Origin of the sequence: Xanthomonas bonasiae (assembly GCF_014836395.1) — a bacterium.
GTDB lineage: Bacteria > Pseudomonadota > Gammaproteobacteria > Xanthomonadales > Xanthomonadaceae > Xanthomonas_A > Xanthomonas_A bonasiae.
Genome location: NZ_JACSQX010000009.1, coordinates 115,343 through 287,968 on the forward strand (window position 1 = coordinate 115,343; position 172,626 = coordinate 287,968).

119 protein-coding genes, 2 pseudogenes and 1 riboswitch (1 of these 122 running past the window's edge) are annotated in these 172,626 nt (G+C 68.4%); of the genes and pseudogenes, 48 read left to right on the forward strand and 73 right to left on the reverse strand.

Annotated elements, in window-relative coordinates:
* Together H9658_RS15695 and H9658_RS15700 are read left to right on the forward strand one after the other, a co-directional pair.
* A protein-coding gene (locus H9658_RS15695) for a hypothetical protein (protein WP_225210023.1) crosses the window boundary here: on the forward strand, positions 1 to 359 show its 3' portion. It extends 148 nt beyond the left edge of the window; only the last 359 of its 507 coding nucleotides appear in the window; the start codon falls outside the window, past its left edge; the stop codon is at positions 357 to 359.
* A gap of 109 nt (positions 360 to 468) precedes the next feature.
* A complete protein-coding gene (locus tag H9658_RS15700) occupies positions 469 to 855 on the forward strand; it encodes a VOC family protein (RefSeq protein ID WP_191826048.1) in 387 nt (128 codons plus the stop codon).
* A gap of 468 nt (positions 856 to 1,323) precedes the next feature.
* Here H9658_RS15700 and uvrD read toward each other — a convergent pair whose 3' ends face one another.
* Entirely contained in the window at positions 1,324 to 3,525 is a 2,202-nt protein-coding gene (gene uvrD, locus H9658_RS15705) for a DNA helicase II (RefSeq protein WP_191826049.1), read from the reverse strand.
* 244 nt (positions 3,526 to 3,769) lie between these two features.
* Between uvrD and H9658_RS15710 the strand changes: the two genes are divergently transcribed.
* On the forward strand, positions 3,770 to 5,761 hold the full coding sequence (locus H9658_RS15710; protein ID WP_191826050.1) for a PEP/pyruvate-binding domain-containing protein: 1,992 nt from the start codon (positions 3,770 to 3,772) through the stop codon (positions 5,759 to 5,761).
* 168 nt (positions 5,762 to 5,929) lie between these two features.
* Here H9658_RS15710 and H9658_RS15715 read toward each other — a convergent pair whose 3' ends face one another.
* The 4 genes from H9658_RS15715 to H9658_RS15730 all read right to left on the reverse strand — a co-directional run bounded on the left by H9658_RS15715 (position 5,930) and on the right by H9658_RS15730 (position 10,793).
* A complete protein-coding gene (locus tag H9658_RS15715) occupies positions 5,930 to 6,295 on the reverse strand; it encodes a DUF6713 family protein (protein ID WP_191826051.1) in 366 nt (121 codons plus the stop codon).
* A gap of 207 nt (positions 6,296 to 6,502) precedes the next feature.
* Positions 6,503 to 7,936: an FAD/NAD(P)-binding protein gene (locus H9658_RS15720; RefSeq protein WP_191826052.1), complete on the reverse strand. Its 1,434-nt coding sequence runs from the start codon at positions 7,934 to 7,936 to the stop codon at positions 6,503 to 6,505.
* 115 nt (positions 7,937 to 8,051) lie between these two features.
* Positions 8,052 to 9,470 (reverse strand): cardiolipin synthase, encoded by a 1,419-nt coding sequence (gene cls, locus H9658_RS15725; protein WP_179569969.1) that lies wholly within the window; start codon positions 9,468 to 9,470, stop codon positions 8,052 to 8,054.
* 63 nt (positions 9,471 to 9,533) lie between these two features.
* A complete protein-coding gene (locus H9658_RS15730) occupies positions 9,534 to 10,793 on the reverse strand; it encodes a LysR family transcriptional regulator (RefSeq protein WP_191826053.1) in 1,260 nt (419 codons plus the stop codon).
* A 101-nt stretch (positions 10,794 to 10,894) separates the two neighbouring features.
* Between H9658_RS15730 and H9658_RS15735 the strand changes: the two genes are divergently transcribed.
* The 6 genes from H9658_RS15735 to H9658_RS15760 all read left to right on the forward strand — a co-directional run bounded on the left by H9658_RS15735 (position 10,895) and on the right by H9658_RS15760 (position 17,378).
* The gene (locus H9658_RS15735) at positions 10,895 to 11,569 is read left to right on the forward strand and encodes a 4-carboxy-4-hydroxy-2-oxoadipate aldolase/oxaloacetate decarboxylase (RefSeq protein WP_191826054.1); all 675 of its coding nucleotides are present in this window, start codon (positions 10,895 to 10,897) and stop codon (positions 11,567 to 11,569) included.
* 70 nt (positions 11,570 to 11,639) lie between these two features.
* Entirely contained in the window at positions 11,640 to 12,674 is a 1,035-nt protein-coding gene (locus H9658_RS15740; protein ID WP_179570546.1) for a 4-oxalomesaconate tautomerase, read from the forward strand.
* 42 nt (positions 12,675 to 12,716) lie between these two features.
* Entirely contained in the window at positions 12,717 to 14,033 is a 1,317-nt protein-coding gene (gene dctA / locus H9658_RS15745; RefSeq protein ID WP_191826055.1) for a C4-dicarboxylate transporter DctA, read from the forward strand.
* Positions 14,034 to 14,126: 93 nt separating this feature from the next.
* Positions 14,127 to 15,428 carry a carbohydrate porin gene (locus tag H9658_RS15750; RefSeq protein WP_191826056.1) on the forward strand — a complete coding sequence of 434 codons (1,302 nt, stop codon included), beginning with the start codon at positions 14,127 to 14,129 and terminating at the stop codon, positions 15,426 to 15,428.
* A 28-nt stretch (positions 15,429 to 15,456) separates the two neighbouring features.
* The gene (locus H9658_RS15755) at positions 15,457 to 16,479 is read left to right on the forward strand and encodes an amidohydrolase family protein (protein ID WP_191826057.1); all 1,023 of its coding nucleotides are present in this window, start codon (positions 15,457 to 15,459) and stop codon (positions 16,477 to 16,479) included.
* A gap of 11 nt (positions 16,480 to 16,490) precedes the next feature.
* A complete protein-coding gene (locus H9658_RS15760) occupies positions 16,491 to 17,378 on the forward strand; it encodes an amidohydrolase family protein (RefSeq protein ID WP_318241388.1) in 888 nt (295 codons plus the stop codon).
* A 230-nt stretch (positions 17,379 to 17,608) separates the two neighbouring features.
* On the opposite strand, the gene rpmG is transcribed toward H9658_RS15760, so the two are convergent.
* The 8 genes from rpmG to H9658_RS15800 form a co-directional block, all read right to left on the reverse strand.
* Positions 17,609 to 17,776 carry a 50S ribosomal protein L33 gene (gene rpmG, locus H9658_RS15765; protein ID WP_170867542.1) on the reverse strand — a complete coding sequence of 56 codons (168 nt, stop codon included), beginning with the start codon at positions 17,774 to 17,776 and terminating at the stop codon, positions 17,609 to 17,611.
* Positions 17,777 to 17,786: 10 nt separating this feature from the next.
* A complete protein-coding gene (gene rpmB, locus H9658_RS15770) occupies positions 17,787 to 18,023 on the reverse strand; it encodes a 50S ribosomal protein L28 (protein WP_003467012.1) in 237 nt (78 codons plus the stop codon).
* A gap of 172 nt (positions 18,024 to 18,195) precedes the next feature.
* Positions 18,196 to 18,861 (reverse strand): cation transporter, encoded by a 666-nt coding sequence (locus tag H9658_RS15775; RefSeq protein WP_191826059.1) that lies wholly within the window; start codon positions 18,859 to 18,861, stop codon positions 18,196 to 18,198.
* A gap of 3 nt (positions 18,862 to 18,864) precedes the next feature.
* Entirely contained in the window at positions 18,865 to 22,077 is a 3,213-nt protein-coding gene (locus tag H9658_RS15780) for an efflux RND transporter permease subunit (RefSeq protein WP_191826060.1), read from the reverse strand.
* 155 nt (positions 22,078 to 22,232) lie between these two features.
* The gene (locus H9658_RS15785) at positions 22,233 to 23,504 is read right to left on the reverse strand and encodes an efflux RND transporter periplasmic adaptor subunit (RefSeq protein WP_225210025.1); all 1,272 of its coding nucleotides are present in this window, start codon (positions 23,502 to 23,504) and stop codon (positions 22,233 to 22,235) included.
* 401 nt (positions 23,505 to 23,905) lie between these two features.
* Positions 23,906 to 25,177, reverse strand: coding sequence for a TolC family protein (locus tag H9658_RS15790; RefSeq protein WP_191826061.1), 1,272 nt, complete (start codon positions 25,175 to 25,177; stop codon positions 23,906 to 23,908).
* Positions 25,178 to 25,232: 55 nt separating this feature from the next.
* The gene (locus tag H9658_RS15795; RefSeq protein WP_191826062.1) at positions 25,233 to 25,607 is read right to left on the reverse strand and encodes a hypothetical protein; all 375 of its coding nucleotides are present in this window, start codon (positions 25,605 to 25,607) and stop codon (positions 25,233 to 25,235) included.
* Between the two features lie 392 nt (positions 25,608 to 25,999).
* Positions 26,000 to 27,829 carry a DUF885 domain-containing protein gene (locus H9658_RS15800; protein ID WP_191826063.1) on the reverse strand — a complete coding sequence of 610 codons (1,830 nt, stop codon included), beginning with the start codon at positions 27,827 to 27,829 and terminating at the stop codon, positions 26,000 to 26,002.
* Positions 27,830 to 28,022: 193 nt separating this feature from the next.
* Between H9658_RS15800 and H9658_RS15805 the strand changes: the two genes are divergently transcribed.
* Positions 28,023 to 28,505, forward strand: a complete 483-nt coding sequence (locus H9658_RS15805; RefSeq protein WP_225210026.1) for an REP-associated tyrosine transposase — start codon at positions 28,023 to 28,025, stop codon at positions 28,503 to 28,505.
* A gap of 143 nt (positions 28,506 to 28,648) precedes the next feature.
* On the opposite strand, the gene H9658_RS15810 is transcribed toward H9658_RS15805, so the two are convergent.
* The 7 genes from H9658_RS15810 to rsmG all read right to left on the reverse strand — a co-directional run bounded on the left by H9658_RS15810 (position 28,649) and on the right by rsmG (position 34,015).
* Positions 28,649 to 28,990, reverse strand: a complete 342-nt coding sequence (locus tag H9658_RS15810; RefSeq protein WP_064542378.1) for a lipid-A-disaccharide synthase N-terminal domain-containing protein — start codon at positions 28,988 to 28,990, stop codon at positions 28,649 to 28,651.
* Between the two features lies 1 nt (position 28,991).
* Positions 28,992 to 29,714 carry a glycosyltransferase family 2 protein gene (locus tag H9658_RS15815; protein ID WP_179569995.1) on the reverse strand — a complete coding sequence of 241 codons (723 nt, stop codon included), beginning with the start codon at positions 29,712 to 29,714 and terminating at the stop codon, positions 28,992 to 28,994.
* Between the two features lie 105 nt (positions 29,715 to 29,819).
* Positions 29,820 to 30,785: an NAD-dependent epimerase/dehydratase family protein gene (locus H9658_RS15820; protein WP_179569997.1), complete on the reverse strand. Its 966-nt coding sequence runs from the start codon at positions 30,783 to 30,785 to the stop codon at positions 29,820 to 29,822.
* Positions 30,782 to 31,516 carry a suppressor of fused domain protein gene (locus H9658_RS15825; protein WP_191826064.1) on the reverse strand — a complete coding sequence of 245 codons (735 nt, stop codon included), beginning with the start codon at positions 31,514 to 31,516 and terminating at the stop codon, positions 30,782 to 30,784. The genes H9658_RS15820 and H9658_RS15825 overlap by 4 nt, the downstream gene beginning before the upstream one ends.
* A 39-nt stretch (positions 31,517 to 31,555) precedes the next feature.
* On the reverse strand, positions 31,556 to 32,479 hold the full coding sequence (locus H9658_RS15830) for a ParB/RepB/Spo0J family partition protein (RefSeq protein WP_179570001.1): 924 nt from the start codon (positions 32,477 to 32,479) through the stop codon (positions 31,556 to 31,558).
* Positions 32,479 to 33,276 carry a ParA family protein gene (locus H9658_RS15835; protein ID WP_179570003.1) on the reverse strand — a complete coding sequence of 266 codons (798 nt, stop codon included), beginning with the start codon at positions 33,274 to 33,276 and terminating at the stop codon, positions 32,479 to 32,481. The genes H9658_RS15830 and H9658_RS15835 overlap by 1 nt, the downstream gene beginning before the upstream one ends.
* Before the next feature lie 97 nt (positions 33,277 to 33,373).
* Positions 33,374 to 34,015: a 16S rRNA (guanine(527)-N(7))-methyltransferase RsmG gene (gene rsmG, locus H9658_RS15840; protein WP_185814524.1), complete on the reverse strand. Its 642-nt coding sequence runs from the start codon at positions 34,013 to 34,015 to the stop codon at positions 33,374 to 33,376.
* A 99-nt stretch (positions 34,016 to 34,114) separates the two neighbouring features.
* Between rsmG and H9658_RS15845 the strand changes: the two genes are divergently transcribed.
* The gene (locus tag H9658_RS15845) at positions 34,115 to 35,725 is read left to right on the forward strand and encodes an alkaline phosphatase D family protein (protein WP_191826065.1); all 1,611 of its coding nucleotides are present in this window, start codon (positions 34,115 to 34,117) and stop codon (positions 35,723 to 35,725) included.
* 129 nt (positions 35,726 to 35,854) lie between these two features.
* On the opposite strand, the gene H9658_RS15850 is transcribed toward H9658_RS15845, so the two are convergent.
* Positions 35,855 to 36,478, reverse strand: coding sequence for a 4'-phosphopantetheinyl transferase family protein (locus tag H9658_RS15850; RefSeq protein ID WP_191826066.1), 624 nt, complete (start codon positions 36,476 to 36,478; stop codon positions 35,855 to 35,857).
* 129 nt (positions 36,479 to 36,607) lie between these two features.
* Between H9658_RS15850 and H9658_RS15855 the strand changes: the two genes are divergently transcribed.
* Positions 36,608 to 36,859, forward strand: coding sequence for a GlsB/YeaQ/YmgE family stress response membrane protein (locus tag H9658_RS15855; RefSeq protein ID WP_003466992.1), 252 nt, complete (start codon positions 36,608 to 36,610; stop codon positions 36,857 to 36,859).
* A 66-nt stretch (positions 36,860 to 36,925) separates the two neighbouring features.
* On the opposite strand, the gene H9658_RS15860 is transcribed toward H9658_RS15855, so the two are convergent.
* From H9658_RS15860 to H9658_RS15900, 9 genes are all read right to left on the reverse strand, one after another.
* On the reverse strand, positions 36,926 to 37,357 hold the full coding sequence (locus H9658_RS15860; RefSeq protein WP_191826067.1) for a GFA family protein: 432 nt from the start codon (positions 37,355 to 37,357) through the stop codon (positions 36,926 to 36,928).
* Positions 37,354 to 38,133, reverse strand: a complete 780-nt coding sequence (gene xth / locus H9658_RS15865; protein ID WP_191826068.1) for an exodeoxyribonuclease III — start codon at positions 38,131 to 38,133, stop codon at positions 37,354 to 37,356. Before xth ends, H9658_RS15860 begins: the two co-directional genes overlap by 4 nt.
* 88 nt (positions 38,134 to 38,221) lie before the next feature.
* On the reverse strand, positions 38,222 to 39,097 hold the full coding sequence (locus H9658_RS15870; RefSeq protein WP_191826069.1) for a hypothetical protein: 876 nt from the start codon (positions 39,095 to 39,097) through the stop codon (positions 38,222 to 38,224).
* A 7-nt stretch (positions 39,098 to 39,104) separates the two neighbouring features.
* Complete coding sequence (locus H9658_RS15875) at positions 39,105 to 39,989, reverse strand: peptidylprolyl isomerase (protein ID WP_191826070.1); 885 nt, start codon at positions 39,987 to 39,989, stop codon at positions 39,105 to 39,107.
* Between the two features lie 94 nt (positions 39,990 to 40,083).
* Positions 40,084 to 41,187, reverse strand: coding sequence for a glycerophosphodiester phosphodiesterase family protein (locus H9658_RS15880; RefSeq protein WP_191826071.1), 1,104 nt, complete (start codon positions 41,185 to 41,187; stop codon positions 40,084 to 40,086).
* Between the two features lie 351 nt (positions 41,188 to 41,538).
* Positions 41,539 to 42,975 (reverse strand): coniferyl aldehyde dehydrogenase, encoded by a 1,437-nt coding sequence (locus H9658_RS15885; RefSeq protein ID WP_191826072.1) that lies wholly within the window; start codon positions 42,973 to 42,975, stop codon positions 41,539 to 41,541.
* Between the two features lie 381 nt (positions 42,976 to 43,356).
* Positions 43,357 to 44,037, reverse strand: coding sequence for a pyrimidine 5'-nucleotidase (yjjG, locus tag H9658_RS15890; protein ID WP_191826073.1), 681 nt, complete (start codon positions 44,035 to 44,037; stop codon positions 43,357 to 43,359).
* Positions 44,038 to 44,185: 148 nt separating this feature from the next.
* Positions 44,186 to 45,844, reverse strand: coding sequence for an MFS transporter (locus H9658_RS15895; RefSeq protein WP_179570023.1), 1,659 nt, complete (start codon positions 45,842 to 45,844; stop codon positions 44,186 to 44,188).
* 132 nt (positions 45,845 to 45,976) lie between these two features.
* Positions 45,977 to 47,383 carry a DcaP family trimeric outer membrane transporter gene (locus H9658_RS15900; protein WP_191826074.1) on the reverse strand — a complete coding sequence of 469 codons (1,407 nt, stop codon included), beginning with the start codon at positions 47,381 to 47,383 and terminating at the stop codon, positions 45,977 to 45,979.
* 216 nt (positions 47,384 to 47,599) lie between these two features.
* Between H9658_RS15900 and acs the strand changes: the two genes are divergently transcribed.
* The 3 genes from acs to H9658_RS15915 all read left to right on the forward strand — a co-directional run bounded on the left by acs (position 47,600) and on the right by H9658_RS15915 (position 51,549).
* Positions 47,600 to 49,543, forward strand: a complete 1,944-nt coding sequence (gene acs, locus H9658_RS15905) for an acetate--CoA ligase (protein WP_191826075.1) — start codon at positions 47,600 to 47,602, stop codon at positions 49,541 to 49,543.
* Positions 49,544 to 49,690: 147 nt separating this feature from the next.
* Positions 49,691 to 50,356 (forward strand): response regulator transcription factor, encoded by a 666-nt coding sequence (locus H9658_RS15910; RefSeq protein ID WP_179570029.1) that lies wholly within the window; start codon positions 49,691 to 49,693, stop codon positions 50,354 to 50,356.
* Positions 50,357 to 50,800: 444 nt separating this feature from the next.
* Positions 50,801 to 50,968, forward strand: a riboswitch (yybP-ykoY riboswitch).
* 5 nt (positions 50,969 to 50,973) lie between these two features.
* Positions 50,974 to 51,549, forward strand: coding sequence for a manganese efflux pump MntP (locus H9658_RS15915; protein ID WP_191826076.1), 576 nt, complete (start codon positions 50,974 to 50,976; stop codon positions 51,547 to 51,549).
* Positions 51,550 to 51,574: 25 nt separating this feature from the next.
* On the opposite strand, the gene H9658_RS15920 is transcribed toward H9658_RS15915, so the two are convergent.
* From H9658_RS15920 to H9658_RS15945, 6 genes are all read right to left on the reverse strand, one after another.
* The gene (locus tag H9658_RS15920; RefSeq protein WP_191826077.1) at positions 51,575 to 52,168 is read right to left on the reverse strand and encodes a 2OG-Fe(II) oxygenase; all 594 of its coding nucleotides are present in this window, start codon (positions 52,166 to 52,168) and stop codon (positions 51,575 to 51,577) included.
* A gap of 55 nt (positions 52,169 to 52,223) precedes the next feature.
* Entirely contained in the window at positions 52,224 to 53,516 is a 1,293-nt protein-coding gene (locus tag H9658_RS15925) for an aspartyl/asparaginyl beta-hydroxylase domain-containing protein (protein WP_191826078.1), read from the reverse strand.
* 97 nt (positions 53,517 to 53,613) lie between these two features.
* On the reverse strand, positions 53,614 to 56,367 hold the full coding sequence (locus H9658_RS15930; RefSeq protein ID WP_225210027.1) for a TonB-dependent receptor: 2,754 nt from the start codon (positions 56,365 to 56,367) through the stop codon (positions 53,614 to 53,616).
* 285 nt (positions 56,368 to 56,652) lie between these two features.
* On the reverse strand, positions 56,653 to 58,509 hold the full coding sequence (locus tag H9658_RS15935; RefSeq protein WP_191826079.1) for a sulfotransferase family protein: 1,857 nt from the start codon (positions 58,507 to 58,509) through the stop codon (positions 56,653 to 56,655).
* Positions 58,510 to 58,695: 186 nt separating this feature from the next.
* Positions 58,696 to 62,136, reverse strand: coding sequence for a hybrid sensor histidine kinase/response regulator (locus H9658_RS15940; RefSeq protein ID WP_191826080.1), 3,441 nt, complete (start codon positions 62,134 to 62,136; stop codon positions 58,696 to 58,698).
* A 45-nt stretch (positions 62,137 to 62,181) separates the two neighbouring features.
* The gene (locus H9658_RS15945; RefSeq protein ID WP_179570042.1) at positions 62,182 to 63,585 is read right to left on the reverse strand and encodes an ATP-binding protein; all 1,404 of its coding nucleotides are present in this window, start codon (positions 63,583 to 63,585) and stop codon (positions 62,182 to 62,184) included.
* 163 nt (positions 63,586 to 63,748) lie between these two features.
* Here H9658_RS15945 and H9658_RS15950 point away from each other — a divergent pair, with 163 nt between their 5' ends.
* Both H9658_RS15950 and H9658_RS15955 read left to right on the forward strand, forming a co-directional pair.
* Entirely contained in the window at positions 63,749 to 65,653 is a 1,905-nt protein-coding gene (locus tag H9658_RS15950; RefSeq protein ID WP_191826081.1) for a GGDEF domain-containing protein, read from the forward strand.
* A 166-nt stretch (positions 65,654 to 65,819) separates the two neighbouring features.
* Entirely contained in the window at positions 65,820 to 68,246 is a 2,427-nt protein-coding gene (locus H9658_RS15955; protein ID WP_191826082.1) for an AAA family ATPase, read from the forward strand.
* Positions 68,247 to 68,365: 119 nt separating this feature from the next.
* On the opposite strand, the gene H9658_RS15960 is transcribed toward H9658_RS15955, so the two are convergent.
* Both H9658_RS15960 and H9658_RS15965 read right to left on the reverse strand, forming a co-directional pair.
* Positions 68,366 to 70,765, reverse strand: coding sequence for a GH36-type glycosyl hydrolase domain-containing protein (locus H9658_RS15960; protein ID WP_191826083.1), 2,400 nt, complete (start codon positions 70,763 to 70,765; stop codon positions 68,366 to 68,368).
* Positions 70,762 to 72,141 (reverse strand): MFS transporter, encoded by a 1,380-nt coding sequence (locus H9658_RS15965; RefSeq protein WP_191826084.1) that lies wholly within the window; start codon positions 72,139 to 72,141, stop codon positions 70,762 to 70,764. The genes H9658_RS15960 and H9658_RS15965 overlap by 4 nt, the downstream gene beginning before the upstream one ends.
* A 151-nt stretch (positions 72,142 to 72,292) precedes the next feature.
* On the opposite strand from H9658_RS15965, the gene H9658_RS15970 reads away from it, so the two are divergent.
* Complete coding sequence (locus H9658_RS15970) at positions 72,293 to 72,856, forward strand: gluconokinase (RefSeq protein WP_191826085.1); 564 nt, start codon at positions 72,293 to 72,295, stop codon at positions 72,854 to 72,856.
* A gap of 742 nt (positions 72,857 to 73,598) precedes the next feature.
* Here H9658_RS15970 and H9658_RS15975 read toward each other — a convergent pair.
* The 5 genes from H9658_RS15975 to H9658_RS15995 form a co-directional block, all read right to left on the reverse strand.
* Complete coding sequence (locus tag H9658_RS15975) at positions 73,599 to 74,216, reverse strand: DNA-3-methyladenine glycosylase (RefSeq protein WP_191826086.1); 618 nt, start codon at positions 74,214 to 74,216, stop codon at positions 73,599 to 73,601.
* Positions 74,217 to 74,452: 236 nt separating this feature from the next.
* Positions 74,453 to 76,600, reverse strand: coding sequence for a S46 family peptidase (locus H9658_RS15980; RefSeq protein ID WP_191826087.1), 2,148 nt, complete (start codon positions 76,598 to 76,600; stop codon positions 74,453 to 74,455).
* Between the two features lie 133 nt (positions 76,601 to 76,733).
* Positions 76,734 to 80,771 carry a hypothetical protein gene (locus H9658_RS15985; RefSeq protein WP_191826088.1) on the reverse strand — a complete coding sequence of 1,346 codons (4,038 nt, stop codon included), beginning with the start codon at positions 80,769 to 80,771 and terminating at the stop codon, positions 76,734 to 76,736.
* 194 nt (positions 80,772 to 80,965) lie between these two features.
* Positions 80,966 to 84,802, reverse strand: coding sequence for a translocation/assembly module TamB domain-containing protein (locus tag H9658_RS15990; RefSeq protein WP_191826089.1), 3,837 nt, complete (start codon positions 84,800 to 84,802; stop codon positions 80,966 to 80,968).
* Positions 84,799 to 86,580, reverse strand: coding sequence for an autotransporter assembly complex protein TamA (locus tag H9658_RS15995; protein ID WP_191826090.1), 1,782 nt, complete (start codon positions 86,578 to 86,580; stop codon positions 84,799 to 84,801). The genes H9658_RS15990 and H9658_RS15995 overlap by 4 nt, the downstream gene beginning before the upstream one ends.
* A gap of 419 nt (positions 86,581 to 86,999) precedes the next feature.
* Between H9658_RS15995 and H9658_RS16000 the strand changes: the two genes are divergently transcribed.
* Together H9658_RS16000 and H9658_RS16005 are read left to right on the forward strand one after the other, a co-directional pair.
* Positions 87,000 to 87,527, forward strand: coding sequence for a GNAT family N-acetyltransferase (locus H9658_RS16000; RefSeq protein WP_191826091.1), 528 nt, complete (start codon positions 87,000 to 87,002; stop codon positions 87,525 to 87,527).
* A gap of 18 nt (positions 87,528 to 87,545) precedes the next feature.
* A complete protein-coding gene (locus H9658_RS16005) occupies positions 87,546 to 88,088 on the forward strand; it encodes a DinB family protein (RefSeq protein ID WP_191826092.1) in 543 nt (180 codons plus the stop codon).
* A 204-nt stretch (positions 88,089 to 88,292) separates the two neighbouring features.
* Here H9658_RS16005 and H9658_RS16010 read toward each other — a convergent pair whose 3' ends face one another.
* Positions 88,293 to 88,946, reverse strand: coding sequence for a YceH family protein (locus H9658_RS16010; protein WP_191826093.1), 654 nt, complete (start codon positions 88,944 to 88,946; stop codon positions 88,293 to 88,295).
* 248 nt (positions 88,947 to 89,194) lie between these two features.
* Between H9658_RS16010 and H9658_RS16015 the strand changes: the two genes are divergently transcribed.
* Entirely contained in the window at positions 89,195 to 90,283 is a 1,089-nt protein-coding gene (locus H9658_RS16015; protein ID WP_225210028.1) for an alginate lyase family protein, read from the forward strand.
* A gap of 1,102 nt (positions 90,284 to 91,385) precedes the next feature.
* Here the strand turns inward: H9658_RS16015 and H9658_RS16020 are convergent.
* The 3 genes from H9658_RS16020 to H9658_RS16030 all read right to left on the reverse strand — a co-directional run bounded on the left by H9658_RS16020 (position 91,386) and on the right by H9658_RS16030 (position 107,822).
* Positions 91,386 to 91,757 (reverse strand): hypothetical protein, encoded by a 372-nt coding sequence (locus tag H9658_RS16020; protein ID WP_191826094.1) that lies wholly within the window; start codon positions 91,755 to 91,757, stop codon positions 91,386 to 91,388.
* 2 nt (positions 91,758 to 91,759) lie between these two features.
* Positions 91,760 to 106,018, reverse strand: coding sequence for a two-partner secretion domain-containing protein (locus tag H9658_RS16025; protein ID WP_191826095.1), 14,259 nt, complete (start codon positions 106,016 to 106,018; stop codon positions 91,760 to 91,762).
* 73 nt (positions 106,019 to 106,091) lie between these two features.
* Positions 106,092 to 107,822, reverse strand: a complete 1,731-nt coding sequence (locus tag H9658_RS16030; RefSeq protein ID WP_225210029.1) for a ShlB/FhaC/HecB family hemolysin secretion/activation protein — start codon at positions 107,820 to 107,822, stop codon at positions 106,092 to 106,094.
* A 343-nt stretch (positions 107,823 to 108,165) separates the two neighbouring features.
* On the opposite strand from H9658_RS16030, the gene H9658_RS16035 reads away from it, so the two are divergent.
* Both H9658_RS16035 and pyrF read left to right on the forward strand, forming a co-directional pair.
* Positions 108,166 to 109,062, forward strand: coding sequence for a 5'-nucleotidase, lipoprotein e(P4) family (locus tag H9658_RS16035; protein ID WP_191826096.1), 897 nt, complete (start codon positions 108,166 to 108,168; stop codon positions 109,060 to 109,062).
* Positions 109,059 to 109,793, forward strand: coding sequence for an orotidine-5'-phosphate decarboxylase (pyrF, locus tag H9658_RS16040; protein WP_191826097.1), 735 nt, complete (start codon positions 109,059 to 109,061; stop codon positions 109,791 to 109,793). The genes H9658_RS16035 and pyrF overlap by 4 nt, the downstream gene beginning before the upstream one ends.
* A gap of 204 nt (positions 109,794 to 109,997) precedes the next feature.
* On the opposite strand, the gene H9658_RS16045 is transcribed toward pyrF, so the two are convergent.
* The 4 genes from H9658_RS16045 to H9658_RS16060 form a co-directional block, all read right to left on the reverse strand.
* Entirely contained in the window at positions 109,998 to 111,515 is a 1,518-nt protein-coding gene (locus tag H9658_RS16045) for a tryptophan halogenase family protein (protein ID WP_191826098.1), read from the reverse strand.
* Between the two features lie 119 nt (positions 111,516 to 111,634).
* Positions 111,635 to 114,664 carry a TonB-dependent receptor gene (locus H9658_RS16050; RefSeq protein ID WP_191826099.1) on the reverse strand — a complete coding sequence of 1,010 codons (3,030 nt, stop codon included), beginning with the start codon at positions 114,662 to 114,664 and terminating at the stop codon, positions 111,635 to 111,637.
* Between the two features lie 91 nt (positions 114,665 to 114,755).
* Positions 114,756 to 115,814 (reverse strand): LacI family DNA-binding transcriptional regulator, encoded by a 1,059-nt coding sequence (locus H9658_RS16055; protein WP_191826100.1) that lies wholly within the window; start codon positions 115,812 to 115,814, stop codon positions 114,756 to 114,758.
* On the reverse strand, positions 115,811 to 118,876 hold the full coding sequence (locus H9658_RS16060; RefSeq protein WP_191826101.1) for a galactose-binding domain-containing protein: 3,066 nt from the start codon (positions 118,874 to 118,876) through the stop codon (positions 115,811 to 115,813). The genes H9658_RS16055 and H9658_RS16060 overlap by 4 nt, the downstream gene beginning before the upstream one ends.
* A 389-nt stretch (positions 118,877 to 119,265) precedes the next feature.
* On the opposite strand from H9658_RS16060, the gene H9658_RS16065 reads away from it, so the two are divergent.
* Positions 119,266 to 120,210 carry a hypothetical protein gene (locus H9658_RS16065; protein ID WP_191826102.1) on the forward strand — a complete coding sequence of 315 codons (945 nt, stop codon included), beginning with the start codon at positions 119,266 to 119,268 and terminating at the stop codon, positions 120,208 to 120,210.
* Positions 120,210 to 122,879 carry a glycerol-3-phosphate 1-O-acyltransferase PlsB gene (plsB, locus tag H9658_RS16070; protein WP_191826103.1) on the forward strand — a complete coding sequence of 890 codons (2,670 nt, stop codon included), beginning with the start codon at positions 120,210 to 120,212 and terminating at the stop codon, positions 122,877 to 122,879. Before H9658_RS16065 ends, plsB begins: the two co-directional genes overlap by 1 nt.
* A gap of 295 nt (positions 122,880 to 123,174) precedes the next feature.
* On the opposite strand, the gene H9658_RS16075 is transcribed toward plsB, so the two are convergent.
* Positions 123,175 to 123,753 (reverse strand): DUF488 domain-containing protein, encoded by a 579-nt coding sequence (locus H9658_RS16075; protein WP_191826104.1) that lies wholly within the window; start codon positions 123,751 to 123,753, stop codon positions 123,175 to 123,177.
* Positions 123,750 to 123,953 (reverse strand): YdcH family protein, encoded by a 204-nt coding sequence (locus H9658_RS16080; protein WP_179570107.1) that lies wholly within the window; start codon positions 123,951 to 123,953, stop codon positions 123,750 to 123,752. Before H9658_RS16080 ends, H9658_RS16075 begins: the two co-directional genes overlap by 4 nt.
* A gap of 163 nt (positions 123,954 to 124,116) precedes the next feature.
* Between H9658_RS16080 and H9658_RS16085 the strand changes: the two genes are divergently transcribed.
* The gene (locus H9658_RS16085) at positions 124,117 to 124,689 is read left to right on the forward strand and encodes a hypothetical protein (RefSeq protein ID WP_179570109.1); all 573 of its coding nucleotides are present in this window, start codon (positions 124,117 to 124,119) and stop codon (positions 124,687 to 124,689) included.
* Between the two features lie 81 nt (positions 124,690 to 124,770).
* Here H9658_RS16085 and H9658_RS16090 read toward each other — a convergent pair whose 3' ends face one another.
* The 3 genes from H9658_RS16090 to H9658_RS16100 form a co-directional block, all read right to left on the reverse strand.
* Positions 124,771 to 125,787 (reverse strand): glycoside hydrolase family 43 protein, encoded by a 1,017-nt coding sequence (locus H9658_RS16090; protein ID WP_191826105.1) that lies wholly within the window; start codon positions 125,785 to 125,787, stop codon positions 124,771 to 124,773.
* A 30-nt stretch (positions 125,788 to 125,817) separates the two neighbouring features.
* Entirely contained in the window at positions 125,818 to 127,302 is a 1,485-nt protein-coding gene (locus tag H9658_RS16095) for an MFS transporter (protein ID WP_191826106.1), read from the reverse strand.
* Between the two features lie 177 nt (positions 127,303 to 127,479).
* Positions 127,480 to 130,419 carry a TonB-dependent receptor gene (locus H9658_RS16100; protein WP_179570115.1) on the reverse strand — a complete coding sequence of 980 codons (2,940 nt, stop codon included), beginning with the start codon at positions 130,417 to 130,419 and terminating at the stop codon, positions 127,480 to 127,482.
* 495 nt (positions 130,420 to 130,914) lie between these two features.
* Here H9658_RS16100 and H9658_RS16105 point away from each other — a divergent pair, with 495 nt between their 5' ends.
* From H9658_RS16105 to H9658_RS16125, 5 genes are all read left to right on the forward strand, one after another.
* Positions 130,915 to 132,222 carry an MFS transporter gene (locus tag H9658_RS16105; RefSeq protein ID WP_191826149.1) on the forward strand — a complete coding sequence of 436 codons (1,308 nt, stop codon included), beginning with the start codon at positions 130,915 to 130,917 and terminating at the stop codon, positions 132,220 to 132,222.
* Positions 132,223 to 132,321: 99 nt separating this feature from the next.
* Positions 132,322 to 133,305, forward strand: a complete 984-nt coding sequence (locus tag H9658_RS16110) for an endo-1,4-beta-xylanase (protein WP_225210031.1) — start codon at positions 132,322 to 132,324, stop codon at positions 133,303 to 133,305.
* 58 nt (positions 133,306 to 133,363) lie between these two features.
* Positions 133,364 to 134,782, forward strand: coding sequence for a glucuronate isomerase (gene uxaC, locus H9658_RS16115; protein WP_191826150.1), 1,419 nt, complete (start codon positions 133,364 to 133,366; stop codon positions 134,780 to 134,782).
* A gap of 110 nt (positions 134,783 to 134,892) precedes the next feature.
* Complete coding sequence (gene galB, locus H9658_RS16120; RefSeq protein ID WP_191826151.1) at positions 134,893 to 137,583, forward strand: beta-galactosidase GalB; 2,691 nt, start codon at positions 134,893 to 134,895, stop codon at positions 137,581 to 137,583.
* 95 nt (positions 137,584 to 137,678) lie between these two features.
* Entirely contained in the window at positions 137,679 to 138,878 is a 1,200-nt protein-coding gene (locus tag H9658_RS16125) for an endo-1,4-beta-xylanase (protein WP_191826108.1), read from the forward strand.
* A 111-nt stretch (positions 138,879 to 138,989) separates the two neighbouring features.
* Here the strand turns inward: H9658_RS16125 and H9658_RS16130 are convergent, their stop codons facing one another.
* Positions 138,990 to 140,327, reverse strand: coding sequence for an XVIPCD domain-containing protein (locus H9658_RS16130; protein ID WP_191826109.1), 1,338 nt, complete (start codon positions 140,325 to 140,327; stop codon positions 138,990 to 138,992).
* Positions 140,328 to 140,338: 11 nt separating this feature from the next.
* Positions 140,339 to 140,812 carry a hypothetical protein gene (locus tag H9658_RS16135; RefSeq protein ID WP_225210032.1) on the reverse strand — a complete coding sequence of 158 codons (474 nt, stop codon included), beginning with the start codon at positions 140,810 to 140,812 and terminating at the stop codon, positions 140,339 to 140,341.
* Between the two features lie 360 nt (positions 140,813 to 141,172).
* Between H9658_RS16135 and H9658_RS16140 the strand changes: the two genes are divergently transcribed.
* Together H9658_RS16140 and H9658_RS16145 are read left to right on the forward strand one after the other, a co-directional pair.
* Positions 141,173 to 142,210: an SMP-30/gluconolactonase/LRE family protein gene (locus H9658_RS16140; protein WP_191826111.1), complete on the forward strand. Its 1,038-nt coding sequence runs from the start codon at positions 141,173 to 141,175 to the stop codon at positions 142,208 to 142,210.
* 230 nt (positions 142,211 to 142,440) lie between these two features.
* On the forward strand, positions 142,441 to 142,965 hold the full coding sequence (locus H9658_RS16145) for a hypothetical protein (RefSeq protein ID WP_191826112.1): 525 nt from the start codon (positions 142,441 to 142,443) through the stop codon (positions 142,963 to 142,965).
* A 7-nt stretch (positions 142,966 to 142,972) separates the two neighbouring features.
* Here H9658_RS16145 and H9658_RS16150 read toward each other — a convergent pair whose 3' ends face one another.
* Complete coding sequence (locus H9658_RS16150) at positions 142,973 to 143,842, reverse strand: aldo/keto reductase family oxidoreductase (RefSeq protein WP_191826113.1); 870 nt, start codon at positions 143,840 to 143,842, stop codon at positions 142,973 to 142,975.
* Between the two features lie 112 nt (positions 143,843 to 143,954).
* Between H9658_RS16150 and H9658_RS16155 the strand changes: the two genes are divergently transcribed.
* Entirely contained in the window at positions 143,955 to 144,851 is an 897-nt protein-coding gene (locus tag H9658_RS16155; protein WP_191826114.1) for a LysR family transcriptional regulator, read from the forward strand.
* Positions 144,852 to 144,994: 143 nt separating this feature from the next.
* Here H9658_RS16155 and H9658_RS16160 read toward each other — a convergent pair whose 3' ends face one another.
* Both H9658_RS16160 and H9658_RS23010 read right to left on the reverse strand, forming a co-directional pair.
* Positions 144,995 to 145,558, reverse strand: a complete 564-nt coding sequence (locus H9658_RS16160; protein ID WP_191826115.1) for a DUF6891 domain-containing protein — start codon at positions 145,556 to 145,558, stop codon at positions 144,995 to 144,997.
* 208 nt (positions 145,559 to 145,766) lie between these two features.
* Entirely contained in the window at positions 145,767 to 146,204 is a 438-nt protein-coding gene (locus H9658_RS23010; RefSeq protein ID WP_225210033.1) for a SymE family type I addiction module toxin, read from the reverse strand.
* Positions 146,205 to 146,819: 615 nt separating this feature from the next.
* On the opposite strand from H9658_RS23010, the gene H9658_RS16170 reads away from it, so the two are divergent.
* The 7 genes from H9658_RS16170 (at position 146,820) to H9658_RS16200 (ending at position 150,859) form a co-directional block, all read left to right on the forward strand.
* The gene (locus H9658_RS16170; protein WP_191826116.1) at positions 146,820 to 147,038 is read left to right on the forward strand and encodes a hypothetical protein; all 219 of its coding nucleotides are present in this window, start codon (positions 146,820 to 146,822) and stop codon (positions 147,036 to 147,038) included.
* A gap of 34 nt (positions 147,039 to 147,072) precedes the next feature.
* Complete coding sequence (locus H9658_RS16175; RefSeq protein ID WP_191826117.1) at positions 147,073 to 147,393, forward strand: hypothetical protein; 321 nt, start codon at positions 147,073 to 147,075, stop codon at positions 147,391 to 147,393.
* 57 nt (positions 147,394 to 147,450) lie between these two features.
* A complete protein-coding gene (locus H9658_RS16180; protein ID WP_191826118.1) occupies positions 147,451 to 147,879 on the forward strand; it encodes a hypothetical protein in 429 nt (142 codons plus the stop codon).
* A 333-nt stretch (positions 147,880 to 148,212) separates the two neighbouring features.
* On the forward strand, positions 148,213 to 148,908 hold the full coding sequence (locus H9658_RS16185) for a hypothetical protein (RefSeq protein WP_191826119.1): 696 nt from the start codon (positions 148,213 to 148,215) through the stop codon (positions 148,906 to 148,908).
* A gap of 89 nt (positions 148,909 to 148,997) precedes the next feature.
* A complete protein-coding gene (locus H9658_RS16190; protein WP_191826120.1) occupies positions 148,998 to 149,390 on the forward strand; it encodes a hypothetical protein in 393 nt (130 codons plus the stop codon).
* Between the two features lie 215 nt (positions 149,391 to 149,605).
* Positions 149,606 to 150,232, forward strand: a complete 627-nt coding sequence (locus H9658_RS16195; RefSeq protein ID WP_191826121.1) for a hypothetical protein — start codon at positions 149,606 to 149,608, stop codon at positions 150,230 to 150,232.
* 114 nt (positions 150,233 to 150,346) lie between these two features.
* Positions 150,347 to 150,859: a hypothetical protein gene (locus tag H9658_RS16200; RefSeq protein WP_191826122.1), complete on the forward strand. Its 513-nt coding sequence runs from the start codon at positions 150,347 to 150,349 to the stop codon at positions 150,857 to 150,859.
* Between the two features lie 67 nt (positions 150,860 to 150,926).
* Here the strand turns inward: H9658_RS16200 and H9658_RS23015 are convergent, their stop codons facing one another.
* Positions 150,927 to 151,334, reverse strand: a complete 408-nt coding sequence (locus H9658_RS23015; RefSeq protein ID WP_225210034.1) for a hypothetical protein — start codon at positions 151,332 to 151,334, stop codon at positions 150,927 to 150,929.
* Between the two features lie 56 nt (positions 151,335 to 151,390).
* Between H9658_RS23015 and H9658_RS16210 the strand changes: the two genes are divergently transcribed.
* From H9658_RS16210 to H9658_RS16230, 5 genes are all read left to right on the forward strand, one after another.
* Positions 151,391 to 151,924 carry an NIF family HAD-type phosphatase gene (locus H9658_RS16210; protein ID WP_191826124.1) on the forward strand — a complete coding sequence of 178 codons (534 nt, stop codon included), beginning with the start codon at positions 151,391 to 151,393 and terminating at the stop codon, positions 151,922 to 151,924.
* A 66-nt stretch (positions 151,925 to 151,990) separates the two neighbouring features.
* Positions 151,991 to 152,416 (forward strand): hypothetical protein, encoded by a 426-nt coding sequence (locus tag H9658_RS16215; protein WP_191826125.1) that lies wholly within the window; start codon positions 151,991 to 151,993, stop codon positions 152,414 to 152,416.
* 80 nt (positions 152,417 to 152,496) lie between these two features.
* Positions 152,497 to 153,015, forward strand: coding sequence for an O-acetyl-ADP-ribose deacetylase (locus tag H9658_RS16220; RefSeq protein WP_191826126.1), 519 nt, complete (start codon positions 152,497 to 152,499; stop codon positions 153,013 to 153,015).
* 50 nt (positions 153,016 to 153,065) lie between these two features.
* A complete protein-coding gene (locus H9658_RS16225) occupies positions 153,066 to 153,473 on the forward strand; it encodes a hypothetical protein (RefSeq protein ID WP_191826127.1) in 408 nt (135 codons plus the stop codon).
* A 95-nt stretch (positions 153,474 to 153,568) separates the two neighbouring features.
* Complete coding sequence (locus H9658_RS16230) at positions 153,569 to 154,474, forward strand: DUF6624 domain-containing protein (protein WP_225210035.1); 906 nt, start codon at positions 153,569 to 153,571, stop codon at positions 154,472 to 154,474.
* Between the two features lie 183 nt (positions 154,475 to 154,657).
* Here H9658_RS16230 and H9658_RS16235 read toward each other — a convergent pair.
* The 4 genes and pseudogenes from H9658_RS16235 to H9658_RS16250 form a co-directional block, all read right to left on the reverse strand.
* Positions 154,658 to 156,207, reverse strand: a pseudogene (locus H9658_RS16235) (cryptochrome/photolyase family protein).
* A gap of 447 nt (positions 156,208 to 156,654) precedes the next feature.
* Positions 156,655 to 156,978, reverse strand: a complete 324-nt coding sequence (locus H9658_RS16240; protein ID WP_191826128.1) for a hypothetical protein — start codon at positions 156,976 to 156,978, stop codon at positions 156,655 to 156,657.
* 560 nt (positions 156,979 to 157,538) lie between these two features.
* A complete protein-coding gene (locus H9658_RS16245) occupies positions 157,539 to 157,901 on the reverse strand; it encodes a VOC family protein (RefSeq protein ID WP_191826129.1) in 363 nt (120 codons plus the stop codon).
* Positions 157,902 to 157,971: 70 nt separating this feature from the next.
* Positions 157,972 to 158,370: a hypothetical protein gene (locus H9658_RS16250; protein ID WP_191826130.1), complete on the reverse strand. Its 399-nt coding sequence runs from the start codon at positions 158,368 to 158,370 to the stop codon at positions 157,972 to 157,974.
* Positions 158,371 to 158,476: 106 nt separating this feature from the next.
* Here H9658_RS16250 and H9658_RS16255 point away from each other — a divergent pair, with 106 nt between their 5' ends.
* Entirely contained in the window at positions 158,477 to 158,881 is a 405-nt protein-coding gene (locus H9658_RS16255; protein ID WP_191826131.1) for a hypothetical protein, read from the forward strand.
* A 78-nt stretch (positions 158,882 to 158,959) separates the two neighbouring features.
* Here the strand turns inward: H9658_RS16255 and H9658_RS16260 are convergent, their stop codons facing one another.
* From H9658_RS16260 to H9658_RS16285, 6 genes are all read right to left on the reverse strand, one after another.
* A complete protein-coding gene (locus tag H9658_RS16260; RefSeq protein WP_191826132.1) occupies positions 158,960 to 160,429 on the reverse strand; it encodes a mannitol dehydrogenase family protein in 1,470 nt (489 codons plus the stop codon).
* 389 nt (positions 160,430 to 160,818) lie between these two features.
* Complete coding sequence (locus H9658_RS16265) at positions 160,819 to 163,563, reverse strand: glycoside hydrolase family 3 protein (RefSeq protein ID WP_225210036.1); 2,745 nt, start codon at positions 163,561 to 163,563, stop codon at positions 160,819 to 160,821.
* A 3-nt stretch (positions 163,564 to 163,566) separates the two neighbouring features.
* Positions 163,567 to 165,219 (reverse strand): glycoside hydrolase family 43 protein, encoded by a 1,653-nt coding sequence (locus H9658_RS16270; protein ID WP_191826155.1) that lies wholly within the window; start codon positions 165,217 to 165,219, stop codon positions 163,567 to 163,569.
* 53 nt (positions 165,220 to 165,272) lie between these two features.
* Positions 165,273 to 166,532, reverse strand: coding sequence for a D-mannonate dehydratase ManD (gene manD, locus H9658_RS16275; protein WP_191826133.1), 1,260 nt, complete (start codon positions 166,530 to 166,532; stop codon positions 165,273 to 165,275).
* Positions 166,533 to 166,542: 10 nt separating this feature from the next.
* Positions 166,543 to 168,534, reverse strand: coding sequence for a sialate O-acetylesterase (locus H9658_RS16280; protein ID WP_191826134.1), 1,992 nt, complete (start codon positions 168,532 to 168,534; stop codon positions 166,543 to 166,545).
* Positions 168,531 to 170,705, reverse strand: a complete 2,175-nt coding sequence (locus H9658_RS16285; RefSeq protein ID WP_406848137.1) for an alpha-glucuronidase family glycosyl hydrolase — start codon at positions 170,703 to 170,705, stop codon at positions 168,531 to 168,533. The genes H9658_RS16280 and H9658_RS16285 overlap by 4 nt, the downstream gene beginning before the upstream one ends.
* A gap of 161 nt (positions 170,706 to 170,866) precedes the next feature.
* On the opposite strand from H9658_RS16285, the gene H9658_RS16290 reads away from it, so the two are divergent.
* Complete coding sequence (locus H9658_RS16290) at positions 170,867 to 171,991, forward strand: LacI family DNA-binding transcriptional regulator (protein WP_225210038.1); 1,125 nt, start codon at positions 170,867 to 170,869, stop codon at positions 171,989 to 171,991.
* Positions 171,992 to 172,017: 26 nt separating this feature from the next.
* Here the strand turns inward: H9658_RS16290 and H9658_RS16295 are convergent.
* A pseudogene (locus H9658_RS16295) lies at positions 172,018 to 172,626 on the reverse strand (xylose isomerase); the annotation flags it as partial.

The following is a 172,626-nucleotide window of genomic DNA, read 5'->3' on the forward strand; positions in this document are numbered from 1 at the left end:
GCGTCACCCTGACGTTCGGCGAAGCCGGCGGCGGCAAGTGGGCCGCCAAGGTCGACATCGTCGAACAAGGCGGCGGGAAGATGCATGCCGAAGGCGTCGCCGCCCTCGATGGCCGGGCCACGCCGGTGAAGAACAATTTCGAAGCGGACACCTTCGCCCTGCAGCGGCCTGCGCCCAACGTGCTGGTGATGATGCTGGCCAAGGACAGAAGCGTGGCCTCGACCCGGATCTACACCGTCGCCGCCGATGGCCGCTCGATGACCGAAACCGTCGCCGCGTTCGCGCCCGACGGCAGCCCGACGATGCGCACCAACTATTTCACCCGCGTCCCGTCGCCAGCGGCGCCGCCGCGCCGCTGAGTCCGGCGGCATTCGACGAGCCGGCATCGCGGCGCGGCGCACATTCGTCCACTCTGCTCGAGGGCGCAGGCCATGCGTCTCCACCACCCACTCGTTCCCGGAGGTTGCAATGAAGCGAGTCACCGGCATTGGCGGCATCTTCTTCAAGGCCAACGACGCTGCGGCGTTGCAGGCCTGGTACAAGCGGCATCTGGGCATCGACGTGCAGGCGTGGGGCGGCACGGCGTTTCCCTGGACCGACGCTGCCGGCACGCCGGTCGCCGGCAGCACCATCTGGTCGATCGGCGCGGCGCAGGGCGATCAGTTCGCGCCCAGCACGGCGCCTTTCATGATCAATTACCGGGTGGACGACCTGCACGCGCTGGTCGCGGCATTGCGCGAGGAAGGCTGCAACGTGCTCGACCGGGTGGACGAGTCCGAATACGGGAAGTTCGCCTGGGTCATCGATCCGGAAGGCAACAAGGTGGAACTCTGGCAACCGCCTGCGGGGCGGTGATTGTGCCTCCGTGGTGTGCAGGAGGAAGCGCCGGATATCGAGGCCCCATCCTGTTGTCGCTGTCGCACCGCCGACAAGAGACTTGCGGCGGGCCTGCCGGATGCACTGCAGGAAGCGCTTCGGCCCTGGCTATTTCCGACGTCAAGGGGTGCGATGGCTTCGTTCGTCGCGACTGAAGTCGCTCCCACAAGGCGCTTGCGGCGAGCTGACTGGGTGCACTGTAGGAGGGACTTCAGTCCCGACTGCTTCCGAAGCCGGATAACTGCAGGGCTTCGTTCGTCGCGGATGAAGCAGCCCCTACAGGGGCTTGCGGCGAGCTGGCTGGGTGCATTGTGTGAGGAACTTCAGTCCCGACTGCTTCCGAGGCCGGATGGCAGCGAAGCTGCGAGGCGGCATTCGCCATGCGATCGGCGCGGCAGGGCAGTCGCCACTCTGCCGCCCATGAACGACGTCACAACGCCCAGCCCGTCAGATCACCGTCAGATTCGCGTACGCCATCACCAGCCACTTCGCGCCGACCTCGTCGAACTGCACCTGCACGCGCGCGTGCGCGCCGTTGCCTTCGTAGTCGATGACCACGCCGCCGCCGAACTTGGGGTGCTGCACGTTGGCGCCGAGCTTGATCGCCGGCGCCTCGATGGCGCTGTGGCCGAGGTTGCGCGGCGCGCCCAGCGAGGCGTTGCGCGACACCTGCACCTTCGGCCGCACTTCGTGCAGCAGCTCGCGCGGGATCTCGCGCAGGAAGCGCGAGGGCACGTTGTAGTTGTCCTGGCCGTGGATGCGCCGCGACTCGGCGTAGCTGAGCACCAGCTTGTGGCGCGCGCGGGTGATGCCGACGTAGGCCAGGCGCCGCTCTTCCTCCAGGCGCCCGCTCTCCTCCAGCGAACGCGCGCTGGGGAACAGGCCATCCTCCATGCCGACCAGGAACACCAGCGGGAACTCCAGGCCCTTGGCCGAATGCAGCGTCATCAGCTGCACGCCCTCTTCGCCGGCCTGGGCCTGGCCTTCGCCGGCCTCCAGCGAGGCGTAGGCCAGGAACGCGACCAGCTCGGTCATCGCCTGGCGGCCTTCGTCGGCGTCCTCGTCGTTGTCGGCGCGGACGAAGCGCGAGGCGACCGAGACCAGTTCGTCGAGGTTGTCGGTGCGCGATTCCGAATCCAGCCCGCCGCGGCTTTCCTTGCTCCAGTGCTCGCGCAGCGCCGAGCGCGCCAGCACCTGGTCGATCTGCTCGGGCAGCGGCAGGCCGGCCACCTCGGCGGACAGCTGCTCGATCAGGCCCAGGAACTGCGCCAGCGCATTGCGCGCCCGCGCCGCCAGGTCGCCGCCCTGCTGCGCGGCCTGTTGCGCGGCGGCCCACAGCGACAGCGACTGCGCGCGCGCCAGGCGCCGCACTTCGTCCAGGGTGCGGTCGCCGATGCCGCGCGTGGGCGTGTTCACCGCGCGCTCGAACGCCGCGTCGTCGGCGCGATTGGCGACCATGCGCAGGTAGGCCAGGGTGTCCTTGATTTCGGCGCGCTCGAAGAAGCGCATGCCGCCGTAGACGCGGTACGGCACCTGTTCGGCGATCAGCGATTCTTCGAACGCGCGCGACTGCGCGTTGCTGCGGTAGAGCACCGCCGCCTCGCTGTAGCTGCCGCCGTCGCGCACCCATTGGCGCACGCGCTCGACCACGTAGCGCGCCTCGTCGATCTCGTTGTAGGCCGCGTACAGGTCGATCGGGTCGCCGTCGCCCGAATCGGTCCACAGCTGCTTGCCGATGCGGTCCGGGTTGTGCGCGATCACCGCGTTGGCGGCGTTGAGGATGTTGGCGCTGGAACGGTAGTTCTGCTCCAGGCGGATGGTCTGCGCGTTCGGGAAATCCTTCAGGAAGCGCTGCACGTTCTCGACCTTGGCGCCGCGCCAGCCGTAGATCGCCTGGTCGTCGTCGCCGACCACGAACACGCGCCCGGTGTCGCCGGCGAGCACGCGCACGAACGCGTACTGGATCGCGTTGGTGTCCTGGAACTCGTCGACCAGGATCTCGCTGAAGCGGCTGCGGTAATGCGCCAGCAAGGCCGGGTTGTCGCGCAGCAGTTCGTGCGCGCGCAGCAGCAGCTCGGCGAAATCGACCAGGCCGGCGCGATCGCAACGCTCCTGGTACAGCGCGTAGGCGCTGCGCAAGGTGGTGGTCCACTCGTCGCGCGGCTCGGGCTGGATGTGCTGCGCGCGCCGGCCCTCGTCCTTCTGCTGGTTGATCCACCACACGATCTGCTTGGGCGGGAACTTGCCCTCGTCCAGTTCCAGCTGCTGCACGACGCGCTTGACCAGCCGCAGCTGGTCGTCCGAATCCAGCACCTGGAAGCTTTCCGGCAGCTTGGCGTCGGTCCAGTGCAGGCGCAGCAGGCGGTGCGCCAGGCCGTGGAAGGTGCCGATCCACATGCCGCGGCTGCCGTTGCGCAGCTGCAGGTCGGTGCGGTGGCGCATCTCGCCAGCCGCCTTGTTGGTGAAGGTGACCGCAAAGATGCCGTGCACCGGCACGCCGTGGACTTCGTTGAGCCAGGCGATGCGGTGGGTGAGCACGCGCGTCTTGCCGGACCCGGCGCCGGCCAGGACCAGGTAATGGCCGGACGGGGCGGAGACGGCCTCGCGCTGGGCCGGGTTCAGATCATCGAGCAAATGGGAGACATCCACCCGGGTATTTTACCGGTTGCGGCGGCGCAGCGGCTGCGACCGGGTAGCCCGATCGCGAAAAAGCAGCCTCGAAGGCGCGTTCACCCCGCCGCGAACAGCCGGCAGGCGGCCATCGTCAACGCCGGCGCGCCAGGACCCGCGCATGCAGCCGACCCCCATGCCGCGCCTGCGGCAACGCCTTCGCGGCGTCCAAAGCCGACGGGGCTGGCTTAAGATCCGCACTCCCAACTCCTGCACCGGCATCATGGACCGATCCCGCACGCACCCTGCCCGGCGCCAGCGCCTGTTCGCCTGGGCCGCCGCGCTCACGCTGCTGGCGTGGTGTACCGCGCCCGCGACGGCGCAGACCGCGCGCAAACCGTCGCCCTACGAATACCGCCAGGGCAGCGATGCGAACCCGCTGCAGCCGACGCAGGGGCCGGATTATCTGCCGCGCATCGATACCCGCGCGCAGTTCATGCAGCTCGCCCGTGTCTACAACGCCGGGACCGCGCTGGAGATGCCGCACCTGATCTTCGTGATCGACCGGCAGAATGCCGCGCGCATCTACTACATCAATACGCCGCGTCATGCGTTGCACGAGCAGTTCGTGCAACGCCAGCGGCTGGTGCCTGCCATGGACAAGGCGACGCGCAACGCGCAGTACCGCGACCCGCAGCGGCGGTTCCTGTTCGGCACCATCAGCTGGCAGCGGGACCTGCCGGGCTACACCTACGAGTTCTGGGAGGGCGACACGCTCACCGCGGCCTTGCTGTGGCAGACCGACGAGGTGGTGCGCGCCTCGTTCCGCGAGCCGATCCGCTTCAAGACCAACTCCACCCAGCACGAGCAGCTGGCCAGTTCCATGGGGCTGCCCTACGTCAGCCAGGAGGCGTTGCTGCGCGAGCAGCGGTTCCTGCCGTTGAACACGGGCCGCGCCGAGGGGCGGCTGCGCATCGTGCGCTCCGAGGAACAGCTGCGCACGCTGTCGCCGCGCGATATCCCGGTCCTGGACGAGGTGCCCATCGCCTTGGCGCCGGTCGCCGGCCTGGTGACGCAGCGTCCGTCCACCCTGCTGTCCCACGTGAACCTGCTGGCCAAGGGCTGGGGCATTCCCAATGTCTATGTGCGCGATGCGCAGAACGCCCTGCGCCAGTACGACGGCCGTTGGGTGGCGCTGGACGTCACCCACAACGACTACCGGGTGACGCCACTGACGCGCCCGCCAAGGACGCCATCGGCCGCAGCCGCCCGCCCGGCGGCGCGCAACCTGCCGCGCCCGGACCTGACGGTGGTCGCGCTCAAGCCCCTGGCGGCCCTGCGTGCGCGCGACAGCGGCCACTGCGGCGTCAAGGCCGCCAACCTCGGCACGCTGAAGGCGGCGCTGCCGCCGGCCGCGCGCGTGCCGGACGGCTTCTGCATCCCGTTCTCGCACTACCAGGCGGCGATGCAGCGGCTGCAGATTGCGCAGCGCCTGCAGGACCTGCAGCGTCGCCCGGGTTTCGCTACCGACGCGAACGTCCGTCGCGAGGCGCTGGCCACGCTGCGTGCCGAGATCGCCGACGCCGCGCCCGACCCCGCCTTCGTTCGCGCGCTCGACGAGCGATGGCGGGATCAACTGCACGGCGATGCGGTGTTCGTGCGCAGTTCGTCCAACTCCGAGGATCTGCCGGGCTTCAGCGGTGCCGGCCTGTACACCACCGTGCCCAATGTGACCCTTGCCGATGCCTTGGCCAAGGCCGTGCAGACGGTGTGGGCGTCGGTCTACAACTTCGAGGCCTACGAGGCGCGCACGGCCGCGGGGCTGCGCCAGGACGCGGTGGCCATGGCGGTGCTGGTGCAGCGTGCCGCGCCCTCGGACAGTTCGGGGGTGATGATCACCCGCGATCCGTTCGATGCCGCCCGCCGCCACATCACCTACATCTCGGCCAAGCGCGGACTCGGCATCCGCGTGGTGGAAGGCAAGCGCCAGGCCGAACAGGTGATGTACTCGACCTGGTCCAAGGCGGTGCAGGTGCTGAGCCGCTCGGCGGAAGACACCCAACTGGTGGCCGACGCCGGCGGCGGCGTCCGCGAAGTGCCCATCACCGGTTCGCGCCAGGTGCTGACCGATGCGCTGATCGCGCGGCTGGCCAGGGTCGGCGCGTCCACCAAGCAGGCGCTGGGCGGCGCGGACCAGGACATCGAGTGGGCCGTGGTCGGCGACGAGGTGCTGATCCTGCAGTCGCGGCCGTATGTGGACAGAAGCGCGCGATGACGGGCTATTGCCGTGCCGCCTGTCAGACCGCTGCCTGAAGCCTGCGCGGCCGCGGCCGCCTCCGCCGCATCGCATCGACTTCGCGGTGCGGGACCATGTGCTGCGTTCGTCTGCCCATGCCCGCTTGTTGCCGGAAACGGACATCGCGCGCTTATCGAGCAGGCGCGTTCACTGGACGGGGCGAGCGCGTAGCGCTGTCACCAGCAGCGCCGCGCCGAACGCCAGACAGGCCAGAATGGCGAGCACCGAGAGCGGGAGGCTGAACTCCTTGCGGTCCGCTAGCGCAAAGCCGGCGTGCAGGATGAAGGTGGTCACCCCCAGGCCGCCACAAGCGAGCGCCCATGCTCTTGCATGGCGACCGCGCAGCAGGACGCTTCGATAGCCGCAGAGCAACGCGCCGACCGCAACGGCGTTGAATGCCAGGAATCCCTGGATGCCTCCGGGGACGGCGAACATCTTCCATTCCTGCCAGAAGGCGGCGTCGATCTGATGGAGGATCAGCGAAAGCGCTGTCGCGAAGTAGAGACGTTCCATGCCATGGCTTCCTGATTTTCCGAACAATCCTAGCTGGCCGTCTTGTGCGTGCGGCGCAGTGGTGGAACGGCGCACTCCAAAGGCATTCCTGCTCCCGGGTGGCCCGGCGGTAATGCCTAGCATCGGCCCATCGCGGACGTTTGAGCGCGACTGTCGAAAGCGCGCCAGCGCACTGCGCAGGCGCCATGACGGCAGCCAGGCACGCCTTCAGTTCGCGTCGGCGCTCGCCGGCCGCACTTCGCCCAGCAACGCCTGCGCCTGCTGCTGCGCCTGCACGCGCAACTCCGGGATCGCCAGGCTTTCCCACAGGCTGCCGATGCGCAGGCTGCCGAGCACGCGCAGGCGCGGATCGGCATGGCCGTCGGCGTCGAGCAGCGCGCCGTCGGGCGCGGTGGCGACGCCGATGCCGTGCGGGCCGGGCGCGGCATGGCCGCAGCCCAGCAGTTGGTGCAGCAGCGGATTGCGCATGGTCTGCGCGCGCAGCTCCACGCCGGTGGCGTTGACCAGGTAGTGCGCGTCCAGCTGCAGCGCCAGCCCGTCGGGACCGACCGCGTTGACCTGCACGCAGGCGCCGACCGGGAACACCGTGTCCAACCGCGCGCGGTGCACGCGCAGCTGGCCGATCCGGCGCATCGCCTGCAGCTGCGCGAACACCGGCGCGGCGATGCGGTGCCGGTGCGCGTCCCAGTAGCGCACGGCATGGCGCAGGAAGCGCCGCTGGTCGCTGGCCGACAGCGACTGCCACAGCGCCTGGCCCAGCGGCCGCAGCCGCTCCATCACGCCCTGCCAGGGCAGGCCGCGCGCCTGCGCCGCGGCCGCATGCCGGCGCAGCGCGCGCAGGCGCTGGCGCAACGGCAGCGCCAGCAACGGCTGCGGGTCGAAGTCGGCCGTGGCGTGGCCGGTATGCTCGGCATGCGGCAGCGGCAATACCGCGTGCCGCGAGATCAGGTGCACCGGGCCGCGGTGCGCATTGGCGAGCAGGGTCAGCACGCTGTCGGCCATGCTCAGGCCGGCGCCGACGATGCACACCGTGGACTCGCGCGGGATCGCGCGCAGCTGTTCGTAGTTCCAGGCGTCCACGCGCACGTGCGCGGGCAGGCTGGCCGCGCCGCGCGCCGGCAACGGGCGCAGGCTGTTGCCCAGCGCCAGCACCGTCGCCTGCGCGCGCAGCGTCGCCCCATCCTGCAGGTGCAACGCCTGGCCGCGCGCGTCCCGGTCCAATGCCACCACCCGCTGCTGCCGCCACTGCAAGTGCGCCAGGCTTGCGGCCTGCGCCTGCGCCAGCCGCGCGCGCAGGTAGTCGGCGTAATGGCGGCGCTGCACGTAGGCCTGCGCCAGCGCGTCGCGTTGCAGTGCCGGATACAGCGCCTGCTGCTGCAGCCAGTCGAGGAAGTCGTCGGGCAGCTCGGCGAAGGCGCTCATGCGCCCGGCCGGCACGTTCAGCAGGTGCTCCGCGCACGGCGTCGCATAGGCCACGCCCTGCGCCAGCGCCGCCTGCGGTTCGATCAGCTGCAGCCGCAGCGCCTGCGTGGCCTGCCGCAGCAGGTGCAACGCCACCAGCGTGCCGGCCGCGCCGCCGCCGACGATGGCGATATCGCAGTCGCAGTCGCCATCGGATGCGGTGGGCAAGAGGTCGCTCATGCCGGCGATTGTAAGGGATGCCCCCGCCGGCTCCGCCCGCGGCTAAGAACCATCGCTCATGTCGGCGCGAACATCGCGCATGGCGGCGACATCATGCTGTCATGTACGTGCGCACTCACATCAACGCATCGGCCAGGCGGGCGATGCCTTCGCGGCTGCGCCGCCAGGTGGGCCGCTTGCGCCAGTCCTCCAGCGACAGCGCGCGCGCATCCGCCAGATAATCGGCCTCCACCGCGCGCAGCCGCTGCACCACCTCGGCGCAATAGCACAGCACGCCGATCTCGGCGTTCAGCGCGAAGGAGCGGATGTCCAGGTTGATCGAGCCGACCAGGGCGATGCCCTCGTCCACGCTCAGGTGCTTGGCATGCAGGAAGCACGGCCGGTACAGCGCGATCTTGACCCCGCTGCGCAGCAGTTCGTCGTAGTAGGCCTCCTGCGCCCAGGCGGTGAGCCGCTGGTTGCTGCTCTCCGACAGAATCAGCTGCACGTCCACGCCGGACAGCGCGGCGATGCGCAGCGCGCTGAGCGTGGCCTCGTCGGGCACGAAGTACGGCGTGACCATCACGATCCGCCGCCGCGCCAGGTGGATCAGCGCGTTGACCGCATCGCGCGCGTTCTCGAACGGATACGCCGGGCCGCTGGGCAGCAGTTGCGTGGCGGTGTCGGCACCGTGCACCGCGGTGCCTTCGGCCACGCGCAGGCGCTGCCCGGTCTCGATGAACCAGTCGCTGGCGAACACCGCCTCCAGGTGCCCGACCACCGGCCCCTGCAGGCGCACCACCAGTTCGCGGTTGGGATGGCCGCGCACGAATTCGGCCGCGGCCAGGTTCTGCGAACCGGTGTAGCCGACGCGGTTGTCGATGACCGCGATCTTGCGGTGGTTGCGCAGGTCCATGCGCCCGCTGCGGCGCCAGCGCAGGCCGCCCGGCAGCAGCGCCTGCACCTCGACGCCGGCCGCGCGCAGGCGCTTGCGGTAGCGGCGCAGCCCGCGCTTGCCGCCGCGCGCATCGAGCAGCAGGCGGCAGCGCACGCCGCGCGCGGCGGCGCGCAACAGCGCCGCCACGACCGCGTCGCCGACCGCATCGTCGAACATCAGGTAGTACAGCAGGTGCACGCGCTCCACCGCCGCGTCGATGTCGTCGATCAGCGCCTGCAGCGAGTCCGCATAGCGATCGAGCAATTCCACCGTATTGCCATGGGTGGGCATGAAGTCGCCCTGGCGCTCGATCAGCGGCACCACTTCGGCGATCGCGGTGTCGGCGGGCGGGGTCCAGCGCAGCGCGGTCAACGGCACCTGCTGCTCGCGGATCACCTGCGAGGCCTGCGCCTGGCGCTGGATGCGCTCGCGCGACAGCCACGGGTGGCCCAGCAGCAGGTACAGCGGCAGGCCAAGCACCGGCACGAACCCGACCAGCAGCAGCCAGCTGCGCGCCGCGCCGGGCGTGGTGCGCGCCGGAATCCACAGCAACGCCACCAGCCGGATCAGCCAGTCCAGCGCCAGCAGCCAGGTGCCTTCCAACCAGAACGGCAGCATCGCGACCCTTTCGCACGCCAAGTCGCCCGATTCTGCGGGCTGCGGCGGCAAACGCAAGCATTCTCAGCGCGACGGGGCCGGATGTCGGAACGGCCAGGCGGCCAGCGCCGGCGATGCCTCGCGTTCGGCGCACACTGCGCGGAAGGTGGCCACGAACGCGGACTGCAGCCGCGTCGGATACCAGTCGGCGCGCGTGGTCATGCCGATCCGGCGGCGCACGCTCGGGCCCGCCGTGCCGATCTCGCACAGCAAGCCGGCGCGGCGCTCGAACAGGAACTGGTCGCGCGACATCAGCGTCAGCCAGTCGTCCTCCAGCAACAGGCCGCGGATGATCAGCACCGAGCCGCACTCGATGCGCAAGCGCGGCGGTTCCAGCGCCTGCTCGCGGAACATGCGCTCCCAGCGCGCACGCACCGGCGCGCCGGTGGCAGCCACCACCCACGGAAACTCCAGCAGCCGGGCGAAGCCGAAATCGCGTCCGGCCAGCGGATGTCCGGCGCGGCCGACGATGACCGGGTCGTCGTCGAACAGGCCTTCCTGCACCACGTCGCGCACCGGCAGCCGGTCGCGCAGCGCGCCGATCAGCAGATTCAACCCACCTTCGCGCAGATGACCGAGCAACTCCGCGTACGGGCCCTCGACGACGTTGACGGTGGCGCCAGGGTGCGCGCGCGCGAATCGCGCCAGCACCTGCGGCAACAGGATCGCCCGCGCCAGCGGCATCGCGCCGAGGGTCACACGGCCAGCATCCTTGGAACGCAGCCCGGCCAAGTCCTCCAGGCCGGCGCCCAGTTCCGACAGCGCCAGCCGCACCAGCCGCAGCATGCGCGTGGCCGCCGGGGTCGGCTGCACGGTCCTGCCGCGGCGCACCGTCAACGGCACTTCGATCGACTCGGATAGCTCGTGCACCGCACGGTAGATCGCCGGCTGCGACACGCCCGAGCGCTCCGCCGCCAGCGAATAGCTACCGGCGGTGTCGACCGCGGCCAGCGCGCGCAACTGGCCCAGGCTCACCCGCCGCTCCACCGCCGCGATCGCCGGCAAGCGTTGCGAACGTCTGGCCAATTGAACGCCGCGGGCGATGTAGCCCAACGCGCGCTCGATCCGCGGCACCAGCAACTGCGCGGCCTCGGTGGCCGCCATGCCGCCGGGCTGGCGATCGAACAGAGCCAGGCCGAACTGGCCCTCCAGCCGCGCAATGGCCTGGGTCAATGCTGGCTGCGAGAGATTGACCAGCGGCGCGGCCGCGCTGATGCCGCCGACGTGGCGCACCACAGCCAGCGCGTGCAGGTGCCGCAGGTTGAGTTCGGATTTCGCCTCCACATCCCAACTATAACTAAAGCCAATGGCTATATCGCAAAACGATCTTGAGCTGTTCGAGCTTCCGCACACAGACTTCGTCATCCCTAACGAAGGATGGATGGATGTCCAAGGTCGTCACACAGATCGAGCGCACCGCCCCGGCACTGCTCCATGGCCTGGCCCAGGCCGGCGTCGCCACCGTGCACGAGGCGCAGGGTCGCAGCGGCCTGCTGCACCACCGGCTGCGCCCCATCTACGCCGGCGCACGCATCGCCGGCAGCGCGGTCACCGTGTCAGTGCCGCCGGGCGACAACTGGATGATGCACGTGGCGATCGAACAGCTGCGCGATGGCGACGTGCTGGTGGTGGCACCGACCAGCGACTGCTGCGACGGCTACTTCGGCGACCTGCTCGCCACCTCTGCGCAGGCGCGCGGCTGCCGCGGCCTGATCATCGATGCCGGGGTGCGCGACGTGCGCGATCTCACCACGATGCGCTTCCCGGTCTGGAGCCGCGCGATCTGCGCGCAGGGCACGGTCAAGGAGACGCTGGGCTCGGTCAACCTGCCGCTGGTATGCGCCGGCGCGCTGATCCAGCCAGGCGACGTGCTGGTGGCCGACGACGACGGGGTCTGCGTGGTACCGCGCGCCGATGCCGCGCGCGTGCTGGCAGAGGCGCAGGCACGCGAGGTGCGCGAGCAGGCCAAGCGCGAGCGCCTGGCCAACGGCGAGCTCGGCCTGGACATCTATGCCATGCGCGAGCGCCTGGCCGCCAAGGGCCTGACCTATGTCGGATGATCCGGTTCGCGTAGCGACGCCGGCGGCCGCCGCGGACGTCCGCAGCCGGCCCAGGCACGGCGTGCGCGCGATGTGGATGCGCGGCGGCACCTCCAAGGGCGGGTTCTTTCTGGCCGATGCGCTGCCGGCAGACCGCGCCGCGCGCGATGCCTTCCTGCTGCGCACCTACGGCTCGCCGGATGTGCGCCAGATCGACGGCATGGGCGGCGCCGATCCGCTGACCTCCAAGGTCGCGGTGGTGTCGCGCTCCAGCCGCGACGATGCCGATGTCGACTACCTGTTTCTGCAGGTCCATGTCGACCAGGCCTTGGTCAGCGATGCGCAGAACTGCGGCAACATGCTGGCCGCGGTCGGCCCGTTCGCGCTCGAGCGCGGCCTGGTCGCCGCCAGCGGCGAGCGGACCGAAGTACGCATCTTCATGCGCAACACCGGCAAGCTCGCCACCGCCACGGTGCAGACGCCGGACGGCTACGTCCGCTACGACGGCGATGCGCGCATCGACGGCGTGCCCGGAACCGCCGCGCCGATCCCGCTGGCGTTCGCCGACATCTCCGGCTCGTCCTGCGGCGCGCTGCTGCCCAGCGGCAACGCGGTGGACGAGATCGACGGCATCGCGGTGACGCTGATCGACAACGGCATGCCGTGCGTGGTGCTGCGCGCCAGCGACGTGGGCATCGGCGGCTACGAGGACCGCGACACGCTCGACGCCGACGCCGCGCTGAAGGCACGGCTGGAGGCGATCCGCCTGCAGGCCGGGCCGCGCATGCGCCTGGGCGAGGTCGCCGACCAGACCGTGCCGAAGATGATGATGGTCGCCGCGCCGCGCGACGGCGGCACGATCTGCGTCCGCTCGTTCATCCCGCACCGCTGCCACGCCTCGATCGGCGTGCTCGGCGCGGTCAGCGTCGCCACCGCCTGCCTGCTGCCGCAATCTCCGGCGCACGCGCTGGCGCAACTGCCCGGTGGGCGCAGCCAACACCTCCAGGTCGAACACCCCAGCGGCGCCACCGGCTGCGTGATCGATCTCGATGCACACGGTGCGGTGGTCCGGGCCGCAGTCCTGCGTACCGCCCGCAAGCTCTTCGACGGATACCTGTTCGACTGAACCGGCACCGGCGTTCACCATCAATTGCCTGGGAGGGTAGTTATGACAGTTGTGGAGAAGCGGCCGCGCCGCTTCGGAATCTTCGGACAACTCTGGTTTCAGGTGCTGATCGGCACCCTGATCGGCGTGCTTCTGGGCTGGCTGGCGCCAGCGACGGGTACCGCGATGAAACCCTTCGGCGATGCCTTCATCAAGCTGATCCGGATGATGATCGGGCCGATCATCTTCGTCACCGTGGTGCACGGCATCGCCGGCATGCGCGACATGCGCAGCGTGGGCCGGCTGGCGCTGAAATCGCTGATCTATTTCGAGGCGATCACCATCCTGGCGCTGATCGTCGGCCTGGTCGCAGTCGACCTGTGGCAGCCCGGCACCGGCATGAACATCGACCCGGCCAGCCTGGACGGCAACAGCATCAAGAACTACGTCAATACCGCGCACGACCAGTCGATCAGCGCCTACCTGATGAACATCATCCCCACCACGCTGGTCAGCGCCTTCACCGAAGCCCACGTGTTGCAGGTGCTGTTCGTGTCGGTGCTGTTCGGGGTCGGCCTGGCGGCGATCGGCGAGCGCGGCGAGCCGGTGATGCGGGTGATCGAAGCCACATCGCAGACGCTGTTCCGGGTCATCGGTTACGTCATGTACTTCGCCCCGATCGGCGCGTTTGGCGCGATCGCCTTCACCGTCGGCCAGTTCGGCGCCGATTCGCTGATGGCGTTGGGCGAACTGATCATCGAGTTCTTCATGGTCTGCGCACTGTTCACCGTGCTCGTGCTCGGCACGGTGTGCTGGTGGTGCGGCGTCAGCCTGTGGCGGTTGCTGATGTACATCCGCGACGAGATCGTCATCGTCGCCGCCACCACCTCCACCGAGACGGTGCTGCCGCGGCTGATCGAGAAGATGAAGAAGCTCGGCTGCGAGGAGGGCGTGGTCGGCTTCGTGATCCCCGCCGGCTATTCGTTCAACCTCGACGGCACCTGCCTGTACCTGACTACGGTGGCGGTGTTCCTGGCGCAGGCCACCAATACGCCACTGACCGTCTGGCACGAGCTGGGCCTGATCGCGGTACTGCTGCTCACCTCAAAGGGCGCAGCCGGCGTGGCCGGAGCGGCGTTCGTGGTGCTGGCGGCGACGCTGTCCACCACCGGCACCATCCCGGTGGCGAGCATCGCGCTTATCCTGGGCATCCACCGCATCCTGGCCGAGGGCCTGACCTTCGTGAACCTGGTCGGCAACTCGGTGGCCACCATCGTGATCGCCAAGTGGGAAGGCAAGCTCGACCACGCCGTGCTCGCCGAGTACGTCGGCAACCGCGCGCTGCGCCGCCGTCACCCTGTCGCCGTCACGCAATCCTGATCGCCTGCCCCGGCTGCGCTGGGGCGCCCCCCGCTTACGCCATTCCGGCCGCGAGGCCGGACAGGAGGCGCTGTGTCTCGCATCACACCTTCCATGCTGGCCCTGCTGCTGTGCGGACTCGCCGGCGGCGCCATCGCACCGGCGCTGGCGCAGGCCGCGCTGCCATCCACGCCCACCGCCAAGGCCGGCAAGGCGCCCGACGGCGTCGACCTGACCGTCGACTTCGTCGGCAACGTGGCCGGCAATCCCGTCGGCGGCGCCGACCAAGGCACCGCCGCCTCGTACTGGTTCATGGCCCAGTCCAGGTTCGACCTGGACACGCTGTTCGGCGTGCGCAATACCGAGGTCGACTTGCAGGCCGCATGGTTTGCCGGTGACAACCTGGCGCGCGAGGAAATCGGCAGTTCGATCAGCCTGCAGCAGACCTGGCGCCCGGTCGCCGGCGGGCGCCTGACCCGGCTCACCGTCAAGCACCGCTTCGACAACGGCCTAAGCGTCACCCTTGGCCGCGCGCCGCTGAACAGCTACTTCAACAACTCGCCGCTCAACTGCGCGTTCATGAGCAACGCGATCTGCCTGACTCCATTCGGCCCCATCACCGACATCGGCATTACCGCCTATCCCAACGCGTCGTGGGCGGCGATGCTGCGTTACGACTTCGATGCGCGCTGGTACGCGCAGGCCGGCGTGTTCGACTACGACAACGCGCTCAATGCCGCCGGCAAGAACGGCCTGGACTTCTCCCTGGGCGAAGGCAGCGGCACCCTCAGCGCCGGCGAGATCGGCTACCAAACCAGCTTCGCCAACGCACGCCTGCCGCTCACCGTACGCATCGGCGCCTATCGCAACAGCGACGGCGGCAAGAGTCCGTACTTCGACGTCAACGGCAATTCCGCTGGGCTCACCGGCAAGGCCTTCGCCAGCCTGGACGGCGCCCGCACCGGCGCCTATGCGATGGCCGACCAGACCGTATGGCGCGGCGCGGGCAAGCGCAACCTGGCGCTGTTCGGGCGCTACTTCGTCAACACCGGCAACGTCGCCGCGGTGCAGTACTTCGCCGCCGCCGGGCTGGTGAAGGCCGGTACCTTCGCCGGCCGCGACCAGGACACCTTCGCGATGTTCGTCTCCGACACTCACTTCGACCCCGAGCAGATGGCCTACCTGCGCGACCGCCGCATCCGCCACGGCGGCAGCGGCACGCCGCACAACGACGAGATCCTGGGCGAGATCAGCTACGGCTACGCGCTGCGGCCCGGCATCGTGCTGATGCCCAACCTCCAGTACGTGATCAATCCCGATCCGATCTACGCCCCCACCCGCATCACCGACATCCCCGATGCGCTGATCCTGGGACTGCGTGTGGACGTGCATTTCGCCCAGCTGTTCGGCTGGTGATTCCTTCCCTCCCCCACCGAGGCTTGCCATGATCATCGACTGCCACGGCCACTACACCACCGCGCCGGCCGCGCACGACGCCTTTCGCAAGGCGCAGGTCGCGCATTTCGACGACCCCACGCAACCGGCGCCGGACTATCCGCGCATCTCCGACGACGCGATCCGCGACAGCGTCGAGCAACACCAGCTGCGGCTGCTGCGCGAACGCGGTGCCGACATGACCATCTTCTCGCCGCGCGCCAGCAGCATGGCCCACCACATCGGCGACGAGGCGGTGAGCCAGGTCTGGACCCGGCGCTGCAACGACCTGATCGCGCGCGTGGTGCAGCTGTACCCGGACAGTTTCATCGGCGTGTGCCAGTTGCCGCAGTCGCCGAACGTGCCGATCGCGCATTCGATCGCCGAGCTGGAGCGCTGCGTGAACGAACTCGGCTTCGTCGGCTGCAACCTCAACCCGGATCCGTCCGGCGGCCACTGGACCGGCCTGCCGCTGACCGACAAGGCCTGGTATCCGTTCTTCGAGAAGATGGTCGAACTCGACGTACCGGCGATGGTGCACGTGTCCGGCAGCTGCAACGCCAACTTCCACGCCACAGGCGCGCACTACCTCAACGCCGACACCACCGCGTTCATGCAGTTCCTGCAAGGCGACCTGTTCCGCGACTTCCCCGAGCTGCGCTTCGTCATTCCACACGGCGGCGGCGCGGTGCCCTACCACTGGGGCCGCTTCCGCGGCCTGGCCGACATGCTCGGCAAGCCGCCATTGGCCGAACACGTGATGAAGAACGTGTTCTTCGACACCTGCGTCTACCATCAGCCCGGCATCGACCTGCTGTTCGAGGTGATCGACATCGGCAATATCCTGTTCGGCTCGGAGATGGTGGGCGCGGTGCGCGGCATCGATCCGCACACCGGCCACTACTTCGACGACACCAAGCGCTACATCGATGCCTTGACGATCTGCGATGCCGACAAGCGCAAGGTGTTCGAAGGCAACGCGCGGCGCGTGTATCCGCGCCTGGATGCGCAGCTGACGGCGAGGGGCCTGTGATGGGAACGCTTGTGACGCGCACGTTCCGCAAGGATGCCGATTGGCTGGATTTCGATCCGGCCCCGAGCAAGCCGCGCTTCGTGCCGCCGGCGGGCGCGGTGGACGCGCACTGCCACGTGTTCGGCCCGGGCGAGGTGTTCCCGTATGCGCCCGAGCGCAAGTACACGCCGTGCGACGCCGGCAAGGAGCGGCTGTTCGCGCTGCGCGATTTCCTCGGCTTCGAACGCAATGTGATCGTACAGGCCACCTGCCACGGCGCCGACAACCGCGCCCTGGTCGATGCGCTGCGCGCCGCCGGCGCGCGTGCGCGCGGCATCGCCACAGTGCGCGACAGCGTCGGCGACGCGGAGCTGCAGGAACTGCACGATGCCGGCGTGCGCGGGGTGCGCTTCAATTTCGTACGCCGCCTGGTCGATCCCAAGCCCGATGCCTACTACCGCCGCATCATCGACCGCATCGCCGCGCTCGGCTGGCAGGTGGTGGTGTATTTCGAGGCGGCCGACCTGGAGGAGCGCTGGGATTTCTTCACCTCGCTGCCGACCACGGTGGTGGTCGACCACATGGGCCGGCCGGATGTGAGCAAGCCGGTGGACGGGCCGGAATTCCAGCGCTTTGTGCGCCTGTTGGCCGAGCACGACAACATCTGGAGCAAGGTCAGCTGTCCGGAACGGCTGTCGCGCCTCGGACCGCCCGGCTACGACGACGTGGTACCGTTCGCGAAGCACCTGGTCGAGCGCTTCCCCGAGCGCGTGCTGTGGGGCACCGACTGGCCGCACCCGAACATGAAACAGCACATGCCCGACGACGGCATGCTGGTCGACTTCATCCCGCGCATCGCAGCGACCGCCGAACTGCAGCGCAAGCTGCTGGTGGACAATCCGATGCGCTTGTATTGGTGAGGCCGGGATTGGGGATTCGGGATTGGCGGAAGCCGAGCGGCCATTCGCTGCCTCGGCGTCATGCCCGGCGTCGCCGGGTCCGATCGCCACGCCGCAGCGGATGGGCTGGCCCGACCGCAGCGGGCGAAGCTGCCTGAGTCGATCGCAGCGAGGCCGCGCGCCACAAAGACGAAACCCGCCTTGCGGCGGGTTCCGTGTCGACCTCGAAAGGCGATCCAGCGATCAGTCGATCACTTGATCTTGCCTTCCTTGTACAGCACGTGCTTACGCACGACCGGGTCGTACTTCATCATTTCCATCTTCCCCGGGGTGTTCTTCTTGTTCTTGTCCGTGGTGTAGAAGTGGCCGGTGGCGGCCGAGGAAATCATACGGATCTTGTCACGCTTGCCTGCCATGATTGTTTACTCCTCAGACCTTTTCGCCGCGCGCGCGCAGCTCTTTCAGAACGGCATCGATCCCGTTCTTGTCGATGGTGCGCAACGCATGCGCGGAAACACGGAGCTTGATCCAGCGGTTCTCGCTGGCGACCCAGAAGCGGCGCTCGTGCAGGTTGGGCAGGAAGCGACGACGGGTTCTGTTGTTGGCGTGGGAGACGTTGTTACCCGTCTGCACACGCTTGCCGGACACTTGGCATACGCGGGACATTACGCACCTCGATAAATAGTTTGAGTCGCCCATAGCCTGGGAGACGGCGGCCCCGGCAGCCTTGCGGCCACCACGCGACGTGGGAAATCAAGCAGTTACGCTGGGAGAGGCCGGCCGGAAATCGCGTGTCCGGCCGCCGGCCCGACAGCAGTCGGGCACAGCGAGCCGCGCATTATGCATGCCTTTCCCTTGTGTCGCAAGCACTTACCGCCGCCGCGCGGGCCTGGCGCAGTTCCGCCCAGGCGCGCCGCGCCACCTGCCAGGCCGAGCGCAGGAACAGCAGCAGCAGCGCCGCGGCGATCAGCAGGTCCGGCCAGCCGGCGCCGAACGCCCACACCGCGATGCTGGCCAGGATGACCGCGCCGCCCTCGTAGACGTCGTTGAGCGAGCACGCCCAGGCCGAGGCCAGGTTGATGTCGCCACGGCGGTACGGCCACAGCAGGCGCAGGCACAGCAGGTTCGCCGCCAGGTTCAGCGCCGCGGCCACGCCCATGCTCTCGAACAGCGGCAGCTGCGGGTGCAGCAGCTTCCAGCCGATGCCGGCGGCCACCGCCAGCGCCGCGGCCAGGATCAGCGCGGCCTTGAGCAGCGCCACCCGCGCCTTCGCCGCCAGGCTGGCGCCGACCACGGCCAGGCTCAGCGCATAGGTCAGCGCATCGCCGAGGTTGTCCAGGCTGCCGGACAGCAGCGAGGCCGAGCCGCTGTGCCAGGCGCTGCCCAGCAGCATCGCGAAGGTGCCGGCGTTGATCGCCAGCACCCACCACAGCACCCGCCGCTGGCGCGCCTGCATCGCCGCCACATCCAGGGTCTTGCCGCAACCGCAGCAGCTGTCGGCCATCGCTCACCTCGCCAAGGTCGGAGCATCCGCCGGGGCGGACGCCGATGCGGCATTGTCGCGCCGGTGCAGCCAGCGGTACAGCACCGGCAGCACCAGCAGGGTCAGCAGCGTGGACGAGACGATGCCGCCGATCACCACCGTGGCCAGCGGCCGCTGCACCTCCGCGCCGGCGCCGACGTTGAACGCCATCGGCACGAAGCCCAGCGCCGCCACCAGCGCGGTCATCAGCACCGGCCGCAACCGCGCCAGCGCGCCGTCGCGCAAGGCCTGCGCCAGCGGCAGGCCGTCCTCGCGCAGCTTGCGCACGAAGGCGATCATCACCAGCCCGTTCAACACCGCCACCCCGGACAGCGCGATGAAGCCGACGCCGGCGGAGATCGACAGCGGGATGCCGCGCAGCGCCAGCGCGACCACGCCGCCGGTCAGCGCCAGCGGTACGCCGCTGAACACGATCGCCGCGTCGCGCAGCGAGCCGAACGACCAGTACAGCAGCGCGAAGATCAGCAGCAGCGTGGCCGGCACCACCCAGGCCAGGCGCTGCCCGGCCGAGATCAGCTGCTCGAAGGTGCCGCCGTAGCCGATCCAGTAGCCGCTGGGCAGTTCCACGTCGGCCTGCACGCGGCGCTGCAGTTCGGCGACGAAGCCGCCGAGGTCGCGGTCGCGCACGTTGGCGGTGACCACGATGCGGCGCTTGCCGTCCTCGCGGTTGATCTGGTTCGGCCCCAGCACGGTGTCCACCTTGGCCACCTCGCGCAGCGGCACGGTGATCGGCGTGCCGCTGCGCCAGCCGGGCGCGCGGCTGGACTCGTCGGCGTCGCCACGCTCGCCGTCGCCGCGCAGCGGGATCGGCAGGTCGGCCAGTGCCGCCGGATCCTGGCGCAACGCCTCGGGCAGGCGCACCACGATGGCGAAACGGCGGTCGCCCTCGAACAGCTGCCCGGCGTCCTGCCCGCCCACCGCGGCCGCCACCGTGTCCTGCACCACGCCGGGATTGAGCCCATAGCCGGCCAGCGCGATGCGGTCCGGGACCACGGTCAGCATCGGCAGGCCGGTGGCCTGCTCGAGCTTGACGTCGGCCGCGCCGGGCACGGTCCTGGCCACCTCCTCGATGCGCCGGCCGACCTCCACCAGCGTGTCCAGGTCGTCGCCGTAGAGCTTGATCGCCACGTCCGCGCGCACGCCGGAAATCAGCTCGTTCATGCGCATCTGGATCGGCTGGGTGAACTCGTAGTTGTTGCCGGGCAACTGCTGCACCGCCGCCTCGATCTCGGCCAGCAGCTGCGCCTTGGGCTTGCGCGGATCGGGCCATTGCGCGCGCGGCTTCATGATCAGGAAGGTGTCGGCCACCGACGGCGGCATCGGGTCGGTGGCGACCTCGGCGGTGCCGAGCTTGCCGAACACGTGCGCCACTTCCGGGAACTGCTTGATCCGCCGCTCCAGCGTGGACTGCATGGCGATCGCCTGTTCCAGGCTGGTGCCGGGAATGCGCAGCGCATGCAGGGCGATATCGCCTTCGTCGAGGTTGGGGATGAACTCGGTGCCCAGCCGCGTGGCCAGCACGCCGCACAGCAGCACCAGCGCCAGCGCGCCGGCGCCGATCCAGCGCGCGTGGCGCAGCGCGCCGTCCAGCAGCGGCGCATACGCCTGCCGCGCCCAGCGCATCGCGCGGTTCTCGTGCTCGGCGACCTTGCCGCCCAGGGTCAGCGCGATCGCCGCCGGCACGAACGTCAGCGACAGCAGCATCGCCCCGGTCAGCGCCAGTACTACGGTGATCGCCATCGGGTGGAACATCTTGCCTTCGATGCCGGTCAGCGCGAACACCGGCAGGTACACCGCGGCGATGATGCCCACGCCGAACAGGCTGGGGCGGATCACCTCGGCGGTGGCCTGCGCGGTCAGCTCGAAGCGCTCGGCGGCGCTGAGCACCCGGCCCAGGCGCTGCTGCGCCTGGCCGAAGCGGCTCAGGCAGTTCTCCACGATGATCACCGCGCCATCGACGATCAGCCCGAAATCCAGCGCGCCCAGGCTCATCAGGTTGCCGGACACGCCGCCGCGGACCATGCCGGTGAGGGTGAACAGCATCGCCAGCGGGATCACCGCCGCGGTGATCAGCGCGGCGCGGAAATTGCCCAGCAGCAGGAACAGCACCGCGATCACCAGCAGCGCGCCTTCGACCAGGTTCCTGGCCACGGTGGCGATGGTGCGGTCGACCAGCGCGGTGCGGTCGTACACCGGCACCGCCTGCACCCCCGGCGGCAGGCTGCGATTGGCCTGTTCGAGCCGGGCCGCCGAGGCCTGCGCCACCGCGCGGCTGTTGGCGCCGACCAGCATGAACACCGTGCCCAGCACCACCTCGCTGCCGTCCTGGGTGGCGGCGCCGGTGCGCAGTTCCGGCCCTTCGCCGACCTGGGCCACGTCGCGCACCCGGATCGGCACGCCTTCGCGCCGGTCCAGCACGATCGCGCCGATCTCGGCGATGCCGCTGACCTGCCCCGGTACCCGCACTAGGAACTGCTGGCCATTGCGTTCGATGTAGCCGGCGCCGACGTTGCGGTTGTTGGCCTCGACCGCGCGCGCCACGTCGTCCAGGGTGAAACCGAGCGCGACCAGCCGCGCCGGATCCGGGGTGATGTAGATCTGCCGCGCATAGCCGCCGATGGTGTTGACCTCGGTCACGCCCGGCACGTTGCGCAGTTGCGGCCGCACCACCCAGTCCTGCAGCGTGCGCAGGTCGGTGGCGGTCCAGGCGCTGCCGTCGGGCTTGCGCGCGTTCGGCTTGGCCTCGACCGTGTACATGAAGATCTCGCCCAGGCCGGTGGCGATCGGCCCCAGTTGCGGCTCCAGCTCCGGCGGCAACTGCGCCTTCACCTGCTGCAGGCGCTCGGCCACCTGCTGCCGCGCGAAGTACAGGTCGGTGCCGTCGGCGAACACCACGGTGACCTGCGACAGCCCGTAGCGCGACAGCGAGCGGGTGGATTCCAGCCCCGGCAGGCCGGCCAGCACCGTCTCCAGCGGGAAGGTGACGCGCTGCTCGGCCTCCAGCGGCGAATAGCCGGGCGCGGCGGTGTTGACCTGCACCTGCACGTTGGTGATGTCGGGCGTGGCGTCGATCGGCAGGCGCGAGAAACTCCATGCGCCGATCGCGATCAGCACCCCGGTCAGCGCCAGCATCAGCCAGCGCTGCGCGATGGCGAAGCGGATCAGGTTAGCGAGCATGGCGGCGGCCTCCGTGTGCGGGGCAGTCGCATGGCGCGCCGCTCTTTTGTAGGAGAGGCTTCAGCCGCGACCGCTCTGCCGGCATCGCGTCTACGGTCGGGTGTCTGTCGCGGCTGAAGCCGCTCCTACAGGGGGGCCAGGGCGCGGTGCGCAGGTCAATGATCATGCGACGCCCCCGACTTCTCGATGTCCGCCTTGACCAGGTAGCTCTGCTCCACCACCACCTGGTCGCCGGCCTTCAACCCCGACAGCACCTGCACCTGGCGCGCATCGCGCGCGCCGAGTTGCAGCGGTCGCACTTCGTAGGTCTCGCCCACGCGCACGAACACCACGTCCCAGTCGCGGAAGGTCTGCAAGGCGGTCACCGGTACCACCAGGTCGGCCGGTTGCTGCGCCACCGTGACCCGCGCCTTCACCGCCGAACCCGGCCGCCACAAACCGTCCTCGTTGCGCAGCACCGCGCGCGCCACCGTGCTCTGGCTGGCCGTGGCGGTCCCCGGCAACACGCGTTCCAGCGTGGTCTGCGCGACCGTGCCGTCGCTGATCCGCGTCACCGTCACCGGCGCGCCGGCGGCGATGTGGCCGGCATCGGCGCCGAAGATGTGCAGGTCCACCCACAGCGTGGATAGGTCGGCGATCTCGAACAGCGCCTGGCCCTCGGCGGCGCTGCTGCCGACGCTGGCGTTGCGCGCCAGCACGGTGCCGGCGATCGGCGCGCTGATCGTGTAGGTGGTCAGGCTCAGGTTGCTTTCCACCGTGGCCAGCGCCTGCCCGGCGCGCACGCGGTCGCCGACGTTGGCGCGCAGGCTGCGCACCGGGCCGGGGAAGCGCGCGGTGGCCTGCGCCTGGGCGCCTTCGGCCGGGGTCAGCAGGCCTTGCACCTCGTGCTCGTCGGCGATGCTGCCGGGGCCGACCGGGGCCACGCGGATGCCCGCATCGGCGGCGATCTTCGCCGCGATCCCGGTGCGGCCTTCGTAGCTGGGATAGGTCCAGCGCAGCGCCTTGCCCTGCACCGTGGCGCGCACCTCGACGTCGAACGAATGCGGCTCGCGCACCACGCTGTCGGCCAGCAGGCTGCCGTCGTCGCGCGCGCGCAGGCGGTGGGTCTCGGCGACGCCACCCAGGCGCTTGAGTTGCACCTCGACGCTGCCGGCGGCCGGCGGCAACGGCTTGCCGTCGCGGTACAGCCAGGCCTGGTAGGTCGGCGGCGTGCCGTCCTCGGCGATCGCCAGTTCGACCGCGGCGCCGTCCTGTTCGAGCAGGCGGCCGCCATGCGCGCCCTTGCGTGCTTCCTCGGCATGGGCTTCGCCGCCGTCGCCATGCGCATCGGCTTCGTCGTGGCTGGCGTCATCGCCCGCGCCGGCGCAACCGCCGAGCAGCAGTCCAAGCAACAGCGGCGCGATCAGCGCAGCGGATTTGAGTTTCATCGTAGGAAGTCCTGAAAGATGCCGGCGGCGGGCGCCAGGCATCGGGAGAAGGGGGGCGGACGCGATGGCATTCGCCGGCGCCGCATGGCGCGGCGCGCGCGACGGCATGGCAGGCGGCGGATCCTCGCGATCGGCGCTGGCGATCGCCGTGTCCGCAGAGCGGCTGGCATCGGCCGGCGCTATGCACAGCGCCAGCGCTGCATGTCGCGCGCGGTGCTGGCACAGCGTGCGGCGTCGTGCGACTGCCTCGGAGATGATCGCGCCGGTCAGCAATCGGTGGCACCAGGCACGCACGACGCTGCGCACGACCTGCCGCACGGACCACGGCAATGGCGGTCCATTCGTCGGGACGGCGCCGGCAGGCGCCAGCGCGCGGCGGATGCGCAACGGCAACGAGCGGCTCATCGCGCCACCTGCGCCGCGGGCGCGAGCACGAATGGCTGCCCGGTCAGGCGCTGGATCTCGATCAGCGCGGTCTGCGCCTCGATCGCGGCGGCGAGCTGCTGCCGCCGCGCATCGCCGTGCTGGGCCTGCAGCTGCGCCCATTCCAGATAGCTGATCGCACCGCCGCGATAGGCGCGCTCGGCGGCGGCCTCGGCGCGCGCCAGTTTCGGCAGCACGTCGTCGTGCATGCGCGCCACTTCCAGTTGCGCGGCGCGGTAGCGGCCGTGCGCGTCGGCGAGCGTGGAGTACAGCGCCAGCGCCTGGGTTTCGCGCTCCACGCCGAGCAGGTCGCGCTCGGCCTCGGCGGCGCGGATCTCCGGCTGCGCGCGCGCCGCGCTGCCCAACGGCAGCGAGATCCCGGCCACCAGCGCGGTGGCGTCGCCGTCCTGCAGCCGGCGCACGCCGAACTGCCAGTCCAGGTCCGGCCGCGCCTGGCTGCGCGCCAGCCGTAGTCGCGCCTCGCGCACGCGCGCCTCGCCGGCGAAGCGTGCCAGCTCCGGGGTGGCATCGAGCAGCGCGGCCAGCAGGTCGAAGTCCGGCACTGCCGGCAACGCCAGGGGATCGCCGGTCACCTGCGCGAAACCGGGATCGCGTTCGCCCCACAGCACCGCCAGGTGGCGGCGCGCGGCGGCATGCTCCTGCTGCGCGCGGTCGCGGTCCAGTTCCGCACGCGCCTGCAGCGCCTGCGCGGTCAGCAGCACCGATTCGGGCGAGGCGCCGGCCTGCAGCCGCTGCCGCGCCGCGGCCACCGTGCGCTGGCGCTGCGCCAGGTCGGCGGCGGCGATGGCCTGGCGCTGCGCGGCAGCGGCGATCGCCAGGTAGCGGCGCGCGACCTCGGCGAGCAGGTCCAGCCGCGCCAGTTCGCGCTGCGGCGCCAGCGCGTCGATGCGCGCCTGCGCCAGCGTGCGACGCGCGTCGAGCTTGCCGCCGCGTTCGAGCACGCCGGCCAGGCTGACGGTCAGTTCGGCCTGGTCCAGGCCGCGTGCGGGGCCGCTGCCGAAGGCATTCTCCAGTTCGGCGCCCAGCCGCAGCGGCGGACGCAGCGCCTCGCGCTCGGCCTCGGCGACGAGCACGCGGCGCTGGCCGTCGGCCAGGCGCAGGTCGGGATGGGTCCGGGCGACGCGGGCAAAGGCGTCGTCCAGGGTGAGCACAGCATCGGGCGGCACGGCCTGCGCCCACGCGCAGGGCGCGACCGCGAAGGCGGCAACAGCCGCCAGTCGCAACCACATGGGACTTCTCCGGATTCGGGGATCGATGGACGGGCCGGCAGACGCCGGCGGTGCATCAAGCCGCGATCGGAGGCCGCAGCGGGGTGTCCAGCAGGTGCGAGCGGTAGTCCTGGTGTCCCGCGACCGGGCGCGGCTGCGCGGCCAACGGCAGGCCCTGCCAGATCAGCGACGACAGCAGTGCCGGGCTCTGCCCGTGGCAATAGCCGCTGTGCATCAGCGCGTGCAGCAGGCCGGCGCCATCGCGTTCTCCGGCGCCATCGCCATCACCGCGGTGCGGCGCTTCTTCGTCCACGTGCGCCTGGTCGTGCGCCAAGGCATGCACATCGCCCAGCGCGCAGGCCACCGGCGCCACCAACACGCCCAGCGCCAGCGTCGCCAGCGCCATCAGGCGCAGCAAGGGGTGGAGCAGGCGGGCACGGCGGATGGACATGGTGCCAGCCTAGCGATGCGGGTGGGGTTACACAATCGCAGGCGGGAGACGAGGGGGAGGAGCGCGCGGCGGCGGTGGCCTCCTTCGGTGCCGACGATCGCGAGCTTGCGTCGGTCGCGCATTGGCCGGCTGGGGCTGGCCGCTGCACTTCCATGCCATGAGGCGATCGTGCCATTCGCCGGCGCCGCCGCTGCGCTTTCATGCCGCGAGGGCGGCGTCCCCTCATCCGAGGTTGGCCGCTGCGCCCTCATGCTGCGCGAGCGGTCGTACCCTCATCCGAGGTTGGCCGCTGCGCCCTCATGCTGCGCGAGCGGTCGTACCCTCATCCGGCGCTGCGCGCCACCTTCTCCCGGTGGGAGAAGGGAGGGCGTCGCGCGGTTTCGCCACAGCGGCTATTCGGGCTTGGCCGCGGCGGACTTGCGGGTGGCGGCCTGCTGCTTGCTCTCGGCGATGAACGCGCGCACCTGCTGCTGCAAGACCGGCAGCGGCACCGAGCCCTGTTTCAGCACCGCGTCGTGGAAGGCCTTGATGTCGAAGTCCGCGCCCAGCGCCTGCTCGGCCTCGGCGCGCAGCTTGAGGATGGCGATCTCGCCGAGCTTGTAGCTCAGCGCCTGCCCCGGCCAGGAGATGTAGCGGTCGACCTCGGTGGTGACCTCGTGCTCGCTGAGCGCGGTGTGCTCGCGCAGGTAGGCCAGCGCCTGCTCGCGGGTCCAGCCCTTGTGGTGCACGCCGGTGTCGATCACCAGCCGGCAGGCGCGCCACATTTCGTAGCTGAGCCGGCCGAAGTCCTCGTACGGGGTTTCGTAGATGCCCATCTCCTTGCCCAGCTTTTCGGTGTACAGCGCCCAGCCTTCGCCGTAGGCGGAGATGTAGTTCTCGCGGCGGAACGCCGGCTGCGCGCCCTGCTCTTCGGCCAGCGCGCCCTGCAGCGAGTGGCCCGGCGAGGATTCGTGCAGGGTCAGCGCCGGCAGGTTGTACAGCGGGCGCGACGGCAGGTTGTAGGTGTTGAGCCAATAGGTGCCGACGCCGCCACGGCCGGCGGTCCAGAACGGCGCGATCTCCGGCGGCACCGGCACGATGGTGAAACGCCCGCGCGGCAGCGTGCCGATGAACTTGCCGACTTCGCCATCCACGCGCTTGGCGATCCACGCCGCGCGATCGAGCAGTTCCTGCGGCGTCTTGACGTAGAACTGCGGATCGGTGCGCAGGAACTGCAGGAACGCCGGGAAGGTCTGCTGCCCGGCCGGCGCCTTGAAGCCGACCTGCCGGATGATCGCGTCCATCTCCTTCTGGATCCGCGCCACTTCCTGCAGGCCCAGCTGGTGGATCTGCTCCGGGCGCATCTCCAGCGTGGTGTATTCGCGGATCTGCTGCTGGTAGTAGGCCTTGCCATCGGGCAGCGCTTCGGCGGCCAGCGTGGTGCGCGCCTGCGGCACGTACTCTTCGCGATAGAAGCGCAGCAGCTGCGCGTACGCCGGGATCACCTTGTCGCGGATCGCCGCCTGCGCCTGCGCGCGCAGCGCCTGCTGCTCGGCGGCCGGGATCTGCGCCGGCAGCTGCTTGAACGGCGCGTACAGCGCGGCCGCGGTCGGATCCTTGAGCTCGGCGACGTTGGCGATCGAACCGTCGCGCCCTTCCAGCACCGCACGCGGCACGCTGAAGCCGCGCTTGAGGCCGGCGCGCATGTTGTCGGTCTGCTGCGCGAAATAGCGCGGCACGTCGTCGAGCCGCGCGATGTAGGCGCGGTACTCGGCCGGGGTGCGCAGCGTGCGCCGCGCCATGAAGCCCAGGTCGGACCAGAACGAGCTGTCGGAATTGAACGGCATCTCGTAGGCGCGCAGGCGCACCGCGGCGGCGAGGTTCTCGATCTGCGGGCGGTACACCGCCAGGTTGACCTGGTTGTCGGCCGACAGCTGCGCCGGATCGATCGCCTCCAGCTGGCGCAGCACGTCGTCCCACACCCTCAGCCGCGCCGCCTGCGCCGCCGCGCCGACGTCGGGCAGCTGCTGGTTGTCGCCGCTGCTGTCGCTGTCCTCGTCGGCCTGCCCGACCTGCGCCTGCCGCCACTTCCACTCCTTCTCGTAGATGGCCTGGAAGCGGGCATCGGCAGCGGAGGCGGTGGCCGCCGCCGGCGGGACGGCCGGCGCTGCGGCCAGCGCCGGCGTGGCGAATGCGAGCGCGAGCAACAGGGAAGCGGCCAGCGGGGTCTTGGCGATCGGCATGGGCGGCGGCAGGCAGTGGGAACGAGATCCCGATGATCGCATCCCGCGTGCGGCGGTGGGTGGGCCGGAAGTCCTGCTTCCACGCAACGCGCGATCCCAGGGCCTCCTTCCGCGCGACGCAGGGCATTTTCCGACACGGCGCATGGACTGCGGCCGATAGGCGTCGCTCACGCATGCAGGCACGCTGCACGCCATGCCTCCGCTCACCCATTTTCCAGGACATGCCGCATTGCGCCGCGGCCGCCACGACGAGGGCGGGCGCACCTATCTGTTGACGGTGGTGACCTTCCAACGCGCAGCGCTGTTCTCGGACTGGCGTTGCGCGCATGCAGCGGCTGCGTGCCTTTCCGCGCCCGCCAGCTGGCCGCGGGTGCAACTGCTGTGCTGGGTATTGATGCCCGACCATTGGCACGGCCTGATCGAACTGGGTCCGCGCGCGTCGCTGTCCGAAGCGATGCACCACGCCAAGGGCCGATGCGCACATGCGGTGAATCGCGCACGTGGCCGCGGCGGCAGGGTCTGGTCCCCTGGCTTCCACGATCGTGCGCTGCGGCGCGAGGACGACATGCTGACCGCGGCGCGCTACATCGTGGCCAATCCATTGCGCGCCGGCTTGGTCCGTCGCTTGGGCGATTATCCGTATTGGGATGCGATCTGGCTGCCTGCGCGTGGGTGAGAACGCGCGGCCATAGATTCTGTCGCGGCTGAAGCCGCTCCTACAGGGATGCCGCGCTCCTGTGTAGGAGCGGCTTCAGCCGCGACAGGTTGCAGGGGTCGCACGACGACACGCAGAGAGGCGGATGCACTACCGCCCCAGCCTCAATGCGACGCGCGATCCCGGTGCCAGCCGCGGTGCTTGATGTCCAGGTACAGGCTGTAGAACGCGGTGAAGGCGGGGAACAGGTTCTGCAGCACGCCGACCGAGTCCTGCTTGGCCGAGAACAGGAAGTAGCTCAGCGTCATCAGGCTGCCGACCACGCTCATGTACCAGAACAGGCGCGGGATCACCGGCTTGCCGGCGCGCTTGGAGGCGACGAACTGCACCAGCCAGCGGCCGCCAAACATCAGCGCGCCGACGTAGCCGATCAGCTTCCAGCCGGTGACGTGCAGCCCGGTCCAGTACAGCGCCTGGATCGGTTCGTTGAGGAAATGCGCTTCCATCTCAGCGCTCCTGCACCACGGTGCGGCGGCTGCGCGCGATCAGCCAGGCCACGCCGCGCAGGTCGCGGATGCCGACCAGCGCGCGGTTGAGGTTGTTGTACTTGGACACGCCCGAGGTGCGGTGGCGGTGGTTCACCGGCACGCTCAGGGTCTGCCAGCCGGCGCGCTGCATCAGCGCCGGCAGGTAGCGGTGCATGTGGTCGAAGTACGGCAGGTCCAGGAACGCCTCGCGCTCGAACAGCTTGATGCCGCAGCCGGTGTCGGGGGTGTCGTCGCGCAGCATGCGCGCGCGGATCGCGTTGGCCCACTTGGAGGCCCAGCGCTTGCTGCCCGAGTCCTGCCGCGACACGCGCCAGCCGGCGAACAGCTTGACCTGCGCGGCGGCGGCGGCGCGCGCGGCGAGCAGCTTGGGGATGTCGGCCGGGTCGTTCTGGCCATCGCCGTCGAGGGTGGCGATCCACGCGCCGCGCGCGGCCTTGACCCCGTTGCGCACCGCGGTGCTCTGCCCGCTCTGGGTGACGTGGTGCAGCACCCGCAGCTCCGGCACGCTCGCCTTCAGCCCGTCCAGCACGGCCAGGGTGTCGTCGCGCGAATGGTCGTCGACATAGACGATCTCGAAGTCGGTCACGCCGCGCAGCGCGGCGACGATCTCGGCCACCAGCGGCGGCACGTTGTCGCGCTCGTTGAACACCGGGACGACGACGGAAAGGGAAGGCTGGTTCATGGCTCGATTGGGCTCGGCAACGCAATGGGGGAACGCGGGGAACGGCGGCAACGCCGCAAAAAGACCGCGCATTGTGCCCCGGGCCGGTGACCCGGGGCTGAAGCGTCAGGCCGCGGCACCGAAATACTCGCGGCACCACTGCACCACCTGCGGCAGCCCGACCTCGATCGGGGTGCTCGGATCGAAGCCGAACGCGGCGTGGGCGCGCGCAGTATCGGCCATCGTCTCGACCATGTCGCCGGGCTGCATCGGCTTGTAGACCTTCTCGGCGGCGCGGCCGGCGGCGGCCTCGATCACGCCGATGAAGCGCTCCAGTTCGACCGGGGTGTGGTTGCCCAGGTTGAACACGCGGTGCGGCACCGCGTCCGTCGACGGGTGGTCGAGCGCGCCGAGCACGCCGGCGACGATGTCGGCGACGAAGGTGAAGTCGCGGCGCATGCGCCCGTGGTTGAACACCTCGATCGGGCGCCCGGCCAGCACCGCGCGGCTGAACAGCAGCGGCGCCATGTCCGGCCGGCCCCACGGCCCGTACACGGTGAAGAAGCGCAGGCCGGTGGCGCGCAGGCCGTACAGCTGCGCATAGGTGTAGGCCATCAGCTCGTTGGCGGCCTTGGTCGCGGCGTACAGCGAGCGCGGCTGGTCGATGCGCTGGTCTTCGGAAAACGGCGGCGTCGCCGAATCGCCGTACACCGAGCTGCTCGACGCGTAGGCCAGGTGCTGCACGCCGCGGTGCCGGCACAGTTCCAGCACGTTGACGAAGCCGACCAGGTTGCTGTCGACGTAGGCGTACGGGTTCTGCAGCGAATAGCGCACCCCCGCCTGCGCGGCCAGGTGCACCACGCGCGCGGGACGGATTTCGTCGAACAGCGCGGTCAGGCCGTCGCGGTCGGTGAGGTCGAGCCGGCGGATATCGGCCTGCGGGCACAGCGCGGCGACGCGGTCGCGCTTGAGCTGCGGGTCGTAGTAGTCGTTGTAGTTGTCCAGCCCCACCACCGTCTCGCCGCGCGCGGCCAGCGCACGGCAGGTGTAGGCGCCGACGAAGCCGGCCGCGCCGGTGACCAGGACCGTCATCGCTGCCACCAGCGCCGCTTGCGCACCACGTTGCGACGCTGCGGATCGATGATGTCGCTGATCTCGTGCGCGGCGAACCTGTCCAGCAGCGCATCGCTGCCCTCGCGCAGCTTCAGCGCCATCTCCTCGGGATACAGCGGCACCACCGCCAGGAAGTGGATGGTCTTGTCGGCGTCCACGGCCAGTTCCTCGAAGCCGTCAGGCACAGTGACGGACGGCAGCACGATCGCGCCGTCGAGCGCGGTGTTCGCCGCATACGGCTCGGCCGGATCGCCATTGGGCACGGTATGCCCCCAGCCCAGCCAGGTGGCGTGCTTGTGCGGCAGCCGCGCAAGGCCCTTGAGCAGGCGGATCGGCCAGTACCAGCGTTCGTCGTCAAACGCGTCCTGCTGCAGCCGCCAGTCGCCCGGCAGGGTCATCACCAGTTCCAGGTACCGCGGCGCCGCCACGCCCTCGGGCAGGGTCATCGGCAGATCGCTCATGCCCGAGGTGACCAGGCGCGCGAACGGGAAGTCCGCGCTCGGGGCGACCAGGTGCACGTCGATGTGCACGGTATCGGACACGATCTCGTGGAAGACCGTCGCTACCGGACCCAGGTGCGCCTCGATGTGCTCGCTGATCTGTTCCAGGCACATCTCGCCCTGCGCCGGCTGCCAGGCGCTGGCCTCGCCGTGGCGCAGGATCGGGTTGCCGCTGAGGCTGACGATGTCGGCGGAGGACTCGGAACTCATGCGTCGCTCACTCGGGCAACAGGCTGAGCGCAGCGGCGCTCAGCCGACCTTGCCGCGCAGCCGCTCCAGCACGCCGTCGAGCGTGTCCAGGTCGGTGTAGTGGATCACCAGCTTGCCCTTGCCGCCGCGGCCATGGGCGATGGCGACCTTGGTGCCCAGCGATTCGGACAGCTCGGTCTCCAGCGAGGCGATATCGGCCTGCGGGGCGACGCGGCCGGGCTTGGCCTTGCGGTTGCTGGGCACCTTGCCGGCCGCGAACTGCTGCGCGCGGTGCTCGACCTCGCGCACCGACCAGCCCTGGTCGGCGGCATCGGAGGCCAGGCGGCTGGCCAGGTCCGGCGACAGCGTCAGCAGCGCGCGCGCATGGCCCATTTCCAGGCGCCCGGCCTCGAGCAGCGCGCGGATCGCCGGCGGCAGCTCCAGCAGGCGCAGCAGGTTGGACACCGAGGCGCGCGAGCGGCCCACCGCTTCGGCGGCCTCGGCGTGGGTCAGCGCGAATTCGTCGATCAGCCGCTGCAGCGCCTGCGCTTCCTCCAGCGGGTTGAGGTCCTCGCGCTGGATGTTCTCGATCAGCGCCATGGCGATGACGGTGCGGTCGTCGAGCTCGCGCACCACCACCGGCACTTCGCTCAGCCCGGCCAGCTGCGAGGCGCGCCAGCGGCGTTCGCCGGCGACGATCTCGAACTTGCCCGGCGCCAGTTCGCGCGCGACGATCGGCTGGATCACGCCCTGCGCCTTGATCGACTCGGCCAGCTCCTGCAGCTTGCCCTCGTCCATTTCCTGGCGCGGCTGGTACTTGCCCGGCTGCAGCTGCCCGACCGGCAACTGGCGCAGGCTCTCGCCGGGCTGCACGGCGTCGTTGGGCGCCGGCGCGGCCGCGCCGCCCTTCGGTCCCAGCAGCGCTTCCAGGCCACGGCCCAGGCCGCGCTTCTTCGCTCCGAGGGCAGGGGGCTTGGCGGTCATCAGTAGGTCTCCATGGCCGGGGCGGGCCTGTTGCGTTCGTTGCGACGGCGCACGATCTCGCCGGCCAGGCCCAGGTAGGCCACGCCGCCGCGCGAGGTGCGGTCGTAGCCGACGATGCTCTGGCCATGGCTGGGCGCCTCGGCCAGGCGCACGTTGCGCGGCACGATGGTGCGGAACACCTTGTCGCCGAAATGGTTGGTCAGCTCCGCCGACACCGCGTTGGCCAGGTTGTTGCGCACGTCGAACATGGTGCGCAGCACGCCTTCGATCTCCAGCGTCGGATTGAGGTTGGCGCGCAACGCCTCGATGGTCTCCAGCAGCGCGGTCAGCCCTTCCAGCGCGTAGTACTCGCACTGCATCGGCACGATGATCGAGTCGGCGGCGGTCAGCGCGTTCAGGGTCAGCAGCGACAGCGCCGGCGGGCAGTCGATCAGGATGAAGTCGTACTCCTCGCGCAGCGGCGCCAGCGCGGTCTTCAGCCGCTGCTCGCGCGCCGGCTGGTCCATCAGCTGGATCTCGGCGGCGGTCAGGTCGATGTTGCCGGGCAGCAGGTCGAAGCCTTCCGGCGCGGTCACCCGGATCTGCGCGGCGCTGCTTTCGCCCAGCAGCACGTCGCAGGTGGACGCGGCCAGCTCGCGCTTGTCGATGCCGCTGCCCATCGTCGCGTTGCCCTGCGAATCCAGGTCCACCAGCAGCACGCGCTGCGGCTGGCGCGCGAGCGCCGCCGCCAGGTTGACCGCCGTGGTGGTCTTGCCGACGCCGCCTTTCTGGTTGGCGATGGCGATGATGCGGGCCATGCGGGAGCCTCGTCGGCGATGGGTGGGACCGGGCATTATGCGGGCACACCCCCCCGGGGCGGAAATCGGCGTCGGCGCGCCGGCCCCGCCCGGCGGCTCAGCCGCGCTCGACCACCACCAGGTGGCGGTCCGCGCCCAGCCCCGGCACCTGCAGCGGGTGCACCGCCTGCGCCACCCAGCCCGGCGGCAGCGCGGCGATCTCCTCGTCCGGGCGCACGCCCTTCATCGCCAGCAGCCGCCCGCCCGGGCGCAGCAGGTGGCCGCCGACGGCGACGATGCCGGCCAGCGTGTCCAGCGCGCGCGCGGTCAGGAAGTCGTAAGCGCCGGGTTCGTCCACGGCCTCGGCGCGCGACTCGGCCACGCGCGCGTTGTCCAGGCGCAGCTGGCGCACCGCCTCGCGCAGGAACCGCGCCTTCTTGCCGTTGCTCTCGACCAGGGTCACCCGCAGCTGCGGCCGCGCGATCGCTAGCGGGATGCCGGGCAGCCCCGGGCCGGTGCCCAGGTCGGCCAGCGTGCCTGCTTCCACGAACGGCTGCATCGCCAGCGAATCGAGCAGGTGGCGGGTCACCATCTCGTGCGGATCGCGGACCGCGGTGAGGTTGTAGGTGCGGTTCCAGCGCGCCAGCAGCGCCAGGTAGGCCAGCAGCGGCGGCGCCAGCGCGGCGGCGTCCAGGCCTTGCGCGCGCAGGCCCTGGTCGAGCGCGGCGCGGACGGAGTCGGGAAGGGAAGCGTCGTTCATCGCCCGATTATCGCAGGTGCCGCCACCGTCACCGCCATGTAGCCGACATCGTCGCGGCCTATGCTGCGCAGCGGTTCATTGCAGTCGTGGTGCAGCGGCATGTCGGATCCCCAGAAAACCCCATCGGCCAACACCGGTGCCTCACCCGATCATGGCCGGCGCCGGGTCCTGGCCGGGCTCGGCCTGCTCGTCGCCACGCCGCTGCTGAGCCCGTTCGCGCGGGCGCGCGGGTTCGACGATCCGTTCACCCTGGGCGTGGCCGCCGGCGATCCGCTGGCCGACGGCATGGTGCTGTGGACCCGGCTCGCGCCGCAGCCGCTGGCGGCCGACGGCCTGGGCGGCCTGCGCGAGGCGGTGCCGGTGCGCTGGAGCGTGGCCACCGACCCGGGCATGGCGCAGGTGGTGCAGCGCGGCGTGGCGACGGCGCATCCGCGCTGGGGCCACTCGGTGCACGTGGAAGTGAGCGGACTGCAGCCGGGCCGGCCGTACTGGTACCGGTTCGAAGCGCTGGGCGCGCAGAGTCCGCTGGGCTGCGCACGCACCGCCCCGGCGCCGGGCAGCCTGGCCGAGGCGCGCTTCGGCTTCGTCTCCTGCTCGCACTGGGAACAGGGCTATTTCAGCGCCTACCGGCACCTGGCCGCCGAGCAGCCGGACGTGGTGTTCTTCCTCGGCGATTACATCTACGAGTACAGCATCAAGGGCGAGGCCGCCGCGCAGGTCGTGCGCCCGCACGGCAGTGGCGACTGCCTGGATCTGGCCGGCTACCGCAACCGCTATGCGCTGTACCGCACCGACCCGGACCTGCAGGCGCTGCACGCCACGGCCGCCTGCGTGGCGACCTGGGACGACCACGAGGTGCAGAACGACTACGCCAACCGCTGGTCGCAGGATCCGAAGATCCCGACCGCGCAGTTCCTGCGCCGCCGCGCCGCCGCCTACCAGGCGATGTACGAGCACTTCCCGCTGCGCGCGCAACACCGCCCGCGCGGCGCGAACATGCGCCTGTACCGCGCGCTGGACTATGGCGCGCTGGCGCGCTTCTTCGTGCTCGACGGCCGCCAGTACCGCAACGAGCAGCCGTGCATCCTGCCCAACGGCTGGCGCGGCGGGCATGTCTCAGCGGCCGACTGCACCGACATCGACGACCCGTCGCGCAGCATGCTCGGCGCGGCGCAGGAACGCTGGCTGCACGCCGGCTTCGCCCGCTCGAGCGCGCGCTGGAACGTGATCGCGCAGGATCTGCTGGTCGCGCCACTCGTGCAGCGCGACCCCAAGGACGGCCACCTCGGCCACTGGACCGACGGCTGGGACGGCTATCCGGCCACGCGCGAGCGCATGCTGCGCGCGATCGCCGACAGCAAGCTGCGCAACCCGGTGTTCTGGGGCGGCGACATCCATTCCTACTGGGTCACCGACCTGAAGGCCGATGCCGCCGATCCGCAATCGCAGACCCTGGCCACCGAATTCGTCGGCACCTCGGTGACCTCCAACGGCCCGCCGTCGGAGGCGATCGTGCAGATGCTGCCGAACAACCCGCACGTGCGCTATTTCGAGGGCCGCCAGCGCGGCTACGTGTCGGTGTCGCTGAGCCAGGCGCGGATGGAGACCCGACTGCAGGCCATTTCCGAGCGCAGCGACCGCCTGGCCACGGTGTCCACGCTGAAGCGCTTCGTGGTCGAGGACGGCCGCGCCGGCGCGGTGGAGGCGTGAACCGCGGCGGCGGATACACCCGCCTCGCTGCCGCTTCCTTGTAGGAGCGGCTTCAGCCGCGACAGGCACTCCCCGCACCCCGTGCCGCCTGTCGCGGCTGAAGCCGCTCCTACAGGGACCGGGCGGCGCCTACGCCGACGCGAGCGGATACCAGGCCAGCGCGGCGCGATAGCCCGGCGCCGGCACCCACTCGTGCACCCGCCAGCGCGCGGCCTCACCCAGCGCCGGGTCGCACCAGGCCAGTTGCAGCACGCCGGCGCCGTCTTCGGCGAAGCGCAGCCGGTGCAGCCCGAACGACAGCCCGTGCCCGTGCGCCTTCAGCAACGCTTCCTTGGCGCACCACAGGCGGAAGAACCATGCCTCGCGCGCCGGCTCGGCCAGCGCCTGCAACGCCGCGACCTCGTCGGGATGGAAGAAACGCTGCGCCAACTCCAGCAACCGCGGCCGCGCGCGCTGGTGTTCGATGTCCACGCCCAGCCGCGTATGCGCGCCGATCGCCACCAGCAGATAGTCGCCACTGTGGCTCCAGCCGGTGCCGACATGCGCCAACGGCGCATGCAGCCATGGCCGGCCGCGTTCGTCGCGGCGCAGCGGCAGTTGCGCCTCCGGCGTGGCCAGTTCGACGGACAGCAGCCGCCGCGCCTGCGACTCGCCGGGCGTGCGCGGCGGATGCGTGCGCAGCCACAGCGCCACCGGGCCGAACCGCCAATCGGGGGGATCCGGGCGCAACGGCGCTTCGGCAGGCCCGCTCACGCAGCGTCCACAAAGCACAATGGCCGCTGCGCCAGGCGTGCCTGGGTACACGGCCGCTTCACGGCAGCGCTCCTTAAATGGCGCACGCCACACCGCTCCCGGTGCGGGCAGAACCGAGGAGTCTTACCCATGGGCATCATCATCTGGTTGATCGTCGGCGGCATCGTGGGCTGGCTGGCCAGCATCATCATGCGCCGTGACGCACAGCAGGGCATCATCCTGAATATCGTCGTCGGCATCGTCGGCGCGTTGATCGCCGGCTGGTTGTTCGGCGGCGGCATCAACCAGGCGATCACGCTGTGGACGTTCCTGTACTCGTTGATCGGCGCGGTGATCCTGCTGGCCATCGTCAACCTGTTCACCCGCGGCCGCGCGCGCTAAGCGCAAACGCCCCCGCAGGTGTGTGCAAACGCCCGGTCCGCCGGGCGTTTGCTTTTGCGGCGCCGCTCACCGGGCGACGCGGTCGGCGGGATGATGCACGCCGTCGCTGACCGGCACCGCGATGGCCAGCGCATACGGATCCACGCCGTCCAGGCAGCCGACGTTGTAGCCGTATTCGCTGGGATCGGAGCGGCGCTGGTGATGCGTGTAGATCCCGCACACGCCGCAAAAATAATGTTGCGCGGTATGGGTGTTGAAGCGGTACAGGCGCAACGCGTCGGCCCCCTCGCGCACGTGCAGTGCGGCCAGCGGCACCGAGGCGACGATCGCGCCGCGGCGGCGGCACAGCGAACAGTTGCAGCGGCGCGGATCGACGATGCCGTGCGGCAGTTCCAGGTCGATCTGCACCGCGCCGCAGTGGCAGCTGAGCCGGTGCAGCGGCGCGATCGCGGTGTCGCCGACCTTGTCGATCCAGCGGCGCGGATGACGTTCGTTCACGCGCCGCCCTCCCGCAGTTCGATCCAGGCCGGCGCGTGGTCGCTGGGGCGGTCCCAGGTCCGCGGTTCGCGGTCGATGCCGGCGGCGCGCGTCTGCGCCTTCAGCGCGTCGGAGACCAGGGTCAGGTCGATGCGCAGGCCGAGGTCGCGGCGGAAGCCGGCCTGGCGGTAGTCCCACCAGCTGAAGATGCCGCCGTCGTCGTGGTGCAGACGGAAGCCGTCGTGCAGGCCCAGCGCCTGCAGCTTGTGCAGCGCGCCGCGCTCGGCGGTGGAGGTGAGGATGTGGTTGTCGCTCCACACCAGCGGATCGTGCACGTCGCGTGCGTCCGGGGCGATGTTGAAATCGCCCAGCACCACCATGCGCGGGTGGCGCTGCAGTTCGGCGGCGAGCCAGTCGTGCACCGCCTCGAGCCAGCGCAGCTTGTAGGCGTACTTGTCGGTGCCCACGTCCTGGCCGTTGACCACGTACAGGTTGACGATGCGCAGGTCGCCGACGGTGGCGGCGATGACCCGCTTCTGCTCGTCGTCCAGGCCGGGCACGCCGATCTGCACGTCGCTGGCCGGCGCGCGCGACAGGATCGCCACGCCGTTGTAGGTCTTCTGCCCGGCGAACACGCTGCGGTAGCCGGCCGCGGCCAGCGCCGCGTCCGGGAACTTGTGGTCTTCCAGCTTGGTTTCCTGGATGCCGACCACGTCCGGCGCGAACGCCTCCAGCCACTGTTGCAGGTGCGGCAGGCGCACGTTGAGCGAGTTGACGTTCCAGGAGGCGATCTTCAAGGGGAGAATCCATGTCGGGGCAGCCGGCCGGTATTCTGACCGCTGCCCGCCGCGACGGCCAATCCGGCGCGGCGGTGGCGGCGCCCGCTCAGCGGCGTGCGCAGCACTGCGCGTACAGGTCCGGGGCCAGGGCCAGCGCCTGCTGCCGCTGCGCCGGGTCCAGCGCGTCGAGCAGTTCCTCGCCGCCCAGCAGCCGTTCCGACGGCGGGAACGGCTGTCCCGGCGCCTGCCGCGCCGCCAGCCGCCAAGCCGCCGCATAGGCCGGATCGGCGATGGCCGGGATCGGCGACTCCAACACCTGCGCCAGTTCCTCGATCGAGGGCCGGTCGCCGCGCAGCGCCAGCGTTTCCAGCTCGGCGACGACGGCCTCGGCCTCGCGCACGTCGGCCGCCGACAGCGCAATCCGTTCGCCGGGCCGCTGGCCGGCGCCGGCGCGGTCGAGCAGGCTGCGGATGCGCCGCGCCAGCAAGCTGCGCTGCGCATCCGCGTCGCCCTGCGCGGCGGCGCTGCGCAGGATCGTGTCGATCTGCGCGTACTGCGCACGGCCGATGCCGGCGCAGGCGTCGCGGCGCTGACGTTCGGCGTCGCGTTGCGCCGCGGCCGCCGCGCGGTCCATCTCGTCGATCCCGGGCGGCAACACGGCGCTGGGCGGCGGCGCCTGCGCGCGCTGCCGGCACGCGTCGTACTGCATGGCGATGGCGTACATGCGCTGCGCGTCCACGCCCGCGGTCCAGGCCGAAGGCGGCGGCGTGGCCGTTGCCGCGAAGGCCGCGGGCGGCGTCTCCGGCAGCCCTCGCGTCACCGCGGCTTGCGTGCGCGGCCGCGTGGCGCCGGCGACCGTGGCTGGCGCCGACGGCCGCAGCAGCGCGATGGCCAGCGCCGCGCATGCCAACGCCGCGGCGGCCACGCGCAGGCGACCACCCAACGTCGCGGTCGGCGCACGCGCGCGTACGCTCTTGTGCATGCCCGGCTCAGTGCGTCGCGGCGGCATACGCCGCACGGTCGAAGCTCAGCGGATGGGCCTGGCGCAATTGCTGCAGCGCCTGCGCCGCCGCCTGTTCGCGCAGCTGCACCTCGATCTGCCCGCGCACCGCATCGAAGCGCGCCTCGGTCTTGGCGTCCAGCCGGATCAGGTGATAGCCGTCGGGGCCACGCACCGGCGCCGATACCTGGTTCACCGCCAGCCGCTGCACCGGGGCGACGAACGGGTCGGCCAGGTAGCGGCCGAACGTCGATGAAAGCCGGCCGCCGTCCATCGCGGTACTGCCGTCGTCGGACTCGCGCGCCGCCAGCGCGGCGAAGTCGGTGCCGGCGTCGAGTTGCCGCTTGAGCGCGTCGGCCCGCTGCAGCGCCTGCGCCTCGGACAGGTCGTGACCGCGGCGCGCGTCGGATTGCGGATGCAAGGCCACGAAGATGTGGCTCAGCTGGTATTCGTCGTAGTCGCCGGGATGGGCCTGGAATTGCCGTTGCAATTGCGCCTCGTCGATCTGCGCGCTGCTGGCCAGATCGGCCATCGCCGCTTCGACCAGGATCGCGTCGGCCGCCCGGCGCAGGCGTGCGGCCACCGCCGGATCGCGCTCCAGGTGGTGGTGTTTGGCCTGCTCAAGCAGGATCACGCGATCGGCGAACTGGCGGACAGCGTCGGGCTGGTCGATGCCGCTGGCGCTCAACGCGTCGGTGCTGGCCAGTGCACGGTATTCGCTGGCGGTGAAGCGCGCGGTGCCGACACGCAGCACCACCGGATCGGCGCCGACACGCTCGGTGCTGGCGGCATCGGCGGCGGACACGGCAGCGATGTGGCAGGCCGCAAGCAGACAGGCGATGGCGGCACCGCGCTTGGCGATGGAGAGGGACATGTTCGGCTCCTGAGAATTGGCGTAGCGGATGGCATGGGCGCGCCGTCGTCGAAAACGGCCGGCCCTTCCGGGCCGGCCGGTCGAACGCAACGGCTCAGTCGTGCTTGCCGCGCGCGCGCAGGTAGGCGATCGCCGCCTTCGGGTCGTCGGTGGTGATGAGGCTGAAGGCTTCCTGGTTGACGATGAAGTTCAGATCGCCGCGATTGTCCGCCGTATCGCGGCCGCCGCCGTAGGAGAAGTACAGGTCGGACAGGCGATAGCAGCAGGCGCCGCTGTTCTGGTAGAACTGCCCGGCCAACGGGCTGTCCGGAATCGCCTGGAACACGCCGACACGCACGCCGCGCTCGCGCACGCGGTCGGCGTCGGCCTGCAACAGACCGCCGAGCTGCTTGACGTTGATCTCCATCGCCTCGTTGGTGCCCAGCCAAGCCGAGACGGCGTTGCCGACGTTGATCTTGGACAGCATGTTGGTGGTGAACACCGGGATACCGACCATGTTGCTGCCGTCGGCGCGGAACGCCGAACGACTCGGGTACAGCGTCGCATTAACCTTCGCGGCGACATAGGTGGCCGAGGCGACCGAGAATGCACTGCCGGCCTCACGCGACACCGCGCGCACCGTGGCCGCGTCCTTGATGTCGAACACGATCGGCGTCTTCAGGTTGTGCTGCTTGAAGTAGGCGAACAGCTCGTCCACGCGCGGCACGTGGTAGCCGGTGGTGGTGCGGCGGTCCGGCGTCAGCAGCAGCAGGCCGCTCACCACCGACCACGGCGTCACCGTGATCGACGGGTTGTAGCCCTGATTGTTCATCGGGTTGTACTTGGTCTGCCCGGCGCGGCTGGTCCAGACGTTGGTGGTGCGGCCAAGGTTCCAGTCGTGCAGCACCACCGGCACCCCGTCGCTGGTCATCTTGACGTCGAGTTCCACGCCGTCCATGCACTGGTCGCTGGCCGTCTGCAGCGCGCCGCGCGAGTTTTCCGGCATGTCGCCGATGCCGGAGTATTTGCCCCACAGGCCACGGTGGGCCAGCACGACGCTGTCGCCGCTGCTGTCGGCGAACAGGATGTTGCTCATCTTGGTGGAGACGCTGTCGTTGCAGTTGGCCAGCGCCATCTGCGGCAATACGGCCAGGGTGGCCAGGGCCACCAGCACGCGGCAGGCGCGGGCCAGTGGATGTTGCGCGAGGTTGGTTTTCATTGTCTCTGTCCCAGTTGAAAAAGTGGCGCAAGAGGTGGACGAGCGCCTGCAGGTCGACGCTGCGGCGGGCTCGCTTGCTGCGCGCTCCGAGCACGGCAATGGGCCGCGCAGAGGCCGAAGCCGACCGTGATCGGCGGTGGCGTCGGGGGCAGAATCTAATTACTAACTATGAATTAATTATTGCCGGCACACGACGACGCCACGGCAGCCCGCTGCGCTTGGCGCTTGCCGCCGCCGTTGTCTACGGCGGGCGGCCTCGCGCACGCGCCTGCGCCACGGCGCGCGCGTCGCGGTGTGCGTCCAGGGTTCGAAGCGGCCGTGGCCGCCGCAGGCGCGTCCCGGCCTGCGCGATCAGCGCAGCAGCAGATCGACCAGCCGCGCGATTCGGGCGTACGGCGGCTTCAGCCAGTCGCTGGCCGCCCGGCGCGACTGCCACAGGATCGGCAGCGCCTTGCTGAAGGCGTCGAAGCCGGCGCGACCGTGGTAGGCGCCCATGCCGCTGGGGCCGATGCCGCCGAACGGCAACGCATTGGCGGCGAAGTGCAGCAGGCTGTCGTTGACGGTGACGCCGCCGGCGACGGTGGCGTGCAGGATCGCCTCCACCTGCGCGCGGTCGTGGCTGAAGGGATACAGCGCCAGCGGCCGGTCGCGGCCGTTGACCAGCGCGATCGCCTCGTCCAGCGTGCGGTAGCTGCGCAGCGGCAGGATCGGGCCGAAGATCTCCTCCTGCATCAGCAGCGCATCGTCGCCGGGCTGCAGCACCACGGTCGGCACGATCAGGCGCTCGCGTTCGGCGCGCTCGGGTTCGACGCTGGCCAGTTCGACGACCTCCAGGCCGCGCGCGCGCGCGTCGTCCAGGTAGCCGCGCAGGCGTCGGTACTGGCCCTCGTTGACGATGCGGGTGTAGTCGTCGGCCGCGGCGAAGTCGCCGTAGCGCGCCAGCACCTGCGCGCGCAGCGCCTGCACCAGCGCCGCGCTGCGGCCGGCATCGATCAGCACGTAGTCCGGGGCGATGCAGGTCTGCCCGGCGTTGAACCACTTGCCGGTGGCCAGGCGCGCGGCGGCCTGCGCGAGCGGATAGTCGGCGCAGACGATGGCCGGCGATTTGCCGCCCAGTTCCAGGGTCAGCGGGGTCAGGTTCGGCGCGGCGGCCGCCATCACCTTGCGCCCGACCGCGGTGGAGCCGGTGAACACCAGATGGTCCAGCGGCAGCGCGGCGAAGGCGCCGGCCACCTCGGCCGCGCCCAGCGCCACCGCCACCCGTTGCGGCGGGAACACCTCGGCCAGCAGCGACTGCAGGAACTGTGCGGTGCGCGGGGTGTGCTCGGACGGCTTCAGGTAGACGTGGTTGCCGGCGGCGATCGCGGTGGCCAGCGGGATCAGCGCCAGGTTGACCGGGTAGTTCCATGGCGCGATCACCCCGACCACGCCGACCGGCACCGGCCGCACTTCGGCGCGCGCCGGCCACAGCCGCCAACCGGCGCCGACGCGCTGCGGCCGCATCCAGCGCTTGAGGTGGCGAAGCAGATGATCGATTTCGCCGAGCACGGTCATGCCGTCGGCGAGCAGCGATTCGTGGCGCGAGCGATGGCCGAAATCGGCGGCGATGGCATCGGCCATCTCCGGCAGGCGCCGCTTCAGTGCCGCGCGCAGCCGCAGCAGGTCGTCGCGGCGTTGCGCCTGGTCAGGCTTGGCCGCCTGCCAGGCCGCGCGCAGCCGCTGCAGGGTGACCGGCAGGTCGGCAAGCGGCGTGTCGGTGGCGCTCGAAGTGGGGTCGGAAATGGACATGCGCGCACTATACGATGCGGCACCTGGCTCCGATGCGGGCGATGCAGGACAGGCGGTGGCGTGGCGTCGGCCGGCCATGGTAGCGGCCATGCCGGAGCGCGCTTGGCGGGTGACCGAGGGTTTGCCGCGTCGCGACTGAAGTCGCTCCCACAACCGGCCGATCGTTGCGCCGCCGCCGTGCAGACGGGGCCTTGCCCCGACGGCGTCAGATGCCTGCCATCGACCATCCTGCAAGCGTTTCGATTCCTCCCTCAGCACGCATGGCCTGCGCCGACCGGTGTGTCGCGGCTGAAGCCGCTCCTACAGGGTGCGCGGCGGCGAAGGGGCGCGGCGGCGTGCAGAGTGCGCGTCAGCGAGGGCGCGCGGCGGCGCGACGGGCGGTCATGTCGCTTCGAGCAGCAAATCCTGCAACTGCGCCAGCGTCGCCACTTCGTAATGCGGCACGATGCCCTCGGGCGCCGGCAGGCCGTGCGCGTTGATCCAGCAGGTGTGCAGTCCCGCGGCCAGGCCACCGGCGATGTCGGCGTGCGGGTTGTCGCCGACCATCAGCACCTGCGCGCGCGGCGGATCGCCCAACTGCGCCAGCGCGTGCGCGAAGATGTCCGGGTGCGGCTTGGCCACGCCGATCTGCTCGGAAATGGCGACGGCCTCGAACCGGTCGTGCAGGCCGGTGCGCAGCAGCCGCGCCTGCTGCAGCGCGGTGAAGCCGTTGGTGACCAGCCCCAGCCGCGCGCGCCCGCGCAGCGCGTCGAGCAGCGCCACCGCGCCGTCCAGCGGCGCGCACAGTTCGGCCATCGCCGCCAGGAACGCATCGTTCAAGGTCTCCGGCGCGGTCTGCAGGCGCTGCGCCCAGCCCGCGAAGCGGCGCTGCTGCAGCTGCAGCGCGGTGATCGCGCCGTTCTGGTACTCCACCCACAACGGCCGGTTGAGCGCGGTGTAGTCGGCGTAGTCCTGCTCGGCGAAGGCCACCCCGTAGCCGGCGAACATGCGCTGCAGGCCGGCATAGGCATCGAAGCGGAACAGCGTGTCGTCGGCATCAAACAGGATCCAGCGGTAGCGCATGCGACGATCTGCCTGTGTGTCCAGCGCGCATGGTAATCGCCTGCCGCCGCCGTCGGTTCCAGCGCCGCTGGCATGCCGCGCAAACGACGACGCCGGCACGGGGCCGGCGTCGCAGTGCCGGACGCATCCGGCGCAAGGGCGAGTCCGCTTACTTGGTGATGTCCACGTTGCGGGTTTCGCGCAGGAACAGCGTGCCCAGTACCAGGGTCATCAGCGCGATGCCGATGGGATACCACAGGCCGTAGTAGATGTTGCCGGTACCGGCCACCAGGGCGAAGGAGATCGCCGGCAGGAAGCCGCCGAACCAGCCGTTGCCGATGTGGTACGGCAGCGACATCGAGGTGTAGCGGATGCGGGTCGGGAACAGCTCGACCAGGAACGCGGCGATCGGGCCGTAGACCATGGTCACGTACAGCACCAGCACCCACAGCAGCAGGATCGTCATCGGGATGTTGATGCGCGCGGTATCGGCCTTCTCCGGATAGCCGGCCGCGGTCAGCGCGCCCTTGAGCTCCTTGCCGAAGGCATCGGCCTTGGGCTTGGCGTCGGCCTTGCTCAGGCCGGCCGCCTCGTAGGACGCGACCTGGCTACCGCCGATGCGCACCTGCGCCAGCGAACCCGGCGCGGCCGGCTGCACTTCGTACGGCACGCCGGCCTTGGTCAGCGCGGCGGTGGCCACGTCGCAGGAGCTGGTGAACTTGCGCACGCCCACCGGATCGAACTGGAAGCTGCAGGTGGCCGGATCGGCCAGCACCTGCGCCGGCGACTTGCTGCGCGCCTCCTCCACCGCCGGGTTGGCGAAGTGGGTGATGCCCTTGAACAGCGGCATGTAGGTCACCGCCGCCAGCAGGCAGCCGAGCATGATGATCTTCTTGCGCCCGATCTTGTCCGACAGCCAGCCGAAGAACAGGAAGAACGGGGTGGCCAGCGCCAGCGCCGCGGCGATCAGCAGGTAGGACACGGTCGGATCGACCTTGAGCGTGCTCTGCAGGAAGAACAGCGCGTAGAACTGGCCGCCGTACCAGACCACGGCCTGGCCGGCGGTGGCGCCGAGCAGCACGATCAGCATCAGCTTGAAGTTGCCGTCCTTGAGGCTGTCGCGGAACGGTTGCTTGGAACCCTTGCCCTCGGCCTTCATCTGCTGGAACAGCGGCGATTCGCTCAGCTGCAGGCGGATCCACACCGACACGCCGAGCAGGATGATCGAACCCAGGAACGGGATGCGCCAGCCCCAGGCCTCGAACGCCTCGGTGCCCAAGGTCAGGCGGCACACCAGGATCACCAGCAGCGACAGGAACAGGCCCAGCGTGGCGGTGGTCTGGATGAAGCTGGTGTACAGGCCGCGCTTGCCCGGCGGCGCGTGCTCGGCGACGTAGGTCGCCGCGCCGCCGTATTCGCCGCCCATCGCCAGGCCCTGGGCCAGGCGCAGCACGATCAGGATCACCGGCGCGGCCACGCCGATGCTGGCGTAGTTGGGCAGCACGCCGACCAGGAAGGTGGAGATGCCCATGATCAGGATGGTGACCAGGAACGTGTACTTGCGGCCGATGCGGTCGCCCAGGCTGCCGAAGAACGCGGCGCCGAACGGGCGCACGAAGAAGCCGGCGGCGAAGGCCAGCAGCGCGAAGATCATGCCGGTGGTCTCGTTGACCCCGCTGAAGAACTGCTTGGCGATGATCGCGGCGAGCGAGCCGTACAGGTAGAAGTCGTACCACTCGAAGACGGTGCCAAGGCTGGAGGCGAAGATGACCTTCTTGTGGCCCTTGGTCAGGGGCTGACCCGACGGGTTGATGGCGGTGCTGGACATAGGAAGCTTCCCCTCCGAAGCGGGTGGTGTGGCGGTGGCGGTCAGGATGGTCGGGTGGCGCGGTCCGTCGCGGGTGCATGGCGAGTCCGCGGCAGCGCGGCGCGCCCTCCCGGGCGCCGCGCCGCCGCAGCCTCAGAAGCTGTACTTGGTGGTGAACTGCAGGCGGGTGATGTCGCCCTTGGCGCCGCTTTCGATCTCGCGCTTGCCGTACATCAGCTCGGCGCCGACATCGACCTTGGGCATCGGCGTGTAGAAGATGTTGCCGCGGATGCTCTGCACGCTCTTGGTCACGCCCAGCCCGGTCAGCGCGGTGTCGTTGTCGTAGTCGCTGCGCGCGTAGATCAGGTTGGTGCGCAACTTCGGCGAGAACGCGTGGCGCCAGCCGATGTAGCCGGCGACCACGCCGACCGTGTCCAGGTCGCGGTCGGCCGCGTCGTAGACCGCGTTCTGGGCGATGCCCAGGCCGACGTAGCGGCCGATGCCTTCGCCGCCGCTGAGCTGGTAGAACAGGCTGTCGCTGTCTCCCGCCACCCACTTGCCGCCCAGGGTCAGGCCGCCGGAGACCTTGCTGGCGTCGGCGCCGGTGGCGCGGTTGTCCACCTTCTGCTGGCCGAGCAGGCCGCCGATGCCGAAGCTGCCCCAGTCGCCCTTCCAGCCGTAGCGCACGGTCAGGTCCGGCAGCGCGCCGCGGTCGGAGCTGGCGCTGGTGATCACGCCGGTCGCGCTGCGGTTGTAGATGGTGGTTTCCGGGTTCTCCAAGGCGACGCTGAAGCCACCGTTGGTGTAGCGCACCTGCGCCTGGCGCACGAAGATCACGCCGTCGGTGGGACCGATGAAGTCGGCCGCTTCCGGCAGCGCCGCCGGGTCCATGAAGTTCGACCAGGTCTGGCCGGCCAGCCAGTGGTTCCAGTACATGTAGGCGTGGCGCAGGGTGGCGCCGTAGGTGTTGGTGGCGGTCTGGGTACCCAGCGAATTGCCGAAGAAATCCAGCTCCACCAGCGCGCCGGCCTTGTTGCCTGCGTCGGTGACGCTGTCCACGCCGAAGTTGATCCGCGAGAACTTGGCGTGCGCGTTGTAGTCGGTACCGGACTTGCCGCCGCCGACCGGCGTCTGCCCGGGCAGGTACAGCGCGCGGCCGGTGGCATCGTCGGCGAGCTGGCCGTCGCCGGTGCGGGTGGCCAGGAAATCGGCCTTGATGAAGCCGCCGACCTTGAACGTGGTGCCGGGCGCGGCGCCGGGGGTGATCGTGGTCACCTGGATCGGCGCCTTGCCGGCCGGCAGCGCCGGAGCGGCAGCCTGACTGGACTTGACCGCCGCGACCTCTGTCTGGGTCTGCGCGATCTGGCCCTGCTGCTGTTGCTGCGAGGACAGCAGCAGCTGGACCTGGCGCTCCAGTTCAGCCACGCGGGCTTCCAGCGCCTGTTCGCGCGCCGACGGGGTCTTGCCGCTCTGGGCGAAGGCCGCGCCCGGGGCGATCAGCGCGACGAACAGCGCGGCGGCCAACGGGCGCCGTGCCAAGGATGCGATGCGGTTGCTCATTACTCCCTCCCGAATAATGGATGTCCGCCGCGCGCAGGCACGGCTGGGTGCACAGTGCGCGCCGCGGCCGGTCGCGCCTATTGGCCATTAGTCGAACGGGGGCGGGGTTTACGACCATCGTCTAAAGCCCGGCGCGTGCGCGCTTAACGGTGAATGCGGCAAACTGCGCCATGACGCGCCGCCGCATGCGGCGCCCCGTTCATTGCAGAGGGCACCATGGCTGATATCTACCCCGTCGATCCCCAGTTCGCCGCCCGGGCACGGGTCGACAAGACCCAGTACCAGACCCTGTACCGGCAATCGGTGGAACAGCCGGAGGCGTTCTGGGGCCAGGCCGCCGAGCGCCTGGACTGGTTCAAGAAGCCGACCCGGATCAAGGACGTGAACTTCGCCCTGGACGATTTCCATATCCGCTGGTTCGACGACGGCGAGCTCAATGCCAGCGTCAATTGCCTGGACCGGCAGCTGGCCACGCGCGGCGACAAGACCGCGCTGCTGTTCGAGCCGGACAGCGCGGACGCGCCGTCCTACACCGTCAGCTACCGCGAGCTGTACGAACGCGTCTGCCGCCTGGGCAATGCGCTGCGCGCGCTCGGGGTCAAGAAGGGCGACCGCGTCACCATCTACCTGCCGATGATTCCCGATGCGGCGGTGGCGATGCTGGCCTGCGCGCGCATCGGCGCGATCCACTCGGTGGTGTTCGGCGGTTTCGCGCCCAACTCGATCGCGGACCGGGTGATCGACTGCGGCAGCAAGCTGATCATCACCGCCGACGAGGGCCTGCGCGGCGGCAAGAAGATCCCGCTCAAGGCCAACGTCGATGCGGCGCTGAAGCTGCCCGGCACCACCACCGTGGAAACCGTGCTGGTGGTGCGCCACACCGGCGGCGCGGTGGACATGCAGGCCCCGCGCGACCGCTGGTTCCACGACGTGGTCGACAGCCAGCCGGCCGAGTGCGAACCCGAGCGCATGAACGCCGAGGATCCGCTGTTCATCCTCTACACCTCCGGCTCCACCGGCAAGCCCAAGGGCGTGCTGCACACCACCGCCGGCTACCTGCTGTACGCGGCCTACACTCACGAGACCGTGTTCGACCTGCGCGAGGACGACATCTACTGGTGCACCGCCGACGTCGGCTGGGTCACCGGCCACAGCTACATCGTCTACGGGCCGCTGGCCAACGGCGCCACCGCGCTGATGTTCGAAGGCGTGCCCAACTACCCGAACGTGTCGCGCTTCTGGGAGGTCATCGACAAGCACAAGGTCACGATCTTCTACACCGCGCCGACCGCGATCCGCGCGCTGATGCGCGAGGGCGAGGCGCCGGTCAAGCGCACCTCGCGCGCGTCGCTGCGCCTGCTCGGCAGCGTCGGCGAGCCGATCAATCCCGAGGCCTGGCGCTGGTACTACGATGTGGTCGGCGACGGCCGCTGCCCGATCGTGGACACCTGGTGGCAGACCGAGACCGGCGGCATCCTGATCACCCCGCTGGCCGGCGCGATCGACCTCAAGCCCGGCTCGGCGACGCTGCCGTTCTTCGGCGTGCAGCCGGCCCTGGTCAATGCCGACGGCGAACTCCTGGAAGGCGCCACCGAAGGCAACCTGGTGTTGCGCGACTCGTGGCCGGGGCAGATGCGCACCGTCTACGGCGACCACCAGCGCTTCATCGACACCTATTTCCGCACCTACCCGGGCAGCTACTTCACCGGCGACGGTTGCCGCCGCGACGAAGACGGCTACTACTGGATCACCGGCCGCGTGGACGACGTCATCAACGTCTCCGGCCACCGCATCGGCACCGCCGAGGTGGAGAGCGCGCTGGTCTCGCATCCGAAGGTGGCCGAGGCCGCGGTGGTCGGCTTCCCGCACGACATCAAGGGCCAGGGCATCTACGCCTACGTGACCCTGGTGGCCGACGAGCAGCCGAGCGACGCCCTGCACAAGGAACTGGTGGCCTGGGTCCGCAAGGAGATCGGCCCGATCGCCGCGCCCGACCACCTGCAATGGGCGCCGGGCCTGCCCAAGACCCGCTCGGGCAAGATCATGCGCCGCATCCTGCGCAAGATCGCCGAGAACGCGCCCGACCAGCTCGGCGATACCTCGACCCTGGCCGATCCGTCGGTGGTCGATTCGCTTGTTAACGAACGACTGACGCGCTGACGCGCTGGTCGTTCGTTCGGGAATGGGAAATCGAGAATGGGGAATGGGAAAAGCCGTTCCCCGATCGCTTCATCACCTAAGGCGCCCGACATCCTGCTTTTGCCGTTGCCATTCCCCATTCCCGATTCTCCATTCCCGGCCCCCCACATGCCTACCCTGCTGATCGCCGACGACCACCCCCTGTTCCGCGAGGCGCTGCGCGGGGCGGTGCAGCGGGTGATGCCGGGGGTGCAGCTGTACGAGGCCGACAGCGTCGAGGCGCTGTACGCGCTGGCCGACCATCACGCCGATGCCGACCTGTTGCTGATGGATCTCAACATGCCCGGCGCGCAGGGGTTCAGCGCGCTGGTGCACATGCGCGCGCTGCATCCGCAGTTGCCGGTGGTGGTGGTGTCCGCGCGCGAGGAACCGACGGTGATGCGCCGCGCGCTGGACCACGGCGCGTTCGGCTTCATTCCCAAGTCGGCCGATTCGGACACCATCGGCCTGGCCCTGAGCACGGTGCTGGACGGCGAGCGCTGGGCACCGCCGGAGGCGCACAACCTGCCGCCCACCGACCGCGCCGAGCGCGAGGTCGGCCAGCGCCTGCGCGAACTGACCCCGCAGCAGTTCCGTGTGCTGCAGATGCTCGGCGCCGGCCGCCTCAACAAGCAGATCGCCTACGACCTGGGCGTGTCCGAAGCCACCATCAAGGCCCACGTCACCGCGATCCTGCGCAAGCTCGGCGTCACCAACCGCACCCAGGCGGTGCTGATGGCCGGCAAGCTGGCCATCGACAGCGACGCCATCGTGCTGCCGCTGGAAGAGGACTGAGCGCGCTGGGTTCTGGCGGATGCGTGCGCCAAGATTCACCGCGGCGTGGCGTGGCTTGGTCGCTGCGCGCGAGGCCGGTGCGGCTGCACTCGCAGGCGGGGTTTCCATATCGCGGCACTCGCAGCGCACTCCACGGGCTGTAGCGGCCCTGGAGGTTTTCGGTCGCGGCTGAAGCCGCTCCTACAGGGGATGGCATCGGACCTCGACGTAGCCCTGCAGCAGCGGTTTCAGCCGCGACCGCTGTTCGCGCATTGCAGGCCATCGCTTGCACACCCAGCGATGGCTGCCGCGCACCGGATCGGCTTCCCGAATCGGCTTCGGTGCACCGACGCCGCCGTGCCCTCGACGTCCGAGCATATAGCTGTTGCTAAGAAAAAAAGCTGCAGGTTCGCGTGCGTTCGAAGCGTATTCGTCGGCATTCGCCGCTGTTAGACTGCGCGTCCCTTGGGGAGTAGCCTGCTGTCCCGCGTATCCGGACAGCGCCCGCATCAACACACTCGGCCGTTGCGCCGTGGTGCGGGCAACCATCTCGGTTGGCGAGACCAGCGGCGAGCTTGCGTGGCGAAAGCCGGGCGCGCGCGCTCGTCGTTCGTCTTCTGCCCCGGCGTGGTCCCCACATGTCGTTTCTTTCGATTCTGTTGCTCGGCATCGCCATGTCCACCGACGCCTTCGCCGCGGCGGTCGGCAAGGGCGCGGCCATGCGCAAACCGCTGTGGCGCGACGCACTGCGCGCCGGCCTGATCTTCGGCTGCATCGAGGCGCTGACCCCCGTGCTGGGCTGGGCGCTCGGCCAGGCCGCTTCCAAGTACGTGGTGTCGTTCGACCACTGGATCGCGTTCGGCCTGCTCGGCGCGCTCGGCGTGCACATGATCGTCGCCGGGCTCAAGCCCGAGGCGCCCGAGGTTGCCGCCGAAGCGCCCAAGCGCCACGGCTTCTGGAACCTGGCCGCGACCGGCCTGGCCACCAGCATCGACGCGATGGCGGTGGGCGTCGGCCTGGCCTTCCTCGACGTCAACATCGCCGAGGTCGCGGTGGTCATCGGCCTGTGCACGCTGACCATGGTGACCCTGGGCATCATGCTCGGCCGCGTGCTCGGCACCCTGGCCGGCAAGCGCGCGGAGATCGTCGGCGGCGCGCTGCTGATCGCGATCGGCAGCACCATCCTGTTCGAACACCTGCACGGCGCGGGCTGATCCGCGCACGCCCGCCGCTGCCGGCTCAGCCCTGTGGCGGCGCCGGCTTGGCGGTGAATTCCAGGTAGGTGGAGAGGATGTACTTGTCGCCGCTGCGCGGCGGCAGGGCGGCGTGCATGTACATCCAGTACGGCGGGAACATCAGCAGGCGCCCGGTGCGCGGCGCGACCTCCAGGTCCAGGTCGACGAAGCGGGTCTGCCCGCCCTCGGCGACATCGTTGAGATACCACAGCAGCACCAGGTAGCGGCCGGTCTCCTCGTCGCAGGCGTCGAAATGCGGCTGGAAGCGCTCGCCGGCGCTGGCGCGATAGCGCTTGATCCGCAGGTCGGCCAGGCGCGGGCGCCACGGCACCGCTGCGGACAGGCCCAGATCGGCGTTGTAGCGCGCCAGCGCCGCGCGCACCTGTTCGATGAAGAACCCCTGGAAGGCCGGATCGGCCGCCCGGGTCACGTTGAGTTCGGTCCAGGCGCTGTCGTCCAGGCCGGCACGCGCACCGGCACCATTGTGGCGGTGCTGCGCCGACGTGCGTTCGAACTGCGCGACCAGCTGGCTGCAGAAGCCGGCATCCAGCGCTGCGTCGTAGACGCGGACGTAGTGGCGAAGATCGGCGTGCTTCATGCGTGTCGTTTCCTTTGTCTCGCGTTGCGCTGTCGGTTGCGGTTCACTGCGCCACCTACGCGTTGAAATCGCCGATGCCTTCGACCAGGCGCGTCACCGCCTCGCGTTCGACCGGCTGCAGGTGCGGGTTCCAGGTGTCCATCAGCAGGATCACGCGGTGGCGGTCGCTGCGGTTCCAGGCCTCGTGTTCGAAGGTATCGTCGAACACCATCGCCCGCCCTTCCTGCCACACGTGCAGCTGGCCGCCGGCGCGCAGCGCGCAATCGCCGTGCACCAGCAGCGGCAGATGCACGGTCAGGCGGGTGTTGGTGACGCCGCGATGCGGCAGGATGTGGGTGCCCGGCGCCAACACCGAAAAACAGATCTCCGGCGCGTGCGCGCGGATGCGCACCAACGGCGTGCGCTCCAGCGCGGCCGTGGTCTGCGCGCACTGCTGCGCATGCGCGTCGTCGCGCTGCCCATGGCGGTAGAAGAAATACGCATCCCACGCGGGACTGCCGCGCTCGCCGGCGAGCAGTCCCGGCGGCAGCTGGTCGGTGGACGTACCGAGAAACGGCGCATACGCGTCGGCCTGCTCGCGCGTGGCCAGCATCTCGGCGCGGATCGCCGCGGTGCTCTGTTCCAACTCCTGCAACCACGGGAACAAGTGCAGCGGCGGATACGCGGCGGCCGGTACGTCGGGCACGTGGAAGAAGGTCGGCCGTTGCAAGGGATCGGCGTATTGCGCCGGCAGCAGGCCCAGATAGGCCAGCAAGCCGCGCTCGACCCGATCCAGCGCGTCGGCGCCGTAATCGCGGCGCAACGGTTGCAGCAAGCCGAGGAACAGATCGCGGCGGCCGGCATCCACTGCCGCCATCGCGCTGCGCACGCGGTCGCGCAACGCCGGCGCGGTGCTGTCGTCGCTCAGCCAGCGGCCTTGGCGCTGGGCATGCACGACGGCCGCGTAGTAGCTGCCGACGGCCGCGTGTGCGTCACCGCGTGCCGCGCGCAGTTCGCCCAGCCGCAGATGGGCGATGTAATGGTCCGGCTGGTGGCGCAGCAAGTCTTGCAGAATGCCTTCGGCGCCCGCCGCATCGCCTTGCGCCGACAGCATCGCGGCCCAGCCCATCCGCGCCGGCGCTTCGAGCCCACCCCCTCGTTGCACCACACCCCGGTACAGATCGGTGGCATGGGTCCACAGTCCCGCCTCCTGCGCCAGCGCGGCCAACAGCAGGTCCAACGCCGGCGGTGCGTCGCCCTGCGCCTGCCAGGCCATGGTCGCCGCCTGTACCTGCGCGAGTCGCCCCTGTTCGAAGCCACGCCACAGCGCCTGTAGCCGCGCCGATGGATCGTCCCGTCTCGCTGTCATCGATACCCCCTCAACGAAAAACGGCGCGCCCGGTTGGGCGCGCCGCGTGTCACGAGCCGGCCTGCCTGCAAGCGCAGGCGACGCTGGCCGACATCCCTCAGAACCGATAGGTGGCGCGCATCCAGTAGTAACGGCCGACCGTGTCGTAGGTGCTCACGTCGGTGTTCGCGTTCAACACGTTGTTCTGGTACAGCACCGGCGGCTGCTTGTTGAACAGGTTGTCCACGCCCAGATCGAAGCGGATGTTGGCGTCACTCATGTCGTAGCCCAACTGCAGCGCGTGGTACATGTAGCTGCCGTAGTTCAGCACCACGCCCTTTTCCGAGCCATCGGCAGACATGTTCTCCGACAGGTCGGTGCTGCCGACCTGGATCTTGCCGATCCAGCGCGTGGTCCAGGTGGCGTCCCAGTTGCCCAGCTTCCAGCCGATCTGGCCGCGCGCGCGCCAGCGTGCGTAGTTGCCGTAGGACGAGTTGTACTTGCCGGCCATGTGCACCACCGAGTCGCCGGTGTCGATGTCGTAGCGCTGCAGGTAGGTGCTGTCCAGGGCCAGGGTGAACTTGCCGAACGCGGTGTCCGGCAGGGCGTAGTTGGCGCCGAAGTCGATGCCTTGGGTGTCCAGCTTGCCGATGTTGACCACCGGGGTTTCGATGTAGTCGATGTTGCCGGCGCTGACCGTGCCGGCCGCATAGCGGTGGATGTAGCTGCAGTACGGGCTGCTGTTGTCGTTGTAGCAGATGTTGGCCACGGTCTGCGCGGAGATCGACTGGATCAGGTCGTCGAGCTTGACCTTCCACCAGTCGAGGTTGAACGACAGGCCCTGCACGAACTCGGGGCTGTAGACGATGCCATAGTCGTAGGAGGTGCCCTTCTCCGGCTTCAAGTCGTAGTTGGCGTAGGTGGAACCAGACACGATCGCGTTGGTCTGCGACAGGCCCGAGCCGGTCCAGCCGGTTTCCACGCCTTCGCAGGCGTTCTCGTGGCCGCTGCCGCTGTAGCCGATGCACGGATCGGTGAAGGTCGGCGAGTTCGCGGTCGGACCCTGGTACAGATCGTAGATGGTCGGCGCGCGGAACACCTGCGCCACGGTGCCACGCACCATCAGGTCGTGGATCGGGCGCCACTCAAGCTGGAACGAGGCGCTGTTGTTGGTCGAATTGACGCTGCTGTAGTCGGAGAAGCGATCGCTCAGGGTGACATTCAGCGCGCCAATCGGCGAGGACTGCGCCAAAACCGGGATGAACAGCTGCGCATAGGCTTCCTTCACGCTGAAGGAGCCGCTCAGCGGCGAGGAGCAGGCCTCGGAGGAGATATCGCAGGTGTTCTCGCTGTTGATCAGCGCATTGCTGGACACGGTGTAGTCCAGGCTTTCCTTGCGGTACAGCGCGCCAACCGCCAACAGCGCGCTGCCTGCCGGCAGTTCCCACACGCTGCCGTTGGCGCTGGCTTCCCACTGGCGGCTGATGTGCGTGGTCTGATAGCGCGGGATCGATTCGTGGCTGTTCAGCCAAGACACGGTATTGGCATCGCTCTGGTCGAAGATATTCACTTCGCCGGCGTTGATCGCGTCCTGCAGCGCGGCGTAGTCCACGTAGCCGTGGCTCCAGTTGCGCTGCTGGTAGTGGCCGTAGTTGAAGTTGGCGTCCCAGACCCAACTGGTGTCGCCGATACTGCCCTTCAGGCCGAGCACGTCCTGGTCGGTGGTGGTGTCGTAGAAGCCTTCGCGCTGGCCCAGCGAGGTGAAGCGCGAGCGGTATTCGTAGCCGTTGGGACCGAACTCGACGCCGAACGGGTTGTAGGGATTGTCGGCGGCGATGGTGACGCCGTCGCTCTGCGCATCGAACGGCAGCGGCGCGATCGCGTAATGCGCCATCGTGTGGTTGTGGTAGGCGTTGACGTAGGCCTGCAGCTTGTCGGTGATGTTGAAGCTGCCGAGCACGAAGCTGTTGACGCGCTGCTGCGGGGTCATCAGCAGATTCTGCGACTGGTAGTTGTAGGCGTCGGAGGAGGAGTAGCACTTGTAGCCGCCGCCGCCGTCGCTGGTCATCGCGCCGCCGGTGCTGCAGCCATTGGCGGCCAAGGTGCTTGCAGGCAGCTTGTAATAGCCGCCTGGGGTCCGGCTGGAACCGCTCTTCAACACGCTGCCGCTGGATAGGTACAGCGCGTCCTTGGAGAACGCGCGATTGGCCGAGGAGATCTCTTTCTGCTTGTTGTAGTCGAGGCCGACCACGATGTTGCCGCGATCCCAGGTCTTGCCGAAGGTGAAGGTGCCGCCCTGGCGCGCGCCGTCGCCGCGGCTGGCCTGGCCGTAGTTGGCGGAGAATTCGCCGCCTTCGAAATTCTTGCGCAGGATGTAGTTGACCACGCCGCCGATGGCGTCGGAGCCGTACAGCGCCGAGGCGCCGACCTTCAGCACTTCGACATGGTCGATCATGCTGGCCGGGATCGAGTTGATGTCGTTGTTGAGGATGCGGCGGCCGTCGATCAGGATCAGCGTGCGCTGGTCGCCGAGGCCGCGCAGCGACACGGTCGAGGCGCCGTCGCCGCCGCCGTTGTTGACCTGCGGGTTGGTCGCATCGCCGGCGATGCCGGGCAGCGACTGCATCAGGTCGCCCAGGGTCTGCTTGCCGCTCTGCTGGATCTGCTGGCGGTCGACCACGGTGACCGGGCTGGCCGTTTCCACGTCCACGCGCCGCACCAGCGAGCCGGTCACGGTGACGCGGTCCAGGTCGACCGCGCCGCTGGCGGACGTCGCCGCGGTGTCGGCGCTCTGTGCGTAGAGCGAAGCGGCGGGAAGCGTCGCCAATCCCAGGCAGATGGCCTGGGCGAGTCTGTTCTTTGGTGCGGACATTGGGGAAAACCTCATGTGATGGGCAACAGAACGCCAGCGGTGCACGCGGACGTGAACCGGTTCGAATCGCGCTGGGCGCGACGTCTTCGTTGGATGCTTCGGACTTGCGGACCGATCGGAACCGTCAAGCACTTGTTAGTTTTTTATAAGAAAAGTGTTGTTTTGATGTGCCGCATTGCGCCAGCGGTTGGCATAATCGCTACACCGTTCGAAAACATGTACGTCCACAGGCGCGGACGGGGAAGGCGCCATGGGCGCCGGTGCGGGCCGAAGCGGCTGCCCGAATCAGTCGACGCGATAGTCCCAGCGCTGCAGGTAGGGCTGCAGCAGCGGCAGCACCGGCTCGAAGAATTCGCGATACGGGCGCCAGCGGTCCAGGCCCTTGCGATTGATGCCTTCGACCACCTGCGCATAGCTGGGCGTGCTGATGAAGCCCTTGGCGCGCGCATGGCGCTGGAACTCCAGCAACCGCTCCGGTTGTTCGAGTTCCAGGAAGCTGCCCAAGCGCGCGACCTGCGCCTGCGGATCGGCGACCAGGTCTTCGTAGCGCAGCTCCAGCGCGCGCGGTTGCAGCAGCTCGACGTGGTAGAGCCAGAACGCCATCGCATCGGCGTAGCCCTGCGCCAGGCGTTGCGCGCTGGAACACAGCACCGCGAAGGCCGGGGAGCGGAACGCCTGCATGTAGCAGCTCAACAGCACGTCGCAGGGATGGCGCAGCGCCAGGATCACGTGCGCGTTGGGGAACAGCCGCTGGATCAGCGGCAGGCGCAGCAGGTTCAGCGGATTCTTGTCGACCAGGCGTTGTCCGGGCTGCAGCTGCACCACACCGCGTACGGACCGCCAGTAGTCGGCGCGCAGGGCCGCGCAGGCGGCCTCGTCGAGCTCCCCGAGGCCATCGGGCCAGGCCAGGCCGCGGCGCTCGCTGCGCTCGGCCAGCCCTTGCAGGAACGGCCGTTCGTCCATCGCGCACAGCTGCGGATGCGCATCGAGCATCTGTTCCAGCAAGGTGGTGCCGGAGCGCGGGAACCCGACCACGAAGATCGGCGAAGCATCGCGCGGCGGCGCCGCCACCGGCAGCGCGGCGGCGTAGCGCACCGGATCCCAGCGGCGTCGCGCGACCGGCAGCGGCGCCGCGCCCGCCGCAAGCAGCTCGGGCACCAGCGAGGCGACGCCCTCGACCTGCCCGGCATGCCCCTGCGCGCACGCCGCCAGCATTTCGTCGTGGCGCCCCAGGCGGTCGCAGACGCGGGCCATCGCGAACAACAGGTTGCTCTGCTTGCGCGTGTCGGTGGCCGCGTCGGCGGACAGCAGGCCGCGCAGCAGCCGGTACGCGGCGTCCCACTGCCCGTCGCGCATCGCCAGCACCGCCAGCGCATTGATCGCATCGTGGCGCGCGTCCACGTCCTCGATCCGCTCCGGCGGCGGCAGGTGTGCGGCCGCCCGCCGCGCCTCGTCGAGTTGGTTGACCCGCTCGAGCACCAGCACCAGGCGCGACCAGGCGCGCTCCGGTTGCGGCATCGGTCCGGTGGCGCAGGCGCGCAGCATCTCGCAGGCCGCGTCGGTGTGGCCGGCCTGCGACAGCAGCCAGGCCAGTTCCAGCGTGGTCTCCGGGTCCAGCGCAGGCCATTGCGCCCAGTCCGCGAGCAGCGCCTCCACGCGCTGGAAGTCGCCGCACTCGTGGCAGGCCATCGCCGCGTGGACGCGCAGTTGCGCCGAGTCCGGTGCCAACCCATGCGCATCCAGCAGATGCTCGCGGGCGACGCCATAGTCGCCTTCGTCCATCGCCAGCAGGCCCAGATTGTGGTGCAGCATCGCATCGCCCGGCGTCAGCATGAGCGCCTGCGCATACGACTGCCGCGCCTCGGCGAAACGGCGCGCCTCGCGCAAGGCGGTGCCCAGGTTGTTCCAGTGCGCCACGTCCTGCGGCTGCCGTTCGGTCAGTTCGCGATACAGCACTGCCGCCTGCACCGCATTGCCCTGCATCTGCAGGCTCATCGCCAGCAGGCTGCTGGCCAAGGCGTCGCCAGGCGCGTGCTGCAGGTAGCGGCGCGCGCCCTGCTCCAGCGCCTGCGCCTGTCCCGCCTCCAGTGCCGCCAGCAATTGGGGCAACGACGGGATCGCGGTGTCTTGCGGTGGGCTCATGCGCTGACGGTCCAGACGGGCGGGCGGAAAGGGCTGCCACCATAGCCGGGCCGGATCGCGGGTCGCAACGCAGGCCGTGCCGGGCGCAGGCAAACGACGCACACACTGCAGATACGCAACTTCGCCGCACGACATGCTCGACGCCGGACCGCGCAATGCGCGCTGTCGCGATCGCGCCGACCGGCGCTAATCGCTCTTGATCGGATCGTGATACGCGGTGAGGAAGGCGCGCAGCGAGGCCGGCTTGACCGGCTTGGTCAGCAGCCGGTAGCCGCGTTCGCGGGCCTGCAGTTTCAGTTCGTCGCGGCCGTCGGCGGTGAGCAGCGCGCCGGCGACCGGGCCGACCATCGCCTCGCGCAGCGCATCCAGCGTGTCCAGCCCGTCCAGGCGGTCGTGCAAGTGGTAGTCCACCAGCATCACGTTGGGCGCGCGCGCCGCCAGCAGCAGCGCCTCGTCCACGGTGCTGGCGCAGATCACCTCCACCTGCCAGCGGCCGAGCAGCGCGCGCATGCCGTCGAGGATTTCCTGATCGTTGTCCACGCACAGCACGCGCAGCCCGACCAGCGAGTCGCTGCTGGCGACACTGCGCTGCTGCCGCTGCTGCTTCTGCGGCACCGGTGCCACCCGCGGCACGGCGATCGAGAACATGCTGCCGTGGCCGACCGCACTGCGCGCATCCAGGTCGTGGCCGAGCAGGCGCGAGATGCGCTGGCAGATCGACAGGCCCAGGCCCAGCCCCTGCTCGCCCCAGTCGAACGGCTGCTGGTAGCGTTGGAACTCCTCGAAGATCTGCTGCATGTGGTGCTTGGGAATGCCCGGACCGGTGTCCCACACCTGCAGCTCCAGCGCCGCGCCGCGGCCGCGCATGCCCAGCACGATGCGGCCCTGGCGGGTATAGCGCAGCGCATTGGCGAGGAAGTTCTGCAGCACGCGGCGCAGCAGGCGGCGGTCGCTGCGCACCCAGATCGGCCGCGCATAGACATGCATGCGCAGGCCGCGGCTGGCGGCGACCGGGGTGTACTGCGCGGCCAGTTCGCGCAGCAGCACGCTGGCGTCGAAGTCCTCGATCGTCGGGCGCATGCCGCCGGCGTCCAGCCGCGACACGTCGAGCAGGCCGTCGAGCAGTTCCTCGGCCGCACGCAGCGAGGCGTCCACGCGCTCGGCCAGATGCCGCTGCTCCTCGTTCTGGTGCGCTTCGCGCAAGGCGGAGGCGAACAGCCGCGCCGCGTTGAGCGGCTGCAGCACGTCGTGGCTGATCGCGGCCAGGAAGCGGGTCTTGGACTGCTGCGCCAGTTCGGCCTCGCGCGAGCGGTCGGCCACGCGCTGCTCCAGCGTCTCGTTGGCTTCCAGCAGCGCCTGCTCGGCACGTTTGTAGTCGGTGATGTCGTTGTAGCTGGTCACGTAGCCGCCGCCGGGCAGCGGCTGGCCGCGCATCTCGATCACCTTGCCGTCGCTGCGGGTGCGCTCGAACACGTGCGAGGTGCCGGCGCGCAGATGCGCGATGCGGCGGCTGATCTGTTCCTCGATGCGGCCCTCGCCCAGTTCGCCGCGCTCGGCGTTGTAGCGGATCAGGTCGGCGACCGGGCGGCCGACGTAGAGCATGCCGTCGGGGTAGCCGAACATCTGCTGGTAGCGCCGGTTCCACGCGGTCAGGCGCATCGCCGGATCGACCACGCTGACCCCGGCGCTGATGTTTTCCAGCGTGGTGGACAGGATCTCGCGGTTGAAGCGCAGCTCCTGCCCGGCCTCGTCGAGCACCGCCACCACTTCGCCCAGGTCCATGCCCGAGCCGCGCAGCAGGCTGGTCAGCACCAGCCGCGCCGAGGCCGCGCCGATCGAGGCGGCGAGCAGGCGTTCGGTGAACTGCACCCAGACGCGGTCGGCCACCGCATTGGGCTGCGGCTCGCGGCCGAGCAGTTGCGCCTGTTCGGCGAAGGCGCGGCGGGCGTGGCGCTCGCCGACCATGCGTTCGGCCAGCGCCTGCAGATCGACCACCTGCACCTGCCCGAGCCAATCGCCGGCCACCGCCGGCCGCTGCGAATACGGCTCCAGGAACGGCGCCGCGCGCAGCCGCTCGTCCAGGCCCGGGCGCCAGCGCGCCGACACCAGCATCATCGTGCCGACGTTGAGCAGCAGCGACCAGAACGTGCCGTGCGCCAGCGGATCCCAGCCGCTCATGCCGAACAGCTGCTGCGGGCGCAGCCAGGAGATGCCGAACGGCCCGTCGTGCAGCCATCCCGGCGCCAGCCAGCCGGCCTGGGTCAGCGCCGGCAGCAGCAAGGTGTAGATCCAGGTGCCGAAGCCCAGCACCATGCCGGTCTCCACGCCCTTGCGGCTGGCGCCGCGCCAGTACAGCCCGCCGATCACACCCGGCGCGAACTGCGCCACCGCGGCGAAGGCCATCAGCCCGTACGAGGCCAGCGAACTGTCGTTGCTGCTGCTGCGGTAGTAGCCGTAGGCGATCAGCGCCAGCAGCAGGATCGCCAGGCGGCGGATCCACAACACCCGCGAGGCGACGTCGGCGCCGGCCGCCTGATGCCCGCGCCGGCGCAACAGCACCGGCATCACCAGGTCGTTGCTGATCATCGTCGCCAGCGCGATGCTGGAGACGATGACCATGCCGGTGGCGGCGGAGAACCCGCCCACGTAGGCGACCAGCGCCAGCGCGGTGCGGCCCTCGGCCAACGGCAGCGCCAGCACGATGCTGTCGCGGGCCACCTCGCCGGAATGGCCGAACAGGGCGATGCCGGCCGACGCGATCGGCACCACCATCGCCGAGATCACCACCAGGTACAGCCCGAACAGCCAGCGCGCCTTGCGGATGTCGCCGATGTCGCTGCATTCCACCACCGCCACGTGGAACTGCCGCGGCAGGCACACGATGGCCAGGAAGCTGAGCAGGGTCTGCGAGATGAAGCCGACCGGCGGCGTGTTCTGGAACAGCGTGCGCGCCGACTGCAGCACCTGCCCGTCGCGGCCGCTCAACCACACGTAGGCGAACACGCCCACCGCGACCATCGCCAGCAGCTTGACCACCGATTCCAGCGCGATCGCCAGCATCATGCCGTGGTGGTGTTCGGTGGCGTCCACCTGACGGGTGCCGAACAAGGTCGCGAACAGCGCCATCAGCAGCGCCACGTACAACGCCGGATCGGCGTAGAACGGCGCCCCGGCGCTGGACTGCCCGCTGAGCACCTGCAGGCTCATCGCCACCGCCTTGTACTGCAACGCCAGGTACGGCACCACGCCGATCAGCGCGATCACCGCCACCAGCGCCGCCAGGCGCCGCGAACGGCCGTAGCGCGAGGAGATGAAGTCGGCGATGGACACCGTGTTCTCGCTGCGCGCGATCAGCGCCAACCGTTCGACGATGCGCCAGCCGAACAGCAGCATCAGCAGCGGACCCAGGTAGATCGGCAGGTAGCCGGCGCCGTTGCGCACCGCGCTGCCGACCGCGCCGTAGAACGTCCACGACGAGCAGTAGACCGCCAGCGCCAGGCTGTACACCGCCGGGCGCAGCCATGGTCGTTCCGGGTACAGCGGCCGCCGATCGCCCCACCACGCCACTGCGAACAGCAGCGCCGCGTAGCCGACCGACACCAGCAGCAGGATCCAGCTAGAAACCAAGGGCGAGGTCCCCGGTGCGTTCGCCGCAGTCTAGCTCGCCGCCGCTCACGAGACCGCCGTCGCGCCGGCGTGCAGCGGCAACCGCAGGCGGAACACGCTGCCCTGCCCGGGCGCGCTCTCCACCAGCAATGCGCCGCCGGCCGCGGCGATCAGGTTGGCGCTGACCGCCAGTCCCAGGCCGGTGCCCTGCCCGCTGGGCTTGGTGGTGAAGAACGGCTCCAGGCAGCGCGCGCGCACGTCCTCGCTCATGCCGTGGCCGCTGTCGCGCACCGCGATCTCCAGCGTGGCATCGGGCCGCGGCGCCAGGGTCAACTCGAACTGCCCGCCCTCGGGCATCGCCTGCTGCGCGTTGGCGGCGAGATTGAGCAGGATCAGTTCCAGCTGCGCGCGGTCGAAGCGCACCGGGCACGGCGCCTCGTGCAGGTGCAGGCGCACCTGCACGCCCAGGCCGAACAACTGGTCGAACATCGGGCGCATGCCGGCGATCGTCTCGGCCGGTTCGAACACCTCCAGCCGCGTCGCTTCCTGGCGGCTGAAATCCAGCAGCTTGCGGGTCACCGCCGCCGCGCGCCGCGCCGCCGCATCGGCCCCCTGCAGCGCGGCCTTGAGCTGCTGCGGATCGTCGCTGCGGCGCGCACGGGCGGCATAGCCCATGATCAGGCTGAGCAGATGATTGAAATCGTGCGCCACGCCGCTGGCCAGGCGGCCGACGCTCTCCATCTTCTGGGCGTGCACCAGCTGGTCGCGCGAACGCTCCTTTTCCTGCATCTCCAGTTGCAGCCGGTCGCGCGAGCGGGCCAGGTCGTTGCCGCGCTTGCGCGCCAGCGCCAGGCTGTCGCGCAGGGCCGCCACCGACTGGTCCAGCACCAGTGCGACCACCACGAAGCCGACCAGGCTGCCCACCGCCACTTCCAGGACCCGCGGCCATAGCGACGGCAGGAAGAACATGCGCGCCGCATCGCGCCATGCGCCCAGCGCGACCACCAATGCCAGCCACGCCACCGCGCCCCAGAGCGCGCGCCGGCTCAGCAACAGCCCGCCGATCAGTACCGGCAGCAGCTGCCCGAGCTGGCCGCGCAGTTGCGCTTCCAGCCCCCAACGCGCATAGCCCACGGTCAGCAGCGCCAGGCTCACCACCACGAACAGCCGCGCCGCCCACAGGAACGCGCCACGCCGCAACAGCGCGAAGCACACCCACATCGCCAGCGCATTGAATCCCGCCAACCACAACGCGACCGAGTCGATGGCTGCGCCGGCCCGCCACCATGCCATCAGCATCGCGATCAGCTGATACAGGCCCACGAACACCAGTACCAGCTGCAGCATCGCCGCGTTGCGCCGGTCGACGCGGTCGGCCAGCGGGATCGCGCGCCACCAACGCAACGCGCACGCCAGCGGGCCAGCGGCGGGCGGGTCGGCGGAACGCTGGGGCGTAGGCAGGTCGGGCATGCGCGGGCCAATGGCGGGAGCGCCGCCGGCAGGCGGACGCGGACTGCGGCTATATTAGCCACCTCCGTCTTCCCGCTGGATGCGACGCGGCCCTGGACCTGCAGGTTGCCGCGCATGCTGCACGGGCCGATTCCGCCGCTCGACGCGCCTGGATTACAAATCGATGACGTTTCCCTTGTTCACCGGCCTGGGCCGGGCCGTGTTCGTGGCCGCAGGCCTGCTGGCAAGTCCGGTGCTGGCACAGACCGTTCCCGGCGCCGATCCGTACGAACCGCAGCTGCGGCGCTGCCAAACCAGCATCGCGCAGCAGCCGAGCGCCTCGCGGGATATCGCCAACGACCTGCTGACCATGCCCGGCCTGCCGGTACCGGTGCAGGTACGGGCGACCGGCTGCCTGGCCACCGCGCAGCAGATGCTGGGCGACAGCACGCAGGCGGCAGCGACGACCGAGCGCTTGCTGGCATTGCTGCAGACACCGGGGTTGCCGCCGCTCGTCCGTAACGGCGGCCGCCTGCAGGCGGCGGCGCTGCTGCAGCAGGGCGGCCAGCTGACGCGTGCGCTGAAACTGCTGGAGCAGATTCAGGCCGATGCGCAGCGCAGCGGCGACACCGTCGCGCAGATCGGCGCGCTGGCCGGCATCGCGCTGATGCGCGGCGACGCGCTGGACGACTCGGAAGGCGCGCTGCACTACTTCCGCCAGGCCATCGCCCTGGCCGAACAGCTGCAACGGCCGCCGGCGCAGGCCGACATGATGCTGTACTACAACTACGGCTACGCGCTGCTGATGCTCAAGCGTTACGACGAGGCCGACGCCGCCTTCGATCGCGCTACCGCGGTGGCCGTCAAGCTGGCCAACCAGGACCTGTTCCTGCACCGTATCGCCAGCCACCGCGGCGAGATCCAACGCGCCGGCGGCCACGCCGAGCGTGCCGAGCCGATGTTGCAGAAAGCGCTGTACTGGCAGCAGGCCGACGGCGATCCGCAAGGCGCCGCAGTGACGCTGCAACGCCTGGCGCGGCTGCGCCTGGACCAGGGTCGGGCCAAGGACGCGCTGGTCTACGCCGAACAAGCGCAGACGCTGTCCGAGCGCAGCCGCTTCGCCGCGGAGATCCGCAACGGACTGGACCTGATCAGCGAAATCCATGCCGCGCTGGGCAATGCCGACGCCGCGGCGCACTACGCGCAGCAGGCGCGCGCGATGGACCGCGACAAGGCCCGCGCCGAAACCCTGGTCTCGCTGGCCAAGCTGCAGGCCGATGCGGCGCGCAAGCTGCCGCCGATCGCCGACACGGGCGCGGCACGCGCCGACAACGCCGGCCGCATCGCGATCGGCCTGGCGCTGGTGCTGGCGCTCGGCGTCGCCCTGGCGATCCTGTACCGCCGCCGCCAGCGCCGCGAGGCCGAACGCAGCCTGCTCGATCCGCTGACCGGGCTGCTGAACAGGCCGGAAGCCGAACGCCGGATGCAGGCGCTGTTCGCCGCGCCGAGCCGGGACAAGCGCGAGGCCGACGGCCGCTGTGCGCTCCTGCTGGTCGACGTGGATGGATTCAAGGAGTTGAACGCGCGCTATGGCCATGCCGCCGGCGACCGCGCGCTGTTGGCGCTAGCCGGCTGCCTGCGCGAGAGCTGCGATGCCGGCGACCTGATCGCACGCTGGGGCAGCGAGGAATTCCTGGTGGTGCGCGCGGACACCTCCGCGGCGGCCGCGTTCGCGCTGGCCGCGCACCTGCGCGGTGCGGTCGAACGCCTGCGCGTGGAAGCCGGCCAGGGCGAACTGCTGCCGTTGACGGTGTCGGTCGGCGCAGCGCCGTTCCCGCTGTTCCGCCGGCCCGATGCGCGCCTGCAGGACGCCGTGGCGCTGGCCGAATGCGCGGTCCAGGCGGCCGGCCACGCCGGCGGCAACGCCTGGGCCGGACTGTGGGGCACGCCGGGCGACGTGACGGTCACGCCGCAACAGGTGCTGGCGGATCCGGTGCGCGCGCGCGCGCAAGGCTGGGTGCTGCTCGACGGCAGCGATCCGCTGCTGTGGACGCGCGCGTTCGCCGCGCCGGACGTGCAGCGCACGTGAGCGCGTGCGCACGCGCGGCGCCGCCGTGGGCCGCGGCGGCCGTCCCCTCACCCCACCCCATCTCCCAGCGGGAGAGGGGCCATGTGCCGCAGTGCAGCGGCGGCGCAGTGCCGCGGGTGCGACACGCTAAGATCCGTGCGGTGAACACCTATACCCGCCCACGCTGATGTCGTCCGTCCCAGTCGAGTCGCGGGCGAGCTATCTGCAGCAGCAACGGCTGCGGCTGCAGACCCAGTTGCAGCAGGCGCAGGCGCGGCAGGCCGCTGCCGAAACCGAGGTGGAGCGGCATCTGCCGGCGGTGGAACAGGCCGTGGCCACGATCCGCCGCGATTTCGTCGCGCAGGCCGCGCAGGCCGCGAGCGCGGTGCTGCGCCGCGAACGCCGCCGCGCGTGGTGGCCGGCGCTGCTGTTGCGCCCGCTGCTGCCGGACTGGCGCTGGCGGCTGGCGCTACTCGCCTTCCTGCTGCTGGCGCTGCCATGGATGAGCGCGCACTGGCTCGGCGACGCGCGCGGCTATCTGGACTGGTGGCGCCATCTGGGCATGCAGCGCGACACCCTGCAGCTGCTGCAGCGCGTGCTGCCGTCGCTGCTGGCGTATGTGCTGCTGGTGATCGGCGGCGCGCAACTGCTGGCCCGGCATGTCAGCCACGACGAACGCGCGCGGTTGAACGGTTTCGCGCAACGGCCGCTGGCGCTGCTGCAGTTCGCCAGCGACAGCCGCCACGACGCCGCCTTTCCGTACCGCGTCACCCGCGCGCCATGGCCGCTGCGCGAACTGCAGGGCCGCTGGCAGATCGCCGCGGCGCACGGCGACCTGTTCGGCGCACGCATGCTGGCGCTGCACGACGGTGCCGAACCGGAGCCGCAGGTGCAAGCGTTGCTGGTGTTGCCGGACGCGTCCCACGCCGCGGCGCTGATCCCGATCGCCGCCGAGCTGGATGCCGAGGCGCAGGCGCAGCTGCACGCCCTGGCGCTGGCCGTGGCGATGAACGCGGCGGCCGAATCGCAGCCGATCGCCGAGCTGCACCGGCACGTGGACGCGTGGATGGAAGCGCGCAGCCAGCAGCGCATGCTGCAACAGCGGCTGCAGAGCATGGACGCCATCCACCGCCACTGGGCCGACGTGGCGCTGCCCGATAACACCCTGGACCAGATCCTGAAGCTGGTGGACCTGTTCGTGTCCGGGCGCACGCCGGCGCCGAAGGGCATGCTGCTGCACGGACCGCCGGGCACCGGCAAGACCCTGATCGCGCGCAAGCTGGCGCGCCATGCCGGCTGCCATTTCGAAGCGCTGGGCGTGGCCGACCTGAAGGCCGCGCACGTCGGCCACACCGGCCCCAAGGTGCAGGCGATCTGGCAGCGCTGCCGCACCAAGGCGCCGGCGATCCTGTTCATCGACGAATGCGAAAGCGTGTTCGCGCGCCGCGGCGGCGTGGACAGCGACAGCTTCGGCGCCGAGCTGGTGCAGACCTTCCTCGCCGAATGGGACGGCTTCCACGAGGCGCGCGGCCAGGTGCTGGTGATCGGCGCGACCAACCGTCCCGGACTGCTCGACGACGCGGTGATGTCGCGCTTCACCGCCAGCATCGGCATCGGCCTGCCGGATGCCGATGCGCGCGCGCGCATCCTCGGCGGCGAACTGCAACGCGCCGGCTTCGCGCTGGCGCTGGACCCGCGCGTGGTCGCCGACAGCAGCGGTCTGTCCGGCCGCGACCTGCACACGCTGGTGGCGCGGGTCGCCGCCGAGTGCATGGACGGCGAACTCGACGGCGACGCGCTGCTGGCGCAACTGCGCTTGCTGCGCGGCAAGGGGTCCACCCGGGTGACGCCGCTGGACTGGAACGACATCGTGCTGCCGGCACCGGTGATCGAGGAATTCGTCGGCCTGGGCAAGGAACTGCGCAATGCCGAGACGCTGGCCACGCTGGGCGTGCCGGTGCCGCGCGGGATCCTGATGTACGGGCCGCCCGGCACCGGCAAGACCCAGCTCGCGCGGATCCTGGCCAGCCAGTCGGGACTTGCCTTCATCGCCCTGACCGGCGCCGACCTCAAGGCCGCCTACCTGGGCCAGTCGGGCCAGCGCGTGCAGGCCGCGTTCGAGCGCGCCCGCGCGCAGGCGCCGTGCATCGTGTTCGTCGACGAGATCGACATCGTCGCCCCGGCGCGCGGCGCCGACGGCGACGATGCGCTGACCCGCGAGATCGTCGGCCAGCTGCTGCAGGAACTGGACGGCGTCGCCAGCCAGGCCGGGCAGGTATTCCTGCTGGCCGCCAGCAACCATGCCGCGGCGATCGACCCGGCGCTGCTGTCGCGGCTGGACCGGCAGATCGAGATCGGCCTGCCCGACCGCGCCGCACGCAGCGCGATCGTGGCGCGCCTGTTGCACGGCAAACCGCTGGCATTCGACGCAACAGAGGCGGCCACCTGGCTGGCCGAGCGCAGCGAAGGCCGCTCCGGCCGCGACCTGCAGACCTGGATCAGCCGCGCCATGCGCCGCGCCGCGCGCCGCGCCCTGCTGGAAAGCGACGATGCGGCAAGCACCCGGCTGCAATGGCAGGACCTGATCGACACCGCGGATGAGGCGCGGGCATAGCGCGCCGTCCTGTCGCAGCTGAAGCCGCTCCTACAGGAGCAGACATGCGACTGGGCCCAGTGTAGGAGCGGCTTCAGCCGCGACAGATACCATTCGCATCCCGATCGCCCGAGCCGCCCTCACCCCTCCGGCAACATCACCTCGACCCGATAACGGCGCCCCGCCTCGATGCCCTCGATGCGCGCGACGTCCAGCACCTGCCCATCCACGCTGACCTGCGGCGCAACACACCCCGCAGCGCGCTGCATGCGCACCTCCAACACCGCCCCGCGAAACCGGCGCTGCACCGTGGCCTGCCTCCAGTGCGACGGCAACTGCGGGCGCACGCACAGCGCCTCGCCCTCGCCTTTCAGCCCGAACAGGCCCTCGATCAGGCAACGGTACAGCCACGCCGCGGTGCCGGTGTTGAACAACTGGCTGGAACGGCCGGCGGTACGCGGCAGCTCGCGCCAGGCGCCGCGATAATAGTTCGGCACGAACACCGGCAACTGCCCGCGCTGCAGGTAGTCGGCCAGGTCCGGCCCCGGGATCATCGCGCGCAACACGCGCCAGGCACGGTCGGCGTCGCCGATCGCGTACAGCGCATGCAGGTAGAACGCGGCGGCGTGGTTGTAGACCGAACCGTTCTCCGCCGAACCCGGATGCTTCTGCGTGAGCCGGCCAACGTCCTCGCGCATCGCGGTATACGGCGGCGCCAGCATGGTCGGCCCGTACGGCGTGTCCAGCTGCGCATCGACCGCCTGCAGCAGACGCTTGCGCTGCTCCGCATCCGCCGTACCCGCGAGCAGTGCCCAGCTCTGCGGATTGAGATAGATGCGGCCCTCCGCGTCGTCCTTGATGCCGAAACGCACGCCGTCGTCGGTGATGCCGCGCGCATACCAGTCGCCATCCCACAGTTCGCGGTTGACCGCGGCATTGACCTCGTCCGCGCCGGAGCGAAACGCCGCCGCCTGCGCCTGGCGGCCATGACGTTCGCAGAGCGTCGCCCACAGCTGCAGCGCGTAGGCGGTGGCCACCGACAACCAGCCGGACACGCCGCGGCCGCGATAGCCGACCATGTTCATCGGGTCGCACCAATCGCCCTGCGCGATGTAGCTCAGCCCGCGCGCGTCGCGCGCGCCGAGCAACCAGCGCATCGCCGCGTCCAGCCGTCCGGCGACGCTGGCGCCGTGCCCGTCGGCACCGACCACGACCTCGTCGAGCAGCGCCGCATCGCCGGTCTCGTCCAGGTACGCCGACAGGAACACCGGCAGCCACACGCAATGGTCGGTATGCGGCACCTGGTTGATGTACTTCAGCTCTGCGCCCTCGATCAGCAGGATGCCGTCCGGCATCGCGCCGCTGGCTTCCTGCTGCGACAGCGCATGCAGCAGCGCCGCACGTGCGGTCTGCGGGCGCAGGAAGCTCATGCCCATATGGTCCTGCAGAAAGTTGCGGGTCTGCGGATCGGTGGTCAGGCGGTTGACGTCGCCGTGATAGAACACCTGCCGCGGCAGCCAGTGGTTGACCAGGTTGTCCAGGCACGGATCGGGCGTGGCGATGTGCAGGCAGCCGGCCGCCTCGTTCAAATAATCGCCGTACGCAGCCGCCGCTTCGGCGAAGCCGGCAGCGGACAGATAGCGCTGCCGCAGCGCAGCGATCTCCGCATCGTCGCGTGCCGGGCCGAACAGGAAACGCGACGTCTGTTCCTGCTGCGGCTGCAGCGTCAGGCAGTACTGCAAGGCCGCGGTGGGCGTTTCGTAGCGCGCATCGCTGCCGCCCAGCCGCGGCTGCAGCACCGCGCTCGGCGCGTGCAGGCCACCCTCGCCCTCGAATGCCGATTGCCGCGCATCCCACGCATCCGGCGCCAGCTCGTGCAGCAGAAAGGTGCAGTCCTTGAAGTCGCGATTGCGGAAGTAGTCCTCGACCTTCTGGTATGGCGTGACGCTGCGGCAGACGATGCCGCCCAGGTCGGCGCGGTACTCGCCGCTCTGGTGCATCCACGACATGTAGCCGACCGGGAAATACGCATACAGCGCGATCCGCCGCGCGCGCCCGTCCAGATTGCGCACCTGGCACTGCCACAGTTCGACCGTATCATCGACCGGCAACTGCAGGCGCACCTCCACCTCGATCTCGGCGTAACGCACGCACCAGGCGATGTCGCGCTTGCCGACCGAGAAACGGAACGCCTGCGGCGTCGCCCGTACCGGCTCGTACGGCACCGAATAGACCGCACCGCTGTCCTCGTCCTTGAGATAGAAGAAACGCCCGGGATGATGCGCGTAGTACGGCTGCTCCGGCTGCATGAAGGTCCTGGCTTCCAGGTTCGGCGCATGCGCGTACTTGGCCGGCTCCGGTTGCATGAACTGCGCGGTGGCGTAGCCGCGGCAGGTCGCCTGGATCATCATCCGCCGGTTCCACAGGAAGCCGCCGGCATTGGGCAGCGCCGTCGGGCTGTGCAGTTCGTAGCGTTCGCCGTCGGCGCTGGGCGCCAGCAGATCGGTTGCCTCGCGGGATGCCTCATTGCCAACGCTCATGCGCTTGCCTCCTCCGCGGCGCGCTTGCGCACGGCCAGTTCCTGCTGGATACGCAGCAGTGCCGCATCGTCGAGCGGGTAGAACCGCATCGTCCACGCCGCCAGGAACGCGACCGCACCGGGGATCACCGTCAGCAGCAGCACGATACCCAGCTGCGACGCATCGCTCTGCGCCTGGTTGGCCACATAGCCCATGCCCGCCAGCATCCACGCGATACAGGCCGAGGCCAGCGCGCCGCCGAGCTTCTGCGAGAACGTCGCCGCCGAGAACGTCATCGCGGTGGCGCGGCGCCCGGTCTTCCATTCGGTGTAGTCGGCGGTGTCGGCATACATCGAGAACGCCAACGGCGATTTCGGACCCAGCGTCAGGCCGATCAGCAGGTTGATCGCGAACAGCGCCCAGATCGCCTCGCGCGGAATGAAGAACATCGCGCAGCTGAGCACGCCGACCACCGCCATCAGCCACATCATCAGCCGGCGCTTGTCGCACAACCGGGTCAGCAGCGGCGTGCCCGCCGCGCCTACCGCCAGCGCCACCGAATAGCTGCCCAGGAACCAGCCGGTCAGGTCCGGGCGGCCGACGTAGTACTTGAAGTAGTACACGCCGGCGCCGGCGCGCATGACGATGGTGATCATGATGATCAGCGCCAGCGCGAACAGCACCCGCCATGGCGGATTGCGCAGCAGGTCGGCGATGTCCTGCAGCACCGGCGCGCGCGGCTGCGGCAGCGGCTGCACCCGCTCGCGCGTGGTCGCGAACACGATCGCGAACAGCGCCGCCGCGGCGATGCCGTAGACCAGCATCGTGCGTTGCCAGCCCTGCGCATCGTCGCCATTGCCGAACCAGCGCACCATGTCCAGCGTGGCGTAGTTGACCAGCGTGGTGCCGGCGAAGGCGGCGATGAAGCGGAAGCTGATCAGCGTGGTGCGCTGCTGGCTGTCGGCGGTGATCACCCCCGACAGCGCCGAATACGGAATGCTGATCACCGTGTACATCAGCATCATCAAGCCGAAGGTGACGTAGGCCCAGACCAGCCGCCCGCCCTGGCCCAGATCCGGCGTGGTGTAGGCCAGCACGCCGCTGGCGGCCATCGGCAGCGCCGCGAACAGCAGATACGGCCGGAACTTGCCCCAACGCGAGCGGGTGCGGTCGGCGATCGCCCCCATCAGCGGATCGGTGACCGCGTCGACCACCTTGGTCAGCAGGATCATCGTGCCTACGGCCGCCGCCGGCAGGCCCATGGTGTCGGTGTAGAAGATCAGCAGGAACGCGGAGATGTTGGCCCAGTAGAAATTGAAACCCATGTCGCCCATGCCGTAGCCGACCTTCTCGGTCCAGCGCAGCGGGGCATCGGCGCGTTGCGGCGGGGTGGGCATCGGCGATCCTGTCGGTTGGTCATGCGATGATTGGAACAGCGCCAGGCACGTTGCGTTGATCGTGGCGTGCCGACGCTACACCACGCTGCGCGCATCGCCAACGCCGACGCGCGCATCATGCCAAACCCCGTGCAAGGTATAACCGCTCGTGATGGACGCGACATCCCAGAATTCCGTGCCGCAGCGCAGCGAAGCCATCGTCGTGATGGGCATTTCCGGCAGCGGCAAGACCAGCGTCGCGCAGGCGCTGGCCGCGCACTACGGCCTCGTGTTCCTGGACGCGGACGACTTCCACAGCGCCGAGGCCAAGGCGCAGATGGCGCGCGGCGTGCCGCTCACCGATGCGCAGCGCGTGCCGTGGGTGGCGGCGCTGGCGCTGCGCCTGCGCCAATCGGTCGATGCCGGCCAAAGCGTCGTGCTTGCCTTTTCCGGGTTGCGCCGTGTGCACCGGCAGCAGCTGCGCGACAGCGGCGTGCCGATGCGTTTCGTGTTCCTGCATGCGGCCGCGCATGTGATCGCCGAACGCCTGGCACGGCGCAGCGGTCACTTCATGCCGCCGGACCTGTTGCAGAGTCAGATCGATACGTTGGAGCTGCCGCTGGAGGAGCCGGACGTGCTCTCGGTGGACGTGGATGCGCCGTTCGATGCGGTGGTGGCGGATGCGATTGCGCAGCTGGATGCGGTGCCTATCGGTGCGAGCGTCGGCACCGGCTAGTGTGATTCTTCGCCTCGTGCTGTGGCGATCATATCGGGCATCGATGCGGCTTTTACGGTCTCGGGCGATTGACGCGATGACACGTTCGGCAATCCTCATGCGTGTGAAGTTGCCTCAATCGCATTGTCAGCATCGCGGCTGCCATCGGCGGGGCGATCCAGCGCCTGTCGCTGCAGCGACGCACCTGAGCTTTTGTAGGAGGGGCTTTAGCCCCGACAACTTCCCAACTGGAGAGACTTCTCCGCTTCGCTCGTCGCGGCTGAAGCCGCTCCTACAGGGCTCGCGGAGAACTGGGTGTGTGCACTGTGGGAGGGACTTCAGTCCCGACGCCTTACGATCGCCGCAGCTACGCGGCAACTACGCCGCTTCAATCATCGCGGTCGAGGTGGCCCCTATAATGAATTGGCGGGCAGTTCACATGACGCACTTTTGGGAGAGGGGCAGCACGGCCACCATTTTTGTCGCGGCCACTCCAACGCTTCGTTCGTCGCGACTGAAGTCGCTCCCATAAGGAGCCTGCGGCTTGCTCGCTGGGCGCACGGTGGGAGGGAGGGCTTCAGCCCCGACTCGTGCAGGTCACGGTAACGCTGCCGCTTCGCTCGTCGCGGCTGAAGCCGCTCCTACAGCGGTTCGCGGGATGCTGGCTTGTGCACTGTGGGAGGGACTTCAGTCCCGACGCCTTTGATCGCGGCCACGCCATCGCACCGCGAGCGTTACGCCTGTGGATGAGGTCCCTCGCTACTCAGCCTTTGCGCACAACCTTGCGCTTCGTTCCCGACGATGACGGCCCCGATACGTTCGGATCGCCAGGCACATACCAACGCCACAACGCCTCCGTAGCCTTGCTGATTCCGATGCGCGGCGTGGCGACCGGATCCGCAGGTGGAGGCGTGCCATCCTCACCCAGCCACAGGCGCGAGCTGGCCTGGGTCAGATCCAGCCCGTTGTCCGCACCCGAAGCACCAAACGCCTTTGCCAGCCGGCCGGGCCCGCAGGTGAGATCGGCGATACGTCCCGCGCCGCGCGCCAGCTGCATCGCCTCGATTCCTGCGACCGGCGCCAGCGCACGGATCAGCACCGCATGCCCGGGCGCACCGCCGCACACCGCGTTGAGCGCCCAATGCATGCCGTAGATGAAGTAGACGTAGAGATGGCCGGGCGGCCCGAACATCACCTGCGTGCGCGGGGTCATGCCGCGGAACGAATGTGCCGCCGGATCCTCGGCGCCGCAGTACGCTTCGACCTCGACGATGCGACCGCAGCGGCCGTCGTCGGCGATCAGCAGCTTGTTCAACAGCTGCGGCGCCACCAGGCGCGCGTCGCGGGCGTAGAACGTGCGCGGCAGCGGTGTCGGCAACATCGCCACAACCTACCGGGACGCCCGTGAAGAACGTTGCGGCGCGTGCAGATCAGCATGCGCGCCGAAACACGCGGATCGTAGCGCGCGCACCACGGCACCGCCTGGCCGGCGACGGGCCACCGCGCATGGCGCCGCACCCGGATGCACGCTGCTCCATCCAAATGCCGCGCGCCGCACTCCGGCCGCCGGCATCACTGTGGAGCACCAAGCCCGGCACTTGCCGGGCACGGCCTTACTCATTCCGCAGGCAACCGCAGCTCCTGCAGCAGCTGCGGCGCCGGATACACCTTCGCCAGCAACCAACGCAGGTAGCGCATGTCCACATGGATCGCACGCTTGTAGCGTGGGTCGTACCACCAGCTGGCGCTGACCGCCTCCCAGTTGCTGTCGAAGTTCAACCCGATCAGCTCGCCGCGCGCGTTGAGCACCGGCGATCCGGAATTGCCGCCGGTCGTATCCAGATTGGTCAGGAAATTCACTGGCTGCGTCTTCAGCTGCGCATCCGCGGTGCTGCCGAAGTCGCCCTTGGCGATCGCCGCGAGCAGCGGCTTGGGCGCATCGAACGGCACCTGCCCCGTGTTCTTCTCGACGATGCCGGCCACCGTGGTCACCGGCGCGAAGCTCACCGCATCGCGCGGCGCCAACGGCTCGACCCGGCCATAGCTGATCCGCAACGTGCTGTTGGCATCCGGATACACCGCCCGCCCCTGCTGCTTGCGCCAGGCGAACAGCGCACGCATGTAGGCCGGACGCAGGCGCAACTGCTCGCCCTCGCGCGCCTTGCGCTCGTTCTCCAGGCGCAGCTGCGCCGGCACCAGCGCCGCGGCCAACGCCATCAGCGGATCGGCCGCCACCGGCTTGGCCTCGCGCGCGGCGGCGAGGCGCGACAGGCGCTCGGCCTCCTCGCCCAGTCTGGTCCCGGCGTAGAGCTTGTCCAAGGCCTGCTGCAACTGCGCCTGCGTGCGCCCGAACGCCGCGTCGAATTCAGGCACGCGCTGCGCATCGGGCAATTGCTGGTAGCGGGTCAGCAGGGCGCTCAGCAGCGCCTTCTCCACCGCAGGCGAATAGCGCCGCTGCACTTGCTTCAGCGTGCCCTCGATCAGCGCCTGGTCGCGCTGTTGGTAGCCGCTTTCGCGCTGCTCGTCGGGTTTGGCCGACTCCAAACGCAGCCGCTCCAGCGTCAACGCCGAGCGCAACAGCTGGGTCTGGGTCCCGATCAAGGTCAGCAGCAAATCGCGCTCGCGCAGCGCCGATGCCTCAGCCAACAGAGACTGTAAGGCCGCGATGTCGCGCGCATCGTCGCCATGCGTGGCGGCGAGCATCCCGCGCTCGTCCTCGCCGCGCAGCCGCACGGCATCGCTGCGCCGCATGCCTTCCAGCTCGCCGGCCGCACGCTTGCGATTGTTCTTCAGCGACTGCAGCTGCGCCGCATAGCGCGTGCGCGCCTCCGCATCCGCCTTGCCCGCCGCCTCGATGACCGCGATCATCTGGTCATACACCTCCACCCGCTGCGGCAGCGTCCAGTTCACCTGCTCGTCGAACTCCGCCGCCGTGCGATGCCGATAGGTGATGCCCGGATAGCCGGCCAGCATCGCGAAGTCTCCGGCCTTCGGCCCCTGCGTGGCGATCTGCAGATGCGCCGGCGGCTGATAGGGCACATTGTCGGCGCTGTAGTCGGCCGGCTTGCCGTCCTTGCCGACGTAGGCGCGCAGCAAGGTGAAGTCGCCGCTGTGCCGTGGCCACATGAAATTGTCGATTTCGTCGCCATAGTTGCCGATCGCCCGCGGCGGCGCATACACCAGGCGCACGTCGCGCAGCTCCAGCTGGCGGATCCGGTAGAAGTCGGTGCCGTAATACATATTGGCCACGCTGCAGCGCACCCCGCCCTCGCGCTCGCAATCGGCCACGATGCGCTTGCTCGCCGCATCCACCGCATCGAAGTAGGCGCGCCCGGTCTTGCCCTTGGCCGGCCCCAGCACCGCGTCGGTGACCTTGTCGAAACCCACCGTCACCAGCACCCGGAAATCCGGATTGGCCGCGCGCTCGTCGCCGCGGTCCTTGGCGATGAAACCATGCTCGATCAGGTTCTCTTTGGCCGAGGTGTTGTACTGGATCACCCCATAGGCCACATGGTGGTTGGTCAGCAGCAAGCCCTCGCCCGACACGAACGCCCCGGTCCCGCCCCCGACCTTCACCACCGCACTCAACGGCGGCTGCGTCACTGCCGCCAGATCGCGCGGGTCCCCACGAAAGCCAGCGTCGCGCAACGGCTTGGCCAGCTCCGGCAACTGCGACGGCATCCACATGCCTTCGTCGGCATGGGCGGTCGCGGTGAGGGCGAGGCCCAGGGTGAGCGAGGCGGCGAGAGTGCTGGGTGCTGGCATGCAGTTGATTCGCTACAAGTCGAGTCCCAACCTTAGCCGGCCACTGCGCGTGTAGCAATCTGCGCACACCCTTGCCGCGCCAGCACCGGACCTGAAGCAGAGCCCGGTCCGGAACTGTCGCCCCCGCACAAGGTCAGCTCGCCGACTCGGGCACCTGGCCGGCCGATTCCGCGGTGGCGCGAGCCTTGGCCCATGCCGCCTCGGCTGCGGCAAGCGTATCGAAATGCTTGAACGACACATCGCCCTTGTAGCTTCGCGGACCCTTGCGAATCGCCAGGATGGCGGCATCGCGGTCCAGGCGCAGGGTGGTCAGGTTGCGTGCGTTGCCGAGCTGCAGGCGCTCGATCCGCGCGTCGCCACGTTGCCCATGCCAGAGCAGGGCGGCGTCGACGATATCGCGCGCGAGGGCATCCAGCAGGGTGTCCACCAGCGCTTGACGCAGCGCATCGCCTACCGAGATGTCGTCCAGGTCTTCGCCTTCATCGCTGTCGGCCGGCACTATCTGCCGGGACACCTCATCGGTATCGCCCAACAGCCACTGCGGCGCGCCCTGCGCGTCGACCACCAGCGGCTGCCGCGAGGCCACCGGCGTGGCGGCCAGCACTTCGGCCGGGGACAGCAGCCGCATGCCCTGCTCGGAATAGCGCCAGCCGATCGAGGCATGCTGTTGCCACAGCGCCACCAGCGCATCGGGCAGGGGATGCGCGCGGGCTTGCGCCAGAGCCGCGATGTCCACCTGCGCGGCGGGGCCATCGCAACGCGACTCCAGCGCGGCGCCAGCCGGCTGCAGCGCATGGGCGGCCAGATAACCGGCCAGGCCTTCCAGCGTCTGCGCCACGGCCTGGGCAAGCGTGTCGGCTTGCTGGTGGCGCAGGTACTCGAATCCCTCCAGCAACGGCAGGTCCTGCGGTCGCTTGTCGACGTCCAGGTATTCGATGCTGCAGGTGTAACCGCCGGCGCGGCGCGCGTCCACTTCCAGCGCGTCCATCGCCGCAATGGCGTGCGCGCCCACCAGGCAAGTGTCGCTGGGGTCGTCCCATGCGTTGTAGCGCAGGTACAGCGAGTGAAGGTTTTCCCGGCGCGGATCGGCCAGGGAGCGAGCGATTGCGCCATGGCCCGGCCGATACCAGGGGTCGCTGGCCACGAATCCCTGCGGCGGGTGGGCGGCGATGCTGTCCAGCAGGCGCGCTGCGTCGTCCGCCGTAGCGCAGCGGATGGCGATGCGCACCTGGCCGAGGCCTGCCTTGCCGTGTACCGCACTGATCGCCGCGCCGAGGCGGGTCCAGTCGTACAGCGCCTCGCCGCGCCACAAGGTCAGTCGCGCGGAAACATCCACGGCGTCGTGGAAGACGTCCGGCCCGATGGCCTGCTCCGCGTGCGCCTCGAAAGGCGGCGTGGCCAGGCCGTAGCCATCGAAGTAGTGCACGTCCCCGCGCACGTCCTGGAACAGCGTGGCGCCGGTGTCGGGATGGCTGAACCACAGGAAGGCCACGTCGGCCCCGGCCAGCTCGCCCAGTGCCTTCGGGGCAAGCCCGGTGACGGGCACGCCCTTGCCGCGTGCCTTCTGCAGCCGTGACAGCAACGCAGTCTGTTGTTGCTCTCCCTTGCCATCCAGCGCATTGCGCAACTTGGCCTGCAAATCGCTGTCGGCGAACGGATCGAACACGGTAGTGGTGTGCGCTCCCACCTGATAGGCGGTGGCGTCGATCGCACTCGCGGCCGGATAGAGGGTGCGCACCTGCGCGTACTTCTTCAGCGACAGGGCCGCAACGCAGCCCTTCAGCAGCACATATTTGCGCAGCCCACGCTCGGCTGCGTCCTCCGGTAGCGGCCAGGCCAGCACCAGCTCGGCGACGTCCAGCGTTTCGCTGTGGCGGCTTTCCCAGCCGTGACTTGCGCAGTACAGGGCCGCCGCGGCGATGGACGGCTGCTCACGCAGGCGCTCCAGGATCTGGTCATGCAATGCCGGCGTCCAGCACTTGTGCACTGCCAAACACAGGCCGCGCGGGAAGCCCTTCTCGTCCCACAGGCGCGAGAACAGGTAGGCGGTGTTGCCTGGTGCCTGTGGGCCCATGTAGCCCAGACTCCCGTACAGCGTATCGAGCACTTCCTTGTGCGCATGTTCGCCACGCTGCATCGCGGCCGACGCGTCTTCCAGCGCGATGCGGATCGTGTCGGCCATGTCCGCCGAGGTCATTGCTTCCAGCACGCGCTTCGCCGGGTAGTCGTCGCTGCCATCCGGCGCGAGCGCCGCCGCGCGGGCCTGCACGCGGGCCAAGGCCCAGTGGAACAGACGCTGGCGCTGGACCGTGTCCAGCACCTCCCGCAGGCGCTTAATGGCCTCACCGACCCGATCGGTCAGCACGCTTTTCACCGGTGCGTCCTGCAACAGCGTCATCAGCGGCTCGAACAGGCGCGCGTCGCCCCAGAACCCCTGCAGGCCCGCAAGGATGGCGTCGACCCGTTCATCGGCGTCCAATTCGGCGAGATAGTCGCCGGCCGGCGGCTCGCCGATCATCGCTACCAGCATGGGGACCAGCGCGTCGCCGGCATCGGTGACGCTGCGGCACAGTTCCGGCAACAGGGACGTCTGCAGTGCGCCGCTCAGCTGCGGCAGGGCGCGCTGCACCAGCGCGAGCCGCGTCGGCAGCGTGCTGTCGAGCAGATGGCGGATTGCCCATCGCCGCTCATCATCGTCGTCCGCCAGGTCCGGACGGCGCGCCAGCCGCATCGCCATCGCATCGCGCGTGGCCGGTGCGGCCTGGGCGACGCCCTCGGCGAAGCTGGGAGCATCCCAGATGGTGAGCAGGTCCTCGGCCAGGCGACGATTCTGGGCCAGCGCCTCGGCACTGAGCGACGGTTCCTCGTCGCCAAGCAACCGTTGCGCATGCTCGGCCAGGTCCAGCACGCGCAGCATCAGGTCGTCCCATGCCAGCAGCGGCTGTACGACGGCCAGCAGCGCACGACCGTCGCCGATGGCCTGGTGAATCGGGTTCAGGAGGATGGTGATGACCTGCCAATCCACGGTCGTTGACGCGGCGAGCAATCGCGTGGCGGTGTCCGCAGCCGCGCCCGCATCCTGGCCCAGGCGCAGTTGCATGCGCGCACGCAGGGCCCATGTCGCCGGCGCATCGGTGTCGCTGATGCGATCCAGCACTTGCAGGGTGGTGGCCGGGTCCAGCGCGTCGGGATCGCGTTCCAGCGCGCTGTCGATATGATCCAGAACCATCGCGCCGACGGACTTGGGCGATACCGCAAGCGCCCGCAGCCGCTGCGCAACCGGCGCCTTGGTGTCGATCTGCGCCCAGACCAGCATGCGTGCGCGGCGGTGGCGGAAATCCGGAACGACCGGCAGGTCCGCGTCGTCGGCCATCGCCCCGAAGGTGTCCACGAACGCGCGCAGCAATGGCGTCTCCACCCCGGCGACCTGCTCCAGCACCTGCGCAAGCCGTGCATCCTGGCCGAGCAGGCGCGTGTGCAGCAGCCAGTAGATGGCCAGGTGCACATCCCCGCGCATCGCAGGCAGCGCCCTGTCGAATTCGCGTTGTTCGTCTTCCTTGGTGGGGAAGGTGCTCAGATAGTGGTTGAACGCCTCGGCACCCAGCGCATCCGGACCCTGCAAGGGATGGCCCTGGTCGTCGCAGGATGGCTGCGAAAGCGCCTGCATCAGCCATTGGTAGCGCGTAAGCAGATTGGCGCTGACGAAGTCCTGCGGAGAAGGCGTCCATGCGTACTCGTGCAACAACTCCGCCTCCGCATCCTCCCTGTCGTCGCCCACCTCCCAATCGTCGAGTTCGTCCAACTCCAGTTCTTTTTCCCACATCTGCGCACGGAAGGCCCGGTAATCGGCCAGGCTGGCGAAACGCGGCTCCACCTGACGGGTCTCGTGGTCCTGCCACCACACCTGGCCGCCTCCTCGCAGATCCAGCAGGGTGTAGTTGTCGCCCGCGTCGTCCAGCACGACAAAGCCGGAAAGCGTCTTGTCGATGCCGCCGAAGTACCGCGGATTGTTGCCCAGGTGCGCCTGGACCAGATCGGGGACATCCAGCGCGGCGAAATCGGAGGTGATCGCCGCAACGATCTGCTCGGTAAGCGGGAGCGCATAGAAGCGCGAATAGGAAGAAATCAAGTCCACGGTGCCATCCATGTCTACGTAGGAAAGGTGCAGCAAGGCCCGGCACTTCCATCCAGGCCTGCAGATCGAGTGTCGTGCCCAAGGCCCGCTACCGGCCGACGAGTTTACAAGATGTCATCGTGGTAGCGCGCTGGAGAACTTTGTGTCCGCAGGCAGCAGCTGGCGCAACGATCCGCTTCGGCGGCATTGCCGCGCGAGCAAGAAGGCTTGCAAAGATGAAAGACGAAAGCCTACTTCTCCTTCCGCCAATTAAGCGACCCACGATTCTCCACCGTGCTCGATTCCACCTCCGCGTCGAAACCGCGGCCGAGCAGGTATTTCAGGGTCAAGACCGAACCGCTGCCGATCAGCGACACGCCATAGCTGACGTAGAGTTTCGGCGAGAGATATTTGCCGAAGCCGACCACCGAGCCGCCGAGGGTGCGCGACTGGCTGACGCCGGCGTCGTCGAAGCCGAGCTTGGCACCGAGTTGCGAGGCGAGGATGCCGCTGCCGGCGGACAGCGCACTGGCCGCGGCGGTGACCTGGTCGGCTTCGTCGCTGCTGGCGTTGCTGAGGCTGCGGCCGAGTACCAGATACGACATCGCTTCGGATTGCGACATCGACGGGTCCGACCACACGTCGGCGCGCGGGGCGGTGGCGCGGCCGGTGACGTCGATGCCGGCGGTGACGTCGCCGACCTTGCGTTGCGCGCGCATGTTGATGCGCGGGTCGGAGACGATGTTGTTGCTCCAGGTCAGCTGGCCGCGGGTGATGGTCAGGTCCTGGCCGTAGGCCTTGTACTGGCCGCTGACATCCAGGCCGCCGGTGGCGGTCATCTCGCGGCCCTGGCGCGAGCGCACCTGCATGGCGCCGGTCAGCGCACCCTTCAGGCCGAAGCCGGCCATCTTGACCTGGTCGCCAAGCACCACGCGCAGGTCCATCTCCAGCGGCGAACTCGGCGCTTCCTCGGGGTCGGCCGGATCCAGCACCACCACGTCCTCGGACACCGAGGTGCCGCGGTCGAGCCGCTCCAGGTCGATATCTGCCGACGGCACGGTGACCTGACCGTTCAATTTCATGGTCTTGTTGGCGATGCCGAACTGCAGGTCGGGGTTGGCCACCGCGCGCAGTTCGGCGGTATTGGACACCAGCACGTTGGTGCCGCGGATATTCAACTGCAACGGCGTGGTGTCGCCGTACCAGGACAGGCCGCCGTCGACATTGAGCGTGCCTTCGCCGGATTTGACCGAGGCCACGATGCGCGCCGAGCCATCCGGCTGCGCGTCGAAGCGGCCCTTGCCTTCGCTCAGGGTCAGGCCCAGCGCCGGCAGTTCGCCGGTGAAGTCGCTGAGCGTGGCGTTGCCGCCCATCGACGGCTGCGAGCGCGTGCCGCGCAGGCTGACGTGGCCTTCGACCAGGCCCTTGGGCCGCACCAGATCGGGCGAAAACAGCTCCATCCAGTACAGCCGCGACATGTTCATGTAGATCTCGCCGGTCAGCGGCGCGTACGCATCCCAGCCGGTGTCCACGGTGGCGTCGATGAAGCCGTCGCCCTTGAAGCCGACGCCGAGCTTGGAGTGGATGTGCTGGGCGGTGAAGTCGGTGACGAAACTGAACTGGTCGTAGCGCACCAGTTCGCCGCGCGCGTTGTCGCCCAGGCGCAGGCCGCCTTCCGGCGAGGCCAGCCGCAGCGATCCCTGCCAGGCGTTGCCGGCCGGCTTGAAGCTGCCGTCGAGGGTGAGTTCGCCGCGCAGATACATCTTGCGGCCGCTGTTGGGCGGCAGCCACGGCTGCACCAGCGACAGCGGCAGCGCGTCGCCGCGCACGGTCAGGCCCTGCTTGGGCCAGTTGGCGGCCAGGCACAGCGCGCCGCCACCGTTCGCGCCAAGGCAGGTGTCGGACAGGGTGAAGGCGCTACCGGCGATGGCGAAGCTGGCCGGCTGCCGCAACTGCCACGGCTCGCCCTTGGCCGGCGCGACCCGCAGCGTACTCAACCCACCCTGCCAGCGCGCACCGTCGCGGCGCAATTGCCCGGCGAAGGCGAGCGCGCCCATGTCGTTGTGGGTGTCGGCATCGAGCTGCAGGTTTTCCACCGCGCCGCGCGCATCCACGCGCACTGTCTCGAGCACCACGCCGGCGCTGATCGCGCTGCCGCGCAGCGCCAGTTCGCCGCCACTGCCGCGCCACGGCAGGCGCCCGCGCAGGCTGACGCTGTCGGCGCCGTAGCTGTCCCACTTCAGGCCGTTGCCGGTGAGGTCGGCGGTGAGGTCGGGCGCATCGCGGCGGCCCTTGACCTGCACGCTGCCGCGCAGGCTGCCGGTGGCGCCGGGCAGCAAATCGGCCAACTGCAGCGGCTGCAGTTGCGCCTCGATGTCGAGCTGGTCGCCGACCTTGCCCTGCGCCTGCACACGGCTGTCGCCCAGCGCCAGTTGCAGCTTGCCTTCGCCCTGCTCGCCCTGCAGCGCGAACTTGCCGTTGGCATCGAGCGGGCGGCTGCGCAGCTTGCCGTTCAAGCGCGGCACGTCGAGGCTGGCCTGGTAGCCGGCGGCGCTGCCGTCGGCATGCGCCGGCAACTGTTTGCCCTTGGAGGCGAACTGGCCGGACAGGTTGCCGTCCCAGCCCGGCGCGAAATAGCCGGGATCGAAGCCGGCCAGCTTGGCGTTCACATCCCAACTCAATTCCGGTACCCAGGCCACTTCGCCGCCGAGGTCGAGCGTGCCGCTGGGCATCTTCGCCTGCACCTGCTTGAGCTGCGCGCGCTGGTCGTCGCCGCGCACATCGAGGTGCAGTTCGGCGCTGTCCTTGCCGCGCGATACGGTGGCTTCACCATAGGTGGCCCACTGTTTCAGCGTGCCGGCCAGGCCGAGATTGGCGTCGACCAGTTTGATCGGCACGGCCGGCGCATCCGGTGTGGACGGATCCGGCGCAGTGGCGAAATTCAGGCCGCTGGCGTTGACCGAGAAGCGGAACGTGGCGTTGTTCGGATCGCGGAAGTCGGCGGTGCCGCGCAGCCGCGCCTGGCCGTCGAAGGCGCGCAGTTGCAGCGGCGCGACGGTGAGCACCTGGTTGTCCAGGCGCACGTTGGACGGGTCCAGCGTGACCTTCTGTTCGCCGTACGCGAGCTGGCCCTGCAACTTGGCATCGCCGCCCTTGCCCGATGCGCTCAGGTCGAACGCCAGCGGTTCGCTGGCGGGGGCCGCGGCGTCGCCGGGCGGCACGAACAGCGACGGGTCCAGCGCCTTGCTGCTGGCAGCGAACTGCCAGGTGGGATCGGTGCGACCGGTGAACACCAACGTGATGCGCAGCGGCGCCGGCGCATTGCCGGCGATCGCCACTTCCATCTTGTCCAGGTTGCCGCGCGCGATCAGGCCCAGCCGCGCCGGCGTGCGTCCGCGCGCAGCCGGCAATACCGCACTCGCGGTGAGATTGGCCTTGTAGTCCTGCGCCGGCACGTAATCGCCATCGACGCGGAAGTCGCCGCGGTCACTGGTCACGACCAGGCGCTTCGCGCGAAATTCGCCGTTGGCCACTTCGATGCCGCCACTCAGCGTGTGGATATCGATCATCGGCTGCTGCGCCTGGGTGATGCGCAGTCCGTTGATCAGGATGCGATCGGCCTGCAGCGCCAGCGGCACTTCGATCTGCGGCAGCGACTGCGGCCAGCTCGGCAGTGCGAACGGCTCGTCGCTCTTGGCCAGGTTGAGCGTGGCGTTCTTCAGTTGCAGCGTATCGAGTTGCAGCTTGCGCCCGAGCAGCGGGCGGATGTCCGGATCCAGATAGGCGCGCTCGGCGGTGAAGTGGATCTGGTCGTAGCGGAAATCCAGGTTGTACAGGATCAGCGGGCCGGCCAGCGGGCCCTCGGCGCGCTCCCAGGTCAGCGAGGATCCGGCCGGCAGCCGCGCCACCACCTGCGCCAGCAGCACGTCGCGCCCGGCCACCGTCTGCAGCAGCCAGTACACCGCCAGCAAGGCCAGCAAACCCAGCCCGGCGATGGTCAGTCCCGAACCCCACCAGAAGCGCTTGCGCCGGTAGAAGCGCGGGCGCCGCGGCGGCGTCGCGGGCGTGGCGGGGCCGGTCGCGCTCACAGGTTGGCTCCGATGTTGAGGTAGAGCTGGAACTGCGAGTCCGGATCATTCAAGCCGTGCGCGATGTCCACCCGCACCGGTCCCACCGGCGAGCGCCAGCGCACGCCGAAACCGACGCCGGTGTGCCAGTCCGGGGTATCGTCGAACGCGCTGCCGCTGTCGACGAACACCGCGCCGCCCCACGGGCCGCCCTTGAAGTAGTGCTCGTATTCGGCGCTACCGGTGAGCACGTGCTTGGCGCCGAGCGCGAAGCGGTCCGGCTTGGGGGTGCGCGGGCCGACTTCGCGGAACGCGTAGCCGCGAATGCTGTTGTCGCCACCGGCGAAGAAGCGCAGGCTCGGCGGCATCGCCACCAGCGCGTTGGTCCAGGTGCTGCCGGCTTCGCCACGCAGGAGCAGGCGGCTGTTCTCGCCCAGTCCCTGGAACCAGCTCAGGCGCATGTGCGCCTGGGTGAAGCTGGCGTCCGAGCCCAGCCCTTCGGCGCCGGCACGCAGGCTGAGGTTGCCGCTGAAGCCCTTGCGCGGGAACACCTTGTCGTCCACGCCCACGTAGTCGGCTTCGATCTGCGGATAGACCAGCGTGGAATACTGGTACAGCGCGTTGTCGAACACCTCGTCGGTGGCGTAGCGCCAGCGCTCGCGCAGCGCATTGAGCGAGGCGATCGCGGTCCAGTGCTCGTTGATCTCGCCGCTGCGGCTGCCGGTGAGCTTGAGGTTGCGCAGGTCGATGTAGTCGGTCTGCTCGTCGTAGGCGCGCATCGAGGCGGTGTACCAGCCGTCGAGCCAGCGGAACGCCGGCACCCGGTAGCTGGTGATCAGGCTCTTGCGCTTCTGCGCGTAGTCCAGCTGGGTGCTGAGCTTGTGCCCGCGCGCGTTGACGTAGCGGCGGTCCACGCCCAGGCGCACGCCGGCGCCGCTCTCGCTGCCGTAGCTGATGCCGCTGGTGTAGATGCTGCGCTTGGCGCGGGTCAGGTTCACATCGACCGGCACGTTGCCGTCGGCGTCGGCCTCTTCGGGCTTGGGCTGGATGTCGACGGTGCTGAAATAGTCCAGCTTGACCAGCGACTCGCGCAGCCGGTCGAGCTTGCCCTCGTGGTAGTAGCTGCCTTCGTCCCAGTACACCAGCGGATCGAACAGGTCCTGGTTGAAATAGTCCTGGTGGAAGCGGATCGCGCCCATGTTGTAGCGGCGCCCGCTGTCCCAGCTCAGGTCGATGTCGGCGGCATGGTCGGCGCGGGTCACCTCCACCCGGCGCTGGGTGAAGTCGGCATCGAAGTAGCCGCGCTCGGCCAGGCGCCGGGTGATGGTGACCTTGCTGGTCTCGTAGGTGGTGTGGTCGAAGACCTCGTCGGCCTTGGGATGGAACTTCTGCAGGTCCTCGCCCAGGTAGCTGTCGTCCTCGGCCGGCCCGGTGATGCCCACATGGAAGTTGCGTACCCGCACCGGCTCGCCCTTGTCCACGTGCAGGGTGACGGTCAGCTTGTCGTCGTTGCGCGGCGCCTCGACGGTGATGGTCGGGGTGTAGTAGCCGAACGGCTCCAGCGCCTGCCGGGTCTGCCGCTCGGCCTGGCTCAGCAGGTACTCCAGGCGCGATTCGCCCTGGACCTTGCCGATGGCCTGGTACAGCGACAGCGAGACTTCGATGTTCTCGATCATCGCCGCGTCGTCGTCCTTGTCCAGGCCTTGTATCTGGACTTTTTCAATCGTGCCGCGCGCCTGGACGAGGCCGGCCAGCGACAGCAAGGACAAGAGCAGGGCGAGGCGGGGGATGGATCGCATGGGCGCCAGAATACCGACACACCGTGTGAAGCTGTTAACTAGACGTTGGCTTGCATCTGTCGGCAAGGTCGCGTAAGCGCTTGGTGGGAGGTCGTTACCGCGGTCCTGTGCGGCATCGGCGACCGCGTCGGCGGCGGCATCCCGTGTCGTTGCGGCATGATCCGGGACGCGCGCCTGAGTGCGCCGCGCGCGCTGCCGGATGCCATCCTGCGCGGCGGTGAGAGGCCGCGCTCGCCGCTACCTGCGCATCGGCGGCACTGGCAACGCGCCATAGGGGCCGACGAGCGGGCAGCAGACGACGTGCTCCTTCGCGCGGCCAAACCGTACGAGCGCCGAATGCCCGCGCCCACCCCTGCAGCTTGCCAATCCGCACAGGCCGCGCCACGCTTGCGCGATCGTCATCCCCGCAAGGACGTGCAGTGTCCACCGTGATCGAAACCGCGCGCCTGCGCCTGCGCTTGCTGGAGCCGGACCGCGACGCCGCCGCGATGCTGGCGTTGCTCAACGACCCCGGCTTCCTGGCCCACATCGGCGACCGCGGCGTGCGCGACGAAGCCCAGGCGCGCCGCTACCTCGCCGACGGCGCAGTGCTCAGCTACGCCCAGAACGGCTTTGGCCTGTATGCCGTGGAACGCCGCGACGACGGCGCCTGGCTCGGCGTGGCCGGCCTGGTACTGCGCCCCACCCTGCCCTGTCCGGACCTGGGCTACGCCCTGTTGCAGCCTTACGCAGGCCACGGCTACGCCAGCGAAGCCGCGCGCGCTGTCCTGGCGTACGCGCAAGGCACCCTGGCGCTGCCGCGTCTGTGCGCGATCGTGGCGCCGGACAACGCGCGCTCGACACGGCTGCTGGAAGCGCTGGGCTTCGCTGCGCAGGGCCGCATGCGGATCGCCGCGGATGCGCACGAGGTCGAGCTGTACGCACGCGACCTGTCTGCCTCGAACTAACGACCGGGAGCTTGAACCGTGGATGCCCTGGAATCGCTGCAGTTGCTGGCGCGCTACAACCAATGGATGAACGAGCGCCTGTATGCGGCCGCGGCGACCCTGCCGGAACAAGCGGTCGCGCAGCCACGCGGTGCGTTCTTCGGCTCGCTGCTGGGCACGCTCAACCACCTGGTGGTGGCCGATACGATCTGGCTGCAGCGCTTCGCCCAGCATCCGGCCCAGTACCCGGCGTTGAGCGCGATCGCCGCCACTCCGACTCCCGCCGCGCTCGACGCAGCGCAGGCCACGACCCTGGCTGCGCTATTGACCAAACGCCAGGCGCTGGACGCCACCATCGCCACCTGGATGGCGCAGGTGAGCGCCGCGGACCTGGACATCACGCTGCAGTACCGCAACACCCGCGGCGACACCCATCGCCGGCGCTTCGGCGATGTGCTGCTGCATTTCTTCAATCACCAGACCCACCACCGCGGCCAGGCCACCACCCTGCTCAGCCAGGCCGGCGCGGAGGTGGGGGTGACCGATCTGCTGATGTTGATTCCGCAGATGGAGACCGAATGAGGATCGATGCAGCCGCCGGCTGCGATAACCGTACGCGCCAGCCGTAGTGGAGACAGCAAGACCCGAGCGCCCAGCGTTGCCGCGCGGCTGGAAGAAACCACTCGCGGCATCGCCTTCGGCGAGTCGCTGACACGGCCATGATGCCGAAGACTCTCTAGCGACACGCGCCAGCGCACGGCCGCGACAGCCTCCTGAACAACGGCGCTATGCCGTATCGCCCTGCGCCTGCAATGCGGCGACGATCTCGCGCAGCTCTGCCACCTCGGCTTCCAGCGCCTGCACCCGCGCTTCCAGCTCGTCGTTGCCGGACGCGGCCGGGCGCACCTTGAACGACGCCGCCAACGCCTCCGCATCGATCGGCCCGCCGAGCAGATGCATATAGCGGTCCTCGCGCTGGCCGCTGGCGCGCGGCAACTGCACCACCAACTGGCGCTGCGCCAGGCGCTCCAACTGGTGCCGTACGTCCTCGGCATCGGCGAACCGCGCCATGCGCTCGGCCCGCGCCAGCAACTCGTTCGCCGTCTGCGGGCCACGCAGCAACAGCAGCCCGATCAGGATCACCTGCTGTTGGGTCAGATCCAATGCCGCTGCCAAGCGATGCTCATAGCGCACCGCGCGCGAAGAGAATTGCTGCCGCGCCAACCCGTGCCCTTCCAACTGGCGCAGCGCATGCTGCACATCGCCCGGACTCAGCGACAGCACCGGCTCGCGCGAGGTCTTCTGGTTGGCGGCCACCACCGTCGCGTTGACCGTGAGCGGATACGCATCCGGTGTGGTGGCCTCTTTTTCGATCAGGCAGCCCAGCGCACGAGCTTCGACGGCGGAGAGAACGGGGGGTGGCGGCGCATCGGTCGTCATCGTGGAATGCCTGCAGCAGGGGCGGCTAGGATAGCCCGGCATGCGGCATCAGCTGGGATTTCCCTGTCACCCTGCCATGCAGGCAGCGCTTGCAGCACCATCTTGCGGTCAGGTTGTAGCGCACTGCCTGGCAGATGCAGCGACAGTCCCTGCCTCCCATCCTCTTGCCTGGAGCCATGCCCGGTTCATGGCGCGCGGCATAGATTCGCCCACGTCGCGAGTCGCCGCAGCTGCACGGAGTGCCCCACATGTCGATCGCCGCGTTGCGAGTAAGCCTCGCCATCGCCGTCCTTGCGCTTTCCGCATTCGCACCGGCCGATGCAATGCAGCGCCTCTGGCCGACCCAGCAGCAATGGCGCCAACTCGGCACCGGCAACGACGCGGCTGCCGCGCAACTGCGCCTGGCCGACGCGGCGCTGCGCGATACCGCGCACCCCATCGCGGTGCTTAGCACCGCCGGCCGGCTGAAAGGCGACCCCGTCAAGGCAAGCACCGAAGCCAGCCTGGGCGACATGCGCAAGATCCAGGCACTGGCCGTGGCCTATGACCTGACCAGCCAGGAGCGCTATGCGAAGAAAGCCGGCGACTATCTCGGACGATGGGCTGCAGTGAACCAGCCTACCGGTCAACCCATCGACGAGACCGGCCTGGAGCCGGCGATCTTTGCCTATCGCATCGTCAGGAAGTCGCTGCCGACCGGCACCCGCGATGACGTCGACGACTGGATGCGGCGCATTGCGCGCGCCGAGATCGCGTCGCGCGATCCCAAGCGCAAGACCGCCACCAACAACTGGCATAGCCATCGCTTGAAGACCGTCGGCCTGATCGGCATCGCGCTGGACGACGGCGCATTGATCGCCTACGCCAGGGATGGCTTCAAGCAACAGATCGGCGACAACCTGCGACCGGACGGTCAGAGCATCGACTTCATCGAGCGCGATGCGCTGTCCTACCATGTCTATGACCTGCGCCCCCTGGTGACACTGGCCTTGGCCTTCTCCGAGCGTGGCGACGACCTGTATCACTGGCAGGCCCGCAACGGCGCCTCGCTCGCGCACAGCGTGCAATGGCTGCTGCCTTACCTCCGCGGCGAAAAGGCCCATGCCGAATTCGTCGGCAGCGACGTCGCCTTCGACAAGGCGCGCTCGCGCAACGGAGAGGCGGGCCATGTAGTCGGCAGCGCATATGCGCCTCGCGACGCTTTGCCGTTGCTGGCGTTGACGGCCGCCTACGATCCCGATAGCGCACGCCTGGCGACGCAGCTCGGTGGCAGCACAGCAGACCTGCGCCTGGCTTTGAGCTTGCTGCCGACGCGGCCGCTGTCGAGCGACAATTAGAGAGGCTGGTCGACCGCGATGCCATCGAAGCATTGGCACGCTATTGCCTGTCTGCGCCGTGACGCCGATGAGGATCAGATCACGGCTCGAAAACAGGGATCAGAGTCTATTTTCCCCGCTGTCAGTTTGACCTTCGGCTGTCTACGCCCGCGCAGGGGGCCGACACGACGGTCGAGCCGGCGATCAATAGCCGCAAGGAAGGGGCTGTTAATCAGCGCACTTTGGCGCCATATGTTCCAACGGATGTGAGGGAGAGGGACACTCTGAACCCCGATCTTCCCCGCCCCTCCCCTGATTTTCCGAAAGTACACTCTGACCCCAGTTTTCCGCTCAGGGTAGCAAAGATCCTGCGACTGCTGGCTGAAGGTCCGGGCTAATCAGGTACTCTATTTACCTACATATCGACACCCAGCCGATCTGCAACTTCTCTCAGGCGCATAGACACCTTCAGAATTTCATCTTTATTAAAACCACAATATATCGGAAGGGAATTCTCCGCCACATTCAGTGCAAGGGCCAATCCGCATGCAATAAAGTATCGCAGTTTTATCCGTGACCTCGAGATTAATAGGGTAAAAATTTATTGATCAGCTTGTTCATCTCTTAGGTGTCCGCTTTTTAATGGCGGCTTCCCAGCCAACGCCAGCTTTACCTTTATCGGCAACAGGGGTCAGACTGCATTTCTCCTCCTGTCACTTGACCTTCGGCTGTTTACATCCGCACAGCGCCGCCGATACGACTGCCTAACCGGCGCTCAATTGTCGCAGTGAAGGGGCTATTACTCAGTGCATGTTTTGTATTCGCCGCCTTCCTACGCATACAGCGCTTCGGAGTGTGCCTGCGACATACACAACAAACCCACAGGGTTGACTGAGGTGGTGACGCTACGCTAGGAGTTTCTACGCTCTTTGGCCAGAATGATGCCGCTAGTTTTGGGGATGGCAACTGGTTGGGGCTGTAATGTGAAGGTGAGTTTTTTTGTGAATCTGACTCCGTTATCCCGCGGCTTTGCTCTGACCCTGTTTCGCTGACACCGGTTTCACCTATGTAAAAAAGGAACCTCAGCCTCTGACCCCGACATTCTAAAGAAGTCCGGGACTATTCATAGAAATCCTAGAATACTTAAATCATGTTTGAACTCATGAATCTCATTTTCAGGAATTCCTTTAATCATTTCTTCTAGATCATTATCCAAAAGCAAATTGCAAATCCTATCTTTATGGTATTCAGCTTGCACTGGATGCCAGCACGACAAAACAAAACTAATGACCTCTAGCATCAAATACTCTAAAGGAGAATCAAAACTACCTTCCCCCCCCGCATATCCATCATATACGTCAGATGCGATCTGCTCTAGATTCCACTTCTCTTTATCCTTATTGGAAGGCAACGGACCGTGATCTCGACAGCCATCCCAGTAATTCTCTAGAACCCAGCTCTTAATTTGAAAATAGGATGCTCGATCTTGATTCATAATTAAATACCTTTAGGAGGCCTCAAAACAACATCATTGTTATCCAAAATATTAACAGAAATGTTAGGATATTTGGCTTTAAACTGTTCAACAACCCCCATGCAACTACTGCACGCGGCTCGCTCTGTAAATATAGTAACAGAACCTCTCGCCGCCACGTTGTCACCAAGCTTTTGAGCAATATTATCTAGAATTTTGGCCTCGGAGTCGCCCGCTCTTGATATTAAAACGCCGGATTTATTTGGAACAATCTGAGTTTGGAATATTCCCGCTCCCTCACCAACAATACCTTTCGCCTGTTGTTCCGCAGTTGGGTTATTAATCCTACTATGCGCTGCCATCTGAGAAGGCATTCCGTCAATATTAATATCAGCCACAGCCATGTTTCCGTCGCCTTTCAGCCTAGAGGGCAAAGTGGCACGGATATCAGAAATCTTCTGAGCCATCGGCGCTGTATCAATTGCTGTTGCAGTTCCTGTTGTTCCTCTAGCCACTCGGGAAGCATCGATAACTGTCTCACCAGTGTGCTCCAACGATTTACCCACCGAGCCGACAGGGACCACACTGGCAACAAAATTCATCGCTGCATCATTAACGACAGTCTTGTAGTCGCCATCCGACAACGATACCCATGTCGCGCCGGGTGGACCGAAGATGCCAAGCTGCCCCAGCTTACGGAGATCATTCTTCTGAACGAAGCCGACCATTGTGTTCAGGTCTTGTTCGCTCCATTGCGAGACATCCGCTGGCCTCGTAGCGCGCCACTCCTGATACTGGCCTTCAAGCCTCAGATCAGATGCAACCGACAGATAGTCTTCCGGCTTGATCGACTGTCCAGCGGTAAACTTCGTCCCCAATACCTTATCCGTCACCTTGGACAGAAAATTCCCGCGGTACGGGCTGTCATAAAGCGTTGGATCGTAGAACTGGCTTAAAGTCGCGGTGAAAGCCTGCTGAAGTTCACCCTTCTCGTTGACGAACCCAAGATTGACCTTCGCCGCCTCCGTTGCGAGCCAGTTGGCAGCCGCTTGGTATTTTGCAGCGTCCTGACTTCTGGTCTTCTTTTGTTCCTCGTTATCAATCTGATCCAAGGTAGAAGTAACTAGCAGTTGGACCGCTTCCTTCTCGCTGATGTTTGCATACTTCGCATAGTCATCAGCCTTGGCCGCAATAAAGCTAAGTTCGACCGGATGCAGCTGCCGGTTGAACTGTTCGCCGGCGAGTGCAGTATTGGCTCCGGCCTGTTGACCAACCAGTCCACCCAATGCGGCACTACCCAGCTCCATCAGGCTCTTGAATGTCGCATCGTTCGGCGAGAGTCCCTGAGCGAGCAGGTAGTCAAACATCGCCTGCTTTGCTTTTTCGGATACGGCGGCGCCAAGTGCTCCGCTGAGGGCATCGCCACCACCAAGCGCTGCTACCGCCGCACCGGTGACGCCATGCAACAGGGTTTTCGCAGTTCCGCCATCACCCCAGCTCGCCAAACGCGACAGTGCGTCGTCTATTCCCGCCTGATCGCCGGCCGCCTGGGCCTGGGCCAAATCTGTTTGTGCCTTATGTTGCATGGCTACAGCAACATCGCCCGCCACACGGAACCCGACCTCGCCCGCAACCGCCGCCAGTTCATTTTGCTCGGCCAGCTTCTTCTGATCGAAGATTTCCTTCAGACCCGATTGCTGCAGTTCGTCCGCCGCGCGGTCCAATCCAGCCAACGCGGACTGATCACCATTGCGAACCTCGACGGTTCCCGCGGCAATGTCACTCTTCGTTGTGCTGCTGCTATTGCCGCTGCTATTACCCAGCATGCTCAACGCGGTACCAGCGGCAACGCTGGCCATGCTACTGCCCGAACCACCCGCCACAGACACGCCGCTGCTCTTGTACTCGGCTTCGTTCTTCAAGTCCTCGACAGTGAGGCTGTCGGTGGACAAATGGTTGAGCGACGCATCGGCCGTACTGGCGATCGCACCGCCAATCAGATGGGTATTGCCACCGACGGTAATATTGAACCCGCCCTCTCCCGCCTGGATCCCACTCTGCTCCTTGACGCTGGTGTAACTGCTGTTGACCTTCTGCTGGCTATAGCTGCCGCCACTGCCCGAGCCGGTGGCAAGCGTAACGCTCGCCTGCTGTTGCTTGCTCTTGTACTCGTTCTCGTCCTGTTCGCTCTGGATCAGCAGGTTGCCGCCGACATTTGCCAGGACCTTGTCGCCAATGGCTTGCGCGCCCTTGATCGTGGTGTCGTTGCCGCTGGCCAGGGTCAGTGTGTCGTTGGCGGTGACAACGCTCTCGGTATGCAGGTCGCTGTTGCCCTTGGCGCTGCCCTTGCCGGCCGAGACGGTCAGGTAATAGCCCGTCGTTGCACCGACGCTGAAGCCGATCTCGCCGCCAGCGTTCTTGTTCTCCGACTTCGTCGTGTTGTTTTCCTGCTGGCTCAGCAGGTTGAGATTGTTGGCCGCCGCCAACGCCACGTTGTCGCCGGCGATCTTGCTGCCAATGACGTTGAGATCGCCGCCGGTGGCAGCGATGGTGACATTGCCGTCGCTGAGGATGCGGCTGCCTCCCGTGGTCTCCTCGTGCGTAGTGGTCTTGCTTGAGGAACTGCTTGCGCCGATTCCGATACGCAGGCTCACGCCTGTGGCATTGGCTGCACCTTGGGCACCGTCTGCGGACGCTGTGCCGGCTTTCGTTGTATTTCCAGCAACTGCTTCGCCGTTGTAACCCTTCAGGCCATTGCTGGCCAAACCGGCAGCATCGCTGATCGAGTAACCCGCTTTGACCGCGTATAGCGCCTTGAGCCGATCATCTTCGACCTCGGAGCCACGCTCGACCGCACCGTAGGCGGCTTGCACCGCATCGACCAAGGCGCCGCTCAAGCCAAGCGAGATACCCGCACTCTGCTGCTTGGACGTCTGCACAGTGTCCACGCGGTTCTCTGTCGCGGCGATGGTCACTTCCTTGCCAACGATGGCCGTACCGGTCTTGCTCAGCACGTCGCTGCCGGTGATTGAGAGCGCGTTGCCGGCAGTCATCGTCACCGAACCGTCGGTGCTGCCGACCAGGCTGCCGCTGTTGGTGATTTCGGTGGCGTCCAGCGTGTCGGTCTTCTTGCTGGCGCCCAGCGTGACGCTGAAGCCGCCGCCGCTGTACAGGCCGGTCTTCTTGACCTGCTTGTCATGCTCTTCGCTGTGCTCGTTCTGCGCGGTCTCCAGCGTCAGGTTGTTTCCTGCGGCCAGCACCACGTCGCCGGTGCCGGCGACCTGTGCGCCTTGCGACAGCAGGTTGTTGCCGGCAGCGATCTGCACGCTGTCGCCGCTGAGCGTGGTCGCCACTGCCGTGCTGTCGTGCCACTCGTCATGCGTGGTGGTGGTCTTGCTGGACAGGAAGCCCTTTTTCTTCTTCTGCATGTCCTGTTCGGCGTCGTGCTGCTCCTGCGTGGCGAGCAGGTTGACGTCGTGGCCGGCGGCCACGCTCACTGCACCGGTGTCGGTGTAGACCTTGGCCGCGGTGAGGTTCACGTCGTGGCCGGCCTGCAGGGCGATGTCGCTGCCGACCGTGAACTCGGTACCGTGCACGGTCTCGTCGGTGGTGCTGGTGGTCTGCTTGAAGCGCTTGCGCGTCTCCAGCGTGTCGCTGCTGTCCACCGTGGTCAGCGTGGTGCTGTTGATGTCGTTGCCGGCGACCACCGCCAGGCCCTTGCCGGCGTCGAGCTTGGCCGCGACCAGGTTGACGTCGTTGCCGGCGCTGAGGATCAGGTTGCCGCCGGCGGTCAGTGCCTGCTGGTCGAGGTCCTGGGTGGTGGTGGTCGTGGTGACCTTGGTCTTGCCCTGGCGGGTGTGGTCGGTGGTGGTGGTGCTCTCGCCCAGCACCGAGGTCACGTTCAAGTCGTGTCCGGCCGCAGCAATCAGGTCGCCACCGGCCTTCACTTCCGCCTGGCGGATGGTGATGTCGTTGCCGGCCGCCAGTTGCAGGCTGCCGTCGGTGACGATGCTGGTGCGCACCGTGGCCTTGCCGTTGGCATCGGTGATCGGGGTCAGCGACAGGTCGTGGCCGGCCTGCAGTGCGGCGTCGCCGCCGGCGGTGATGGCTACGCCGTGCAATTGCAGGTCGTTGCCGGCGAGCAGCGACAGGTCCCGACCCACCGTCAGGCTGGTGGCGTCGCCGCCGCGGGTGAGCCCGCTCTCGTTGCGCAACGCGGTGGGCTGCAGCACCAGGTCGTTGCCCGCCTGCAGCGCGGCGCTGCCGCCGGCCTGCACGACGGTGCCGGTGAGGGTCAGATCGTGGCCGGCGTTCATCAGCAGGTTGTTGTCGGCGCTGATGCCGGAGCGGAGGTCGCCCCCGGCCACCGCATCACGGGTGGTGCTGAGCAAATCGTTACCGGCGCTCAGCAGCACGTCACGCCCGGCGATCTGGCCACCGAGGTTGAGCAGGTCCTGCTTCGCCTGCAATGCCACCGTGCCGGTGCCGGCGATGCGGCCCTGGTTGAGTAGGGTGCCGGCGGTGGCGCTGACGTTGACGCCGCTGATCGAGCCGCTGTTGCTCAGGCCAGCAGTGGCGTTGAGCGAGACGTCGCCGTTGTCGCTGGCGATCAAAGCGCCGTCGCTGCGCAGGGTCAGCGCGGTGCTGGACGACAGGTACACCACCGGCACCAATACCTTCTGGCCCTGGTACTCCTGTTCGACCATCCACACGATGTCGTGGGTCAGCGCGGCGACCTGTTCGGCAGTCAGCGCGACGCCGACATCCAGGTGCAGCGCGCCGGCCTCGGCCACGGCGCCGTCCAGCAGCGCGCGGTACTGCGCCACGCCGTCGTCGTAGTTGCCCAGGTAGCGGCGGCCGGTGAGCTGGGTGATCTGGTCCAGCACCAGGCGCTGTTCGTAGAAGCCGTCGCCCAGGCGGGTCTGGGTCCACTCCGGATCCACGCCGAGCTTGTCGAGCAGGTAGTCGCTGCTGATGAAGTTGTCGTAATTGACGAAGCGCGGATCGGTCTCGATCAGGTAGCGACGACCGGGGCCGGCGTTGCGGTTGGCGTTGACGCCGGCCAGGCCGTTGGCGGCGCGGCCCAGTGCGTTGACGCTGGCGCCGTTGGCGCCGACCAGGCGGTACAACCCGCCGATGGGCAAGGTGATGTTGCCGAGCGGAGCGCCGATGCCGCCGACCACTTGCGGCACGTTGCCGGTACCGGGGTCGATCTGCTGGCGCTGGCCGGCGACGTTGGCGCCGGCCAGCACGGCCTGTGCGCCGCCGGCCTGGATCTGGCTGCGGGTGGCATCGCCGCTGCCGGCGAGCGCCGCCTGTACGCCTTGCGCCTGAACATCGGCCGCGGATGTCTCGACACTTTTCACCAGCGAGCCCTCGCCGTCGGCGATGCGGATCGGGCCGATGCTGGCGCTGACGATGCGGTTGCTGACCGTTGCACCGCCTGCGGCCGTGCCGGCCTGCGCCTGCACGGCTTTATTGCCGACGCCGCTGGCGCTCTGCGCGCTGCGGCGGTTCAGTGCCGTGCCTTGCGTGGCGTTGAATGCGGCGCCGCCGATGCTGCGCCCATCGCTACCGACGGCGCCGTTGCTGATGGTGGCGCCGTTGATCGACACGCCTTGCCCACCGGTCATGTTGGCGGCGAGGGCGATGTAGCTGGAATCTACGGTAGTCGAAGAGATCGGTTTTTCTTCTTCATCGTAGTAGCACACCATGCGCTTGCCGTTGGACGTCTGTGCGCAATCGTCGACCACGCCCCTGACAACGTGCTCGACATCGGATTGTTTGACTACCTGCTTCAGCGCAAGCGCCTGATTGAGCACCGACTCGTTGCCAGCAATCATGCTGTCGGCCATTCCGCCCACACCACGTTGATTGACCAGCAGCGAACCGGCGGCAGCGATGGTGGAAGCGTTGTTGGTGACGCTACCGGACAGCGCAATGTTGCCCCCTGCGACGATGCGGCCTTCGGCGCTTGCCGCCAGCAAGCTCTCCCGTTCTTCGACGGAATACTGCCGATATATTCCTGGCTGCTTGCCTTTATAGGGAAAACGAGCCGAGGTATTGGCCGGCATCTTGATGCTTCGCGCCTCGATGAGCTCGCTCGGCATCGACGCATTCGCCGCGGCCTTCTCGGCATCCGATAGCGGTCCGGTCTTGGTGTTAAGCACGCGCCGCCGGTTGTTGAGTTGATTTGCCGCAATCAGGATGCTGCCATCGGCCTCGATGCTGCCGGACAGGTTGTTGACCACGCCGGTGCGTGCAGTGAGCGTGCCACCGCTGTCACGCGCGCCGCCGATGGCGATGTTGCCGAGGCTGAAGATCCTGGCGTCGCGGTTGAGCAGTTGGTCGCGGACCAGCAAGGTAATGCCGTTGGTGGCGCCGATCAGCGCCGAACCGTAGGCCGCGTTGTCGGTGACGCCGCCCAGGTCGGCACCGTTGACCAGGGTGCCGGTGTCCACCAGCACGTTGGCGCCGACCAGGCTGCCGGTGTTGTAGACGCTGCCGGCCGTGAGCTGCAGATTGTTGCTGGCGGAAATGTCGCCGGCGTTGTCGATGGTCCCGCCGGCATTCAACTGGGTGTTGCCTGCCTGCATCGTGGCGCCGGCGCCGTTGCTGATGTTGTTGGCGGTCACGCTCAGGCTGCGCCCGGCCTTGAGCGCGGAGGCGTTGGTCATGTTGCCGCCGACGCTGAGGCGGAAATCGCCATTGCTGGTGATGTCGGCGCCGGCGCGGTGGGTGTAGTCGCTGCGCACGGTCAGGTCGAGCAGGTTCTGCGCGAGGATGTTGCCGCTGCCGTCGAAGCCGACGGTGTCGATGACCACGTCGCCGGCGCCGCCGACGCTGCTGCCGGCGCCGATGCGGCCGCCGCTGTTGCTCAGGCTCTGCAGATTCAGGCGCACCGCCTGCTCGGCCTTGATGGTGCCGCTGCGGTTGTCGAGCGTGGCGCCGGAGCGCTGCAACAGGAAGCTGTTGCCGGCGTAGATGTTGCCGCGCTGGTTGTCGAGTGCGTTGGTGTTGGCGACGAGATCGCCGCCGGCCACCAGCTGGCCGTCGCTGTTGACCACGCTGGCGGCGTTGAGCACGACGCTGCCGCGTCCGCCCAGGCTGCCGCCGGCATTGCGCAATTCGCCGCCGGTGGTGAGCTGGGTCAGGCCGCCGCCGTTGTTGGCGATGCTGCCCTGGCTGTTGTCGATGCGGCCGCCGGACAGGGTCATCGCATTGCCGCTGTCGAGTTGGCCGCCGCTGTTGAGCAGTGCGCCGGTGACCGCGACGTTGAGATCGCGGCCGCCGCCGATGCGGCCGCCCTGGTGGTTGTCGAGTTGGCCGCGCGCGGTCAGCGCCAGGTCGCGTCCGGCCTGGACGGTGCCGGCGCTGTTGCTGAGGTTCTCGGCGCCGACGCTGGCGTCGTTGCTGGCGCCGAGCAGGCCGCCATCGTTGTTCAAGGTATGCGCGATGTCGGCGCGCAGATCGCCGCCGGTACCGCCACTGGCGATCGCCTGCAGCGTGCCGCTGCGGTTGTCGAGACTGTCGGCGCGTACGGTCAGGGTGCCGCCGGAGGCCTGCAGCACGCCGCTGCGGTTGTCGAGCGCGCCGCCGAGCTGGGTGTTCAAGCTGCGTGCCGACACGCTGCCGCCGACATTGCTCAGGCTGGCCGCGGTCAACGTGGCGTCGCCGGCGGCGGCGATCGCACCGTTCTGGTTGTCGATGCCGGCATTGGCGCCGAGTTGCAGCTGGCCCTGGGTCAGGAGGCGGCCGCCGGCATTGGCGACGGCTCCGCCGATGTTCAGCGTCGCGGTGCCGGTGCCGGCGTGTTCGATGCGCCCCTGCGCATTGTTCAGCGATGCAGCGCTGAGGCTGAGATCCTGCCCGTTCGTGGCCAGCTTGCCGTTGCCGTTGTCGAACGCGCCGGTGATGGCGATGCGGGTCTGCCCGCTGCCGCTCTGCACCAGGGTGCCGCCGGTATTGCGCAACGACGCTGCACCCAGGTCCAGGCGCGCGGCCTGCATTTGACCGCCGATGTCGTTGAGCGTGCCGTTGTCGAGACTGCCGCCGGCGCGCACGGTCAGCAGACCGCCGGCGAGCAGGTCGGCGCCGCGATGGTCGAGGCCGTTGCTCGCGGTCAGGCTGGCATCGCCGCCGACGCGGGTGCTGCTGCCGGCCAGGTTGAGTTGGGTCGCCTGCGCGGTGAGGTTGCCGGCGGCGATCAGCTTGCCGCTGGCGCTCAGGGTGCGGTCGGCATGCAGGTCCAGCGCGCCGCTGCTGCCGAGGCTGCCGTCGCTGCGCACGCCGGCCGCGGCGACGCCGCCGATGGCGATGTCGCCGCCGCGCAGGCTCAGGTTGCCGCTGGACAGGGTCTGCCCGGCGTTGTCGATGCGCTGCGCCTGCAAGGCGACGTCGCTGCCGTTGACGGTGCCGCGCTGGAGCAGTGCGGCATCGCTGGTCAGGGTGAGCTGATTGGCCGAGAGCGTGCCGGCCACGGTCAGGTCGCCGTGCGACTGCAGTTGCAAGGTGGTCGCGGCGCTGAGCGCGCCGGTCTGCGACAGTGCGCCGCCGGCTTGGGCACTGAATGCACCGGCCGCGGCCAGCGTACCGCCCAGCGCGAGATCGCCATGGCTGACCAGCGCCACGTCGCCGCTTTCGCTACCGAGCTGGCCGCTGCTGGCGACGCTAGCCGCTTCCACGCGCAGCGCGCTGCCGGCGATCAGGTCGCCGCGGTTGTCGACGGCGCCGCTGGCGGTCAGGCCCAGGCGCTGCAGGCCGTAGCTCTGCCCGGTCTGCTGCAGCGAGCCGACGTCCAGTTGCAGGCGCTGGCGCGCGCGCAGCGCACCGGCGTTGTCCAGCGCGCCGCTCACGGTCAGCGTCGCATCGCCTTGCGCGGCGAGCAGGCTATTGGCGGCGTTGTCGACGCTGGCCGCGCTCACTATCAGATCGCTGCCGGCCACGACCTGCGCGGCGTTGCTCAGCGCGCCGCCGGCATTCACGTTCAGCGTTGTCGCGGCCTGGGCGATGCCGGCGAGCGCGAGATCGCCGCTGCTGGTCAGCGCCAGCGTGGTGCCGGCATCCAGCGTGCCCTGGCTGTCGATGCGCGCGCCGGTCAGTGCGAGCGCGCCGACACTGTGCAGCACGGCCTGGCTACCGGTGCTCAATGCGGCGCCCGCGCTCAGCGACGCGGCCTGGCCGGCGTTGGCTTGCCCGTCCACGCGCAGGTCGCGCTGCGCCTGGATCTGCAGCGACTGCATGGCCGTGACCTGGCCGGTGATGGCGATATCGCGCCCTGTGTGCAGGTCCAGCACTTGCGCGCTGAGCGTGCCCGACTGCAGCAGATCGCCTTGCGCTTGCGCCTTCAGTTGCGTCGCCGCAGCGACGACTCCACCCAGCCGCAAATCGCCCTGGCTGGTCAGCGCGACCTGGCCGGTCTCGCTGCCGAGCTGGCCGCTGCTGGCGATGCTGGCGGCGTCTACCTGCAGATCGCGCTTGGCGATCAGGTCGCCCTGGTTGTCCACCACGCCGTTGGCGCGCAACGTCAGGCGATCGCCCGCGTAGGCCTGGCCGCTGTGTTGCAGCGTGCCGACGTCGAGGGTCATGGCCTGCCCGGCCTGCAGGCTGCCGGCGTTGCTGACCGTACCAGGCGTGGCGAGTTGCAGCGCGCCCTGCGCGGCCAGCGTGCCGCTGGCGGCGTTGTCGATGCTGTGCGCGGCGACGCTCAGGTCGCGGCCGGCCACGATCTGGCCGGTAGTGCTCAACGCTGCACCGGCATCGAGCGCGATATCGCGCTTGGCCTGGGCCACGCCGGCGATCGCCAGCGCACCGTCGCTGCGCAAGGTCAGGTCGGTGCCGGCATCGAGCGTGCCGCGGCTGTCGATGGCGCCGCCTTGCAGGGTCACGGCCGCCGCGCCTTGCAGCACGGCGGGCGTACCGGTGGCAATGCTGGCGCCGCTCAGGCGCAGGTCGCCGCCGGCCAATGCCTGGCCATCGACGCGCAGCGCGCGCTGCGCCTGCAGCTCCAGCGCGGCAGCGGTCTGCGCGCCACCGGCGACGCTCAGGTCGCGGCCGGCGGCGAGCGTGGCCGACTGCGCCTTGAGCGCGCCATCCACCTGCAGATCGCCGAGCGCGCTGGCGCTCAGCGCCTGCGCGGCGATCACGCTGCCGCCCAGTTGCATGTCGCCCTGGCTGCTCAGCGTCACCTGGCCGGTCTCGCTGCCGAGCTGGCCGCTGTTGCTGAGGCTGCCGGCGTCGATGCGCAGGTCGCCGCCGGCGATCAGCGTGCCGCGGTTGTCCAGCGCGCCGGCGCTGTGCAGATCCAGCGCCTGGCCCGCATACAGCTCGCCGCTGTGCTGGAAGCTGCCGGCCTGCAGCAGAAGGGAATTCTGGCCGCGCAGGCGGCCGGCGTTGTCGAGCAGGCCGGCGACGCGCAGGTCGAGCGTGTCCGCCGCAGCCAACGTGCCGGTGGCGCGGTTGACCGCACTGGCAGCGCTCAGGTGCAGATCGCGACCGGCGACGACCTGGGCGCTGTTGTCCAGCGCAGCGCCGGCGTCCAGCACGACATCGCCGCCGCCTTGGGCGATGCCGGCCAGGGTCAGCTGGCCCTGGCTGCGCAGGCGCAGATCGGTGCCGGCGTCGAGTGCGCCGCGGCTGTCGATCGTCGCGCCGTCGAGCGTGATCGCCGCGGCGCTCTGCAACACGGCGTTGCCGCCGGTGGCGATGCTCGCCGCGCTCAATTGCGCAGCGCCACCAGCCACGGCCTGGCCATCCAGACGCAGCGCGCGCTGCGCCTGCAATTGCAGGTCCGCGGCACTTTGCAGCGAACCGGCGACGCTCAGATCGCGCCCGGCGCTCAACTGCAGCGACTGCGCCTTGGTGGTGCCGCGCTGTTGCAGATCGCCGACCGCCTGCACGCGCAGCGTGGTCGCCGCGATCTGGCTGCCGTCGAGCTGTACGTCGCCACGGCTATCGACCAGCAGCTGTCCATCCTGGCTGCCGAGCTGGCCGCTGCTGGCGACGCTGCCGGCGGCCACGCGCACATTGCGCTTGGCGATCAGGTCGCCGCGGTTGTCGAGTGCGCCATCGACCTGCACGGTCAGCGTGTCGCCGGCGTAGGCACGGCCGCTCTGCTGCAGGCTGCCTGCGCTCAGGTTCAGCGCCTGTCCGGCCTGCAGCGTGCCGGCGTTGTCGAGTGCGCCTTGCACGTGGGCATCGAGCGCCGCCTGCGCCGAGAGTTCGCCCTGCGCCCGATTGGTCGCACTGGCCGCGCTCAGGGTCAGATCGCGGCCGGCGAAGACGCGGGCCTGGTTGTCCAACGCCTGATCCGCCCGCAGCGCGACATCGCGCCCGCCCTGGGCGATGCCCGACAGAGAGAGGGCGCCGCTGCTGCGCAGGCTCAGATCCGTGCCGGCATCCAGCGCGCCGCGGCTGTCGATCGTGCCCGCGTCCACCTGCAGCGCCGTGGCGGTCTGCACCACGGCGTCCTGGCCGAGCGCGACGCTGGCGCCGCGCATGCCCAGATCGCCGCCTGCGACCGCCTGGCCGCCCACGTTCAACGCGCGCTGCGCCTGCAGCTGCAGCGTCGTCGCGCTGCGCAGCGTGCCGGCCAGGGTCAGATCGCGGCCGGCCTGCAACTGTGCCGATTGCGCCTGCACGCTGCCGCGCAGTTGCACGTCGCCGAGCGCGGCGGCGCGCAGCCCATCGGCCGCTACCACGACGCCATCCAGGTTCAGATCGCCGCGGCTGTCGAGCGCGAGTTCGCCGCGCTGGCTGCCGAGCTGGCCGCTGCTGGCGATGCTGCCGGCGGCGATGCGCACGTCGCCGCCGCCGACCAGGTCGCCACGGTTGTCCAGCGCATCGGTCGCGGCGAGGTCGAGGCTCGTGCCCCCGTATGCCTTGCCGGTTTCGGTCTGGGCGAAGCTGCCGGCGCTCAGGCGCAGGGCGCCATCGGCATGCAGGCTGCCGTCGTTGCGCAGTGCGGCGACACTGGAGATGGCGGCATCGCCGCTCGCCGACAAGGCCGCACCGCTGGCGTTGTCCAGGCTGCCGGCGGCCACCGCCAGGTCGCCCCCGGCGATCACCTGCGCCTGGTTCTGCAACGTTGCGGCGCTGTCCAGCGCGACGTCGCCGCGCGCCTGCAGCGTGCCGGCCAGGCGCATCGCGTTGGCGCTGCGCAGAGACAGCGTGGTGCCCGCGTCGAGCACGCCGGACTGGTCGATGTCCGCGCCTTGCAGGCGCAGCGCGCCACCGGACTGGATCTGCCCGGCCTGCAGCAGCGCGCCTTGCGCATGCAGATCGGCGTCGCCGCCCGCGGCGATCGTGGCGGAACTGCGCAGTTGCCCATCGGCGCTCAGCTGCAGTGCGCCGTCGGTCTTCAACGTGCCGTCCAGCAGCGCGTCGCCGCCGGCCTGCAGCTGCGCGCTGGACGCGCTGAGCGTGCCGGACTGGTGCAGTTCGCCCGCGGCCTGCGCCGTCAGCGCCCCCTTCGCCGCCACGGCGCCGTCGAGCGCGAGATCGCCGCGGCTGTACAGGCTGGTGGTGCCGCGCTGGCTGCCGAGTTCGCCGCTGCTGGCGAACTGCGCCGCGTTCACGCTTAGCGCATCGCCAGCGACCAGGCTGCCGCGGCTGCGGGTGGCGCCGCTGCTGGCGATGTCCGCATTGCGGCCGGCATAGCTGCTGCCGTCATTCGCGAAGGCCGCCGCGTCGATCCGCAGGTCGCGCCCGGCGTACACGGTGCCGGCATTGTCCAGCGTACCGGCGGTCGTCAGGGCAACGTCGCCGCTGGCGGACAGCACGCCGTTGGCGCGGTTGCCGATCGCCGCCGCAGCGATGTCCACGCGGCCGCCGGCGCTGAGCTGGCCGGCGTTGTCGAGGCGGCCGCCGGCCTGCAGCGCGGCGTCCTGCCAGGACTGGACCAACCCGGACAGGCGCGTGTCGCCGTCGCTGCGCAAGTCCAGGCCAGTGCCCGCATCGAGCGTTCCCGCGGCATCGATCCGCGCCGCCTGCACGCTCATCGCGCCACCGCTCTGCAACGTCCCGGCGCTCTGCAGCCAGCTGCCGCCGGCATGCAACGTCAGCGCAGCGCCGGCGTAGGCCACGCCGCTGTTGCGCAGGGCGCCGCTCGCGTCCAGGCTCAACGCGCCGCTGCTGTACAGCGTACCGCCGGCATCGAGTTCGGAGCCGAACAGGCTGATCGCGCCGGCGCTGCTGCGCCCGCTGTGGTCGAAACTGCCGCTGGCGCGCGCGTCGAGCAGGCCGCTGGCGACGGTGTCGCCGCTCAGGCTCAATTGCGCGGCGCGCAGTCGCACGCCGGCCTGCTGCGAGCCGAGCGTGCCCTGCTGGGTCAACGCGCCCGCGGCGCGCAGGTCCACGTCGTCGCGGGCGACCGTGGTACCGCTCAGGCTGAGCTGGCCGGCGCTGTCGATCTGCAGGCTGCCGCTCTGCGCGGCCAGGGTGCCGCGGCTGACCACGCCGACGCCGGCTTCGGTGGCGATCAGGCGGATGCGGTCGGCGTACATGCCGCCGAGATAGGCCACGTCGATGCCGATCGACGGCGCCGCGCCATCGCTGCCCGGCAGCAGCTCCAGCAGCATGCCGTCGTAGCCGATGCGCTGCGCGCCGGTGCTGGCGAGCAGGTCCTTGGCCCACACCGAGCCGTCCACGCTGAGCTGCCGCGACAGCAGATCCAGGCGATCGACGTTGGACGCGTCCAGGCCGTTGCTGCCGATGCCGAGCACGCCGCCGGTGATGCCGAAACCGTTCAACGCACCGTCGCTGCCGAGTTGCGGCGCGCCGGTGGCCAGGGTGACCCGCGAGGCGTTGAGGAAGCCGCAGCCGTCGCAGCTGATGCCGTTCGGGTTGGCGATCACCAGTTGCGCCCTGGCCCCGGCGATTTCGGTATAGCCCTGCAGGCGGCTGGCGCTGGAGGTGACTTCGTTGAGGATCAGCGTGGCCGCACCGCCGTTCTTCAGGTTGTCGTTGCCGGCGATGTAGCCGCCGAGTTCGGTCTTGGAGATGTTGGCGCTGTTGTTGAGGATCAGGCCGTTGCTGCCGACGTCGAAGCGCGAATAGCGGTTGTGCGAGACGCCGCGCGCGTTCGGGGCGACGATGTCGACCACCGGCACGCCGTTGGCCGCCGCCTGCTGGCCAGGCTGTTGCCCGCCTGGATTGGCGACCGGCACGACCTGCGCATAGAGCGGCAACGAGGTCCAGGTGACGGTGCAGCACAGCAGCATCGCCACGCCGCGCTTGAAGCGGTCGGCCATCGTGGTGCGCACCCCAGCGGAATCCTTGTCCATCGCCATTTCTCTCTCGTCGCGCCATGGGCGCTCAAAAAAACAAAAACCCGGTCCGCCAGGCGGCGGCCCAGGGTCAGAACTGATAGGTCACACGCACGCCGTAGGCCGGCTGCGCGGTATCGAAATCGCGTGGCGCGTGCAGATCCCAGCCGGCGAAGCCGTCCCAGCTGAGTCCGCCGCGCGCGCCGCGCACGCCGACGAAGGCGCCGACCAGGCTGCGTCCGTCCTGCCCGCTGGCGCTGGGGCCACCGATGCGGCCGGCATCCACGCCCAGGTACGGGACGATGCCCAGGCGCTGCACCGGCAGGTTGAGCGTGTTGCGCCAGTACGCGCCGCGTTCGGCACCGAGGGTGCGTTCGCCATCGAAGCCGCGCACGCTGTAGCGCCCGCCGATGCTGATGAACTCCGAGCCGAGCAACAGCTGCGAGGCAGTCTGCGCATGCAGGCTGCTGTCCCAGCTGGCGGCGACGCTGCCGAGCTTGAACGGCAGCCCGGTGCTCACATCCAGCGTGGTGACGCCGTAGCGGAAGCTGGGGAAACCCACCGCCGGGTCGTAGCCGGTCCATTGCCCGTCGAACCAGGGCGTGCCGCGGCGGTGCGCCAGGCGCAGGTCCAGCTGCATCGGTCCCAGGTAACGGCGATGGCTGAGGTAGGCCTCGGCGCTGGTGGTGTGGCGGCGCTGGATGCCGATCTCGATGCCGTCCAGGTAGCTGCGCGCCTCGCGCTTGGCCACGACCACGCCGGCGGTGGTCTTGCTGCTGCCGTTGCGATGGACGACGCGCTGCAGGTCGAGCTGGGCACTGTTGGATTCGCCGCTGGACTGGAAGCTCTGCAGGTAGCCGTCCACGCGCTGGTGGTAGCGGTAGGACGACAGCGACAGCGCGAACGTCCACCAGCCCCAAGGCACGCTGTAGCTGAGGCTGTTGCCGCGCGTGCCGCGCTCGGCGCCGTTGTCCACGAGGTCGTGGTTGTAGCCGATCGACAGCAGGTCGTTGATGCCCAGCGGCGCGTCCAGCGCGAAGTCGATCCCGCCCTGCGCGCGGCCGGTGGCGCGCACGCCGGAGTCGTCGGCGTTGAGCACGCTGCGCCAGCGCCGGCTGTGCTGCAGGGTGATCACTAGGTCCGATTCGCCAGGCTGCTCGCCCGGGGCGATGTCGATCTTGGCGTCCTGCGAGGGCACCCGCTTGAACTGCTCCACGGCCTGCTCGATCGCGCGCAGATCGACCAGGTCGCCCGGCCGCAGCGGCAAGGCGCTGCGCCAGAACGCACGGCCATCGGCAGACTCAACGCGGACCTGGCGCAAGCGGCCGGGCATCAGCTCGAAGCGCAGGCGGCCGCTGGACAGGTCCTGCTCGGGCACGCCGATGCGGGTGGTGACCAGGCCGCGTGCGACCAGCTGGTCGAGCGCGCGGCGGCGGATCAGATCGATGCCCTCGCGGCCGATGCAGCGCCCCTGGTACTGGCGCAGGGACAGCCACAGCCAGGCGAAGCGCGCGCCATCGGCGCCGGCACCGCCCAACTGGATGCGCTGGATCGGGAAGCACAGGGTTTCGGCGGGCAGCGCGATGCTGCGCATGTCGGCCGGCGCCACGGGCTCGCGCGGGCCGGCGAACGGCGCCTGCCGGTCCTGTTCCTGCTTGCGCTGCACCTCTTCGGCCTGGCGCAGCTGTTCCTGGCGGTCCAGCGTGGTCGGCAGGTCCTGGGCCTGCGCCGGCAACGCGCGGCCTGCGCAGGCGCATACCGCCAACGCGGCAAGGACGGTTCCCTTTCTCAACGACACCACGGTGGTTCCCCTGTTACGCATCCGGCGTTTCCCTGCCTGCGCAGGGCGTCGATCGCATCCTTCCGACTGGCGCTGCACCTCGCGTGCATGCGGGGCGAACTGTGGTGCACACCACACGACTGGAGAATCCGGGTCTCCCCGACACGCTGTCGGGAGATCCCCTAACGTCTGCGGCGTTGCGTGACGCAGACCCCGTTCGATTTGGAACCTCGTCCACCTCGGCTACATTTGTCTACGGTTGTGTACACGCGTGACGAGGCGTGGGCGCCTTGGCCCGGACGCCGGGTGGGCGTGTCCGTCCCGTCACGGCAACGGCCGCAACCCGCTAAAATCGGTCGATTCCCCGCCTAGGTTTCCGCGCCCGATGACCCCGATCGCCCGCACCGCACTGGCCTGCGCCGTGCTCGCCCTGTCCGCCTGCAAGCCGCAGGCGCCGGCCACCGATGCCGCGGCGACGCCGGCCGCCAAGACCGCCGACGCCGCCGTGGCCGGCGACGACAACCTCAACGCGGTGCTGTGGATGCAGCGCTCGGCCGAATACCGGGCCGTGGCCGAGCAGACCTACCGCGCCGCCGCCGATCGCCTGGATGCCGCGCTGAAGGAGCCGAACTGGGACGCGCTGGTGCCGGAGGAGCGCGGCAACGCGGCCACCGGACTGAAGCCGGCGGTGGTGATGGACGTGGACGAGACGGTGCTGGACAACTCGCCGTACCAGGCGCGGCTGATCCGCAACGGCAAGGAGTACGACGAGCTCAGCTGGGACCAGTGGGTGGCCGAGAAGAAGGCTAAGCCGATCCCCGGCGTGGTCGATTTCGCCAAGGCCGCCACCGCCAAGGGCGTCACCGTGCTGTACGTGTCCAACCGCGCGGTGCACCTGACCGACGCGACCCTGGCCAACCTGCGCAGCGCCGGCCTGCCGGTGGCCGACAACAGCGTGCTGCTGGGCCTGGGCACGGTGGTCAAGGACTGTGAGCAGAACGGCTCGGAGAAGAACTGCCGGCGCAAGCTGGTCGGCCAGCAGTACCGCGTGCTGATGCAGTTCGGCGACCAGCTCGGCGATTTCGTGCAGGTCGTGGCCAACACCCCGGACGGCCGCGCGCAGCTGCTGCAGCAGTACCACGACTGGTTCGGCGAGCGCTGGTGGATGCTGCCCAACCCCAGCTACGGCTCCTGGGAACCGGCGCTGTTCAACAACGACTTCGCGCAGCCGCGCGCCGCGCGCCACCAGGCCAAGCGCGACGCGCTGGAGCTGGCGCAGTGAGCCGCGCGCCGCTGGCGCTGGAGGCGCGCGAACGGCTGATCTTCGCCCTGGACGTGCCCGGCCGCGCCGAGGCGATCGAGTGGATCGAGCGGCTCGACGACGCGGTGGCGTTCTACAAGATCGGCATGGAGCTGCTGGCCTCCGGCGAATACTTCGACGTGCTGGAGACCCTGGCCGCGCGCGGCAAGCGCGTGTTCGTGGACCTGAAGTTCTTCGACATCCCGGCCACCGTCGGCGGGGTGATCCGGCGCCTGTCGCAGTGGCCGGTGGACTACTGCACGATCCACGGCTGGCACCCGGCGATGATGCAGGCCGCGGCCGCCGCCAACGGCGGCGACATGCGCCTACTGGCGGTGACCGTGCTGACCTCGATGGGCCGCGCCGACCTGGCGTCGATGGGCATCGACCGCGAACCGCAGGACGTCGTGGTGGAACGCGCCCTGGCCGCGCAGGCCGCCGGCATCGACGGGGTCATCGCCTCCGGCCAGGAAGCGGCGCCGATCCGCCGTGCCACCGGTGCCGGCTTCTCGATCGTGTGTCCGGGCATCCGCCCCGGCGGCCCGGTCGGCGACGACCAGCAACGCACCGTCGGCGTGGCCCAGGCCTTCGCCGATGGCGCCGATGCGATCGTGGTCGGCCGCCCGATCCGCCAGGCCGCCGATCCGCGCGCCGCGGCCGAAGCGATTCAGCACGAGATCGCCGCGACCCTGGCGCATGCGCCAGCGCGCTGATCGATCAATAAATATCAACGACTTAGCCAATAAAACTTAAACCATTGCATTAGCTGCACACTGCCGGTAGCATGCGCAGCGTCCGGCATTGCCGGAGATGCGCCACAAACCGTTCTCCGGCTTCGGTCGGATTTTGAAGAGGCCCGCGCCTTGGTGCGCGAGGCCTCTTTTTTTTACGCCCGGCACGCGATCCGGGCAGCCCGCTCAGCGTGGCGCGGCGGCGCAGTAGCGGTCGATGAAGGCCTGATGCGGCGGCATCGCGTCCACGCAATGGCCGATGGTCTGCTCGATGCTGGCGACGAAGCGTTCGATGTCCGCGGCCGGCACCTGGTCCACCAGCGGGTGGTAGGCGCGCGGCAGGATGCCCTGCCCGACCATCACCTGCACCCAGCTGATCTCGGCGAACATTTCCTCGCCGTTGCGGTAGAAGCGGCCGCTGTCGGCGAACAGGTCCAGCGTCGCCTGCAGCTCCGGGGTGATCGCCATGCTGCGGCACTGCCGCCAGAAGTCGCTGTCGTCGCGCTCGGTGGCGGTGTAGTGCAGCACCAGGAAATCGCGGATGCGGTCGAACTCGAAGGCGATGCGGTCGTTGTAGCGCTGCACCAGCACCGGGCTGATGCCCTCGCGCGGGAACAGCTCCAGCAGCTTGGAGATGCCCGACTGGATCAGGTGGATGCTGGTGGATTCCAGCGGTTCCATGAAGCCGCTGGCCAGGCCCAGCGCGACCACGTTGCGGTTCCACACCTGCTTGCGGCGCCCGGTGACGAAGCGCAGCGGGCGCGGATCGGCCAGCGCCGCGCCGTCCAGGTTGGCCAGCAGCGTGGCTGCGGCTTCGTCGTCGCTGATGTGCGCGCTGGAATACACGTAGCCGTTGCCGGTGCGGTGCTGCAGCGGGATGCGCCACTGCCAGCCGGCCGCGCGCGCGGTGGCGCGGGTGTACGGCGTCGGCGGGCCGACCTTGGCGCAGGGCACCGCCAGCGCGCGGTCGCACGGCAGCCAGTGGGTGAAATCGTGATAGCCGGTGTGCAGCGCCTGTTCGATCAGCAGGCCGCGGAAACCGGAGCAGTCGATGAACAGGTCGCCGGCGATCGTGTCGCCCGAGGCCAGCCGCACCGAGAGCACATCGCCCGATTCCGGATGCAGCTGCACCTCCTCGACGATGCCTTCGCGCCGGGTCACCCCGCGCTGCTCGGAAAAGCGGCGCAGGAACGCCGCGTACAGCGAGGCGTCGAAATGGTAGGCGTAGGCGATGTTGGCCAGCGGCGAATTGGGCGGCGCGTCGCTGGCCGAAGTCATGAACTTGCCGCGCTTGGCGGCCACGGTGTTGAGCGTGTAGGCGCCCAGCGGCTTGGCCTTGCCGGCCAGCGCCTGCTTGAACCAGTACTGCTGGAACGGCAGCAGCCCGAGCGAATGCCCGATCTCGGTGCCGAAGCCGTGGATGTAGGAGGTGCCCGGCCGGTGCCAGTCGACGAACTCGATGCCGAGCTTGAAGCTGCCCTGGGTCTGGCGCACGAACTCGGCTTCGTTGATGCCGAGCAGATTGTTGAAGGCCTTGATGTGCGGCACGGTGGCCTCGCCGACGCCGACGATGCCGATCTGTTCCGATTCGATCAGGGTGATGCGGTAGTCCGGGCCCAGCACGCGCGCCAGCGCGGCGGCGGCCATCCAGCCGGCGGTACCGCCGCCGACGATGACCAGATTGCGGAGAGGGGCGGCGATCATGCGTGCGCGGTCCTGTGCGGAAAGAGGGGAGTATCCGATACGCGAACGGGGCCAAGCGGCCCCGTCCGGAAAAACCCCACGCGCGCCGGTCGGGCACGCGCGTGGGCGATGGCGGTGGATCAGAACTTGGCGCCGATCTCGAAGCTCACCGTGCGCGGGAAATAATTGATATCGCCCGTCTTGTTGATGGTGATGTCCGGATCGAACTGGCCGTTGGAGCCGAAGCCGTTGTATACGTACGAGGTGTAGTTCTTGAAGTTGAAGGCGTTGAGCAGATTGATGCGCGCCGACAGCTTGTAGTCGTTGTACACGGCGAACTCCTTGGTGGCCTGGAAATCCACCGTGCGGTAGCCCCAGATCTTGCCGCCGAGCAGGAACTTGCCGCTGGCCGGCGGCACCACGCCGACCTGCTGGCAGGTACCGCCATCGGCATCGACCTTGCCGTAGCAGGCGATGGTGTTGATCGGCTCGGGCGTGGCCAGCACCAGCTTGGCGCCGAAGGTGACGCCCCACGGACCGTCGATCGAACCGGACGCGACGAAGCGGTGCGCGGCCACGGCATCGGACTTCACGAACGGATAGTCGTGGATGGTCGCCTTGTCGAACGCGTACGGCTCGTCGATGTTGCGGTTCTGGCGCGCGCTGGTGTGGGTGTAGGACAGGTTCAAGCCCCAGCCCGACTCCTTGGTGTACGGCTTCTCCGCCGACAACAGCACCTGGCTGCTGCGCTGCTCCAGGCCGTTGCTGCCGATGATGGTGTTCTGGTAGCCGGGCACCGGCTCGCCCCACGGCGCGCTGCCGTTCTGGAAGTAGGAACCGTCCGGATAGCGGTTGATCAGCGACATGGCGAAGCCGTCGTAGCTGAGGATGCGCTGGAAGGTCACGTCGGTCAGCCAGTCGCCGACCTGGTTGCTGATGCCGATGCTGTACTGGTCGCTATACGGCGTCTTGAGCTTGTTGTTGAACATGAACAGCTCGGCGCTGCCGCTGACGCCGGGGATCGAGGTCAGCTGATCCACGCCGTTGAGGTAGCGCGGATCCCACGCGGTGCAGACGCGGTCGGAGCGATAGCACTGGCCGGTGGCCGGGTTCTGGAAATACACCGCGACCGGCGACAGCGCGGCCTTGCTGGTTTCCAGCGCCAACTGCTCGAACAGGTTGCGGTCGTAGGAACGGCCGGCACCGCCGTGCAGCACGGCGCTCTCGTCGCCGAAGAAGTCGTAGGAGAAGCCCAGGCGCGGCGCCCAGGCGTCCTTGAAGTTCTTGCGGTTGTTGCCGGTGCTGATGTAGTCGGCCACGTTGATGCCGCTCGGCAGCAGGCGGTCGGCCCACGGATGGCCCGGGTTCTCCGGATCGTCGGCGTACAGCGCGTTGACGAAGTCCTGCGAGGTGACGAAGTCGGTGTAGGCCGGGCTCTTCTCGTAGTCCCAGCGCACGCCGACGTTGATCATCAGCTTGTCGGTCGCGGCCCAGTCGTCCTGGATGTAGATGCCGTACTGCTTGGACGGCGACTCCACCGTGGCCTTCTGGCCCGGCGTGGTGTACGGCGCGACGAAGTCCACGCGGTAGGGCGTGGAGGCGACGCCATTGGCGTCCACCGAGTAGCTGAACTGCGGATTCAGCGCGGCCGCGTCCTGCGAGGTCAGCTTGATGTCCTTGTAGCTCACGCCCATCTTGATGGTGTGCTCGCCATGCCACTGGAAGCTGGTGAAGGTCAGGTCGTTCTGCAGGAACCAGCCCTTCTGGCTCTTGCGCTGCACGTTGGCGCCACCGGCCGAACCGGTCTGCAGGAAGCTGTACTCGTCCACGTCGTTGGAGCCGGCGCGCGGGGACAGGTAGTTGTAGAGAATGCCGTTGCCGATGCTCATCGGCGTCGGGTTGTTCTCCGAGTTCTCGGTGCCGACGATGAACTCGTTGAACCAGTTGTCGGCACTGTGCTGCCAGCGCAGGTTGGCACGCTTGTCCTTGTTGATCTTGTTGGTGCCGTGGTCGGCCGCGCTCTGCCCGCCGATGTTGGCGACCTGGGTCTCGTCGCGATACTGGCCGCTCAGCTCGATGCGGTCGCGATCGGTCGGTTCGAAATCGATCTTGCCGAAGTACAGGTCTTCGGTGAACGGCAGGTTGGCCGGGCCGTACTGGCTGGACAGGTTGGACGGCAGGTAGCCGACGTACGGGCTGGCTTCCGGGCTGGCCAGGACGGTCTTCGGCGATGCGTTTTCCTTGCCCTCATAGGCGACGAAGAAATGCATGCGGTCCTGGATGATCGGGCCGCCGAGCGCGAAGCCGTATTCCTTGATCTGCGAATCGGTCTTCTCGGTGTCCTTCTCGTCCGGACGCTTGTCGCGCATGTCCTGGTCGGTGTAGCGGAAGAACGCCTCGCCGTGGAACTCGTTGGTGCCCGACTTGGTCGCCGCGGTGATCGCCGCGCCGCTGATCTGGCCGTACTCGGCCTTGTAGTTGGAGGTGATGACCTTGTATTCGCCGATCGCCAGCTGCGGGAACGGATTGCCCTGGGTGTCGCTCTGGCCGGCGATGCCGCCGCCCTTGACGTAGCTCTTCTGGCCGACGCCGTCGATGTACAGGTTGCCGGAGCTGGCATTGGACGCGCCGCCGCGCAGCTTGGTGTTGCCGCTGCCGTCGACCTGGAACACCATGCCCGGCACGGTGTCGGCGAACTCGAGGAAGTTGCGCGTGGCCTGCGGCAGCTGCTGGATCTGGCGCAACGAGACAACGTTGCCGACCTCGGAGGTCTTGACGTCCTTCATCGACGGCGGCGCGGTGACGTTGACCGTCCCCAGCGTGGTGGCGTCGCCGCTCGGCGCTGCGGCCGTGCCGGCGTCGAGATCGACCGTGGACGAGGAGGCGACCTGCAGCGTCACGCTGCGCTTGACGCCGTTGGCCTCGACCGTATAGCTGCCCGGTGGCAGGCCAATCACGGTGTAGGTGCCGTTGGGCCCGGCCGGCGTACGTCGCACCGAACCGGTGGCGGTATTGGTGACGACCACTTCGGCGCCGGCCTGGGCCTGGCCGCGCAGGATCGCGGTGCTGGTCTGCGCCATCGCCGGCATCGTCGCGAACAGGCTGGTCGCCAGGGCGCAGCACAGCAGGCTGCGTGCGGGCATATTGGAAGCGGAACGCTTTCTCTTCATGACAGAAACCCCTCCCAGGGCAGTAAACGGGTTCATTCGTTGTTTCTTCTAGTTGGATGCAAACGGTAAGGGTGGAGCGCGACGGGCGGTGTCAGTCCATGGCGGGTCCTCGCTGGGCACTGGACGCACGGACGATCAATTGGGGAGCGATATCGGAGGAAAGCGGCGCATCCGCGCCTGCGGTCTGCGGCTCCAGCGCGGCGAGCAGCAGCTGCATCGCGCGCGCGCCGAAGCCGGCGATGTCCACCCGCATCGTGGTCAGCGCCGGGTGCACGTAGCGCGCCATCGGCACGTCGTCGAACCCGGCCAGGGCGATGTCCTCGGGCACGCGCAGGCCGGCGTGGGTGAAGGCGAACAGGCAGCCGAGCGCCATCATGTCGTTGGCCGCGAACACCACGTCCGGGCGCTGGCCCTGCAGCAGCGCCTGCCCGGCGCGATAGCCGGAGGCTTCGTCGAAATCGCCCGGCAACACCCGCGGCGCCACGTCCGGGCAGCGCTCGTGCAGTTCGTCGCGGTAGCCGCGCAGGCGTTCGCGCGCATCGAAGTTGTCGTCCGGCCCGGCGATGAAGGCGATGTGGCGATGGCCGCTGTCGAGCAGGTGGCGGGTCATCGCCCGTGCGCCGCCGTAGTTGTCCACGTTGAGCACCTGCGCGTCGGCGATGCGCTCGGCGCAGTTCATCAGCACCGCCGGCAGCGTGCCGGGCAGCATGTCGGCGGCTTCGTCGGCGTCGGTGCTCAGATAGGGCGACATGATCAGCAGCCCGTCCACGCGCCCGGGCATGCGCCGCACCGCCAGCCGCTGCTCTTCCGGCTCGCCGTGATAGCTGGACACCAGCAGGTGCAGGCCGCGCTCGCGCGCGACCGTGTCGATGCCGCGGATCAGCTCGGAGAAGAATTCGCCATGCAGGTCGGGCAGCACCACGCCGATGGTGTGGGTGCGGCGGCTGCTGAGGCTGCGCGCGGCATGGTGCGGCACGTAGTGCAGGGTGCGCGCGGCTTCCAGCACGCGCGCGCGCACCGGCTCGGCCACGTGCTGGTGGCCGTTCATGGTGCGCGACACCGTCGCCACCGAGACGTTGGCCAGGCGCGCCACGTCCTTGATGGTGATGCTGGCGCGCTGTTCCGGCGCGTGTGCGATGCGCGGATTCACCAGCGTGCCTCCAGGGTCCGGAACGGCTTGCTCAACACCACCCCGGCGGCGTCGTAGGCGTCGATGCGCCGCCCGTCCACGCGCACCTGCGCCGGCCGCGTGCGCGAGGGCCAGGCCACGCGCACCGCGGTGCCCGCGCGCAGGCCGCTGCCGAGATCGATCCGCAGCACGTCGTCGCGCTGGCGCGCGCGCATGCTCAGCTGGCCATAGGCGGTCGGCAGGCGCTGCACCGCCAGGCCCTCGCCCTCGACCCAGGCCGGCGGCGTGCCCGGCAGCAGCACCAGCGCGTCGTCGCCCTCGTGCATCAGCATGCCGAACACGGTGCGCGCGTACTCGGCGCCGATCCAGGTGTGCGGCATGTCGCCGAGATAGCGCGGGAAACGCGGCCGCGAATGCACCACTTCGGCCAGCACCTGCCATTCGAACGGGCGGCGGTCGCGCAGCATGTCCTGCAGCAGTTCGTCGGCGACCTGCGGCTGGTCCAGGTGCACGTAGGTCAGCACGTTGCGCATCTCGTACGGCGAATACGCCCACAGCGCATTGGGCTGCTTGCGCTTGCGCACGTCGTCGAGATAGCGCGCGAAGGTGGTGCGCAGCGCCTGTTCCGGCAGCAGGTCCTGCTGGCCGGTGGGATCCAGCGCGATCGACACGCTGCTCGGATCGCCGTCGCCCAGGTCGGCCGCGGCGGGGATGAAGTCGGCGCCCTTCCAGGCCATCGTGGCGCGGATCGAGGCGGCCAGCGAGGTGCGCAGCGCGGCGTACTGTTCGCGCGCCCAGGCCGCGGTCGCCGCATCGCCCAGCGACTCGGCCAGCCACGCGCCGTCGTGCCAGCCCTTCAGCGCCCAGTAGTCGTCCCAGTAGCTGTGGGTGGGGCTGGAATAGCCTTCGTGGCTGATCGATGGCGCCAGGATGCCGCGGAAGCGCTCCGGCGCCGGCTGCTCGCCCATGTAGCCGGGCACCAGGGTGCGCTCGCGCAGTTCCTGCATGAACTGCATCGCCAGCTTCACCTTCGGCAGGTAGGCGCGCACGCTGTCCGGGCCGCCGTCCAGGCGCGCCACGTCGGCGACCAGGGTGATGTATTCGCCCTGGCTGTCGTATTCCAGGTCCGAGCCGAAGCCGTCGTTGACGCTGCCGTCGTCGTTGAGGATCGGCGACACCAGCCCGTTCGCATGCACCGCGTGGTCGCTGTACCACTGCAGGTAGTCGCGCGCGACCTTGGCCTGGCCCATGCGCAGCAGGATCGCCGAAGTGGCCATGCCGTCGCGGATGAAGGAGCGGTTGTAGTTGCGCGGGCCGGGCTGCATCGCCGGGCCGGTCTGGTTGATCAGCATGTACGCGGCCTGCGCGCGCAGCATGTCGACCAGGCTGGCGTCGGGCAGGCTCAGGCCGACGTTGCCCAACCGGCGTTGCCAGTCGGCGGACACGCGCTCGGCCAGCGCATCGAAGCCGCGGCCCGGGTCGCGCGCCTCGGCGCCGAGCAGCGCGGCGCGATCCAGCGCCGGTGCCGGCGGCAGCCGGCCCTGCGCGTCGGCGCTGGCGGTGCCGAGCGGGAACGCCAGCACCACGTCCTGCTGCGCGCCCGGCGCCAGCGTCACCGCGTAGTTCAGCATCGCTGCGGCAAGGCCGTCGGCGTCGTGCGCATCGCGCTGCGCGGGCAACGTGCCGGCGGCGACGTGGCGGGTGATCTCGGTTTCCCCGTGCGGGCCGAACGCCTCGGCGCCGGCGCCGCTGGGCGCGCTCAGCGATTCCAGCAGCAGGCGGCCGTTGACGCGCACCGCGGCGTCCTCGACGGCGATGTCGTGGATCGGCGACAGGCCGCCGTTCTGCCACGGCGGGTTCATCTGCATCGGCCGCACCAGCAGCGACAGCGTGCCGCTGACCGGGCTGCTGCCGGTATTGCGCAGGCGGTGGCGCAACATCGTCACCGGTTGCCCGCCGTGTTCGATGGTGAAGGTCTCGCTGCGCAGTTCCAGCCCCGGCTGCGGCGACCAGCTCACCGACGGCATCGGCTTCCAGCCATCGCGCAGCGCATGCGTCAGCGCGTGGCCGTCGGCGCCGGCGGCCGTGCCGGAGGCGTCGCGCCACAGCGGCTGCACCAGCGGCGCGCCCTTCCACGCTTCCAGGTTGCCGTATTCGTCGAAGATCGATTTCTGCCGGCCGGCGTGGATGCCGACCGCGGTCCAGTAGGTCTGCTGCATGTGCAGCGAGGCCGGGAACAGCGCGCCCTGGCCGCGCTGCGCGGCAACCTGGTAGCGCTTCATCGGCGTCATCACCGCCTTCGGCCCGAGCAGGCGCAGGCGGCGTAGCGCCGGTGCGGCCGCGCCCGGCACGGCATCCACGCTCAGCCGCAGCGCGCGCGCCTCGACCGGCGCGGTGCCGGCCAGATAGGCGCTGTCGCTCTGCCCGGCCTGCGGATCCTCGGCCAGCGTGCGCCAGCGGCCCGCGGCGTCCTGCGCCTGCAGCCGCGCCGCGCCATGCGCGCCGGCGAATTCGACGAGCAGGCCGGCGCTGGCGAAGGCGCGCGGGAACGCGATCTCCAGCTGCCGCGGCTGCGCGCCCTTGCCGGGCATGGCCAGCGCCGCACCGCCCTGCCACAGTGCGGCCGCCGCGCCGGCCGGCACGCCGCGCAGCCGTGCGCTGTCCGCTGCGCCCAGCGGCTCCATCTCGAAGATCGAGATGCCCCAGTCGGCGGTACGTTCGGGACTGGCCAGGCGCAGGTAGCGCGCGCTATGCGGCGCGAAGAACAGCGTCTCGGTGCCGCCCATCGAATCGGCCATGGTGTAGACCGTGTCCCAGCGCTGGCCGTCGCGCGAGGCCTGCAGCAGGAAACCTTCCGGATTGGCGCTGTCCCATTGCAGGCGCACACCGCCAAGCCGCGCCTCGCGGCCGAGGTCGACCTGGAACCAATGGCCGGGACTGAACGCGCCGCCGGTGCGGGTCGTGGCATCGCCGTCGATCAGGTAGCCGATCGCCTGCGCCTTGACCTGGCTGGAAGAACTGGAGGCGCGCCATGCCTCGCGCGGCGGCAAACGGCCGTCCTGCGCGTACGCGGACAGGGTCATGGCCAGGCCACACAGGACGCCGGCCAGGGCCAATCCGCCACGGCCGCTACCAGCGTGACACAGTGCTCGGAAGATTTCGGACATGTATCGCACTGGGACCCCCGTCCAGTACCACCTCGAGGCAAGGTGGGCGGACGGTAACAGCAACTGCAAGCGGTTACATGATGCGCCGCAACATTGCGCAATGTGGCGGCACACTGTGCGATACACCGACATCGCGCCGACATCGTTGTCTCGACCAGTCCGATCGGGCCAAGAATTGTCCCGGCACGACATCGGTATCCAGCCCCCGACAATCGCCACGACCGCACTGCCAGCGGCGCACGGCTTGCCCGAATCGCGCGCGCCCAGCAAGATGCGGAACGTTTTGGGGAACGAGCTAGCACCATATGCCGCCACGTCCGACCCGGCTCACACCCTTGCATGTCGTTCCCGCGCTGCTGCTGGCCGCACTGGCCCTGTCCGGGTGCAAGCGCAGCCCCGCCGAGCTGCCCGGCGCCAGCGCCGAACCGGCCGCGGCCGTGCGCGAACTGGCGCATACGCTGCAGCGCAACGACCTGGCCGGCTATGCCCGCGCCGCGGTGCCGCCCGCGCACTATCAACGGCTGCAGCAGGCCTGGAGCGAGGACCGCAGCCGCTGGCCGCTGACCCAGTTGCCGCTGGCCGAACGCCTGCCCGAAGTGCTCGACACGCTGTCCGCGCCGGACGCCGAACGCCAGCTGCAGCGCGCCTTCGACGCGCAGTTCGGCGGGCAGACGGCGAGCCTGCGCCAGGCCGCGCACTCGCTGGGCCTGTTCGGCGTGCAATACCTGCGCAACCAGGGCGACTACACCCCGGAACAGCGTGGCCACTACGTGCAGTTGGTCCAGGCGCTGAGCGGCTGGGCCGAACACGCGCCGCTGGCCGAGCGCAAGCGCGCGCAGGCGGCGATCGCGCAGCTCAGCGCCGCCGCGCGCCGCACCGGCCTGCGCAGCGACGCCGACCTGCACGGCGTGGGCATGGAGCAGAGCCTGCAGCGGCTCGGGCCGTTCCTGGGCGAGCTGAAGACGGTGCTGGCCGGCTACGGCCTGGACCTGGACGCCAGCGCGCGCGAACTGCGCACCGGGCTGGTCAGCCAGCAGGGCGATCAGGCGGTGGTGCGCATCCAGTACCCGCTGGGCGGCGCGCAGATCGACACCACCGCGGTCCTGGTGCGCCGCCAGGGCCGTTGGTATTTGCGCGATACCCTGCACGAGGTGGACGCGTTGCTGGCCACCGCCGCGGCACCGCATACGGCCCCGGCCGAGGCGCCCACGGCCCCGCCCGCCGACCCCGCAGCGCCGGCTAAGCGATAATGACGCCGATGCCAGAACAAAATCCCCTCCCCTTTCCCGACGACGCTGCGGCTGCGCGCGCCTCGGACCCGGCGCACGCGCCCGCCTCTCCGGCCAGCGGCGATGCCGCCGGCAGCGTGCCGCCGGCCGCCGGCGCGGCAGCGTTGCCGAGCCCGATGCTCGCCGCGCGCGCCGCCAAGCGGCCGCTGTGGGCGCGCCTGCTCGGGCGCGTGGCCGATCCGTGGCTGGGCCTGAACATCGAACCGGCCGAACCCGGCCAGTACGACGACGGCCGCCCGGTGGTCTACGTGCTGGAGGACTACGGCCTGTCCAACGCGTTGATCCTGGACAAGGCCTGCCGCGAGGCCGGCCTGCCGTCGCCGCTGGTGCCGCTGCCCGGCGACCCGCTGGGGCGCAAGCGCGCCTACCTGGCGCTGTCGCGGCGCAGCAGCAACAACGCGCTGATCCCCGAGCAGCGCGGCGCCAAGACCCATTCCGATTCGCTGGCCAAACTGCTGCAGGCGCACCGCGAGCGCCCGGACCTGGACATCCATCTGGTGCCGGTGTCGATCTTCGTCGGCCGCGCCCCGGACAAGCAGAGCGGCTGGTTCGCGGTGCTGTTCTCGGAAAACTGGGCGCTGGTCGGCAGCTTCCGCCGCCTGCTCGGCGTCCTGCTCAACGGCCGCAGCACCATCGTGCGCTTCGCCCCGCCGGTGTCGATGCGGCTGACGATCGAGGAAGGGCTGCCGCCGGAACGCACCGTGCGCAAGCTGCAGCGCGTGCTGCGTACCCACTTCCGGCGCATCCGCGAGGCGGTGATCGGGCCGGACCTGTCGACCCGCCGCCTGCTGGTGGACCAGGTGCTGGCCGCCGAACCGGTGCGCGAGGCGATCGCCGCGCAGGCCAAGCGCGACAACAGCAAGCCGATGGACGCCTGGCGCAAGGCCCACGCCTACGCCTGGGAGATCGCCGCCGACTATTCCAGCCCGGTGGTGCGCTCGGCCAGCTTCCTGCTCACCCACGTGTGGAACCGCATCTACGCCGGCGTGCTGGTGCACCACCTGGACAAGCTGAAAGAAGCCGCGCCCGGGCACGAAGTGATCTACGTGCCCAGCCACCGCAGCCACATGGACTACCTGCTGCTGTCCTACCTGCTGTACGAACGCGGCATCGTGCCGCCGCACATCGTGGCCGGCATCAACCTCAACCTGCCGGTGGTCGGCACGCTGCTGCGCAAGGGCGGCGCGTTCTTCATCCGCCGCTCGATCCGCGGCAACGCGCTGTACTCGGCGGTGCTCAGCGAATACGTGGCGCAGCTGGTGGCCGGCGGCTACTCGATCGAATACTTCGTCGAAGGCGGGCGCTCGCGCACCGGCCGGCTGCTGCAGCCCAAGGGCGGCATGATCGCGATGACCCTGCGCGCGTTCCTGCGCCAGCCGCGCAAACCGGTGCTGTTCCAGCCGATCTACGTCGGCTACGAGAAGCTGATGGAAGGCAACAGCTATCTCGACGAACTCAGCGGCCGGCCCAAGGAGAAGGAATCGATCTGGGGCCTGCTGTGGAGCATCCCCAAGGTGCTCAAGCAGAACTACGGCCAGGTGGTGGTGAACTTCGGCGAGCCGATCGCGCTGAGCCAGGTGCTGGCGCAGCGCGCGCCGGACTGGGACGGCCAGCCGCTGGGCGAGGACGAGAAACCGAGCTGGTTGAACGGCACCGTCGATGCGCTGGCCGAGCAGATCCAGGTGCACATCAACGCCGCCGCCGACGTCAATCCGGTCAACCTGCTGGCGCTGGCGCTGCTGTCCACGCCCAAGCACGCGATGGGCGAAGCCGACCTGATCGCGCAGATCGAACTGTGCAAGAAGCTGCTGGCCGAACTGCCGTACTCGGACCGGGTCACCGTCACCCCGCATTCGCCCGAGCGCATCATCGCCCACGCCGAGGAGATCAACGTGCTGACCCGCACGCCGCATCCGCTCGGCGACGTGCTCAGCGTCAACGGCGACAACGCGGTGCTGCTGAGCTACTTCCGCAACAACGTGCTGCACCTGTTCACCGCCTCCTCGTGGGTGGCGTGCTGCTTCCAGAACAACCGCCGCATGAGCCGCTCCGGCCTGCTGCGGCTGGGCCGCACCGTGTACCCGTTCCTGCAGGCCGAACTGTTCCTGCCGTGGAGCGAGGACCAGTTCGCCGAACGCATCGAGCGCACCATCGAGGTGTTCGTGCGCGAAGGCTTGCTGTTGCAGGTCAACGACGACGACGGCGGCGTGCTGGCGCGCAACACCGGACAGACCGACGAAGTGTTCCGTCTGCGCGCGATCGGGCATTCGCTGCAGCAGGCGTTCGAGCGCTACTACATCGCCATTTCGGTGCTGGTCAAGAACGGCCCCGGCAAGCTCGGCGCCGGCGAACTGGAAAGCCTGTGCCAGCAGGCCGCGCAACGCCTGAGCCTGCTGTACGCCCCGGCCGCGCCGGAATTCTTCGACAAGACCCTGTTCCGCGGCTTCATCCAGAAGCTGCGCGAACTGAAACTGGTGTGGCCGGACGAGAACAGCAAGCTGATGTTCGACGAGCGCCTGGACGCATGGGCCAAGGACGCCAAGTTCATCCTCGGCCGCGAACTGCGCCACACCATCGAGCGGGTCAGCCCGGAAGCGGCGAAGCCGGAAGAGACTCCGGTTTCGGAGTGAGAGCACTGGTACGGCGGTGAGAACCAGGCGCGTGGCGACGCGTTCGTCATCACGGCGCCGATGCGTCTGTCTGGCGCGCCGCGAACTGCGCCACACCATCGAACGGGTCAGCCCGGAGGCGGCCAAGCCGGAAGAGCCGGTGGTGCCGCAGGATTGAGGCGGCCACCGCATGCTGCTTTTCTCGCCGCTAGCGACAACCCTGTAGGAGCGGCTTCAGCTGCGACAGACGCCACCCGGCGAGACCTTGTCGCGGCTGAAGCCGCTCCTACGGGTGACATCGTACGGATCGAATCGCTCAGCCGCCGAACAGATCGCCAGTGACCGGCCCGGCAGGCGCGACGTTCGCCGGATAGACCAGTTGCCCATTCGCATCGCTGCGCGCGGCGGGGTTGAGCGTCGCCGGCTCGCGGCGCCTGGCGTCGAGCAGGTGGATCACCGGGTGGCCGTGGTGCAGCAGGTGGTCGCAGACGATCTGGCGGTGGCATTGGCGCCAGTCGGCTTCGGCGCACATCACCGCGCAGGCGCCGCGGTTGCCGAGCGCGCGCAACTGGGCGAAGGCCTCGCCGAAGTCGGCGCCCAGCGCGTAGTCGGCGTAGTTGTGGAAACCGGCGCTGCGCCAGTGGCCGTTGCGTTGCGGGTCGATGCCGGGTTGCCTGTCGCGGCGCCCGCCGAGCGCACGAAAGTGCGTATAGCCGATGCCGGCCGCGGCCAGGCTGCGCGCCAACGCGCTGCCGTCGAACTGCGGGAAGCGCCGCGAAGACGGAAACGCGCGCACGTCGGCCAGGTGCGCGATCTGCGCGCCGTGCAGGATCTCCAGGAACGCGTCCAGGCCACGCGTGGAGTGGCCGATGCTGAAGAACGTCGCCGCGCTCACGCCGGTTCGTCGGGAATCAGCAGGTTTTCCAGGCGCATGATGCAATCCTTGAGCTGCAGCTTGCGCTTCTTCAGCCGCTTGGCCTGCAGTTCGTCGTCGAGGTTGGCCGGGGTGCGCTGGATCTGTTCGTCGAGCGCACGGTGCTCGCGCCGCAGGGCGTCGATGCGCAAGGAGATCTCGGCGGGCGTCATGTCGTCCATTGCGTCCGAGCATACACAGCCAGCGCACCCGCCGTCACCGTGCACGGCGCCGGCGTTTTCCGCGGCCGCGCTTGCCGGCACAATGCACGCGCCGGGAACCGGCACGGCGCCGCGTTGCGGCACCGCCAACCGCGGCCGCCGCGCCGCCAGAAAGGAGTCTTTCATGCGCCCCACCCAGTCCCTGCTCGCCCTGGTCCTGGCCACCGCCCTCCCCGGCCTGGCCGCGGCGGCGGACACCAAGTACGACGGCTTCCTGTGCTGCAACATGCGCAGCGACGGCAGCTGGATCAGCGACAGCAACTACGCCGAGAACGGCAAGCGGGTGATCCCCGCCGGCACCCCGGTCAAGGTCACCGGCTACGGCCGCTATCGGGTCAACGTGCTGATCGATGGCCAGAAGCAGTCGATCGGCAACGACTACAGCCGCGACCTCGGCAACGAGGCCTTCGCCCAGCGCTACGTGATCGCGCAGGATCCCAAGCTCAAGCTGGCGGCGTATCCGCCGAAGATCCGCGAGGCGATCGGCAGCAGCCGGGTCACCAAGGGCATGACCCGCGAACAGACGCTGATGGCGCTGGGCTACCCGATCAGCAGCGAGAATCCGAACCTGGACGCCAAGCTGTGGCGCTACTGGCTGACCAGCTTCGGCGAGTTCCAGGTGTCCTTCGACGATGCCGGCAAGATCGAGAAGGTCACTGCCGATCCGCAGACCCAGAACCTGGTCTGGATGCCGTAGGCCGCGCAGCGCCTGCGCACGTGCAGCGGCGGTCGGCGCTGCGCGTGCGGTGCGGGTCGGCGAACCGGCCCCGCGCCGTCCTCACTCCCCGTACGGATGGACCAGTGCGATGCGCCCCTGCGCGTCGTGCTGCAACTCGGTGAGCTTGATCGAACGCAGGTGGGTGACGCCGCCGGACAGCATGGCGTCGTGATAGAACAGGTACCAGGTGCCCTGGAACTCGCAGATGGAGTGGTGCGTGGTCCAGCCGATCACCGGGCTCAGCAGCGGCCCCTGGTAGGTGAACGGGCCGTAGGGCGAATCGCCGATCGCGTAGCACAGCAGGTGCGTGTCGCCGGTCGAGTACGACAGGTAGTAGCGGCCGCCGTACTTGTGCAGCCACGGCGCCTCGAAGAAGCGGCGCGCATGGTCGCCGGCCAGCAGCGGCTGGCCGTGCTCGTCGACGATGCTGACCTCGCGCGGCGGCTCGGCGAACTGGGTCATGTCCGCGCGCAGCCGCGCCACGCGCGGCCCCAGCGCCGGCTCGGCATCGGCCGGTTCCTCGTGCGCCTGCGCATACGCGTTGTCGCGGTACTTCTGCAGCTGCCCGCCCCAGATCCCGCCGAAATACAGGTAGTGCTCGCCGTCGTCGTCGGCGAACGCGGCCGGATCGATCGAGTAGCTGCCGTCGATGGCCTGCGGCTCGGCGGTGAACGGCCCTTCCGGGCGCGCACCGATGGCCACGCCGATCTGGAAGATGCCGTCGGCGCGCTTGGCCGGGAAGTACAGGTAGTAGCGTCCGTCCTTGCACGCCGCGTCCGGCGCCCACATCTGCCGCTCGGCCCACGGCACGTCCTTCACGTGCAGCGCCACGCCGCAGTCCACCACCGGGCCGTCGGCGCTGTCCATGCGGAACACGTGGTAGTCCTCCATGTCGAAATGGCCGCCGTCGTCGTTGAAGGCGATGCCGGCGTCGATGTCGTGCGAGGGATAGATGTACAACGCGCCCTCGAACACGTGCGCCGACGGATCGGCGGTGTACATGTGGGTGACCAGGGGCTGCGAGATGGCCTTGCTGGCCAGCCTCTGCAGGTCTGCGGCATCGGTGTCGGCGGACATTGCGTACCTAGAGCGTGAGGGGAGGAAGCGTCAGTTGCCGAGCGCGGCGGCCTGCAGGCGGCGCGTGTCCAGGTCGCGTTCGATGCGCGACTCCAGCGCCTTGTCGATCTCGTACAGGAACAGCAGCGCCACGCCGAGCAGGAACGGGATCGCGCAGTACACGCTGACCGCCAGGCGGATGCCGCCGGTCACCGCGGCGCTCTGCTGCGGCAGTGCGGCGTCGTAGCCGTAGAAGGCGAGCAGGCCGGCGACCAGCGCCCCGCCGACGCTCAGGCCGACCTTCAGCCCGCACAGCATCGCCGAGAAGATGATCGCGGTGGCGCGGCGGTGGTTCTTCCACTCCGAGTAGTCGGCCACGTCGGCGATCATCGCCCACAGCAACGGGATGGTGATGCCGTAGAAGAATCCGTGCAGCACGTAGGAGCCGAACACCAGGCCGATCGCCTGCGGCGGATAGACCGCGAACGCCAGCAGGAACAGCGTGGACACCAGCAGCGCCGCACCGAACACGTTGCGCTTGCCGTAGCGGTCGGCCAGGCGCTTGGAGCAGCCGATGCCGACGATCATCGCCAGGATGCCGCCGGCGCTGAACACGCTGAAGGCGGAGGTCGGCGCATCCTGCGGCCAGTGCAGCGCGGTCAGCCCGGCGCTGGCGAGCAAACCGTTGATGCCGGCGATGAAGCCGTTGAACCCGGCCTGATCGAGGAAGCGGGTCAACGCCGCCGCATCCAGGTAGTACTTGAAGTAGTACACGTACATGCCGCCCTTCATCGCCAGGTTGACGAACACCAGGATGGTCAGGGCCAGCATCACCAGCCATGGCTTGTTGCGGACCAGGTCGCCCAGGTCCTTGCGCACGCTGGACGGTTCCGCGGCGATCGGCAGCACCCGCTCGCGGGTGGTGAGGAAGGTGATCAGGAAGCACAGCGTGCCGACCACCGCGAACAGCGCCATGGTGCGCTGGAAGCCCTGCGCCTTGTCGCCGTTGCCCAGGATCAGCACCAGCGGCAGCAGCAGCACCTGGATCACGAACTGGGCGATGGTGACCGCGAAGAAGCGGTACGCCGACAGGCTGTTGCGCTGCTCCATGCTGCCGGTGAGCACGCCGCTGAGCGCCGAATACGGCAGGTTGTTGGCGACGTAGATCAGCACCAGCAGGGTGTAGGTGGTGAACGCATAGACCACCTTGCCCTGCTCGCTCAGCGCCGGGGTGCTGAAGGCGAGCAGCGAGATCGCGCCGAACGGCAGCGCGGTCCACAGGATCCACGGCCGGAACTTGCCCCAGCGCGTGCGCGTGCGGTCGGCGAGCACGCCCACCAGCGGCGTGAACACCAGGGCGCCGAACAGGCCGACCACCGAGATCAGCGTGGCCGCGGTGCCGGCGGGGATGCGGTAGATGTCGGTGTAGAAGAACGCCAGGAACGTGATCAGGGTCTGGAAGATCAGGTTGGCGGCCAGGTCGCCCAGGCTGTAGCCGATCTTTTCGCTGAGCGGGAGGCGGTGCGTGCTGGTCATGGGCCTGGGAGTCGCGGGAGGAGCTTGCTGCCCTCTCCGCCGGGAGAGGGGCCGGAGGACGAGGGTACGGCGAAGGCGGAAGCAGGTGCAGCGGTTGCGGCGCGCCAGGCGGCAGGCCTGCCGCCGGCCGCGCGCGCGATGCCTCGCCGCAGCGGGGCACCGCGCCCGGCGCCAGGCTCAGAACGAGCCGCGGATGCCGAGCATGATGGTGCGTCCGGGCTGGTACAGGTCGTAGGTGGCGTTCGGATACTGGAAGGTGGTGCGCAGCGGTTCGTTGGTGAGGTTGGTGACGTTGAGGGTGATCTGCGGCGCCGAGCGGACCCACGCCAGCGTGTAGCTGGCCGACAGGTCCAGCTGCCCACGCGCATCGGCCATCAGCCGCGCATCGGGAATGCCGTTCTGGTTGGCGCCGGAGATGATCATGTCGTCGTTCCAGGCGTAGGACAGGCGCACCGAGGCGTTGTTCTTCTCCCAGTACACCGTGCCGTTCCACAGGTTCGGCGCCACGCCCACCGCCACCGCCTGGATGCCGTCGCCCTCGGACTCCTGCTTGACGTGGGTGTAGTTGAGGCTGAAGCCCAGGCCGTCGAGCAGGCGGTCCAGCGGCTGCACCCAGATCGCTTCCAGGCCGCGGATGTTGAGCGTGCCGTCGGCGTTGACCTGGGTCTGCACGTCCACGGTGGCCGCGTTCGGCCCGCCGCGCTGGTCGATCGCGGCCTGCTGGGTCGCGGTCAGGTCGCTGTAGGCCACGCCCAGGTCCTGGAACGGAATGCGGCGCACGCCGTTGACGGTGAAGCCGTCGATGCGCTTGTCGAACAGGGTCAGGCCGACGAAGCCTTCGCCGCCGGTGTACCACTCGCCGCCGATGTCCACGTTGGTGGACCGGTACGGCGCCAGGTTGGAATTGCCCTGGGTGGCGGTCTGCGCGGAGGGATCGCTGAAGTTGGTGTTGGGCAGCATCGCGCTGGGATCGGGCCGGGTCAGCGTGCGCGAGCCGGACAGGCGCAGCACCACGCTGTCGGCCACGTCCCAGGCCACGTTGAACGAAGGCAGCAGTTCGTTGTAGTCCGAGTTCAGCACCTGGTAGCGGCGCACCCCGCCGATGGTGACCGGGCCGCTGATGGTCTGGTCGGTGGTCACGTAGCGCACGCCGGCGTTGAAGCGCATCGACCGGTTCCACACGTCGGTCTCGCCGTTGGCCTCGACGTAGAAGCCCCAGTTCTTCTCCAGGATGCCGCCGGTGGAGGCGCCGGTGTTGGCCGCGTTGGTCTCCGGCGCACTGTCGCTCAGGCCGTAGTAGCCGCTGTCGCGCAGGAAGCGGTCGAAGTCCACAGTGATGAAGCCGCCCTGGCCGGGCTTGAGGTAGGAGGCCAGCGCCGACTGCGGGATCAGCGAGCCGGCGCCGCCGGTGCAGGTGGCGGCGGCGCCGCGGCAGACCAGGGTCTCCCACGCGGCGCTGTTGTCGAAGCCGCGGATATGGCGCTCGGCCTGATCGTAGGCGACGCCGACCTTGACGTTGCGCTTGTCTTCGCCGAACTGCAGGTCGGCGCGCGCGCCGCGGGTCTCGGTCTCGCGCTTCTCGTTGCTGATGTTGAGCCGGCCGCCGGTCCAGCTCCAGCCCAGGTTCGGATCGTTGAGGTCCAGCGGGCTGTCGATCGAGGGCTGGTCGCCACCGGTATTGCTGTAGTCCACCGTGGTGAACGGCGAGGTCACCAGGATGCTCGGCGACTGCCGGTACATCCAGCTGCGCGTGGCGTTGGCCTGCACGTTGAGCTTGATGTCCTGGTTCGCGCCGAACAGCAGTTCGGCGCCCGGATTGACGCTCCAGAACTTGACGTTCTCATGGTACGGGCGCGCTTCCAGGAAGTACTGGGCATTGGTGAAGGTGGCATCGGTGACGACGCCGTTGCCGTCCACCTGCATGTCCAACGGAATCATGTTCCCGTTGCGCCCGATCAGGTTCATGCTGGTGCGTTCGGTGTCGCGCTTGGCCTTGGAGAACAGCGTGTCCAGATAGAAATGCGCGGTGTCGCTGGGCCGCCATTCCAGCGACATCACCGACGCGTCGCGGCTGCGGTCGCCCTGCATCTGCACGCGGCGACCCAGGCGCGGGATCAGCGCGTCGCTGATCTGCTCGATGCTCAGGCCGGGGTTGTGCGCCAGCAGCCAGGCGGCGTCGATGCTCTGCCCGGGGGTGAGGCCGGCGCCGGCGGTGACCGGCACGGTATCGGGAATGCGCCAGTTGCCGCCGCCGTTGGCGTTGCACGCGGCCGGCTGGTTGGTCGATGGCGTGCCGGCCGGCGGGGTCAGCCCGCACTGCGCGTAGGTCAGGCCCGGATTGGTCCAGCCCACGCTCTCGAAGCCTTCCACGCCGAGCTTGCTGCGCACCGAGGCCACGCCGAACAGCGCGCCGAAGGTACCGGCCGCGTTGGTCCAGCTGCCCATCAGCGCGCCGCGCGGCGTGGTCTTTTCGCTGGTGCTGTTCCAGTCGCCTTGCAGCTGGTAGGTCAGATGCGTGCCGGGCCGATCGAACGGTCGTGCGCTGCGCATGTCGACCACGCCGGACACGCCGCCTTCGAGCATGCTCGCGGTCGGCGTCTTGCTCACCGTCAGCTGGGTGAAGAACTCGGTCGGGAACAGATTCAGATCCACTTCGCGGTTCTGGTTCTGCGCATTGAGGCCGATCGAGGCGGTGGCGATGCTGGCGCCGTTGAGCGTGGTCTTGGTGAAGCTGGTGCCCAGGCCGCGGATGGCGATGTTCAGGCCTTCGCCATTGACGTCGCGCGAGAGCTGCACGCCCGGAATGCGGTTGAGCGACTCGGCGATGTTCATGTCCGGGAACTTGCCGATGTCCTCGGCGAACACGGTATCGCTGAAGGTCACCGAATCGCGCTTGGCGTCGGTGGAGAACTGGATGCTGCGGCGGTAGCCGGAGACGGTGACCGTATCCAGTTGCTTCACCGCATCGTCGCCGGCCGGTGCGGGCGATGGCGCCGCCTGCGCCGCAGGCGCCTGTGTGGGTGGCGCGGTCTGCGCCCAGGCGCTGCCGGCGGCCATGCCGAGCAATGCGGTGGCCAGTGCATGAGACAACGTGGTGCGCGCGTAACTGTTCTTCACCGTGATCCTCCCCAAAAAACAGGCGACCTGCGGCTCCGTGAAGGTGACGCGGAGCGACCAGCCGACGAATTGCCCGAGCGACGGAAAAACGTGCAGCGACTTCAAGGCCCGTGGCTGGGCCGTGGCCGCGGATGTTAGCGCTACCAAGATGGCTGTCACGCTGCAGGGCAACATAAGCCCGCCACGCACCGATACATTCCGGAAAACGTGCGCATGGGTACGGCGGATGCGCGTCGCATCTCGGTGTCGGCATCGCGTTTCGTGCTGCTATGCACGATGGATCGCCTGCGGCGGCGTGCTAATGATAGCGCTACCAAACGGCGGCGACCGCCGCGCCCTGTGGGGATCGAAGCGTATGCACCGAACTGGGAACAGCGCAGATTGCGTGCTGCATCGCAATATCCGACAGCTGCACAGAAGCGGCGCCGCATGTCGCTGCCGACCTTCGCGACGCACTGCGCGCATCCAGGCCGCCATGCCGGTGCCGCGGACATGATGCCCTCGCCCGGCGCCGATGCGACCGACACCGCCGACACCGCCACCGGCTCGCGTCTGGGGCGCATGCGCTGGCGCATCTGCGCGCTGCTGCTCGCCGCCACCACCATCAACTACATCGACCGCCAGGTGCTCGGCGTGCTGGCGCCGTTCCTGCAGGTGCAGATCGGCTGGAACGAGATCGAATACGGCTACATCGTCACCGCTTTCCAGGCCGCCTACGCGCTGGGCCTGCTGTGCAGCGGCGCGGTGATCGACCGCTTCGGCACGCGCGCCGGCTACGCGCTGGCGATCGGCATCTGGAGCCTGGCGGCGATGAGCCATGCGCTGGCCACCAGCGTCGTCGGCTTCGCGATCGCGCGCTTCTTCCTGGGCCTGGGCGAATCGGGCAACTTCCCGGCGGCGATCAAGACCGTGGCCGAATGGTTTCCGCGGCGCGAGCGTGCGCTGGCCACCGGCATCTTCAATTCCGGCTCCAACATCGGCGCCATCGTCGCCCCGCTGCTGGTACCGGTGATCGCCAGCACCTGGGGCTGGCAGTCGGCGTTCCTGTTCACCGGCGCGCTCAGCGCCACCTGGCTGGCGGTGTGGTGGCTGAACTATCGCGCGCCGGAGCAGCAGCCGCGCCTGAGCGCGGCGGAACTGGCGCATATCCGCAGCGATCCGCCCGAACCCGTGCAACGGCTGAGCTGGGCGCAGGTGCTGCGCCACCGCCAGGCCTGGGCGTTCGTGGTGGCGAAGTTCGTCACCGATCCGATCTGGTGGTTCTTCCTGTTCTGGCTGCCCAAGTTCCTGCATGCCGAGTACGGGCTGAGCCTGCTGCAGCTCGGCGCGCCGCTGATCGTGATCTTCGTGCTCGCCGACGTCGGCAGCATCACCGGCGGCTGGATCGCCGGGCGCTTCATCGCGCGCGGCTGGAGCGTCAACCGCGCGCGCAAGACCGCGATGCTGATCTGCGCGCTGGCGGTGGTGCCGATCGTGTTCGCCGCGCGCGCCGACAACCTGTGGCTGGCGGTGGGGCTGATCGGCCTGGCCACCGCCGCGCACCAGGGCTGGTCGGCGAACCTGTTCACCCTGCCCTCGGACATGTTCCCGCGCCACGCGGTGGCCACCGTGGTCGGCATCGGCGGCTTCGCCGGCGCGGTCGGCGGCATGCTGATCGCCACCTTCATCGGCTTCCTGCTCGAGGCCACCGGCAGTTACGTGCCGGTGTTCCTGATGGCCGGCTCGGCCTACCTGCTGGCGCTGGCGCTGGTGCAGTGGCTGGCACCGCGCCTGCAGCCGGCGCAGTTGCAAGACCATGCCTGACCGGGCTTGCCTGGTGCAGGCCGGGAAGCGCAGACGTGCGGGCGTGCCCGCGTCCATCCCGACAGCGTTCCACCCCTGCTCCCCACCCATCGAGACGCCATGATGAAAACGATCGCTTCGCTTTTGTTGTCGCTGTTGCTGGCCGTTTCCGCCGCGGCCGGCGCCGCGCCGCTGGCCGCCGGCAAGCAGCGCTTCCTGGGCAGTGCCTACAGCCCATCGCAGGCGCAGGACTTCACCCGGTACTGGAACAAGGTCACGCCCGAGAACGCCGGCAAATGGGGCAGCGTGGAAGCGGTGCGCGGACGCATGGACTGGAGCGCGCTCGATGACGCCTACAACCTGGCCAAGCGCAACAACATGCCGTTCCAGATGCACGTGCTGATCTGGGGCAGCCAACAGCCGCTGTGGATGCGGACGCTGCCGCCGACGGAGCAGCGCGCCGCGATCGAGCAGTGGTTCGCCGCGGTGGCGCAGCGCTATCCGGACATCGACCTGCTGGAGGTGGCCAACGAAACCCTGCCGGGCCACAATCAGCCCGACGACAGGAAGGACGACAGCGGCAACTACCTGCAGGCGCTGGGCGGCGCCGGCAGCACCGGCTGGGATTGGGTGCTGCAGTCGTTCCGTCTGGCGCGGCGCCATTTCCCCCATGCCAAGCTGATGATCAACGACTACGGCATCACCAACAGTGCCGACGCCACGCGCCAGTACCTGCAGGTCATCCAGCTGCTGCAGCGCGAACGGCTGATCGATGCGATCGGCCTGCAGCAACATGCCTTCGAGACGCGGGCGGACGTGCCGGTCTCGGTCCACCGCGCCAACCTCGACACGCTGGCCGCGACCGGCCTGCCGATCTACGTCACCGAACTCGACCTGGACGGGCCCACCGATGCGCAGCAACTGGCCGACTACCAGCGCGTGTTCCCGCTGTTCTGGGAGCACCCGAGCGTGCGCGGCGTGACCCTGTGGGGCTTCCGCCGCGGCCTGTGGCGCGACAAGGAAGGCGCCTACCTGATCCGCGACGACGGCAGCGAGCGCCCGGCGCTGGCGTGGCTGCGCGGCTACGTGGCGAGCAAGCCGTAGCGCCAAGCGCGCTGCTTCCGACCATCATCCCTCCACGACCCGCCTGCCGACCATGACCCTGTCCTCCCCCGCCCTGTCCCTGCATCCCGACCGCCTGCTGCCGCCGGAGCCGGGCCTGCGCGCGATCGCGCGCCGCCTGTACGCGCAGGTCGCCGCGCTGCCGATCGTCAGCCCCCACGGGCACACCGATCCGGCCTGGTTCGCCGAGGATGCGCCGTTCGCCAACGCCACCGAACTGCTGCTGGTGCCCGACCACTACGTGTTCCGCATGCTCTACAGCCAGGGCGTGGACCTGGACGCGCTGGGCATCCCGCGCGCCGACGGCAGCCGCGCCGCGGTGGATCCGCGCGCGGCCTGGCGCGTGTTCGCCGAGCGCTTCCAGCTGCTGCGCGGCACGCCCTCGGCACTATGGTTGAACCATGTCTTCCACGAGGTGTTCGGCCTGCGCGTGCGCCTGGACGCGGCCAGCGCCGACCTGTACTACGACCGCATCGGCGAGGCGTTGCAGACCGCGGCGTTCCGGCCGCGCGCGCTGTTCGACCGCTTCGGCATCGAGGTGATCGCCACCACCGAATCGCCGCTGGATCCGCTGCAGCACCACGCCACGATCCGTGCCAGCGGCTGGGGCGGACGGGTGATCACCGCCTACCGCCCCGACGCGGTGATCGATCCGGAACACGAGCAGTTCCCCGATGCGTTGCACCGTTTCGGCGAGCTGACCGGCGAGGACGTGTACGCCTGGGACGGCTACCTGCGCGCGCACCGCCAGCGCCGCGCGTTCTTCGCACAGATGGGCGCCACCTCCACCGACCATGGCCACCCCAGCGCGGCCACCGCCGACCTGCCCGCGGCCGAGGCCGCGCGGCTGTTCGCGCGGGTGCGCGGCGGCGGTGCCAGCGCCGCGGACGCGGAGCTGTTCCGCGCGCAGATGCTGACCGAGATGGCGGCGATGAGCGTGGACGACGGCCTGGTGATGCAGCTGCATCCGGGCTGCTTCCGCAACCACAACCGCCGCATGTTCGCGCGCTACGGCCGCGACAAGGGCGCCGACCTGCCGCTGCGCACCGACTACGTGCATGCGCTCAAGCCGCTGCTGGACCGCTTCGGCAACACGCCGGGCTTCACCCTGATCCTGTTCACCCTGGACGAGAGCACCTACGCGCGCGAACTGGCGCCGCTGGCCGGGCACTATCCGGCGCTGCTGCTCGGCCCGGCGTGGTGGTTCCACGACGCGCCGGAAGGCATGTGGCGCTTTCGCGAGCAGACCCTGGCCAGCGCCGGTTTCTACAACACGGTCGGCTTCAACGACGACACCCGCGCGTTCCTGTCGATCCCGGCGCGGCACGATGTCGCCCGCCGCGTCGATTGCGCATTCCTGGCCAACCTTGTGGCCGAGCATCGCCTCGACGAGGACGAAGCGGCCGAGGTCGCGCTGGACCTGGCGTATCGGTTGCCGAAGCGGGCCTACAGGCTGTGACAGCGGGTGCCGCCTGCGGCGCCGCGTCGGCGCGCGAACGTGCGCACACCGTCGTGGCGACGCCCAGGCGCGCGCTGCAACGTGCGCTCGCACCGTTGCTGGTGCTGGCCATGCTTGCCGCCGGCCGCGTCGACGCGGCGCCGGCGCCGCAGTCGCCGCCCCCGCGCGAGCGGCTGTCGCTCGATACCGATTGGCGCTTCCATCGCGGCGACGCGCCCGGCGTCGGCGACACGCTGGACTACGACGTGCGCCCGGACATCGCGCGCAGCGCCGACGGCAAGGTCGCCGATGCCCGCCCCGACGCCGCAGAGCGTGTCGTGCCGCGCACGCGGCCAGTGCTCAAGCCGTGGATTCTGCCCACCGGCAACGCCTTCATCGCCGACCCGGCGCAGCGCCACCCGCGCCCGCCCGGCGACCCGGGCAGCGACGTGGCCTTCGTGCGCGCCGACTTCGACGACAGCGCGTGGACGCGCGTGGACCTGCCGCACGACTGGGCGATCGCCGGGCCGTTCCTGAAGGACGGGCCGTACGGCGGCATGGGCCGGCTGCCGAGCTGGGGCGTGGGCTGGTACCGCAAGCGCCTGGACATTCCCGCCAGCGACCGCGGCCGCGCGGTGTTCCTCGACATCGATGGCGCGATGTCCTACGCCACGGTCTGGCTCAACGGCCGCCTGGTCGGCGGCTGGCCGTACGGCTACAGCTCCTGGCGCGTGGACCTGACCCCGTACCTGGTGCCCGGCGGCAGCAACCAGCTGGCGATCCGCCTGGACAACCCGCCCGAATCGGCGCGCTGGTATCCCGGCGGCGGCCTGTACCGCAGCGTGTGGCTGAGCAAGACCGCGCCGGTGCATGTCGGCCAATGGGGCACCCAGGTCAGCACGCCGCAGGTATCGGCGCAGGCAGCGACGGTGCGCGTGGCGGTGACGCTGGACAACAGCAGCGACGCGGCAGCGCAGGTGCAGGCCAGTACCGCGATCTATGCGCTCGATGCCGAGGGCCGCCGGCAAGGCGCGGCGGTGGCGCGGATCGCCGCGGCCAGCACCCGCATCGCCGCGCGCGCCAGCGCCACGCTCGACGGCAGCGCACGCATCGCCAAACCACGGTTATGGGGTCCGCCGCCGACGCAGCGACCGCACCGCTACGTCGCGATCACCGAGGTGACGCAGGACGGCCGCGTGGTCGATCGCTACGAAACCCCGTTCGGCGTGCGCACGCTGCGCTGGGATCCGGACCGCGGCCTGCTGGTCAACGGCGAACACGTGCCGATCCGCGGCGTCAACAATCACCACGACCTCGGCGCGCTCGGCGCCGCGTTCAACCTGCGCGCCGCCGAGCGCCAGCTGCAACTGCTGCAGGGGATGGGCGCCAACGCGATCCGCATGAGCCACAACCCGCCCGCGCCGGAACTGCTGGAACTGACCGACCGCATGGGCCTGCTGGTGGTCGACGAACTCTTCGACAGCTGGGAAATGAAGAAGACCCCGCTGGATTTCCATCTGGTGTTTCGCGATTGGCACGAACCGGACCTGCGCGCGCTGCTGCGCCGCGACCGCAATCATCCGTCGGTGATCCTGTGGAGCGTGGGCAACGAAGTCGGCGAGCAATACACCGGCGAAGCAGGCGCGGCGATCGCGCAGCGCCTGCAGGCCATCGTGCACGAGGAAGATCCCACCCGCCTGGCCACCGCGGCGATGAACTACGCCGCGGCGGACATGCCGCTGCCCGCGGTGCTGGACGTGATCGGCCTCAACTACCAGGGCGAAGGCATCCGCGACACGCCGGAGTTCGCGGGCACCGAGCGCATCCGCAAGCCGCCGCAATATCCGCTGTTCCATGCGCGCTTCCCGCACAAGCCGATCTTCAGCAGCGAGACCGCCTCGGCGCTGAGCAGCCGTGGCGTGTACCTGTTCCCGGTCACCGCGGAGAGCAGCGCGCCGGTACGCGACGGCCGCGGTGGCGATGCGGTGGCGCACCAGGTCAGCGCCTACGAACTGCACGCGGTGGATTTCGGTGCCAGCGCCGACAAGGTGTTCGCTTCGCTCGACACGCACCCGTTCGTCGCCGGCGAATTCGTCTGGACCGGCTTCGACTACCTCGGCGAACCGACCCCCTACTACTCCTCGCGCAGTTCCTACTCCGGCATCTTCGACCTGGCCGGCTTTCCCAAGGACCGCTACTGGCTGTACCAGGCCCGCTGGCGCCCCGAGCTGCCGATCGCGCACCTGCTGCCGCACTGGACCTGGCCGGGCCGCGAGGGCCAGGTCACGCCGGTGCACGTGTTCACCTCCGGCGACGAGGCCGAACTGTTCGTCAACGGCGTCTCGCAGGGGCGCAAGAAGAAGGCGCCGCTGCAGTACCGGCTGCGCTGGGACGAGGTGGTCTACGCGCCGGGCGAACTGCGCGTGCAGGCCTACAAGGACGGCAAGCCCTGGGCCAGCGAGCGCGTGCGCACCGCCGGCCCGGCCGCGAGGCTGCAGGCCACGCCCGACCGCACCACGCTTGACAGCGACGGCCGCGACCTGGCCTTCGTGACCGTGCGCCTGCTCGACCGCGACGGGAATCCCGCGCCCACGGCCGGCGACCGGCTGCGCTTCCGCGTCGAGGGCCCGGGCGAACTCGTCGCCACCGACAACGGCGATCCCACCGACCTGGAGTCGTTCGCGGCGCCCACACGCAATGCGTTCAACGGCCTGGCGCTGGCGATCGTGCGCGCCCTGCCGGGTGAGAGCGGCACCATCACCCTGCACGTCGAATCGGACACGTTGCAGGCCGCGCACACGCAACTGCGGGTGCAGCCATGAACGACGCGCCCGTCGGCACGCAGGCGCCGCCTGCACGTCGCTGCACGCGCACCACGCTTCCGCGTGCCCCCCACGCTCGAACAAGGACCGCCGCCATGCCCGCATTGCGCAAGACACGCGTCGCGACCCTGCTGTTGGCCTGCCTGCTCGGCACGGCGGCAGCGGGCGCCGCCGACCGACCTGCCGCCGCGTCGCGCACGCCGAACGCCGCGGCAGACGGCCGCGGCCTCAAGGACGCCTATGCCGGCGCGTTCCTGATCGGCACCGCGGTCAACGCCGACATCGTCTCCGGCAAGGACGCCGCCTCCGCCGCGCTGGTGCCGCGGCAGTTCAACGCGATCACTGCCGAGAACGCGATGAAGGCCGAAGTGGTCAATCCGCGCCCGGGCGTCTTCGACTTCGCCGCCGCCGATGCCTTCGTCGACTACGGCCGCCGCCACGGCATGTTCGTGGTCGGCCATACCCTGGTCTGGCACAACCAGACCCCGGACTGGTTCTTCGTCGACGCGCAGGGCAAGCCCAACGGCCGCGACGCGCAACTCGAACGCATGCGCGCGCACATCCAGGCGGTGGCCGGGCGCTATGTCGGCAAGGTGCAGGCCTGGGACGTGGTCAACGAGGTGATCGACGAGGACGGCAGCTACCGCAACACCAAGTGGGTGGAGCGCGTCGGCGACGGCGACGAACTGGTGCGGCAGGCGTTCCGCTTCGCCGCGCAGTACGCGCCGGATGCGCAGTTGTACTACAACGATTTCAACGCCTGGCGCCCGGAAAAGCGCGACGGCATCGTGCGCATGGTGAAGATGCTGCAGCGCGCCGGCATCCGCATCGACGGCGTCGGCATGCAGGGCCACTGGGGCCTGGACTACCCCAGCCAGCACGACATCGAAGCGGCGATCGACGCCTACGCCGCGCTCGGGGTCAAGGTGATGATCACCGAACTGGATGTGGACGTGCTGCCGCTGACCAAGGAAGGCCAGGTGATCGGCACCGGGATGGCGCACAAGCAGTTCCAGCTGCCCGAGTTCAAGCGCTACCTCGATCCGTACCGCGACGGCCTGCCGGCGGACGTGCAGGTGCAGCTGCGCGATCGCTACGCCGAACTGTTCCAGCTGTTCTGGCGCAAGCGCGACAAGCTGGCGCGGGTCAGCATGTGGGGCGTGGACGACGGCATGTCGTGGAAGAACGACTACCCGGTGCCGGGGCGCCGCAACTATCCGTTGCTGTTCGACCGCGAACGCAAGCCCAAGCCTGCGTTCGACGCGGTGCTGGCCGTGCCGGCGCAGGCGCGGTAGCGCGCCCGACCGACGCATCCGCAACCGCCGCGGCACGCCCTGGCCTTTTTGCCAGGCAGCCAGCCCCATCGCTGCGAAGGCCGGCGCGCGTACCGACGCGCCGGCGCCGGCTCAGCGCGTCAACACCTGCGGCGCCTGGGCCTGGGTCTGCGCTTGCGTGGCCTGTTCCTGCGCCTGCACCGTGCGCTGGGTCTGCGCCTGCTGCGCGGTCTGCTCCTGCAGCTGCTGGTAGGTCTCCTGCGCCGGCCGCGCGATCGCCTCACTGGTCGTCATGTGCGCGCGGTTGGCGTAAGGATCGGGCGACGCCGTGGCACCGTCGCGGTACACGAACGCCAGCTCGCCGCCCTGGTGCGCGCCGGTGGGCCGGTTGAAGCCCACCGACAGCTGGTCACGCTCGCTGAAACCGCTCTGCCTGGCCAGCAGGGTCAGGCTGGCGGTCATGCGTTCGCTGTTATCGTCCCAGCCCTTGCCCAACGCCTGCTCGGCCTGGGCCACGCCGCCGCGCACCTTGTCGTGCAAGGCCCGGTCCGCGCCGGTCGGCTCGGCCGCGGGCGCGGCGGCACGCGGTGCCGGCGGCGTCGCACCGGTGTCGCGGAAACCGTTCGGTATCCACTCCGGCGGCACCTTGCCCTGATCGATGCCCAGCGCCTTCAGATCGGCGCGCACTTCCGGCTGCACGCGCTTGGGATCGCGCAACTGCGCGGCATCCTCGGCCTCGGCGACCAGGCCCAGATCGCGCGCACCGTAGTTCTGCGGATAGCCGCGCGCGTCGTAGAACAGCTTGCCCATCGCCTCGACGTTCTTCGGCGCGTTCGCGTCGATCTTCAGGTCGTTGCCGAAGGTCAGCCCGTCCTTGGCCTTGTAGGTCGCCTTGGCGCCCTCGCCATCCTTGTCGATGTAGTTGGCCATCTCCGTGCTGGCGTTGTACAGGTCCTTCAGCGTCGCCTTAGGATTGCTGTGCTTGACGTAATCGGCCAGCGTGTTGATTCCGGCGATCTCGTCCTTGGACTCGCGCGTGCGCTCCTCCGCGCCATGCGCTTTCAGTGCCGCGGTGTAGTCGTGCGGCGAAGGCGACCTGGCGATCTCGTCGATCTTGTCCTTGAACGCGGCATCGGACTTGTCGATCGCCGCCTTGTTGATCGCATGGCCGATCTCGTGGCCGAGGATGATCCGCGCGGTATTGGCCGAATCGTCGCGCGGCGCGTCCATCTTGGCGGTACGCAGCACGTCCATCGGCAACAGGATCTCGCCGGTGCCCGGCCGGTACGCGCCGCCGCCGTCGCGCGGATGCGGCCCGAACCCGGACAGCTGCTTCTGCTCGATCGCCTGCTCCACCCGCGCCTTCAGCTCGGGCGTGTTGTCCAGCATCTTGCGCAGCGCCTGGCCTTCCTTGGCGTGCGTCGCCTCGAACGTGTCCACCATCTTCTTCAGGTCATCGTCGGTCGCCATCACCCATCTCCTTATGCGGTGGCCAGGATCTGCAGCAGCGACACGCAGGCCTGCGCATCATCCGCGCCGGCAGCGTCGCCGACGAACGCGTACACCACCACGGCGCCGCGTTCGAAATGCCAGCGGCCGGGGCTGCCCAGGCGCGGCGGCGCGATCCACTGCGCGGCGAAACCGGCCTCGGTCAACGCCTGCTTGTACGCACCGAGCGGCTGCGTGCAGCGCGCCGGCGCAGCGGATGCCGGTGCGAAGGCGAAGTCCAGCCGCGACGGCGGCTCTCCATCGGCATCGGCGACCGACTCCAGCGCATAGCGCCCGCCGCCGGCGACCGGGCCGGACGCGCTGAACGCATGCGCGGTGTCGCCGGCCTCCACCTGCAGGCCCGCATGCGTGGCGACCTGCGCCGGGGTCAGGTCCTGCTTGCCGCCGATCGCCAGGATCAGCCGCACTACGCCTTGTGCCAGTTGCTCTGGCGTCATCTCCGACATGGCCCGCTCCTTTGTAGTGGGAATCGATGAAGGTGGGGGTTGCGCACCGGCGCAGGCGGCCAGCAGCGCCGCCGCCAGCAGGGCAGTGCCGCGCTGCACGAGCCGGCGCCCAGCGCGCGGCGGTGGGCGGATGTCGCCGGGGGAAACAGAGTCCATGGTGCGCCTCTCCTTTGAACGCCTGTCGCGCGTGTCCGCGGCCAGGCATGTTGCCGGCGATTGTAGCCATCGCGTCGGCGCGCTGCAGCCCGCACGGGCGCGCCACCTTGGCCGCGAGCATACGCAGCCGTGCGGGCGCGCGGAGGTGAAGAGCACGCGCCCGGCAGATGGCATCATCGCCCCACACCACCCAGGAATCCTCCGATGCGATTGCCGACCCGCGTCCTGCTCGCCGCCTCCGTGCTGGCGTTGCTCGCCTGCTGTGCGAAGAGCCAGCCGCCCGCGCCGCGCTTCCCCGTGATCGGCCATGTCACCGCGTTCGACCCCGCGTTCAGCGACACGGTAGCGGCGGACGCGCGCATCGAACGCATCGCCGAAGGCTTCACCTGGTCGGAAGGCCCGGCCTGGGTCCGCGACGGCGGCTACCTGCTGTTCAACGACGTGCCGCAGAACACCATGTACCGCTGGTCCGAGCGCGACGGCCTGTCGGTGTTCCTCAAGCCGTCCGGCTACGCCGGCCCGCCGCTGGACGTCTTGCGCGAGGCTGGCGCCAACGGCATGCACGCCGAGCCATCCGGCAGCGTGCTGCTCGCCGATTCGGGTACGCGCGCCGTGGCCCGGCTCGATCCGGCCACGCGGCGCAAGACGATCCTGGCCAGCGCTTACGACGGCCACCGCCTCAACAGCCCCAACGACCTGATCCAGCGCAGCGACGGCGTGGTGTTCTTCACCGACCCGCCGTACGGCCTGAAGGACGGGGACAACTCCCCGGTCAAGGAACTGCGCTTCAACGGCGTCTATCGCCTGGACACCGACGGCAGCGTGCACCTGCTCGACGACAGCCTGAGCCTGCCCAACGGCATCGCCCTGTCGCCCGACGAACGCACCCTGTACGTGGCCAACTCCGATCCGGCGCGGCCGATCTGGACCGCGTACGCGCTCGACGCGCGCGGCGAAGTCACCGGCAAGCGCCTCTTCGCCGATGCGTCCGACATCGTCGGCGACGCCAACCCCGGCCTGCCGGACGGCATCGCCGTGGCCAGCGACGGCCGCCTGTTCGCCACCGGCCCCGGCGGCGTGCTCGTGTTCGCACCCGACGGCCGCCGCCTGGGCCGCATCGAAACCGGCGGCCCCGTCGCCAACTGCGCCTTCGGCGACGACGGCCGCACCCTGTACATGACCTCGCACAAGATTTTGGCGCGGGTGCGGGTGAAGGCGACGGGGCTGGGGTTTGCGCCGTAGGGCGGCGCGGATGCATCCGTTCGACGCTGACGAGTTGCGTGCCAAAAAGCCAGACGAAAGAGATTCAAGGCACGAAAAGATTCCTACCATCGCCTGGCTCCAAAACGCTGATTCGGCCGGATATTCATCGATCGCCGAAGGTGCGTTTGAGCGAATGGCACTATCGCGATGCAATGGAGCATTCGCGCCAGCGCCGCTGCACGACTCGACCAGACTCAGGGCTTAGGCACATGCTCTTCGGCAATCCCGACACCTTCGCGCTAGAAGCCATTGTCGAACCTGGCCCTGACTTCCCCTCCTTTCTCGGGGCTAATGTCACAGGAAGATTCCGGCTCTTTTTCGACAGGCTTGAAGTTGGCCTGTTCTCGGAGCCTTGTTGCGTCTTGGGAACATTGAGCGGGCACTTGATGGACAAGTGCGCAAGCAGCAATGCGCTCTGGCATCCATCGCTTGCGGGCAAGACGCCCGATGCCTGGTTCAAGCTCCTGGACGACGCGCTTTACCGTGTTGGACCTCCAGAGCAGCAAGATGCCTACCATTGCATGGATTTCCTGACCAACGTCTCCGAAGCATTGAACAACGTCAAAGGCTTCCTGCTCGCCCCTCCCGGTCGGACGTTGCATGCGCTCTTGCAGCTGCCGGGATCCGACGTCGTTCACCACAAGACCGTTCCATTGCCCGAGTTCTGCGCTGTTTCATCCCAGTTCTCGTCATGGCTGGGAGAACAAGAATGCCGGCGCGTGGAAAGCAACTGACCACTCGCTACTCTTGCCCGATCCGATCCAACGCGGCCAGCACATCGCCCGACAAGGACAGCTCCGCCGCCGCCAGGTTCTCCCGCAGATGCACAACCGACGAGGTGCCCGGGATCAGCAGGATGTTCGGCGCACGCGCCAGCAGCCAGGCCAGCGCCACCTGCATCGGTGTCACGCCAAGTTCCTGCGCAATGGACGACAGCGCGTCGGACTGCAACGGAGAGAAACCGCCGAGCGGGAAGAACGGCACGTAAGCGATACCGTCGCGGCCTAGCGCATCGATCAGCGCATCGTCGGCGCGGTGCGCCAGGTTGTAGTGGTTCTGCACGCACACCACCTTGGCGATGCCCCGCGCTTCCTGCACCTGCGCGGCCGTGGCGTTGCTGATGCCCAGATGCCGGATCAGCCCGCGCTGCTGCAGCTCGGCGAGCGCGCTGAACTGCGCTTCGATCGAACCCTCGCTGGGCTTGTACGCATCCAGCATCACCCGCAGGTTGACCACGTCCAGGACCTCCACGCCAAGGTTGCGCAGATTGTCGTGCACCGCCTGGGTCAGCTCGGCGGGACTTTGCGCCGGCAGCCAGGAGGCGTCGTCGCCACGCACGGCACCGACCTTGGTGACGATGGTCAGCTGCTGCGGATACGGATGCAGTGCCTCGCGGATCAGCTGGTTGGTGATGTGCGGCCCGTAGAAGTCGCTGGTGTCGATGTGATCCACGCCCGCGGCCACCGCCTCGCGCAGCACCGCCAGCGCGGCGTCGCGGTCCTTGGGCGGCCCGAACACGCCCGGCCCGGCCAGCTGCATCGCGCCGTAGCCGATGCGGGTCACCGTGCGGTCGCCGAGGGAAAAGGTGCCAGCTGTCGAAAGCTTGCTCATGACTGCCTCCAGAAGGGGTGGGCCGAAGCCCGGATGAGGCCTGCACTGTAGGCCGCGCGTCGATGCGCGATAATCCGGCCGAATCGGCACGGGCTGTGCGGGATCTCGAACAATGACCACCGACCTGCAAGACCTCTTCGCCTTCCTGGCGGTGCTGCGCGGCGGCGGCTTCCGCGAAGGCGCGCGGCTCAGCGGCAGCTCCGCCTCCAGCCTGAGCGAGGCCGTGCGGCGCCTGGAAACCCGCCTCGGCGTGCGCCTGTTCAATCGCACCACCCGCAGCGTGCTGCCGACCGAGGCCGGCGCGCGCCTGGCCGAACGCCTGATCCCCGCCCTCGGCGAAGTGGAAGCCGCGTTGGACGTGGTCAACGGCTTCCGCGACCGCCCCAGCGGCACCCTGCGCCTCAATGTGCCGGGCGCCGCCGCGCGCCTGGTGCTGCCGGCGATCGTCACCCCGTTCCTGAAGGCCTATCCGGAGATCAGGCTGGAAGTGATCGTGGAAGACAGCTTCGTCGACATGCTGGCGGCCGGCTGCGATGCCGGCATCCGCTACGACGAGCGGCTGGAGCAGGACATGATCGCCGTGCCGATCGGCCCGCGCGTGCAGCGCTTCGCCACCGCCGCCGCGCCCGACTACCTCGCCGCGCACGGCCACCCGCAACACCCCCGCGACCTGCTCACGCACGCCTGCCTGCGCGGCCAGTTCGCCAGCGGCGCCATCCCGGCGTGGGAATTCGAACGCAACGGCGAAGTCGTGCTGGTCGAGCCGACCGGCCCGTTGCTGGTACGCCTCGGCGCCGCGGTGGACCTGGCCATCGACGCCGCCGTCGGCGGCCTGGGCGTGATCCACCTGTTCGAAGACTGGCTACGCCCGCACCTGGACAGCGGCGCACTGGAGCCGGTGCTGGAACCCTGGTGGCAGCGCTTCAGCGGCCCGTTCCTGTACTACCCCGGACGCCGCCACCTGCCCGCGCCGCTACGCGCGTTCGTGGATTTCATCCGGACGCCGTGAGCGCGGTGCAGGTGGCGATGCTCACTGCTTCCTGCTCCCTGTAGGAGCGGCTTCAGCCGCGACCCGCCTCACCGACAACGCCCAGCGCGCCCGCCGGAGACGCGCCATCTCCATCGCCCCACAACTTGCAAGAAAACTCCCAACTACTCCCGAAACCGCCGCAACCAAACAAACCCAGGCACCGCGATCCGCATCGTCGGCGTCCCATCCCACGCCAATACAAACCCCGCATCCACCAACGCCGCAGCGACCTGCCGCCCGACCGCAAGATCCGCATCCGCCCCACCCTGCAAATCCCCGAACGCAATAAACAACCCGCCGCCGTCCACCGCGCACTCCACATCCTGCCCGTGGTAGAAACAATAGCCGCGGTACTCGCCCTCCGGCGCCTCCGCCACCGCCTCGGTCACCTCGGTGTGACCATCGGACATCGTGTAACCGGCATTCGCCAGCGCGCAGATGCCCGCATCGTGCAGCTGCTCGAACACCGCGTCCACGCGATCGCAATCGGTCAGCGACGGCCAGCCCTGCTCCGCCTGCTGCTTGGCCTGCCACTGGCTGGCGACCGCGGCACGCAGCATCGGTTCGTCGCACTCATCTTCCAGAATGTCGTCCAGCATCTCCTCGCGGATCTCGAACTCAGAGTAGTAGCCGGACCAGACCCACTTCCGGATTGAATCGAGGACATCCGCATCGGTCTCGTTCACGCTCGCTCCCTTGGAGGCCAGGCACTTGCCTGGCGCGCACGGTAGCAGGGCGATGTTTGGATCTTGGAAACGCCGAGTGAATCTCGGGATCGAGGCCAGCGCTATCGAAGCAAAAGCCGACCACCGACACCACGCCAGACGCCGCCTCACGCGACGCTGGCGTGGCCCCGGCGGCGCACGCCACACGGACGTGCGCACACCGATGACGTCAGCCCTTGGATCGCAGCGGAGGCGAAGCGGCGCGCGTAGCCCGCGCCTTCTTCTTCCCCGCAGCCCGCGCCGATGGCGAGACGGCAGCCGACACACGACTGATCAACAACACTCCACGCCCCACCGTCACCCGCAACGCGTCGCCCACGGCAAAACCGTACTGCTCCAACCAGCGCCCGGACAGGCGCAGCTTGGGCACGGCACAGCCGACGATATCCTCGGCGCGGCGCACGTCGTAGTGCTGGTAGCTCATCGTGCAGCGCCTGGGCACGCGGAAGCGCTGGCGCGACGCGGCGGGCGTAACGAATGGAGAGGCATCGGCGGTCGCTGGTTGCTCGGCGGCCAGCGTGTCGGCTGATCGAGCGCGGCGCTTGGTTGTACGCGACGCGGAAGCAGCCTTGGGGGGAGTGAAGGTGGTTCTGTTGAAACGGTGCATGTCGGACTCCTCGGTTGGATTGGAGTCCGCCCCTCGCTGTCAATCGGGGTGGCGGACGGTACGCGGTTGACAGACCGGACCGAGGACCGGCAGACCTTGCGGTCTCCGCGCACCGCCCGCCAGAAAGCAGGCACGTTCCCATGCCGAGCGGGCACAAAAAAGCGCCGGCATCGACGATGGGCGCTGTGCGCCTCGGTCGTTCGAGCTGTCAAACTCGGCTGCGGGATTTGCCGCAGCGGTTCAATCATGCGACTGGCCATTCAATCCTGTCAACAGATCTCTATCCAATATTTCAAAAGAATCACCAAGCAAAGCAGAGCTTCGCGACAAGCGAGCAATCGTCTACTGGCCAAGTCTTTGCAATGCTTGTGAGCGCTCAGTTGTGATGATACCTTCACGTGAAATGTATCCAAGGGAAGGGCACCACGATTTTAGGCGCAAGAATTACACCTACCGAGTGGGAATCTGTTGGTGTACCGGGTTCGCTACGGCAGATTGGTCGAAGGGGATCAGTAATAGACACCTTTGTTACAACCCAGACTGTCGCCGAATAGTAGTTAGACCTTGAAAGGAAGTGTCATGGGGATGGCGCCAACACATGAGCAAATCGCCGCAATGTCTGACGACGACCTGGTGGCCCGCTACAACGATCTTGCAAAGAGTACCGTCGTCGGCACAAGCTTCTACCGCGAGGAGATCGCACATCGTCAATTGGCTCGAGAGAATGCTCGCATGCTCTCTCTCACGCGCACGATGGCGCGCCTTACGTGGGTCATCTTGGTTCTTACGGCCGCAAACGCAGCAATTGTTCTATTTCCGCTGCTCAAGGCCTAACAACTCATTCAAGCGTTAGGCCGTGGAGGAACCAATGTTGCGCTTCAATTCCTATGAAACGCTTCTTGAGATTGATGCCTTGGAGCTTGGGCGAGTTGCAGCCCAGCTGAACGAAACAGGTCTTGCCACTGATGAGGATGGCCTGTACCTCGGCTCCATGTTGATTGAACATTGGTCAGAGCGCTGTACAGAACTGCTCCGTGAGCATGGTTATCGAGGCGGCGAGTTGAACGTGACCGGACATTACTTTAGTCACTGTGGCGCCATTTACGTTCTGTACGACACTGAGCTGCGCTCCTTAAAGGATGCTAATCAAGAGTTGCGCCGTGCGGCGAGTCGCCATGACACGGCCTAAAATCTTATTCAAGCCGACGCCGCTTAGCGGCGCGTCTTAATTCATGTTTTAGCCCCTATGAGCCCAGATGATCGCTGGTCATACCTGATAGCTTTGGACGAGGAGCTTCTAAAGGGCGGCGTTATTCTATCAGAGTGGTGTATTTTAATAGTCCGTGAAGCAGACACCGCATTTGTAAATGCTGCTTATTTGGCGTCAATTCTTACTTCTGTGTCTGGCATTGAGACACACCTGCAGTCTGAGTACGCAAAGACTGGAAGAGAGCGTTTAGTAGAGCTGATCAACTTATCCACCATTCCTGATGCTTTGAAAGCGAACTTGCATCGGCTGCGCAAGTATCGCAATAAATGGGTGCATATTGACGATCCCTGGGATGACGCAGATCTGCTAGACAAGCCGGGGCTAACTGAGAACGAACTCGAACAAATGGCCTTATTTGCGGTCCGAATTCTGCGGGAAACGATCTATGAGAACCAATGTGTGTAGCGCGGTGGAAACCGGGGCCAGAGTCAATATCCATTCAATAATCTGGCGGAGTAATCAACAAAGGGGCCAGAAATAATAGGGTAAGGTTCACTAAAGAAGTCAACCTGACTCCGTTACTGGCAGATTGATCGAAGGAAATCAGGAATAGACACCTCGATTACAACCCAAATTGTTGCCGAATAGTAGTTAGACGTCAGCACAGCATTTCCGGGCGCCCCAATGGATGACCTTGCAACTCGAGCAACGAAGATGCTCCGAACAGGAGAACCCTTCCGGCTTGTTGGAACGAGCCGCTCGGTCCATTTCCTGAGAGGCGTATTCTCACGTGCCAGCATGTGTGTTCCCGCGTTTTACTACTTTTTGGGGTCGGCTTCAGCGCACGAAACGGCACAAACAACAAGTGATTACCCGTTCAAGATCGCGCAGACGTACTCCGAGTTCTCGGACCTAAACACGCTTACCTTGGCGTGCCGAAAGATATTCGATCACGCGGCGAAGCCTGATCTCACAGGAGCGAACTTTGGTAAGCTTTCGGATCAAGTACTCTTCGAGCACGCAAAGCACTGGGCAAAGTACTCGGAGAAAAATGCAGATGAGTGTTTGAGTGCATTAGTATTCCTGCGTACATTTTTCGCTGAGTATTCCAAGAGCGATAGCGTTCTTCTCAAAAAGAGCGGCTGGCTACACAAGCGGATCGGACTGCTAAAGCAGCACGCTGATCGAGCCGCCGCTCACCTTTCGCTTGAGGACTATGCATTCGACATCATCGACTTGGCCCACTTCACTGCGTCTGTAACTATTGTGGGTGAAATAGTCCGCAGCTTCGATAAGCCAGAGGCCGGAGAAGAATACTTCAATGAAATAGACGAAGGATCGCACGCGGCTGCCAAAAGGATTTTTCCGCAGATTGCAGATTTTCGGCTATTTGGTCATATGCAAGTGCATCGGCAAGCCCGCTTCTACTGGAGGCACCAAGAACATGAGAGCATTCAATCTTATTTTGACCAGTTGCAATGGACGCTCGGCTAAATGCTCAGGGAGACGTCTAACAATTCATTCGAGCCGACGCCACTTCGTGGCTCGGCTTAATTCAAGCGTTGGAAAACAAGGGTAGCTCCATGACAACTGACTTTGAACACATCAAGATCGTCGCTTTTGACGACAAGGCAACCTACAAGACTGACCCAAGCTCAGCCTTGGTCAATGCAGTACTGAAACTTTCCTCATCAGCTCCGGCAGAATGGGCTAATTACTTCAATCAGCGCTGGGAACAGCATTTCTACATGATGAAGCGCAACGCTTACGTCTCGGGTGACCGGCTGAAGACCTACTGCGTTCCGAATGAACTTCAGCATCTCATCCTGGAGTTCAATAAGGTCATTGCCGAGACGAATACTGCATACGCACAATACTGGGCACAGAAGCAGCATGAAGCTGCGCAGAAAGCTGCCACTGACGCCGTAGAACGTGAGAACCTAGCCAAGATCAAGAGCAGCTTAAAGTTCGACTGATTGTTTTCTAACAATTCATTCACGCCGACGCCGCTTCGCGGCGCTGCTTAATTCAAGGGTTAGCCACCATAGTGCGCATCCATGCCATTGACAGAAGCTGAGATTCAGAAACCGAAATAATAGTGTTAGATTCAATTAAGAAGTCAATTGGACTCCTTTATTTTCGCTTAATTAGGACATTAGATGCAATGGAAAAACGAGAGCGACTCATAGCAATGATCGATGAAATCCTGCCGAATTTCGAGCAGGTTGCCAATTCGTGGGTAAAAGAAGATTATGGATACGGGAGGTTCCGAGACATTGTTTCGTATAATTCTCTTAAGATTGAAGTCTGCGCCTTGGCTGACTATATCTACGGCCGTGATCATCCGAACTCGGAAATGATAAAAAATGCTATTGGCGGCAGCACAATGACGCATCTTCGCTCTGCCCAAGGCATGCTTGTAGGTACAGCCTCCGCTGTACGCAACGGCCTGCTTAACGATCTACAAACACAGATACTGCTTGACGTACAGGGAGACTTCATTGAAACAGCTAGAAGCGCGCTTAGTAGTGGCGCAAAGGATGTAGCAGCGTCCTTGCTATGCGTGGTGCTTGAAGACTCCGTGAAACGTTTGGCATCGAAGAGCGATCATCAAGATCTGTTAGGCAAAGAGTTTACAGTCGTAGTTATGGGTCTATTTAAGGCAGGGATTATCACAAAAGCAGCCAAAGGCGTGCTTTTGTCGCATACCGATCTTCGTAATGCTGCGCTACACGCCCAGTGGCACGAAGTCTCAGCAGACTCTGTGCATAGTCTTCTTGGGTTCCTTCCCATTTTCATTGAGCAGCACGGCATCTAGTTCGGCGTAACAACTTATTCAAAGCCGATGCTAAACCTCAGGGTCAGGTTCACTTAAGAAGTCAACCTGACCCTGAGGTTTAGAGTCAAACTTTGGGCACCATAGGGAGTGCACGTGCTGAGTCTGCAAAGCAATCATTGGTCGGAGCTTCGGCATGCGTATGGCAGTGCGGCTGATATCCCCGAGCTGCTTGCACGCCTTCGCGGGCTTCCGAAGTCCGAGGCGGGAGCCGAACCGTGGTTCACGCTTTGGAGCGCCTTGGCACATCAAGGCGATGTCTATTCGGCGTCCTTCGCAGCCGTTCCACACGTGGTCGAAGCACTTGCTATCGCTCCGTCCGAAGCCAGTGATTCCTTCTTCCAGTTCCCAGCGTGGATAGAGATCTGCCGCGCGAAAAACCGCGTCGAGATTCCGCAGGATCTGGAGGCACCATACTTCGAGGCGCTTGCGCGCCTTCCGAACCTGGTTGCGCAGGCGTCCAAGCGCCATTGGGACGCTGACTTTCTGGCGTGCGCATTATCTGCCATAGCGGCGGCGAAGGGTCAGCATAAGATCGCCGAAGCAGTGCTCGAAATGTCCTCGCCAGAAGCAGCTGAGGAGTTCCTAAATTGGCATTTTGAGCAATGACGCCCAACTCCTCCTTCAAGCAGACAGTCAACCGGCTACGCCCGTTGCCTGCCGCTTAAGTCAAACGTTAGGTTGCCCAATGGGACCATTCCAAGAAGGGTGGACAGAGCAGGACGTTGAAGCTGTACTTGCCCGCGGGTTGCCCGATGAGCTGCTCTATGTACCGATCGTGATCACCATGGACCCAACCGACTGCGCATGGTCTGGGCGCATATGCCTCTCGCTGGCCTCGCACGAACACTTCAACGTTCGCGGCAATGCGGTTCTTGGCTTCGGGCACCTTGCGCGTACTTGCAGACACCTTGACTTGGAGGCTGTCGTTCCCGTCATTGCGGCAGCTCTTCACGATGAGCATGAGTACGTTCGCGGCCACGCGGTGGATGTAGCGGATGATTTGCTGCACTATCTGGGTGTCGGTGTGCCGGGTGAACTTCCGGTGCCGGGCAATAAAGGCGCCGCATAACAGTTCGTCCAAGCCGAAGCCGCTTCGCGGCGCGGCTTAACTCATATGTTAGGGCCCACACGCATTTCATGACACTCTTGGTTCTAGATCTCGACGAGACACTCATCCATGCAACCGAAGGTTGCCTGGACCGTGATCCCGACTTTGAGGTTGGACCGTACGCTGTGTACAGGCGACCGGGCCTTGACTCGTTTCTGTCTACGGTAAGTTCGCACTTTGACCTAGCGGTTTGGACTTCTTCTACTCGTCTTTACGCGGCGCCGGTTGTCGCGGCCATCTTCCCACCGGACATCGACCTCAAGTTCATATGGTCCCGCGAGCGCTGCACGATGCGCTTTGATCCAGAGCATCAAGACTATGAGTGGGCAAAGAATCTTGGCAAGATAAAGCGCCGGGGTTATCGGCTTGAACAGGTGCTGATGGTAGATGACACTCCCGCCAAGCTAGCCAAACACTACGGAAACCTCGTCAGGGTAAAGCCGTTCTTTGGTGATCTGGCGGACCAGGAACTGTTCCAGTTAGGTGAGTACTTGCCCACACTAGCAAAGGCACCAAATGTCAGGAAGATTGAAAAGCGCTTCTGGCGCAAATCCGCTAGTTAGCCCTAACAATTCATTCAAGCCGACGCCACTTCTCGGCTCGGCTCACTTCAGGCTTTAGGTCTCTTCATGCTCGCAACGCACCATATCGCGCTCCTACGCGAATCGGCGAGTCTTGCTGCAACCCTCGTGCAATCCTTGATCGAAGTCGGAGATGACGAGTCGGCATGTCGGCTCGAGCTCTCCTTCAAAGATGGTGACGTCCTTGGAACCGGTCCAGACTTCTTTGAAGCTCTGCTGAGCTTGCGTCGACAACTCGAACCCAAAGGCCTGCTCTTGTTCGTCTATGGCGCGAGTCGAAACGTCTGGCCATCTGGTATGTCTCGTAGCATGGGTCTAGGCGTGAAGGCCTACAGAATGACGAAGGGCAAACAGGCCCTCACACGGGATCTAGTCGACATCTTCGCGACCGGTTCCGATGTCGAGCCCGTCACTATTGCTGAGCAGGAGCAGTTCAGGAATGAATGGTTTGCATCCCTCGGCGCAGAGACCTGACCCCTCCTCCAAGCGGACGCCCTCCGGCATGCTTCGCATGCCTACGGCCGCCGCGCATGTCCAACATTAGGCCTCTTCCAATGACTGCGACTCTTCGAGCCCTGCGATCAGACATCACAAAGCTATCGGTCGACGCGATCGTAAATGCTGCCAACTCCTCGCTGCTTGGTGGCGGAGGTGTTGATGGCGCAATCCATCGTGCGGCTGGGCCAGATCTCCTCCACGAGTGCAGGTTATTGGCAGGCTTCAAGACTGGAGACGCAAAGGTCACCAAGGGGTATCGCCTACCCGCCAAGTACATCATTCATACGGTTGGGCCTGTGTGGCGGGGCGGCATCAACGGCGAAGCTGAACTCTTAGCTTCCTGCTATCGTCGATCCATTGAGCTGGCCGCTGCTAAAGACGCCGCCTCGCTCGCCTTTCCCAGTATCAGCACGGGAATCTATGGCTATCCCGTCGCCCTAGCGGCGAGAGTCGCGATCGCCACCGTTCGTAAGTCAAGCCAAGACTTTTCTTCTATTCAAGAGGTCGTCTTTTGCTGCTTCTCCGCCGAAGACCTCTCTGTCTACGAAGGTGCCCTCAGTGAAGCGGCGGCCTAGCCATTCCTTCAAACGGACCCGCCTACGGCGATCCGCTTAATTCAAACGTCATGCATCAACTGGGGATTGCCGTGAACTGGAGCAGGATCATATGGCTAGCACTATCTCTGTTCGCTGCGCAGTTCTTGATCGGCTTTCTTGAAGGCGTTATGTCCGCTCCAGACACAGGGATTTCATGGCTTCTTGCCGGCCACACCGTCAGCCTCGCTGCTGGCATGGCAATTTTCGCGTCCTTTGCCATGCACACTCCCAATAGGCCGTTTGTTCACGCTTGGCTGGGTCTCTTGCTGCAAGTGCTTATTGCCGCATTGTTCTCAGCTGGGCTTGCGCTCTGGCTGGACAGCATCCGGTTGCTTTCCGTCGTGATGGAGTGGGCAGTCCTTGTGGCCGCTTTGGTTGTTGGTACATCACTTGGCATCGGTCTGCGTCGTTGCTCAGATAGGCGAGCTGATGCCTAACAATTCATTCAAGCCCACGCCATGGAAGAACGACTGCTGTAGGGCCTCACTCGAAGACGCTCGCAAGCACGGGCGATAGAACGCATGGGATTCGCATGAAACATAGGCATGTGGTTTTTGCCTCCTTGCTTGTCGCTGGCATTGCTCCGGCCCGTGCCGCTGATGCCCCAAGTATCAATGCAGCCATACAGGCCTACGACGCTAAGGAATACGGGAAGTGTGCCGACACCCTGGCCGCCGTCGATGCAGCGCCCACAGGGCTGCCGAGCGGCATGGCTCTCTTCTACGTCGAGTGCTTGGCCGCTGCCGGAAGAACGGAAGCCGCGTTTGCTGTCCTCGACCAGCAGCTGCCGCAAGGACGAGTCGATGTGGAGGATCTGAAGCACAAGGACCGTCCAGGCCTCAACAAACTTCGCACTGCCTCCGGTTGGGCAGCGATGCTGGCCAAGGCCGAACGGCTCGATGCCGAACGCCAGGCGCGTATCGACCAGCCGCTGCGGCGGGAGTTGCTGGCACGCGTGGAGAACGACCAAGCCGTCAGGCAGAAGGTGATTGCCGAAGGCGCTGGCGGATCCTGGGAACAGACGGTGCCGGTGGACCGGGACAATACCGCCTGGTTGAAGAAGGTGGTGGCGGAAAAAGGATGGCCCACCAGGTCGATGGCTGGCGAAGACGGCTCCAAGGCCGCCTTCCTGATCGCCCAGCATGCCACGCTCGACCCTGGCTTCCAGGAGCAGGTTCTGGCGCTGATGCAGGCGGCGCTCGAACAGAAGGAGGCCGACCCTGCCGATTTCGCGCTGCTCAAGGATCGCGTCCTATTACACCAAGGCAAGCCGCAACTCTATGGGACCCAGTTCGGAACGGATCCGGACGGAACCATGTTCCTTGACACCACCCAGGATCTCGACGGTCTGGATGCGCGTCGCCAGGCGATGGGGCTACCGCCGATTGCCGACTACAAGAAAACCCTGTCCGAGCTCTATCACGCGAAGGTGCGGTGAACTGCTTGGCGCGCGACCGAGACAACCACGCCGAGCGACTTCACCCCTCGGCCGGCCACTCGCGAAAGTGCACGCACGCCGTGCTCTTGTCCAGCATTGCACATAGCAGGAACTGACGATCAGCAAATCCGCGGCAATCAAAGCGTTTACTTTGTATCTGTGGCAAGTCGACTCTCTCAGCCGCTATAACGTCTCGAGCCGCGCCCGCACCCACCCGGCATGCTCACGCAGCGCCTGCAACTGCACGTCCTCCATCTTGCCAAGCTGCCGATACACCATCCCCAGCCGTTGATTCTGGCCAAGCGTCGCCTGGTGGCGAGCGAAGAAATCCCAGTACAGCGCGTTGTACGGACAGGCGCGTTCGCCGGTTTTCTGCTTCTTGTCGTAGTGGCAGCCCTGGCAGTAGTCGCTCATGCGGTCGATGTAGGCGGCGCTGCTGGCGTAGGGCTTGGTGGCCAGCAGGCCGCCGTCGGCGAACTGGCTCATGCCCACGGTGTTGGGTAGCTCCACCCACTCGAAGGCGTCGATGTACACGCCCAGGTACCAGGGTGCACGGCGGCCGGGTCCAGGCCTGCCAGCAGGGCGAAGTTGCCGATGACCATGAGCCGTTGGATGTGGTGGGCGTAGGCCTCGTCCAGCGATTGGCCGATGGCGTGGCTTAGGCAGCGCATACGCGTGTCGCCGGTCCAGAACCAGCCGGGTAGCGGCGTGTGCTGGTCGAGCGCGTTGCGTTGGGCATAGCCAGGCATGTGCGCCCAGTAGATGCCGCGCACGTACTCGCGCCAGCCCAGGATCTGCCGAATGAAACCCTCCACCGCCGCCAGCGGCGCGGCGCCGGCGTCGTAGGCGACCTGCGCGCGTTCCACCACTTCCTGCGGGCGCAGCATCTTGGTATTGAGCGCGAACGACAGCTGCGAGTGGAACAGACGCGGGCTGCGCGTGCTCATCGCGTCCTCGTAGGGACCGAACTGCGGCAGCGCGCTGGCGATGAAGTGATCGAGCCAGGCCAGCGCCTCGCCTCGGTTGAGCGGCCAGCGCAGCTGGGCCGCCTGTGGCTGGCCGAAGCTTGCCACGCCGGCGGCCTGGATGGTGGACCACAGTGCGCTGTGATCGTGCGTAGGGCGCGCATCCGACGGCGGCGGCGGTGTCCCGGGCCAGGGCTGGCGGTTGTCGTGGTCGTAGTTCCACTGGCCGCCCTCGGGCGCGCCGGTGGCGTCGATCAGCACGTGATGGCGCTGGCGCATGCGTCGGTAGAAGTGCTCCATCAGCCACTGCTTGCGCCCGCGAAACAGCTCGGCCAGCTCGGTGCGCGTGGTGTAGAAATGCGCGCTGTCCACGGCCTGGGTGGCAAACGGCTGCGCGGCGCACCATTGCCGCAGTTGCGCATCCAGCCGCCATTCGTCCGGGTCCTGGTACTCCAGGCGCTGCGCGCGGTAGTGCGCCATCAGCGCGGCGAGGTTGTCGGGGATGGACTGTCGGTTGCTGACGTCGTCGATGGCGACATAGCGCACGCGGTGCCCGGCTGCGCGCAGCTGCCGGGCGAAATCGCGCATGGCAGCGAAGAGGGCCAGGATCTTCTGCGCGTGGTGCAGGACGTAGTCGGTTTCCTGGCGGACTTCCATCAGCACGTAGACCACGCCGGAATCGCACACGTCGAACCACGCGTGGTCGGGATTGAGCTGGTCGCCTAGCACGAGGCGCAGGGTGTGGGTCGGGGACGCCGTGTGGTTCATGCGTGATGGCGGACGTGCGAAGTAACAGGGTCAGGTTCACGTAAGAAGTCAACCTGACCCTGAGGTTTCCTGAGGTTTCGCTGTTGCACGCGACGACAGCCAAGGCTTTAAGCCATGCGACGAAGCGATGTCGCCCGCAGTATCAGGCGAGCCCGTCATCGGGACCACTGGACAAGAGCGAGCCATCCCGCGCGACTCTTGCGCCGCACGCCGGGCAGTGCCATCCCCCCAGCATTGCTTCGCGCGCATTACTTGGCTTGCGGAACCTCGGCAGGAGCGTCTTGCACTTCGGGCACGACTTGCGAGGAAGCAGGAACGCCACGACCAGCACCGCTGCACCGCCAGCGATACCGCCAACCACCGCGAATGCCAAAACCGCGTACATGAACATGCTGCCAGGGCCTCACATGGGGCGTGGGCGGTTGCGAAACCTTCCGCCCGAATACGTCAGTTCCATAGTACGACCACGGCAACGACGGATGAAGCCACGAGAAGTGGCAAGGCCAAGAGCAGCAGCTCCGCGAGGCGGCGACGCGGCCGAGGCGCAGGCAGACGCACAAACGACCCGACCCCGAGACCCAGGGCAACCAAGGAAAGAAAGCACATGGCCAACAACCCGAGCCCCCAGGCCCCGAGCAGGGGCATGCCGCACACGCCACCGTCCTGCGTCTCGACCCACTGGCTGAAGCGCCAGGAAAAATAGGCGACGTACGCGGCCGGCGCGAGCACCGACAGCACCAACATGGCGATGGAGCAGGATCGTAACGTCATCTCGGTGCCACCCCCGGCGTCCTCTCGGCGCAGACGACACAGCGCTGCTGAAGCGTCGCGCAGTCAACGCAAATCTTCCAGGCACTGTTGCAGTAGTTTTTGCTTGCAGCGCCGCCTTGACCGTTCCAGGTTGCGCCGCACAGCGTACAGCTGCGGAAAGAGCGGTTGCGTTCAGCCGCCTTGCAAGCTTGCGAGCAGAAGGGCGTATCTCTCTGAGACGCCATGTCGTTCTCTTGGTATCCAGCTGTCATGTAAGCGCTTGAAAGCGGCGTTGCGGCGAGTATCCGCGAACGCCAGAAGCCTGGGAAGAGAACAGCTCCCACCCTGCATCGGTGATTGGCGAGTCGCGGCCGGCGATCCTTCACCGATAGGGGCAGCGCCCCATACCCGACGCTCACCGCCGTCGGCGCCACTTGACTGTACGGATTCCAGTTCGAGATCAAGGTGATCGCGACGCTGCCCGAGCCACGGTAGCGGGCGGACTCGAAAATTGGACGCGGAACTACAGTGATACACGCACCGCGTGCGCACGCGATCCGGGTGATGCCGCTCGCCCTGGCTCACTCCTCTGGAGGCCACTCACGGAAATTCACGCACACGGTGCTCTTGTCCAGCATCGCGAACTCGCGCGAACCCCACGGCCTGAGCGCGACGGTGTTGCAATTCGGGTGAAGCAGATGCGGCACACGTGCGGACATTTCCGCGAAGATCGCATCGACATCGTCGGTGTCGACGCTGAGCTCCGGACGATCCTTCGCCGCCCACTCGGGGTTCTCGACCAGATAGGCCTTGGCGCCGTCGCGTGCGACCACCGCCATCGTGCCGTCCTGGTACTTGACGGCAAAGCCCAGGCCGTCGACGAAGAAGTCGAGTCCGTCCTGCAGGCGGTCGTAGAAGATCTTCGGAATGAGGTTCTTGAACATCGGGGTCTCCCGCGCTGGAAGCCTGCTGGCGGCTGGAACTACGGTAACACCGAGAAGCGCCGGGTCTTGCTCACAACTCCGCGGCATCCTCCGCAAGCGCCCATTCCTTCATGTCCGGGATCACCTGTCCCGCCACGAACGCGAAGACGTCCTCGAAGCTGGCGACGACGATGTTCCAGGTGCGCGGCGATGGCGTGGAACTCTCGGCGAACACGGGATGAAAGCAGACGACGGTGTCGCTGATGCGGCCATCGACCACCAGCAACCCCGCGAAGTCGTCGCGGTCCTGGCGCCTGGCGAAGGTGAAGACGGCGCCACCGCTCACATCCTCGCGAGCGAATGCGCGCGACGCGAACGCCAGCTCCGACGCTTCGGTGATGAAGTGCCAGGGGGTGAAGCTGGTCAGGTCCTGCGCAAGAAACCAGCGCAGTGCGTTGGGCCAGGCGGGGTCGATCTGATTTCGTTCCATGCGTGTGAGGCGGGCTTGCGCTGCTCTTCGGATGGCTGGATGCGTGGCTGCAGCCTTACACTGATACGCTCAAACCTCAAGATCAGGGTACACCCCAAGGAAAGCTATGCGGCCGCTGCTGGCGATTTCATTCGTACTCGCTGTTTTCATGAGTAGCGCCGACTGCTCGCCGCTTTCATACACCGATCGTTGGGACGGATTGAAGGATGAAAGCGACCGGCAAACGTCAACCTTCCGCGGCATGCTGTGGGAAAGGGAGGCGATTCTGGTGCACAACCAATTCTGGGCTCAGGTGTATCAGGCCTGCGCGCCCGAGGCGAGAGCTGCCGGCATCAGCAGCTTCAAGGCTGTCGCAACCGTCGACCGCCGCGGCAAGGTGACCGAGTATCTGGTCAATCCGAATGTTCCCGCGCTGCGATGCTTCGCCAAGCAGATGGTGGGCCGCCAGTATCCGGAACCTCCAGCAGCCCCCTTTTATGAAGTCTATGGCGTCACTATCAGTTCCGAATGAACTTGGCGGGAGGTCGACCATCTCGCGCAGGACATCCTTGATGTCATTCGTTTTTGTCGTCGAATGACTGCTGCGGATCTATGCCGACTCAAGGGCTCTTTTCACACTTCTCGACCCGCTGTCATCGCCGCTCAGCATTGCAAAAGCCGTTCGCAACGTCTCGACGAAACGCACATCCTGCGATAGCGGAGCGAACACTGCATCCAGCTTGAGGAACGCCTCCACATCGCGCCCCGCATCGCCGGTCGCGCCGCGCCCGATCCCGGTCAGCACGTCGCTCATTGGATCCACCAGCGCCACGCCCTCGCGCGCCTGCCGCCGCACGAACTGCATCCACGCTGCGATCGGCAGGCATAGGCGGTCGATACGGCGGCCGGCGGCCAGGGCGTCGGCGATGGTGCCGAGCAGGCGTACCGGGATTTTTTGTGAGCCATCCCAGGCGATCTGCGCCAGGCGGTGGGCGATGGCGGGGTTGCAGAAGCGGGCGAGGATGGCGCCGGTGTAGTGCTGCGGGTCGAAGCCGGGCATCGGCTGTAGCGTCGGCGCGATGTCTTCGCGCATCAGGGTTTCGACGAAAGCGGCCAGTTGCGGGTGGCGCATGGCGTCGGCGACGGTGTCCAGGTCGAGCAGGGAGCCCAGATACGCCAGCGCCGAGTGCGGGCCGTTGAGCAGGCGCAGCTTGGCGCGATCGAAGCCGGCAATGTCGTCGCTGAGGGTGACGCCGGCACGCTCGAAGGCGGGGCGGCCGTTGCAGAAGCGGTCTTCGATCACCCATTGGCTGTAGCGCTCGCGCTGGATCGGCCAGGCGTCGTGGCAGCCGAGTTGCGCGGCGACGCGCTCGCGCAGGGCGTCGTCGCTGGCCGGGGTGATGCTGTCGACCATCGAGCGCGGGAAGGTGGCCTCGGTTTCGATCCAGGCAGCCAGCGCGGGGTCGATGGTGTGCGCGAACTGCAGGACGGCGCGGCGCAGCTTGCCGCCGTTGTCGGGCAGGTTGTCGCAGCTGAGCACGGTGTACGGCGCCAGGCCCAGGCGCAAGCGTTCGCGCAGGCCGGCGACGAGGTAGCCGATGGCGCTGCGCGGGGCGTGCGGGGCGGCGAGGTCGTGGACGATGTCCGGATGGGCGAAGTCGAGCTGTTCGCCGGCCAGGCAGTAGCCTTTCTCGGTGACGGTGAGGGTGACCAGGCGCACCGCGGGGTCGGCCAGGCGGGCGAGGACGGCGGGCTGTTCGTCCTGCGCGCAGAGCACTTCGCGGATGGCGCCGATGATGCGCAGCTCGGGGGGCTCGTCGAGCAGGGCGAGGGTGTAGAGGCCGTCCTGTGGGCGCAATGCGTCGCGGACATGCGGGCTGTGCAGGGAGACGGCGCTGATCGCCCAGTCCGGTTCGTCGGCGAGCAGGTCGTCGAGGTAGATCGCCTGGTGGGCGCGGTGGAAGGCGCCGGCGCCGAGGTGGACGATGCCGATGCGGACGCGGTCCAAGGCGTAGGTTGGGCGCGCGATGGCTGGCGGCAGGTTGGGGAGCTTGGCGGCGGTGAGGCGTGGTTCGGTCACGGGATTTCCATGGGGAGGAGTTTGGTCTGAGGCTTGGTCGGTAAGGCTGTCGGGACTGAAGTCCCTCCCACAGTGGAGCTGAGGCGAGCTGGTGGTTGGTCGGTGAGGCGGTCGCAGCTGAAGCCGCTCCTACAGGGGAGTTGAGGCGGGCTGGTGGTTGGTCGGTGAGGCGGTCGCGGCTGAAGCCGCTCCTACAGGGAGTTGAGGCGGGCTGGTGGTTGGTCGGTAAGGCGGTCGCGGCTGAAGCCGCTCCTACAGGGGATCGTGGGGGCCGGCGGGTGATCGCGGGGGGCGGTGCATGGTTGGTGACGTGCGTGGGGCTGATCTCGGTCGTCCGCGCCCGCTCTTTCGGTGGTGGAAGCGTTGGCTGCTCGCACCACCGATCGCGGTCACTTGCGCGGCTTTGCCTCCGCTCCGGGTGACGGCTGCACGCTGAAGCGCTGGCGCACGCGCACGTCGCTGCTGGAGGCGCCGACCTGCAGTTCGTAGTCGCCCGGGTCCACCACGTAGGCCTTGCGCGCTTCGTCGTAGATGCGCAGGTCGGTCTGCGGGGAAATGGCGAAACGTACTTCGCGGGTTTCGCCTGGCTGCAGGGCGATACGCTGGAAGCCGCGCAGTTCCTTGGTCGCGCGTTCGCGCTTCGGCGACAGCGGATGCAGGTACAGCTGCACCACTTCGTCGCCGGTGCGTTGGCCGGTGTTCTTCACCTTCAGCGTGGCGTGCAGGCTGCCGTCGGCCGCGAGCTTGCTGCGGTCCAGGCGCAGGTCGGAATAGGCGAACTGCGTGTACGACAGGCCGTGCCCGAACGGGTACAGCGCGGTGCCGGCGAAATAGCGATAGGTGCGACCGCGCATGGCGTAGTCGTCGAAGGCCGGCAGCTTTTCGCTCTCCTTGTAGAACGTGACCGGCAGGCGGCCGCCGGGGTTGGCGTCGCCGAACAGCACGTCGGCCACGGCGCTGCCGCCGCGCTGGCCGGGGTACCAGGCCAGCAGGATCGCCGGCACGTGCTGCTGCGCCCAGTCGATGGCCAGTGCCGAGCCGGTGGTCAGCACCGCCACCACCGGTTTGCCGGTGCCCTGCAGCGCTTCGAGCAGGTCGCGCTGCGGCTTGGGCAGGCGCAGGTCGGTGCGGTCGCCGCCGGCGAAGCCGGGATAGTTGACCTTCATCTCCTCGCCTTCCACGTCGCCGGTCAGGCCGCCGACGAACACCACCACGTCGGCGCGGCGTGCCGCGTCCAGCGCTTCGTCCAGCGGCGGCTTGGCGCCGGGCTGGCGCCAGGCCAGGCGGATGCCGGCGTCGCGCTCGCCTTCGAAATACTCCAGGCGCAGGTCGTAGCTGCGTCCGGCTTCCAGGCGCACGTCGACGCCGTCGGCGTGCAGGCGGTCGCTGGCGCTCCAGCGGTCGATCAGGCGCTTGCCGTCCAGGTACAGGCGCACGCCGTCGTCGGCCGCGGTTTCCAGGTGATAGGTGCCGGTGGCCGGCGGCACCAGCTTTCCGCTCCAGCGGATGCTGAAGTTGTCCGCCGGAATGGCTTGGTCCGGCCCGGCTTCGCCGCGCGCGAGCAGGTTGTCGGTGGGCGAGCCGCGGTCCCATTTGAAGCCGATCTGCGCATCGGTGCGCACCAGCGCCGGGGGGCCTGACAGGTCGCGGTTGCGGAAGTATTCGCCGCGCAGGCCGCGCTCGGGCGAATCGGCTGACGGACGCAGGTACTGCGGTTCGATCAGCGGCGTGGCGGCGGGATCGTCGCGGCCTTCGACCAGGTCGGCGCCGCGCGCGTACAGCACTTCGGCGTCCGGCGCGGCCTCGCGGATGCCCTGCAGCACGGTGACCGGCGCGGCCGGGGTGCCGTAGTAGTTGCCGAGCAGCGCCATGGTGTCGTCGGCGGTGGGGCCGATCACGGCGATGCGCTTGATCTTCGCGCGCGATAACGGCAGCACGCCGTCGTTCTTCAGCAGCACCAGCGACTCGCGCGCGGTGCGCCGGGCGAGCGCATCGTGTTCGGGCGACTGGTTGGCCGAGATCGGAATCTGCGCCCAAGCCAGTTTTTCCGGCGGATCGAACATGCCCAGGCGCATGCGCGAATACATCAGCTTCTGCAGTGCCTTGTCGACTTCGGCTTCGCTGATCAGGCCCTTGCGCACGGCGGCCGGCAGCGTGGAGTACTCCTCGCCGCATTCCAGCTCGGTGCCGTGCTTCACCGCCAGCGCGGCGGCTTCCTCGCGGGTGGCGACGATCTTGTGGTTCTTCCAGATGTCCACGATCGCCCAGCAGTCGGACACCACGTAACCATCGAAGCCCCACTGATCACGCAGCACGTCGCGCAGCAGGAACTTGCTGGCGCTGGCCGATTCGCCGAACACGCGGTTGTAGGCGCCCATCACCGAATCCACCTTCCCTTCCTTGACCAGCGCTTCGAACGCCGGCAGGTAGGTTTCGTAGAGGTCGCGCTGCGACGGGTGCGCGTCGAAGTGGTGACGGTCGGCCTCCGGGCCGCTGTGCACGGCGAAGTGCTTGGCGGTGGCGTCGAGCTTGCGGTAGGCCTCGCCTTGCGCGTTCTTCGGCACATCCGCGCCCTCGCCCTGCAAACCCTGCACGAAGGTCACGCCCATGCGCGCGGTGAGGAACGGATCCTCGCCGTAGGTTTCCTGGCCGCGGCCCCAGCGCGGGTCGCGGAAGATGTTGATGTTCGGCGACCAGAACGTCAGGCCCTGGTAGCGCGCGTGCTGGTCGTGGCGCAGGGCCTCGTGGTGCTTGGCGCGCGCCTCGTCGCTGATCGCGGTGGAGACGTCGTGCATCAGCGGCACGTCGAACGTGGCCGCCATGCCGATCGCCTGCGGGAACACGGTGGCGCCGCCGGCGCGGGCCACGCCGTGCAGCGCCTCGTTCCACCAGTCGTAGGCCGGCACGCCCAGGCGCGGGATCGCCGGCGCGGCGTTCTGCATCTGCGCGGCCTTTTCCTCCAGCGTCATGCGCGACACCAGGTCGGCGGCGCGCTGCTCGAAGCTGCGCTGGGTGTCCAGGTACGGCGGCGGCGCTTCGGCCGCGGATGCCGCGCACGGCGCGATGGCCAACAGCAACGCCAGCGTCGCGACGCGGCGGCCACGTCCTTGGTACGGCGCAGTCTCGGTGTGCATTGCCTACTCCTTGCTGGATCGATCCGGTTCGCGGCGGGCGTACGGCCCGAGGGTGGTGCCGGTGAAACCGCCGGCCACGGCCGTGCTGAGCATCGCCGCATCGTCGTCGCGGCGCAGCCACTGCCAGTCCTGGCCATCGGCGGCGAAGGCGAAGGCATAGCGGCCGCCGTCGCCGGCGATCTTCAGGCGCAGCGCGCCCTTGGCATCGACCGTCCTGCGCGCGACGGTGGTGGTGCGCTTGCCGTCGCGCTTGTCGAGGAACACTTCGGCGCGTGCGCCGCGGCGGCGCACGCCGAGCACGTACCAGGCATCGGCATTCTGGAACGCGGCCAGGCCGGCGACCAGGCCCGGCCGCGCCGGTATCTGCACGGCGGTGCTGGCGTCGAAGCGCGTGTGCTGCTGCCGGTAGCCCAGGAACGCGGGATTGCCGCTGCCGTCCAGGCCTTGCGCATCGGGTTGCAGCGTCAGCCAGCCCGGGCGGGCGCGCAGATCCAGCCATTCGCGCTTTGGCGTGCGCAACAGCAGCCAGCGGCGATCGCGCTGCGGTGCATCGAAGCCATCGCGCCAGGTGAAGTTGCCGGTCAGCGGTGCTGTATCGGCGTCGGCGCGCATCCCTGCAGGCCCCGGCGCGACGTAGGGAATCGGCTGCCCGGCGGGCAGGATCGACGGCCAGCCGTCGTGCCAGGTCACCGGCAGCAGGAAGGTCTCGCGGCCGGTGTTGTAGCGCTCGCCCGCGTACGGGCGGCTGGCCAGGAACAGCGCCCACCACTTCCCGTCGGGGCCTTCGACCAGGTCGGCATGGCCGGCATTGGTGATCGGGTCGGCGCGTTCGGCGGGCAGGTCGCGCTGCGTCAGGATCGGATTGTGCGGCGCCGGCACGTACGGCCCCCACGGCGTGCGGCTGCGCAGCGCCACCTGCGAGTGCTGCGGGCCGGTGCCGCCTTCGGCGCAGGACAGCACGTACCAGCCGTCGCGCTTGTACAGGTGCGGGCCCTCGATCCAGATCGGCTTGCTGGCCAGATCGGTGCCGCCGTTGACCAGCACCTGGCGCGGGCCGACCGGCTGCATTCGCGCCAGGTCGAAACGCTGCATCCAGATCGCGCGGTGGCCTTCGTACAGCGGCGCGCCGTCTGGCGGGCCGTTGTTGAGCAGGTAGGCGGTGCCGTCGTCGTCGAAGAACAGCGACGGGTCGATGCCGTCGATGTCCGGCAACCAGTGCAGCGGCGACCAAGGCCCGGCCGGGTCGTCCGCCGTGGCGATGAAGTTGCCGCCGCTGTCCACCGCAGTGCCGACCACGTAGAAGCGGCCGTCATGGTGCGCGATGCTGGCGGCGAACATGCCGCGCGACACGCGCAGCCCATCGTAGTCCAGTTGCTCGGCGCGCTCGACCACGTTGCCGACCTGCCGCCAGTGCACCAGGTCGCGGCTCTCGAACACCGGGAGCGCCGGGAAATAGGCGAAGGTGGAATTGACCAGGTAGTAGCGGTCGCCGGCGCGGACGACACTGGGATCGGGATAGAAGCCGGCCAGCACCGGATTGCGGTAATGGCCGGGCGGCAGCGGCGTGGCGAACACCGCGTCGTCGCCGCGGTACTCGAACCAATCGAATTCGGCGATGTCGGCGGCCCGCCCGCGCTGCGCCGATGCCGTCTGCATCGCCACGACACACAGCAGCGCCACAACCAGTGCGCGTCCCCAGCGCATGCGCCTCACCAGTCCCACATCGCGCCGTCTTCCAGCCGTGCCACCGGCAGCTGCTTGGGCGCGTACGGATAACGTGCAGCCAGGGTTTCGTCGATGTCCACGCCATGCCCGGGCGTTTCGCCGCAATGCAGGCGGCCGGCGTGGAAGGTGTGGTCGTGCGGGAACACCGCGTTGGCCTCGTCGGAGTGGAACATGTATTCCTGGATGCCGAAGTTCGGCACCCAGGTGTCGAAGTGCAGCGCCGCGCCCATGCACACCGGCGACAGGTCGGTGGCGCCGTGGAAGCCGGTGCGCACCTGGTGCAGCGCGGCGAAGTCGGCCAGCCGGCGCACGTGGGTGATGCCGCCGGCGTGCACGATGGTGGTGCGGATGTAGTCGATCAGCTGCTGCTCGATCAGGTGCTTGCAGTCCCAGATCGAATTGAACACCTCGCCCACCGCCAGCGGCGTCACCGAATGCTGGCGGATGGTCTCGAACGCGCGCTGGTTTTCCGCAGGCGTGGCGTCTTCCAGCCAGAACAATCGGTACGGCTCCAGGTCGCGCGCCAGCCGCGCCGCCTCGATCGGGGTCAGGCGGTGGTGCGCGTCGTGCAGCAGTTCGATCTCGTCGCCATGGTCGGCGCGCAGCTGTTCGAACAGCTTCGGCACCACGCTGAGATAGCGCGGCGTGGACCACACGGTCTCGGTCGGCAGTTCGCTCTCGGCCGGTTCGTAGGGCTTGCCGCCGCTGGAGATGCCGTAGGTCTTCTTGATCCCGGGCACGCCGCATTGCGCGCGGATGGCGATGAAGCCGAGTTCGCGGAAACGGGCGACCTCCTCGCTGGTCTCGGCGATGTCGCGGCCGTTGGCGTGGCCGTAGACCAGCGCACCTTCGCGCGAGCGCCCGCCCAACAGCTGGTACAGCGGCATGCCGGCCATCTTGCCGAGGATGTCCCACAGCGCCACGTCCACCGCGGCGATCGCGGTCATCGTCACCGGCCCGCGCCGCCAATAGGCGCCGCGGTAGAAGAACTGCCAGATGTCCTCGATGCGGCCGGCGTCGCGGCCGATCAGGTTCGGCACCACGTGGTCCTGCAGGTAGGACGCCACCGCCAGTTCGCGGCCGTTGAGGGTGGCATCGCCCAGGCCGTACACGCCGGAACGGGTGACGATCTTGAGGGTGACGAAATTGCGCCCCGGGCAGGTGACGATGACCCGCGCCTCGACGATCTCGCGATCGCGGGCCGAGCCTTGGGCGGAAGAAGCGCTATCGGAAGTCTGGGTCATCGCGGATCGCTCACGGGGAAGAAGCCGCGGCCGCACGGGCCGCGGACGGGAGGGAAAGCTCGAACGGACCGGCCGGCAGCCCGGCGCGATCGAACAGGGTGCACACCGGGCTGTCGGCCCAGCAGTAGCGCACGCGGGTAGGCGCGGTGCCGGCGGGCACCGACAGGCGCACGCTGCGGCCGTGCAGTTCGGCCTGCGCATAGCGGCAGCTGGCGGATGCCGCGCCGCACAGTTCGAACCCGATCGGTGCGTCCGCGCTATAGGTCTGCAACGCGCCATCGATGTCGTCGAAATCGACGACCAACGCCGCGCCATCGTGACGCAGCGCATGCGGCACCGGCCCAGACGGCGCCAACGCCTCGCCATAGACCACGTGCCGCGCCGCGCGCGCCAGGCGCCGGCCGAGTTCCTGCTTGTTGGCCGGATGGATGTCGTAGCGGTCGCCGATGTCGATCGCCACCGCCAGGCCGGCATGCGGATCGGCGGCGGCGAAGCGCCGTTGCGCCTCGCGCAGCTGCGCCCAGCCGCTGTCGCCCGGCTGGGTGGGCGGCGCGCCGTAATTGGCCAGCTGCACCACCAGCAGCGGCAATTGCGCGCCGAAGCGCTGCCGCCAATCGCGCTGCCAGGCGTCGAGCAATGCCGGATAGCCGGCCGCATCGCCGGTATTGGATTCGCCCTGGTACCACAGCACGCCGCGCAGACCGACCCGGCCCAGCGGCGCGATCATGCCGTTGTACAGCGTGGTCAGGCCCGCGGCCGAGGACCACGGTGCGCGCGGCGGCGTGCCCAGCTGCGGCGGCACGATGCGGTACTGCCATCCGGCCAGCGCCACCCGGCTGCCGTCGCCCAATTGCAGCTGCTGCGCCTGCGCGTCGCCGAGCAGGCCGCCGCGGCGGTAGCTGTTGTACACGTTGACCACCACGGTGTTCTTGCCCGCATGCAGCACGCCGCGCGGCAAGCGGTAGCTGCGCGGCTGGTCGGCGCCGTAGCTGCTGCCCACCGCCTGGCCGTTGACCCAGGTCTGGTCGAGTTCGTCCACCGGCCCCAACGCCAGCGTCGCCTGCTGTTTCGCTTGCTCGGCGCTCAGCGTGACCGTGCTGCGGTACCAGACCATGCCGTTGAAATTGACCAGTTGCGGTACGCCCCAGTCGTCCCAGGCGCCCAGCGCCGCAGGCGCGTCGCGCCAGTCGCCGCCTGCATCGTCCGGCTGCCACGGCGCGCCGCTGCCGTGCGCGCGCCACCACGTTTCCCACAACGTGCCCCAGCGCGGCGCCGCCTGCTGCGGATCGATGGCGTAGCGCGCCAACACGTCCAGCGCCGGCGCGTTGCCGTCCACCTTGCGCAGGGCCGCATCGCCGATCCATGCCTGCATCTGCGAACCGCCCCAGGAGGCGTTGATCAGCCCCATCGGCACGTCCACGGTCTTGCGCAGTTCGCGGGCGAAGTAATAGCAGGCCGCGGAGAACGCGCCCACCGTCTCCGGCGTGGTCGGCTGCCACGCGGTCGCGCCGCCGAACTGCGCCTGCGGGGTCGGGCTGGACTGCGCCGGCACCTTGAACATGCGGATCGCCGGCTGCTGCGCATCGGCGATCTCGCTGCGCGTATCCAGCGTGCGCTGCACCGGCAGCTCCATGTTCGACTGGCCCGAACACAGCCACACGTCGCCGAGCAGCACGTCGTCGGCGCGCTGCACGCGGCCGCGCGCGGTGCTGGCCTGCAAGACGTACGGCCCGCCGGCCGGCAACGGCGCCAGCTGCGCCTGCCAGCGGCCCTGGCGGTCGGCGCGCGCCTGCACGCGCTGCTGCGCCAACTGCACGGTCACCGTCTCGCCGGCCGCGGCCTGCCCCCAGACGCGGATCGGCGCATCGCGCTGCAGCACCGCGTGGTCCTGGAACAGGGCATTCAACAGCGGCGCGTCGTCTGCATGCGCGAACGCGGGCGCGCACAGCGCCGCCAGCAGCAGGCGGCGGGCGATGTGGACAGCGGAACGGTGCGGCGTCATTTCGGATTTCCCGGTGCGTACGGAAACGACAGCGATTGGTAATACGCCAGCGGATGCGGCGGCGGCGCGGTGCCCGGCGGCAGCGCACGGCCCGACACCTGTTGCCAGTAGGCGATGCTGGCATCGCGCCACCACTGCGCCTCGTGCTGCTGGATCGCCAGGAAATCGGCGACCTGGCGATAACGTTGCGCATCCACGTACGGCGCCAGCCCGGCCCAGGTCGCGCGCATCCGTGCCACCTCGGCCACGCCGTGGTCGTAGCGGCCAAGCAGCGCGTTCCACAGCGGCTGGCCCGAGGCCATGCGGTGGTCCCACGGCACGTGGTGGAACCACAGCAGGTAGTCCTCCGGCACGGTGCGCACGTCGCCGAAGCGGCGCGCCAGCGGCGGCGCGTACTGCGCCACCGCGTTGCTGCCGGTCGCACTGCGGTCGAAACCGATGCCGTTGCGGTCGGCGCGGTGGTAGTACACCGGGTCCCAGTCCGGCCGCGCGCTGCCCGCATCCCACGGCGCCGGGCCGTAGTGGTGGCCGCGGCCCATCAGGTGATGCAGGCCGAGCGGGGTCATGTAGTCGACCGCCGCCTGGTGCGAGGCCATCATCATGCCGACCACCGGTGCGACCAGCGCCGGATCGTTGCCGAACGTCATCCGGACCCAGTCCTCGGCGATGGCCTGCGCATCGCCCTGCGGATCCCAGGCCAGCCGCCCGAACGCGTACCAGTTGGCCTGGTCGAAGATCGAGCCGCACCAGTTGCGGTCCGCGCCGATGTTGGCGACCCCGGTGATGCCGCTGAGCGCGTGCCCATCCACCGCGCCCTCCACCACCCGCGCCACCGTCGCGCGCTTGCCGCGCCGCGTGTCGGACTGCAGGGTTTCCTGGTACAGCGTGCCCAGGTAGACCAGGTGCGTGGCGAAACCCAGGTACTCCTTGGTGATCTGGAATTCCAGCATCAACGGCGTCTTCGGCATCGCCCCGAACAGCGGGTGGAACGGCTCGCGCGGCTGGAAGTCGATGGCGCCGTTCTTGACCTGCACCACCACGTTGTCGCGGAATTTCCCGTCCAGCGGCACGAACTCGCTGTAGGCCTGTTTGGCGCGGTCGTCCGGCTGCTCGTGCGAATAGACGAAGGCGCGCCACATCACCACCCCGCCGTGCGGCGCCAGCGCGTCGGCGAGCATGTTGGCACCGTCGGCATGGCTGCGCCCGTAATCCTGCGGTCCGGGCTGGCCTTCGGAATTGGCCTTGACCAGGAAGCCGCCGAAATCGGGAATGCGCGCGTAGATCTCGTCCGCCTTGGCCCGCCACCAGCGCTGCACCGCCGGATCCAGCGGATCGGCAGTGCGCAGTCCGCCGATCTCGATCGGCGCGCTGAAGCGCGCGCTCAGGTACACGCGGATGCCGTACGGGCGCAGCGCCGCGGCCAGCGCCGCGGTCTTGTCCAGGTACGCCGGGGTCAGGCTCACCGCCTTGGCATTGACGTTGTTCAGCACCGCGCCGTTGATGCCGATCGAGGCGTTGGCGCGCGCGTAGTCGGTGTAGCGCGGGTCCACGTAGCCGGGCAGTTTCTGCCAGTCCCAGAGCGAGGCGCCGGCATAGCCGCGTTCGACCACCCCGTCCAGGTTGTCCCAGTGATCGAGCACGCGCAGCTTCACCCGTGGCGCATCGCGCAGCGCCAGCGGCGCCGGCGCCTGGCCGGTCTGCAGCAAGCGCAGGAAGCGGAACGCCGCATACAGCGCGCCGCGCTCGCCACCGCCGACGATCGCGGTGACCGGGCGCCCCTCGACCACCACGCTGCGGATCAGATAGCCCTCTTCGCCCAGGCCGCGCGTGTCCAGCCGCAGCCGCGCGACCGCCGGCGTCGCCGGGGTGCCGAGCACGATCGCGCCGGCACGGTCCGCGCTGGCCGCCAGCGGCGGCTCGGCGCCGAGCAGCCCGCCCAGGCCGCGGCGCAGCTCGTCGCGCGCGGCCCGCTGCATCGGTGTGTCGGCGCTGGTCACCAGTTGGGTGGCAGCCGCGCGCCACGGCGCGGCCTGCGCCTCGGCCAGCGGCTGGTAGCGCAACCATAGATCGTAGCCGTCCTCGGCCTGCGCCACGGCGATCGGCAATAAAAACGCCAGCCACAGGCAGGCACTGCGCAGCCAGCCGCCGCGCAACGGACGCCGACGCTGCAGCGCGCGCAGCCGCGCGTGGCCGCTCATGCGCGCCCCCGCCGGCACGGCGCCGGCGCACGCCTGCGGTCGCCGCCCACCCGGCTTCCCGGTACCATGCAGGCGTCACTCGTGTCGGGATCCACACCGTGTCGCGGCGCCGCCGCACACGCGGCTTGCGCAGCATGTCCCCGGTCGCGAGCCACGCCCGCAAGCCAACGAAGAGGCGCATCTTGGAGAAGGTCAGGAAATCGGTTCGCCGCAAGAGCCTCGCCGTGACCATCGACGAGGTGGCCGCACTGGCCAAGGTCTCGCCGATGACCGTGTCGCGGGTGATTAACGGCCAGGGCAACGTGCGCGACAGTACCCGCGAGCAGGTCATGCGCGCGGTCGACACGCTCGGCTACACGCCGAACCTGGCGGCCAGCGCACTGGCAGCCGCGCAGAGCACGCGGGTCGCGCTGATCTACAGCAATCCCAGCGGCGCCTACCTCGGCGAGCTGCTGGTCGGGGTGCTGCGCGCGGCCTCGCGCACCTCGATCCAGGTGGTGATGGACTACTGGGACGACCTCGGCCCGGAAGCCGAACGCAAGGCCGCGCGCAAGCTGGCCAAGAGCGGTGTCGCCGGGGTGATCCTGCCGCCGCCGCTGTGCGAATCGGATGCGGCGATCCGCGAGCTGGTGCGCGCCAAGGTGCCGGTGGTGGCGATCGCCTCCGACCGCTTCAGCGACCAGGTCGCCTGCGTGCGCATCGACGAATTCAACGCCAGCAAGGACATCACCGCCTACCTGATCGCGCAGGGCCACACCCGCATCGGCTACATCGCCGGCCGCTCCAACCTGTCGGCCAGCGCGCGCCGCTTCGAAGGGTTCCAGGCGGCGCTGGCCGAAGCCGGGCTGCGCCTGGACCGGCACCTGCTGCAGCCGGGCGACTACACCTACCGCTCCGGCCTGGACGCCGCCGAGAAACTGCTGTCGCGCCGCCATCGGCCCAGCGCCATCATCGCCAGCAACGACGACATGGCCGCCGCGGCGATCTCGGTCGCGCACCGGCGCGGCCTGGACGTGCCGCGCGACCTGTCGGTGGTCGGCTTCGACGACACCTCCGCCGCGACCACCGTGTGGCCGGAACTGACCACCATCCGCCAGCCGATCGCGGCGATGGCCGATGCGGCGATCGACATCCTGTTGCGCAGCATTCGCAGCAAGGAACGCACGGCCCGGACGAAGATCGATCATGTGCTCGCTCATCAGCTGGTCAAGCGCGATTCGGTGGCCGCACCGGCCGCCGCGCGCACCGAACGGCGCTGACGCGGCGGCGGGCGGCAGGGTCCGCATCAGCGGATCAGGTACTGGTTGATCAGGTTCTCGTAGGCTTCCTGGCGGCCGCTGACCTGCTTGGGCGCGCCGGCCTTGGCCGCGTGCGCCGCCAGGTCCGCCAGCGTGCTGCTGCCGGCCGCGAACGCCGCGCCGGCGCCGCTGTCGAAGCTGCTGTAGCGCTCGGCGCGCCACTGCTCCAGCGGCGAGGAGGTCAGCAGCGCATGCGCCACTTCCAGCCCGCGCGCGAACGCGTCCATGCCGCCGATGTGCGCCAGGAACAGATCCTGCGGATCGGACGACTCGCGCCGCACCTTGGCGTCGAAGTTCAGCCCGCCCGGCGCCAGCCCGCCCTGCCGCAGCACCACCAGCATCGCCCCGACCGTGTCGTACAGGTCGGTCGGGAACTGGTCGGTGTCCCAGCCGTTCTGCGGATTGCCGCGGTTGGCGTCGATGCTGCCGAGCAGCCCGGCATCGCTGGCCACCTGCAGGTCGTGCTCGAAGCTGTGCCCCGACAGCGTGGCGTGATTGGCCTCGATGTTGAGCTTGAAATCCTGGTCCAGGCCGTGCTGGCGCAGGAAGCCGATCACCGTGGCGCTGTCGAAGTCGTACTGGTGCTTCATCGGCTC

Bases quoted from the DNA above. Each gene is read 5' to 3' on its own strand.
- H9658_RS15700 (WP_191826048.1), top strand. From the start codon at position 469: ATGAAGCGAGTCACCGGCATTGGCGGCATCTTCTTCAAGGCCAACGAC.
- H9658_RS15710 (WP_191826050.1), top strand. From the start codon at position 3,770: ATGGACCGATCCCGCACGCACCCTGCCCGGCGCCAGCGCCTGTTCGCC.
- H9658_RS15715 (WP_191826051.1), bottom strand. From the start codon at position 6,295: ATGGAACGTCTCTACTTCGCGACAGCGCTTTCGCTGATCCTCCATCAG.
- H9658_RS15720 (WP_191826052.1), bottom strand. From the start codon at position 7,936: ATGAGCGACCTCTTGCCCACCGCATCCGATGGCGACTGCGACTGCGAT.
- cls (WP_179569969.1), bottom strand. From the start codon at position 9,470: ATGCTGCCGTTCTGGTTGGAAGGCACCTGGCTGCTGGCGCTGGACTGG.
- H9658_RS15735 (WP_191826054.1), top strand. From the start codon at position 10,895: ATGTCCAAGGTCGTCACACAGATCGAGCGCACCGCCCCGGCACTGCTC.
- H9658_RS15740 (WP_179570546.1), top strand. From the start codon at position 11,640: ATGTGGATGCGCGGCGGCACCTCCAAGGGCGGGTTCTTTCTGGCCGAT.
- dctA (WP_191826055.1), top strand. From the start codon at position 12,717: ATGACAGTTGTGGAGAAGCGGCCGCGCCGCTTCGGAATCTTCGGACAA.
- H9658_RS15750 (WP_191826056.1), top strand. From the start codon at position 14,127: ATGCTGGCCCTGCTGCTGTGCGGACTCGCCGGCGGCGCCATCGCACCG.
- H9658_RS15755 (WP_191826057.1), top strand. From the start codon at position 15,457: ATGATCATCGACTGCCACGGCCACTACACCACCGCGCCGGCCGCGCAC.
- rpmB (WP_003467012.1), bottom strand. From the start codon at position 18,023: ATGTCCCGCGTATGCCAAGTGTCCGGCAAGCGTGTGCAGACGGGTAAC.
- H9658_RS15775 (WP_191826059.1), bottom strand. From the start codon at position 18,861: ATGGCCGACAGCTGCTGCGGTTGCGGCAAGACCCTGGATGTGGCGGCG.
- H9658_RS15780 (WP_191826060.1), bottom strand. From the start codon at position 22,077: ATGCTCGCTAACCTGATCCGCTTCGCCATCGCGCAGCGCTGGCTGATG.
- H9658_RS15785 (WP_225210025.1), bottom strand. From the start codon at position 23,504: ATGAAACTCAAATCCGCTGCGCTGATCGCGCCGCTGTTGCTTGGACTG.
- H9658_RS15790 (WP_191826061.1), bottom strand. From the start codon at position 25,177: ATGTGGTTGCGACTGGCGGCTGTTGCCGCCTTCGCGGTCGCGCCCTGC.
- H9658_RS15795 (WP_191826062.1), bottom strand. From the start codon at position 25,607: ATGTCCATCCGCCGTGCCCGCCTGCTCCACCCCTTGCTGCGCCTGATG.
- H9658_RS15800 (WP_191826063.1), bottom strand. From the start codon at position 27,829: ATGCCGATCGCCAAGACCCCGCTGGCCGCTTCCCTGTTGCTCGCGCTC.
- H9658_RS15805 (WP_225210026.1), top strand. From the start codon at position 28,023: ATGCCTCCGCTCACCCATTTTCCAGGACATGCCGCATTGCGCCGCGGC.
- H9658_RS15810 (WP_064542378.1), bottom strand. From the start codon at position 28,990: ATGGAAGCGCATTTCCTCAACGAACCGATCCAGGCGCTGTACTGGACC.
- H9658_RS15815 (WP_179569995.1), bottom strand. From the start codon at position 29,714: ATGAACCAGCCTTCCCTTTCCGTCGTCGTCCCGGTGTTCAACGAGCGC.
- H9658_RS15820 (WP_179569997.1), bottom strand. From the start codon at position 30,785: ATGACGGTCCTGGTCACCGGCGCGGCCGGCTTCGTCGGCGCCTACACC.
- H9658_RS15825 (WP_191826064.1), bottom strand. From the start codon at position 31,516: ATGAGTTCCGAGTCCTCCGCCGACATCGTCAGCCTCAGCGGCAACCCG.
- H9658_RS15830 (WP_179570001.1), bottom strand. From the start codon at position 32,479: ATGACCGCCAAGCCCCCTGCCCTCGGAGCGAAGAAGCGCGGCCTGGGC.
- H9658_RS15835 (WP_179570003.1), bottom strand. From the start codon at position 33,276: ATGGCCCGCATCATCGCCATCGCCAACCAGAAAGGCGGCGTCGGCAAG.
- rsmG (WP_185814524.1), bottom strand. From the start codon at position 34,015: ATGAACGACGCTTCCCTTCCCGACTCCGTCCGCGCCGCGCTCGACCAG.
- H9658_RS15845 (WP_191826065.1), top strand. From the start codon at position 34,115: ATGTCGGATCCCCAGAAAACCCCATCGGCCAACACCGGTGCCTCACCC.
- H9658_RS15855 (WP_003466992.1), top strand. From the start codon at position 36,608: ATGGGCATCATCATCTGGTTGATCGTCGGCGGCATCGTGGGCTGGCTG.
- H9658_RS15870 (WP_191826069.1), bottom strand. From the start codon at position 39,097: ATGCACAAGAGCGTACGCGCGCGTGCGCCGACCGCGACGTTGGGTGGT.
- H9658_RS15875 (WP_191826070.1), bottom strand. From the start codon at position 39,989: ATGTCCCTCTCCATCGCCAAGCGCGGTGCCGCCATCGCCTGTCTGCTT.
- H9658_RS15880 (WP_191826071.1), bottom strand. From the start codon at position 41,187: ATGAAAACCAACCTCGCGCAACATCCACTGGCCCGCGCCTGCCGCGTG.
- H9658_RS15885 (WP_191826072.1), bottom strand. From the start codon at position 42,975: ATGTCCATTTCCGACCCCACTTCGAGCGCCACCGACACGCCGCTTGCC.
- yjjG (WP_191826073.1), bottom strand. From the start codon at position 44,037: ATGCGCTACCGCTGGATCCTGTTTGATGCCGACGACACGCTGTTCCGC.
- H9658_RS15895 (WP_179570023.1), bottom strand. From the start codon at position 45,844: ATGTCCAGCACCGCCATCAACCCGTCGGGTCAGCCCCTGACCAAGGGC.
- H9658_RS15900 (WP_191826074.1), bottom strand. From the start codon at position 47,383: ATGAGCAACCGCATCGCATCCTTGGCACGGCGCCCGTTGGCCGCCGCG.
- acs (WP_191826075.1), top strand. From the start codon at position 47,600: ATGGCTGATATCTACCCCGTCGATCCCCAGTTCGCCGCCCGGGCACGG.
- H9658_RS15910 (WP_179570029.1), top strand. From the start codon at position 49,691: ATGCCTACCCTGCTGATCGCCGACGACCACCCCCTGTTCCGCGAGGCG.
- H9658_RS15915 (WP_191826076.1), top strand. From the start codon at position 50,974: ATGTCGTTTCTTTCGATTCTGTTGCTCGGCATCGCCATGTCCACCGAC.
- H9658_RS15920 (WP_191826077.1), bottom strand. From the start codon at position 52,168: ATGAAGCACGCCGATCTTCGCCACTACGTCCGCGTCTACGACGCAGCG.
- H9658_RS15925 (WP_191826078.1), bottom strand. From the start codon at position 53,516: ATGACAGCGAGACGGGACGATCCATCGGCGCGGCTACAGGCGCTGTGG.
- H9658_RS15930 (WP_225210027.1), bottom strand. From the start codon at position 56,367: ATGTCCGCACCAAAGAACAGACTCGCCCAGGCCATCTGCCTGGGATTG.
- H9658_RS15935 (WP_191826079.1), bottom strand. From the start codon at position 58,509: ATGAGCCCACCGCAAGACACCGCGATCCCGTCGTTGCCCCAATTGCTG.
- H9658_RS15945 (WP_179570042.1), bottom strand. From the start codon at position 63,585: ATGCCCGACCTGCCTACGCCCCAGCGTTCCGCCGACCCGCCCGCCGCT.
- H9658_RS15950 (WP_191826081.1), top strand. From the start codon at position 63,749: ATGACGTTTCCCTTGTTCACCGGCCTGGGCCGGGCCGTGTTCGTGGCC.
- H9658_RS15955 (WP_191826082.1), top strand. From the start codon at position 65,820: ATGTCGTCCGTCCCAGTCGAGTCGCGGGCGAGCTATCTGCAGCAGCAA.
- H9658_RS15960 (WP_191826083.1), bottom strand. From the start codon at position 70,765: ATGAGCGTTGGCAATGAGGCATCCCGCGAGGCAACCGATCTGCTGGCG.
- H9658_RS15965 (WP_191826084.1), bottom strand. From the start codon at position 72,141: ATGCCCACCCCGCCGCAACGCGCCGATGCCCCGCTGCGCTGGACCGAG.
- H9658_RS15970 (WP_191826085.1), top strand. From the start codon at position 72,293: ATGGACGCGACATCCCAGAATTCCGTGCCGCAGCGCAGCGAAGCCATC.
- H9658_RS15975 (WP_191826086.1), bottom strand. From the start codon at position 74,216: ATGTTGCCGACACCGCTGCCGCGCACGTTCTACGCCCGCGACGCGCGC.
- H9658_RS15980 (WP_191826087.1), bottom strand. From the start codon at position 76,600: ATGCCAGCACCCAGCACTCTCGCCGCCTCGCTCACCCTGGGCCTCGCC.
- H9658_RS15995 (WP_191826090.1), bottom strand. From the start codon at position 86,580: ATGCGATCCATCCCCCGCCTCGCCCTGCTCTTGTCCTTGCTGTCGCTG.
- H9658_RS16010 (WP_191826093.1), bottom strand. From the start codon at position 88,946: ATGACGACCGATGCGCCGCCACCCCCCGTTCTCTCCGCCGTCGAAGCT.
- H9658_RS16015 (WP_225210028.1), top strand. From the start codon at position 89,195: ATGTCGATCGCCGCGTTGCGAGTAAGCCTCGCCATCGCCGTCCTTGCG.
- H9658_RS16020 (WP_191826094.1), bottom strand. From the start codon at position 91,757: ATGAATCAAGATCGAGCATCCTATTTTCAAATTAAGAGCTGGGTTCTA.
- H9658_RS16025 (WP_191826095.1), bottom strand. From the start codon at position 106,018: ATGGACAAGGATTCCGCTGGGGTGCGCACCACGATGGCCGACCGCTTC.
- H9658_RS16030 (WP_225210029.1), bottom strand. From the start codon at position 107,822: ATGCGTAACAGGGGAACCACCGTGGTGTCGTTGAGAAAGGGAACCGTC.
- H9658_RS16035 (WP_191826096.1), top strand. From the start codon at position 108,166: ATGACCCCGATCGCCCGCACCGCACTGGCCTGCGCCGTGCTCGCCCTG.
- H9658_RS16045 (WP_191826098.1), bottom strand. From the start codon at position 111,515: ATGATCGCCGCCCCTCTCCGCAATCTGGTCATCGTCGGCGGCGGTACC.
- H9658_RS16050 (WP_191826099.1), bottom strand. From the start codon at position 114,664: ATGAAGAGAAAGCGTTCCGCTTCCAATATGCCCGCACGCAGCCTGCTG.
- H9658_RS16060 (WP_191826101.1), bottom strand. From the start codon at position 118,876: ATGACCCTGTCCGCGTACGCGCAGGACGGCCGTTTGCCGCCGCGCGAG.
- H9658_RS16065 (WP_191826102.1), top strand. From the start codon at position 119,266: ATGCCGCCACGTCCGACCCGGCTCACACCCTTGCATGTCGTTCCCGCG.
- plsB (WP_191826103.1), top strand. From the start codon at position 120,210: ATGACGCCGATGCCAGAACAAAATCCCCTCCCCTTTCCCGACGACGCT.
- H9658_RS16080 (WP_179570107.1), bottom strand. From the start codon at position 123,953: ATGGACGACATGACGCCCGCCGAGATCTCCTTGCGCATCGACGCCCTG.
- H9658_RS16085 (WP_179570109.1), top strand. From the start codon at position 124,117: ATGCGCCCCACCCAGTCCCTGCTCGCCCTGGTCCTGGCCACCGCCCTC.
- H9658_RS16090 (WP_191826105.1), bottom strand. From the start codon at position 125,787: ATGTCCGCCGACACCGATGCCGCAGACCTGCAGAGGCTGGCCAGCAAG.
- H9658_RS16095 (WP_191826106.1), bottom strand. From the start codon at position 127,302: ATGACCAGCACGCACCGCCTCCCGCTCAGCGAAAAGATCGGCTACAGC.
- H9658_RS16105 (WP_191826149.1), top strand. From the start codon at position 130,915: ATGCCCTCGCCCGGCGCCGATGCGACCGACACCGCCGACACCGCCACC.
- H9658_RS16110 (WP_225210031.1), top strand. From the start codon at position 132,322: ATGATGAAAACGATCGCTTCGCTTTTGTTGTCGCTGTTGCTGGCCGTT.
- galB (WP_191826151.1), top strand. From the start codon at position 134,893: ATGCTTGCCGCCGGCCGCGTCGACGCGGCGCCGGCGCCGCAGTCGCCG.
- H9658_RS16125 (WP_191826108.1), top strand. From the start codon at position 137,679: ATGCCCGCATTGCGCAAGACACGCGTCGCGACCCTGCTGTTGGCCTGC.
- H9658_RS16130 (WP_191826109.1), bottom strand. From the start codon at position 140,327: ATGGCGACCGACGATGACCTGAAGAAGATGGTGGACACGTTCGAGGCG.
- H9658_RS16135 (WP_225210032.1), bottom strand. From the start codon at position 140,812: ATGTCGGAGATGACGCCAGAGCAACTGGCACAAGGCGTAGTGCGGCTG.
- H9658_RS16140 (WP_191826111.1), top strand. From the start codon at position 141,173: ATGCGATTGCCGACCCGCGTCCTGCTCGCCGCCTCCGTGCTGGCGTTG.
- H9658_RS16145 (WP_191826112.1), top strand. From the start codon at position 142,441: ATGCTCTTCGGCAATCCCGACACCTTCGCGCTAGAAGCCATTGTCGAA.
- H9658_RS16150 (WP_191826113.1), bottom strand. From the start codon at position 143,842: ATGAGCAAGCTTTCGACAGCTGGCACCTTTTCCCTCGGCGACCGCACG.
- H9658_RS16155 (WP_191826114.1), top strand. From the start codon at position 143,955: ATGACCACCGACCTGCAAGACCTCTTCGCCTTCCTGGCGGTGCTGCGC.
- H9658_RS23010 (WP_225210033.1), bottom strand. From the start codon at position 146,204: ATGCACCGTTTCAACAGAACCACCTTCACTCCCCCCAAGGCTGCTTCC.
- H9658_RS16170 (WP_191826116.1), top strand. From the start codon at position 146,820: ATGTCTGACGACGACCTGGTGGCCCGCTACAACGATCTTGCAAAGAGT.
- H9658_RS16175 (WP_191826117.1), top strand. From the start codon at position 147,073: ATGTTGCGCTTCAATTCCTATGAAACGCTTCTTGAGATTGATGCCTTG.
- H9658_RS16180 (WP_191826118.1), top strand. From the start codon at position 147,451: ATGAGCCCAGATGATCGCTGGTCATACCTGATAGCTTTGGACGAGGAG.
- H9658_RS16185 (WP_191826119.1), top strand. From the start codon at position 148,213: ATGTGTGTTCCCGCGTTTTACTACTTTTTGGGGTCGGCTTCAGCGCAC.
- H9658_RS16190 (WP_191826120.1), top strand. From the start codon at position 148,998: ATGACAACTGACTTTGAACACATCAAGATCGTCGCTTTTGACGACAAG.
- H9658_RS16195 (WP_191826121.1), top strand. From the start codon at position 149,606: ATGATCGATGAAATCCTGCCGAATTTCGAGCAGGTTGCCAATTCGTGG.
- H9658_RS16210 (WP_191826124.1), top strand. From the start codon at position 151,391: ATGACACTCTTGGTTCTAGATCTCGACGAGACACTCATCCATGCAACC.
- H9658_RS16215 (WP_191826125.1), top strand. From the start codon at position 151,991: ATGCTCGCAACGCACCATATCGCGCTCCTACGCGAATCGGCGAGTCTT.
- H9658_RS16220 (WP_191826126.1), top strand. From the start codon at position 152,497: ATGACTGCGACTCTTCGAGCCCTGCGATCAGACATCACAAAGCTATCG.
- H9658_RS16225 (WP_191826127.1), top strand. From the start codon at position 153,066: ATGCATCAACTGGGGATTGCCGTGAACTGGAGCAGGATCATATGGCTA.
- H9658_RS16230 (WP_225210035.1), top strand. From the start codon at position 153,569: ATGAAACATAGGCATGTGGTTTTTGCCTCCTTGCTTGTCGCTGGCATT.
- H9658_RS16240 (WP_191826128.1), bottom strand. From the start codon at position 156,978: ATGACGTTACGATCCTGCTCCATCGCCATGTTGGTGCTGTCGGTGCTC.
- H9658_RS16245 (WP_191826129.1), bottom strand. From the start codon at position 157,901: ATGTTCAAGAACCTCATTCCGAAGATCTTCTACGACCGCCTGCAGGAC.
- H9658_RS16250 (WP_191826130.1), bottom strand. From the start codon at position 158,370: ATGGAACGAAATCAGATCGACCCCGCCTGGCCCAACGCACTGCGCTGG.
- H9658_RS16255 (WP_191826131.1), top strand. From the start codon at position 158,477: ATGCGGCCGCTGCTGGCGATTTCATTCGTACTCGCTGTTTTCATGAGT.
- H9658_RS16265 (WP_225210036.1), bottom strand. From the start codon at position 163,563: ATGCACACCGAGACTGCGCCGTACCAAGGACGTGGCCGCCGCGTCGCG.
- H9658_RS16270 (WP_191826155.1), bottom strand. From the start codon at position 165,219: ATGCAGACGGCATCGGCGCAGCGCGGGCGGGCCGCCGACATCGCCGAA.
- manD (WP_191826133.1), bottom strand. From the start codon at position 166,532: ATGACCCAGACTTCCGATAGCGCTTCTTCCGCCCAAGGCTCGGCCCGC.
- H9658_RS16280 (WP_191826134.1), bottom strand. From the start codon at position 168,534: ATGACGCCGCACCGTTCCGCTGTCCACATCGCCCGCCGCCTGCTGCTG.
- H9658_RS16290 (WP_225210038.1), top strand. From the start codon at position 170,867: ATGTCCCCGGTCGCGAGCCACGCCCGCAAGCCAACGAAGAGGCGCATC.